The organism is Allobosea sp. GW823-FHT02B03, assembly GCF_058797755.1.
In genome coordinates this window covers 54,209-275,506 of record NZ_JBXAJY010000002.1, presented here as the reverse complement: position 1 = coordinate 275,506, position 221,298 = coordinate 54,209, and the positions used below count along the sequence as shown (strand labels likewise).

Below are 221,298 nucleotides of genomic sequence, written 5' to 3'. Positions count from 1 at the left end.
GTGTAGGCAGGCGCGGTCGCCGCTCCCGCTCCATAGGTGACGAAACACCAGGCGACGAAGCCGACCGTGACGACGGCGGCAACCGCCTGGGTCGCAGGGCGGGCGTCGGCGGCCAGGCGCGCCCAGTCGATGTTCTGCCGGGTGCTGGCCGGCACGGGGCGTGTTTGGTGGACCCTGATCGGTGAGAGACGTGGCGGCTGCAGCACGGGTTCGATCTCGATCGTGATCTTGACCTCGGTCGTGCAGAACGCGTCGTTTCCGATCTTGCCGCGCAATTCGGGATAGATGATCTCCGCCTTCAGGATGGGCACGGGCCTTGCCGAGCCAACCTCGACGGCGAAGGCTGTCTTCGGCGCGCCGATGCCCTTGGATTCGACGATCATCCGGTTGGAGAAGCTCACCTCTCCGCTCGGCTTATAGTTCACCGAGGACTCCGAGATCAGCTTCGCGTAGACGGCGTTCACCTCCTTCTGGGCGCTGGCTTCGATCGATTTGTCCGTCACATAGGTCAGCGGAACGGGGCGGCCGAGCGTGATGACGACCGACCGCTCAGCTTGATCGTGGCAATGAAGGTTATAAAGTTGAGGACGATAGGCGGTTGAAGATCCAGCTGATGCTGGACCGAAAACGGAACCTTGGTCGACTTGATTTCGGCCTTGAGTGACGGCGGTCGACTAGGTTCTTTCTTCGTCGGAATCTTCTTCTGACATTCGTTCAGGTTCGGTATCAAGATCGTGTCGCCGGCCTTGATCGTATCCGGGTTCGAAATGCGCTTGGCGCCTGCCTTCAGGGCCTCCCGTGAATTGTTGAAAGCGTAGATCCTGGGCCATTGCGTTCCCGAGCCGAGCTTCTCTTTGGCGATTTCCCAAAGCGTATCGCCGGATCTGATCTTGTAAGGTTCCCACAGTCGCGGCATTTGACGCTCCCGCATTGGAGCGTGATTTGTATTCTTGTGCCGGAGAAAGAGTCAATTTGACCGTTCGGGTCGAGGCGGCCGGCTGAAGGTCACTTGAACGGCCTCTGTGCCTGAGGTGGCAGCGTATTCCAATCAGCCCTCGTCCTGAGGACTGCTCGGCAGGGGCACGTCTCGAGGGAAGCTCCGGTTGCTTCCGGAGCTTCCTGAAGCGTCCTTCGAGGCGCCGCTGCGCGGCTCCTCAGGACCAGGACCGAAGAGACTCCGAAAACAGGTTCAGATGTTGTCCCCCCGCAGGGCCTCGCAGACGGCCTGTGTCACCTGCGCCGTCGTGGCGCTGCCGCCGAGATCGGGCGTGTGCAAGGCGGGATCGGCGGTGACGCGCTCGACGGCGCGCATCAGCCGGGCGGCGGCGGCCTTCTCGCCGAGATGTTCGAGCATCATCGCCCCTGTCCAGAAGGTCGCGACCGGGTTGGCGATGCCCTTGCCGGTAATGTCGAAGGCCGAGCCGTGGATCGGCTCGAACATGGAGGGCGTCTTGCGCTCGGGGTTCAGATTGGCCGTCGGCGCGATGCCGAGCGAGCCGGCCAGCGCCGCGGCGAGGTCCGACAGTATGTCGGCGTGGAGATTGGTTGCGACGATGGTGTCGAGCGTCTCCGGCTTCAGCGTCATCCGCATGGTCATGGCGTCGACCAGCATCTTGTCCCAGGTCACATCCGGGAAGCCTGCCGCGACCTCGGCGGCGATCTCGTCCCACATCACCATGCCGTGGCGCTGGGCGTTCGACTTGGTGACGACGGTCAGGAGCTTGCGCGGCCGCGACCGCGCGATCTCGAAGGCGTAGCGGATGATCCGGGTGACGCCGGCGCGGGTGAACATCGAGACATCGGTCGCGACCTCCTCGGGCAGGCCCTTGTGGACGCGGCCCCCGACGCCGGCATATTCGCCCTCGGAGTTCTCGCGCACGATCACCCAGTCGAGCTCCGGGCCTGAGACATGGCGCAGCGGGCTGACGATACCGGGCAGGATTCGCGTCGGGCGGACATTGGCGTACTGGTCGAGCGGCTGGCAGATGGCGAGGCGCAAGCCCCAGAGGGTCAGGTGGTCGGGAATGTCGGGGGCGCCGACCGCGCCGAAATAGATCGCATCGAAGGCGCGCAGCTGGTCGGCGCCGCCGGTCGGCATCATCACGCCGTGCTTGCGGTAGTAGTCCGAGCCCCAGTCGAAGGATTGGACATCGAGGCTGAAGCCGCCATCGCGCTCGGCGCAGACCTCGAGGGCCTGGAGTCCCGCGGCGATGACCTCGGGGCCGATGCCGTCCCCTCCGATGGCGGCGATCCTGTGCGTGCGCATGCTCTTCGTCCGATGCTGTCTGCTGCTGTGAGAATGCGGCGCCGGATGCTGGCGCCGCCCTGGTGATTACTGTGCGGTCACGCCGGCGTTGCGGATGACCGGCACCCATTTCTCGACTTCGCTGCGCACGAGCTCGCCAAGCGCGGCCGGCGTCTGGCCAGCCTCGTCCGGCAGTTCGGCGCCGAGATCGAGGAAGCGCTTGCGCGTGGTCGGGTCGTTGAGGGCGGCGCGAGCGGCGGCGTTGAGCCGGTCGACGATCTCCTTCGGCGTGCCCTTGGGCGCGAACATCGCATTCCAGCCGGTAGCCTGGAACTGCGGCAGGCCCTGTTCGGCAGCAGTCGGCACGTCGGGAATGACTGCGAGACGATCCTTGACGGCGACGACGAGGCCCTTGCCCTCCTTCGCCTGCACGGTGGGAACGATGGCGACCGTCTGGTCGCAGACATAGTCGACCTGGCCGCCGAGCAGCGCGTTCAACGCCGGGCCGGAGCCGCGGAAGGGGACATGCGAGGGCTTGGTGCCGAGCAGCGAGTCGAGGAAGAGGCAGGTCAGATGCGAGGTCGAGCCGACGCCACCCGAACCGTAGTTCATCTTCGCGGCGTTCTCCTTGAGATAGGCGACGAACTCGCGGAAATCCTTGACCGGCAGATCCTTCTTGGCGACCACCAGCATCGGCGTCGAGGCCGAGTTCATGATCGGCTCGAAATCGGTGCGCGGATCATAGGCGAGCTTGGGATAGAGCCCGACGCTGGCAGCCTGGGTACCGAGATTGCCCATCAGCAGCGTGTAGCCGTCGGGTGTTGCCTTGGCGACGCGCGTCGCGCCGGTGGTGCCGCCAGCGCCGGCGACATTCTCGACCACGATCGACTGGCCGAGCGTGCGGCTCATATGGTCCGCCATCATCCGGGCGACGATGTCGGTGGTGCCACCGGCCGCAAAGGGCACGACCATGGTGATCGAGCGGGTCGGATAGCCGGTCTGCGCCGTCGCCGACGTCGTCGCGGCCAGCCCGAGCGCCAGTGCTAACAGCATTCGCTTCATTGCGTCTCTCCCTGTACCGGCGCCGTCTTGCGGCGCCTCGACTGCTCTCCCATTTGTGTTCCATGGAAGTTTGCATGCTTGCAGCGTTTCCGCTTACGGCTGGGTTGTCAAGCTTCCATTCTTGCTTGCATGGAAGTAATCTCGCATGGTCAATCGGTGCTGGAGGTGGCGATGGCCGAGCTTGCGCGGGCGGAGATCTCAGGGGACGGGGCCAGGCGCGGTTCGCTGGTCGACGAGGCTTATGCCGCGCTGAAGCAGGCGATCCGCGATACCGTCTTCGCGCCGGGCTATCAGGGCTCGGAGCAGGAGATCGCGGTCCGTCTCGGCATGAGCCGGACCCCGGTGCACGAGGCGATCATCCGCCTGCAGGAAGACGGGCTGGTCAGGGTACTGCCGAAGCGCGGCGTGCTGATTTGCCCGCTGGCGCCGCAGGATATCCGCGAGATCTACGAAGTCGTCATCGCGGTCGAGTCGATGGCCGCGGAACTGCTGGCCGCGCTTCCGGACAGCGACCGGGCAGCCGTGGCAGACGAGCTCGAGGCCGCGACGGCGGCGATGGAGCAGGCGCTGGCGGCGGACGACCTTGCCGGCTGGGCCGAGGCCGACGAAGCGTTCCATCGCCTGCTGGTCGAGCGCTGCGGCAATGGCCGCCTGCGCCGCATTGCCCAGACCGTGACCGACCAGGCCCATCGCGCCCGCATGCTGACCCTGAAGCTGCGGGCGCGGCCGACGGGCTCGGCGCAGGCGCATCGCCTGATTGGGGAAGCGGTGAGGGCCGGCGACGCCGAGGCGGCGCATCGGCTCGCCCGCGCCCACCGCGTTGCGGCGCGCGACGAACTCGTTCCCCTGATCGAGCATATCGGCCTGCGCCAACTCTGAGCTGCGCTCAGGCCGGTGCGGCTGCGGGAGCTCGCGCCTGCGGGTTCTGCTTCAGCAGCTGCGGATCGAGAGGGAGAAGCTGGACGAGCGGGCAAGCCGGCCGAGCAGGGCCGCGCCGCTGGGCAACGCCTCCTCGGGCTTGAGGCACGAGGAGCCTTGTCGTCAGCGCAAGACGCTCGGGGGCAGCGGCGGCTCCGCGCCGAGCAGCGTGATCGTCACCCGTTGGTTCGGCGCGATGTAGGGATTGTCGGGGAAGACCGGCTCGGTGTCGGCGCGTCCCGCCACGGAGGTGAAGCGGTCGTTGGGGATCCCGGCGCCCGACAGGATCTTGCGCACGGCGAGCGCGCGCCCGGCGCTGAGGCTCCAGGAATCGACGCCCCGCACCGAGCCCGGGCGCGCGGCGGCCGTGTGACCCGTGACAGACAGTTGGTTGGGCAGCCGGCGCAGGGTGGGCGCGAGCCCTTCCAGCACGCGACGGGTGCGATCATAGGGGTCGACCGAGCCCTGAGGGAACATGGAGCGGCCTTCCTCGTCCACGAGGGAAACGTTCAAGCCCTCCTTGGTCGGCTCGATCACGATGTTGCGCGACAGCTCGGCCATTTCGGGCATGTTCTGGAACGCCTGCCGGAGGCTGGCCGCGGCGCTGTGCTGGGCCTGCGCGCCGGTGGCCGGGCGGCTGGCCTCGCGGTCGCTGGCGCGGCCCGAGCTGGCCCGGCGCGCTCCGTCCTCCTGCCCGGTGATGCCGCTCGCCGTCTCGCGGGGCGCCGACGATTTGTTGCCTGACGTGTCCAGGGCGGTGCCCATCAGGACGCCGCCAGCGCCGCTGGTGCTGGCGCTCACGGCCCCCGGCGCGAAGTATTCAGCCAGGCCGACCTTCTGCTCCTGCGTCGTCATGCTGATCAGCCACATCAGCAGAAAGAACGCCATCATGGCGGTCACGAAGTCCGCATAGGCGATCTTCCAGGCCCCGCCATGGTGCGCATGAGCGGCCTTCTTGACCTTCTTGATAATGATCGTTTGGGCGGGCTTGGCCATCGCGTCCCTGCTGGTGATTGGGTCAGATGTTGGCAGGCAGATCGGCGGTTGCCGCTTCCACTTCGCTGAAGGTCGGGCGGACGTCGCTCATCAGAGCCTTGCGGGCAAATTCTACCGCCATCACCGGCGGCTGGCCGCTGATATGGGCGAGGAGACCTGCCTTGAGCGAAAGGTAGTACTTGGATTCCGCCTCGAAGATGCTCTTGAGCGACTGCGCCATGGGCCCGAAGAAGCCGTAGGCGACGAAGACGCCGAAGAAGGTGCCCACGAGCGCGCCGCCGATCAGATGTCCCAGCACCTCCGGCGGTTCGGTGATCGACCCCATCGTCTTGATCACGCCGAGCACGGCGGCGACGATGCCGAGCGCTGGCGTTCCGTCGGCGATCGACTGCATGGCCGCAACAAGACGCTCCTGCTCCTGGTGGTGCGTCTCCAGTTCCTCATCCATGAGAGCGTCGATCTCGTGGACGTTGTCGGCACCCATCGTCAACATGCGCATGTAGTCGCAGACGAACTCGACCGCATGATGGTTCTCTGCAAAAGTCGGGAAGGCGTTGAACAGCGCCGACTCGCTCGGATCTTCGATATGCTGTTCGACCGCGAGCATGCCCTTCTGCTTCACAAGCCTGTACAGGGAATACTGCATCGCCAGCAGTTCGACATAGGCCTCCCGATTGTACTTGGGGCCCTTCACGAGCGTACCAAGCATGGTGGGGACGGACTTGAGCACCGGCCCGGTGTTGCCGATGATGAAGGCACCCATCGCTGCACCGAGGATGATAACGAACTCGAACGGCTGCCAAAGGACGAGGAGTTTGCCGCCCATCGCCGCATAGCCGCCGAAGACGCAAGCAAAGACGATGATTGTGCCGACGATCAGCCGCATGAATCTGCCACCCTGCGCCGCAGCAGGTGCAGCTCGCGCTAGTTCACTACTAGTCCAGCGAAATGAACGATCGAGGTTAAGGGCGAGTTTACAGCCATTGGTCCGCAGCTTTGTAAGCGTCATCCTTCGGCCACTGAGGCTTGGGGCTGCAAGGCAGGTCCAAGGGAGAAAGTCGGGGTGCAATGAGGCTGCGCCGAACCCGGTGATCGGCGCCGACGCTTTTAGGCTCGGTGATCTTGAGAGTGATCTCAAGATGCAATGACGGTGTCACTTAGGCGCGTTTAATTTCAATGAGTTACATGGGGCGATGCTTTTGATCGTGTCACTATGGCGCAATGAAAATGTCACTGGGCGAGCTCGCCGTAGCTGAGCTCCAGGCAAAGAAAAACCCGGCAGTTTGAGCTGCCGGGCCACAACGGTTGATTCGTTTTTGGAGCTATTGGAACTCGATCGCTGCGATTTCGGATCGTCGATAGAAATCCGCCTGAAACCTGTCCTTGGAGAATTCGGGCTTTACGCCGTTCCTGGCGAGCACGCTTTGAACGCGCGAATAAGCAACGGACCTGGATCGAGAAATCTCGGCGAGCGTGCAATAGGTCTTGTTGAAATCCTCAATCGCTACGAGCGGGACAACGCGAGCCGGACGTCGACTTTTAGGACTTCTCACGATCCTCGATGGCAATACACTTTCCGAGATCAAAGCAAGAACTACTTCGTTCCGTGTCCGTATTAGAGCACAGGCCTCGCGAGCTGTGACCTCACCATGGTACTCGTCGCGCACTTTGGGCCGAATTTCGTCGACATCGACGAGTAGCGACAAAAACCCAGCGGTATCAGGAGCGCGCTTCACTGTCGGAAGCTGCCGGTTCATTATCAGCTCTACGATTTCCATGGACGAGCAGATTGCGCGCTTGGCGGCGGCGGGCACCGAGACAAGCCTTTCGCCATCAGAGGCAGTAGCCGTCGAAGCGCCCTCCAATAGTTGAGACAGGAAGTCATCCAGCTCTTGCTTCGTAAATTGGTGCTCTTTGATCGAGTGCTCGGCGGACTTGCGTACAAAGGGCTGGATGAAGCCCCATTCGAAAAGCAACCGTCCATGTGCCGGCCCGGCGCCCAAATACTCGCTCGCCACCGATAAAGGCATGGAATGACGGATATCGTTCAGCAGGTCGGCATGCTGCTCGGCGTCGAATACCGTCCACGAATTCGGTCGGTTAGCGTGTTCTGGTCCCAAATGGCCAAGAGCCTGCAGGATCTTGCGCAGCTGCCTCGGAGGAATGCCAGTTTCGATGCTGGCCGTGCGAACGGAATGCAGCTTCTGATGTTCCATGACGACCTTGCCGAGCAGGGTTTCGCCAGGGCGAACTGGGACCGTAGCTATGATGTGTTCGCGCAGGATATCCCTGATGGGAGTGTGGGCATCGTCTTCCTGATAGTGCGAGATCCATTTGAAAAGGCGGCCATGCATGGCGCGGATCCCATCATTCCCGCTGCGTGAGTATGTACTTTTTCGTTGTATTTCGTGCAGGGCTGCCCGGATTCCATCCGGTCCTTCGTGTGCGTAAGCGAAACCTAGCTCGCCAATGGACAGCCAATCTCTATTTGACAGCGAGGTCAGCGGCTGGTTCTCGCCAATCTTCAACGTCGCACCCAACAACTCGCAAAATCGTGCAGCGACATGGAATTCCAGCTGGTCGAGAAACCCCAGGCTGGCCGTCTTGTCCAGGCGGTCGTGAAGATAGGTCTGGAAGCGGAACTCAGCCCGAGTGGCTCGTTTTCTCGGCAACGCCTCAAGGGCGCCAAGATGTGGCGCAATCTGGACCGAGAAGTCGTGGATCGCCTTGTGGTTGCTGGGCTGCAATTCAACGAGTTCCAGTTCATGCTCCGGGCAGCTCCGAACTGAATCTAGCAACCAGTGCCCGCGGCAGCAGGCTGACGCAGGCGGCGGTAGGGAGGAGGTTGCGATGTCTTCCGATACGCAAGCCGGGCAAATGAATATGCGCTTCCGCCTTACGGACGCTTGCAACAGCCGTTCACCGCGCAGGACAAATTTATCGCCGTTGCGGCGCATTGTTCCGCGGTCATACGCCGAGGGACAGACACCTATCATTTGAGCGAGCTGAGCAATCGCCGTGTCTTCGCCGTCCTGCAACCCTCTCAAGTCCAGGCCTAAGTCCGTGCAGAAGGCACGGACCCCATGCGTCTGATGGTTCAGGATCGCGTTGCGGCTCGCGTTTGAGATCGGCGTCTCATAGGGCAGGGGGGCGGCGCGCAGCCAAAGGAGCCGAGTCACTTGGTAGCTCCTTTCCGTGACTTCTTCGAATGGCCGGGTGATTTTGCCTCTTCGGACGTCGCAAGCACGCGAGCGGTATCAACCTCGCGCCAATGTTCGGAAATGTATGGATTCCACGGAGAGAGATTGCCTGTTCGTCTCGCGTAGGCCCGAGCAAAGTGCTCACTGCTAAGCTGCTTCGAATCCGACCGAAGCGCCTCGCGAATAGCAAACTGGATCTCCTCGGCAATCACACCGAGTTGACAGCAACCTGCGTGAATAACGCGTGGCACAATGCGCGTAATCTCGGAAGGCTCTACATGAAGTTCAGCCCGCTCGGCGAGCTGCTGGACGAAAGAGCCTACCATCTTGCCGTCCGACGCAGCGGAAAGTGATCGAAACTCGATCCAGAAACCGCGCCGGGATACTTGGCGATCCGGCTGCATGAGCTGGATAACCTCCGGCGTACCCGACACAATAAGCGCAATGGGGTGCGTCGGATCGACGAGCAAGGCTTTCAGATTATTCCTGACCTTCTGCAGCTCAGCTGCATTCACGGTCTGGACCACGTGCTGGAGTTCATCGAGGTGCAGCGCAAGGATGCCCAGGTGCTTGATGCGCTCACGCACCATGCGCCAAGCCTCCGGCGCATCAATCCGCGTCCGGGCCAAAGGATATCCAAGTGCGCTCAGTACCTCTCGGCCAAGTTCTGATGAGGTCGCGGGCGAGGGGGCCGAAACGGAGATCAGCTTGCTGCCCGGTGCGTTCAGCTTGCCGTCGGCTGTCAATGCATGACTGGTGAGCAACCGGCGGATCGACGTGCTCTTGCCCGCACCACTCGCGCCCACGACAACCACGACATTCCCTTCGCCTCGATTTTCTGCGCCGTGCGAGGCGTTTGGTTGACGACGTTCCGCCAGATCCTCCAGCACATCGCTGACAGCCTCAGCGAGCAGCCTTTCTCGTTGCATTACTGCGTGAACGCTCCGCACAGATTCCATGAGCCTGGACCTGTGGCGAGTTTTCTCGGTCTGAAGGTTGCGAATAGGTAGTGTCGGATCGGAATCACCGTCGATCACAATGTCTACAAGCTTGGGTTTCACGGAAATCATCCTTCGAAGCTGAAATCGTCAGAGCTGTCAGATTCCGGAACGTCATCGGACTCGTCTGTGTGTTCCTGCCGCGTTGGCGGCGACAGCAGGGCGGTGCCGGTCGCAAATCCGCCGTCCAGCAAGTCGCCGCTGCTGTCCGCTTCAGCGCTCGGGCTCTTGGGCATGGAGAAGCCGAGAAACACCCCGTCCTCCAGCCGCTGGATGTCGCTGGCGTTGTATTCCTTGGTCGCGATGTTCTCTCGAACGCGCGAAGCTTCCGCCGCTGCGCGGATAGTGCGCATTGCCCGGCGCACTATTGGAGCGGTGAGCTTGTTATCAGCCGCGAATGATCGCCTCAGGTCGTGAACTGTTTGGGACCACTCGGCCAACGAGGCGCCGTCGAAACCTGGTTCGGTGCAGCGAGCTTCCGGCCACTCATCTCCGACTCGAAATGCGATCGCGCCGATGTCGCTGGGGTCGAAGCGGATGTCGACTTCGACCTCTCGTCGATTCAGGAAGAGCCGCCCGAGCTTCTCCGACGAATAGTGAAGCCCGGCCACCTTCAGGCCTTCGCTCGAAAGTTCGCGTGTAAGCTTCAGCCCGAATATCGCTCGGATGGTGCGCCGATCAGGTACCGGTCGCATGCCAACGGTTTCGGTCAGTCGCTTCCAGGCATTAGCTGGCGTCTCTCCGCGCAAGCCGTCGGAAGGTGTGTTGTGATAGACATCTACGATCCAAAGGATGAGAAGCTCGGCTAACTCATCGGTCGTCAGATGGGCGAGCTTCTCAGATTTGTAGTTGAAGACCTTCACCGGGCTTCCGAACGTTCGGCCACTGAAGCCTGCGATCAATCTTGACTCAAGCGTCCCAAAAAAACGCTCTAAGGTTCCGCGTAGCCACGGAAGCCCACCAGGCGCGACTTCGTGGCACGCTTTGAGGTCATGGATCGCAAAGACGAAGTTCTGCTCATTACATGCAGCCCCGCCATCTGTCGCGACGGTGTCTGGCTTTGCACGCTGCCGCCAACCGGATTCAGCTCCCGCGTTTTCTGCAAGGTCTGACTTGTCCGAAACTGCCATTCGAAGAACACGAATGGTATCCGCTGACGATGGTGTTTCAGAAAGGCACGCCCCTAGGACGCAGTTGGTGGCGACATCCAGGGCCACGCAGAGTTGCATCCGCTGCACGCGGATTTGCTGCTCTGGATTCAGGTCGTCCCACAGCCCCTGACGCTTCAAGATGGTCATGAGATCTATCTCATGATGATCAATCTCAACACGTTGGCCAGGCCGTACAACGTCGGGACCCTGACCGGTCCAGATAAACCGCCTCCGAGCTTCTTCTTCGCCAAAGCGACCAACGCAGACGGCGAATTTGCTCAAGCCCGCCACGTACCGCTTTAAACTATCAATTGAGGGACAGCTGATCCTCTGTTCCGGCCCTACGGTCGCGTTGTATTCTTCGGCCTCGTCGTGCATTTCCTCATGAAGGTAAGCATATGTCGGTCGATCTTGGGTAGCGTATTTGGAACCATACTTGATTACCAACTCGCTTTGCTTGGCGCAGAGCCGCTGGCCGCCACCAGATTTTCGTGCGCTGTCGCGCAGGGCCCACGGCACATTTCCGCCATGCTTCAGTTTACGCTCCCAGCGAAGGTAGGTTCGAACCGAGGGAGGCTCGATGAGCTGAATATTGGCTCCGGCGCGCAGTTTCTTGGCCGTTCCATGACCGAGATTTCTTCCTGCGGCCTTCGTCTTTCGCCGCGCCGTGTTGCGCGCAAGGATTTGCTTCGTTCGGTCGCAACCGGACATCTCCTCCATGACTTGAAGCAGGATGGCTTCTATTTGATCTTCAGTACGAGGGGCTTTTTGCTCGACGATCTTTCGTTGGACGCGCGCGACGGTCTGCCATCGAAAATAAATCTTGGACGCCTCACATTCCGCCAGCTGATGCATGGCCTCCACTCCGGTCGCTTGCAGCGACCGGACGCTTCCTGGATCGAACTCGCCAGGTTTGTGCTCCCAATCGTGAGCTTTCGACGCGTGCCAAATTTCGGCGTGCGTGAATTTTTTCGCTGAATCCCTGCTGTCGACCCGACGGAGAATGTAACCGTCGTCGGTTTTCACAGCGCGGAAATACTTCACGCCGGCGATCGTGATTTCATCGTTCGGGGAGAGGAGTAGTTTAGGAAACAACAATTCGGAGCTCGGGCGGACCTCGTTCATGACCGCACCTCCCCAAAAGCTGGGAGGCAGATCTGCGATTGCGGTGTGATACGGGCTCGTCGATCGGGGAGGTGGATGTCGCCGGCCGCAATCAGGCGAACGACTGATCGAAAAGCAGAGCCTCCGATGCCGCATCGCCTGGTCAGGTCGGCGATTCTCAGGGAACCGTGAAGCTCGCCGAGGTGACTGCGCACAACGCCGTCGCTGTCAGGCTCCGGATCAAGCCGGACTGAGTGGATAAGCTCTGCATTGTACACAAGATCACGCGTGAAATTGCGTTCAGTGACCAGCACAACTCGATCGGCAAACGATCTGGGCGTCTGAGATGCGATCAGCTCGAGTAATGTGTGGAAATCGCTTTTTTTGGCGATATCGTAAGGCTTGATAGCAATCGCGATCGTTTCGCCGCTGGTTGTCTTTAGCAGAAGGTCGTACCAGTGCGGCGCTGGCCGTCCGTTAAAGTCGGTATAGTCGATCTTCTGCTGTTCCAAGACCTCCGCTGTTCCCGGTCGGGCGAATGCGCAGAGTTGGGCCTTCTTCTCGAGGCTGCTCTCAAAGAACATGACATGCGGCTCTCCAACGGAGCAGACGTGAGATCCTCTCGTCGACGTCTTAGGTACGCCGTTCCTGTTCGTAATCGAGATGGCTCGTTCAGAGAGTGAGCGTGCCGGGCTGGTATGCACCGGGCCATAGTTTTGAATTTCGCTGTAGTTCATTGGTCAAGAGCACCGATCTGGGCATGAGCCGGCGGCCTCGACCAAGCGACACCCTTGCGCGAATGTGGATGCGCGCGTACAAGAGTCGCGTAGTCGAGTTGCGGCTTTGGCCGTTACAAGGCACCGATCGAGTGTCCGTGGGTTCTCAGGCCTCTGGGGACACCGATCGAACAGATAGTTAAAAGGGCATCATGCTTGCAGGCGTGATGTCCTTCTTGCTTTTAATCATCTTCGTCTCGCGAGATGAGGACTAGTGGCACAATTGCGCAGGGGGGCCTGGCTGCGTTCGCTGCTTGCTGCTCGGCAAAATCGAGCACAAACCGGGCAACCGCGATCGAGGCCGCATGCGACGCTTGCTCGAAAGCAATGTCGCCGAACTCAACTTTGATCGTTGCCAATCTAAGAGCGATCCCTGCCAAGCTCGTCATGTTCCATCCCTCCGATTATTGCAAAGGCCATGGCGACGCGTTCGCGCGATCCAGCGCGAGGCGAAATTTCATCTACATGCTCGTTCCTCTTCCTCACGGTTCATTGGCTTTGAGAGCGGGATCGGTCTTCCGATCGCGGTCCTCACAGCTCTTCTATTCCGTTCTGGAATTGGCCGGTGATTAGCCCTCGGCGAACTGATTCGCTCGGCAAGTATGTTTCTGCAAGATGATTGGTTTCCTTTGCAAGCGGAATAAAATCGGCCTAAAATCCAAAAAATCGGCCCCAAAATAGCGATATATAAGGCGAATTATTTTTCGCATTGACGGGAATTTTTCACGTTGCTATCGGAGATCGATTCGAATACGCAAATTCGCTGCCGAGAGATATTTTTCGGGAGATAGGTGTCCTTTTGCGTTGAGGGTAACGCTCGTAGAATTGAATTGAAAATTCAATTAGCATTTTTGAAGCTGTAAGCCGTAATTTTAGTGCGTTGAAAAAGCTATTTTTGAATTTATTCTTGCAGCTAAAGTGCGACATTTGGCCACGATTTTCGACCGGAATTCGCGATATTCTGCATTATCGAGATCGACGGTCGAATTTCCCATTCCTCAGCCTGCTTAAATCGATCAAGTACAGACCGGCCACGGTTGGAAGACGAAAATTGCGCGAGGCGTTGCGCCGAGGTTTCGCGCCCTCGGTCCACGAGACTCTTCCCCTTGGAATGGCTGACTGGGGAAGAGCCCGCTCTTTACATGGTTCCGTGGCGCCAGCCGCCGCAGGAGCGCTCTGGCTGCTATGGCTGACTGAAAATTCGCAAGAGCACCGACACCTCGCAGCCGATTTCATCGAACTCCTCATCGAGGATCGATGCGTCGTCCATGGGGTGTCCACCCGGCCAGCGGCGGGCGGAATGTGGACGTTGCCAGTCTGAACTCGAGATGGGCGCGGAACGCATCGCAGCTCGTGCCTGCGTTGGAGTGGGGCGCACAACGTGGATCATTGAAGTCCTCATCATAGGGAGAAGTTCAGGTTAGCCAGTAGGCGCGGGCGGCTTTCTCCATGCGTCTGCGCTGCGGTAGCGTCCGCCGACGCTTGCAAGCGCGAGCAACGATACAATTATACATAATGTATAAAATTATGCACTGATGGTTTGGAAATATGGTTAACGGGCGGCCTGGCTCGCCGATTGAATGGCCGTCGTCTTGAGTTCCGGCTTGGTATAGACCACAACGCCTGTCATGGACTCGCCGCAGACAAAATTAGCTCCGGCGTCTTCCAGTGCCCGCCTAATTCGGTTGTTCAGCGCGATTTTCGGCTCGATGAAGCCTCTTTCGAAATCGTTGATCGTTTTCCGCGACACTGCGGATTTCTCCCAAAGCCAGGCTTGCGCCTTATCCAGCAGCAGTCGTGCGGCTTTGCAGACAAAGCCCGGAATTGGGGCCTCGGGGGGGAGGGGAAAAAGCGGCTGGCCGGTGAAAATTGCCGGTCCGGATTCATTTAGGTGGTACAATTTTATAGAACTTGTATAATAGCGTTCGTCGCTGAACGGCCTCTCAGGGTTCTGCGGCTCTTCCTTCGGCGATCGGGTTTTGGGCGGAGATGTCATCCGTGCTGCGGCGCTCTTCACTAAATTCCCCAACAACACTCTGACATCAGACCTGCCGGTCGCGGCGGGTCGCACAAAGCGAGCTTCGGACTGTCGGTCGACGTCGGATTCTGTCGTTTGCCAAACATGACAAATACCCCGCGGCCGGTCGAGAGCGCTCGCGGGTGATAATCTTGGCACGCGATGCGCCGCGGTCCTGACTGGTTGATTGCGACAACGGTCGGACAGCCGGGCGCGCCGAGCCTGCGTTGCCTGAAAGGCGAGCGGGCCTCACCCATAAGCGAGGATTGCAATGATCGAACGGAGCTTCGAGGAGCGCAAGCGTCTAAGCGCGCCCTGCATGCGGACATTCGCCAATATCGCGCGTCGTTGGCAACTGACCGAGAGCCAGCAAGCCCATTTGCTCGAGACCGATATCGCCACATTGCGGGGGTGGGCCGCGGCCGCAGCGGAGCAAAAGCACCTGGTCCTCGCGACGAGCACGCTCATGCGCTTATCGGCGGTGTTGGGCTTCTTCGCCGAACTCCGGCAATTCCTGGCGGCTGTATCAGGAGCCCTGGAAGAGCGAGCTTGGCTGACAGCTCCGCAACAATTCGGACCATTCAACGGCCGCACTCCGCTCGAGGTTCTGGGCGGCAGCTTTGAAGAGCAAATGGACGTCCGCCGGCACTTGGCAGCTATCGCCGCCAATGCCGATCCCTCTTCCGCTTCAAGGTTCGAGCATCTCCCGCATACAGACTACGACTACCTTGATGCGCGATTTGCTATGGTTCCCATCGAAGCCATCGCTTTCGACGCGTTTGGGACGCTGGTCGACATCATGGACAAGCGACGGCCGTTTCGGTCGCTGGTGGCAAGCGAGCCTTCGAACTCACTCCTCCAGCATGCGATGAAAAATCCCGTCGGCCTTCGGGAATTAGCGCAGCGATTGTCCGTGCCTATTTCCGAAGAACGTTTAACCGAGCTTGAGGGAGACCTGAGCGAGGAGTTGAAATCCGTGCGACTTCGCCCCGGCATTGATCGGGCGTGGCAGACTCTTCAGCGGGCGGGGCTCCGGATCGCAATCTGCTCCAACCTGGCTGAGCCATACCGGGAGCCCTTATTCGAGCAGCTGCCGGGAGAGCCGGATGTCTCAGTTCTTTCGTTCCAAACGCGGCTGATGAAGCCACAACCCGAAATCTACCATCTCGTCTGCAACCAGCTCGGCCTGGAACCCCGGCAGATCCTGTTTGTCGGTGACTCGATGCAGATGGATGTCGTCGGGCCAACGACGATCGGTTCGTTCTCAATGCCGATCGCCGAGTTTGAGCGGTCATTCGCGGGGGCCGCGTCGTTCTATGCCCCGCACCCGATAGTCGCACTGTTCGATCGGATTATCGCGGCCAAATCCGCCTGACTCCCTGCGTCCATCCGGTCCAACCTTCGATGAAAGTGGAGGCAAAATGCGCTTGCTCGTCATTTCTGATGTGCATTTGGAATTTGGCGCCTTTGAATTTCCCTCTGCGCTCCCAGACTTCGATGTGGCCGTTTTTGCTGGCGACATGGGGCAGCCAATTTCGTCTGCCGTCGCATGGATGGCCCAGCAGCGCTCGGGAGCGCTTCGTGGCGCCAGATCAATCTACGTTCCTGGAAATCATGAGTTCTATGGCTTCGAGCTAAAGCGGAGCCTCGCGGAGGGCAGGGTGGCTGCATCGGCCGCGGGCATTGATCTCCTGTCGCGTAACTCAGTTGTTGTCGAGGGCGTACGGTTCATCGGCTGTGTCCTCTGGACGGATTACCGACTTCATGGAACGCCGAAGCCATCAATGGTTTATGCCGGTGACACGCTCAACGATCATCGGTTGATCCAATATCAGGAGGAGAGTGGGCACTTCAGCAGATTCATGCCTTGGCATGCGGCCGCGGAGCATCGCCTGGACCTAGCGTTCATAAGGAAGGAGTTGGCGGAGCAATTCGACGGACCGACGGTAGTGGTTACGCATCACGCGCCGCATCGAAACTCGGTTCAACCGCGTCATGAAGGCAGCTCGCTAACTCCCGCATTTGTCTCATATTTGAGCCGCGTCATCGAAGAGTTCCAACCCGATCTCTGGATCCATGGCCACGATCACGGCTCCCACGATTACCGCGTCGGCAAAACCAGAATCTTTGCGAACCAGGCTGGCTATCCGAACGTGCACGGAGATCGCGAAAATCCATGGTTTGATCAGCGATGCGTCATTGAGATCTGACGCTCCACGGAATTTGCGCCCTATGAGATCATAGCTTGGGTAACGAGCGCTTCGCCGGACGCACTTTTCGTCCAGCTAGCCCCAGAAGCCTTCCTGGTACTCTCGCGGAGAAAGGGGCTCAGTTTCAGCTTCCGGAGCAGCTTGTGGGGGGGCGACAACTGATTTGCACGACGTCTCTATTCTCAAAAGCGCTCCGGAATCGCCGCGAAAGAGACCGATGTGATCTCCAGTTATTCACTGGTCGCCGAGCTTCTTGGTATTTCCGCAGTTTCGAATGACGTGTTCCATAGCGGTTTCAAGGGCTGAGAGCGCGATGCCGATCGCTCGGTCGTTTCTCGGCTGTCCAGCGGCATCATCCTTCGGGATTAGTGCGAATACCTCCCGTATCGACAGTCCGGATTTCGCCGCGCGCTGGCCCAGCCATTGCTCGGTCATGGCGAGCTGGATCTGCTCGGCGAGCAGTTCGGCGGCCTTGACCTTCTCCCGCAGCAGCTGCCGTTCCTCGGGAAAGCCATCCCTCGGTGGCTTGAGGACACGGCGGATCGCGCGCAGTGGCAGGACTGTGGCGGCCCGCCATTCGGCCGTCAGCCGGTCGAGCTCCGCGACACCCTCCGCAGAGAGCGGCCGCTGCAGGATCAGCTCCGCATAGGTCGCGGCCAGCAGCTGGATCACATCGAGACCGGCTTCGTCCTGGAGCGTCAGGCAGGCCTCGGCGACACCGGGCAGCGCGTAGAATTCCAGCGCGAAGCGCCAGAGCTGGCTGTCGAGGTCGAGCTTGCTCATGTCAGTCTCCATGCCGCGCAGCATTTCGCAGCGAGGCCCTTGCCAGTTCGCCAACGGTGACCGGCTTGATCGGGTCGCGGACGCGATAATAGCCTGTCTCGGCCTCGCTCCGGTCCGTCTCCCGCGCGATCAGGCCGGTCACGCTCGGCCCGCAGAGCCGTCCCTGGCACGGGCCCATGCCGATACGCAGGAAGGCTTTCGCCTGGCTGGGGCCGAGAACCCCGCGCTCCACCGCCTGCCGAAGCGAGCCGGCGCAAACCGCTTCGCAGCGGCAGATCGTGACCGGGTCCGGCGGTGCGACGAGGTCCGGGCTCGGCCGGTACAGGCGGTCGAGGAACGGCCGGGCCGTAAGATGGGCGTCGTGCGCTCTTCGGACGCTGTGCACGCGGGCGTCGCGTTCGGCTGGGGTGATCCGGCGGAGTTCCGACAGGATGGCGAGGGCGGCGGCATCACCTTCATGGCGACTGGCCTCTGCCCCGACGATGCCGCCGGCATCGCCTGCGATGAAGATGCCGGGCAGCGTGCTGGCGCCCCATGCATCGCGGCGCGGCTGGAAGCAGGACTGGGCATCGTTCCAATCGAAGCTGCAGCCGAGCGAGCGCGAAAGCTGCTGCTGCGGGATCACGCCCTCATGCAAGCCGATCAGATCGCAGGCGAGCCGGTGCGGCGTTCGCCTGATGCAGAAGCGGATAGCGGTGGCGCGCTCCTCGCCCTCGATCGCGATCTCGCTGACACCACGGAAGAGCTGTGCCCGCCCGATCGTCAGTGCCGCAAGCAGGCCGGCGCCTTTGGCGAGATAGCGCCAACCCTGGCCAGTTAAAGCGCGCGGCAGATGCGGCAGTGCGGCGGGGATGTTCCGGGATTGGGCAGTATCGAGCAAGGTCAAGTGCTCGACGCCAGCATCGAGGCATTGCCGCGCGAAGAGGTAGAAGAGCGGGCCGGTGCCGGCGAGGACGAGCTTCCCGTTCGGCACGAGACCGCCGGTCTTCAGCAGGATCTGGAGGGCGCCGACCGTCATCACGCCCGGCAAGGTCCAGCCCGCCAGTGGCACGGGACGCTCCATCGCGCCAGTCGCGATCACCAGCGCCTTCGTTCGGTCGAGCGCGACCGTATCGTTCGTGCGCGACCACACCGCAGCGCCCGGCTCGACTCGCCAGACCGTGCTGGAGAAGCGTAACTGGGCGCCAGAGGCGCGCAGGCGTTGAGCGAGCGCCGCGCCGCGCAAATAATCGGCTCCGAGGATCGTGGAGAGCCGAGCGTTCCTCCGGTTGCGCTCAATGGCACGGTAGATCTGGCCGCCGGGCTCGGCCTGCTCGTCGAGCAGCAGGGTGCGGGCGCCGCCTTCGGCCAGGGTCGCGGCTGCCGCCATGCCGGCAGGGCCCGCCCCGATCACGATCGCATCCCAGTCCGGCGTCATGGCAACTGCCTCGCGCCGATCTGGCGGCGCACCACCATGCCGTCCTCAGCCGGTGTCAGGCAGGCCTGCTGGTTCTGGCGGCCGTCGATCTCGACGAGGCATTCAAAGCAGATGCCCATCATGCAATAGGGCGCGCGCGGCGAGTAATCGACTGGGCTCTGTCGCAGCGCGACGATGCCGGCGGCGAGCAGCGCCGCGGCGAGGCTGTCACCGGGGTGAAAGGCGATTTCGCGGCCCTCGAAGCTCAGCGTCGGGCTGCCCTCGGGAGCGCCGGGCTCAATGCGCCTGAACATCGAACCGTCCGCTTCCGAAACTGGCGACCGCCGCGGGAAGGGCGCCGGCCGCAACCGCCGGGCCGATGTCGAAGGCATGCACGCTGGCGAGCGTCACCCCGCTATGGCAGGTCGCGGCGAAGGCGCCGGGATAGCGCCTGGATTCCTCATAGATTGGCAGGCCGTCCGGCGTCATGACCCGCAGCGAGCCCCAGAAGCGCACCACCCCGACCGCCTCCAGCCCAGGCAGGACGCGCAGCGCCGTGGCGCAGAGATCGGCGGCGGTCGTAACCTGCGTGCTGTCGTTGAAGCCGACCTTCTCATGGCTGCTGCCGAACAGGAAGGAGCCCTCGGCGGTCTGGCGCAGGCAGTTGGCGGCATAGGGGAAGCAGGGGCGCACGCGCTCCGTCACCGCGATCTGGCCGCGCTCGGGCTCGACCGGCATCGACAGCCCGAGCTGCGGCGCGAGCCGGGCGGAGCCGAGCCCGGCGGCGAGGACGATGCGGCGGCCATGGACCGACCCGGTCGGGGTCGCGACGGTAAAGCCGCCGGCCTCGGGACGGATCTCGTTGACGGCGATGCCGGGTCGGTAGCTGCCGCCGCCATCCTGCAGGGCCTGCTGCAAGGCGCGTAGCAGATAGAGCGGGCTGACATGGGAATCCTCCGGCGAGAAGGAGGCGCCCACGACCTCGGGACCGATGCCCGGCACGAGGTCGCGCAGCGCCGTGCGGTCAAGGAACTGCATGGTGATCTCGCCACCATCGGCCTGGCTGCGGGCGAGGACATCGCGGCGCTTGTCGAGCTCGGCTTCGGAAAAGCAGAAATGCAGGCCGCCGGTCTGGCGCCAGCCGGTATCGAGGCCGGTGGCGGCATGGAGTTCCTCGGCGAGGTCTTTCCATAGGCGGCCGGCCCGCAGCGACCAGTGCATATAGGCCGGCTTGCCGACGCCTTTGCCCTGCAGCCAGATCAGGCCGAAATTGCCGCGCGAGGCCCGGTAGGCGACGTCGCCCTCGTCTAGCAGCGCGACGCTCGCACCGGTCCGGCTCGCGCCCCAGGCGATCGCGGCGCCGATCAGCCCGCCGCCGACCACGACGAGGTCGTAGCTCATCTGCGCGGCCTCGGATCGCCGCCATAGGCCCGCGGCCGAATAGATGAATGCAGCCAGTCGACGAGGGTGACGATGTCGAAGACCGGCAAGCCGAAGGCGCGTTGGATCGCCGCCGAATGCGGCGGCAGGTTGGCGCATTCGCTGACGATGGCGCCGATCGCGGGAGTTTCGGCGAGCATGCGCTCGACGACCGCCAGCACCTCGCGCTCCTGGGCTTCGTGGTCGGCGAGCGGCCGGTTCTCGCGCATATGCGAGCGGATGACGCCGTCCACCGGCAATTCGCCGAGCGGCAGGCCGGTCGGGGCGCCGACATTGTAGAAATGCCGGTCCTGCAGCGCCTTGCGGTCCGAGACGATCACGCCGACCGTCCTGCCCTCGGGCAGCAGGCTCAAGGCGAGCGGGATCTGCATCAGGCTGGAGGTCGCGATCGGCACCGGAGAATGGCGGCGCAGTTCTGGATGGACTGCGGCAAGGAAGCCGCAACTCGTGGTGATGCCGGCGGCGCCGATCGCGACGAGATCGTCTATGGCGTCGAGGAACGGCCCGAGCGCCTGCTGCGGATCGCCCTCGATCACATCCTTCGGCGTGACGCCGCGCACGACGCGGAACTGCACCGGAAAGTGCCAGGTCGCGGTGTTGGCGACGTCGCCGGGCAGACGGTCGAAGCCGGTGTCGAGCACGATGACGCCAATCATCGCGCCATGCACCGGGCGACGTCTGGGGTGATGCGCGGATGGTGTCATGACCGGGGCTCGTGAGCTCAGGATTCGGAAGCGGCCTTGCGGGCGGCCGCCATGCCGGCCCAGCGGCGGACCGCGCCGCAATCGACGCCAAACAGGTCGAGCGCGCGGCCGACGCTGTGGTCGACCATGTCGGCGATCGTCTCCGGCAGGGCGTAGAAAGCAGGCACCGGAGGCATAATGATAGCGCCCATCTCGGCGAGGCTGGTCATAGTCCTGAGATGGCCGAGATGCAGTGGGGTCTCGCGGACCATCAGCACCAGCTTGCGGCGCTCCTTGAGCACGACATCGGCCGCCCGGCTGATCAGCGTCGAAGTCACGCCGGTCGCGATCTCCGACATGGTGCGGACGGAGCAGGGGGCGATCAGCATGCCGAGCGTGCGGAAGGAGCCGCTGGAGATCGTCGCGCCGATGTCCTGGATGTTGTGCACGACGCTCGCTTTCTCGGCGAGCGCCGCAGGGCTCATGCCGAGCTCCTGCAACAGCGTTAGATGGGCCGAGCGCGTGACGACGAGATGGGTCTCGACGCCCGCTGCCGCCAGAAATTCGAGCGCCCGCACGCCGTAGACGGCGCCGGAGGCGCCGCTGATGCCGACGATGATGCGCGCGGGCGTGTCGTGATCGCTCATGGGAAACCCGCTACCCTCAGGCGTTGTCGAACCAGTCGGAGAGATTGACCTGGTCGGCGAGGCGGATCTTCTTGCGCTCGAATTCCGGCTTGCGGTGGAACGGCTTCGTCGCATCGATCAGGAGGCGGCCCCAATGGTCCTTCTGTTCGTCGCGATAGAAGGACGGCGTCTCCGGGATGATCAGCATGTCCTTGTCGGGCCGGCAGCGCGTCAGCGTCGCCCACATCACGTCGTCCATGTCGTAGATGTTCACGTCGGGATCGACGACGGTGATGATCTTGGCCCAGATCGGTTCGGCGCCGATCGTCGCCAGCATGACCTGGCGGGCATGGCCTTCGAACTGCGTATCCATCTTGACGATGGCATGGTTGACGAAGGGTTGGCAGGTGACGTCGAGGATGCCCGGCAGCGCGGCGCTGAGGCGCTGGTAGATATTGGCCGAGACCGAGAGCTCTAGCGTCAGCACCTCTTCAGCCGAGCCGCACAGGATCGAGTGGAAGACGGCGTCCTTGCGGACGGTGACGCCGAGCACCTCGAAGACCGCGTTCGGACCTTCGGGGACATAGTAGCCCATGAACTCGCCGAACGGCCCCTCGGGCCGGCGCTCGTTCGGCAGGAAGCGGCCCTCGATAACGATCTCGGTATCCGCGGGCACTTCGAGGTCGATGTGCTTGCATTTGCGCATCGCGATCGGGCTGCCCTTCAGGCGCGCCGCGACCTCCAGCTCATCGACATCATAGGGCAGGGGCGCGGCGGCGGTCAGGAACGAGGTCGAGGGCGCGCCGATCAGCATAGCCGCCTCGAGCGGCTTGCCCATCTTCTCGGCCTTCTCGTGATAGATCGTCAGATGGTGGCGCGGCGCCAGCCGGCAGCGCAGCTCCTGGTCGCTGACGAACATCGAGCGGTGATAGGACAGGTTGCCGACGCCGGTCTCGGGATCCTTGGCGATGAACATCGCCGAGGTGAAGTAAGGGGCGGCGTCGCGGTCGGAATAGGTGATCAGCGGCAGCTCGGAGAGCTTGCACTCGATCAGCTCGTCATCCTGCGACTGCACGAAGGCGGGGCCGCCGGCACCGCTGCCGAGATTGGCGAGATTGCTCCACTGCCGGCAGAAATCGGCGGCGTCGATGCCAATGATCTCGGCCAGCCGCTCGCGCGAGCCGTAGACATTGGTGACGACCGGGAAGCGGGTGCCCTTGACCTTGTTAAACAGGATCGGCTTGCCCCAGCGCTTCTGCGCGGCATGGGTCACGGCGGCGAGCTCGTGGAAGGGGTCGACCTCCCTGTCGACGACCAGGAGATCGCCTCTCTCCTTCAGGCGGGCGATGTAGTTTCTCATCGGATTGTCCTTGCGGATGTGATGCCGGGGGCGGGCGCGTCAGCGCCGGCGTTGCGAGGGGCGCCAGGTCAGGGCCATGCGCTCGAACAGCGAGACCGCCCCGATGCCGAGCGTGGTGAAGACGGTGATCGAGACCAGCGCCGCGAAGACGAGCGGGGTGTCCATGTTGAACTGGCCGAACAGGATGAGATGGCCGATGCCGCTGTTGCCGCCGATGAACTCGCCGACGATCGAGCCGACCAGCGCTAGCGGGAAGGCGACCTTGAGCGCGTCGGTGATGTAGGGGACGGCGTTCATCAGGCGCACCTTGGTGAAGATGCGCCACCGCGTGCCGCCGGCCAGCGTCGAGAGGTCGATGACATCGGCCTCGATCTCGCCGAGCCCGGTCAGCGAGTTTACGAAGATCGGGAACAGGGCGAGCAGGAAGGCGAGAATGATCTTGGATTCGACGCCAAGGCCGAACCAGATCACGAACAGCGGCGCCACCGCGATCTTCGGGATCGAGTTGAAGGCGGCGAGCAGCGGCATCACGATCGAGCGCAGCACCGGGACATAGACCACGACCAGCGCGAGCAGCACGCCGAAGACCAGCGCCAGGACCAGGCCGACGAGCGTGGTCATCCCGGTCATGAACAGCCCGTGCATTTGGAGCGAGGCGGTCTCGGCGAAGCGGGCGGCGATCGCCGACGGCAGCGGCAGCACATAGCCGGGGATGCCCAGCAGCGGCGCGCCGATCTCCCAGGCCAGCAGCAGTAGGGCAAGAAAGAGGAGCGGGCGCAGGCGCGCGACGAGGGAGGTTTCGGCCATCGTCAATACTCCGTCTCGCCGGCTTCGATGCCCTCGCGCACTCGGGCGGCAAAGGCGACGAAGCGGGGATCGCGCAGGGTCGCGGTGGTGCGCGAGCGCGGCAGGTCGATCTCGACGATGTCGTGGATCCGGCCCGGCCGCGGCGACATCACCACGACGATGTCGGAGAGCAGCACGGCCTCGGTGATGCTGTGGGTGACGAAGAGCACGGTGTTGCGGCTCTCCTCCCACAATGTCTGAAGCGCGAAGCCCATGCGCTCGCGGGTGATGACGTCAAGGGCGCCGAAGGGCTCGTCCATCAGGATTAATGACGGCTTGAGCAGCATCGCTCGGCAGATTGCGGCGCGCTGCTGCATGCCGCCGGACAATTCGAACGGGCGGCTGTCCTCAAATCCGGAGAGGCCGGCAAGCGCCATCAGCTCGCGGGCGCGCCCCTCATAGTCTGCGGCGCGCAGCCCGCCCATCTCGGCGACGAAGAGGATGTTGCCGAGGGTGGTGCGCCAGGGCAGCAGCACCGGCGACTGGAAGACCATGCCGACGTCGCGGATCGGGCCGGTGACCTCCTGCCCACGCAGCTTGATGCGGCCGCTGCTGGCGCGCACCAGACCGGCGGCGATGCGCAGCAAGGTGGACTTGCCGCAGCCGCTCGGCCCGACGATCGAGACGAAGCTGTTCTCGGGCACCGAGAAGGACGCCTGGTCGATCGCCAAGGTCGAGCCGAAGGTCTTCGACAAGTTGTCGATGACGAGGGAGGTGGACATGGAGGCTTCCGGATTACTGTCGGCAGGCTGAGGAGTGCGGCCGGAGCGGCCTACTTCCCCTTGATGGCGAAGAGGTCGTCGGGCGTCAGCGTCGCGTCGAGCTTCAGCGCCTTCTTGACCAGGTCAATCGTGCGCTGGATGCGCTTGTCCTCGGCCGCGCCGTAGCCATGCTCGGCGGTGTAGGGCGTCTGGATCGACTTGATCGCGCCGATCCACTGTGTCAGCACGGTGTCGCGGTTCATCGCCGGATTGGCCTTGACCATGATATCGGCGGTCTCTTCCGGGTTCTTGATGGCGTATTCGACCGCCTTGCGCGTTGCGGCCGCAAAGCGCTTGGCCTCGTCGAGATTCTTCTCCAGGGTCGGCGTGGCCGCTACGAGGACGTAGCCGAAGACGTCGTAGCCCCAGTCGACGAAGCTGGAGAACTCGACGTCCTTGCCCTGTGCCACTGCGACCTTGGTCAGGGCCGGCATGTCGCCGTCGGAGCTGGCGGTGAACAGGTCGGTCCGGTTGCTGAGCAGCAGGGAGAAATAGACCCCCGGATCGGCCGCCTGCCAGTCCAGCTTGGAGGCGTCGAGCTTCTTTTCGTCGAAGATGATCGGCAGCACGACGCGGGCACTGTCGGTCTGCGAGGCGGCGATGCGCTTGCCGATGATCGACTCCGGCGTCTTGAACGGGGTCAGCGAGGCGAGGCCGCTGGTGGTGACGTCGGTGTAGACCATGAAGGCTTTGAGTTTGGCGCCCTTGGCGACCGCCTGCACGACGGGGCCAACCTCGGCCATGCCGTAATCGGCCTTGCCGCCATCGACGGCGGCGATGACGAAGCCGCTGCCGGTTGCCGGTGCAATATCGATGTCGAAGCCGGCTTCCTTGTAGAAGCCCTTGTCGCGGCCGACGAAGAACGGCGCGTGGCGGCCGTTGTAGACGTAGTTGGTGAGGAACGTGATCTTCTTCATCGCCGGTGCTTGGGCCCGCGCCTCGATGGTCACGCCACCGAAGCTGAGCATGGCAGCGAGAGACACTGTCAGAATTCCGAGCTTGTGCATCAAAACCTCCCCGTTTTTCCGAACGGCTTCCGGGTCGTACCCGTTCATCGCCCGGCGTCGCGTCTCCGCGATCCCCCTTGACCGGCGTGCCCACCAGCGCCCCCGAATTGCTCAGCCAGGTTCGAGCGAACAGGGCCGTTCTTCCTCGGGAAAATTATGTTGCGCAATGCACAACAGTGTTGCACAATAAGAGCTTGTCAGCCTTTACGGGTCTCGTCAAGCGAGATGCGGGAGCGTGTACTGATGGAAAATCCCGTTGCGTCACCAGGCGAGGCGCGAGGTGCCACGGTCGGCGCGGTCGAGCATGCGATCGCCATTCTGCGATGCCTGTCTGGATCGCTCGAGCCGCTCGGCATCAATGAGATCGCGCGGCGCATCGGGCTGCACAAAAGCTCGATCTCGCGGCTGGTCGCGACCCTGGTGGCGGCGCGGTTGGTCGAGCGCGATGCCGCCTCGGCCCGGATTAAGCTCGGGCCCGGCCTTGTCCTGCTCGCCGCGCCCGTGCTGGCCGAGCTTCACATCAAGGATCTGGTTCGGCCCGCCCTCGAGGAGTTGGCGGCGCGATCGGGCGAGACCGCCAGCTTCAACATGTGGGATGGCAGCTATGCCGTGACGATCGAGCAGGTTCCCGGCCCTGGTGCTGTCCGGATCTTCTCCGAGCAGGGCCGGCGCGACCCCGGCCACTGCACCGCCTGCGGCAAGATCCTGCTCGCCCATGAGCCGAGCGAGGTGATCGAGACCTATTGTGCTGGCCCGCTGGAGCGCTTCAACGAGCGGACGATCACCGAGCCCGCTGCGTTGAAGCAGGAGCTGACGACGGCCCGCCAGCGCGGCTATGCACTCAATTTTGGCGAGCTCGACGACGAGATCAGCGCGATCTCGGCCGTCACCCATGATGTGCGCGGCAAGGTCGTCGGCAGCATCACGGTGACCGTACCGAGCTACCGGTTCACCCAGGAGCGGCAGGAGGAACTGATTGCCATGGTCCTCGAGACCGCATGTCGCCTTTCGCGGAGCCAGGGTTAGGCCGCCGCGGTTCGGAGCGCGCTCGCGCTAGCGGATTCGCCTTGGGAACTGCCCGGTGCCGCCCGGCGCCGAAATGACCGGCTGGGCCGACGTTGCCTCATGGGCGCTGCGCAGGCGATAGCGGTCTCCCGGATAGAGGAAGCGGCTGCGCGTCACCGGCACGTCGCCGCGCCAGGTCCGGCGGTCGAGCAGCAGGCATGGCTGGTTGGTGTCGATCTGGAGGGCTTCTCGGCTTTCGTCATCGGGCCGGATGGCGCGGATCGTGTTGTCGACGAAGGTGACCTCGGTCATGCGCAGCAGATAGGCGTGCGGCGTGATCCGGGTGAAGTCCTGCTCGAGATAGGCGGGCGCCTCGGCGGCGTTGACGAAGCGGTCCTCGATCTGGACTGGCGTGCCGTCTTCCTTGTGCAGCAGGCGCGAGTGGAACACGGTGCTGCCCGCCGGAAGGGCCAGCAGGCCGATAAAGGGGCTGTCCGGCGCCAGCGCACAAAGCGACATCACTTCGCTGGTGTGGACGCCGCCGCTCGCCGAGATCTCCTCCGAGACGTCGGAGAGCTCGAAGATCGCGCATTGCATGCGTGGGCCGACGACGAAGGTGCCGCGGCCCTGGACGCGCACCAGCATACCTTCGGACTGCAATTCCCGGAGCGCGCGGCGCACCGTGAGGGCCGAGGCGCCGAACTCGGCTGCGAGATCCTCCTCGCGCGGGACCTGGAAGTCCGCGGGCCATTCCGCGGCACGGATCCGCTTTTCGATCGCGGTCTTGATCTGCCCGTAGAGCGGCTGGGTGACCTGGATCAGCTCGGTCATGCAAGGGTCCTCTGCTTGGGGAGCTTTGATATCACAACGCTTTTAAAACGGTATCGATCTCTGCTGCCTTTATGGGTGCGTTGCGCATTTTTTCAACAGGCAGGCGCTTGACACCTTAAGATTGATCGGATCAGTATCCATTATTGATATCATATCGAATTTGAAATGATATGATAAAAATCTAGCCAGGAAGCGCTTCGGTTTCGCTGCGCCCGGCTATGACGGGAGAGATTCTGATGACGTCGCATTCACCCGCGCTGCGCACGCTGGACATGTACATCGATGGCCAATGGGTGAAGCCGGCCTCCGGGCAGTATTTCGAGACGGTCGATCCCTTCACCGCGCAGCCCTGGGCGATGGTCGCGCGCGGAGGCGCCGAGGATGCTGACCGTGCCGTTCGCGCCGCCCACCGCGCCTTCAAGGAAGGGCCGTGGGGCAAGATGCACCCTTCGGAGCGCGGCAAGATCATCCATAGACTGGGCACGCTGATCGAGGAGCATGCCGACCTGCTCGCCGAGATCGAGGTGCGCGACAATGGCCGCCTGCTGGCCGAGATGCAGCATCAGATCCGCTACATCCCGAAATGGTATTATTACTATGCCGGCCTGGCCGATAAGATCGAAGGCGTCGTGCACCCTTGCGACAAGCCGGCTTTGAGCTATTCGCGGCCCGAGCCGCTTGGTGTCTGCGTCGCGATCGTGCCCTGGAACGCGCCGCTTCTCCTGCTTTCGCTGAAGGCCGCGCCGGCGCTCGCTGCCGGCAATACGCTGGTGTTGAAGCCGGCCGAGCACACCTCAGCCACCGCGCTGAAGCTGATGGAGCTGGTCGAGGCGGCCGGCTTCCCGCCCGGTGTCATCAATGTCGTCACCGGCTTTGGCAAGGAGGTCGGCGAGCCGCTGGTCACCCATCCGCTGACCCGCCATGTTGGCTTCACCGGCTCGACCGGCACCGGCGCGCATCTCTATTCGCTGGCGGCGAAGGACGTGAAGCGGGTCAGCCTCGAGCTCGGCGGCAAGTCGCCGAACATCGTCTTCGACGACGCCGATCTCGACAATGCCGTGCGCGGCGTGGTCGGCGGCATCTTCGGGGCGACCGGCCAGACCTGCATCGCCGGTTCGCGCCTGCTGGTCCAGCGCCGTGTCCATGATCAGTTCGTTGAGAAGCTCGCGGCCTTCACCAAGACGGCGCGCGTCGGCGATCCCCGCGATGTCCGCACCCAGGTCGGCCCGATCGCCAACAAGATGCAGTTCGAGAAGGTGCTGGGCTATGTCGATATCGCCCGCCAGGACGGCGCCGAGCTGCTGATCGGCGGCAAGCGTCCGGATGGCGAGGAGTGCGCGCGCGGCTTCTTCGTTGAGCCGACGATCTTCACCGGCGTCAACAACGAGATGCGGATCGCGCGCGAGGAGGTCTTCGGGCCGATCCTCTCGACCCTGGTCTTCGACGATGTCGACGAGGCGGTCGCGATCGCCAACGACAGCGAGTTTGGCCTCGCCGCCGGCGTCTGGACCCGCGACATGAAGCTCGCTTTGCGCATGTCGGATCGGCTGGAGGCGGGCAGCGTCTGGGTCAACACTTATCGCGACATCTCCTACACGACGCCGTTCGGCGGCTACAAGAAGAGCGGCATCGGCCGCGAGAATGGCGCCGAAGGCATCCGCGAATACCTGCAGACCAAGGCGGTCTGGCTCTCGACCGCGGACGAGATTGCTAACCCCTTCGTGATCGGCTGAGGGCGATGCGCAGCATGATCCTTCGACAATGTCTCAAGCGGAACTGACGTCATGGTGATGAGAAAAGGGAGCGAGATCCTCGCCGACGAGCTGAAGCTCAACGGCGCCGAGATCATCTACCACGTTCCCGGCGAGAGTTTCCTCTGCGCGCTCGATGCGCTCGGGGTCCGCTATCCCGAGATCCGCGCGATCAGCTGCCGCCATGAGAACGGCGCCGCCCAGATGGCCGAAGCCTATGGTAAGCTGACCGGCCGCCCCGGGATCGCTTTCGTCACCCGCAGCCCGGGCGCGACCAACGCAGTCAACGCCGTCCACACCGCCTATCAGGATTCATCGCCGATGATCCTGATCGTCGGGCAAGTGAAGCGCGCGCTAATGGAGCGCGAGGCTTTCATGGCCTACGACTTCCGCACCATGTTCGCGCCGATGACGAAATGGGTCGCCCAGATCGACGACCCCAGGCGCATCCCGGAATTCGTGCAGCGCGCCTACCAGACGGCGATGACCGGGCGGATGGGGCCGGTCGTGCTGGTGGTGCCGGAGGATGTGTTCGAGGAGGAGTGCGAGATCGCGCCGGGCAAGCCGAGCGTCCCGGCCTCTGCCGGCGAGCCTTCGGACGAGGTCGTCGCGCAGATATTCGCCATGCTCTCGGCAGCGCAGCAGCCGCTGCTGATCGTCGGCGGCTCCGGCTGGACGGAAGGGGCCCGAGACGACATCCAGGCCTTTGCGCTCGCTAACAACGTCCCAGTCGTCACCACCTTCCGGCGGCGCGACATCATCGACCACCGTCTGCCCTGCTATGTCGGCGAGATCGGCATCGGCTCGAACCCGGCGCTGCTGGCGCATGTCAAGGACGCCGACTTCGTCATCATGTGCAACGACGCCCTCAGCGACGTGAACACGATCGGCGCCGGCTACATGGAAGGGTTCACGCTCTTCGACATCCCGGTGCCCAGGCAGAAATTCGTCCACGTCACCCGCAGCTTCGACGAGCTCAACCGGGTGTTCCAGGTCGATCTCGCCTTGCTCGCCGACAATGACGCCTTCGCCCGCCGGCTCGCCGGGCATGCGCCGGTCGATCATGCCGCGCGCGGCGCGTGGACGGCGACCTTGCGCAAGACCTTCGAGATCGAGACGACGCCACGGCCCTGCCCGGGCGAGATCGACTTGCCGAAACTGATGAAGTGGCTGCGCCAGCGCCTACCCGAGGACGCCATCGTCACCAACGGCGTCGGCGCCTATGCGACCTGGAGCCAGCGCTATTTCGCCCATTACCGGCTGCACACGCAGCTCGGCCCGATCAGCGGCTCGATGGGTTACAGCTTGCCGGCAGCGATCTCGGCCAAGTTGCTGCATCCCGAACGGGTCGTCGTCGATTTCGTCGGCGATGGTTGCTACCAGATGAGCTCGGAGGAACTGGCGACGGCCGTGCAGTACGGAGCGGCGGTGATCGTCGTGCTGTTCAACAACAACATGTACGGCACGATCCGCATCCACGAGGAAAACCGCCTCGAGGGCCGCGTCAACGGCACCCAGCTGGTCAATCCCGACTTCCACGCGCTGGCGCTGGCCTATGGCGCCCATGCCGAGCGCGTCACCCGGACCGAGGAGTTCGCGCCGGCCTTCGAGCGCTGCCTGGTGTCCGGCAAGCCGGCCTTGATCGAGATGTGCGTTGACCAGGAAGCGATCCACTCGCGCTACTCGCTGACCGATCTCAGGAACCGCCGTAAGGCGAAGCACTGACTGCCCCTGCCGCCAAGGGCGGCAAGCTCTTCCGGCGCCGCCCAGACGGCGCCGGCCATTCGAGCCTTCCGACAGAAGAGGGCTGCTGCGGATCTGACTGCAACCAAGAATCGGGGACACCATGATGAACAGGACGATTTCGGCTTTGCTGCTCGCCGGGACGCTCGGCGCGTTGACCTCTCCTGTGATTGCTCAGGAATGCAAGCTCAGGGTCACCACCTGGGGCGGCAGCTATCAGAAGACCTATGAATCGGTCGCTGCCGGCTTCGAGAAGGCCCACAACTGCAAGATTGAGTGGGTCGTCGGCGCCAGCCCCGACCATCTGGTCAAGGCGCGGCTCGGTCAGGTCGACGTCGCCACCAACACGCTGCTGAACTCGATCGCAGGCGAGAAGGAAGGCCTATGGCTGGCCCTCGACAAGGCCAAGATCCCGAACATGGCGAACCTATATCCGAACGCTGTCCACTCGCCATATACGGTCTTCGTCAATGTCGGCGACTACGTGCTCGCCTACAACGCCGACAAGGTGAAGGCGGCGCCGACCAGCTGGGATGAGCTCTGGAAGCCGGACTACAAAAACCATGTCGTCATCTACGGCTTCGAGCACATCCCGACGCTCAGCCTGACCGTGCAGCAGGCCGAGCGAAACGGCGGCGGCATCGATAATATCCAGCCCGGCCTCGACAAGATGGCGGCGCTGATGAAGAGCGGCAACCTGATCGGCTCGCTCGACGTCGAAAGCCAGATGGTCTCGCTGTTCCAGACGCAGGACGCCTGGCTCGGCATGCTGGCGACGGGGCGCATGAAGGAGTTGCTGGAAAAGGGGGCCAAGAACGTCAAGTTCGCCCGCCCGGCCGAAGGCACTTTCCCATTGATCAGCACGATCAATATCACCAAGGCTGCCAAGGATCCGGCAAAGGCGCAGGCCTTCGTCGATTATGTCCTGAGCCCCGAGGTCCAGATCGCCTTCGCGACGCGCAATCTCTACGCCCCGACCGTGCAGAATGCGCCGATCCCCGCCGATTTCCAGTACCGCGACTTGCTGGTTCAGAACGAGCAGTTCAAGCGGCTGTTCCTGCCCGATCAGGAGAAGATCACGGCCAACAAGGCCAAGTGGCAGAACCAGCTCAACCAGATGACGAGCAAGTGAGCGCGCTCGCAAGCGCCGGCCGGGCGAGCTCGCCGGCGCCACACTCCTCGCAAGGCGTCGCCCGTTCGTCGGGCGCGCCGGTCCAGGCTTCTACGACGCCTTTATCCGGCAAAGCGGATGACATGAACGCATCACAGGACAAAGCCATCCAGGTCGCTTCCGTCTGCAGGCGCTATGGCGACGTCATGGCGGTCGACGACGTCTCCTTCGAGGTCGGGCATGGCGAGTTCGTCTCGCTGCTCGGCCCAAGTGGCTGCGGCAAGACTACGACACTACGGATGATCGCCGGCTTCATCATGGCGAGCGATGGCACCATCCGGGTCAATGGCCGGGACGTCACCCATTTGCCGCCTGAGAAGCGCGAGGTCGGCTTCGTCTTCCAGAACTATGCGCTGTGGCCGCATATGACGGTCGCGGAGAACGTCGCCTTCGGTCTCAAGCTGCGCAAGCGCGACCGGGCCTTCATCGCCCGCAGGATTGAGGAATCGCTCGGGGTCACCGGGCTATCCGGTTATGAGGACCGTCTGCCGCGCCAGCTCTCCGGCGGCCAGCAGCAGCGCGTCGCCCTGGCCCGCGCGCTGGCGCTGGAGCCGCAGCTCCTGCTGATGGACGAGCCGCTCAGCAACCTCGACCGCGCCTTGCGCGTCGCGATGCGGCGCGAGCTGAAGCAATTGCAGTCTCGTCTGAAGATGACGACGCTCTACGTCACGCATGATCAGGAAGAGGCGCTGTCGATGTCCGACAGGGTGGTGATCATGAATCGCGGCAAGATCGCCCGCATCGCCCGCCCGGCCGAGGTCTATGACGATCCGCAGTCGGAGTTCGTCGCCGATTTCGTCGGCACCACCAACTTCTTCGATGGGGCGGTCACCGCAGCGTCCGGCGGGGTCCTGACGGTGCGCACCCGCGGCAATCTCGATTTGCTCGTGGCGGCGCCGGGCTCGATCGCCGCCGGCGAGCAGGTGCGTGTGCTGCTGCGTCCCGAGCGTATCCTGATCTATCCGTCCGGGCAGGACGGGCCCAACGTCTTTCCCGGCCGGATCAACTTCGTCGAATATTACGGCCCGACGATCCGTTACACCGTCCAGCTCGATGGCGGCGAGAGCGTCTATGTCGAGACACATCAGGCCGGCGGCGTCGCCGCGATCGGCGATGGCGTCCGCATCGGCGCCGAGCCTGGCGATTTCAGGCTGATCCGCAGCGAGGGAGGCCGGCCGTGAGGAAGGGGATGGCGGCTTCGCTCCTGCTCGCTCCGGCGATGGTCGCGCTGCTGATCTTCGTGGTCATGCCGCTGCTCTGGGTGGCGCGGACCAGCTTCAACCAAGGCGTCGACGGCGCCTACATGGTCTCCGCCCTGACCATCGACAATTACGTCCGCTTCCTCGGCAGTCCCTGGTACCTGATCAACACGCTCTGGTTCTCGATCCGCATCGCCATCATTGCCACCGCGATCTCTGTGCTGCTCGGCTACCCCGTCGCGCTCTACATCGCCCAGACGCGCGGGCTGCAGAAGAGCATCCTCATGACGATGGTGCTGGCGCCGCTGCTGATCGGCCTCGTCACCCTGGTCTATGGCTGGATCGTCATCTTCCGCGGCGGTGGCCTCCTGAACTCGCTGATGATTGCGATCGGCGTCTATGACGAGCCGGTCCGCTATATGTGGGATCTCAAGGGCGTGATCATCCTGCTGGTCTATATCGGCATGCCCTATATCGTACTCTCGCTGCTGGACTCGATCGAGCGCATCAACCCCTCCTTCGTCGAGGCTGCGCGCAATGTCGGCGCCAATCGCTGGCGCGCCTTCTGGAGCATCAGCTTCCCGCTGACGCTGCCCGGCCTCTATGCCGGTCTGGTGATCGTCTTCACCCTGAATTTCTCGGCCTTCGCGGTGCCGCTGATGGTCGGCGCCAACGACACGCAGATGATCGGCCTCGTCATCTATCGCGAGGCGCTGCTCAACAACGACCTGCCTTTCGCGTCGAGCCTATCGGTGATCATGATTCTGGCCAATGCGACGATCTTGACCGGCATGTCCTTCCTGTTCGGCAAGTTGATCCTCAACCGGCTGGAGGCCAAGCGATGATGCGGCTCGATCTCGGCTCGTTGGTTCTGCGGCTCGTCACCTATCTGGCGATGGGCTTCCTGTTCTTCCCGATCCTGATCACCCTGATGGTCTCGGTGAACCCGCAGGAGTTCATCCTGCCGCCCTCCGGCTTTACGCTGGAATGGTTCCGCCAGGCCTGGACCTCCGACAATTTCGTGCGGGGGATGGGGGTCAGCCTCTGGCTCGGCGTCGCGGCGACGCTGATCGCCAACACGCTCGCCTTCATGGTGGTGCTGGCGATGGTCCGCTACGATTTTCGCGGCAAGGCGCTGATTAACCTGCTGATCATGTCGCCGCTCTTGATCCCGACGACGATCTTCAGTCTCGCGCTCTATGTCTTTTTCGCTCGGCTCGGCTTCGGCTCCGGCATTCCGGCGCTGGTCATCGGGCATTCGATCCATGTCCTGCCCTTCGCCGTCCGCATCCTGACGGCGAGCATGCAGAACTTTGACCTGTCGCTTGAGGAGGCTGCGCGCAATGTCGGGGCGGGGCCGGTCAGGACCATGGTCTCGATCACTCTGCCGGTGATCCGGACCGGGCTGGTCTCCAGCCTAGTGCTCTGCTTCGTCCTATCCTGGAACGACTTCCCGATCTCGGTCTTCCTGGCGCCCGCTGGCTGGACGCCTCTGCCGGTCGAGCTCTTCTCCTATATCAAGTTCCAGTACGACGCGGTCGGCGCTGCGCTCGCCAGCTCGCTGATCCTGATCTCCATCGTCGTGATGGTCGCGATCGACCGGCTCTCGGGCCTGCGCCGCGTGTTGCGCTGACCTTACTGGGATGATGATCCGCTATCTACTCGCAGTTCAGCGGTTGGCTGGTCAGTGCACGACTTTCTTATGCGTGGCGAAAACTCGCGCCGAAAGGGCGGACCATGGGATCGCGGCGTGGCACTCCGTTGGCTTAATTCCCCGGCGATTTCGGCAGCAACGGCAGACCGGATCCTTAGTGCGCGGGTAAGACGCGCCAAAAGTGTCAGTCGTTCGTCCGGGCGAAATGCGCCAATTGCTGACATTGGCGGTTTTCCAATAAGCCGACCTTCAGTGCGGAGAAGCCCGAGCGGAAGCGCCTAATTTTTCGTCGGCGCCTGGAGCCGATATTTTAGGTCGGCTCCAGGCTTGATCGGTTATCATAGGCGCGAAGTCGGCCACCGTCGCCGCACGAACCAACAGTGCTGCCGGCTCGACTCTCAGCGACCTTTCGACGTGGGAAGTAGCGTGCCGAGCAATGCACGGGCAGTGCTCTTCACAATGTTGCCGGCTTCAGGATCCCCGCTCGCGACTGCTCCTGCAAACCCGCGGGCTTGATCAAAGGTTATGTGAGGCGGGAGAGGTGGCACGTTCGGGTCGGTGACCATGTCCAGAACGTAGGGGCGATCGGCCGCAAGCGCTTCGTCCCAAGCGGCGCCCACTTCCTCCGGCTCGCTGACGCGTCGGCCGCCCAATCCCATCAGCTTCGCGATCTCGGCATAGGGCAAGTCAGGAAGATCCTGGCTGGCCGGCCATTTTGGGTCGCCTGCCTGGATGCGCTCTTCCCAGGTGACATAGGCGAGCTCCCGATTGTTCAGCACCATGACGATCAATCGCGGATCGGCCCAGCGCTTCCAGTATTTTGCGATCGTTACTAGCTCGGTGATGCCGTTCATCTGCATCGCGCCATCGCCGACCAAGGCAATCGCCGGGCGATCTGGATGCGCGAACTTTGCCGCGATCGCATAGGGAATGGCGCAACCCATCGTCGCAAGCGTGCCAGAGACGGAGCCCATCATTCCCCGGCGGAATCTTAGATGCCGCGCGTACCAGACTGTTGTGGTGCCGCTGTCCGCGGTGACGACGCAGTTTTCCGGTAGACGCTCAGACAGCTCGGAGGCAACACGCTGGGGGTTGATCGGAGATGCCTCGATAAGGGCGCTGTCGCGGGCTTCCTGCCAGCTCTCGCTCACGTTTGCCTCGATCGCTGTTCGCCACTCATCGGCAGACTTCGGCCCTAAGAGTGGCAGCAGAGCTTCAAGTGTCGCGGTAGCATCGCCAATGAGGTTTACGTCCATCGGATATCTAAGCCCGAGCATGCCGGGGTCGATATCGATCTGAACGCCGCGCGCTTGGCCGGGTTTCGGGAGGAATTCGGTATAGGGAAAGCCCGATCCGACCATGAGCAGTGTGTCGCAGTCCTGCATCAGGTCCCAACTTGCCTTCGTGCCCAGCAGGCCGATGGACCCAGTGCAGAAGGACACGTCGTCGGGCACCGCAGCCTTCCCGAGCAAGGCCTTGGCAATCCCGGCCTTCAGCTTGTCGGCGGTCGCCAACACTGCGTCAGTGGCACCAAGCGCGCCGGCGCCGACCAAAATGGCAACTTTCTCGCCGGCATTGAGCACGCCCGCAGCGCGGTGAAGGGCATCCAATGACGGCACGACCGGAGATAGTTCAATCCCCACCCCAGAATGCGTCATGCCATGCTCTCGGGATGGCTCGACCATCGGCTCGAGCTGCAGATCGTTGGGCAAGATTACGCAGGTGACGCGACGCTCCGCCTGCGCGATCCGAAAAGCACGATCAATCAGATGAGGGACCTGAGCTGGGACCGACGCGGTCTCGATATAGGCGCCAGCAACGTCCTTGAAGAGTGATTGGAGGTCCAGATCCTGCTGGTAGTGGGATCCAATCGCCGATCGCGCTTGCTGGCCGACTATGGCGACCACCGGGCGGTGATCGAGCCTTGCATCATAAAGCCCGTTGAGAAGATGCACGGCGCCCGGACCCGAGGTCGCGAGGCAGACGCCGACCTTGCCGGTAAAGCGAGACTCGCCGGAAGCCATCAGGCTCGCGGTTTCCTCATGACGAACCTGAATGAACTCGATGTCGTTCTCGCGGCGCTGCAAGGCAGCGATGAGGCCGCCAATTCCGTCTCCGGGGTAGCCGTAGACGCGCGTGACGCCCCATTCGAGAAGACGGGTCCAGATGAAATCCGAGACGGTTCGGGTCATTCTGTTCTCCGGGTCAATATCGGGGGGCAAGTGCTAGGCGCTTTCGTTGGACCAGCGTTCCATGGCTTCGGCTGCGGGGATGATCAGTGAGATCGTGTCGCCCTCGATGCCCACCACGAGCCCAATGTCGAGGTAGTGGTGCATCCCACCTGAGGCAGGATCGATCTTCTTCAGCTTCAGAAGCTGTCCAGAAAGGCTATCGACGGTCCCGACGTGCGCGCCGTCCGAACCCACGACTTTGAGTCCTTCCCGTATTTGATCCACGAACATCATGGCTGACTCTCCCGACAGTGATAGGCGCTCACTGAGGGGAACGGCCTATCGGCGCAGTATGTTCCGTGCGGACGGCAGCAAGTTCAGTGGCTCGCGCCCCAGGGGCTGGGGATTCCGCAGCTGATGAAGCAGACCGTGATGGCAACGAGCACCACAGTGAGCAACCAGAGCGCTGTTGAGGAGAACATCAGCAGCAGGCTTTATCAATTGACCACGCGAGCTAACCGCGTAGGCGGCTTTGGGTTCCACGCTCACGCAGTTTCTAGCAGGCGTCGGTCACGCAATCACACGGGGGCGTCCGATCTCGCGAGCTATGGCGACCTCTCAAAGAAAAGCGGCTCTGCGCGGCAGCTTTCCCCCTCCAGCTAGTCTCCAGTGTCTCGATGGGCGGCGCCCACCGGCTTGGATTCTGGCGAACGTCGATGCCGAAGAAATATCGAAAGCAAGACCAATACGGCGGTCGACAGGAACTCTGATTGCCAGTTCTGAAATGATTCAAACCAGAGTTGAGAATCGCCGAGATAGCTCAGAATGGATTGTGCCTCCCTTCCATGCAGAGAGGCTTCCTGGTTGGCGTTAATGAGGCTGAACCAGCAATGGAGGACAAAGGACGCAACAAACAGAAACGCAAGTGCAAGTCCGAGGGAGTGTTCATAGAGCCATCCTAGCGAGGGATAGTGCACCCGCCAAGCGACGGCGTCGTTCTCTCTCTCCGGAGCGTCAGGATCGCGAGATTCTGCCGAGCCTCGTTGGAACAGGATTGCGGTAAGCACGACGAAGACCGCCATCTGAAGAAATTCGCTCTCCCAGTTCTCAAAAAGCGCCGAAAGAAATGCGCCTCCAAGCAAATAGCTTCCGAGACTAACTGTACTTTGAGCATGCGCGGCCAGCTGCTGGTTGTGCGCTGCGTGTCCGGTCAGTGCCATGCCGCCGAGAGACGCTATGAACATTGCCAGGAGAGCCAGGCTAAGACCGTTGTCCCGGAAGACACGCTCCACCCCTCGAATTCCGGCTGTGGACAGGCCAGCATGGCCGGACGTCTGAGCTCGGCGCCGACCGCTATTTGCCATTGTGCGTAACCGCTTCGATCTTGTTGCCGTCGGGGTCGAGCACAAACGCGCCATAGTAGTTGGGATTGTAGGTCGGCCGGAGCCCAGGAGACCCTGCGTCGGTGCCCCCATGCTGCAAGGCGATCCTGTAGAACTCATCGACTACAGATCGGTCGCCCGCATCGAAGGCGATGTGTACGCCGTTTCCGGCCGAGGCAGGAGCGCCATTAACGGGCGTCTCCAAGCTAAATATTACTCCTGACACACCGTAGTCTGCCGACTCTTCGGAGGATCTGATGAGCCGCAGGCCGAGCACTCCGAGCACAGCATCATAAAAGGCACGGCTTTGACCAACATTGTTAGTGCCCAGAGAGACGTGGTGGATCATGACCGTTCTCCTGCGCTCTCCGGTTCGGGGTTTTATGCTCGCCAGAGAACTCGCGACCAGCCCCGGGATAGCATCCATGGCTGATCTCCCTGACCCAACCTAGAACGCTACTGGGCAGGATTGGTTCGCGGCTTTGGTGACGCCCCCGGCGAGCGTCGGAGCAGGCCGACCGTGTGCGGGCGCCAGTGTCATTGCCAGCGATCCAGAATTTCATCTGTTGTGGCCGCCGCGACCTGTTGGCTGAAGCGTTCCCGAAACAGCGCCAGCAGAGCATCATGGCCTGCATCGGAGTAACTGCAGACCGCGTCGGTCGCGATAACGACCTTGTATCCGTGATCGACGGCTCCCAATACCGAGGAGAGCACGCAAACGTCAGTCTCCGCGCCCGACAGAATAACGGTATCGATTGACCGTTGGCGGAGATGGGCGAGCAATCTGCGGCTTGCAAAGGCCGAATAGACTGGCTTGTCGAAAACCCGCGCCGGCGGCGTGAACCGAGCGAGTTCCGGGAGCAGATCGAGCAAGCTGGCATTGAGACGGTCGCGTGTCGTTTCCGGCCAGCGATGATAGAAGTCCTGCCAAGCTCCGAAGGTCTCCTCCGCCGACGCCGGAGTTATGAACCGTGTGAAAATGGTGGCTTGCGGGCGGCGCTCCGCCAAGGCGACACATTGTGGCAGAACGCGAGCCATCCATGGGGTGGACCAAGGACCTTCGGGCCCAAATAGCCGCTGCATATCGATACACAGATGAAGGGTGTTGGTTGTCAGATCAGGTAGTTGTTCGCCCACGAGGTCATTCCCCGACAATCGCTACCGGTCAAAAGGCGAGCTTTTCGGCCCAAGATGTTCAATCGATGTCGCCATCCTGCTTATCAACGATGGTTCGACGGCTATCCCTGACAAGGTAGATCACCAGTCCCGCGCACGCGGCCCCTGCGCCCGCCGACGCAATTGCTCCCAGGCGTCGGATCGAATAGGGCGCGGGATAGGGTGGGGTGCTGAAAGGAGAGGCCTTCTCGAGCTCGGAGGTCATCGGCCTTGGCTGGCGACGCAGATAGCCAGCGACCCCTACAAGCAGCCCCGCGGCAGCAAGCAACCCGGCAGCGATCGTAAGGCTCGCAAGCACCGGGCCGTAGCGAAAAGCCAGCGCTGCCCGTCCGGCATCCAGCGCGTAGCCGGCTGCGAACACAAGGATCAGACAGCCTGCAGCCAGCAAGCCGTAAACGGTGAAGGCGCGGGTGAGAGCGGCCTTGATGCGTGCCGAGGCCAGGACCGCCAAGCCCGCCATAACCTACCTCGACATCCAGATGCCAAGAATAAAGCCGGCAGTCGCGGCCCACCCTAACGCCCGCAACGGCCGATCTCGAATCTCTTCGACAATCAAACGTTGCAGTTCGGTGGCGCGATCTCTCGCGGCCTCGGGTAACTCGCCGTCATCGTCGAACTGCTTCAGCCTTGATGAAGCGGAGGCAGGGGTCTTGCCTGGAGCGTCAGCGTCCGCATGCTGGGACATGGTCTTGAAGCCGTTTTCGGTATCCATGATGGCATTCCTTTTGCGCTAGTAGCGAGGCGCTCCATCGTGCTGGCCTAACTATTACGGCCCCCCTCTGTTCCAAGGGGCGCCAGAAAGGACCGTCAGCTTCGGCCGTCGGGCTTTCCTTAGAATTACTCCGCGACCAGCGCCCCCTGGCGCGGCGCTGTCTTATGACTTTGCGGAGAAGGGGTTTGGCTGCGTAAGCTTGGTTATCGGCGGACCAGAGTGACATGGCAGAAGACACGAGCGAATCGGCAGAGTGCAGGCTGCGCGCGCGAGAAGCAGAATTCGCCCGTATTCAGCGGATAGGCCAGATCGGCGGCATGGAGGTCGATCTGCGGGGCAACAATTTCAAGAACGTGCGCTCACCAGAGTATCTGGTCGTGCATGGCCTGCCGCCCGACGCAACCCACGAGTCCCATGAGGCCTGGGTAGCCCGAATTCACCCGGAAGACCGTGACCGTGTGCTGAGCCACTTTCTTGCGACAGTAAACGGGCCGGAAACGGAGTATGAGGTCGAATATCGGATCATACGGCCCAGCGACGGACAGACACGCTGGATTCTCGCGAAAGCAGAAATAGTCCGGGACGATGCGGGAGCTCCCCTACGCCTGATCGGGGCTCACATCGACATTACCGCTCGCAGGCGGGCTGAAGAGCAGCGTGAGCTGGTCTCCCGCGAACTGTCGCACCGCATCGCCAACATCTTTACCGTCGTCAACAGCCTCGTTCGCATGGCAGCGAGGTTCGAGCCCACAAACAAGGAGTTCGCGGAGAAGCTCGAAAGTCGGCTGCAATCATTGCATCGCGCTCACGCTTTCGTCTCAAGAAAAGAGGTTGGAGATGGGGGGGTAAAGTCGCTCCTCGCGCGCCTTTTGGAGCCATACCAAGGCGCTTCGGGCCGACGGGTTTTGATCGAGGGGGACGATGCCATTGTGGGCCCGAACGCAGCGACGGCGTTGGCTCTGGTCTTTCATGAGCTTGCTACCAACGCCGTGAAGTATGGCGCCCTCTCCACAGGTGATGGATCTGTCTACGTCGCGGTGGATGCTGCGGCTGGGCAGCTGCGACTGCTATGGCGCGAAGAGGGAGGCCCTCAAATTGTCAACGCGCCCACCGGTCCAAACGGTTTCGGGAGTGTGTTAGTTGAGAGGGCTGCACGATCCCAGCTAGGTGCAACAATGACCTATGAATGGCGGCCTGCAGGCCTGTCGGTAACAGTCGAAGTGAGGCTGGCCGATTTGTCGCGCTGAGTGCCCCTTCCGATCTGCCGACAGGCCGCTTTGGCGCAATCTGGTGGCGAGGTTTCGACCGCCTTAGAACGACTGATACGATCGACTGAGTGGGGATTGCACCGGACAGTTCCGTATGACCATGGCTGCGATCAGTTTGGGTTTCGCAGCTGGGCCCCAAAATGCTCTGCCCCTTGAGCGGAAGGGGCACAAAGGTCGAGCCGCTGCTCACCAAATCGGGGCAGCGGCCCAGGGACGTAACTAGGCGGCCTTGCGATTGATGTTGCTCATGGCCAGCCGCGAGAGCTTCTCGTCGGTTGCGGCCTCCTCGTCGAGGTTCCGCTTCAGCAGAGCCGCGCAGTCACTGCGACCCAACTGATTGGCCCAAGCGACCAGCGTTCCGTAACGGGTGATCTCGTAGTGCTCGACAGCCTGAGCCGCCGCTATCAGCGCCGCATCAAGAACTTGCTTGTCGTCAACCTCGCCGGCGATCTCGTTTGCCTCCTCCAGAATGCCGTCGATCGCCGGGCAATTCACACCCTTCTCCTCGACGCCGTGCAGCCGGAAAACCTCCTGGAGCCGCACGATGTGCTGTTCCGTCTCTCGGAGATGTGTCTGGAACCCCTGTTTCAGATCCGCATTCGTCGCCTTGTCGACCATGTCAGGTAAGGCCCTGCGAATCTGATGCTCCGCATAATAGATGTCGCGCAGCGTATGGACGAAGAGATCGTCCATGTTGGCAATGTCCTTGGAAAACCAGCCCATGGCGGCGCTCCCTTGTTTGTGGGCTCCCCCCGCTGCCGGGCTGAACCGGTTGCGCGCCGCCTTGTTCCGGATCGGCCCTGGATATTGTGCCGGCGAGACTGAAACTTATGACGCGGCTCGACGCCCTCGCGCTCACGTCAGCGTGCTGCTCGCGTCCGGCGGCGGTCTCGCCGCGCGAAAGAACGGTCGCGCGGCGAGGCAGATGCGCGAGCAGATGGGCACGGCTGAGCGCGATCGGCGAGTACGAATAGGACGCAGGAGGGCATGAAAGCCGCAGATGTTCCAGAGCGGCAGGCCAGGGCGTCAAAGGCGCCGCGTGGCGCTGGTGGCTACGATCTCAAGTCGGCAACCGAAGTGTTCCGGAGTTCCGTCCTAGAGCCCCTAACTGGTTGTCGCGAGATTTGGGAAGGGCGCGAGACGACGACGTGCCGATTGCCGCTTTCGTGTTGGCAGGCCTCTCGATAGAACTCGAGGGGAATTAGACAGCGACGCTCGCGGGCTTGTCGCAATGTTCGGCTCGCTTGGGCTGGCCATGGCAACACTTCCTACGCAACTTCGGAGTGAACCGCTGAGAGCGCCGTCGTTCCCGCGCTCGCGAATGGTAGGCCGTCCGGGTACCGGATGAGCCCGCAAGAATGCATGGAAAATGCTCTCTGGCCTAAGGAACTCGCGCCGAGCGCCAGGGTTCAACTGGTAGTCAAGCTTCGTGCCGTGGAGACAGTCCTGATGGAAGCACCTGTCATCCGAGACGAGCCCAACCATACCCGGTTCGTCATGACGATTGCTGATGGCGAAGCTTTCGCCATCTATCGACGAATTGAGAAAGCGCTGGTTATTTCACACACCGAGGTGCCGCGCGCCGCGCGCGGCCGCGGAGTCGGCTCGCAGCTTGCTGGCGCGATATTCGATCATGCCCGCAAACACGGAGATCGGATCGTTCCCGCCTGCTCGTTCATCGCCGATTGGGCAAGGCGCCATCCTGAGTACAAGGACGTCCTGGTTCACCCTAACAAGGGTAATTGAGGTTCAGGCCGCTCCTAGCACCTCCAACGCACCCTCATATTTCGCCAACAGCTCTGACCTCTCGTCTGTCGGCATCATCGCTAGCCTAGCGTGACTTAGGTTGTCCTTGAGATCCGCGACCTTCACCGGCTTGGCGAGTTCGTTCGCAGCAGCACGGAGGATGAATTCGCGATAGGGTTCGCCTTCCGGCCGAGTCAGGGCTTCGACGGCCTCCACGATTGCCTCTGAGAAGCCTTCACCTCGGAGCTCTGTAGCTGTTATCGCGCTGTCCTCGATCACATCGTGCAGAACGGCGATGATCGCCCGTTCTTCGTCTCGGGCTCGAATAAAGCCGAGCGCGACCCGAAGAGGGTGTGAGATGTATGGTGCGCCGGCCTTGTCGGTTTGGCCCGCATGGGCGGCGGCGGCGATCTCGATGGCCCGCTCCAAGTTACCCATCAGCTTCCCCTCCAAGCTTAGTCCTTGCTGTCGCGGGACGTTTCCTCGTCATTCAAGGCGGATTTCATCGCCGAAGCGATCTGACCAGCGAGGTCTGGATACTCCTCCGCGATCTCTCCCTCGGGGATTCCGGCAGAGGCAGCGTCAAGGAGCAGTTGCTCTGCGAGATTGCTATTCCGCTCATCGGGGCTTTCTTCGTCGTGGTAGACACCTGGCTGGATCCGCTCCGCAAGCCATTCCTCGACGAAGCTCATCGCGCGTGCTGACATTGCCCTGCTCCGTTGGCTCACTTCTGGCTGATGAGCATCTTCGAATAACCACCTTGAATCGGTCGTCATTTCGAGGTCGATTTCATCCGAAAATTCAATAGCATAGAGCCGCCGATGGCTCTGATGTCCGGCAAATTTCCGGCGTGAGGACTGTGTGCCGTCGGCCGCCGCCGGTATCCAATCGGGCATAGATTCACAACGCAGAGCTTTAGCGGAGGTTGCAAGAGATCGCGGGCTGGCGCCGCTGAGCCGGTCAAAGCTGCGTCGTCAACCGATGCGTCGTCCCGGTTGAAGTCAGTGACGCGCTCGGGCGTGCGGCTTGGAAACCTCGGAGCCAAAGACAATAGACAGACTAGACCGCTCGCTTCAGCCTGACAGCCACCGGAGGTAATCCCCCTGATCTCGGCTTTCGGCCCCTCCCGAACGGAACGGACACACGGACAATGCGTTGAAGCGCCGCTGGGAGTGCTTCATGCTAATCAATATTGAGATCAGAACATCCGGCGAGTGGGATGCTGCAAGCCGCCTGATCGAGCGACTGCTAGGTGCGATCGAAGACAGTCCAGAAGAAAGAAAGCTGCGGATGTTGATCGCGGCGACAGAAGCTTGGGACGTAAAGTGCAAGCGGGCACTACTTGCAGAGGCGAATCCATTTTGTGCGCAGGACGAGGCCCAAGCGCAGCAGAACCGCTTACGCTGAATCACGCTCGCAATTGGCGAAAAGGGTGGGGCTGGGTCGACCGCTCAAGCCATCTCGTGGCCTAGGGCGGCCTTTAGCGGTCTAGGAGCGCCCAAGTAGGCGCATGATCGCTTGCGCCCTCTTGACCCCGTTCGCCCCGATCGACGCCAGCGTCTAGCAGTCTTCTCGCAAGGGTGGGACTGAGCAAAATGTGGTCGAGCCGCAACCCGGCATTTCGCTGCCAACGCTGCCGCTTGTAATCCCAGAAGGTGTAGATGCGCTCTGTTGGATGTACTGATCGAACTGCATCAGCCCATCCTTGCTTAAGGAGTCGGTGAAACGCTAACCGGCTTTCCGGCTGGATCAATGCATCATGGTCCCAGGACCTTGTCGGATAAATGTCGAGATCGGTCGGAGCGACATTGTAGTCGCCGGCCAGGATGACGGGGACGCCGGCGGAAATCAGGCGAGCTGCATGCGCATGAAGTCGCTCGAACCAGGCGAGCTTGTAGGCGAACTTCGGCCCTGGCTGCGGATTTCCATTCGGCAGATAGATGCAGCCGACAAGAATGCCCCGGACCGCAGCTTCAATGTAGCGGCTTTGGCGGTCGATTGCGTCGCCTGGTAGCTCGGTTTGCGTAAGTACGGGGTCTGTTCCGCGCGCGAGGATGGCAACGCCGTTCCAGGTCTTCTCGCTCCTCCAGACGACTCCATAGCCACTCGCGCGAATCTCGGCTTCGGGGAACTCACGATCCGCGCATTTGAGCTCCTGAAGGCAGACAATGTCAGGCTGGGCCCGCGCGAGCCAATCCAGCAGATTTGAAAGCCGCCTTCTGATGTTGTTGACGTTGAAGGTCGCGACCGCAAGGCGACTGGTTCGATCGAGTTCTAGCGTGCGAGCCATAAGCGCGAAACGGTGCAGGGCGCCGACGGTTCCAGCGGACCGCGGGGGGAAGTCGATCTCGAGACGCGCTATTTCCTCGGGGTGCGAAGCAAACCTTCTGCCGCGAAGACATCCCAACCCTCTAGCTTCGATCCGGAGGCGTCATCAGCGGATCCGGCGCGACCCGATCGGCTGATTGTCTGTAAGCCAGTAAGTCGACGTTTGGCGGCCGCGCGCTTGCGGTTCTCGGCGCTCATCGCGGCATCTTCTTGGCGCCAGATCGTTGGGAGATCGCGATCGAGAATGTCTTCAATGTGCTGGGTATCGAAAACGTGAAAGGTCACCGCCTTGGCCCGCCCCCGCATTTTCACTGTTCGCGTCCCGGCGCTTTTAAGCCGAGACTGCTTCATCCATTTGTGGCGCTCGCGAGAGGAGATTCCGAGAATGTCTTCCACTTCGCTAGGGAGCACGGGGTAAGCTGAGATCTCCTCAATAGCGGTCGCGATCTTGGCCGAGGCCGCGCTGAACGCCTCCTTTTCCTCGATTGGCAAGTGCAGAACCGCCTGGTTGCCGTCGACGCGAAGAAAATTACGCATCTTCCAGGGTAGGTGTCTCCGAAGCTCGCGCTGGATACCAATTGCCCTCACTGTCGAGCCGAGGCTCGCTAGTGGCGGCAATGGCCACTCCGCGACGAGTTCGGAGGGAGGCGGGGTCTTCATTTCAGGGAACGCTCCGGCACAGCATCTCTGCCGCGGCGGATATGCTGGTGGGCCAGTTCGGCTAGAGTCCGCAACGCCAGGCTACCCGCCGCGTCGTCATTCTCTAGATCTTGGCCGCCTACATCGACCCTGTCGGACTGGGCATTGAAGATATCGAAGTAGTGCGGCATTGTGGTAGACCTTGGAAACACACAGCTCTGGTCGGACAACCGATGAGCCGAACACTCCTACGAGCTTTCAAAGCTCCCAGTGCTTGGACGCGAACCACGACAAGGCTGCTACAGCGAGCATTCCAGCGGTGACGAAGAGCGCATCTTCCATGCCATCCTCCCGACATTGAGAGGAATGAAGCTGGAGATTAAAAGTTCCCGTGAAGAACGGGTTCGGGCGCGAGGCAATGAGCCTCAAGGCGCAGCGCTATGGTCGTTTGTCGATCCGGACGAAGGTCGGCCAAACGAATCCCAGGAGGATCGCCGCGAGCGGAACTGTGAACACGTACCCGAGCTGCGCGAAGCCGACGGCCCCGACAATACCTCCGGCGAAGAACATGCCGACGACGCGCAGCAGGATGGCGAGCTTGCGCCTGTCCGCGGCGACGGTGCGGGCGCCAGGCAGGCCATTGCGCCGGTTCCAGTAGAATAGCTTGCCCATCTCGATGCCGATGTCCGTGACCATCCCGGTCAGATGGGTGGTGCGCATCCGGGCACCAGAGATCTTTGTGATGGTGGCATTCTGCAGGCCCATGATGAAGCAGAGTAGTGGCGCGGCCAGCAGGAGAAGACCGGGAAAGCTGCTGCTGGCGCTGCCGAGCGCGCCGAACAGCAGAAGCAGGGCGGCTTCCAAGCCGAGCGGGTAGGCATATTGCCTCCCAGGAGCGTTGCGCCGCCCCCAATTGATCAGGACGGCCGAACAGGCAGACCCCGACACGAAGGTCAGGAGCGCGGTGACACCGACCAGCACGATCCCAAGCGAACCCAGGACGAGATTGTCCGCTATCGAAGAGACAAACCCCGTCACATGCGAGGTGTACTGACCGACGGCCAGAAAACCGCCGGCATTGATAGCACCTGCAATGAACGCCAGGGTGTTCCCCAGGAATTCATCGGTGGCGAGGGTGCGCTTGTGAGCGGCGACCCAGTGAAAGATGCGAAATCTCGGCAGGATGGCGGTCTTACTCGGTCTTGGCTCGAATGCTGAAGCGATCCATTGCTGGTGTGCAACGGATGCATCAAGCGTTTCGGCGCACTCCAGCTATGCAGGTTCAGAGGTAATCGGCTAGCCGGACTGGGCGTGCCCTGATCGATGCCGGGAACTGGCTCACAATCGCGCTCGCGCGACAGGCAGTGGCTGATCGTCCGTATCGCCTAGGAAAATATGTCATTTGACGGTGCGCGACCGGCTCAAGGGCGTAAGCTTTGGTGATGAGCGAGCTTCCCGTCAGTCTGGTTCCCGGACTTGTAGACCGGTTCGGTGCTCTCCGGGGTGCAGTCGAAACCGCCCTCGAGGCTTTGGGCGCGAATCCGGAGAGTGCGGTTGACATGGGGCGCTTCATTCGAGCGCAGAAGGATGCCGTCGAAATACTGCGGGAAGTTACGGCGATGCAGGATGGCACGGTTCTGGGTGGCCAGGCCGTAGCACCTCTGGAGCCATCGCCGACGTGATCGGGATTCGCTTCGCGCCCTAGCGGCGTGACGCTTGCCGCTGGTCATTCGAACCGCGGATGTACCGGTCGCTGGACCGAGCGGCAGGCTGATTACCGAGTTGCAGGTGCGTCATGGAGCATGGCCGCGTGGAGTACATCGCCCGAGCATTGGCGCGCTCGGCTGGCTTCGACCCTGACGAGCTGATCCTGCCCGATACGTTGGTGTCGCATGCCGTCTCAATGACGCCGGCAGCCGATCCCATGCCGGCATGGCGGAGATTTCTCCACGCCGCGCAGATGCACTGCGATGCGAGAACCGATCTCGGGGGCCCACTGACCAAGCTGAAGCGCCGGCCAGCGAGAAGCGCATCGATTTGATTTGTGAAACCACAAGGACCCGGCTCGATGACGAATACGCCCGGTGGACGTAGTCCTCACAATCCGTTCACCCGTGCCCTCGATCGCCTTGTTGAGGCAGATCGCGTTGAGGCTGAGAAGCGTGCGGAACGCGCCGCTCGACGAAATGCCGTCGATCCCAGCCAGCAACCCACGGCGGAGGGGATCGTCGAGTTTCCGCGCCGCAACCGCTGAGTGTTGCAGCGCGACTCGATCGCCAGTGGAGGAGCGGCTCCGGCATGCAGCCGGAGCCGAAGGAAATCAGGCTGCCTTGGCCAGGGCCTGCTTGTTGATCTTGCTCTCGCCGAGCTGGGACAGCGTCTGATCCGTCTTCATCTCCTCGGTGAGAGTCTGATCGAGAAGCTTCGCAGCATTGGCCATCCCGAGCTGCTGGGCCCAGGCCTTGAGCGTCCCGTAGCGAGAGATCTCGTAGTGCTCCACCGCCTGCGCCGCGGCCAGCAGTCCAGCGTCCAGAGCTGGGCTGCCTTCGAACTCTTCGATAATCGATTTTCCTTCATCGATGATGCCGAGGATGGCGTCGCAGGTCTTGCCGCGCGGCGCCTTGCCGATGATTTCGAACACATCCGCGAGACGCTCGACATGCATCTCGGTTTGGTCGCGATGCTTCTCGAAAGCCTGCTTCAGCTCAGGTGCCGTCGCCGCCTTCGCCATTTTCGGCAAGGCCTTCAGGATCTGTTTCTCCGCGTAATAGATGTCCTTGAGGGTATCGAGGAAGAGGTCGTTCAGGGTCTTGGGTTCGCTGGCCATCGTGGTTCCTCCTTGGCTGGAAACGCGCCGATGAAACGGGAGAGCGAGCTCCATGTTCCGGCCGGATTCGGGGTGCGGATAATGACCTTGCGGCAGGGTCCTGGCGCTCCGGCGAGGCGCTTCGACGCGGCGGATATGTCCCACTTCGTCGCTTGGGAACCTCGGTCAATCTCTCGTGTTCGGAGAGCATGTTTGGAGTTTCGGACATGCAGATCGAGAACAAGGACGAATACGAAGCAGTCGCTGCGCGCGCCAATGCGTTGAGCGACGCACCCGAGGGCTCCAAGGCGGCTGCCGAGCTGGCGGAGCTCGTCGCTGCACTTCGCCAGTGGGAAGCCCGCCGCGAGCCGCAAGGCCACAGGCCGGAGGATAATCCTGTTCCGGGCACCAATCAGAGCCCCGACGATCTGCCGTTTTCGGGGCTGCCTGGGAATCTGGGCAAGCTTCGAGAATGAGGCGCGAGCAAACCATCTGCGCGAACTCAGGGAGATCAGCCGTGAACAGCACAACGCCCGACAAAGACAAGACCGCCGGACAGCCTCGCCGTGGCGCCGACAGCCGGCCGCGGCCCGGGACGGGAGTTCCGGAGGCGGAAGGGGCGAAGACTGATCCAAACGCTAGCACGGGAGGGCCCGGGAAAGGGGCCCCGAAGCCGTCGGAGTCGTGGAGCCCAATCGATCCTGGACGCCCAACGAAGCGCGACTGAGCGCTGGAACCAGTGGCTTCCGACAACGGGCGATCTAAACGTCCAGGCGCTGAAGCGCGCATGTATGGCTTTGATCTTCGACTGGTCAAATCATGAGAAAAGCAGTGGCGATCTCGTAACCATGGTTGCGGTGTGAAGCGATGGCGCTGCCGTTGGCACTGCGTTTGTAAGCTTCCTGTAAGTCAGTCACCGTACACCCGCCTCACCGAAACGACGCGAGTGATGGAGCAGAGCGATGAACACCGAGCGCGACAACGTTGCTTTGAATGATGAGGCCCTGGACAACGTGAGCGGTGGTTTCAACCTTTACGATGCCATCTGCAACATCGGCGAGAAAACTGAGGAGGCCTTCATGAAGGGCGGCGAGATCGGAATTTACGCGGGACCGCCCGGGGTTCTCGCTGGTGCCTTCGGCGGCGCGTTCTATGGCGCGCTGGACGCGGTGAAGTCGGAAGCGGCGAGCGCCGCGGGGGAGGCGATCGACGCCCTTAGGAAGCGCTGAGTTCTCGTTCTAAATTGAGGCCCGGTTTCGCTAACGCGAACCGGGCCTTTTGATTGGACTGAGCCATTTGGAAGGCCTAAGGCCACGCCGACTGTCGAAGGATATCCACCAGACTGCTCACCTCGGCCTTCAGCCGTCTACCAAGCACCGGCCGCAAGGGGGCATCTGACAGGTCGCCGTGCCTCGCTTCTGTCGGCGTCAGGCCGAATTCTCTTTTGAAAGCACGGCTGAAACTGGATGCGTCCGTGAAACCAAACTCCTCTCCGATCGACAGGATCGACCGCTTACTGACGATGCTGTTGGTAATCTCCCCCAAACACCGCCTCAAACGCTCGCGCTGTATGTATGCCTTCACGCCTCCCTCGGTTTCGAACAGCCGGTAAAGCTGCGAGCGCGACATGGCGGCCTCGCGACAGAGGAATTCCGTGTTGAGGTCGCTGCGATGCAGGTTCTGATCCACGATGCGGCGGATAACTGCCTTTCTTGTCATGGCGACTGGTGCTGCGCCGATCATGTCGTTGTCGGGCGATGGCGCAATACAAGCCAGCAGCATTGCGTGAATAGCGCTCTGCAGGGCAGGAACATGAGATTGGGGGATGCCCGGAGCGGAGCGAGCCAGAAGGCCGAGAAATTCAGCCAGAAGCACCCCCATAGAGTTCGTCAGCGGCCGACCTTCGACGGCCTCGAATGCCGGGACCAAGTCAGGAAAGGCATCGCGCGGCACGTAAAGCTGCAGGCGCTCGTCCTGATCCCGAAAGCTCACGACGTCACGGCCCAACGATGCGGCAAACGGTACGCCGGCTGGCACGTCGATCGAACGATTTCCTCCCGCATCGGCAAGCGTTCGTTTCTGACCGATCGCAATGTTCCAGTGATCGATTGAATCGCGACGTAAGTGCTTAGCCGTTCGAGAGGCCAGCAATTTCGGAGCCTTCACCCGGCCCAAGCTGAATCTGCCGAAGTTCCAAGTCTCGCTCGTTGCCTCGAAGCCCTCACAAGAGGCATCGAACTGAACATCGAATAAATCAAACCAGCCGCGCCAAGCATCAAGCTGCTGGCGCGCGGGCAGGTTCAGTGTTGAAAATACTCTGGCGTCCATTGCGCTGGTATCCACGAAGTGGATACAGCCATCCTTGCGTCGGATCAACGGCTCGGCGGCAGATTGATAAAGCCGGGACGAGCTTTACCTGCTTTGACGCAGGGCTGCCCAGGCCGTTCACACAGGGGCGGACATTCTCTCGCTTCCTGCGCTCACGTAATGCGCAGCCTCCCGTTCCAACTCAGCCAGGATTGCGCGGTGCTCCTCCAAGCGATCCCCTTGCTCGGCGGCTGGCCATCTGGACCAATAGCTATGCGCGTTCCAGGCCAGTTCATAGGTCTCGCAGATGCCGAGGAAGCGGTCGCTCGAAGCAATCGTTGGTCCAGGTTGCAGACGTCGGGGAACCCGCGCCTGCGATCGGCATTTCTTCCGAATTGGGAGGTGCCCCATGCCGACGTACCGCTTCGCAGTGAGCGACGGCGAACGCCTTGATTTAACTGGCGGCATCGAATTGCTGGATGATGCGACAGCCGTGAAGGAAGCTCACCGCGCACTCGCCGAACTCGTGCGGGACTTGCCCAGGAGCGCAGCCGTCGATTTCCGGGTCGCGGTCGAAAACGAGGCCGGCACAGTGCTCTACCAAGCCTCCCTGACGTTTCGAGGCGAAACGGCTGCGGATATGACGAACAAGCGCGCGAACGGCGAGCCTAAGCCCTAGTTGCGGCGCGCAAAGGCCCCTCCCGCTCGATTTCGTGCGATGGCATCACCCGCCCAGTTATCCCGAGATACCGGTCGCTGTGGTGCATGACGGCTAGAAGGATGGTGGTGCCGTCCTCGCATTCCATTTTCAGTCGGTCGAAAAAGGCTGACGGGTCGACCCCGCTCGTATCGCAACGCAGAAAACCAACTCTGAGATCGTCGTAGACCGCTGCGAACTCATAGCCGAGCGCGATCCGGCGCCCGTCGCGCAGGGTATTCCCTTTCCGGCAATCATGGTGAGTCTCCGCCTGGCGGCTTCAATGCGAGCCGCGGCGGTCATTTCCACAAGTGGCATGGAGACAACTGCCCCAAGATAGAACGCCGATCGGAAGGCCATAGCGATGTCTTTTAATGCTTTTCTCTTCAGGGAACCCGATAGAGCTCGGCCCGTTCTCTGATTGCGTTCAATCCTTGAACGCTCGCCCCCGCCGATCGAGAGAGCCGCGGATGTACCGGTCACCCGTTTGCGCGGGAGGTGTTGGCCTAGCCTGCCACTTGGATGACGGCCATGGATGAAGCTCGTATCGCAGCTATCGCACGGGCTCTTTGCCGGTCCGCGCGCATTGACCCGGATTCGATTTTGCCGCCGGAAACCGAACCGGAGTATCCAGGATCGATGTCTCCGGCCGTGAAGCGGATGCCAGCCTGGGAACGCTTCCGTACAGCCGCTGAGAACTATTGTGTGGCGCAGTCACTCCTCATTGATGCCAAGCCGGTCGCTGCTCAGCCCGCCTCAAAGTGCACGATGGCTGGGTGATGTTCTTTCGCCCTCTTCGCTCCGGGCGGAACATTGGGAATGCTATCAGGTTTTCCGCACGATCGGCCTCTGGCGGGTGCCGATCACGTCGGTCGCCTTCTGCCCTGAAGATGAGCGACGCGAGGACAACTTGCTCGCTACCCCGCCGGGGGTAGCGAGCTTTTCGCTTGCCGGGCTTACTGCGCTTTAATCTGCCGGTACCGCGCGACCTCGGCCCGCAGCACGGCTACTGCGGCCTCGCCGCGAACGCCCTTGATCCCGCGCTCTTCGCGATCGGTCGAACCGGCGACGCCGTCGAGCATGACACTCAGCTTCGGGGGCGCAAGCCCGAGAGATAGGCAATCTCGCATTCGTGCTTCCACTCCTCCGACCAGGTCGAAACCTCTCGGCCGGCGAGATGGGAATAGGCGAGCGGGGGATTGGGAGGCGGATAGTTCAAGGCGATCTCCGAGTCGAAACGCCCCGCTTGTAACGCCGGCCGGCACGAAGGCATCGAAGAGAATCTGCGGAACAATTGCACCCGCCGCACGTTCTATAGGTGTCGCGGGTTGCTCTATTCGAGCCCCGGCGAGCGCTTCGGCGCTTCCTTGCCGACTACCCCCAAGTTGGGCGGTTAGCCTCAGTTTCCGCGCCGCGCGCGGACGATCGGCAGAAAAGTGAACCCTCAGAATGGTGCGTACACGGTCGCCATGCCGTGGTACGAGCGCGAGGATTTCGCCCGGCTTCTGGAGCTGGCGGAAGATCGCAAGAAGTTCCATCCCAGCTATGATGTATGGCACGCAAGTGCGATGCGGGTCGCTCAGGAGTACCTGGCGCGAGGTCAGGTACTCGAGCTGATCCTGATCCGCCCCGAGAGATTTCTCGAATGGCTCGCCGCCCGCGGCGAGCCACACCGCCGCTTCCCGTCTTCGCTATGTCGAGGCACTCGCGGTCCAGCAGATTTGCTGCCGAGAGACTGGGATATCCGAACCGGGTATTGGCGCCGATGGGGCCGAGATGGAGCCCAGTAAGTCGTCTCTGGAAAGGGCGTTCGATATTGCCCGTCAGGGAAAAGTTCGCCGGGTGCGAGATATTGCCCGGCAGCTCGACCGAGAGGGCTATGATCACCGTCAGCTGCAGGGACCGGCCCTCGCGGCCCAGCTCAGGGCCCTGCTTCGCGAGGCCCATGCGCGGGAGCAAATCAAAGACAGCGCGTGATAACGATGCCGCTCGGGATAATCTCAAACTGGCAATCGTCGACGAAGCGCACCGGGGTGCCATCTTCGAGCGCATAGCTCGTGGTGCTGAGATTTCGGAAGAGCGCCGACACGATGACGGTGTAGCGGTTGCCGTCTTCGTCCGGGCAGGCCTCGCGATAGAGCTCAAGCGGGATCGGAACGGGGACGCTGGCGATCCTGTCGCCCGCTTGGGCCTGTTTCGGTTGGGCACGCATCCGGAGCAACTCCTTAGCCCTTCAGCGAGTTGTCGGCTTGCAGGCTCTTTTTCAACGCGTCGAAGAGATTGACGACGTTGGCGGGCCGGTCTTTCTCGCCGGAGCCGGCGGATTTGCGCGAGCCTTTGCGCTTCTTCGACGCGATTAGCTTCAGCAGGTGCTCTTGAACCGGATCCTTGACCAAGTCCGGTGACCAGTCCTGCGTCTTGGTCGCGATAAATTTCTGCGCGAGCGACAACAGCTCCGGTGCCGGCTTCTCCTTGGCGATCCCGCTGAAGTAGTTCTTCTCGTCGCGGACCTCGTCGCCATATCGCAGCGTCCAGAGCACGATGCCGTGATCCCGGGGCTCCAGCATCACCGCCCGCTCGCGCCGGTAGAGCACGACCCGCGAGATTCCGACCATCTTCGTCGCTGCCATGGCGTCGCGGATGACGGAGAAGGCCTCTTCTCCCACCTCGTCATCGGGGACGAGGTAGTGCGGGCTGTCGAAATAGATCCAGGGAATGGAGTCGCGTGGGACGAAGGCGTCGATATCGATCGTGCGGACGGTATCGAGCCTGACCGCTTCGAGCTCCTCGTCCTCAATGATAACGAGCCGACCGGCCTCGGCCTCATAGCCCTTGGCCTGGTCATCGGGCTCGACCGGCTTGCCGCTGTCCGCATCGACATAGCGGCTGACCACGCGATTGCCGGTCTGGCGATTGAGCGTGTGAAAGCGGACTTTTTCACTTTCGGAGGTCGCCGGGCTCATGGCGACAGGGCAGGTCACGAGCGAGAGCTTGAGATAGCCCTTCCAATAGGTGCGGGCGGGCATAGCAACGCAACTCCGGACACGAAACTGCCGAGTCAATGCGGTTGGACCAATAGAGTTCCCGAGGTCGGGAACCATGCGAGCTGCTGCGGATTGAATCGCTTGGGTTGCGATGTGGAGTTGCGTGTCATGGTCGCGGCGCGAGCGAACTGGAAGGGCTATCTGAAGTTTGGGGAAATCAGTTGCCCAGTCGCGCTCTACACCGGTGCGAGCACCTCTGAACGCATCTCATTCCATACGGTTAATCGCGATACCGGCCACCGCGTTCGCCGAGAGTTCATCGATCCGGTCACCGAGAAGCCAGTCGAGCGCGAAGATCAGATCAAGGGATTCGAGATCGACACCGACCGCTATGTCGAGGTCGAGCCAGACGAGATCGCGAACGCGGTTCCCGATAGCAAGAAGCTCCTGGCTGTCGCCGCCTTCATCCCGTGCAGCGAGATCGACACAGTCTTCTTCGACAAGCCCTATTATCTCGCGCCTTCCGGCAAGATCGGAGAGGATGCGTTCGCGGTCATCCGCGAGGCGCTGCGGGTCAGTAAGGTCGGCGCGCTCGCGCATGCCGTTCTGTTCCGGCGCTATCGCGCTCTGATGATCCGGGCCCAGGGGCTTGGTCTCGTCGCCCACACCCTGAACTTCGACTACGAGGTTCGGTCCGCGGCCGAGGCCTTCGACGAAATTCCCAAGCTCAAGATTCAGAAGGAAATGCTCGAGCTCGCCAAGCACATCATCGAGACCAAGAAGGGCGAGTTCGATCCGTCGAAGTTCGATGATCGGTACGAAGCGGCGGTGGCGGAGATGGTGAAGGCGAAGCTCGCCGGTAAGCCTGTGAAGGTCCTGCAGAAGGCTAAGGCGCCTAAGGTGGTCGACCTTATGGACGCGCTGCGTGCGAGCGTCGGTGCTACCACCGAGGCGCCAAGGAGAAGCCGTCCTGTGAAGAGCGCAACCAGACTGAAGAAGGCGAGCTAGCGTCCTTGCATCGCGCTCCGATCACAGAGCGTGGCGACCGGCCAGTGGGGTGAGCGCAGCCAATCGAACAAGTCACCGAAACTGACGTTCAGGCTTCAGGGCGGGCTTCCCTAGCGTCCTCGAAGAGGTGTTCCCATGGTGCGGCAGTCTCTCTTGGCCGGCGTGGCCGTTGCGGCTCTGTTGTTCGCAGGTTGCGGCAATCGGGAGCTGCCTGAGGAGGCAGGATACGGGCCAAATCCCACGCTGCCGGAGCCTCAGTCTAGCTGGTTCCCGACGATCAAGATTGCCGAAGCGGTAGGCTGGAAGGAAGGCGAAAAGCCTCAAGCGACATATGGCGGTCAGGTAACGGCCTTCGCGACCGGGTTGCGGCATCCACGTTGGCTTTACGAGCTGCCGAACGGCGACATCCTCGTCGCCGAGAGTGATGCGCCGCCGAAGCCCGAGGACAAGCAGGGCGGCCTCCGAGCTTGGGTGCAGGGGCTGTTTATGAAGCGGGCGGGATCGAGGACGCCGAGCGCGAACCGGATCACCCTGCTTCGCGACCTGGACGGCGACGGCGTCGCGGAGATCAAGACCGCATTCCTCGAGAACCTGACCTCGCCTTTCGGAATGGCCCTGGTAGGCGATCAGCTCTACGTCGCCAATGCCGACGCCGTCGTCCGGGTTCCCTATGCCGAGGGAGAGACGAAAAGCCCAGCGACGCCCGTCAAGGTCGCTGATCTTCCTGCCGGCCGTAACCATCACTGGACCAAAAGCCTGATCGCAAGTCCGGATGGCACGAAGCTCTATGTCGGGGTCGGCTCGAATTCCAATGTCGGGGAGAACGGCATGGCGGAGGAGGAACGCAGGGCGGCCGTCTTGGAGATCGATACGACGACGGGCGCGACGCAAGTCTTCGCTAGCGGTTTACGTAACCCGGTCGGCATCGACTGGAACCCGGTCACCAAGGAGCTTTGGGTCGCGGTCAACGAGCGCGATGAGATCGGCGACGACCTCGTTCCCGACTACATGACGTCGGTCAAACCCGGCGGCTTCTATGGCTGGCCCTATAGCTATTTTGGCCAGATCGTCGATAAGCGCGTCGAGCCGCAAAAGCCGGATCTCGTCGCCAAGGCGATCAAGCCTGATTACGCCCTCGGGTCGCATACGGCATCGCTCGGAATGACATTCGTCAAGAGCGAGGGGCTCGGGCCGAGGTATCTGGGGGGTGCCTTTATTGGCCAGCACGGCTCCTGGAACCGCAAGAATCCAGTTGGCTATCGCGTGATCTTCGTCCCGTTCGCCAATGGCAAGCCTTCGGGCATGCCAGTCCCTGTCCTGACCGGCTTTCTGAACGACAAGGGGCAGGCTCGGGGGCGTCCCGTCGGCGTAATCGTGGATCGCCGCAACGGCCTGCTCGTCGCCGATGATGTGGGAAATGTCATTTGGCGTCTAACCATGCCTCCGACTTGACTATCACGCCGTCCGGCGAGACCTCGATCACTCCGAAGGCGGGCAAACACGACCTCGATGAAAGGGCCGCGCGATAAATCGCGAAACCCTGTCATTTGCTATTGCGCGTTTCTCAGGGCATCGCCATGCACCCTTGGCCGCTGGGTTTTGTCGATGCCTATCTCTCAATCGCAGTTTCTAAGATCCAACCTCATCCTGCTTGCAGGAGGGGCGCTGGTGCTGCTCGCGATTGTCGTCGCGTCCTTCTGGCTCACCCGGCTTTCGGAGCGCCAGTTCGATGAAGTGGTCGCGGCGCGCGAGACCCGAAGTGCAGCAGCCGACCTGCTTTCGCTTGCCCAGGATGCCGAGACCGGCCAGCGCGGCTATCTGCTTTCGCGCGACGTTGCCTATCTCGGTCCCTATACGAACGCAGTCTCCAGGTTCGACACGACCCTCCAGCGGTTGAAGGAAACGGTCGGTGCCAACGACGTAACCCGGGCAGAGTTCAACCGTCTCGAAGGGGCGTTGCGCAGCAAGCTGGCGGAACTTGCCCAAGTCGTCGCCCTGGCTGAACGCGGCGCTTGGGAGGAGGCAATCGCTGCGGTTCGGCAAGGACCTGGCCGCGATCTGATGGACGAGGCGCGCGCCGGACTCAGCGCAATTCTCTCCCAATCGGAGCAACGATTGCAGCATGCCATTGCCGGGCAGGAAGCGGCGTCAGCACGTTTACGCTGGACCATCGCAACTGGTGCGGTTGCCCTCATCTTCTTTGCTGCCGCGGCATTCTGGACGATCGCACGCTACACACGGGAGATCAGTGCCGCCCGAAACGAGGTCGCCGCCCTCAATGTCGGGCTCGAACAGCGCGTCCAGCAGCGGACCGAGGCTCTCACCAGGGCCAATGAAGAGATCCAGCGCTTCGCCTATATCGTGACCCACGACCTGCGAGCGCCACTCGTGAACATCATGGGCTTTACGAGCGAACTTGAAGCGACAGCAGCTCCGATCAAGGCGTATTTCGAGGCCGGTTCGTCGGCGGCCCCGGCGGCGCTGGAGGAGGCCAGCACTGCGGTCAACGTCGATCTTCCGGAAGCGATCAGCTTCATTCGCTCCTCGACGCGCAAGATGGATGGGCTGATCAACGCGATCCTGAAGATATCGAGGGAAGGCAAGCGCGTCCTGCGTGCCGAGGCGATCGATCTACCAGCGACGCTGGAGGCCGCAGCAGCTGCCGTACATCACCAGGCGACCGAGAGTTCCGAGAGCGGTGGTGGCGTAATTGTCGAGTGCCAGCCGCTCAAGATCCGCACCGATCGTCTTTCCATGGAGCAGGTGCTCGGAAACCTGCTCGACAATGCCATCAAGTATCGGTCATCGAGGCGACCGCTCAAGGTGGTCATGCGCGGCAAACGTGAGAAGTCGGGCTGGGTGGTTGTCGAGATCGAAGACAACGGCAGAGGCATTTCGCCTGCCGATCACGAACGGATTTTTGAGCTTTTTCGACGATCAGGGACACAGGATATGCCGGGCGAGGGCATCGGTCTCGCACATGTCCGGACGATCGTTCGCAACCTCGGTGGCGATATCACCGTCAGCTCCGAGCTGGACGTTGGCACCACCTTCACCATTCTATTGCCGCCCGACCTCGGCGCGGTTCAGCGGAGTTCCACGACGTGAGCAACGGGAAGCCGGTTTCGATCGTGATGATCGAGGATGACGAAGGTCATGCTCGTCTCATCGAGAAGAATATCCGCCGCGCGGGGGTCAACAACGATATCATCCCGTTCAGGAACGGCACTGACGCGCTGAGTTTCCTGCTCGGGGAGGACGGTACGGGCGAGGCCAGCTCGGGAAGGCAGTTGCTGATCCTGCTCGACCTCAACCTGCCGGACATGGCCGGCGTCGACATCTTGGAGAGGGTCAAGGCGAACCCGCATACCAAGCGCTCGCCGGTCATCGTCCTGACGACCACTGACGACAGCCGCGAGATCCAGCGCTGCTACGATCTTGGCGCCAATGTCTACATCACCAAGCCGGTCGACTATGACGGGTTCGCGAACGCCATCCGGCAGCTGGGACTGTTCTTCTCGGTGATGCAGGTCCCGGAAACCGAATGATGCAGTCGGCGAAGACGCGGTAATGCCCAACCGCATAATCCAAGCTGTCTATATCGACGACGATGCCGCACTCGGGCGGCTCGTCCAGCGCATCCTCGGCCGCCGCGGCTACGAGGTCGAGCACGTCACGACCGCAGAATCCGGGCTCGCCCGTATTGCTGATGGCGATGTCGATGTCGTGATCCTCGATCATGACCTCGGAACGAGTTCCGGTGTGGCCGTTCTCGAAGCGCTACGGGTAAGGGAGCAAAGCCCACCGGTCGTTTACGTCACTGCCTCGACCGAACTCTCCATCGCCGTCCAGGCTCTGAAAGCGGGGGCCGTCGACTATGTTGTGAAAACGGTCGGAGATGATTTCGAGGTTTTGCTCGTTGCCGCACTCGAACAGTCGGTCGAGCGCGCCCGGCTGCTGCGGGCAAAGGAAGAGGCAGAGCGCCAGGTCCGGCAGGCAAAAGATCGGGCAGAGATGCTTCTCGCGGAGGTCAATCATCGCGTGGCCAACAGTCTGGCGCTCGTTGGCTCGCTGGTTCGGATGCAAGCTTCGGCGGTGGTCGATCCCGGCGCCAAGGCCGCTCTGGCGGAAACGCAAGCTCGGATAACCGCGATCGCAAACCTCCATCGCAGCCTCTACACATCAACGGATGTCCAGCAGGTCGATCTCGCTGCCTATCTAGAAACGCTGGTCGGCGAATTGGGTAATTCCATCACGGCTTCAGGCCGGACGCCTACGATCAAGCTTCATGCCGAGCCGGTCTCGATCAAGACCGATCGCGCCGTATCCGTGGGCATGATCGCGACAGAGCTGGTCACAAACGCTCTGAAATATGCCTATCCGGTCGGGGAGGGCGAAGTTCGCGTCAGTCTTTCCCGCACCCCGTCCACGCAGGTTACCCTGAGCGTCGCTGACGATGGCATTGGCTGGACCGGTAACGGGACGGCGAAAGGGAGTGGTCTCGGCGGCAAGATCATCGCTGCAATGTCGAAGAGCCTGGGTGCGCAGCTCGAGTATCAGGATCGGCCGATCGGTACGCTGGCTTCGATCACGTTCGACGAGATGGCAAGCTAGTGACGGTGCCGACCTCCGCTAACGGAGCTCGCGTGCCCCATTCAGAGATTTATCGCCAGAGAGAGCGCGAGATTGAGCACCAGGGCAAGGAAGAGCCAGAATTCAACTGAAACGCCGTACCGCATCGAATAGTCCCTCGCTGGTCGCTTAGCAATTCGCAGTGAGGGCGATCGTTCCGATTTAGTTCAAATGCTGCCGACGATGGTTAACTGTCGGTTGCGCCCGGCCTCACTGCGCCTGCAACAATCGCTTGGAATCCGCGTCTGATAGGGCGTGCAGGAACGGGAACGTAGGCGTCCTGGCGGGCAAAGAGGAACGCGATGGTTTGGATCAGCGAGACCCAGAACCTCATTCCGAAGAGGGCCGATGGATAAAGAACAATATCTGCAAGGACTGGTTCGGAAGCTCGAGACCAGCTCCCCCCTTCCGTTCGAAGAGCGCGAACAGCTGCTTCGCCTGCCGTTGACCCTGAAGCGTTTCGAGGGCGGCCAGGACATCGTCAGCGAAGGTGAGCGCACCAAGCAGTGCTGCCTCGTCTCGGAAGGGCTGGTCTGCCGCTACAAGATTGTCGGCGACGGGCAGCGCCAGATCCTGTCTCTGCACCTTCCTGGCGACATTCCGGATATTCATTCTCTGCTCGTCGAGCAGATGGATCACAATCTGGGAACGCTGACTTCGGCGACCGTCGGCTTCATCCCGCATGAGGCGGTCAAGGCCTTGACGCGTTCCTATTATCGGATCGCCGAAGCATTCTGGCGCGAAACCCTTGTTGAGGCCTCCATCTATCGCGAGTGGATGGTCGGGATTGGCCGACGTTCCGCCCCGAGCCGTATCGCTCATCTATTTTGCGAATTCATCACCAAGATGACCGCGATCGGGCTGTCCGACGGCGTCACATGCGAGCTGCCTCTCACACAGTCAGAAATTGCCGACGCGCTCGGACTGTCAACCGTCCACATGAACAAGAAACTGCGCGAAATCCGGCAGGCTGGGCTGGTTCGGGTCCGTTCAAGCCGGCTGACCATTCTCGATTGGAATGGCCTGTGCGAGCTGGCTGAATTCGATCCCAACTATCTGCACCTGCGACGAAGCCCCAAAATTTGAGACTGCGTCGGAACACCGGGCTGTGAAACGCATTTCACAAACATGCCCAAGTACTTCTTCCACACCCGTGACGGCGGACATGTTGAGTTGGACGATGAGGGCACAGACCTGCCCGACGATCAGGCCGCGAAGAACGCCGCCAAGGAGCTCCTGTCGGGGTTGAACCGCGAAAAGCTCCCGAACGGTGATCATATGGAACTTGCGGTCACCGTGAAGAACTCAGCAGGCGCGGAAGTTTATTCGGTGACCCTGAACCTCGATGGGCATTAGGGGCGTCGACCACGCAACAACCTTGTCGCTCAGTCCTTTCGGTCTGCGGCATCGGCCCCACGCATGCCAATAGGCAGTGGCGGGCCCTTCGTCGTGTCTCGATCTGTTTGCCGCTCGGCCTCGGAGTTCAGTTCCGCTCCGATCAGCAGGATCGACGCGGAGAGCCAGATCCACGTCAGCAGGCCGATCACAGCGCCGATCGTGCCGTAAGTCTTATTATAGTCGGCGAAATTCGCGACGTACCAAGAAAAGGCGATCGAGCCCGCAATCCAGGAAATTGCGGCGAAGAGGGCGCCTGGGCTGATCCAGCGCCATTGGGCATCGTCACGGCTCGGGCCAAGCCGATAAAGAATGGCGAGCGCGGCCATAAGGACGATGAACAGCATGGGCCAGCGCCCGACCGAGATGAGCCATTCGCTGAAGGCGCCGAGATAGAGATAGTCGAGAGCCACGGGGAGCACCGCAATCGCTCCCAGGGCTGTCAGGAGAAACAGCAGGATCCCGACGGTGAAGGCCAGCGAGATTGCGTTGAGCATGAAGAAGCCCCGCTTCTCATCCTCGCCATAGGCGACGTTGAGTGCGTCGAACAAGGCCTTCACGCCGGCATTGGCGCTCCAGATCGCAACGGCGAGACTGATGAAGAATGCCAAACCAAGCGTTGCGCCGCCGCTGCTGCGGATTCGAGCAACCTCATCGCGGAGGAAGTCGAGAGCGCCCGCCGGCAGGAAACCATCCAACAGGGCGAAGTGACCGGCGATGGTTCCGGGATCGGCCGCGAGGCCATAGAGCGACACGAAAGCCGTCAGTGCCGGGAAAAGTGCCAAGAGGCCATAGAAGGTCACGCCAGCAGCGACAGCCAGGACGCGGTCGCGCCCGACTTCGAAGTAAGTGCGCCGAAAAATCTCCTTCCAGCCTGGGAAAGGTATTTCGGTGGGAGCGGAGGCTTGGTTTCCCTGGTCGCTTCGCGAGACGGCCTTACCGTCATAATGCCGATCGCGTGCGCTTCGGGCTCCAACACCCGTCGCCAGCAGAAATGCGAGCAGCAGGCCGAGCGAGCCAGCCAGGGCAGCCATCACGCTGGTTGAACCTCTATCGCGATCCCCCGGCACTGGATTGGTCGAGCGCTTCCGCCTGTTCGACGCAACGGAGCGGGCGTTACGCCGATGCCGCTTGAAAGCGCCGTGCCAGAGTGAGGTGAGATCAATCTGAGCGGCCATGCTTGCTCCTGCGCTGCTTCATTCCCAACAGCGGGAGAACAGATGGGTTCCCAAAGAGCAGATCGCGCGTGGCGACGATCGTTCCAACCGCCGGCAAAGGCGGCTGCGGTGTCTCACCCCGTTCACGACGTCATCGAGGACGCGGTCTGCCGGTGGTCGTCGCTGAGCGCCAACGTCACTGCCGCTTCCCTGCAATGGACCCCGCCGGATCGAAATGCCGGCGCCGGTGACTGTCGGCGCCGCTGCCGGCAGCTTGATAATCAACGCCATGGCTGGTGCAGGATTCAGCGATGACGAGGCCAACTTCCTGGCCGAAGCCGTCCGTCGGGGCGGCGCGATCGTTTCCGTCCGAGTAATCGACAGCCGTGGTCCTGCCGTCGAAAGATCATGGCCGGAGCGGGATCGATCCACGCGGACGCACGCCGCGACGAGTACAGGCGCGTCGGGTGAGACCCGTTCGAGAGCAAGGCAGTCCGTACGCGAAGCTGTTTGTGGTCGGAGTTTCCTGACGCTTTGCGGCTGATCTGGCTCAGACGAGTGGCAGAGCGATCAGGGTCCCCAAGCCCACCACGATAGCCGCCCTAATCCAGGCGCCACGAACGTCGGATGAAATAACGCGCCGCAACATGCCACATATCTCCGCCCTCCCTAGGCTGGGGAGGCCGAGGCATTGAGTCAAGTTGGATCAATCTTGTCGGCAACCGCGTCCTTTTTCTCCTGTGGTAGAAGCGTCATGGCCAGGATGAACAAGGCGAGCAGAAAGCAGACACTGTTTGTGAGGATCAGGGGCCACTCTCCGAGCCCAACTCCATACATGGTCCAGAGCAAGAAGCCTGAAACGGTGAAGCCGTACGTCGTTGGAGAAATCGAGCTGGTATCTCTGCTCCTGACGATGCGCCAGGCTTGTGGAACGAAACTGATCATTGAGCACAAGGCGGCTAGCGCGCCAGCGACAGTGATCCAGTTCACGGACAAGCTCCCCCAGTAAATCGGCGGCCGTGCTGGCCTCCCGCGGAGAACGACCGACCTAATCTACGGTTCCGTCGTTGGGTAGTTCATCGCACCAACGAGTTTCGTAAGGCATGAGGCGCTCATCATTGACGCCACATGCAGGACGAGTTCGTAGCGCGCAGCCGATCAATCCACGAACCGAACGAGCGTCCCGGGCTTGACCATCTGCGCCAATTCCTCGGCATCCCAATTCGTCAGCCGGATGCAGCCATGGGAAGATGCCTTGCTGATCCGCGACGGCTCGGGGGTGCCATGAATGCCGAAAGTGGGCTTCGAGAGTTCGATCCAGATCGTTCCAACGGGGTTGTTGGGTCCCTTTGGCAAAACCAGCCGGCGCTTGTTCTTCCCCTGCTGGAAATTTTTGGCCGGATCGTAATGGTATGTGGGGTTCTTCACCACGCGAACCACCTGATGTTCGCCTTCCGGCGATGGCGTATCTTCGCTGCCTATGGTCGCCGGGTAGCTAGCTATGACCTTTCCCGTAGCATCCAGAGCACTCAGCGTGCCGCGGGTCTTATCAGCCTGGATCAGCGTGACTTCATCGGTCGGTCGTGTGCGGTCGGACGCAACAACATAAAGGGTTTCGCCGCGGCGCCGAAGGCGTGCGTCCGGGTTAAGCGCGATAAATAGCTTCTCGCTCATGTGAAATCGTTCAGCGAACATTTCGACCGGCTTTTTGTAGGCAAGTCGCTTCATACGGGCCTGACGGGCGTAATCGTGCGGTATTCGTCTGACGTAGCTGTACCGTGCATCCTCCTTGGTGATGCTGTATTCGGTGATGATGTCGCTGCTGCTTGCTTCAAGCAGAGCCTGCCATGTTGCAGCGTCGATAACGTCGCCACTGCCGAGATTCGCACGGCTTCGGAAGTTCGCGACCGCTTTCCGATAATTCTCGCCATCGATGCCGTCGATCTCGCCAGGTGAGATGCCTTGGCGCGCCAACAGCACCTGCGCTTTCACAATCGATGATGTGGGTCGGGTCACCTTGCTCCGTCCTGGAACGGGAGGCCCGGCCTTGTTGATCTCATCCAAGGTGAGGGCTTCGGCACTTGCGATCGCAAGCGCCAGGCAGCACATCCAGGCCGCTTGGCGTTTTAGAGTATTGAGGATGCGCATAAGAAGGGACCGTTGCTGCGAAAATATCTGTCGCTAACGCTGCGCCGCAGCTGACAGTTCCCTCCTACTCATTGCTGGAGCTAGCGAGATTTCAGAATCCGGTCGGCAGCTGCTGCCGAGCCGAGCTCGCACATCCGGGGGAGAGGCAGGGGTAATGACCGCGATGGCGGTTCAAAGCGGTCATCCCCAGAAGTCGTCAGGCCGCCCGACGACGGTGCTTCCCTTCCTGAAGCTCCTCGATAATCTTGGCGATGAAGGCTGGCAGATCATCAGGCATGCGCGAGGTTATCACGCCGTTGTCGGTTACCACCGCGGCATCTTCCCATTGGGCGCCGGCGTTGATGAGATCCTGCTTGATCGTCTTATAGGACGTCACCTTTCGAGCCTTTGCGATTCCCGTATCGATCAATAGCCACGGCGCATGGCAAACGGCCGCAACGACCTTGCCCTGATCAAAAAAGGCCTTGATCAACGCGAGAGCGTTTTCGTTGCCGCGCAACGTGTCGGGATTCATCTGGCCCCCCGGAAGAACAAGAGCGTCGTAGGAGGCGACGTCGACCTCGTCCAGGGTCTTGTCGACATTCACGGCGCGGCCCCAGTTCTTGTTGTCCCAGCCCTTGATCTCTCCGGGCTCCAGCGAGGCGACGTGCACGTCCGCTCCCGCTTCCTTCAATCTCGTCTGCGGCAGCTCGAGCTCCGACTGCTCGAAGCCGTTCGTTGCGAGAATCAGAATGGCCTTGCCGTTCAGGGCGCTCATGGCGTGCTCCTCACTGATTGGGTTCGAAGACCAACCAAGGAAGCGATGAAGCGTTCCCACAAAGCTCGCCAATCAAAATCCGTCCCACAGCTGGAGCATCGGACCATCCCGCCCAAAGACCGGGTCCATCAAAGGTCTGGCGAGCTTGCTGATGGCGGCTCGGATTTCTGCAGTGGGCGCGTCGCGCAGAATGTCGCCGCTTTGGCCTGGCGGGTAGGCGCCGACAACCAGCAAGTCCGCGGTGGCCGTCAGCCGTCGGTGACCTGTCCCGGCGGGGAGCAGGATCACGTCACCGACCGACACTTGGAGTTCTCGTCCTCCTGCGCCGCCAATCATCAACTCGGCCGAGCCGTGCGCAATGCCGAGGACCTCGTGGCCTTCGGAGTGATAATGGTGGAAGTCGTAGATGCCGTTACGCCAAGCTGGCGGCCAGCCGTTATGATCGAAGCGCTCTTCCATCAAGCTCGCGAGATCAGAGATATGGCGCCCGAATGCCGCCCGATAGACGAGTGCTGGGAAGCGCTGGTTGTTGGGGATGTTGCCCCGCTCTTCGAAAGGCAGCGCCAGAATGGTTGGCGTCGACATCGCTTCGCCTTTCATTCGCGCCCTGCCAGGCTGGAGCCGGGCAGGGCTTTCAATCCATTATTGGCGGTCAGATGCCTAGCCTGACATAGGGCGTCGCGTTGGCATCGAACTGAGTCCAGCCTTCGCGCTCATAGTCGGCTCGGCGCACCGCCATGTCGATCGGTGTCGCGCGATCCATGATCGCCTCCGCTTCTGGCGCTCGCTCCTCAGCAGTGCGAAGCGAAACTACGGATCCGCCGCGCCGGACGCTCTCGGCGTAGACGTGCGCGTCCCGCTCGTCGACGCCGGCGCTTGTCATGGCACCGATGATGCCTCCTGCAGCCGCCCCGGCCGCCGCCCCGGCGGCTGTTGCCGCGAGCCATCCTGCCGCCACGACTGGTCCGATCCCGGGGATGGCAATCATGCCCAGGCCTGCGAGAAGCCCGGCCGCTCCGCCGACGCCTGCTCCGATGCCTGCACCTTCCCCGGCATTGCTGTCCTCGTGATCCTCGCGGTGCCCGATGACGCTAATGTCGCTGTCCGAGAAGCCAGCATTTCCCAGCTCCTCCACGACCGCGGCCGCAGTGGCGTAGTGCTCATACGATCGGGTAATTGTGAGGGGCATTTCAAATCTCCTTTCAGCGACCTTGGTCAGTGACGGGTAATGTTGCCGCGATAGTCCACGCTTACGGTGACCGGCTGACCGCCGTGCGTGGCCGTGCCCTTCCAGACGCCGTTGTCATCCTTCTTGAGCTCGCCGATGGCGGTATATCCGTTGGCCTCAAGGCGGCTCTTGGCCTGGCCTTCGGTGAAGCTGTTCGCTCCTGGAAGCGGAGCATTCGCATCCGCCGGGGCTGGCGCCGGAGCAGGTGACGTCGTCGACGTCTGTGCAAACGCTCCCAGCGACGTGAACGACGCGACTATCGCGGTGATGACGAGCTTTTTCATGTGTTCCTCCCGAGAACGCAGGCCTGAAGGCCGATGCCGCAGAGAACGGGGGCAGCCAAAATTAGTTCCAGTTCGGAGGTGGTTTGGACGCCGTCGGACGACGCGGAGGGGCGCTTCCCAGAGGCTTTGACGCGATCGCGTCTCAAGGGCCTTGCCAAATCCCGACGTCTGGAATGCCACGGAACAATTGCGGCTAGGCAGGATTGGATCACTGCCAGATCACGTTGGCCGCCCAGCGCTCCTGGGTGCAAATCGAACTCTCGAGGTTTCCCATGCGCATGACCGTTGCAACCCTTGGCCTGTCGCTGCTGACGAGCGCCGCTTTTGCGCAGTCGGCGCCGACATTGGCTCAGCCGCCCATGTTCACGGAGGTCAATCAGGCTTCAGCGCTTGGGAGCAGTCTCAAGGGCCTGAACGTGAAGAATGCAGGCGACGAAACCGTAGGCGAGATCGAGGATCTCGTTGTCGTCGGCAACACGCTCGCGTCGTACATTCTTTCCGTCGGCGGTTTCCTCGGAATGGGAACCCACTATGTCGCGGTCAGCCCGAACTCCATCGCCATTACGTGGAATGAAGCCGACAAAAAGTGGAATGCCCGGATCAACGCAACGAAGGATCAGCTGAAGGCTGCGCCCCAGTTCAAATACGAAGGCCGCTTCGCCAGATAGCGCTCCGCTAGTTGCTCGCAATGGCCCCGCTGACTCCGGTTGGCGGGGCTCTCTTTTGGGCCCGCCACGGGCCAAAGCCGCAGTCGATCGCGTCGGATTGATATCGGGAAGGTGTGCCACGCAGGTGGCCGTCACGGATCACATTCGACAGAAGCGAGCCCGTTCGGCAGCGATCGCCCGGAGGGCGTCGTGAGACCGTCGCAGCAAAAGCTCTAGGTCGGCGGTATTCCGGCCAAGGGACGGGCGTCGGGGAGGAACTGGCCTGTTTCACTGGGAGCGCTGAACGAAGGCGGGACGTCGATTAGGCGCCCCGGGAACGGCAGGCGTCGCGCAGCGTTGAATTGGCCAATGAGTGCGGTGCCGCTTCTGGCGCCGCCGAGCCGGGCAATTCAAGGAGATTGGCTGATGAAGGGGACCAAGCAATCCAAACCGGGAAATGCCGGTGAAACACATCAGACCGCAACGGGGCGTGAACAGCGGATCACGACGAACCATGGCGTACCGGTCAGCGACAACCAGAACTCGCTCCGGGCCGGCTCACGAGGTCCTAGCCTCCTTGAAGACTTTGTGCTGCGCGAAAAAATCCAGCACTTCGATCATGAGCGCATCCCCGAGAGGATCGTGCACGCACGGGGTTCGGCGGCCCATGGGTTTTTCGAGCTCACGGATTCGCTTGAGGAATTCACTCGCGCCAGGATCCTGACCGAAGTCGGAGCGAAGACCGAGGTTTTCACCCGCTTTTCGACCGTGGCGGGTGGCGCCGGATCGGTCGACACCCCACGAGACGTTCGGGGTTTCGCGGTCAAATTCTTTACCAAGGAAGGCAACTGGGACCTCGTTGGCAACAACATCCCGGTGTTCTTCATCCAGGACGCCATCAAATTCCCTGACCTGATTCACGCGGTCAAAATGGAAGCCGATCGGGGCTATCCGCAGGCCGCGAGCGCCCATGACACTTTCTGGGATTTCGTCAGCCTCATGCCTGAAGCAACGCACATGATCATGTGGGCGATGTCGGACCGCGCGATCCCCCGATCCTACCGCATGATGGAGGGCTTCGGGGTCAACACGTTCCGCCTGCTGAACGACCGTGACGAAGCTACGTTCGTCAAGTTCCATTGGCGTCCCAAGCTTGGGACGCAATCGACCTGCTGGGATGAGGCAGTCAAGATTGCAGGTGCCGACCCCGACTATCATCGTCGCGATCTATATGAAGCGATCGCTGCGGGCGACTTCCCTGAATGGGAATTCGGGGTCCAGCTCCTAAGTCAGAAGGATGCTGATGCATTGCCCTTCGACATCCTGGACGCAACCAAGCTGATTCCGGAAGAGCTCGTGCCAGTCCGGATGGTGGGCCGAATGGTCCTCAATCGGAACCCGGACAACTTCTTCGCCGAAACCGAGCAAGCCGCATTTCTTCCGACCAATATGCCGCCCGGCATCGACGTTTCCGAGGATCCCTTGCTGCAGGGGAGGTTGTTTTCCTATCAGGACACGCAGCTATCGCGTTTGGGTACGGTGAATTTCCACCAGATTCCGATCAATCGGGCGAAGGGGTGCCCTTTCCAGAACCTCCAGCGCGATGGCCAGATGCAGACGCAGGTCTTCGCCGGCCGCGCCAACTACGAGCCCAACAGCCTGAATGAAGCGGACGAGGAGAGCGGGCCTCGTGAAGACCCACGCGGTGGCTTTCGAACATTTGCCAAGGACCTCGATGGAGCGAAGGTTCGGCTCCGCGCCGAGAGCTTCGCCGACCACTATTCACATGCTCGGCTTTTTTTTCGCTCACAGACGGAGATTGAACAGGCCCACATCGCCAGCGCTCTGGCTTTCGAGTTGTCGAAGGTCGCTCTGGAGCACGTCCGAGTGCGCATGCTTTCCAATTTGCGGAATGTCGACGAAACCCTGGCCAAGCGGGCCGCTCATGCTCTCGGGATGCCGCTGCCGACGGCTTCTCAGCCCGCTCTCGCCCCACAGGACATGGAGGCGTCGCCGGCCCTTCGTATCATCGGAAAGTACCCGCAGACGCTGGAAGGCCGAACCATCGGCATCCTCGTTACCGACGGCGCCGATGGCGAGATGATAAATGCTCTCAAGACAGCAGTCGAAGCGGAGGGTGGCAAGATTAAGATCGTCGCGCCCAGGATAGGCGGCGTTTCGTTGAAGAAGGGCGGGAAGCTGAAGGCAGATGGTCAACTGGCCGGGAGCCCTTCGGTGATTTTCGACGCAGTTGCGCTCGTCCTGTCCGAAGAAGGCTGTAGTGACCTACTTGATGATGCCGCGGCGCTCGACTTCACCAAAGACGCCTTTGGCCATCTCAAAGCGATAGGCTTTAGCCCCCAAGCAAGGCCCCTGCTGGAAAAGGCCGGCGTCTTCGTCGATGCAGGTGTCGTTGCGTTGAGTGACGACCCAACCGCCATTATCGAAGCTTCTCGCACGCGGCAATGGGACCGAGAAGCCCGGATACGCTCACTGGCCTGAAGCAATGAGCCGGCGACTGGGATGAGCTTGCTCGCGGCCATCGCCTCTGGGCTTCCTCCTCGAGGCGCTTGGTTTTTGTCCCTGCTGCGCTGTGCCGTCGCAGCCGAACAGGAACCAGCGCTCTGGCAGCCGGTTATGTCGCCGTGAAGTCGGAGTATTGCACCATGACCAGAGATGCGGCTTTCGAAACGCTTCGACGGTTCGGCCAAGCGCCATCCACCGCACAGTTCTGGATGTCATCGACCCCGGCGAGAAATTTCAGCACCCTGAATGAATGTCTGCTGTTTCTCGCCGATGCGACTGAAGGCGAGCCCCTTCCGGATGTGCGCGTCCACGCTGAAACTGGCGACATCGCCTTAAACGGCCCAGAGCTGGAAAAGCTGATCTCAGCTGCCAGGCTGCTCCGCTCTCCCGCGTAGGATCTCTAATCGACAATTACCGGCTGGCCGTCGGGGAGTAGCTTTGGATGCGGTCTACAACTGGAAAGCCCATTATCGAGATCCCGGTCGTGAATGTCTCGGAGGTCGTCGTCAGTACGGATATGGGGGAGGGCGCGATGATCAAGCTAGAGACGGAAGCCGACGCAGATCTTTGGCTTGTCCTCACGCCGACGGTGCTTGTCCAACTGGAAGTCATGCTCGCGCGCGCAGCGCAGGAGCAGGCTAAAAAAGTGCCAAGGCAGTAGTCGAACCGTGCCGAGGTCGGCACTGGCCCGCTGCAAGCTCAGCCGCAAGCGGAGCACCACTGGCATCGCGCGCGCAGTGACCTGAAAGGAACCTGCTGTGGGTTGGGCGGTTGCTGCGTGGGGGGCGATGGAGGAACCCATGCGTGACGGTCACGGCAACAAGCTCTCCCCTGAAGAGCAAGAGCGGGCAAAGTCGATTCAGGGTGCCCCTGACAAGGACTCCTTGAACAAGGTTTCGATCGATCCGCACGCCGACAAGGATACTGGCGAAGCGGACAAGCCCGATGTGAAATCGGAAGATAAGCCAGCCGCCGGGCCAGGTGAATAAGGTGGGCCATCGATGCGGCATCAATTGCTTGCGGCGGTCAGGCCGGCTTTGAAGCATGGAACCGGATTGGCTGAGCGAGCAAGGCAGCCGAGAGCTTGCTATCTTCACCGCGATCGGCCGCCAGTTTCCCGAAGATCGATGAGCCGGCCAGGACCCTACGACCCGCTAGCTCCGAGTTCCCGCCTGTCCGGATTGTCGGAGACCACCGCAGAACTGTGTCTTCAGATTGCTTCAGCCAGGATGTCCTGGCGTATCAGTTGGCAGGGCTTGTCGGTCGTCAGGAATGCAAGGTCTGCGGCATCGCGCCCGTGCACGATACGGACCAGCCCCTCGATCGGAGCGAGCCTGGTCGGATCGACGAGCCACCATCGATTATCCAGAAAGACCTCCATGACCGCGTGAAAGTCAGGCGGCTGCAGGTCGACTGCGTAGGCACTGACCGCTCGTGATGGAATGGACAGCGCCCGGCAAAGCGTAATGCCTAGGTGGGTGAAATCTCTGCAAACGCCGGCGCGAACCGTGAATGTGTGCGCGGCGTCGGTCTCGGCGCTGCTGACGCCGGACACATAATCTACGTGTCGATTTATCCATTCCATGATCGACATGACCCGAGCGACCCCGTCCTCCGCCTGACCAAACTCGCGCAATGCGAAGCGCTGGAACTGGTCGCTGGGGCAAAAGCGGCTTGGAAGCAGATAGGGCAGAACGTCGGCTGGAAGTTCGCTCCAGAGGTGCTGCCGCGCGGCCGAGGGCAGGAGCGCGCGCGTGCCGTTGTCGACCACGGCGTCGTAGGAGATTGTCACTTCCCCGGACAGACAGGCCCGGAAGCTCCGCTCGCCGTCGGGACCGGTATCGCATGCCAGTTCTGTCGAGGGCATCGCCGAGAGTGCTTCGGACAGCACCGTTTGATCCGAGGACCGCGCTGCTTCGATCTTGCCAATCACCTGGGTTGGAAAGGCAAAGCCGTAGACCAGGGTCGTAGTCGTTCGGACTTGCATTCTGTCGCCTCGAATAGTGTCGCGCCATCAACCGTGACCGCCGACCAACGTTCAATCGGTAGTGGCTCGATGAGGAGCTTTGTCGCGAGCGCGGATTTCAGCGTCGTTGCAAATCACTGGCTCCGACCGCTGCCTCTCTCGAAAAGGATGTCGGTCCGGTCATGTAGAACGCTTCTTCCTACGGGCCTGCGATGAGGTTGGCTGGGCGGCCGACTTCGATCGCCGATTGGGCGTGACGTCCTTCGCTCGTCGGGCTCGGGCTTCGATATTCAAGCGATAGACCCCATAACCTATAGTACCGGCAACGAGAACGGGTGTCGGCAGACGAGATGCGAGCAACGTCAATGGCACTGCCATGTTCTCGGGGATCTCGCCGTGAGCAACATCGTGCGCTATCCACGCACCCGCTAGGCTAGAGAACGAAGCTTTGATCATTGCTTATCCTCTGCGCCGCCTGGTGTGACGGGAACCTGTTCAGCAACCGGGTCGCTCGCTGGAAAGGTGTCCTTCAAAGCCTTCTCCAGCTTCTGGTCGACCGTCATTTCGCGTTCTTCCTTGCGCTGAGCCTTCTGTTCCTGCTCGAGGCTTTTCACCGCGGGACTCTTCTTTTCGGTCACGTCGCCCTCCTGGGTACTCGATCTTAGAGGTGGCAACGCGAGGCGCGCGTCTGCGTTCCCGCGCCGGCCGATCCATCAACCTGCTCCAGGGCGGTAGCTAGCGACGTAGATTGGGTCCCCGCATTGCCGGAGCCACGAGCTTCTGGCGTCCCGAGGCGGCTGAACAAAACGACTCCTCACCCCGATATTGGTCGGTAGCTTACTCTTGAGGGTTGCGTAGCGGGCGAGCTACCTCGCTGAGATTACCGAGTATGCGCCCAGCGAGCAGGCGGTAATGTGCCATCTGGCCTGCCGCCCAAGACTCGAACTCCGATAGAAAGTCCGCCGAAACGACAACGCTCCGACCACCACGGTCGACGCTGAAGCAGCCGCGCCGTTCAGCGCTTGCGAGGATATTGCCGACGTGCTGGCGTGAGATTCTAAAACGCTCGGCCAATCCGCGATAGGAGAGAGGCGCCGGCGCCGCTTCGCCTGCAAGTGCCGCATAATGTGCCGCAAGAACAGCGGACAGAACTGGGTAGCCGCAATCCTGCCCGGTGATCTCGACGACATTGCAGAAGGGAGCGAAGTAGAGGTCCTCCTGCAGAAACATCTCGTAGGAGGCTCCGAGCCAATCCGCCAGTCCGGAAGCGTCAAACTGGAGCTTCGCAGCCATTGGCGACGCAGCCGGGTCCAAGCGTTCGGAGGCTTCGAGAAAAGCCAAGGGTGAGCGGCCGATTTCCTGAAGCAGCGTGATCGAAGGGCTCAACCGCAAAGCGCGTCGGTCTGCTGGGAGCCGGCTCGCAACGATGAAACTGCCCAACTTGAGCGTGCCGACCAGCTCCGCGATCTGCCGAGCGCTGGCTGGCGCGATACGCTGGAGCGCCGCGAGCGTCGGAGCCTCGCCGATATTCCGGCGCCAGCGCGCGTGGAGACCGATCAGAGAGAAAGCCACGAGATAGCGCAGCCTCTGCCCGAAGAATTTATCCGCTGGCCACGATGCTTCTGGCCGCTGGATCACCGCAGCGCAATACAAGCGCAAAGCGTTGCGAAAACCGCTGACACGAAGCAGGTTGGCAGCATAGGGCCAAGGAGCTCTGTCAACATGGCGGGCGATCGCACGGTGGAGGATATCGGCGCGGGTGACCGTTTCCGGCAGATCATGCATGACCGGATGCTTGCAAATTTTGGACTTTGCGAAGTGAGATCGGCATGGCCTTGATGCAGTCGCCCGACGACAGCTGGATTGAGCCACTAATAGCCGGCCATGCGAAGGACTGCTACTCGCTCAGAGGATCTCCGAGTCGTTCGGCCAAATGCCGGCAGAAGCCCTCATTTGATCGAAGCGAACCGTTCGAATTTCAATACAGCATTGCTTTTGGCGAGCCTGTTTATCGCGCTCAAGATTCTCGGATGCCAAGCTGCGCTTTCCCAGACGATTGGCAACATCGGCGGGCTCGCTCAAGTTTCGACTGATAATCCATTCCCTTACGATAGAGTGAGATTCATTGGAGCGGCAGGCCACATCCGTGCGCTCAACGATCTCAGCCTTGGCAGCAGTGTAATCACAGACACAGGGTCAATCGGCCGTATATCTGCTGCCGCCGGGCACTCCATGAATGCCTACTTTCACAGTTTTCTGACAGGGTCGACCATGTATTTCGGGTCGGCCTCGGATACCGGCAATATCAACTTTAATGGCTGGTACGGGACAGGTGGAATCAATCTCAATCTTGTCGTGGACGGAGGGACATTAACGGCTCTGACCGTTTCCCCCGGTGGTGTGGTCGTTCATTCGCTCAGTGCCGTGCTGAGCGTGGCTAAAGCCCTCACGATCAACAACGATGCAACGCTTTATCTATCGAGCGACGCGACCACCATCTCCCGTCTGGAGGGCAACGGTCAGATCGGCATTGCCGCTCCGCTTACGATCGGGGGAGGAACATTCTCTACCAGCATAACGGGGGCATCGCGCCTCATTTTCTCGGGGGACAGTACGTGGACCGGCGCCGGCGCCAGCATCGGTACGCTCGAAGTTCGTCCGGGCATGACGTTGACGACCAACAACTCGGCGGCAGTGGAGAGCTCAACCAATCTCCAGATTGATGGTACGCACCGGCTGAACTCTCCGTTGTCGGTGAACGAGCTCGGCGGCAGCGGACTGATTGCGCTCGGAGCCGGGACACATCTGACCGTAGGGTCACAGAATGCCGGCTCCGCCTTCAGCGGTTCGATCTCGGGCGACGGTGGATTCATCAAGCAGGGCATGGGCAGGCAAACGCTGACGGGCGCCAACACCTACACCGGCGGCACCACGATCAATGCCGGCACGCTCGCGCTGAGTGGCGCTGGCAGCCTTGCCGCGATCGGCAGTCTCAACCTCGCGACTGCAAGTGCCGAGTTTGACATCAGTGGGGCATCCGGCAACCGGACCGTCGGCGCCTTGTCGGGTGTGGCCAGTACCACCATTGCGCTCGGCGCCAACACGCTGATCTTCGGCAATGCGACGAACCAGGCCTTCGCCGGTTCGATCGGCGGCACCAGCGGTATCGTCAAGCAGGGCGCGGGCAGGCAGACGCTGACGGGCAGCAACACCTACACCGGCGGCGCCACGATCACGGCCGGCACGCTCGCGCTGAGCGGCACCGGCAGCCTCGCCACCAGCAGCAGCCTCAACCTCGCCGCCGCAGGCGCTGAATTCGACATCGATTGGGCATTGGGCAACCGGACCATCGGCGCCTTGTCGGGTGTGGCCGGCACCACCGTCACGCTTGGCGCCAATACGCTGACCTTCGGCAATGCGACGAATCAAGTCTTCGCCGGTACGATCGGCGGCACCAGCGGTATCATCAAGCAGGGTGCAGGCAGGCAGACGCTCAGCGGGACCAGCAGTTATGGCGGCACCACGACGGTCGCAGCCGGCGAGCTGCGCATCGATGGCGCGCTGACCGGCCTCGGTACGGTGACGGTCGCAGCCGGCGCGACCCTGTCCGGTACCGGCGCTATCGCCGGGGCTGTGACCGTGGACGGGACCTTGTCGGCGGGGCACAGCCCCGGCACGCTAACGGTCGGATCCCTCACGCTCAACAGCGGTTCGATCTCGATCTTCGAGCTGAACTCGCCGGGGGTGGTCGGCGGGAGCGATCCCGTCGCCGGGAACGACCTTGTCGAGGTCACCGGCAACCTCAGGCTCGGCGGTGCGCTCGACGCACGCGCTGCGGCCGCCGGCTATTATCGTCTTTTCGACTATGGCGGCACGCTCACCGGCAGCTTCGACAGCCAGAGCGTCACCTCGACCCGAGGCGGTTTCTCAATCGCCGATGCTCAGGTGGATACGGCCGTAACTGGACAGGTCAACCTCGTCGTGCTCGGCTCCGGCCAGACCATGCAGTTCTGGGACGGAACCAATACCTCCGACAACGGCATCGTCGACGGCGGAACCGGAACCTGGTCCGGCTTCGGCAGCAACTGGACCAACAGTACCGGCAACGCCAACGGCGGCTGGGGTGGCTCGGTCGGCGTGTTCGCCGGCACCGCGGGCGGTGCGGTGACTGTCGTCGGCGCAGTGAGCTTCGACACGCTGCAATTCTCGACCGAGGGTTATGCGCTGAGCGGCGGCACGCTATCGATCGCGCCCGCAAGCGGAACCGCCGGCACCTTCAACGTCGACAACGGCATCGTCGCCAGCATCGGCTCGACCATCGTCGATGGCAGCGGCACGGCCATCGAGAAGGTGGGAGGCGGCACGCTCATTCTTGCGGGCAACAACGGCTACAATGGTGGGACGACGATCGCTGGCGGCACGCTTCAGATTTCGGCCAATGCCAATCTCGGCGCGACCACAGGTGACCTGACCCTCGACGGTGGTACGTTGAGGACGACAGCGAGCTTCACCTCGGCCCGCAATGTCGTGATCAATGCGGCCGGTGGCATTTTCCAGACCGATGCTGACCTGTCCTGGTCGGGCGGCATCAGCGGCAGCGGCTCCCTGTCAAAAACCGGGATCGGCACGCTGGTGCTCACCGGAACGAACAGCCATGCCGGCGGGACCACGGTCAGTGATGGTGTCCTGCAGATCGGCGACGGCGGCACCTCGGGCTCGATCAAGGGAGCTATCGTCAACAACCGCACGCTCGCCTTCGACCACTCGGACGATATCGCCTTCGCCGGTGTGATCTCGGGCACGGGCGACATGCAGAAGCGCGGCGCCGGGTCGCTCACCCTGACCGGTGTCAACACCTATTCCGGCGGCACATTGATCGCGCGGGGCACGCTGATCGGCTCGGCTCGCAGCTTCGGCGTCAGCCAGATCATGAACAATGGCGCACTCGTCATCGACCAGGCGGTGGATGCAAGCTTCGCCAACACAATCAACGGCACCGGCTCCTTCACCAAGCACGGCGCCGGCAATCTTATCCTGAGCGGCAGGAGCGAGCTGTTCGGGGCGACTACGGTCGAAGCCGGCAAGCTCTCGGTCAATGGATCATTAGCCTCGTCGGCGATCACGGTGCTGGACGGCGGCACGCTCGGCGGCTCGGGCACGGTCGGCGGCATCGTCGCCAAGGCTGGCGCAACGGTGGCGCCAGGCAACTCGCTCGGGACGCTGACGGTCTCCGGCAATGTCGTCTTCGCCTCGGGCTCGATCTATCAGGTCGAGGTCACCGCGGCGGGCCAGAGCGACCGGGTCGTGGCCTCGGGCAGCGCCAGCATCACCGGGGGCACGGTGCAGGTGCTGGCCGAGAACGGCAACTACGCGGCGACGGCGAGCTACACCATTCTGACGGCCTCGGGTGGGGTGACCGGCCAGTTCTCGACGGTGAGCTCGAACCTGGCCTTCCTGACGCCATCGCTGAGCTATGGCAGCCAAAACGTTACCCTGACCATGACACGCAACGACACCTCGTTCGGACCGGACAACGGTGGCGGCGGAAGCTCCGGCGGTGACACCATCCCCAGCCCAGGCACGGGCGGCAGCTACATCGCCGCGAGCCGCAACCAGGGTTTGGTTGCGATCGCGGCCGAGCGGCTGGGCGTCGGCAACCCGGTCTATGACGCACTGATCTCGGCGACGGCGGCCGAAGCCCGCGCCGGCTTCGACCTACTCTCGGGGGAAGCGCATGCCCAGGCGGTCGGCGTTATGATCGACGAGAGCCGATTGGTGCGCGACACTATTCTGGGCCATCTGCGTGGCCCGTTGCTGACCGCGCCCTTTGGACAGGTCACGGCGAGCTTCGCCGCCGACCTACCAGCCCGCAAGTGGGCGGTCGTGATGCCTGCGCGAGTGCCACAGCCTCGCTATGCGCTCTGGGGCACGGCTTTCGGCAGCACAGGCGACATTGGTGGCGACGGCAACGCCGCCAAGCTCTCCCGCCGCAGCGGCGGCGCGCTGCTCGGGGCGGACCTGATGGTCCACGACGGGCCGGGCTCGTCGCTGAAGCTCGGCGTGGCCGGCGGCTATAGCCAGTCGCGTTTCGATCTCGATGCACGTCTCTCCTCGGGTAAGCTGAAAAGCGGCCACACCGCGCTCTATGCCGGGGCGCGCTTCGGCAATCTCAGGCTCGATGCCGGCGCAGCCCATAGCTGGTCGGAAAGCGACATCCGCCGCCAGGTGCAGATCCGTGGCTTCGGCGATCTCTTGCGGCTGCAGCGTCCCGGCTCGGTTACGCAAGGCTTCGCCGAGCTCGGCTATAGCTTCGCCTTCCACGACCTCGCGCTGGAGCCCTTCGCGCAGCTCGCCCTGATCCGGGTCTCGACCGACGCTGGCACCGAACTTGGCGGGGCTGCGGCGCTCAGAGTGCGCTCCTCCGACCAGGCGCTCGGTTTCGCCACGCTCGGTCTACGGGCCGAGGCGCGGCTGGGGGAGATGCCGCTCTTCGCCCGTGCCATGCTCGGCTGGCGCCACGGCTTTGGCGAGTTGGTCCCGCAGGCCCGCACCGCCTTCGTCGCCGGCACCGCGTTGGCGGCGGTCTTCGCCACTCCGATCGACCGCGAGGCGGTGGTAGCGGAAGCCGGTCTCGACTGGCGCATTTCGCAGGCAACCGCGCTCGGCCTCACCTACTCGGCAGCGATCGGTGAACGCTCCCGCGATCACGCCCTCAAGGGCAGGGTAGAAATGCGATTCTGAAGCTGGCGGCCAAAGCCAACATTCGCTCGCTGGCCTGTTCAGATGCAATGCGGACTTGGGTTCACTAGCGCCAATAGCTGTCATACGAGGTCTGCCCGAAAGCGGACATTTCTGATCGGGCCTGGATCACCTCGGTATCGAACGCCCCCGCTATTGCGTTCGGCACAGAGGCAGTCGGGTCTGCGCATCAGGGCTTCCCCGGAGCAAACGGATACTTGAGTGCGTTAAGAGCCCGCAACTTCGCCTCAATCTTCGCGTGAAATTGAAGCTCGGAGCTTCGGGCGTCGATCATTGTGTGGAACACCGAACGGCCTGTCTTTTGCTGTTCTATGAAATTCCAGAGATCCTGGTTTTCGACAGTTATTTCGACGTTCGCGAAACGAGCAGTGATACGGGCTAGGGCCTCTTCGTAAGCGGGCCGGATCACGTGCATTGCTTCGCTGAAGGTGCCCCAGAACAGCGGATAGGCGCTGTTCCAGACGCCCTGGCTGCGCATGTACCAGTCATCGATCGTCGGCAGGATGCCGTTCGCAAGGCCAACCTCTAGCCGCAAACGTAGAGCGTGGCCGTAGAACAGGCGGAATCTATCATCCTGCTCTTCACTCATCTCGGACCAGGCATCGTTATGGTCGATGTCCGTAGCCAACTCCTCGTAGATGCGGTGGAATGGCATGATCTCGCGCAGGATCGCGTCACTCGATCGAACGGCGAACCAAGAATCCAGGTAGCTGCGCAACGAGGCGATGCTGTCTTTAACGTCGCTTGTGTCCTCAAACCGGATCGATAAGGACTCCGCTTTCGCGCGAGGATGATGAGCTAGCGCGGGCGTCCAATAGATAGAGCGGCTTGTCGTATCCACGTGAAAAAGGATCGTGAGCAGCGGAGTAGCGCGCCAAAGATTATATGTTGCGACGCTGACCTGGACCGACTCCTCGCCATCCTCGAACTCGATCGTGCGGCTGGACTTAATCTGACACTTGATCAGCCGCCCAGTGACGAGATTGCGATCGACGATCTCGATCTCCCCGTCGATGCCGAAGTCTGAGTCGCCATCCTGACGACGAAAGATCCAGCCCTCCCGTTCGAGGCGCTCCTGAAGGACCGTTACCCCGAGACGCCCGGTCTGATTGGTGTCAGTGGCCTTGGGCAGCTTCGTCAACATCGAACTCCTTCGTAGGACTCAGGGGCTGCCGATGTGTTCGGCCCACATGCTGCAGTGCGCCGAGACAACCCTGAAGAACAGCATGGGTGCGACTTGCCAGAGAGAGCGGCATAAGCGGAATTTAGCCTAGTGTTCAAGAGCAGATTTAAAACGCCTGTCGCTTGAACACGTGAGTTGCTCGGCTATTGATGGCGGGATGAAACATTGAACTCGACCCAGTTCGTCCCTCCCGCAATGCTCAACGTCGCCCCGTCCGCGAGGAGCGGCGATGGGTCGAATTTTGCGCGAAGCCTTGAAGGTTTGATCGATGAACGGCCAATCCAAACTCAAAGCAGTAAAACCGTTGAAAGGGTTGTCAGTATCGTCGCGACCGATCGTGACGTGGTCCAGTCTCCGCGGTCAACGTAAGGCTTTGCGCGCGGAACGCCCCCATGACCAGTTCATGGCGTTAGTTCTGAAGGGCGCATTTAGAGTTGCGAGGGACAAAGAAAACCCAATTCGAGGTAACCTTTTCGCCGCTGCCTTGCGGGAATTGGTGACCCATGTCTTACACACACTCGCTCCTGACGACGAATTGAAGCGCTGCGGGTGGTATGCTCAGGAGAAAGGTACAACAGGACCAACACGAGCGCAGCGCGCCACCTACATCTCGCAAGGCGGTCTCCTGCCGAGATTTGTTGAGGAAGAACTCTCGCTTGATTTGAAAGCGACGATCAAGCCACTTACTGACGCTATGTCAAAGCTAAACGCTGTGACGCACGTTAAGTCAGATACCGTGCTCAATGATAGCCGCAAAGTCCGTAATTTAGGGGCCGACAGTCTCGAAGCTCTTCTGAATCTTTTCGAAGCTGCTCGTGAATGCCGAGCTGCCGTTGCGCGTAAACTCGCCGATCACGTTGATCAAGCTGTTCTGGACCGCTTGATCGGCGATGTCGTTCAGGAACTGGACGAGTTGTCGACTCACACCATCGTGGATGAACACCAATCCGAGCACCTTTCGGTGATTGAGATCGGAGCTCGTGAGGTGAAATTTGAGGTCCAAGGCACAGTATATGTGACCTTGCAGTACGGATCAGGTTCGGACCGGCGCAGGGGCGACGGTGCTGAAATCGACGACGCCTATCCCTATCGTGCGACGGTGACATCAAAAGCAATCACCCCAACGGTGTTCGCCACGGAAGCCGTTGATATCTGCGTCGACAATTCATCCTTCTACGCGTGAACTTCGGCGTGCCAAAGAACCAGAGCTTTGGCACTCGCGATCTTGAGAGAAGCTCGGCGAATGTCAGCTGCCTACCGATACCGTTGAAGAAGTCGCCGTTGCCGCGGCATGAAGTCCTGATTCAGTCTTCCTCGGATGGAGGACGGGCGCGACGATGGGCGAGTGGCAGGAGGCGCTGTTCTGCGAGATTAGCCTGGAGCGTCACGTCCCGGCCGACGCGCGGCGGCCGCTCGAATCCTACGGCGACCCCTTCCAAAAAGGTTCAGAAGGTCTCAACGCTGAGACGAGCGTTTGGACGGGCCAATTAGGATCGGCGCCACCACGCTTTCAGAGCGGAAAGCAGCAGGGACGCCTCTCTCTCTATTTTCTCGAACATCCTCCAGATCCAGCCCTGCGGCTTTGGCACATTTAGTTCCGCGTCGCGACGATCGCGCGCCTGAACTGCCTGAATGACCTCGGGGGCCATCGCTGTTGCCCATTGAACGCGGTTGGCGTTGATCCAGTAATGGGAGCGGCAGGGAAAGCTCCAGTTGCCGACCGACGGTGCCAGAGACACGGTGCCCGCACGTTCTGTAATCCGCCACTTTGCCGGGTTAAGAGGCGTCACGACTTCGCGCTCACACCCGCAGCAACACAGATGTGATGCGGTCGCGTATCGCCGCGAAATGTATAGGACGCCCGGTTCCAGCCGGTCCGGGATGAATTCGACGAATTCCGGCCTGAGGTGCGATGCGCCTGTCATTCGGCACCTTCGTGCACAATCTCCCCGGACCCGATCGAATAGCCGGTGTAAAAGTGACCGCGCGCCTCGCGATAGACCCCGAACAGCTGCTTCCACCGCATGACGGCAAGCGAAGCGTTGAACGAGTTCAACTCGGCGATCTGAATGTTCGTGGCGTACTCGTTGGCCCCGCCGTCATCATCGGCATAGGAGATGTGAGGCGCCGCTTCTTCGCGGGTTGCCGCCGTGCTGGTCGTCAGGCGCACGATGCCGCCGAGCTGCCCGTCATTGAGCAGTACGCCCATGCCGACGTCCACGAACGGGGTGCCGTTAGCCACCAGGCGATGAACGACGGCCCGCTTGACGGGGCCCCGATCGAGGCAGACGAACACAAAGTCCAGCCCGTCTAGCAGCGCGACATTCACCTCGTCCAGGAAAACATCGTGCGCGACGATACCCTTGTGCATGTTCGAGTACAGGGCCGCGAAATAGGAAACTTTCTGCGGCTTGTTCTCAAGGTCTCCGAGCGACGGTGCTCCCGGCGCGCGGAACGCGTTGTGTTGAGAGAAAACATCGCCGTCGATGATCCGGATTTCGGCCACGGCCGTCTTCGCGACAAGGTCCAGAATGTAAGCGCCCGTTCCGCCGAGTCCGGCGATGCCGATGCGCTGACCGGCGATCTTGCCGTTGACCGCCCCGATACCGGCGCGGCTCGTCGCCGTGTCGACATACCTGAAGACGCAAGTATCATCGTCCGCAGGAATGGCCGGATAGGTGCGCGCCCCCACGCTGTTGTCTAGCTTGTGGGCCTCGCCCGCAATGCGCGCGATGTAGCTCGTCATCTTGTGGTGGTAGTCGCGGTAATCCGCCTTCGCTGAAAACGTATGCTCGGCCCGGACGCCGTCGCCAAAATCCTGGGCGACGGAGCTGTTCTGGATGGCAGTGATCTTGCGGCCATCACTGTGACACGGGTGCGCGCCGGTCCAGTAGGCGACATGATCCGTCGGTTTGACGGTCTTGTCGCCGGACAGCTCCAGCCGCGAAATCAGAACACCCAGACGAATGGTTGCCGACGAGTCGACATACGGCACGTCCCTGACGAGCAGGTAGCCGCCCCGTATGTCGAGGTCGTAACCCTCGTTCTGAAGCCGGAGAAGGTCCGGACTAAGAGCGATTGGTCGACGTGACATCGAATTCCATCCCTTCCTTGATCTTGACGGATTGGCCTTCGACCAGCGTGCCCGCGGGCTTGTTGCCGTGGCCGCGCGTGTACTGGACCGTGTACTGGATGCCGTCGCCGGTCGGCGGGTTCTCGAAGGCCAGGGCGATGACCTCTTCAAAGGTCAGAACCTCCTTCTTCGGCAGCGTCTTCGGGCGGCCATTGACGATGATGGTGACGGTTTTCGGCCGTTCTTCGGGGCGCGGAGCATTCATGGGTTAGCCTTTCTGGCGGACAGCCGCCGGTGGGATGCTCGGTTGCAATTGCGATCTAGCAATCAATTTGATATTATGATCTTCAGAGCGAAATTGCAATATCGCAATCGGTTTAATTTTCGCAACGGAGAGAGCATGACCGACCGCTTTGACAGCGACGCCTTCTATGCGGCCCTCAACGCCGCGCGCCTGAGCCGTCAAAAAACCTGGAAGGACGTAGCCGAGGAGGCCGGGGTCAATGCATCCACCCTGTCCAGGATCGGTCAGGGCGCGAAGCCGGACGTCAACGGCCTCGCGGCGCTCCTGTCCTGGTCAAACCTCAAGGCAGAATTGTTCATCCGGGGCGGCGAGCAGCAGGAAGCCGAGCCGATCGCCAAGATTACAGCCCTGCTCCGCGCGGACCCGAAACTATCGTCGAACAATGCCAAATTGATCGAGGAGATCGTAATCAGCACCTACAATAACCTGCGGGATAAATGAGTTGAGCTGGCGACGCGGATTCAAAACGGAAGCTAATCGCATCGCTCTGCGGGTACGCGCGCAGATGGGCTTGCCGCCGGAAGCGCCCATCGATCCGGTGCTGGTCTACGAGCGCTATGAGATTCAGCTTATCAAGCTCAGTGAGCTCGACCGACAGTCGCCGTTCCTCAGAACCGACAGCTCATGTTTCTCCGCCGTGACGGTGCCTTGCGGCCTCAACACGGCGATAGTGCACAACGACTCGCATCATCCCTATCGCCAGCGCAGCAACATCTGCCATGAATTGGCGCACTGTTTTCTAGGCCACGAATGCACTCCGCCGCTGACCCCTGAAGGCGAACGCGCCCGTGACGGCAGCGTTGAAGCCGAAGCCAACTATCTCGCGGGCACGCTGCTGCTGACCAATGAGGGGGCATGGCACGTGATGTGCCGACAGCTTGTGGCCGAAGCGCAGCACCTCTATGGCATCAGCGGCGCGATGCTCAACTACCGTCTGCGCGTAAGCGGCGCGCAAACGCGGTACAGCCGTTCTGGTGCGTATCTGCTCGGCGCGCGCTAGGTTCTGACCGGAATTTCAATGACCGGCCGCAGCGGCTCCAACTGGGTCGCATATTTACGGACAACCTGGTCGTAAAAGTCGGCAATGCCCTTTGCCCGCACCGTAACCGCCAGCGCGTAGGGCAGCTTCTCTGCGGGCGTGAAGTTTCGGCCCTCCAGGCGGGCGTTATAATGAATGTCGAAACAGGGATTTTGCAGGCTCGACCCGCGAAACTTGCGGGTGGCGTGCAGACAGTTTTCCCACTTCCACGCGTCCCGCCGGAGCTCCTCCTCATCGCCGCCGGAACGGACACTTGAGAAAAAGCTCTTGGAATCGGCGTGCAGCTGCTCCTCGCTTTTATATTTCCCGTCATGAGGCCGGAACGTGACGTCCAGTCCGGCGCGAGTGTAGTTGCCCGGGTGGTGGGGATCGGTAAGGCACTTGTAGGACAGCGTAGCGGTGATTTCGGCGTTACCGGCAATCCCGCTCTCTGGCAGTGGGATCGGCGCCCGGATGTATTTCGTCGGCGAAATGTCGCCCTGGTAGATGACCCTGATCGTATCGTCATCGCAGACGACAATGTCTTCGAGCGTCTGCGCGACGCGGCCCCAACCTATCTCCCGGTGGGGATGGTCTGACGTTTCGGCCGAATGGATCAACAGCGTGCGCACGGCGAGCAGGCCGATGCCATTGCCAAAATGCGCTCTGATGCCAGCGCCCAAGCGCAATGTGCTGGGTGCTGCGAAGGATGTGCCGCCGGTGGCTTCAAGGGCAAGCTTGCTGCCGCCACCGACCACGAGGAACGGTCTTTGCAGCGATCCGCCGAACTGAACAAGGTCGGGTTTCATCAGGCCGGGGCTTCGTCCCGGTCCGACTGAACTGTAAGGCGCTCTGGCCCATCGCTCGCCCGGTGAATCGGCGGCACCCACAGCCAGCGCATTCACGCAATCAGACGGCACCTGCACGCGGTTCAGGCTCAGCTCTTCATCGCCTTCACCGTTGTTGCCGACCGCGACGGCGGCGAGCGTGTCCGCGCGCGCGAAGCGGTCATCAAGAACAGCGGTCCACGCGTGAACGTCATCGTCTTCGATGGTGAGAGACGGCCCGATGCTCAGATTAACGAAGTCATAGTGTTTTTGGTCCAGCGCGCTCGTTATGCGACCAAGCACTTCATACAGCTCGTGCAGGTTCTGGCTGGGGTCGCCGTCGAGGACCCGGTAGTGATCGACATTCGAATAGGGCTGCGGAAGCGGCTTCGACGGGTCGATCGAGCCGAACAAAAAGGCCGATGTCACCCCGGTTCCGTGATTGAGGAAATCGCCAACGGCAGGACCGGTCCCGATGATTTCGTAGGGGGATGCCCAGGCCGACAGCGGATGCGACGGCGGCAGGCCACCGTCGAAGATAGCGACGTTTATCGAGGGATCCATAGCGGCGACAGGCGGCAGCTCGACGGCGACGGAAGGAATGCCGGAGGTGCGGAATGCCGGTTGCAGGACACGCAGTTGCGGCATCTGCCGGACGGCGCGGACAATAGAGAACAGGGCAATCGATTCAGCGAGCGCGACCGGGGCCTCCAGTTCGATGAAGCACAGGCCGCCCGCATAGAAGCGGTGGTTCAGGCTGGCGTCGACGCCGAGGCCCTGCAGATAGTTGCTGAATTCCGGAAGCATGGCGCGCTCGCCGTCCATGCCCTCCGCATGAAGCACGACCTCGAAGACGGTATCGCCGCGCGCGGGGATGATCCCCTTGATTTTGTCTGCGACGCTCTGGGCCTCGATCGTCTCTAGCGTCATCAGATCCTTCGCGACCTGCGTTCCCTCCACCAGCCGCCCCATGGACGACTGCCAGTTCGCAAAGGCCTGCTTGGTCCCCATGACGAAGAGTTCGGTAGTTAGGGCTTCTTCCGGCGGTCGCCCTTTGGATCGCTGCGCGGGCGTGATGCGCCGTGGCTTGCTCCCGACAGGAGTTAGACCTGTCTGACGAAGCAGCTCCGACGGAAAATACGATTTAGCGATAAATTCGGGATTCAGCACAACAGCCGCGACGGCCTGACCTTGCGGGCAAGCCTCATCAGGCAGGCTTCTGATCTGCCGAACGGTGTTATCAAGCATGGGAGCCAGACGGCTGCGCGCCTGCTGGAACGTATAGGGCGTGACCTTCGGCCCTCCGCCCGAACGCACGACAACGTCCTGCGTGAGCCGCTCGCCCTTGCCGAGAAGAAAATTCTGTTTAGCCACGGCGCGCGACCCCGTTTATTTGGCTCGGAGGCTTCTTTGCAGTCCGGGCGCGAATGGTTTCCCGCGCCACGCCGGTGACTTCATGGGCCGCGCGCTGCGACAGAACCCCCGCGCTGACAAGCTCCGCCGCAAGCGCGATGCGATCGCTCTTGCTGCCCGACCTGCCGTCGACGAGCCCCACCAGATGATTGTCAAGTGGCTCACCCAATAGCGCAGCTTTGCGGCGCACTGACTTAAGCTCGCGGTCGATATCGCTGAATGATTGTCCTTCGAGCGCGATTGTAAGCACGCGCGCCCAGTTGTCTGCCTGCGCGCACAGTGGAGCGAGCGCGGACATCAGATAGGCACGGATTGCTTCGCGGTCCGGAAGCGGAAACTCCAGCGCGACGTCAAAGCGTCTCCATATCGCTGGGTCCAGCAGGTCCGGGTGATTGGTAGCCGAAACCAGCAGGCCCGACGACGGCCAGTCGTCGACTTCCTGGATAAGCACAGTAACGAGGCGCTTCAGTTCCCCGATTTCTCCGCGGTCGTCGCGACGCTTGGCGATGGCATCAAGCTCGTCCAACAGCAACACGCAGTCCAGCGTCTTCGCATAGTCGAGAACATGCCGCAGGTTGGTGCCCGTGCGGCCCAGAAAGCTGCTCATCACGGCAGCCAAGTCGAGAATTAGAAGAGGCCTGTTGAGTTCGCGCGCAAGCCAGCGCGCGGCAAGCGTCTTGCCCACTCCGGGAGCGCCTGTGAACAGAACAGTCCGGCTGGGTTCAAGGCCGGCCTTCTGAAGACTCTCTATACCTTTGCGTTCGGCCACGAGCGCATCAAGCGCTGCCTGCACAGTGCTGGAATATACCGGCTCGTGGTCCACGACCGGATGCTCTTCTATTCGCAACAGATGGAAGCGGGTATCAAGATCGACGGGAAGCACGGCCTCCGTCTGTCGACGTAATGGCGAGGCGCGCGTCGGCGATTCCCGCAACAGCGAGGCCAAAGCCGTAGCCATGGCAGGCGCGTTATCCCGATAGCCTTTGGCAAAGCGGTGGAGAAGCGTCATCACGTCCTGCGGCCGCCCTGACAGCGCCACTCGCGCCAGATGAACCATGTCTTTTTCGAGCTTGTTTTCTGCCGTTGCCACGCGCCGTCGCCTCCAAATGAGTGGCGTGCAACATACAGAGAAATGGAAGATTCTACAATATTTTCTTCCAGAAATCTTCCATACTTCCTACAAGTCATTGTATTTATTATATTTTTAATGGAAGATAATGAGTGTTGGGAATGGGTCAGTCTCGAGCTCGCTGCCCGGTGGCCAAGCCAAGCTGGACGAAACCGGCGTTGGCAGAGTCCGAAAGACCACCTTTCAGCAGCCAGACGGCTAGGCCATTGGACTGCCCGGAAGCAGACGTTCCAGACGTCGGCTAGGGGCCAGCTCCGGTCCCCTCGCAGTTCGTTATGCAGGCTAGCTACCAGCGCCCCGAGCCATACAAACATCGGGCGCGTAGATGGGGCATCTTGCTGATGTCAGGGTCTATGTGGCTCCCAGCTCGCTATCGCACTTGCGGTGTTGGCTGCCCGGACTGCAAGAAGCAGCCACGCTTACGCCTGGGCTCCAAATGAAGGTGCCCGGTAGGGAGCCGGGCACCTCATTCAATTGCGGAACTTTTTGTAAAATCGAGGAAACGTTGCCTTCGCGTTCACTAGCTCTAATCTGGCGCGACGTCTCCGGTCGTCCTCCTACACGTTTCGCATGTCGAGCAGGTACCGCTCCGCGCCAGTGACAATCTGGGCGCGCCGCGGTGACAGAATGCGCGTGTTGGTGACAAACTTTCTGCAGCTCGAGAAGTGAGCGCCGGGTGGTGCTCATCAGCACCTCATTTCAATCAATCGATTGATTGAAATGAGGTGTGGTGATATGCTCCCGCTATGGCACGCTCATCCATCATCAAGGATGCGGAGGGCACGCGGCTGGCGCTGATCCGGGCCGGGCTCGACCTGTTCGGGCGTAACGGCTTCGACGCGACCTCCACACGCGAGATCGCGCAGGCGGCCGGCGTCAACAGTGCCGGCATCGCCTATCATTTCGGCGGCAAGGACGGGCTCAGGAAGGCCTGCGCCGAGGCGATCATCGCCCGCATGCAGGGCGTGCTGGCAGGTGGCGCGCCGGCCGTCTCGATGGCGCTCGATGTCAGCGATCGCGACGCGGCGGCCGAGCAACTGCTCGCCCTGATCGACCGGGTCGTCGCCTTTCTGACAACGGTGCCGGAGAGCGAGGTCGTCGCCCGCTTCGTCGTGCGCGAGATGCTGACGCCGAGCCAGGCCTTCGAGGCGCTCTATGGCGGGCTGTTCGAGCCCGTGCACCGCCGGGCCTGCCAGGTCTGGGCGGCGGCGACCGGCATGGAGCCGGAGGCGCCGGAGACGAAGCTCGCGGTCTTCGCGGCGATCGGCCAGGTCTTCTATTTCCGCATCGCGCGGCCGGCGGTGACGCGGCGGCTCGACTGGGACGGAATCGGCCCCGACGAGGCGCGCCTGATCGGTGAGACGATCCGGCGTTCGGTTCGCGCCAGCATACTCGCCTGCAGGGGAGAAGCGTCATGATCCTCGGCTTCATCTGCTCCTTCGCCATTGCCGCCTCGCTCGGCATCTGCGCGCCGCCGACGACCCGGATCGTCGGGTATGTCGAGGGCGAGTATGTCCGGCTCGGGCCGATCGATACGGCCCGGATCGAGCGCGTCGCGGTCCGGCGCGGCGAGCGGGTGACGCCGGGCGCGATCGTCGCCGAACTGCAGGCCGACGATGCGCAGAACGCTGTCACCGAGAGCGAGGCACACCTTGTGCAGTTGCGCGCCCAGCTCGCCAACCTGCTCAGCGGCAAGCGCCCGGAGGAGATCGCGGTGATCGAGGCCAATGCGGCTTCGGCCCAGGCCCAGCATCGCGAGGCGGAGCGTGCGCTGGAGCGCCGGCAGGACCTGTTCCGCCGCGGGGTCTCGACCCAGGCCGATCTCGACCAGGCCCAGACGGCGCGCGACGTCGCCGCGGCCAGCGTCCGGCAGAGCGCGGCCAATCTCGCCGTGGCCCGGCTGGCGGCGCGCGACGAGGAGATCAAGGCGGCGCAGAACCAGGTGGCGCAGGCGCAGGCCGCGCTCGATCAGGCAAAATGGCGGCTCTCGCAACGGACATTGACGGCGCCGGCTGCCGGCATCGTCACCGATCTCGTGCGCCATCCCGGGGAGCTCGCCGGCCCGGCCGCGCCGGTGCTGACGATGCTGCCCGACGGGGCGGTCAAGCTGATGCTCTATGTGCCGGAGGCGCTGCTTTCGGGCACGATGGTCGGCAACCGGCTCGATGTGCGCTGCAATGGCTGCCCGCCCGGGCTTGCCGCTACGGTCTCCTATGTCTCGCAGGAGCCGGAGTTCACGCCGCCCGTGATCTACTCCGCCGATACCCGGCAGAAGCTGGTCTATCTCGTCGAGGCGCGGCCCGAGGCCGGCCCGGCCGCCCGGCTGCAGCCCGGCCAGATCGTCGACGTGGTGCTGCAGGGCCGGCGATGAGCGCCGAGGACGTCATCGCCGTGCGCGGCCTGACCAAACGCTTCGGCTCGCGCACCGTTGTCGACAATGTCGACCTGACCGTGCGCCGGGGCGAGATCGTCGGCTTCCTCGGTCCGAACGGCTCGGGCAAGACCACGACGATCCGGCTGATCTGCGGGCTGCTGACGCCTGATGTCGGCGAGGGCACGGTGCTCGGCTTCGACGTCCGCAGCCAGAGTGCGCAGATCAAGCTCCAGGTCGGCTACATGACGCAGAAGTTCTCGTTCTACGAGGACCTGACGATCGAGGAGAACCTGACCTTCGTCGCCCGGCTCTATGGGCTCAAACCCGTCGGCGAGGCCGTCGCCCGCACGCTCGACGGTCTCGGCCTGACCTCGCGCAAGGACCAGCTCGCCGGCACGCTCTCGGGCGGCTGGAAGCAGCGCCTCGCGCTCGCCGCCTGCATCATGCACGAGCCCAAACTGCTGCTGCTCGACGAGCCGACCGCCGGCGTCGATCCCAAGGCGCGGCGCGAGTTCTGGGACGAGATCCACCGCCTCGCCGGCGAGGGCCTGACCGTGCTGGTCTCGACCCACTATATGGACGAGGCCGAGCGCTGCCACCGCATCGGCTACATCGCCTATGGCCGCATGCTGGCGACCGGGACAGTCGAGGAGGTGGTGCGCGGCTCCGGCCTCTCGACCTATGTCGTCCACGGCGCGCTGAAGCCGGCCGAGATCGCGGCGCTCGCGCAGGCGGACGGCGTCGAGCAGGTCGCACCTTTCGGGGCGACCTTGCATGTCGTCGGTACCAACAGGGGCAAGCTGGAAGCGGCGCTGGCGCACCTGAAGGAGCGCCCCGGCCTCAGCATCGAGCCGGGTGCGACCAGCCTGGAGGATGTCTTCATCCAGTTCATGGCCCGGGCGCAGGCGGAGGGGAGGGCGGCATGAGCGCGCTCGCACGTTCCGGCGGGCGGCTCGGCGCCATGCTCGCCAAGGAATTCGTGCAGATGCGGCGCGACCGCATCACCTTTGCGATGATGCTGGTGGTGCCGATCATCCAGCTCCTGCTCTTCGGCTATGCGATCAACAACGATCCCAAAGGGCTGCCGGCCGCCGTGCTGGCGCTGGGGCAGGATCGCTACACCCGCTCGGTCGTCGCGGCGCTGGAGGTCTCCGGCTATTACCGCTTCGTCAGGCGCCCCGAGAGCGCCGCCGAGGCCGAGAGCCTGATGGCGCGCGGGGCGATCTCCTTCCTCGTCACCATTCCCAGCGATTTCGGCATGCGGGTCGAGCGTGGCGACGAGCCGCGCATCCTGGTCGAGGCCGATGCGACCGATCCTTCCGCCTCGAGCAATGCTGTCGGCGCCCTGCAGACCATCGCCGCCCGGGCGCTGACCCGGGCGCTCGGCACCGAGGAGATCGCCCTGCAGCAGAGCGAGAGCGCGCTCTCCTTCGTCGTGCACCGGCGCTACAATCCGGAGGGGATCACCCAGTACAACATCGTGCCCGGCCTGCTCGGGGTCATCCTGCAGATGACCATGGTGATGATGACGGCGATGGCGCTGACCCGCGAGATCGAGCGCGGCACCATGGAGAACCTGCTCGCCATGCCGGCGACGCCTGGCGAGATCATGCTCGGCAAGGTGCTGCCCTATCTCGCCGTCGGCAGCGTCCAGGTCGCGGTCGTGCTGTCGGCGGCGAAGCTGCTCTTCGGCGTGCCCTTCCTCGGCAGCCTCGCCTTGCTGCTCGCCTGCGTGCTGATCTTCGTGCTGGCGCTGGTGCTGCTCGGCTACACGATCTCGACCATGGCGCGCACGCAGCTCCAGGCGATGCAGCTGACCTTCTTCTTCTTCCTGCCGTCGCTGCTCCTGTCCGGCTTCATGTTTCCCTTCGCCGGCATGCCGCTCTGGGCGCAATGGCTCGGCGAGATCTTCCCGCTGACCCATTTCCTGCGCGTCATCAGGGCGATCATGCTGAAGGGAGCCGATCTTGGCGACATCGGCGCGGAGGTCTTCTACCTCTCGGTCTTCGTGCCGCTCTATGCCGGGATCGCGCTGCTGCGCTTCAGGAGCACGCTGGACTGACGAGGGAGCAAGCCTCCGTGTGAAATAGTGGCTTGCAAAAAGATAGTCACTGCGTTAGCGAGCCCGGGCCATGCAGCTCAAGCTCGCTCCGCTCGCCGAATGCCCCTGCGCCCGCGCGGTCGAGACCGTCGGCGAATGGTGGAGCATCCTGATCCTGCGCGATGCCCTGCAGGGGGTGACCCGCTTCGACGAATTCGAGCGCAGCCTCGGCATCGCGCCGAACATGCTGACGCGCCGGCTGAAGCATCTCACCGAGAGCGGGCTGTTCGAGCGGCGGCTTTATAGCGAGCGGCCGAAACGCTACGAATACGTCCTGACCGAGAAGGGGCGGGACTTCTTCCCCGTCGTCGCCGCGCTGATCGGCTACGCCAACCGGCATCTTGCGCCCGAGGGCGCCTCGCTGCTGCTGGCCGAGCGCGGGACCGGGCGCCCGATCACGCCGATCGTCGTCGATGCCACGACCCTGCAACCGGTCACTGCGGAAAGCGCCACCGTCATCGCCGGGCCGCGCGCCAGTAGCGACCTGCGCGAGCGCCTCGCAGCACGCCAGGCCGCCACCCAAGACAGATCGAACTAGGAGCCTGCCATGCGCCGTATCGTCGTCACTGGACTGGGCGTCGTCTCGCCCCTGGGCTGCGGCACCGAGCTCGCCTGGCAGCGCCTGCTCGCCGGCCGCTCGGGCCTGCGCCGCCTGCCCGACGCGGTTGCCGAGACCTTGCCGGCCAAGATCGCCGGCATCGTGCCCGGCAAGGCAGAGGACAATGAGGGCGGCTTCGATCCCGATGTGGCGATCGCGCCGAAGGACCAGCGCAAGATGGACCGGTTCATCCAGTTCGCGCTGGTCGCCGCCAAGGAGGCGCTGGCCCAGGCCGGCTGGCAGCCGCAGGACGAGAGCGCGAGCGCACCGCGACCGTGATCGCCTCGGGCATCGGCGGCTTCCCGGCGATCGCCGAGGCGGTGCGGACCACCGACCAGCGCGGCGTGCGCCGGCTTTCGCCGTTTACGATACCTTCCTTCCTGGTCAATCTCGCCGCCGGCCATGTCTCGATCGACCATGGCTTCAAGGGGCCGATCGGCGCGCCGGTCACGGCCTGCGCCGCCGGTGTGCAGGCGATCGGCGATGCCGCCAGGATGATCCGGGCCGGCGAGGCCGATATCGCGCTCTGCGGCGGCAGCGAGGCCTGCGTCGATCTCGTCGCGCTCGGCGGCTTTGCCGCGGCGCGCGCGCTTTCGACCGGCTTCACCGATGAGCCGGAAAAGGCGTCACGCCCGTTCGACCGCGACCGCGACGGCTTCGTCATGGGCGAGGGGGCCGGGATCCTGGTGATCGAGGCGTTGGAGCATGCGCAAGCGCGCGGCGCGACGATCCTCGCCGAGCTGACCGGCTACGGCACCAGCGCCGATGCCTATCACATCACCTCCGGACCCGAGGATGGTTCGGGCGCACGCCGGGCGATGGAGACGGCGCTGAAGCAGGCGGGGCTGAAGCCCGGCGATGTCGGCCACCTCAACGCGCATTCGACCTCGACGCCGGTCGGCGATCGCGGCGAACTCGCAGCGGTGAAGGCCGTGTTCGGCGAAGAGGGCGGTATCGCGATCAGCGCGACGAAGTCTGCGACTGGTCATCTGCTCGGCGCGGCCGGTGGGCTGGAAGCGGTCTTCACCATTCTTGCTCTGCGCGACCAGATCGCGCCGCCGACGCTCAATCTCGAGAACCCAGACGAGGAAGCGGCCGGGCTCGACCTCGTTGCGAAGGTGGCCCGGCCACTGCCGATGGATCACGCCATCTCGAACGGTTTTGGCTTCGGCGGCGTCAACGCCAGCGTGGTGTTCAGGCGCTGGCGCTGAAGACTTCTCGGGCGCTCAACTCAACGCGCGCAGCAGCAGCTCGTAGTTCCGCAGCCTGAGCGCGGGATCGTCGAGGAAGTCCTGGATCATGAACTCGTTGGCGCCGGTGAGTGCCGCCATGCGACGCAGCCTGCGGGCAACGCGCTCCGGCGTGCCGACGATGAAGGTCGGCCAGTCGGCATCATCGGCCGGCACCATGCCGTCCATGATCGCGACAGCGTCGTCTAGCTCCGGCAGGCGCTCGAGCATGATCCGCTCGGGCTTGCGGCGCTGGCGGAAGACGGCGCGGACCGGCATGGCGAGGCGCTCGGCCTCCTCCTGCGTTTCCCCAATGATGGCGCGCACCGCGATGAAGGCCTGCGGCGCGGCGATGCCGGCGGCATGGCGCGAAGGCCGGAAGGCCGACTGATAGGCGGCATAGGAGTGCGGCGCCTGCTCGGGCTGGTGGAAGGCGCTGCAGGCGAGGCCAAGGCCGAGTTCGGCGGCGCGGCGCGCACTGCCTTCGCTGACCGCGAGGATCCAGGGCAGGGGGCCGGCAGGCTCGTCGCGCATGATGCCGATCGCATGGAAGGGCGAGGTTTCCGGCAGGTCGTTGCCGAGCCAGCCGATCAGCTCCTCGACATTCGCCGCATGGTCGTCGGGGATCTCGGCGTCGCGCAGCCGCTTCAGCGCCCGGTCGGCGAGGGGGCCGGCGGTGGCGCGGCCGATGCCGACATCGATGCGCCCGGGGAAGAGCGCGCCGAGCGTCCGCAGCGCCTCGGCGACCTTGTAGGGGCTGTAATGGTTGAGCAGCACGCCGCCGACACCGATGCGGATCGTCGAGGTCGCGCCGGCGAGCGCGGCGGCGAAGACTTCGGGGGCCGGGTTGGCCTCGAAGGCGACGTCGTGATGCTCGACGATCCAGTAGCGGGCGAAGCCGAGGCGCTCGACCTCCTTCGCCATGGCGATTGCGGTGCGCAGGGCGCCGCCGGAGGTCTGGCCCTTGGGCACGACGAGAGGATCGAGGAGCGAGAGCTTCATGGTTTCGGCCGCCGGCGGGAGGGGTGGGCGTCCGCCGGGTGGCGAACGCCCCGATGGGATCAACGCAGGGTGAAGGCGGAGGGGGCGATCAGCGTCGCCTTGAGGTCGATCGCCTTGGCCTTCGGCAGCATGCCGGCCTCGATCATGAAGGCCTGGTCCTCGGTGAGGTTGGCGACGTCGGCATCGGTCATCGCCGGGGTGAAGTCGTAGAGCGGCAGCTGGGCGCGGGCGTCCTCGATCGAGATCTTCTGCTCCTTGGCGGCGATCGCCAGCGCCTCCTCCGGGTTCTTCGCCATGAAGTCGAGCGCCTTGTGATGGGCGGCGAAATAGGCGGCGACGAGGTCCGGGTGCTTCTCGAGGAAGGCGGCGTTGGCGCCGATCACCGTGGTCGGCTTGATCAGGCCCTCGCCGCTGGTCAAAGCGCGGCCGCCGGCCTTCTCGACCTGGGTGACATTGGCGCCCGCGAGCGTCGCGACGTCGACCTGGCCGGCGAGCAGCGCGGCGCGGGCAGCCGGCAGGTCCATGTTGATGTACTCGACATCGCTGAGCTTCAGGTTCTGCGAGGCGAGGGCGGCGACGAGGAGCTGGTTCAGCACTGTGCCCTTCGGGCCGGCGATCTTCTTGCCCTTGAGGTCGGCGAGCTTGGCCGGGCCGTCGGCGCGGGTCATCAGGAAATAGGCTTTCGGCGAGCGGGCATAGGCGGCAACGACCTTGAGCGGCACGCCGTTCGCGGCAGCGAGGATGGCAGAGGTGCCGCCGAGCACGCTGGCGATGTCGATCTCGCCGGCGGCGATCGCCTGCGTCTGCTGGGCGCCGGAAGTAATCACCGGGTTCTCGACCTTGATGCCCTTCGCCGCGAAGGCCTCGTCGAGGAAGCCTTTCTCGCGCATCACGATCGAGGGCACGTTGAAGGGCGCGGTCACATAGGTGATGCGGACCGTCTTCGGCTGGTCGGCCTTGGGCTTGTCGGTGGTCTGCGCCTGGAGGTGAGCGGCGGGCAGCAGCAGCGCGAGCGCGAGGCCAAGATAGGCGAGGGGCTTCTTCATGGTGGTCTCCTTGGAAAGCGAGTTCAGGCCGCGGCAGGCGTGGGCGTCGTCATCAGCCGAGCGAGGATCGCCCGGCGATGGAGGTTGACGTCGGGGTCGGTCGGATCGCGCGGATAGGGCAGGGCGATCTCCTCGCGGCCGACGATGCGGCCGCCCTGCATCTCCAGCGCCCGCTCGCCGAGCAGCACCGCCTCCTCGACGTCATGGGTGACGAAGACGATGGTCGGGCGCCGCCGCTGCCAGATCGCGACGAGCTCGTTCTGCATGGTCCGGCGGGTGAAGGCGTCGAGCGCGGCGAAGGGCTCGTCGAGCAGGAGCAGGTCGGGCTCCTGCACGAGGGCGCGGGCGATCGCGACACGCTGCGCCATTCCGCCGGAAAGCTGCGCCGGCATCGCGCCGGCGAAGGCCGAGAGGCCGACGAGTTCGATCGCGGCGGCGCAGCGCTCGGCGGCGACGGTGCGCGGGACCCGGCCCCGCAGCCCGAAGCCGACATTGGCGGCAACGTCGAGCCAGGGCATCAGCCTGGCTTCCTGGAAGACGACCGCGATGCGCAGCCTGCCGCCGTCGTTACGGCGGATCTCGCCCTCGCTCGGCCGTTCGAGGCCGGCGAGGATGCGCAGCAGCGTGGTCTTGCCGCAGCCGCTGCGGCCGACCAGCGTCGTGAACGAGCCGGCGGGAAAGGAAAGGTCGATATCGGCGAGGGCCGTGACCTCGCCTGAGCCGACGCGGTAGCGCCGGCCGATGCCGGAAAGCTCAAGCACGGGCCATCTCCAGATCGCCGGAGAGCCAGGGCGCGCTGCGGCGGATGGCGAAGCGCAGCAAATGGTCGGCGAGGAGGCCGAGCACGCCGATGACCAGGATGCCGGCGAGCACGATGTCGGTGCGGGCGAGGTTCTCGGCGTCGACGATCATGTAGCCGAGCCCGGCCGAGGAGGCGATCAGCTCGGCGCCGACGAGCGCGCGCCAGCTATAGCCGAGGCCGATCCGGAGGCCGACGACGATCGCCGGCAGGGCCGAGGGCAGGACGATGCGCAGCATGATCTCCGGCCGCGAGAAGCCGCAGACCGTGCCGACATCGATCAGCTTGCGGTCGACCGAGTCGAAGCCGCCGCGCACGCCGAGGAAGATCGGGAAGAAGCAGGAGAGGATGATGATCCCGACCTTCTGCGTCTCGCCGATGCCGAGCCAGAGCATCAGCAGCGGCATCAGCGCCAGCGGCGGGACCTGGCGCAGGAATTCGAGCAGCGGTTCGAAGAGCGCGCGCAGCCGGCGGCTCAGTACGAAGAGCAAGGCGAGCGGCACGGCGAAGGCGATGGCGAGGAGATAGCCGAGCGCGACGCGCCTCAGGCTGACGAGCGTGTGACGCAGGAGCTCGCCCGAGGCGATCAGCTCGCCCAGCGTTTCCGCGACCGTGCCGGGCCCGGGCAGCAGGAAGGCGCTGACCCAGCCGAGACGGCTGGCCAGCCACCACAAAGCAAGCGTGGCGGCAAAGACGGCGATGGTCGTGAAACGGGGCAATGCTTGCTGGCGCCAAACATGGAGGTGCCTCGCTCAATAAGCCGATGACCGAAATGCGCAAGCGTGCTGCAATGCCGCAGCAATGGTGCGGAATCACTTCAGAATTGTTCTAATTAAATACTTGGCTGAGGCGTTTGGCGCCGTGCGCGCCGCGCCGCACAGTTTACCCCGCTCACAGTGGGATATTGTCGTGTTTGCGCCAGGGTCGCTCGAGGCTCTTGGTGCGGAGCATGGCCAGCGCCCGGGCGATGCGGCGGCGGGTCGAGTGCGGCATGATCACCTCGTCGACATAGCCGCGCTCGGCCGCGACGAACGGGCTCATGAAACGGTCCTCGTATTCCTTTGTCTGGCGCGCGATCGTCTCGGCGTCGCCACCCCGGAAGATGATCTCGACCGCGCCCTTGGCGCCCATCACCGCGATCTGGGCCGAGGGCCAGGCATAGTTGACGTCGGCGCCGATATGCTTCGACGCCATCACGTCATAGGCGCCGCCAAAGGCCTTTCGCGTGATCACCGTGACCAGCGGCACGGTGCATTCCGAATAGGCGAATAGCAGCTTGGCGCCATGCTTGATCAGCCCGCCATATTCCTGCGCCGTGCCCGGCAGGAAGCCCGGCACGTCGACGAAGGTCACGATCGGGACCTCGAAGGCGTCGCAATAGCGCACGAAGCGCGCCGCCTTGCGCGAGGCGTCGGCATCGAGCACCCCGGCGAGCACCATCGGCTGGTTGGCGACGACCCCGACCGTGCGGCCCTCGATCCGCCCGAAGCCGGTGACGATGTTCTTCGCGTAGGCTTCCTGGATCTCGAAGAAATCGCCCTCGTCGAGCGTCTTCAGGATCAGCTCCTTGATGTCGTAGGGCTTGTTCGGATTGTCCGGCACCAGCGTGTCGAGGCTGGTGTCGACCCGGTCCGGCACGTCGAAGGACGGCCATTCCGGCACGCCCGCCGTGTTGTTGGCCGGCAGGAAGTCGATCAGCCGGCGCACCTGCAGCAGCGCCTCGACATCGTTCTCGAAGGAGCCGTCGGCCACCGAGGATTTCGAGGTGTGGACCCGTGCGCCGCCGAGCTCCTCGGCGGTCACGGTCTCGTTGGTGACGGTCTTCACCACCTCCGGGCCGGTGACGAACATGTAGGAGGTGTCGCGGACCATGAAGATGAAGTCGGTCATCGCCGGCGAATAGACGTCGCCGCCGGCGCAGGGGCCCATGATCACCGAGATCTGCGGGATGACGCCCGAAGCCTGGACATTCCGCTTGAAGACCTCGCCATAGCCGCCGAGCGCCGCGACGCCCTCCTGGATGCGGGCGCCGCCGGCATCGAACAGGCCGACGATCGGCGCGCGCATCTTCAGCGCCATGTCCTGGATCTTGACGATCTTCTGGGCATGGGTCTCGGAGAGCGAGCCGCCGAAGACGGTAAAGTCCTTGGAGAAGACGAAGACGGTGCGGCCATTGACCGTGCCCCAGCCGGTGACGACGCCGTCGCCGGGGATCTTCTCGGCCTTGTCCATGCCGAAATCGACGCAGCGATGCTGCACGAACATGTCGAACTCCTCGAAGGAGTCCTTGTCGAGCAGAAGCTCGATCCGCTCGCGCGCCGTCAGCTTGCCGCGCTTGTGCTGCGCCGAAATCCGCCGCTCGCCGCCACCGAGACGGGCGCCCGCGCGGCGCGTTTCGAGCTGTTCGAGCACATCCTTCATGGAGAAACCTCCCGGCGCGATCTCTAAGGGTCTTTCTTCCGGCTTAAGCGGCGATGCAGGCGAAGTCCATCGCGGCGCAAACGGCTTGCGCGCGGCGCCCTCTGCGCCGCCCCGCCGATCACGGGGTGACGCGGGTCGCAGCACCGCCGCCGTCGAGGAGCAAGGCGCGCAGGCTGGCGAGCGCGTCGGCGAGCGCGTCGATCCCGGGGCCGCCGAGGCTGAGCCTGACGCCGCTGGCCGGTGCCTGCGCATCGGCCAGGAAGGCCTCCGGGGCGGGCAGGAGAATGCCCGAGGCGGCGGCGCGTGCCGGCAGCGCCCGGGCGCGGTCCGGCGCCATCGGTAGCCAGAGATGGAAGCCGTTGCCCGATCTGATGGCGATCTCCGGCGGCAGGGTCGCGCGCGCCAGGGCGACGCGGCGGCTGGCCTCGTCGCGGATCGAGCGCGAGACCGAGGCGGCAGTGCCGTCGGCCAGCCAGCGTTCCATGATCAGGCAGGAGAGCAGGGGCGCGGTGGTGCAGGTCGCCGCGAGTTCGGCGAGGGCCGGTTCGAGCCATGCCTCGGGGACGAGCAGGGAGCCGATGCGCAGTCCCGGGCTCAGGACCTTCGACAGGCCGGAGACATGCAGGGTCCGCTCTGGCGCGAGGCTGGCGATCGGGATCGTGCCGGGCTCGGCCAGGGCGGCATGGATGTCGTCCTCGACGATCACCGCGTCATGGGCGCGGCAGAGACGCGCGATCTCGCGGCGCCGGACTTCGCCCATCGTCGCCGTGGTCGGGTTGTGCAGGGTCGGGGTGACATAGAGCACGGCGTGCCGGCCCGCCGCGGCCGCCCGATGCAGGGCCTGTTCGAGCGCCTGCGGCACGAGGCCTTGCTCGTCGATGGCGAGCCCGGCCAGCCGCAAGCCGCGCCGGCGGGCGAGGGCGATGGCGCCGGGATAGCTCAGCGCCTCGGTCAACAATTCGATGTCCGGCCCGCAGGTGATCGCCAGCGCGATGGCGAGCGCATGCTGGGCGCCATTGCAGATCAGCAGGCGCTCCGGCGCGGCAGGCACGCCAGTCTGCGCCAGCCAGCGGGCGAGCAGGGCGCGGTGCTCGAGACGGCCGGCGGGCGCGGCATAGGCGCCAAAACTGTCGGCATCGAGTCGCATCGCGAGATCGCCGAGGCAGGCGGCGAGCAGCCGGTCGCTGAGCGCTTGCGGCGGTACGTTGATGCTGAGGTCGACCATGCGGCTCGCTGCGTGCGTGATGCCGGCGACGAACATGCCGCGGCCGCGGACGCTGCGGACGAGGCCGCGGCGTTCGAGCTGGGCATAGGCCTTGGTCACCGTGCCGAGGCCGATGCGGAGCTGCCAGGCGAGGGGGCGGTGGGCAGGCAGGCGGGAGCCCGGCGGCAGCGAGCCGTCGGCGATGTCACGGGCGAGGGCCTCGACCAGCCGCTCGCCGGGAGAGCCAGCGCCATCGGTCAGCCGGGGCGTCCAGGGTGATGCCAGCAGCATGGCGCCTCGCAATTGTGTCACGATACACTTTTTAGTCTATGCAAAAAGTGTCACCTGAGCAATCTCCGGCTCCGATGTTGCCAAGCACCGGACCGGACATGACTCTGCAACTCCTGCTCGCCTTCATCGGCTATGCGTTCGTGACCTCGATTACGCCCGGGCCGAACAACACGCTGCTGCTGGCCTCCGGCGCCAATCACGGCTTTCGCGCCAGCCTGCCGCTGCTGTTCGGGATCAATCTCGGCTTCTGCGGGCTCGTCCTGGCGGTCGGGCTCGGCCTGGGCGGCCTCTTCACCGCCATGCCGGCCCTGCACGATGTCCTGCGCTATGGCGGGAGTGCCTATCTGCTCTATCTCGCCTGGAAGATCGCGCGCTCGGCGCCGCTGGAGCCGGGGGCCGAGGCGGCGCCACCGCTGAGCTTTCCGGCCGCTGCGGCCTTCCAATGGGTCAACCCGAAGGCCTGGATCATGGCGGTCGGGGCGGTTGCGGCCTACACGCCGACCGAGGGCTATTTCCTCAACCTCACGCTCGTCGTGATCGTCTACGCCCTGGTCAACGGACCCTGCATCGCCGTCTGGGCGATCGGCGGCACGTTGCTGCGCGGCCTTCTCGCCGATCCGACCCGCCAACGCGTCTTCAACATCGTGATGGCGCTCCTCCTCGTCGTCTCGCTCTATCCGATCCTGGTGAGCTGACGGGGGCGGACAAGCCGGCGGGTTGGTGGCCGCTTGCGAATCAAATAAGCGCATGCTTATGTTTCATTCATGGGTGAGCAGGACATCTTCAAGGCGTTGGCCGATCCGACCCGCCGGGCGATCTTCGAGAAGCTCGCTTCCGGCTGCATGAACGCCAGTGTCTTGCGCGAGGGCATGGCGATCAGCCAGCCGGCGATGTCGCAGCACCTTGCCGTGCTGCGCACCGCCGGGCTTGTGCGGGAGGAGCGGCAGGGGCGCTTCGTCAATTACGAGGTCGATCCGGGCGGACTGGCCTTAATCGCGCAATGGCTGGCGAAATACCGCGCCTACTGGCCGGCGCGCATCGATGCCCTCAAGAACCTGCTGCGGGACATGGACCAATGAGCGAAAGCGACACGCAGGATCGCACCAAGCAGCTGGTGTTCGAATACCAGCTCGATGCGCCGCCCGAGAAGGTCTGGCGGGCGCTCAGCATTCCCGCCTTCCGCGAGCGCTGGCTGCCGGCGCAGGTCGAGGCACTTTCCAGCGTGCCGGGCGAGGAAATGCGCTACCGGCTGAGGGAAGAGGAGCCGCCCTTCCTCGAAAGCGTGGTGACCTTCCAGCTCGCGCCGAGCGAGGGCGGCACCGAACTGCGGATCATCCATAGCCTGACCGATGCGAGGTTGATCGAGACGCCGGCGCCTGCCAACAGCAACCAGCCGCTGATGCTGCGCGCCGCCTGACGGCGCGGGCTAAGCCCGCAAACCAAACCAACAACATCCTGGAACTGAGGAGGTCGTCGATGCACGGCACGATGCAGCTCGTCCCCATGGTCGTCGAACAGTCGACCCGCGGGGAACGCTCCTTCGACATCTATTCGCGCCTGCTGCGCGAGCGGATCATCTTCCTGAACGGCGAGGTCAACGACGCCAGTGCCGCGCTGGTCTGCGCGCAGTTGCTGTTCCTGGAGGCCGAGAATCCGCAGCGGCCGGTTCATTTCTACATCAACTCGCCGGGCGGCGTGGTGACCAGCGGCCTCGCGATCTACGACACCATGCAATACATCCGCTCGCCCGTGCACACGCTCTGCATGGGCACGGCCCGCTCGATGGGCTCCTTCCTCTTGATGGCGGGCGAACCGGGCGAACGCGCGGCGCTGCCCAATGCCAGCCTGCATGTCCACCAGCCGCTCGGCGGCGCGCAGGGACAGGCCTCGGACATCCTGATCCATGCCGAGGAAATCCAGAAGACCAAGCGCCGGATGATCCGGCTCTATGCCGAGCATTGCGGGCGTTCGGAGGAGGAGGTCGAGCGCACGCTGGACCGGGACCGCTTCATGACCGCCGAAGAGGGCCGGGAGTGGGGGCTGGTCGACCGCGTGCTGAGCGAGGCGCCGGCGGCAGGGGCATGAAGTATTGGCGGGGATGTTGTTTCAGGACCTCCTTCCACGTGCTGGTCGTCCCGGGCGACCGCAGGGAGACCCGGGATCCATTCCGGAGCCTCGATCGAAAAGGCTCAGGAATGGATCCCGGATCGGCGCCGCTGCGCGGCTTGTCCGGGATGACAAGGAAAAGACAGAGGAGTTTAGCCGCGGAGGCCGTCACACAGAGGGCCTGCTGGGATCGCCGAGCTCGCGATTGAGCGCGACCGCGGCCTGGACGAGCCTCGTTGCGATCGCGGGATCGACCGCATCGCCCTCGCGCAGGACCATGGTGGCGAGTTCGAACTTGCCGCCGGGTTTCAGGCGCGGCTCGATTTCCCGCAACCGCTTGCCGCGCCAGAAGCCGAAGAGCACGCGCGCGGCTTCGGCGCGGATCAGAAGCACGGGGCCGTTCGCGAAATAGACTAGATGCGTCCACTTGATCCGCTCATCGAGCGGGGCGGCGGTCGTCACCGCCTTGCGCAGGGCCTCGACCGTCGCGAGGCGCCAGCCATCGAGCTGGGCGAGGTACTCGGCCGGGTTGTCGGCTTTTGGCGCGCCCGGTTGCATCGGCTCTAGCCCTGCATCAGCAGCAGCACGGCTGCGTCGTATTCCTGGCGCCTGAGCACCCGGCGTTCGGCCGCTTCCTCGTCCTGGCCCCAGATCCCGATCTGGTAGTCTTCGTCGAGATGGGCGGCTGCCCAGGCGGCTTCGGCGTCGATCAGTCCTTCGGCAAGGGCGAGCGTCAGGATGGTCGAGCCGGTCAGGGTCATAACGTTGTGGGCGCCGGCGAGGGCGACGGGGGCGGGGATCGCCGCGACGCGTTTTCCCACCGCGTCGAGCACGGCCTGCGGCTGCTCGGCGAAGACCACGCCCTGGGCCATGACGAAGCGGCCGCCGATGCGGGTTTCCAGCGCGGCGATCAGCGGGTTCCAGATCTGGTCCTGGCGCTCGACCAGCTCGCGCGGCTCGCCGGCGCGGTAGCAGAGCGCATCGCTGCCGGCATAGCGGACGATCTCGGCGCGAACTGCCTCGTGCTGGTCGGCGACGCCGTCGAGCGCCGAGTTGACCAGCCGGGTCATCGGCATGCGGGCCGGGTCGATCTCGCCCTCCTGCGCCTGCCATTCGGCGGCGAGCGCCTGCGCGACCGCGCGCGAGGCGACCGCCAGCGGCTTGCGGGCCGGCGTGCGGGCGGTGCGGCCGTCCAGCGCGACATGGAAGAGGCCGTCGCGCTCCAGCGACTCGGCCTTCTCGTAGAAGCGCTTCGGCAAGGGGTTGCGCATCGCCTGCTGCGCGGCGGCGACGGGGTCGGGCTGGCGCTGGCCGGGGGAGCCGAAGCGCGCGAGGAAATCATCGGTCGACATGGCAGCTCCATAGCGCATCCGCGCCCCCGCGCGAAACGGCTTCGTGCCCGTGCGCGCGCACTGCCGGCGTTGACCCTTGTGGAGCAGGGGGCTAAACGCCTTCTCCCCGGGCGCGATCTGCGTCCGCGAAACATGCGAGAGGGCATCGTGTTGGAGAGTGCGGGAACCCGGTGAGGTTTCGCTGAGGCGAAACCTGATCCAGCGCCGGGTGAAAGATCCAGACCACAGGGTCGGCTTTCGCCGAGGCGCTTGTCATGGTTCCATGCACAGGCTCTATCATCATGAACGTTTCGCGGGGCGAGCAGCGCGTGCTGCACGTGCTGGCCCGTGGCGGACAGATCCGCCATCTTCGCGGCGACAATGGCCGTATCCACCACATCGACTGCTTCACCCATGAGGGCTACGTCCTGAGCGATTGTACGCTCGCCGTCTTCGCTGCGCTCAAGCGAAAGCGGCTGATCGAATCGCGCGAGGGCGGTCCCTACCGGATCTCGCGGCAAGGACGGCTTGCCGTCCGCGCGCAGACCGACAACCGCTGAAGGCGGCGGGAGGGCGCGAGCCCTCCCGCCGTTCTGCCCTTGCCCCGGCTGACGTTGACGGCGGTTCAGGCCGCCTGGCGGATCCGTTGCAGGAAGGTGCGGACCTGGCTGTCGAGCTGCGCCGCCTGCGCAGCGAGCTTCTCCGCAGCCTCGGAAACGCTGCCGGCGGCGGAGCCCGTCTCGTTGGCGATGCCCATGACGCGGCGGATCGTGTCCGAGGCGATCTCGGCATCCCGGGCCGTGCTGCCGATGTTCTCGGCGATGCCGGCCGTGGCCTGGTCCTGCTGGACGATAGCGGCGGCGACCGAAGCCGAGACGTTGTTCAGCGAATTGATCGAGCCGCCCATCACCTCGATCGCGCGCACGGCCTCGGAGCCGGATGCGTGAATGGCGGCGATCCTTTTCTGGATGTCGGCCGTGGCCTGCGAGGTCTGGCTGGCGAGCGCCTTGACCTCCTGCGCCACCACCGCGAAGCCCTGGCCCTGCACGCCGAAGCGCGCCGCCTCGATCGAGGCGTTGAGGGCCAGAAGATTGGTGCGCTCGGCAATGGTCGAGATCAGCTGGACGATCTGCCCGATATCCTCCGCCTTGAGCGAGAGATGGTGGACGGTGCTCAGCACATTGTGGGCGCTGCTGGTGGTGAACTCGACGACTCGGCTGGTTGCTCCGACCTGCTCGCGGATCTCGCCGATCGCGCTGGCGAGCCCGCTGGTGGCGATGGTCGCCGCGGCGACGGCCGAGGAGGCATGGTCGGAGGAGGCGGCCGCGGCATGCGCGCCTTCCTGGACCCGGCGCGCGCCTTCGGACATCTGGGAGGCGGCCATCCGCAACGGCTCGACCGAGGCGAAGACCTCGCCTGCTATGCCGGCAACCTCCACTTCGAGATCGTCGGCGATTGCCAGCACCAGCGCCTGCCGTTCGAGCGCCGACTGCAGCGTCGTCCGGGCAAGATCGCGTTCGGCCTGCTCGGCGACGCGGCGCGCCGCATTCGCACGCTCGCTTTCCGCTTCCGCGTTGATGAAGGCGGCCCGCAGCGTGATCACGATCCAGATCAGGGCGCCGTTCTGCGCGACCACGATCACGGCATGGAGCATGACACGGCGGCCGTCGCTGCCGCCGGGAAAGACGCCTTCGGGATAGATCAGGTTCAGGCCGGCGTGATGCACCGCGATCGCGACCGCGGTGGTGATGAAGATGCGCCAGTCGAGCCAGCCGGCGGCGATCGCGAGCGCGGCGAAGAACGCCATATGGATGTCGGGCTGATAGGGATGGCCCGCGGTGACGTAGACCAGCAGCATGACCTGGCCGACGAGCGCGAGCGAGCTGACCTGGCGCGTCAGCCAGTCCGGTCCGCGCAGCCGCCAGAGAATGGTCGGGATAGCAGCGAGAACGAGCGAGCCGAGCGCAAGATTCGAGCCCGGCAGGCCGAAAGCCTGGACGCAGGCCGCGATCAGCAAGAATTGGAGCCAGAGGAGGGTGGTGAGCAGATAGCCGAAGCGCCGGCGGAACTGTTCGACCAGATTCATCGGCTGCTCCCTGAAACCGTGCGGACATCAACGCAGAGCTTGGCCAGGCTGGCGTCGAGCACGAGCCAGGCGCCGGCGGCGTAGAGCCTGCCGGCATAGTCCGTCGTCTCGGCCGTGCTGACCGAGACAGGACGGCTGGAACTCAGTGCCAGGACGGCGCCGCCCGCAGCGGCGATGGCGGCGATCATTTGGGCTTCGCCGGAGCCGGGCGGGAACAGGGCGACCACCGGCCGGCCTTCGACCGGCTGGCCGGCCAGGAGCAGGAGCGCCAGCGCCATCAGCGGACCGACGATGAGACCGAAGAGCAGTTCGCGCATCGTGCCTCCAAGCCGGAGAGCCGGCGCCGGCAGACGCCGCGGGCCGGGGGCGCGTTCGTCGCCTCAGGCCATGGCAAACCCTAGGTCCGAATCGTTGCGCAATCCTTGAGGTGGCGGGGCTGCGCGGCCTGTCCGGGCCGCGACGGCGCCATTGACACGAGGATGTGACCGGCGGCGGGCTTTCTCGCTCTTCGGCCGAGGGCGTTGGAACTTCGCGCTCGCCGCAGCGTCCTTTGGACATTACGATCTTGTCATCATCGCGCCATCGCGCCGTGAGGAGGTCTCGCTCAGGCTCCGCTCATCGTCTGCCGGCTTCGAGACCCGAGACAGCGAACCGTATGTGAATGAACACGGAGAGCTTTTCATGAAACGCATCGCCCTTATCGCTGCTTCAGGTGCTGCCGCCCTGGCTGCCACGCTGGCGGTGGCGCAGCCGCAGCCGATCCCGCCTGCGCCGGGCAGCCAGCAGTCGCAGCAGCGCGTCGGCGCCGAAGGCGAGCGTGCCGAACGTGGCGAGCGCGGCGACCGGCGCGAGGAATGGCGTCAGCGCCAGGCCGAGCGCGCCGCGGCGCGGCTCAATGAGCGCCTCGCCAAGCTGCGCACCGATCTGAAGCTGAAGCCCGAGCAGGTTGCGGCCTTCGAGAAGGTCGAGGCGCTGCTCAAGCGCAATGCCGAGCAGCGCCGCGAGCGCATGGGGCAGATGCGCGAGCAGCGCGAGCTCTATCGCGACGCCGACATCATGGAGCGGCTCGACATGATGGCGACCCGCCAGGGCGAGCGTGCCGCGCGCTCCAAGGAAATGGCCGACGCGGTCCGCCCGCTCTGGACGACGCTCACCGACGAGCAGAAGACCGTGGCGCGGCGAGCCGTGCGCGAGGTGATGGCCGATACCCGCGGCCGGATGATGGAGATGCACCGGCGCATGCGTGACCGTGACGACGACCGGCGCGATGACGATCGCGGCTCGCGCCGTTGGCGCGATCGCGACCATGATCATGATCGGGACCGCGGCTACGACAGCGACCGCTTCTGAGGTCAGTACGCGGCATAGCCGACTGCATTGAGAGTTCGACGGCCGGGCGCGAGCCCGGCCGTTTTCATTGTTCCGTCATCCTGCGCCAGCTATAGCCGGCGCTCTTGGCGGGAGCAGACGGTTGCGCTTCGTTCAGACCTTCGAACTCTACCCCTTCCTCGATTCCGTGGTCAGCCTCGCGGCGGCTTTCATCCTCGGCTCGCTGATCGGGGCCGAGCGCCAGTACCGGCAGCGTACCGCCGGGCTGCGTACGACCGTGCTGGTCGCGGTCGGTGCCGCCGCCTTCGTCGACCTCGCCATGCGGATGTCGGGCGCGCACGAGGCGGTGCGCGTCGTCTCCTATGTGGTCTCGGGCATCGGCTTCCTCGGCGCCGGCGTGATCATGAAGGAGGGCATGAATGTCCGCGGCCTCAACACTGCGGCGACGTTGTGGTGCGCTGCGGCGGTGGGAGCCTGCACCGGGGCCGACATGCTGGCAGAAGGCGTGCTCGTCACCTTCTTCGTCCTCGCCGGCAACACCCTGCTGCGGCCGCTGGTCAACGCGATCAATCGCATCCCGATCAACGAGCGGGCGTCGGAAGCGACCTATGAGGTCGTGCTGACGACCAACGAGGCCTCGCTGCCGGCGGTGCGCGAGGCGCTGGTCGAGCATCTCGAGGCGGCGAAGTATCCGACCCGCGACGTCAGGACGGTGGAACGCGGCGAGGACGCCGTCGAGGTCGTCGCGGTCCTGATCAGCACGGCGGTCGAGCGCAAGGAGCTCGACCAGGTCGTCGAGCGGCTGGAGCGGGTGCCCGGCGTCAAGCACGCCACCTGGGAAAGCAGCACGGCGGACTGAGCGACGGCCCCGCGGCCTGACCTGACGTCGTCGACCGGGCGGTGATGGGTGGCGCGGCGGCCGAGATCGGCTAGACATTGGGGTGCTGCCGGTTCCGCTGCGGAACCGGCCTTCGTTTCGCCGGGCCTGCGCGGTTGGTCCAAGGAGGAGGAGACGGCCTTGTATCGTTATCTCAAGCTCAAATCCCTGGTGCTGCTGGCGGCCCTGTTCGGTGGCTTCGTCGGGCCGATGGCGCCCGTCATGATCACGCCGGCCGAGGCGCAGTCCCGGGGCGGCCAGAACGTCAATCGCGGGCAGGTGAATCGTGCGCATAACCGGCCCCATGCGCGCCCGCATCATCGCCCGAACACCCGCCCGCAACACCGGCACGTGACGCGCCCGCCGCATCACCGGCCGCGCCAGAACGTCCGTCATCATTCGCGCAACAACATCGTCGTGGTGCATCCGCGCCGGCACTGGAACCGTGGCGGCGCGGTCGCGGCCGGCGCGGCGATCGGCTTCATCGCCGGAGCGGCTGCCGCCTCCTGGGCCGGGCCGCCGCCGCGTTCGGGCTATTGCTGGTACTATACCAACCGGGCCCGCACCCATGGCTTCTGGGACTGGTGCCCCCGCTGAGCGAAGGCTCTATCCGACTTGCCGAATCGATCGACGCCCGGCCGAGAGGCCGGGCGTCTTGCTTGGGCGGGCTGCGGCCTTGCGCCGCCGGTGATTGACTTGCCCCGGGCCGCCCCTACCGTGATTTTTAGAGGTTGCGTCGGGGGAATGATGCGTTTGCGTGCGGTTGCGTTGGTGCTCGTCGGGGCGCTTTCTCCCGGCTTGGCCCAGGCGCAGCAGGATCCGTATTTCCGCGCCGCGCAGGAAGCCTTTCTTGGCCTGAAGCCGGATACCCGCCTGTGGTTCCAGCTGGTGCTGACCAGCGCCGGGCATTGGCCGGCCGTGCCCAATATCGGTTATTCGCGCCGGCTCTTCGAGGCGACCAGGCAGTTCCAGCGCTCGCGCGGCGAAGCGCCGACCGGAATCCTGACGAAGCCCCAGGTCGAGCGCATCCTGGCGGCCGGCACCGAGGTCATGAATGGCTGGCGGCTGCGCTGGGTGCCGCATCCGACGCGCGGCCGGCAGCTCTGGGTGCCGATGGGGCTCAATCTGGAGGCGAAGAAGACCGATGCCGGCGTCGAGATGCGCGAGCCCGGCAACCGCTTCCGCCTGAAGTTCAACTACTACGCCGCGATCGATGTCGGCAGCGCCTATGCGGTGACGCTGCAGGAAATGGCGGGCAGCGGCGACAGGATCAACTTCAAGACCCTGAAGCCCGATTTCTTCGTCATCACCGGCAATCAGGGCCGCTACAGCCGCTATGTCCGCTACCACGCCGATGGCAGCGGCATCCTCGGCTTCGACATGTCGTGGTCGGATGACGACGCGCCGGTCTATGGCAACCGGCTGGTGACGGTGATCTCCGGCTCGCTCTGGGCGACGATGACGGGCGCGCCGTTCCCGGAGGCCAAGCGCGTGCGTTTCCCCTGGGAGGGCGGCGATGCCGAGGTCGCGAACGCGCCGCGAACGCCGCCGCCGGCTCCCCCGACGACGACGCCGGCCGCTGCGTCGAAAGAGCCGCCGAAGCCGAAATCATCGTCTGGTTCCGGTTTCTTCGTCTCGAAGGCGGGCCATCTCCTGACCAACGCCCATGTCGTCCAGGATTGCGCGACAATCACGGTTCGGCCGGACGGGGCGGTCGGCGTGCCGGCGCAGGTGCTGGCCCGGGACGCGATCAACGATCTCGCTGTGCTGAAGGTCGCCGGCCCGGCGGAGCGCACGCTGCCGATCCGCCCGAGCGTGCGGCTGGGCGAGGGCATCGCGGCCTTCGGTTTCCCGCACAGCGATCTCCTGGCGACGGCTGGTAATTTCACCCTCGGCAACGTCACCGCTCTGGCCGGGCTGAAGGACGACAGCCGTTACCTGCAGGTTTCGGCCCCGGTGCAGCCCGGCAATTCCGGCGGGCCGCTGCTCGACGGCGCCGGCAATGTCGTCGGTGTGGTCTCGGCCAAGCTCGACGCGATCAAGATGGCCTCCGAGCGCGGGGACCTGCCGCAGAACATCAACTTCGCGGTCAAGGCCTCGCTCGCCGGCAGCTTCCTCGACGCCAACCAGATCGCCTACGAGACCGGCGCGCCCGGCGAAAAGCTCGACCCGGCCGACCTCGCCGAGCGCGCCAAGAAGGCGAGCGCATTCATCACCTGCCGGTGAGAGAGGCCCTATCGGATCGATGGAGGCCGAGGAGGGCGCCTTACACCTTTGGCTAGAGGACACCCTAGGGGCCCATGGCAACCGAAAAGATGTGCAGCGAACTCAGCGCTACATTTGACCAGTCGCTACTGCGCGTTGAAGCGCTCAACGGTGCTCGGCTCTCGCGTCTGAGCGTCGAAATAGAATTTCGTATCGCCGAGCTTGAACCAGCACGTCTTCTTGTCCTTCGGATTGCAATCGCAATTTGGATTCGAGGGCACACACGCTTTGATGTCGATCGCCTTCGCCTGCTCTCGTCTCTCCAAGGTCCACGTTTGAGCGAACGCGGAACCAGCGTATAGGGCGGCGGTTACGACAACGAGAAATTTCATCGAGCCTAATCCTCATTCTGCGGATGATACGCTTGCAGGCTTTCGCGTTACCGCCGTAAATTTTATCGTTTGCACATCCTCGCGCGAAGTTTCTCCACTCAGATTGACGGTCACGGGAACCGCAGTAAATCCGATTGATCCGTCTCCATTTATCTTCTTTAGAATGCCGAACGATCGTGTGTAAGAGATTTTATCGTAAATCATCATTGGGTGACCGGCGGTTGTTACTTCAAGCTGGTCGCCAAATTCTTTAAGGTATGCCCTGATTCCTAGGCCCGGCGCCATGATGCCTGCTCCTGTCGAGGCGGTCGCTGCGTCGCAAACCGATAGGTCCGTGGCATACGGATTGATCAATATGGTATTCGTCGTATCGCTAGTCTCTGTCGTGGTTTGCGAAAATCCGATGCCAGCTGAAGCACTTCCAAATGGCAAGACGGTCGGCCCAATTTTAGTATTTACGCCGAATTGGTCAGAATTCACTGTCTTAAGTTGGAGAGTGACAACAAACGGCTTCTGAGCTTCCAGGAAACGGATTCGCGGCGAATCCCGGGCCTTTTCATCTTGAAAGTATCCGGCGATCTCGCACTTCACAGTGTTCAAGATCACCGCGACTGGAATCGGTCGACGATCCGAATTTTGTAAACCGGCGCACCCACCGACCACCAGGGCCGGCGCAGCAGCGCCTACAAGCAGACTGGCAACATTGCGGAGCTTCAATTTGCACCTCCCAGCCGTACGGTCGAGCTAAGCATAACCGAAGGTGCTGCGCTTCAACTTTTTGTTGAGTCGCGCTCGAGGTCTGCCGCTCCATGATCCCGCGCGGCCGTTCAGGTTTGCCGCTGAGCTTACCAATTAGGTGCTCACGTCCCCGGTAGACCCCGTGATGGCGACCTACAGGAAGCGCGAGGGTCACGGGAGGAAACTGCGAAAAGGCCCGGGAAGGGATGGCTGGGAGATTTTTGCGCGTGGATATTCCGCGCTTCAGCCTTGTGCAGCGGTACGGGCGGGGCGCTTAGCTTGTCGGTGTCGTGCGGCTATCTGATGCCGCGATTGGAGGTGATGAAAATGGACGCCGCATCGCTCGCTACGTCTCCTGTTGTTCCCGCCTTGGTCGGCCTCAGTGGGACCTTGGCGGCGCTCATCGTTCGTGATGTTTGGATAACGCCCTATTTGGCACGCAAAAAGCGATCTGAGGAGGTCTTTGATAGGAAGGAGGCAGAGGCGCGAAAGCATCATGATTTCGTGCGAACGTATGCTGACCCTCTCACTGATGCTACGGCAAGTCTGAGAGTTCGCCTTCATGAGATAATCGAAAAGAGGGACGCTCGATACCTTATCGCTAGTGCTCCAAAGACTATATTTCTAGAATATAAGAAGATCAGCACTATATATCGTATAGCTGCGTTGCTTTCTTGGATTAGGGCAGTTCGACGGGAGCGGAGTTATCTGGACCCGCACGAGGCTTCGCAGTCGGGCGAGATGTTAGCAATCGGCGAGCTTGAGAAAGCGTTGGCTGATGGGGGGCACGTCGAACATCAAAGGCTCGATGAGCTGTTGCTTCTTTGGCGGGTGCGGCCGGGGGACCAAGTCGCGATGGTACAGACTGCAAGGCTGATCGACGGTGAGCGGGCCGAGTATTTGTCGAGGAAGGGGGCGCTTACCGCTCGCGACCTTTTAGTTGCCGATCAAGCTGAGCTTGCAGAGAGATGCGCCGAGATTGTTCGAAAGACCCTCAGTGTAGATGTTCCCCGTGACTTGGTGTATGCATCTGTAGGTCAGGCAGCAGTCATATTCGGAATAAAAGAAGCGTACATTTATCGTGACTGGCAGACAGCTATCGGCGATTTGCTGCTGCAAGAGGACAAGGGCGGGGATCGGCGTTTCTCAGTTATGGGTTTTGGATCGTTCGAAGACATGTTCCTTCGGGCTCATTCAGAAGAAGCGCCTTCCAGTGAGAGGCGCTGGTTTGACCGCCTTCAGGCTCTTATCTACGATCTTGACGTAACTCGCGAGGGGATGTTTGACGCGCGACGCGAACAACTCCGCAAGCTCTACATATGCTGCATAGAACTTGAGAATGCACTGAGGGCTCGGAGTCGAAGCATTAAGAACTAGAATGGGCGTGGGCGTATGGGTTTAATGCCGCGCTGCTTCCGCCCCCTGCATCTCCACCTCGAACGCCACCAGCTGCCGGAACAGCGGCATCGTCCTGAAGTCCTCGTCGAAGCCCCGGCCGGCCTGCGCCTCCCGCTTCCGGCTTTCCAAGAGCCCCAGCCATGTCAGGGGGCGCAGGACCCGCGACACCATGGCGAACTCCGGCAGGTCATCGGCGGGAACCTCGAGCAAGGTCTCCATGACCGTGCAGGCTTCCATCAACGTCCCGGCGCTCGACCAGTCATGCGCGGTCACCGAGAGGCTCCAGAGGATCACGCCCATATGGTGCTGCGGCCAGAACTCGATCGGGTTCCGGTCGAAGTCCTGAAGATTCATCTTCCAGAACACCGCCTCGAACAGCGCAGCCAACAGGGCAGGGGCCGCTTCAGGAGCAAGCATGGCCTTGGCCGCCTTGCTCGCCTTCAGTATGCCTGAGCGCTTCCGCAGCAGCCCCGCGGCCTGCAAGGCGATCCTCGTGAAGAGAACACCATAGGCATCGTGCTCGTTGATGACCTTGTTCATCGCGAGGATGTCGGCCTTGTCGTATCCCGGCCATTCCGTCTGGTCTAAGACGTGCCTGACATCGACGCGCTTCAGGGCTCCGGCAGGCGTCAGGACGAGCCCGCCCTTCTCCGCGGCAAGTGCCAGCAGGAGGCGGGCGGCCCGGACCATGGGGGCCTGAAGGGCAGCCTCTGCAGGGACGTCGCAGGGCGTGAGGCGAAGCGCCTGCGGGACCTTGCCGGGCGGCTCCAGGAGCGCCTTGAGGGAGGCTGGCTCAAGATGAGCCCAGGCGGGAGGAATAGCGGTCACGCCGGAAGCCTAGGCGGGCGAGAGCAAAGGCTCAACAGCCGGGCCGCGGAAGTTTGAAAAAGCATGTGCGAGAGAAACGCAAGGCGACCGCGCCCGGACAGGCCGGCTACAGCATGCCCGCAAACGAAAAGGGCGGCTCCGAAGAGCCGCCCTTTCCCGATTTTGGGTTTTTCGATTCCTGCCAGAGGCTTGCGGCTCCCGGCTGAGAAATCGGATCAGCGCGAGTAGAACTCGATGACCAGGTTCGGTTCCATCTGCACCGCATAGGGCACGTCCGACAGGGTCGGGGTGCGGGTGAAGGTGGCGGTCGACTTGTTGTGGTCGGCGTCGATGTAGTCAGGCACGTCGCGCTCGGCGAGGGCGGCCGACTCGATGACGATGGCGAGCTGGCGCGAGCTCTCCTTGATCGCGATCACGTCGCCCGGCTTGACCTGGTAGGACGCGATGTTGACGCGCTTGCCGTTCACGGTGATGTGGCCGTGGTTGACGAACTGGCGGGCGGCGAAGACGGTCGGCACGAACTTGGCGCGGTAGATCACCGCGTCGAGACGGCGCTCGAGCAGGCCGACCAGGTTCTCGCCCGAATCGCCCTTCAGGCGGATCGCCTCGGCGTAGTAGCGGCGGAACTGCTTCTCGGAGATCGAGCCGTAATAGCCCTTGAGCTTCTGCTTGGCGCGCAGCTGCGTGCCGAAGTCGGAAGGCTTGCCCTTGCGGCGCTGGCCGTGCTGGCCGGGGCCGTACTCACGGCGGTTGACCGGGGACTTCGGGCGGCCCCAGATGTTCTGACCGAGGCGGCGGTCAATCTTGTACTTCGCCTCATGGCGCTTCGACATATCGCGTGTCCTCTTGGTTCGCGAGTTGAGGACCGCGCCCTCCTTCTCCCCGTTGCCGGGGCGACAGATCCGGCTCGAGAAGACGAGCGGATCACGGGTGCGGAAAAAGCCACGCGGCCCCGTGAGGAGCCGCGCGACGCCGGTGCCTATGCGGGAATTGGCGCGAGGAGTCAATGCGCCGGCGCGATATCGGGCGTGGCAGCAGCCAGCGGTGCGCCTCTTGCCGCCCGTCTCAGGCGGGCATCGCCTCAATTTCGACCTGGGCGAGACCGAAGCCGGCGAGCGCGATCCTGGCCGGGCCGCTCAGCCGAGTGCCTGCGGTGAAGACGGCGCGCGCCTCGCCGGCATCGGGCCGCTCGCGGGCCGGGCCGAGCAGCGCCGCGACGCGCCGCGCGATCGCCGGGGCGGGGTCGATCCAGTCGACCGACCAGGGCGCGAGCCGCCGCAGCCGCGCCAGCAGCAGGGGATAATGGGTGCAGGCGAGCGTCACCACATCGGTGCGCCGTCCTTCGCGCTCGACGAAACAGGGCGCGATCTCGGCAAGGACCGCGCCATCGTCGATCGCCTCGCCCTTCAGCGCCGCCTCGGCGAGCCCGGCGAGCCCGGTCGCGCCGACCAGCGTCACCTCGCAGCCGCCGGCATAGCTCTCGATCAGGCCGCGGGTGTAGTCGCGCGCCACGGTGCCCGGCGTCGCCAGCACCGAGACGAGGCCGCTCCTGGTGCGCTCGGCCGCAGGCTTCACCGCCGGGACCGTGCCGACGAAGGGAATCGGGAAGCGGGCCCGCAGCGCCGGCAGCACCAGCGTCGAGGCGGTGTTGCAGGCGATGACCACGAGATCGGGATGGAAGCGCGCGACCAGCCGCTCCATCACCGCGAGCACGCGCTCGACCAGCGCGGCCTCGCTCAGCCGGCCATAGGGAAAGGCGGCGTCGTCGGCGACGTAGACGATGTCGGCATCGGGCCGGGAGCGGACGACTTCGCTCAGCACGGTGAGGCCGCCGAGGCCGGAATCGAAGAGAAGCAGGGTCGGCCGGCGCTCCGGCATCATCGGGGGGCGATGGCTGGTTCCGGCGAGAAGATCGACTTGCATGGGAGTGTACCAGGAGGGGCCGGCAAACCTCGATTGGGCGCCGGCGCTGTTAAGAGAGGGTGAACGAGGCACGAGGAGGGCGGGGATAATTTAGTTGACTCTGTCCATTAATTGGCTTTTCTCCCAACAGGGAGAAGCGCCATGCCAGCCATCGATCCTCCGGCCGTCGCCGCCATTCGCCGTTTCAACCGCTTCCACACCCGCTGGGTCGGGGCGCTGGGCGGGGATCTGCACGGTTCAGGCTTTGGCCTGACCGAGGCGCGGGTGCTTTATGAACTGGCGCAGCGCGACGGCTGGCGCGCCGGCGAGCTGGCGCGCGAGCTCGGTCTCGACCCGGCCTATCTCTCGCGGCTGCTCAAGCGCTTCGCCGGATTCGGCTGGCTGGAGCGGGGCAGGGCGCAGGGCGACGGCCGCGCCTTCGAGCTGAAGCTGACCGCGGCCGGCCATGCCGCCTTCGCGCCGCTGAACGAGGCCTCGCGCAAGCAGGCAGCCGCGATCCTGACCCGGCTCGGCGAGAGCGAACGCTCCGCGCTGGTCACGGCGCTCGACCGGGCGCAAACGCTGCTGTCCGGCGGGCCGACGGTGCGGCCGGTGCCGCTGATACGCGAGCATCGGCCGGGCGATATCGGCTGGGTGATCTCCGCCCATGGCAGGCTCTATGCGGAGGAGTACGGCTGGGACATCAGCTTCGAGGCGCTGGTCGCCGAGATCGCCGCGAAATTCCTGCGCGAGTTCAAGCCGGGCAAGGAACACTGCTTCATCGCGGAGCTGGAGGCGGAGCCGGCCGGCTCGGCCTTCGTCGTGCAGGAGAGCGAGGAGGTCGCCAAGCTCAGGCTGGTGCTGGTCGAGAAGCGGGCCCAGGGTTTTGGCCTCGGCAAGACGCTGGTGCGGGAGGCGGTCGGCTTCGCCCGCGCTGCCGGTTACCGCCGGATGGTGCTCTGGACCAACGACATCCTGCATGCGGCGCGGGCGATCTATGTGGCCGAGGGTTTTCGGCTGGTGGCCGAGGAGAGGCACCGCTCCTTCGGCCAGGATCTGGTCGGGCAGAACTGGGAGCTCGATCTCTAGCTCTTTGTTTTATCGCATTTTCTTGACGCGAACCGGTACCCACTTCGCTTGAAGATGCTCAAGCTGCCGCCGGCCGCGCTCAGGCCTTGAGGCGCGCGACGGCCGCCGCCGCCATGCGGCCGGCCAGGGTCGCGCCGCCGGCGGTCATCGCGCCGCCTCCCGCGGTCGCTTCGCCGGCGAGCCAGAGGCGTCCGCCGATCGGCTCGGCCAGCACGTCGCGGGCGCCGGCATGGCCGGGTAGGCAGACCGAATAGGAGCCGCGCGCGAACGGGTCGGTCCACCAGGCCGGGAAGGAGACCGGGCCGGCGGCCTTGCGGAACTCGGGGCCGATCATGCTCACGAGCAGGTCGACGATATGGGCGCGGGCCGCCTCGGGGCCGGATTGCGAAAGCTCGCGGGCATAGTCGCCGCCGCAGAAGCCGACGACGAGGTCCTGATCGCCGGGGAAGAGGTCGAAATTCATCAGCCGGCCATTGGCGCCGGCCTCGAAATAGCTGGTGCCGGGCGCGATGCCGAAGCGGTTGCCTTCGACCTTGAGCGCGATCTTGGTCAGCGCGCCCATGCCGATGCCGGCGAGCGCGCCCTGCGTGCGGGCCGGCAGCGCCGGGGTGAAGCGGATCGCGCCGGCCTTGAGCACGCCGACCGGCACGGTGACGATGCAGGCGCGGGCGTTGAGCGTGCCGGACGCCGTGGTGATCGCGATGCCGGGGCCGTCCCAGCGGATCGCGGTGACCGTCTGGTTCAGCCGGATGTCGAGCCCGGCGCCGTAGCGCGCGACCAGATTGCCGTAGCCGCTGGGCACGACATAGTCCTCGCCGGCCCAGAGCCGCTGATAGTCGCGCGCCGAGATCCGGGCCGCCTCCTCGCCGATCGAGAGCAGCAGGCCGGAGGAGGCGATCGGAGCAAGGTCGGGCCCGAGATCGCCGAGCAGCTCGGCGATCGACATGTCGCGGGCCTTGAGGTCGGCGGTTTCGAGCCGCCGGTCGATCTGGCCGAAGGCGCCGCGCCGGCGCTGGCGGTCGCCTTGCGACATCGGCTGGCCGTTCTGGAAGAGCTGGAAGCCGCCGCCCCAGCTTTCGTTCGGCGTGGGAATGCCGAGTTCCTGGGCGATGGTGGTCCAGGGGTTGCGTTCGGCCCAATGGATGAACATTGCGCCGGCATCGTAGGACGGCCCGAGCGAGGAATCGGTGAAGGTGCGCCCGCCGAGGCGGTCCCGCCCCTCAAGCACGATCACCGCGCGGCCCGCCGCCTGCAACTGCCGCGCAGCGGCGATGCCGGCAGCGCCGGCGCCGATCACCACGACGTCGTGGTCGCTGGCCTGCGCCCGGCCGGAACTCGCTGAAGCCGCGGCCAGGGCCGCCGAACCCATCAGCAATTTCCGGCGGTCGATCATGGCCTGAGCGTCCCTCCGCATCTCGCACCGCATCATGCCAGCCGGCTTTCCCACCACAAAGCCATAAACCGGCGCGCGGCGCGGCGAGGCGATCACGAGATGGGGAGGCAGGAGAGGCTGGTCAATCGGGCCTCGGAAGGCCGGGAGCTTTGGTGAGGGACCCAGGCGCCCCGCGAGCGCCTGGGCACGTGGCCGCAGCGTGCGGGCGCATGAAGCAGATTGGCTAGATTAGAATTAGAGTAAATATCTAAGTCGTTTCAGTATTGGGAATCGTTTGACAGTCAAATATCATTTTAATAATCGCTGATGCCGAAATTAAGGCGATGTCCTTAGTTTAAAACGATTACAAAATGCCGAATGACTTCGTTGTGAAGCTTGCCGGCAAGTACGGGATCAGGGCGATGGGCGATTATTCCGGCAGGCTGCGATATGGCGTTGCGCTTGGGACTTTGATGCTGGCGATGGCGGCTCCGGCCGTTGCGCAACAGCGGTCGGCGCAAACCACGAGCGGCGATCAGCCGGTGACGCTCGATGCGATCGTCGTGCAGGGCGACGCCGCGGTCGCCGCGCCGCTGCTCCAGGGGCCGACGACGACCACGACCACCCGCGCCGAGCTCGACCGGCAGCAGATCCAGAGCATCACCGATCTGTCGAACCGGGTCGAAGCCGGCATCAGCTTCAACCGGGCCAATGGCAGCGTGAACATTCGCGGCCTCGACGGCGCGCGCGTGCTGACGACGGTGGACGGCATCCGCCAGACCTTCGTGACCGACAATCGCCTGAGTCAGGGCACGACCACGGCCTTCGACTTCGAGGCGCTTTCGACGCTCGACCTGCTGCGCGGCAATAGCGGCGGCGCGACGCTCGGTGGCGGCGTGCTGGGCGGCGCGCTCGCGGTGCGCACGCTCGATCCGAAGGACCTGATCAAGCCTGGCCAGAATTTCGGCGTCCTCGCCAAGACCGGCTATGACAGCACGGACCGGGCCTGGTTCGGCAGCAGCGCGGTCGCCGGCCGCTACCAGAACACCTATGTCCTGTTGCAGGGCAGCTTCCGCGACGGCCACGAGACCAACAACAACGGTGACATCAAGACGATCGGCGTGACGCGGACCGCGCCGAATCCGACCGATTTCACGCAGGTCGGCTTCCTCGGCAAGATCCACCACTATGTCGACGACGTGCACCGCTTCGGCATCACGGGCGAGTACTTCCGCCGCGAGGACCGGGTCAACCAGCTGACCGGCACCGGCGTTTCGCTGACCGGCAACATCCGCCCCTGGAACAACACGACGGGCGACGACGTCGAGCGCAAGCGCGTCTCGCTGACCTATGACTACAAGCAGCCCGGCGGCTTCTTCGACGAGGCCTCGGCGAATCTCTACTGGCAGAACACGACGCGCAACGGCCTGACGCGGACCTATCGCTACACCAGCGTCGTCGGTCCCTTCGCCCGCGACAACGAGATCGACGAGGAGGCGTTCGGCTTCAACGGCTACGTCATAAAGCGCTTCCAGACCGGCGCGCTGACCCATGGGGTCACGCTCGGAACCGAGCTGCGCATGACGACCATGGACCAGTACTCGAAGGGTCTGGACAGTTGCCGGCTGCCCTATACCGGGCTCTACGCCGCCTGCGGAAACCTGCACAGCAACCAGGCCGACACGCCCAAGGTCGACGGGCGCATGGCCGGCTTCTACCTGCATGACGAGATCGGCATGCTCGACAACCGCCTGCGGGTGACGCCGGGCGTGCGCTTCGACTGGTATGAGGAGAAGCCGCAGTACACCGCCTCGTACTTCAGCGGCGGTTCGCGGCCGACGACACTGCCGAACGACTCGACCGATTCCGCCTGGTCGCCCCGGGTTCGGGTCGAGTACGACATCCTGAAGAATACGCCCTGGTTCAAGGACGTGACCGTCTTCGCGCAGTGGTCGAAGGGCTTCCGCGCCCCGACCGTCGGCGAGCTCTATGCCCGCTTCGGTGCGGTCGGAACCTATCTGCGGACCGGCAACCCGGATCTGCGGCCCGAGACCAGCAACGGCATCGATGTCGGCCTCAAGTTCGGCGACAAGGCCTTCGGTGGCTCGCTGACCTATTTCCACACCAACTATCGCAACTTCATCGACGTCGTGCAGACCGTTCCGGCCGGTGCCAGCGCGCTCTATCCGTTCGGCGTCACCTCCTACCGGAACATCGCCCGTGCCGAGATCCAGGGCTTCGAGGCGAACGGGCAGTACGCCTTCGCGCCGAACTGGCTGGTGCGCGGCTCGTTCTCCTATATCCGCGGGGTCAACAAGGACGCGGACACCTTCCTGAATTCGACCCCGCCGGTGCAGGGCATCGTCGCCGTCGCCTACGGCACCGACGTCTGGGGTGCCGAGGTCTCGACCAAGCTCGCCGGCCCGCGCGACGACGTCGAGCGCGGCGCCAATGCCGGCTTCAAGGCCCCGGGCTATGCGGTGTTCAACGCCAGCGCCTGGTGGCGCCCGACCACGCTCTACGACATCGAGCTGCAGGTCGGTGTCTACAACATCTTCGACCGCCGGTATTTCGACGCGGTTTCGATCCCGACGGGTGCGCTGGTGCAGGCGCGCGACTACTACGCCGAGCCGGGCCGCACCGTGAAGGCGACGCTGAAGTACCAGTTCTGAGCGAAGGCGCTCCTTGAACAGAAGGGGCCGGCGTCCTGGACGCCGGCCCCTTTGCGTTTGCGGACGTGTCCTAGCCGCGCAGCGGCTTCAGCGCTCCGGCCCATTTCGCGAGCTCGCCGAGCAGGGCGGCGGCGCTCTGGCGATGCAGGTCGTTGGCGGCGAAGACCCCGTCCTTGATCGACTGGCCGACCATCGGGATCGTGACGGCCTCGACGATCGGCATCATCTTCAGCGCGGTGACGGTCTGCTTGGTCAGTTGCACGGCGCGCAGCCCGCCCGAGACGCCGCCATAGCTGACGAAGGCGCAGGGCTTGTAGGTCCATTCGGTGTAGACGTAGTTCAGCGCGTTCAAGAGCGCAGGCGTCGGCCCGAAATTGTATTCCGGCGTGACGAAGACATAGGCATCCGCCGCTTCGACGCTGGCGCTCCAGCGTCTGGTGTGCTCGTGGACGTAATCGCGCATGCGCGGATGCTTCGGCTCGTCATAGACCGGCAGCGCGAAGTCGGCGAGGTCGACGAGATGGGCGTCGAAGCCGGGATCGGCCTGCGCGACCCCGTGAAACCAGTTCGCGACCGCCGGGCCGACGCGGCCGGGGCGGGTGCTGGCGATGATGGTGTGAAGCTGAAGCGTCATGCATTTCTCCTGGGCAACGGCTTGCGCGAGAGGGCGGAGCCGGCAACCTGTCGCAGCGGACGGTGGCTGGCCGCCGGCGGCAGGAACCTTGCGGGCGCGCACCGGGAAGCGATTTTGATTGCGCTTTCTTGGATCGCGCAAGCCCGGCGGCCAGCCTCCCGAAATGCGGCGGCTAGCGGGCCAGCGAGCTGTCCCAGACGTGAAGCAGGAGGGTCTTGAGCTGTCCGAAACGATCGGGACCGAGCTCGGCGCTCCATTCGCGCTCGATGTCGCGTAGGACTTCGATCATTTTCGAGAACGCGGCGTGTCCGCGTTCGGTCAAGCGGATCACGCGAGCACCGCTCTCGCCCGGCATATCGGACCGGGCGATGTAGCCGAAGGCCTCAAGGCTCCGGAGCAACTGGTTCATCGCCTGCTTGCTCATGCCTGCGCGCTCGGCGAGCGTGCCTGGGCGAACTCCGTCGGGGCCGGGAAACTGCAGCACTGCCATATGCGGAAGTCGCAGTTCATCAAAGCCGCTGGCATTGAGTTCCTTGATCAGCCGGCGCTGGATCGCCTGGGCCGGAACGCGCAGCAGGGCGCCGATCAACATGTCCTCGGTCTTCATCGGCAGGCCTTCGGCGACAGGATGTTGACTTTCAGTAAATGAAGTTTACCAATCAAAGGGTAAATCTAGTTTACGGATGGAGCTTGCACAATGCCACAGCGTGCCATCGACACTCGCGTCAATCCTTCCGACGAAATCATCGCCACCAAGGGGCTCACGGTTCGCTTCCTGCTAACCGGGGACGACTCGAAAGGCAGCATCGCGGCCTTCGAGCTCATGGTCCCGGCTGCGCAGCGACTGCCAGCGCCGGCGCACAGCCACGACCATTATGAGGAGACCATCTACGGCATCGACGGGGTGTTGACCTGGACCGTCGACGGAAAGCAGATCGATGTCGGGCCGGGGCAGGCGCTGTGCATTCCGCGAGGCGCTGTTCATCGCTTCGACAACAATGGTGGCGAGGACGCGAAAATGCTCTGCGTCATCACGCCGGCTGCCATAGGCCCTGCGTATTTCCGCGAAGTTTTCGGGGTGGTCGACGCCGCGGCCGGTGGCCCACCGGACCGAGCCAGGCTGGCGGAGATCATGCGCCGCCATGGTCTGACGCCGGCAGTACCTCCGACATAGTCTGCCGCACTGGCGAGAAGGGCTCGGCTTCAGGTCTCCAGTGCCCGGCTGGGCCTCCATGGCAATGGCAAGCCGCAGCCTTATGCCTTGTCCGGGCGAGCCGCCATTGCCCGGGGCCTTTACGCCGCCGGCTCTTCCGGCCGCCGGCGGCGCGGGCCCTCGGTAAGAGACTTGAAGACGCCGCGCAGCGTGCGGGCCTCCTGCTCGGTCATTGCCAGACGGTGCAGGATGTCGCGCAGATTGGCGCTCATGATCGCCTTCTTGCCGGGCGGGAAGAAGCCGCATTGCTCAAGCTCGGCTTCGACATAGTCGAACATCGAGAGCACGGTCGCGCGCGTCGCCGGCGGGGAGGGGTTGTTCTCGCGGAAGACCGGCTCGCCGCCTGATGTCTTGAGCCACTCATAGCCGCAGAGCAGCACCGCCTGGGCAAGGTTGAGCGAGGCGAAGGCCGGGTTGACCGGGAAGGTCAGGATCGCGTCGGCGAAGCTGATCTCCTCATTGGTCAGGCCGATGCGCTCGCGCCCGAACAGGATGCCGACGCGCTCGCCGCCGCCGATCCGCTCGCCAAGGCCGGGCATCGCCTCGGCCGGGGTGTAGACCCGCTTCATCTGGCCGCGCTCGCGCGCAGTCGTCGCCAGCACATGGTTGAGATCGGCGATGGCCGAGGCGGTGTCCGGATAGAGCCTGGCATTGTCGAGGATATGGGTCGCGCCCGAGGCGGCCGAGGTCGCGCCCTTCTTGAGCCCGCCGCCGGTCGGCCAGCCGTCGCGCGGCGCGACGAGGCGCATCTCCGAGAGGCCGAAATTCGCCATGGCGCGGGCGCACATGCCGATATTCTCGGCGAGCTGCGGCTCGACCAGGATGACGATGGGAGCCTGCCCCGTGACGGGAGGGCGGGTGCGGTCGGTACCGGAGCCGGTCATGCGCGGAGTTTCCTGAAGCGGGCGCAGCTTTGCGCCTGCCGCCCGCGCGCCGTCAACCGGTCAGGGGGCATCGGGGCGCCGGAAAATACCGGCGTTTCCCCTGTTTTCTGCGCGCCCGCCGGTGTCGGGCGACTCAGCCGGCGGCCTGCTCCACCGCCCGCATCACCCGAAGCATGTTGCCGGAGGCAAGCTTGGCAAGGTTCGCTTCCGACCAGCCGCGGCGCAGCAGTTCGGCGATCACGTTCGGGAAGGTCGAGACATCCTCGAGCCCTTCGGGCACGGCGCCGCCGAAGAAGTCCGAGCCGATGCCGACATGGTCATGGCCGATGCGCTGCGCGAGATAGTCGAGATGGTCGCAATACTCGGCGAGCGTCGCCTTGGGCCGCGGACCGGACTTCCTGACGATCTCGGCCTCGGCCGCCTTGTAGTCGAGCCCGTCCGGCGTCTTGCCGTACTGGTCCTTGGCCGGCCGGTGCCAGTCGCGCGAGGCCTGGCTGATGAAGTCCGGCACGAAGGTCGCCATGACGACGCCGCCATTGCCGGCGACGCGGTCGAGCACGTCGTCGGGCACGTTGCGCGGGTGGTCGCAGAGCGAGAAGGCGTTGGAGTGCGACCAGACCACCGGCGCGCTGGTGACGTCGAGCACGTCATGCATCGCCTTCGGCGCGACATGGGCGAGGTCGACGACCATGCCGAGCCGGTTCATCCGGCCGATCACCGCCTTGCCGAAGGCCGAAAGCCCGTTGTGGCGCGGCGCGTCGGTCGCCGAATCGCACCAGTCATGGGTGCCGTTGTGGCAGAGCGTCATCAGGCGCACGCCGAGCCCGTAATAGGCGTCGAGCGCGTCGAGCTCGCCGTCGACGGCCGAGCCGTTCTCGATCGTCATGAACAGGGCGATCTTGCCCTCGGCCTTCGCGGCGGCGACGTCGTCGGCTGCGAGGCCCGGACGGAAGACGTCGGCATGGCGGGCGGTGACCTCGCGCATCAGCGCGATCTGCGCCAGGGCGAAGCCGGCCGGGTTCTTCTGGTTCGGCGGGACATAGGCCGCGAAGAACTGGCCGGCGAGTCGGCCGGCGCGCATCCGGGGAATGTCGGTATCGGTTTCGGCATGGACCCGCCCGAGATCGTAGGCGGCGACGTCGCCCTTGGCCGCGGCGTCAAGCCGCAGGACGTAGGGCATGTCGTTATGCCCGTCGATCAGAGCCACATGCTCCAGGAGCGTGAGCGCCTGCGCCTGCGCGGCGTCGGCGATGGGGGGCGAGGCGAGGGCCATGGCTTACCTTCGAAGGCAGGAATCGCGATGGCCGATGGTGGCAGGAGCGGACCTGGGGCGCGAGTGCGAAAACCTTCTGGCAGCCATCGATTTCGGGGGCTTTTCGCGCGCTATGCGTTTCCCTGCGTTTCGTATGCCCCAACCATGGTCGTATTTTGCCTCTCACGGCGCGCAATTATCTTGCGAGAGAGGCTGGAGGGGCCGCAAATTCGTCCGGTAATTGCATATGCAAAGGGGCGCAGATTGCTTTTGACAGAAATGTGGCCCGGGTGGATTGTCGGCAGCGCAGACGGTTGGTAGCTCTGCGTCGTGATCGTATCCCGCATGCGTCGACGTCATGTCGACTCCTAAGAACGGGCTGATTCGAGGGGACAGGCGTCGTCAATGGAAGTCTTCGTCCAGCAGCTCATCAATGGGCTGACCCTGGGGTCGATCTACGGCCTCATCGCCATCGGCTACACGATGGTCTTCGGCATCATCGGCATGGTGAACTTCGCCCATGGCGACGTCTTCATGCTCTCGGCCTTCATCGCGCTGATTTTCTTCATGCTGATCTCGGCCTGGCTCGGGGCCGGCCTGATCATCCTGTCGCTGTTCTTCGTGCTGATCCTCGCGATGTTCTTCACCTCGCTGTGGAACTGGACGATCGAGCGGGTGGCCTACCGGCCTCTGCGCGGCTCCTTCCGCCTCGCGCCGCTGATCTCGGCGATCGGCATGTCGATCTTCCTGATGAACTTCGTTCAGGTCGTGCAGGGTCCGCGCAACAAGCCGACGCCGCCGATGCTGAACAAGTCGATCCTGCTGATCGACAGCGCGACCTATCCGGTCTCGATCTCCTACAAGCAGATCATCATCATCGTCTCGACGATCGTGCTGCTCGCCGCCTTCTGGTTCATCGTGCAGAAGACCTCGCTCGGCCGGGCCCAGCGGGCCTGCGAGCAGGACCGCAAGATGGCGTCCTTGCTCGGCATCGACGTCGACCGCACGATCTCGATCACCTTCGTGATGGGCGCCGCGCTCGCCGCCGTCGCCGGCGTGATGTACCTCGTGCTCTACGGCGTGGTCTCCTTCCATGACGGCTTCGTGCCGGGCGTGAAGGCCTTCACCGCGGCGGTGCTCGGCGGCATCGGCTCGCTGCCCGGGGCGGTGCTCGGCGGGCTGTTGATCGGCCTGATCGAAGTGATGTGGTCGGCCTATTTCACCATCGACTACAAGGACGTCGCGGCCTTCTGCATCCTGGCGGTCGTCCTGGTGTTCATGCCTTCCGGCATCCTCGGCCGGCCCGAAGTCGAGAAGGTCTGACGCCATGGCCATGGACGCAACGACGCCGGCCAAGCGCCAGGCCGACATGATGGCGGCCCTGAAGGAGGCAGCCTTCGCCGGCTTGATCACGCTGGGCCTCTGCATCCCGATCATCTCCTGGGGCACCCGCCAGAACATCGAGAACCAGCTCGTCCTCGATCCGCGCTGGGACACGGTCGCCTGGGCCGTCGCGATCGTCTTCGTCGGGCGCTTCCTGATGGCGCTGCGCCAGCAGACGCGCGATCCGAACAAGCCGGCGGTCCGCCTCCTGCCGCATGGCACGATCGGCTTCTTCCAGCGTCATTCCGGGCTCTTCTCGCTGTTCGGTCTCGGCTTCCTGCTGGTCTTCCCGATCATCGCGATCACGCTCGCCGGCTGGGGCGGGGCGCTGAAATGGATCGACAATTTCGGCGTCCAGATCCTGATCTACGTGATGCTCGGCTGGGGGCTGAACATCGTCGTCGGCCTCGCCGGCCTGCTCGATCTCGGCTATGTCGCCTTCTACGCGGTCGGTGCTTATTCCTACGCGCTGCTGGCCAAGAATTTCGGCCTGTCCTTCTGGATCCTGCTGCCGCTCTCGGGGATCCTCGCCGCCTTCTGGGGGATGCTGCTCGGCTTCCCCGTCCTGCGGCTGCGCGGCGACTACCTCGCCATCGTGACGCTCGCCTTCGGCGAGATCATCCGCCTCGTCCTGGTCAACTGGACGGATTTCTCGAACGGCTATGCCGGCATCTCCGGCATTCCACGGCCGACCTTCTTCGGCATCCCGTTCACCGCTGCCGATAACGGCTTTGCCGCGGTATTCGGGCTGGAATTCACGCCGCTCTACCGGACGATCTTCCTCTATTACGTCATCCTCTGTCTGGCACTGCTTACCGCCTTCGTCAGCCTGAGGCTCCGGCGCCTGCCGGTCGGGCGGGCCTGGGAGGCGCTGCGCGAGGACGAGATCGCCTGCCGCTCGCTCGGCATCAACACCACCAACACCAAGCTGACGGCGTTCTCGCTCGGCGCGATGTTCGGCGGCTTCGCCGGCTCCTTCTTCGCGGCGCGGCAGGGCTTCATCAGCCCCGAATCCTTCGTGTTCATGGAATCGGCGATCATCCTCGCCATCGTCGTGCTCGGCGGCATGGGCTCGCTCTGGGGCTGCGCCATTGCGGCGACCGCGATGATCGGCGGCACCGAGCTTCTGCGCGAGCTCGACTTCCTGAAGCAGATCTTCGGCAATGATTTCGACCCGACCAAATACCGCATGCTGATCTTCGGTCTCGCCATGGTGGTGATCATGATCTGGAAGCCGCGCGGGCTGATCTCGACGCGCGAACCGACGGCCTTCCTCAAGGAGAAGAAGGCGATCTCGGCCGATATGGTCCAGGAAGGGCACGGCTGATGAGCGAGGCGATCACCCTGCTCAAGGTCGAGCACCTGACGATGCGCTTCGGCGGCCTGACCGCCGTCAACGACCTCTCCTTCGAGGCGCGCACCGGCGAGATCACCGCGCTGATCGGCCCCAACGGGGCCGGCAAGACCACGGTGTTCAACTGCATCACCGGCTTCTACAAGCCGACCGAGGGGCGGATGGCGCTGATCCATCCGCTGCCCGACACCGACCAGCTGATCGCCGACACGACCCAGCGCGGCGTCTCCTCGATCAACCGGGCCTCCGTCCACCTGCTCGAGCGGATGCCGGATTTCCGCATCGCCTGGGAAGCGAAGATCGCCCGCACCTTCCAGAACATCCGCCTGTTCAGCGGCATGACGGTGCTGGAGAACCTTCTGGTCGCGCAGCACAACCCGCTGATGATCGCCTCGGGCTTCACCTTCCTCGGGGTGCTCGGCATCGGCGGCTACAAGGCGCGCGAGAAGCAGGCGGTCGAGAAGGCCAAGTTCTGGCTCGAGAAGATCAACCTGATCCACCGCGCCGACGATCCCGCCGGCGATCTGCCCTATGGCGACCAGCGCCGGCTCGAGATCGCCCGCGCCATGTGCACCGACCCGGTGCTGCTCTGCCTCGACGAGCCCGCCGCCGGCCTCAACCCGCGGGAAAGCCTCGAACTCAACAACCTCCTGCTGTCGATCCGCGGCGATCTCGGCACGGCGCTGCTCCTGATCGAACACGACATGTCGGTGGTGATGGAAATCTCGGACCATGTCGTGGTGCTCGACTACGGCACCAAGATCGCCGACGGCACGCCGCAGGAAATCCAGGCGGACCCGAAGGTCATCGCCGCCTATCTCGGGGTCGACGACGAAGAGGTCGCGGCCGTGGAAGCGGAGGTCGGCCTATGAGCGAGGCACAGCCGTTGCTGCGCGTTCGCGGCGTCAAGACCTTCTACGGCAAGATCATCGCGCTGAAGGGCGTCGACATCGACGTCAACCAGGGCGAGATCGTCACGATGATCGGCGCCAACGGCGCCGGCAAGTCGACGCTGATGATGACGATCTTTGGCAATCCGCAGGCCCGAGAGGGCACCGTGACCTATGACGGGCGCGACATCACCAGGATGCCGAGCCACGAGATCGCCCGCCTCGGCATCGCCCAGTCGCCGGAAGGGCGACGGATCTTCCCGCGCATGACCGTGCTGGAGAATCTGCAGATGGGCGCCTCCGTCGCGGGGCTCCAGCATTTCGACGAAGACCTCGAGAAGATGTGCACGCTCTTCCCGCGGGTGAAGGAGCGCCTGCAGCAGCGCGGCGGCACGCTTTCGGGCGGCGAGCAGCAGATGGTGGCGATCGCGCGCGCGCTGATGGCGCGGCCGAAGCTGCTGCTGCTCGACGAGCCCTCGCTCGGCCTCGCGCCGCTGATCGTCAAGCAGATCTTCGAGGCGATCGCCGAGCTCAACCGCAGCCAGGGGCTCACCGTCTTCCTGGTCGAGCAGAACGCCTTCCATGCGCTGAAGCTCGCCCATCGCGGCTATGTCATGGTCAACGGCGTCATCACCATGAGCGGTTCCGGCAAGGAGCTTCTGGCCAATCCGCAGGTGCGCGCGGCCTATCTCGAAGGCGGGCGGCATTGAAGGCGCCGGTTTGGAGCGGCGCAGTCTGGAACGGAGTGCGATGATGCAGGGCATCCTCTACGAAGAGCCGACGATCTGGCTGTTCCTCCTCGTCACGGTAGTGATGGGGGGCTGGGCCGCTTGGATGACGGGGCGGGCGGTGGCGATCACCTGGCGGCCGTTCCTGCAACTGGTGCTCTACACGCTGGTTCTCGGCCTGGTGATCCGCTTCATCCATTTCGCCCTGTTCGAGGCGACCTTGCTGACGGTCCACTACTATCTGGTCGATACGCTGGTGCTGTTCGCATTCGGCCTCGCGGGCTGGCGCTACAACCGCACGCGGCAGATGACGACGCAGTATCGCTGGCTCTACGAGCGCACCGGCCCCTTCACCTGGAAGGCCCGGGAAAGCGCCTGAAAGGGGCAAAAACCACCACGAAAGTTCACGTCCTTGCCGCGTGACAGCATCCTGAAAAAGCGCAAGACTGCGCTTCACGGTGGCACCACGCGCCGAGACGGGCCGGCCCCTGGCCGACCCGTTCAATAGAAAGACAGGGGAGTCACGAGACATGAAGAAACTGCTCTTGGGCGGAATCGCCCTTGGCGCGGTCCTCGCCTTTTCCGGCGTTGCGAATGCGCAGATCAAGCTCGGCGTCGGCGGCCCGCTGACCGGCCCGAACGCGGCCTTCGGGGCGCAGCTGAAGAACGGCGCCGAGCAGGCGGTGGAGGACATCAACGCGGCCGGCGGCGTGCTCGGCCAGAAGATCACGATCTCGCTCGGCGACGACGTTTCCGATCCGAAACAGGGCGTCTCGGTCGCCAACAAGTTCGTCGGCGACGGCGTGAAATGGGTGCTCGGCCACTTCAACTCCGGCGTCACCATGCCGGCGTCCGAGGTCTATGCCGAGAACGGCATCCTGATGATCAGCCCTTCGGCGACCAACCCGAAGATCACCGAGCGCGGCCTCTGGAACGTCTTCCGGACCTGCGGTCGTGACGACCAGCAGGGCGGCGTCGCGGCCGAGTACATCGCCAAGACGCTGAAGGACAAGAAGATCGCGATCGTCCACGACAAGACCACCTATGGCCAGGGCCTCGCCGACGAGACCCGCAAGGGCCTGACCAAGGCCGGCGTCAAGGACGTGCTCTATGAAGGCGTCAACGCCGGCGAGAAGGACTTCTCGGCGCTGATCTCGAAGCTGAAGTCGGTCGGTGCGGACTATCTCTACTGGGGCGGCCTGCACACCGAAGGCGGCCTGATCGTCCGCCAGATGCGCGACCAGGGCCTGAAGACCGTGCTGATCTCGGGCGACGGCATCACCACCGACGAGTTCGCCACGATCGGCGGCCCCGGTGTCGAGGGCACGCTGATGACCTTCCCGCCGGACCCGCAGAAGCGTCCGGAGGCGGCTGCCGTCCTCAAGAAGTTCGAGGCCCGCAAGTTCAAGCCGGAAGCCTACACCCTGTACAGCTACGCCGCCGTGCAGATCATGGCCGAAGGTGCCAAGCGCGCGAACTCGACCGATCCCAAGAAGATCGCCGCGGCCCTGCAGGGTGGCGCGCCGGTCGACACGGTGATCGGCAAGCTCGGCTTCGACAAGAAGGGCGACATCACCCGCCCGGACTACACGATCTACACCTGGAAGAAGGGCGCCGACGGCAAGATCACCTATGTCGAGAACTGATCTCGACGGCTGATCGCCTCACGGCGTGAAGACGAGCCCGCTCCGGAGCGATCCGGGGCGGGCTTTTCTTTGCCGGGTATCGGTCGCATCTCCGTATCGTCAGCTCCGAGCTCGGTGGGAGGCTCCCCGGCATCGATTCCATGGTGAGGCCGAGGCCATGCTAGACTGGGCGAGGGCCGGTCGCTGGGTCTGTCACTGAGCATGGGCGGGCTGCCTGGTGCGACGCGTCCCGGAACGCGGAACAGGACAGGAGAGCCGAACGATGCGTGTCAGATGTATCGAACTCGTCGCTGCCGCTGGCCTGCTGGCGCTGACGGCGAATGCCGGCCGGGCCCAGACAGCCGAGATGACCTTCTTCGTGACGAGCGCCGGCTCCGGCAAGGGAGCCGATCTGGGCGGGCTCGCAGGCGCCGATGCGATCTGCCAGCGTCTCGCCCAGGCGGCGGGGGCTGGCGCCCGGACCTGGCGGGCCTATCTGTCGACGCAGGCGGCGGACGGAGCAGCGGCGGTCAATGCGCGCGACCGGATCGGCGCCGGGCCATGGCGCAACGCCAAGGGCACGGTAATCGCGAGCAGCGTCGCAGAACTGCATGGCGCCGCGGCAAGCCTAACCAAGCAGACCGCCCTCACCGAGAAAGGCGAGGTCGTCAATGGCCGTGGCGATACGCCGAACCAGCACGATATCCTGACCGGCTCGCAAGCCGACGGCACGGCCTTCGGCCCGGGCGAGGATCGGACCTGTGGCAACTACACCAGGAGCGGGAGCGAGGGGGCTGTGATGCTCGGTCACCATGACCGCTCGGGGCTCGACGACACGCCACCCTCGAAATCCTGGAACATGTCGCATCTGTCGCGAGGCGGCTGCAGCCAGGACGCGCTCAGGAGCACCGGCGGGGCCGGTCTGCTCTACTGCTTCGCCGCCAATTGAGGCGCTCCGTGGCAGGCGGCTGAGAGCGGGATGCGAGCCACCTCTCGGTGGATAGAGCCCGCGCCGGAGCGATCCGGGGCGGGTTTTTTGTGCGTCGCTGCCGCGCGGCTTGATATTTACCGGTTGCATTCCTTGCTGATTGCATCACGGTAGTTGTATTGGCCAGCTAACGAGCCGGTGCGCGCGATGACGGGCAAGAAGATCATCCTGTTCTCGGATGGCACTGGCAACAGCGCTGCGGCCTTGTTCAAGACCAACGTCTTCCGGCTCTACCAGGCGGTGGATCTGGCAAAGCCCGACCAGATCGCCTTCTACGATGACGGGGTCGGGACCTCGACCTTTCGGCCGCTGGCGATGCTGGGCGGCGCCTTCGGCCTCGGCCTGAAGCGAAATGTCATCGACCTCTACCTCCAGCTTAGCCGGACCTATGACGAGGGCGACCAGATCTATCTGTTCGGCTTCAGTCGCGGTGCCTTCACCGTGCGCATCCTGGCCGGGCTCATCCTCCGGCAGGGGCTGGTGCGGAAGAACTCCGATGCGCAGATGGAGTTCGACGCCTACGAAGCCTTTCGCGACTACCGGAAACGGTTCAAGCCACGGAGCGCGTTTTTCGGCGGCATCCTGAGCATGGCGCGCGCAGGCCGTGATCTGGCGTTGAGGGGGCTCGACAAGCTCCGAGGGGTGGAGCGCTTGCCCAGGCTCCCGCCCGCTCATCTCAGGATCGCCTTCATGGGCGTCTGGGACACGGTCTCGGCCTATGGCTTGCCGATCGATGAACTGACGCGCGCCTGGGATGTCTTCTTCCCGCTGTCGGTTCCCGATCGCGACCTGCACGAGCATGTCGAGCGGGCCTGTCACGCGCTGGCCCTCGACGATGAGCGCAACACCTTCCATCCCGTGTTGTGGAACGAGGAAAGGGGGCAGCACCAGCGCGACCCGCAGGCGCCGTCGTCCGCCCATATCGACGAGGAGCGGATCAGCCAGGTCTGGTTCACCGGCATGCACTCCAATGTCGGCGGCGGCTACCCGCTGGACGGCCTCGCCTATATCTCGCTCGAGTGGATGATGGATCAGGTCCGCCTGAACGGACCTCTCGGTTCCGGCGGCCTGCGTTTCAAGAGAGGCGAGCTGGACAAGATCAGGCGGCTCGCCGACCCCGATGCGCCGATCGCCGATTCCCGGCGAGGGCTCGGCGGCTCCTATCGGTACCAGCCGCGCAAGCTCGCCCTGCTCGCGGACGACAATTTCGGTGCGCTGGGTGCCAAGAGTATCGGCCGGAACTTCGTCAAGATCGACCGGATCAAGATCCATGAGAGCGTGCTCCGGCGGATAGGCAGCTGTGCGACCGGCTATGCGCCGATCGTGCTGCCGGGGCGCTACGCCGTGGTCGACCGCAAGGGGGCGATCAACGATCTGCCCGCCCCGGGGCACAAGCCGATCCCGATGCCCTATCCCATGGAGGACAGCGCGCAGGCGCAATGGCGCGCCCATGACCAGGAATGGGTCTGGAACCATGTCTGGCGGCGCCGGGTCTTCTACTTCTCCAGCATCATCCTGCTGCTCGCCACCGCCGCGATGCCGGTGCTGATGCCGGCGGCGGAAACCTGCATCGGGCCGGCCTGCTTCCTGCAGCCGGCGATCGACGGGGTCGGCTCGTTCCTCCCCGGTTTCCTGCAATTCTGGCTGGCGAGCTGGCGGACGCATCCGGCGAGCTTTGCCGTGCTGCTGCTGCTCTTCGGCGCCCTGCTTCTCGTCGGCGGCGTGCTTCAGACCCGGATCGGCGATGCGATGCGACCACGCTGGCGCGATCTGACCAAAGCGACGTTGAGGCCGCTTCTCGGCGGCGAAGGCGACGTCAAGGAAAGCCCGCTCTACCGGCTGCGGATGGCGAAGCCCTATCAGGCTGCTGTCAGCGTCCTGAAACGGAACATCACCCCGACACTGGCCGGATTCGCGGCGCTGTTCCTGATCGTGGCGATGCTCAGCCGGGTCGGTGTCACGATGACCTCGGCGCTGGGGGGCTATTGCGAGCCGACCAGGCCCAAGCCGGCCATCATCGAAGCGGCAGTGGCGCGCACGGATTTCCGGTCGGACTCGGTTTGCTGGGCGAGCGGGATCACGCTGGAAAAGGGGCGTCGTTACGCGATCGCCCTCCAGATCGATCATGATTGGCGCGACGGGCCGCCGCCGCAGATCGATCCGAAGGCTGCCGCAACCGATGCGGGCGCAGCAGCGAAGGACCCGTTCAAGGCCGATCTGCTCGGCTTCGAGGCCGGGCGCTTCCCCTGGTATCTGCGGCCCTTCGTCCTGTTCCGGAGGAAGCTCGACCAGTTCTGGTTCATGCCTATCGCCCGGATCGGCGCATTCGGCTGGGACGAGTATCCGCTCTATCCGAACGACTGGAGTCGACCCGGCAGGTGGCGTGACAACATGACGGCGGAGATCACCGCCAAGCGGACCGGCGAGCTCTTTCTCTTCGTCAATGACGCGATCCTGCCGCTGGGCCTCTACCAGCCCTTCTACGCCAACAACCGCGGCACGGCGAAGGTCACTGTGACGCCGTTGAAATGACGCTCAGGCTGCGCATGAAGCCGGCGAAGCGCAGCAGGCCGTCCGGCCAGGGGCCGTGGCCGGATTCGGTGTTGAGATGGCCGCTCTCGCCGGCATCGACGAATTCGGAGCCCCAGGCTTCCGCCAGCGCCTTGGCCTCCTCGGGGGTGCAGTAGCTGTCGTTGGTGCTGGCGATCAGCACCGAGCGGAAGGGCAGGGGCTTGTGCGGCAGCGGAATGAAGTCGGCCGCCATGCCGGGGATGGCGCGCTTAGCCCGCTCGGAGGCCGGGGCGACCAGGAAGGCGCCCATGACCTCATGCGGCTTCAGATGCTCGGCCGCATGTGCGACCGCGCTGACGCCGGCTGAATGAGCGACGAGGACGACCGGCTTGGTCGCGGCACGCACCGCCGCGACGATGCGGTTCGCCCAGGCGTCGCGGGCCGGCTTGTACCAGTCCTCCTGCTCGACGAGGCGGGCGCTGGAGAGCTTGGCAACCCAGCGGCTCTGCCAGTGGTCGGGCCCGGAGCCCGACCAGCCGGGGATGATGAGGATGTCGGCGTCGGAGGTTTTCATAATGGTCCCAGAATCGTGACGCCTTCTTGTCGTGCGGCCCTAACGAGAGCCTTGTCGACGGTGGCCAGCGGAAGCGTCAGGCGCAGAGCTAGTTCGAGATAGGCCGCATCATAGATGGTCAGACCGTGCTTCCATGACAACGGCACAGTTTGAGCGGCGACCTCTTGTGCGGAGGAGGCGTGAAGCGCGACCGGTACAAGAAGGATCCCGTTGAGCACCTCGTCTGCGCTCATGCGAGATAGTCCGCCGCGTCGGACTTTCCAGTGCAGGGCATTGGCGATCTCGTAGGGCAGGAGCGCCGGGGCGTTGCCGCCACCCAGCAGGTAGGGCTTGATGGCGTCGACCGCACCGGCAAGCGCTTCGTCGGGCGAGAACGAAGCGATCAAGATCGACGCATCGATGACGGCCATCAGCGGCGGCCCATGTCCCGCATCGCGATGATCTCATCGGCGGAAAAGCTCACGCCTTGCTCGCGCAGCTTCTCGCGGATGCGCGTGATCTCGGCGAGAATTTCGGCTGCCTTGGCCTCGCGCGCCTTGCGCTCGGCCGCCGTGTCGCGCTGGCCCTCAGGCACCATGCGAGCCACCATTTTGCCATGGCGGGTGATCACGACCTCCTCGCCGCGCTCGACTCGGTCGAGGAGTTCGGAGAGCTTGGTCTTGGCCTCGAAGGCGCCGACGGTGATCATGACCGCAATTTAAACTGGTCAACCAGTCGGTTCAAGCGTGGCCGGAAGCGAGGGGCGCCGACGAGGCGCCCCTGCGGGCTCAGGCCTCGCCGAACACCCGGCGGAAGATCGTGTCGACGTGCTTGAAGTGGTAGCCCTCGTCGAACATCGCCTTGAGTTCCGCCACCGACAGCTTCGCGGTGACGTCCTTGTCGGCCTTGAGGTTCGTCAGGAAGTCCTCGCCATGCTCCCAGGTGCGCATCGCATTGCGCTGGACCAGGCTGTAGCTTTCCTCGCGGCTGGCGCCGGCCTGGGTCAGCGCGAGCAGGACACGCTGCGAGTTGTGCAGGCCGCCGAGCCGGTCGAGGTTCTTCCTCATGTTCTGCGGGTAGATCAGCAGCTTGTCGACGACGCCGGTCAGGCGGGCGAGTGCGAAGTCGAGCGTCACCGTGGCGTCGGGGCCGATCATGCGCTCGACCGAGGAGTGCGAGATGTCGCGCTCGTGCCAGAGGGCGACGTTTTCCAGCGCAGGCGTCACCATGCCGCGCACCAGCCGGGCGAGGCCGGTCAGGTTCTCGGTCAGGACGGGGTTGCGCTTGTGCGGCATCGCCGAGGAGCCCTTCTGGCCCGGCGAGAAGTATTCCTCCGCCTCGTAGACCTCGGTGCGCTGGAGATGGCGGATCTCGGTCGCCAGGCGCTCGACGCAGGAAGCGACGACGCCGAGCGTGGCGAAGAACATGGCGTGGCGGTCGCGCGGGATCACCTGGGTCGAGACCGGCTCGACGGTCAGCCCCATCTTGGCCGCGACATGCTCCTCCACCTGCGGGTCGATGTTGGCGAAGGTGCCGACGGCACCGGAGATGGCGCAGGTCGCGATCTCGGCCTTCGCGGCGACGAGGCGGGCGCGGCAGCGGTCGAACTCGGCATAGGCCTGGGCGAGCTTCAGCCCGAAGGTGACCGGCTCGGCGTGGATGCCGTGCGAGCGGCCGATGGTCGGGGTCAGCTTGTGCTCGAAGGCGCGGCGCTTGATGGCGGCGAGCAGCGCGTCGACGTCGGCGATCAGGATGTCGGCGGCGCGGGCGAGCTGCACGGCAAGGGTGGTGTCGAGCACGTCCGAAGAGGTCATGCCCTGGTGGACGAAGCGGGCTTCGGGGCCGACGATCTCGGCGAGATGGGTCAGGAAGGCGATGACGTCGTGCTTGGTGACGCGCTCGATCTCGTCGATGCGGGCGACGTCGAAGACCGCGTCCCTGGCCTTGGCCCAGATCGTCGCCGCGGCTTCCTTGGGAACGACGCCGAGCTCAGCGAGTTTATCGGTGGCGTGGGCCTCGATCTCGAACCAGATGCGGAAGCGCGCCTGCGGCTCCCAGATCGCGACCATTTCGGGGCGGGAATAGCGGGGGATCATCGGCGGGCTCGCAACTCAAGAGGATTTCCTTTCGCGCTCGCTAGCACGTGCGGGCCGCAGACGGAAATGCCGACGGCCGCTGCTGACAGCTTCGGACCTTCGCCTTGCCTAGCGTCCGCGCCGGCTGGGCGGGGCGCTCTTCCCCCGAGAGCGCCGACAGACCCAAAGGAGGAAAACGCGATGTCCTATGTCGATGGTTTCGTTGCGGCCGTGCCGGCCGCCAATCGCGACGCCTATGCCGAGCATGCCCGAAAGGCCGCGCCGCTGTTCAAGGAATATGGCGCGACGAAGGTCGCCGAATACTGGGGCGACGATGTCCCGCGCGGCAAGCAGACCGACTTCTTCCGCGCCGTCGAGGCGAAGGAGGACGAGGTCGTCGTCTTCTCCTGGGTGGAATGGCCGAGCAAGGCGGCGCGCGATGCGGGCTGGGAAAAGATCATGGCCGATCCGCGCATGCAGCCCGGCGCGAACCCGATGCCCTTCGACGGCAAGCGCCTGATCTATGGCGGTTTCGCGCAGATCGAGCTTTGAACGTTCGACGCTTGGTAGGCTGACCGGAGCACAACGGCCTCATCCTGAGGAGGCCGCATCAGCGGCCGTCTCGATGGATGGTCGAGTTGGTTCTGGAGCCTCCTGAAGCATCCTTCGAGACGCCGTTCCCCCTTGGGAATGGCTCCTCAAGGTGAGGGTGCCGAAGAAATCTAGACCCAGTCGCCGCGCGCGGCTTCAGCCGCCTTGCGGATCGCCGCGATGTTGCCAGCGTAGGCCGAGGGGCCGCCCTTGAACACGGCCGAGCCGGCGACCAGCACATTGGCGCCGGCCTTCGCCGCGAGTGGCGCGGTTTCGGGCGTCGCACCGCCGTCGATCTCGAGCGCGATCGGCCGCTCGCCGATCAGGGCGCGCACGCGGGCGATCTTGTCGACCACCGAATGGATGAAGCTCTGGCCGCCGAAGCCGGGATTCACTGTCATCAAGAGGATGAGGTCGAGGTCGTCGAGCAGCGGCTCGATGGCGCTCGCCGGCGTGCCGGGATTGAGCACGATGCCGGCCTGCTTGCCCTGCGCCTTGATCGCCTGGATCGTGCGGTGCGGGTGCGGGCCGGCCTCGACATGGAAGGAGATCAGATCGGCGCCGGCCTTGGCGAAGGCCTCGACGTAAGGGTCGACCGGGGCGATCATCAGGTGGACGTCGAAGAATTTCTTGGTGTGCGGGCGGATCGCCTTCAGCACGTCGGGGCCGAAGGTGATGTTGGGCACGAAATGCCCGTCCATCACGTCGCAATGGATCCAGTCCGCGCCGGCTTCGTCGATGGCGCGGACTTCCTCGCCGAGCTTGGAGAAGTCGGCAGAGAGGATGGATGGGGCGATGCGGATCGTGCTCATGCGGCGGCGTTTAGCCTGTTTCCGAGGATCGCGAAACCACGTCGATGTCATCCCGGACAAGCCGCGTCAGCGGCGCCGATCCGGGATTCCTTCCGGAGCCTGTCCGAATGAGGTTCCGGAATGGGTCCCGGCTCGGCGCTTCGGTCCGCGGGACGACAGCGCCTTTGCTGTGAGGCGTAGACGCCGGTGGCTTCCGGCCCTACGCCCGCTTCAGCGGGAACGACAGGCGCCGGTCGGCTTCGGCGATCTCGACTGCGGCCTGGGCGAAGGCAGGCCGCAGCTTCAGCCGCTCGAACCAGCGCGACAAGCCATCGAATGGCGCGAGCGAAGGGCCGCCGAGGCGAAGCGAGAACAGCACGCTCATGAACAGGGCGATGTCGGCGACGGAGACGGCGTCGCCGAAGAATTCGCGGCCGGCGAGCCGGTCCTCGAGCACGGCATAGTGCTTCTCCAGCGCCTGCTCGGCGATCAGCGCGTCAGCCTCCTGCGCAAGGCGCTTGATCTGGTCGGTGTTCGGCGGGCTGGTGCGGTGCATCAGCGGCTTCAACGCCTGCAGCATGATCTCGTCGGCATAGAGCTCGTCGAGCCGGCAGCGGGCGCGGGCTCCGGGGCAGAGTGGAAAGAGCGGCGGCTCAGGGTAGGCGTCTTCGAGATATTCGAGGATGATGGTGGAATCGTAGAGCACGATGCCGTCATCGTTCAGGACCGGGACCTGCTGCTTCGGGTTGATGGCGACGACTTCGGGATGCTTGGGGTCGTAGCCCGTCGTCTGGTTGAACGGCACCATGATCCGCTCGAAGGGCAGCGCCTTCTCGCGCAATGCGATTTCGATCTTGCGCGAAAACAGGCTCAGCGGCCCCGAATAGAGGGTGATCATGGTCGTCGCTCCAATCTTTCTTGGAGCGACTTTCTCATTACTTCCGGTCAGGCGGAGTCAGCAGGGGTCTCGCGCCGCCTGATCCGCGCTGCGATGCCGCGCAGCAGCCAGGGCAGCAGATAGATCGGGAACTGGGCAAGGGCGAAGAAGAGATAGGTCGTCGGCGGCACGCCGGCGCCGAGCGCGGCGACGAGCAGGCCCATGTTCCGCTGCCCGGTGCCGTAGCCGATCATGAAGCGTTCCGAGCGCGGGAAGCGGCGCAGGGCGAGCCAGGCGCTGGCGAGCCCGATCGCCGAGATCAGGAAGGCGACGCCGAGGAAGAGCGCGACCTGGCCCGGCCGCTCGATCGCCGCCCTGGTCACGCCGTCCATCGCGGCGATGGCGAAGATGAAATACATCAGCACGCCGAAGCCATCGAGATTGGGCTTGAGCTCGCGGATGCGCGCGGCCCCGAGCCAGCGCCTGATGGCGGCGGCGACCACGATACCGCCGCCGATGAACAGGACGAGCCGCAAGGTCAGTGCCAGCCGGTCGAGCGGGACGGCGGCGCCGGCCAGAAAATCGACCAGGAGCGGCGCGATCAGCGGGCTGACGATGGTCGTAAGGATGACGCCGGCGATGATCAGCGACGGCTCGAAGCCGTAGAGAATCGCGACGGCCGGGGAAGACATGATCGGCGGAGCCGCCCCCATGATCGCGATGCCGAGCAGGAGACCGGGATCGAGCGCCTCGCGGCCGAGCAGGGCGAGGGCGCCGGCGATCAGCAAGGCAGGGACGAAGAGCAGCCAGAGGCAGGTTGCGACGAGCTTCGCCGGCCGCCGCACCAGCCCGGCGATCACCCCGAAATCCGCCCGCATGAAGACGACGGTGGTGAAGCAGAAGATCGTGACCGGCAGGAGCGGCCGGGCGGCCGCGGAGAACTGCGGCAGGGCCAGGCCGAGGAAGATCGACAATGCGAAGCCTTGCGTGCCGTAGCGGCCGAGCAGGGCGAGGGCGGAGGCGAGATAAGCGAGCATTGACGGCCGGAGCAGCAGGGCGGGGCGCCACACTGGCCGATCCCCGTGCCGGCGTCATCTCGCGGCGGCGCATCGCCGCGATGCGTCTGGCAGGAAATTGCGGGATATTTGGTTCTTTCTTCGCAAGGATGAATCAGAATCGAGAATTGGCGCAAAAATTACGAAACTTAGGCTGCATCTGCGCAAAATTACGCATCCGTGCTGACAGCGCCGAAGCGGGCGCTATTGTTGGCGGCTGGGAAGGGCTGGCGGAGTTGGCGCGATGCGCACGGATACTATCGTTCTCGGGGCGGGAATCGTCGGGATTGCGGTCGCGCTGCATCTGCAAAAGGCGGGCCGTTCGGTGCTGCTGGTCGATCGCGGCCAGCCTGGCGGCGAGACCAGCTATGGCAATGCCGGCCTGATCCAGCGCGAGGGGGTCTACCCCTATGGCTTCCCGCATGATTTCGGGGCGCTGATCCGCTATGCGATGAACAACACCATCGACGCGCACTACCACTGGAACGCGATCCCCAAGCTCGCGCCCTTCCTGTGGTCGTACTGGATGCATTCGCGGGCTTCGCAGCACGAGGCGATCGCGCATAAGTATGCGACGCTGATCGAGCATTGCGTCAGCGAGCACGATGCGCTGGCGCAGGAAGCCGGCGCGACCGAGCTCCTGCGGCGCAAGGGCTGGATGAAGGTCTTCCGCACTGTGCGCGAGCAGGAGGCCCGGCTGGCGGAGGCGGCGCGCTGGAAGCGCGATTACGGCCTGAACCACCGTGCCCTCGATGCCGCCGCGCTGCGTGCCGAGGAGCCGCATCTCGACCAGAGCCTGATCGGCGGCCTGCAATGGACCGACCCGGTGACGGTGATCGACCCGCTCGGCCTCTCCAAGGCCTATGTCGCGCTGTTCGAGAAGCTCGGCGGCCAGTTCGCGCAGGGCGATGCCGGCACGCTCAGCCAGAATGGCGAGCTCTGGAGCGTCGCGCTGGCCGATGGCGGCAAGGCCGAAGCGCGAGACGCGGTGGTGGCGCTCGGCCCCTGGGCCGACGTGCTGACCAACAGGCTCGGCTATCGTCTGCCGCTGGCGGTGAAGCGCGGCTACCACATGCACTACAAGCCGCTCGGCAACGCCGTGCTCAACCATCCCGTGCTCGATACCGAGCGCGGCTATTTCCTGGCGCCGATGCGCCAGGGGGTCAGACTGACCACCGGCGCCGAATTCGCCAATCGCGATGCGCCGAAGACGCCGGTGCAGCTCGCCCGGGCCGAGCCGATCGCCAAGACGCTGTTCCCGCTCGGCGAACGGCTCGATGCCGAGCCCTGGATGGGCTGCCGGCCCTGTACGCCGGATATGATGCCGATCATCGGACCGGCGCCGAAGCACCGGAACCTCTGGTTCTCCTTCGGCCACGCTCATCACGGCCTGACGCTCGCCGCCGTCACCGGCCGTATGATCGCCGAGATGGTGACCGGCCAGAAGGTCTTCGTCGACCCGACGCCCTTCGCGGCGGCGCGGTTCGGGTAGTTCTCCCGGATGCTCCGGCGACCTCATCCTGAGGAGCGGGCCGCAGGTCCGCGTCTCGCAGGATGAGGGCTTCGCGTTCGCCGTTCAGCCTCGCGCGATTTCCGTGGCGCGCCGCCTGCGCAGCAGGAGCAGCACGAAGAGCGTCGCGGTGACATACATGACCAGGCTGTAGATGCCCGGCACGACCGCGACGGTCGGGTTCTTCAGCACGTTGAGCGCGATGTAGATCGCCAGGGCGGCGTTGTGGATGCCGATCTCCATCGAGATCGCCACGGCCTGGCTGCGCGGCAGGCGCAGGGCGAGCGGCGCCAGATAGCCCGAGAACATGCTGAGCAGGTTGAAGGCGAGGCAGGCGCCACCGACGGCGACGATGCTCGGCAGCAGTGCCTTGCGCTCCATGTAGATCGCGATCGCGATCAGGCCGGCGAGGACCAGCACCGAGAACAGCTTGATCGGCTTTTCAGCGCGCAGGGCGAAGCTCTCCGCCCGGGCGCGGACCAGCATACCGAGCGCCACCGGGATCAGGATGATGGCGCCGACCTCGATGACCTTGCGATGCGGCGGCGGCACGTATTGTCCCGAGCCGAGGAAGAAATCGAGCGAAAGGTCGAGGACGATCGGCAACGTCACCAGGCAGAGCAGGCTGTTGACGGCGGTCAGGGTGATGTTGAGGGCGACGTCGCCGCGGGCGAGGTGGCTGTAGATGTTGGCGGTCGCCCCGCCCGGCGCGGCGGCGAGCAGCATCAGCCCGACCGCGTGGTCGGGCGAGAGGTTGAGCGCGATCGCGATCACGAGCGCGCCGAGCGGCAGGATGAGGACCTGCAGCGCGAGGCCGGAGCCGACTGCTAGGGGATAGCGCGCGACCCGGCGGAAGTCGTCGAGGGTCAGGCTTAATCCAAGGCCGAACATGATGATGCCGATGGCGAGCGGCAAAAGCAGATCGGTCAGGATCGATGCCTGCATAATACGTTCCCCCCTGTCGGCGTTACCGCCTTGAGGTCAGACTACTATGCAATATCGACGGCACGCTACTGATCAATTGTTCCGTTCGGGTCAAATTACACGGAAAAGTGGCGCGCGATGCAGGCCGGGGTTCTTACGAAATCCTTAATTCTTGTCCGCGAGCTGGAAACCATGGGCGAGCGGGTCGCGATCATCGATGAAGATGGTGTTGTAGCCGGTCATCCTCGCCCAGCCCTCGATCGAGGGAATGATCGCATCGTGCGGGCCGACCTTGGCCGCCGCCTCGACCCGGCCGCGGAACAGCGTGCCGATGATGCTCTCATGAACGAAGTCGTCGCCGACCTTGAGCTTGCCCTGTGCGGCCCATTGCGCCATGCGCGACGAGGTTCCGGTGCCGCAGGGCGAGCGGTCGAGTGCCTTGTCGCCATAGAAGACGGCGTTGCGGGCATGGGCGTCCGGCTTGGTCGGCGCGCCCGTCCAGAGGATGTGGCTGAGGCCGTTGATCGCCGGGTTCTCGGGATGGACGAACTGGTATTTGGCGTTGAGGGCGGCGCGCAGCTTCGGGCTCCAGCGCAACAGGTCGGACGGGTTGACCTCGGCGATGTCGCGGATCGCCTCCTGCGGGTCGACGATCGCATAGAAATTGCCGCCATAAGCGACGTCGACCATGACCTCGCCGAGTCCCTCGATCTCCGCGCTCAGCCCGGTCGCGTGCAGATAGGAGGCGATGTTGGTGATGCGGACGCTGTCGACATACGGGCCGTTCTGGACATAGGTCGCGGTGACGAGCCCGGCAGGCGTATCGATCTTCAGCACGCCCGGCGTCTTCGGCGTCACCAGCCCGCGTTCCAGCGCCATGGTGACGGTGCCGATCGTGCCATGGCCGCACATCGGCAGGCAGCCCGAGGTCTCGATGAACAGGAAGGCGATGTCGGCGTCGGGGCGCGTCGGCGGATAGAGGATCGCGCCGGACATCATGTCGTGGCCGCGCGGCTCGAACATCAGGCCGGTGCGGATCCAGTCGAACTCGGCGAGGAAATGGGCGCGCTTCTCGACCATGTTGGCGCCTTCCAGCCGCGGGCCGCCGCCGGCGACGAGCCGCACCGGATTGCCGCAGGTATGGCCGTCGACGCAGAAGAAGGTGTGGGTCGCCATGGCTGATCCTCAGAACGAAACACAGGCCGGCCGCAGGATGGTGCCGACCGATTGCTGGTGGAAGCGGGATTTGTAGGCTTCGGCGATGGCGGCTAGTCGGGTCCGGCCTTCCGGTTCGTCCTTCAGCACGATGAGCAGGAGCTTGCTCGGCTCGCGGATCAGCCTGCCGCTGGAGTCGCGATACTGGCCGCTCGCGTCGAGGACGGTCAGCCCGTCCGGAAAACGCGGCGTCACCTCCTCGCCGATAAAGCGGCGGAAGGCGGCTTCGCTGACGCCGAGACGCTCGCCGATCTTGCGGCCGAACAGCAATTCGGCGGTGAGCATCGCCTCCTGACCGGGGCCGCAGGCGAGAGGCGGCAGGGTGGTGCAGCTCGCCAGAAGGCCTGCAAGGGCGCCGAGAAAGCCGAGTCGGATCATGGCTTTGCATCGTCCGGCTGAGGATGTGATTCAGTCGGCTCAGAATCCGATTCAACCAGCGCCTGACAACGTTCGGCCAGGATCGCGGCCGCCTCGCCCGGCGAGAGAGTGCCGACATCGAGCTCGATCAGCGGCACGCCTTGCGCTCGCAGCAGACGGTGATCGGCGCGTAGCGAAGCCAGGATCGCAGGATCGGTCAGCTTGCGCTTTTCCGCTCGCCCGGCGGCGACGAGGCGCTGCGCATTGATCTGCGGCGCACAGTCGAGCACGACCGCGACGAGACGGGCGCCGCGTCTTTGCGCCAGTTCGCGGTACTCGTCGAAGAGCGCGCTGTCGAAGGCGTCGTCGGAGATCGCGTCGGTCAGGATCAGCACGCCCGGCTGCATCCGCGCGACATGGTCGAAGATCGCGGCGCGCAGGGCCTTGCGGAGCGAGCGGTTGAGCGGGTCTCGGCGCTCGAACAGCGCCTCGGCCGGGTTGATGATGGTGTGGTTGTCGAGCAGGCGGGCTTGCATCAGCCCGGCGAGCTCGCGCGCGATGGTGAGCTTGCCGACGCCCGGCCAGCCATTGATGTGGATGATCAGGCCGCCGTCCGCCATCGTCGTTCAGAAACGCTGTGGGCTGAAATGGCCGAGATCGATCGCCGGCTCCCGGTCGGCTACCAGATCGGCGATCAGGCCTGCCGTCGCGGTCGACTGTGTCATGCCGTAATGGCCGTGGCCGAAGGCGTAGAGCACGTTGCGGTTCCGGCTCGCCCGGCCGATGACCGGCAGCGAATCCGGTAAAGACGGGCGGAAGCCCATCCAGAGCCGGCCGCTGTCGAAGGCGGGCAGGCCGTCGACCAGCGTCGTAGCCTTGTCGTAGAGCGCTCTGGTGCGGGCATGGTTGGGCGGCGCCTGAAGGCCGCCGAGCTCGACCGCGCCGCCGATGCGCAGGCCGCTTTCGAGCGGCGTCATGACGAAGCCGTCATCCTTGAAGCCGATCGGCCGGCTGGTCAGCCCGGTGACGCCGGGAAAGCTGACATTGTAGCCGCGCTCGGTCTCGAGCGGGACGTTGTCGCCCATCGCCGCGGCCAGCGGCTTCGACCAGGCGCCGGCGGCGATGACGACGCGGTCGACGACGCGCTGCCAGCCTTCGGGGCCGACCAAAGCAGGGCGCTCGCCCAGCGAGATGTTGCTGACCTCGGCCTTCTCGAAGGTCGCGCCGCGGGCCAGGGCCGTGTCGAAGAGCGCCATGGTGAGGGCGAGCGGGTCGCTGATATGGGCGGCGTCGGGATGGAAGGCGGCGCCGGCGAAGCGATCCTTCAGGGCCGGCTCCATCTGGCGCAGCTCCTGGGGCGGCAGCATGTCGACGGCGATGCCGGCGGCGCGCTGGCGCCGGGCGAGGGCTTCCATATCGGCCGTGTCACGCGCGTTGCGATAGGCGTAGAGCGCGCCGCGGCGGTGGATGAACCCGGCGATCCCGGCCTTATCGGCGCGCGTCAGCCAGGCCGGCAGCGCGAGCTGCTGCAGGGCGACGAGCCCGGTGATCGAGCGCTCATAGGCGGCCGGGCGCGCCGCCAGGAGGAAGCGCGCCAGCCAGGGCAGCATTTGCGGGAGATAGCCGAGGCGGATCGCCAGCGGCCCGAGCGGATCGAGCAGGAAGCCCGGCACCTTGCGCAGCATGCCGGGACTGGCGATCGGCAGGATGTCGGTATGGGCGATGATGCCGGCATTGCCGCGCGAGGGGCCGAACGCCGGCCCCTCCCTGTCGAGAATCAGGACCTCATGGCCCTCGTCCAGCAGGGCATGGGCGGTGGCGACGCCGACGATGCCGGCTCCGACGATCCCGACCTTCATGCGGCGAGCTGCTTGAGAGCGGCAGGCTGCTTGACCTCGATCTCGATGAAGGCGATCGGGTGGGGCGAGCCGTTCATGACGTCGTGCTGGATGCCGGCTTGGCGCATATAGGCCTGGCCCTGGACCAGAGGCACGTCGGTCGCCTTCTCGCCGTCATGGATACGCAACGTGCCGTCGACGAGCATGACGACGAAATAGGGCCAGCCATGGCTGTGCCAGCCGGTGACGGCGCCGGGTTCGAAATCCCAGCGCGTGATCCGGATCGCTTCGTCATCCTGCTGCAGCGTGGCGACGGCGGGGATGGTGCAGGTGAAAGCCATGTCTTCTCCAGTTCGACAACCGGGCCGTGTCGCCCTCGCATGCGTGCCGGCCGGCTGCGCTCGCGGTTCGACCGCCAGAAGTTGGCCCAGCGGCAAGGAGGCGTCGAGATCGCGAGGCGGGAGCCGGCAATGCGCCGGGCGCCGTCGATCTTGCTCGCGACCTGCCTTGCGCGCGGGCGGCTTTCGGCAGCAGACAGCGGCCGGCTGCCCTTTTCGACAGGATTTCGAGGATTTGATATATCAATGAGGCGAGCAGCGTCAAACCTTGGTTTCCCGCGAGCAGGAGCGTCGATGTGAACCGGTCCGGTGTTGTCGAGATGGATGGCGGGGAGGCGGCGGAGCGCTCGGCTCCGGCGAGCCTTGCCGATCTCGCCTATCGCCGGCTGGAGGAGGCGATCGTGACGCTGTCGCTGCGCCCCGGCGCGATCCTGAACGAGGCGCAGATGACCGGGCTCGTCGCTCTCGGGCGTACGCCGGTTCGGGAGGCGTTGATCAGGCTGGCGCAGCAGGGGCTGGTCGAGATCCTGCCGCGCAAGGGCATCGCGATCACCGACATCAACGCCATCGATGTGATGGCGGCGCTCGATGCACGCGAGGTCTTGGAGCGCCTGCTCGCTTCCGAAGCGGCGCGCCGGGCCGGGCCCGGCGAGCGTATTGCGATCCTCGGCAAGGCACGGGCGATGCGCCAGGCGGCCGGGGATGGCGACGTCGACGCCTATATGCGGCTCGACAAGGAATTCGATGCGCTGATCGCCGCGGCGGCGCGCAGCCCCTATGCGGTGCGGGCGGCCGAGCCGCTGCAGGCATTGATCCGTCGCGCCTGGTACTTCTTCGAGCGGCAGGACGATCTCGTGCCGGCCGCCGGCTACCATGTCGCCTTGGCGCAGGCGCTGGCCTCCGGCCAGTCGGAGGCGGCGCTCGAGGCCTGCGACGCGCTGATGCGCCATCTGCGCGCCCGGCTGCTCGCGACGCTTGGGCGGGAGTAAGCCGGCGTCGCGCAAGAGCGCGGCGAAGACGTGATATATCTATCCTTGCTTCCGCTGCCTCGCACTTTGCCGGGAGCGATCTGGCCATGGCGCGGCAAAGTCCGTAAATGAGCGGCATGAACGCTTCTTCGCCAGATACGGGCCGATGACCAAAACCCTTGAGGCGGCGATGTCCGCCGCCGTGCCCGAGGCGGCCGCCTTTCGCGATGCGATGGCCGAGGTCGCGAGCGCTGCCCATCTCGTCACCACCAGTGGTCCCTCCGGGCGGGCCGGGATGACGGCGACCGCGATTGCCTCGGTGTCCGACGCGCCACCGACCCTGCTCGCCTGCATCGAGGCCGGCAGCCGCACGCTCGCCGCGATCGAGGCGAGCGGCTTCTTCTGCGTCAACACGCTGTCGGCGCTGGATTACGAGCTGGCCGGGGTGTTCTCCGGCCGCGCCGGCATCTCCGGCGAGGCACGCTTCGCCAGGGGCGAATGGATCACGCTGGCGACGGGCGCTCCGGTGCTGAAGAGCGCGCTCGTCTCCTTCGATTGCCGGCTGGTCGCGGCCCATCCGGTCGCGACCCACAAGGTCCTGATCGGCGAGGTCGTGGCGCTCGGCGGCGGCGGTGCCGGCGAGGGGCTGGTCTACCGCAAGCGCCGCTTCGGCGGCTTCTGAAGGTCTGGTCGCCAATTCCCTGAGCCCTCATCCTGAGGAGCCATTCCGAAGGGAATGGCGTCTCGAAGGATGCTCCAGGAGGCTCGGGAACCAACTGGAGCATCCTTCGAGACGCTGCTGCGCAGCTCCTCAGGATGAGGCACGATTTTCGTGTCAGATGTCCTTGGCCTCAGCCCTTCGCCTTAGCCCTTCGCCTTCTCGGCCTCGATTTCGGCGATGACGCTCGCGGCCTCCTTGAAGGCGTGGTTGGCAGCGGGCACGCCGGCATAGACGGCCGCCTGGATCAGCAGCTCCTTGATGTCCTCCTGCGTCAGCCCGTTGTTGAAGGCGGCGCGGACATGCAGGCGGAACTCGCCCCAGGCGCCGAGCGCGACAGTGATCGAGAGCACGATCAGCGAACGCTCGCGGCGGGTGAGGCCGGGGCGGTTCCAAATGTCGTTCCAGGCGGTGCGGGTGATGAACTCCTGGAAATCCCGGGTAAAATCGGTGATCCCGGCCGTGGCGCGGTCGACATGGGCGTCGCCGAGCACGGCGCGGCGGGTCTTCAGGCCGTTCTCGTAGCGGGTCTTCTCGTCCATGGTTCAGCCTTTCAGGAAGTCGGTGACGGCCCGGCCGAAGGCTTCGGGCTGTTCGAGATTGGAGAGATGGGCGGCGGCGAACTCGATGCGCTGCGCGCCGGGGATGGCGTCGGCGATTTCGTAACCGGTCGCCGGGGGAGTCGCCGGATCGCGCGCGCCGATGACGACCAGAACGGGATTGCGCACAGCGCGGATCGTCTCGCGCTGATCCATGTCGCGGATCGCGCCGCAGCAATTGGCGTAGCCGAGCGGCGGCGTGGTCGCGAGCATTTCGCTGACCTTGGCGACGGTCTCCTTGGCGCTGTCGCGGAACTCAGGCGTGAACCAGCGTTCGAGCGTCGGCTGCACCAGCACGCTCATGCCGTGCTTGCGGACGGTGTCGATGCGGCCGTCCCAGAGTTCGGGCGGGCCCATCCGGGCGGCGGTGTTGGCGAGCACGACGCGCCCGAGCCGTTCGCCATGATGCGTCGCCAGCCACTGGCCGACCATGCCGCCCTTGGAGAGGCCGCACCAATGCGCCTTGTCGATGCCGAGCGTATCGAGAATGGCGAGCGCGTCATCGGCGAGCATGGCGATGGAATAGGGCTTGTCCGGCGCCGGCGAGAGGCCGTGGCCGCGGCTGTCATAGCGAACGATGCGGAATTGCTTCGACCATTCCGGGATCTGCGGGTCCCACATCGAAAGATTGGTGCCGAGCGAATTGGAGAGCAGCAGCACGGGCGCGCCCTCGTCGCCATCGATCCGGATATGGAAGTCCTCGCCCCTGACCTTCAGCATCGGCATCGGCGTCGCTCTCCTAGGCTGTTGCAGTGCTGATCGCACCATCCGTGGCAATCGAAAGCCGCTTTCCGGCGAGGCCGGCCTGGAGTGCGGCGGGAAGCTTCAGGGCAGGGGGCGTCGCCCAGCCCATCTCGCGGGCGACGACGAGGCCGAGCAGCAGGATCGCGTCCGGCTCGGCGATCAGGATCGCGGCGGGCGCCTTGCCGGCATGGACGAGTTCGAGCAGCACCGCCGAGGCTGAGGAGGAGCCGATCGTGCCGGGCAACGCCAGCACCATGCCGGCGACACTCCGGCCGCGCTGCGGATGGCGGGCGTCGATGATCTCGCCGCTGCGCGGGTCGACGCCGCCCCAGAAGCTTATCGGGGCGGTCAGGGCAAGGCAGGGTGCGGTGACCGTTTCGCCCGGCAGCAGGATCTCTGCCCTCACGTCCATGCCCGTCACGCCCATGTTCTGGGCTCCCTGACCAGCCTGCCGGCGACCGCGCTCTCGACGCATTCCGCGAGCGAGCCATAGGTCACGGCATAGCCGGTATTGCCCGGCGCATAATGGGCGAACTTGCCGGAATTGGTCATCAGCACCCCGCCTTTCAGCTCCGGCAGGATCGGCGTCACCACCACGCAGGTGTCGACGACGAAGACGACCCCTGCCTGTTCGAGGGCACGGCGCCGGCCCTGCTGCTCCAGCGGCTTCAGGACATGGCGGCCGGTATTGGCATAGAGCGGTCGTGCGAGCTTCCGCCCGGCAAGGCGCCGTTCGAGCGCGTCGATCTCGGCGAGCGAAAGATGCGGCGAGCCGATCGCGACCGCGTCGACCTGGTCCGTGGTGCCGGAGGTGGAAAGCCGCGCCAACTCGGCGGCGACGCGCTCCGGCGTGACGGGCAGTGAGCGTTGCGGGGCAAGCCCGCCGAGCGCGGTCGCAAGGTCCGGCGCTTCCGGCGTCACCCCGGCGACATGGAAGAGGCCGACGCCGCCGGCCGAGGCCGCCGCGGCGCCGAGCGCCTTGAGCTTGTCCTCGTCGGCGAGGCCCTGCAGCCCGTCGACCACCACGATCGCGCTGCCGGCCTCGCGGCCGAGCAGGGCGCCGAGCACGGGATAGAACACCTCCGCGCCGCGCAGCGCCTGCGACAGGCCGGAGACATCGATGACCAGCGTCGCGCGCCGGTTCTCCTCTCGGTGCAGGCCGTAATCGGGCGCGCGTCCGGCAATGGCGCAGGCGATGTCGAGGAAGTCGCCATAGCGGTTGGTGCGGGCACCGAGCACCGAGTTGCAGAAGACGACGGCATTGGATTCGCCCCAGGCGACATCCGTGCCCAGTCTCGGCCGGTGACCGGCCTGATAGGGCGCGCAGGTCCAGCTCGGCTCGCAGCCCATCGCCTCATAGGCGCGCATCATCCGCGCCGCCATGGCGTGCTGGTCCGGCGGCAGGCGGGTCGCGATGCAGCCATGCGGGGTCAGCGCGCCGACATTGAGGGTCGCGCGCACCGCGACGCGGGCGCCGCCCGCGACCAGCTTTTCGGCGAAGAGCGTGCCGGAATCGCCATGGTAGAGCGCGCCATCGATATGGGCCGAGGCGACCGGGATCAGCCCGGGCGCGCCCATCAGGCGTGCGGCTTCCGCGACGATGCGCATCGCCATGCCAGCGCCGTCGCCCTGCGCGCCGCCTGCGATCGCCCGTTCCTCGGCGGAGAGCTCAGGCATTGCCGCTCATGTACTCGCGCTCCTCCTCATAGAGCACGAGGATGCGGTCGATGATGGCGTCGGTGGCGCCGCGATAGGTCGTGGGATCGAACAGGTCATCCAGCTCTTCAGGCGAAAGCTTGCCGGCGAGTGCCGGGTGATCGGCGAGGACGTCCCTGAGATGGCGTCCGCTGGCGATGCAGTCGCGGCTTGCCTCCTCGAGCAGATGATGGGCTTCGCCACGGCCGATGGTCTGCGCGAGCGCGAGCGAGACGCGTTCGGCCATGACGAGCCCGTTGGTGAGATCGAGATTGTACTGCATCTGCTCCGGAAAGACCTGGAGCCCCTCGATCAGCGTCACGGCCTGGTTCAGGGCAGCGCCGGCGATCAGGAAGAGCTCGCGCAATGTCAGCCATTCCGCGTGCCAGCCGCCCATGGCCCGCTCATGCTCCTGCGGCATCGCGACGAGCATGGTCGAGACCAGGCCGGGCGCGCGCTTCGCGGCGGCGAGGATCAGCGTGCACAGCACCGGGTTGCGCTTGTGCGGCATCGCCGAGGAGCCGCCCTTGCCGGGCGCTTCGGGCTCGGCGAGCTCGCCGATCTCGGTCTGTGCCATCAGCGCGATATCCCCGGCCATCTTGCCGAGATGGCCGAGCAGCAGGCCGAGTTCGGTCGCGATCCGGGCGGGACGCCGGCGCTCGCTGTGCCAGGGCACGCGGACGGCGCCGATCGAGGGCATGATGCGGGCAAAAGCTTCCGACACCGCATCGGCCTTGTCGCCGAGCGAGGCGAGGCTGCCGGCGGCGCCGCCGAGCTGATGCGCGGACTGTCCCCAGATCATGAAGTCGTCGTGGAAGGAGACGATGGGCCCGAGCCAGTTGGCGGCCTTGAGCCCGAAGGCGATCGGCACCGCATGCTGCAGGAAGGTGCGGCCGATCATCGGTGTGCGGCGGTGCTCGCGGACCAGGCCGGCCAGCGCGTGGGCGAGACGGGCCGAGCGGGCGAGGATCAGCTCCTGCGCCGAGAGATATTGCTGGGCATGACCGGAATCGATCACGTCCTGGCTGGTGGCGCCGTAATGCACCCATTTCGCCGCGTCCGGATCGGCCGCGGCGACGCGGGCGGTCAGCGCCTTGACCAGCGGGATCGCCGGATTGCCGGCGAGCGTCGCGGCCTTCCCGATGGCGGCGATATCGTAGAGCCCGGCCTCGCAGGCGTTCGCGATGGCGTCGGCGGCCGTGGCGGGGATGACGCCGACCTGCGCCTGCGCCCTGGCGAGCGCCGCCTCGAAATCGAGCATGCCCTGCAGACTAGCCCGGTCGTCGAAGAGGGCAGCGAATTCCTGGTCGGCGAAGAGCTCGCCGTAAAGGCCGGCGGGGTCAGCCATGCCGGCCCGCGAGGGTTGGCAGCCTGTGGTTCGGGGCGTGCTCGACGGCGTGCAACCTGGCCTCCCTCTGTCGCCTCCGGCCTTGGCGAATGCCGGCGTTCCGTTCAAGGATGAGGCGTTGGTTTCTGGATAGACCCGAGGCGAGGGCGGCCGCAACCTGCTGCGGCGTCGGACGGGCCATGAGGATGGGAGTGACGCCATGGCGATGACCATGAACGGAGAGGCGCTGCTGCCGGCCGCCAAGGCGGTCGTCTGGGCCAAGCTGAACGATCCCGAGGTGCTGAAGGCTGCCATTCCCGGCTGCGAGCAGCTCACCAAGGACGACACGCATTTCTCCGCGGTGGTCAAGGTCAAGCTCGGCCCCGTGAAAGCGACCTTCAAGGGCAAGGTCGAGTTGCAGGATCTCGACCCGCCGAACGGCTATCGCATCGTCGGCGAAGGCGAGGGCGGCATCGCCGGCTTCGCCAAGGGCGGCGCCAGGGTCATGCTCGAAGATGCCGAGGGCGGCCAGACGCTGCTGCGCTACGAGGTCGAGGCGCAGGTCGGCGGCAAGCTGATGCAGCTCGGCTCGCGCCTGATCGACTCGGTCTCGAAGAAGCTGGCCGACGAGTTCTTCGCCAATTTCGCCAAGGCGGTCAGCGAAGGCTGACCCCTTCGTCATTGCGAGGAGGCTTCAGCCGACGAAGCAATCCAGTTGCGGCAGAGGCCTGCGAGCCTGGATTGCTTCGCTGCGCTCGCAATGACGGGCGGAGTCACGAAGCCTTGCGCAGGGCGGCGAGCGCCTCGCTGACCGTCGCCTCGGCGGCGCCGACCTGCTGGGCGATGTCGGCGGCGGCCGCATTGGCGCGGCCGAGCGCCTTCTCGGTGGTCTCCAGGCTGTCATTGACGCGGTTGGCGCTGCCGATCGCCTCGTCGGAGCTGCTGGCGACATCGGCGGCATCGCGCGAAATGCCGGTGGTGACGTAGCTCTGCTGGGCGACGGCTTCCGAGATCGCCTCGGAATCGGCCTTGATCTCGCCGATCGTCATGCCGATCGAGGCGGCTCGCTCGCTGCAGGCCGCGGCACTGGCGGTGAGCTCTGCGATCTGGCTGGAGATGTCCTGCGTCGCGTTCGCGGTCTGGGTCGCCAGCGTCTTCACCTCGGCGGCGACGACGGCGAAGCCGCGGCCCGACTCGCCGGCGCGGGCGGCCTCGATCGTGGCGTTGAGCGCCAGGAGATTGGTCTGCGCGGCGATGTCGGCGATCATGCCGACGACGGTGCCGATATTGCCGGTGACCTCGCGCAGCTTGGCGATCGCCTCGTTCATCGCGCTGGCATCCGCCACGGCGCGGTTGGCGATCTCGAGGCTCTGGCGCGCCCGCTGGCCGATCTCGGCGATGTTGACCGCCATCTCCTCGGAGGCTGCTGCGGTCTGCATCGCCTTTTCGCGGACCAGCATCGAGGTCCGGGCGACCGAGCCGACCTGGCTCTTGATGAAGCTGCTGGCCTCGGCGGTCTCGCTGGCGGTCGCCATGAACTGTTCGACGGCGCCGCTGATCCTGGTGTCGAGCTTGCCGATCCGCGAGGTCAGCGTGGCCGCGACCTCGTCGAGCGTCACGCCGCGGCGCTGCGCCTCGGCCGCCTCGAATTCGCGGTCGAGCGACATGGCGGTGTTGACGTCGTAGGTCAGCACTCGCTCGATGATGAAGAGGTCGCGCGGGATGTCGCGCCGCGAGAAGACGAGCCGCGTCCGGCTCTCCTCCAGGAAGATCCGGAACAGGGTGAAGGCGATCGAGGCGCGGGCACGGGCGCCGACGCCGGCACGGCGCTCCAGCACGGTCAGCCGCTCGAGCGAGTCGCAATAGCGCTGGTCGAAATCGCCGTCGAAGGTCAGGCGGAAATGATCGGCCTCGGCGAGGTAGAGTTCCGCAGAGAGCGGCTCCACGCCTTCGCGCAGGCGCGGATGGATCGAGAAGGCGCGGTCGAAATCCTCCTCGACGACCTTGCCGATGACGCGCTCGACGATATCGCGATAGCGGCGCAGGCGCTTTCTCTGCGCCTCATCGTAGCCGATCGCGCCGAGCCGGCGCTGGACGTGATCGAGAAGCGTAGCCAATGGCACGATCCGTGATGGCGACGATCTCAGGTCGTCGTTCGACAGCCGATCCTGCGCAGGCGAGGTTAAGAAACTCCAAAAACAGCCGCTCTAACCGAGTTTGCGAGAGGATTTCCGCGGCAAGCCGCAAACAGCGTGAAAACGTCGCAAAAACGGGGCTCCCGGCGGCCCGTCTCCCGCTTGACCGCGGAAAATCCCGGGTCCACATTCAATTTGAAGTTGTTCCAAGGAAAAATCGTCTTCGGCGCAGGCGCGCCGGAAACGCGAATGGGCCGGCGGTCGAGTTGTCTTCCGCCAGGCTGCGAAAACAGGCTTCTGGAGGGAGTGCCCCATGGCCAACGTGACCATGACGGTGAACGGCAAGGCCGTCACCGCGAATGTCGACCCGCGCACCCTCCTGGTGCAGTTCCTGCGAGAACATCTTCGGCTGACCGGCACGCATGTCGGCTGCGACACCAGCCAGTGCGGCGCCTGCGTCGTGCATCTCGACGGCAAGGCGGTGAAATCCTGCACCACGCTCGCGCTCGCCTGCGAAGGCGCGTCGGTCACCACCATCGAAGGGCTCGCCAGCGGCGGCGCGCTGCACCCGATGCAGGAGGCATTCCGCGAGCATCACGGCCTCCAGTGCGGCTTCTGCACGCCGGGCATGATCATGTCGGCGGTCGACATGGTGAACCGCCGCGGCCACGCGCTCGACGAGAAGACGATCCGCGAGGATCTCGACGGCAATATCTGCCGCTGCACGGGCTATCACAATATCGTCAAGGCGGTCGCTGCCGGCGCCGAGGCGATGGGCAAGGGCACCGCGCCGGTTCGCCAGGCTGCCGAGTAACGGTTTCCGGAAGGCCGGGACCGGCAGGACCGGCGCGGCCTTCTTCCGATGCGATCCCCGAAACATGCTTGGAGCGCCCGCCAAGAGGCGCCACGCCAGGAGGAATCCATGTCCGCCACCGGAATCGGCGCTCCCGTCCGCCGCAAGGAAGACCACCGCTTCATCACCGGCCAGGGCCGCTATACCGACGACATCAACCGGCCGGGCCAGGCCCATGCCTATTTCCTGCGCTCGCCGCACGCGCATGCGACGCTGAAGAAGATCGACACGAAAGCCGCCGCGGCGATGCCCGGCGTGCTCGGCATCTTCACCGGCGACGACCTCGCCGCCGACAAGATCGGCGGCCTGATCTGCGGCTGGATGATCCACAACAAGGACGGCTCGCCGATGAAGGCCGGCCCGCATCCGGCATTGGCGCAGGGCAAGGTCCGCTATGTCGGCGACCATGTCGCTGTCGTCGTCGCCGAGACGCTGGCGCAGGCGCGCGACGCGGCCGAGGCGATCGCGGTCGACTATGGCGTGCTGCCGGCGGTGGTCGAGACCGCGACGGCGGCGCAGGCGAAGACGCAAGTTCATGCCGAGGCGCCGGGCAATACGGTGTTCAACTGGCATCTCGGCGACAAGGACGCGACCGAGAAGGCCTTCAAGGCTGCCAAGCATGTGACGAAGCTCGATCTCGTCAACAACCGGCTGGTCCCGAACGCGATGGAGCCGCGCGCGGCTGTCGGCGATTACGACCAGGGCGAGGGCGCTTTCACCCTCTACACCACCAGCCAGAACCCGCATGTCGCGCGGCTCGTGCTCTCGGCTTTCATCGGCATCGCGCCGGAGAACAAGCTCAGGGTGATCGCACCCGATGTCGGCGGCGGCTTCGGTTCGAAGATCTTCATCTATGCCGAGGAGACGGTCTGCGTCTGGGCGGCGAAGAAGGTCGGCCGTCCGGTGAAATGGACCTCGGACCGCACCGAGGCCTTCCTCTCCGACGCGCATGGCCGCGACCATGTCACCCATGCCGAGCTCGCGACCGACGCCGAGGGCAAGATCCTCGGCATGCGGGTCAAGACGACCGCCAATCTCGGCGCCTATCTCTCGACCTTCTCCTCTTCGGTGCCGACCTATCTCTACGCGCCGCTGCTGTCGGGCCAGTACGACATCCCGGCGATCTATTGCGAGGTCGACGCGGTCTACACCAACACCGCCCCGGTCGACGCCTATCGCGGCGCCGGGCGGCCGGAGGCTACCTTCGTGGTCGAGCGCCTGATCGAGGTCACGGCGCGCCAGCTCGACAAGGACCCGGCCAAGTTCCGGATGCAGAACTACATCAAGAAGTTCCCGCATCAGACGCCGGTGATCATGATGTACGACACCGGCAATTACGGCGCCTCGATGAAAAAGGCGCTGGAGATCATCGACTACAAGGGCTTCGCCAAGCGCAAGCGCGATTCCGGCCGCAACGGCAAGCTGCGCGGCATCGGCTTCTCCTCCTATATCGAGGCCTGCGGCATCGCGCCTTCGGCGGCGGTCGGCTCGCTCGGCGCCGGCGTCGGCTTGTGGGAATCGGCGGAGGTCAGGGTCAATCCGATCGGCACGATCGAGGTGCTGACCGGCTCGCACAGCCATGGCCAGGGCCATGAGACGACCTTCGCCCAGCTCGTCTCGGACCGGCTCGGCGTGCCGCTGGAGAACGTCTCCATCGTCCACGGCGACACCGACAAGGTGCAGATGGGGATGGGCACCTATGGCTCGCGCTCCGGCGCGGTCGGCATGTCGGCGATCGCCAAGGCGCTCGACAAGGTGATCGCCAAGGGCAAGAAGGTCGCCGCCTATGTGCTGGAGGCCGACGAGGCCGATATCGACTTCAAGGACGGCAATTTCCTGGTCAAGGGCACCGACCGGAAGCTCGATTTCGGTTCTTGTGCGCTGCAGGCCTATGTCGCGCACAAGTTCAATGGCCAGGATCTCGAACCGGGGCTGAAGGAAGGGGCGTTCTACGACCCGACCAATTTCACCTTCCCGGCCGGCGTCCACATCTGCGAGCTCGAGATCGATCCCGACACCGGGGTGACCCGGATCGAGCGCTGGGCCGCGGTCGACGATTTCGGCAACGTCATCAACCCGATGATCGTCGAGGGCCAGGTCCATGGCGGCATCGCCCAGGGCGTCGGCCAGGCGCTGCTCGAAGGCGCCCGCTACAATGCCGACGGCCAGCTCGTGACTGCGAGCTTCATGGATTACTGCATGCCGCGGGCGGACGATTTGCCGTCCTTCCAGGTCGGCATGACGGTGACGCCATGCCCGTCCAACCCGCTGGGGATCAAGGGCTGCGGCGAGGCGGGCGCGATCGCATCGCCCCCCGCCGTGATCAACGCCATCACCGACGCGCTCGGCCATGAGGAGATCGCCATGCCGGCGACGCCGCAGGCGGTCTGGCGCGCGGCGCAGAAGACGCTTTCCAGGATGGCTGCTGAATAATCTCGCGGTCATCCCGGACAAGCCGCGAAACGGCGCCGATCCGGGATCCATTCCTGAACAGTTCAGGCATGGACCCCGGCTCTCCGCTTCGCTCCGGCCGGGATGACCATCGTGGATGTGATGAAGGGATCAGGTCCGATGTACGCTTTCACCTATCACCGCCCGACCAGCGCCCGGCAGGCCGCCGGCCTGCTCGCCAAGAAGGAAGACGCCAAGCTGCTCGCCGGCGGGCACACCCTGCTGCCGACGATGAAGCAGCGCCTGGCCTCGCCGGCCGCGCTGGTCGATCTTTCTTCCTGCGCCGATCTCAAGGGCATCGCCCGCAAGGGGCGCAACATCGTCATCGGCGCGATGACGACGCATGCCGAGGTCGCTGCCTCGCCGGATGTCCAGGAGGCGATCCCGGCGCTGGCCTATCTCGCAAGCCATATCGGCGATCCGCATGTGCGCCATCGCGGCACGATCGGCGGCTCGGTCGCCAACAACGATCCAGCGGCCGATTATCCGGCGGCGCTGCTGGCGCTCGGCGCAACGATCGTCACCAACCAGCGCAAGCTGACGGCCGCCGAGTTCTTCACCGGCCTCTACGAGACGGCGCTGGAGGAGGGCGAGATCATCACCAAGGTCTCGTTCCCGCTGGCGTCGAAGGCGGGCTACGCCAAGTTCCGCAACCCGGCCTCGCGCTATGCACTGGTCGGCGTCTTCGTCGCCAAGCGCGGCAGCGAGATCGCGGTCGCGGTCACCGGGGCGGGCGAGGGCGGCGTCTTCCGCTGGCCGGAGGCGGAGGCGGCGCTGAAGGCGCGCTTCACCGCGAAATCGCTCGACGGGCTGAAGCATCCCGCCAAGGGCATCAATGCCGACATGCATGCCGACGCCGAATACCGCGCCCATCTGATCGGCGTGATGGCGAAGCAGGCGGTGGCGCAGGCGACCGGGAAGGCGTGAGCGGGCCAACCACTCCCTTCCGCTCCCTTCTCCCCTTGCGGGAGAAGGTGGCCCGAAGGGCCGGATGAGGGGTCGCTCAGGTCTTGAGGGCTCTGAGGAATGCTGCGCGGCACCTGTGGCCAGCGTTGCGCGACCCCTCACCCCAACCCTCTCCCGCAGGGGGAGAGGGGGCAGGTCGCGGATCGTCTTTCGGGCAGCTTCCTTTCAATAAAAGAACCGCTCCTCGGCGATCTTGCCGTTCTTCACCGTGTAAAGTCCGACCTCGTGCATCTTGCGGCGCTCGCCGCTCTCCTTGACGGTGACGTCGAAATAGAAGGTCACGGCGAACTGCTCGCCGTTGAGATAGGGGCCTTCGGTGGTGAACTCGTGCAGTTCATGGCTGGCGATCCACCACTCGCCCTTCTGCCGGACCGCGTCCTTGCCGCGGCAGACTTCCATCGGGCCCGGCATGTTCTCGTAGCTGACGATGTCGTCGGCGTTGTAGGCGCTCGCGGCCTGCTCGTGCCGGCCATCCTTGAGCAGGGCGACGAAGTCGGTGGCGAGTTCGGCTGTGCTGGTCATGGTCCTGTCCTCCGCCCGCGATCCTGCAGAGCTTCGGGCCAGAAGCTGTCAGCAGAGTGACGTCGACCGAGGCGACAAGAGTCCGCTTCGAAACACCCTGACGCCTCATCCTGAGGAGCAGCCGTTGGGCTGCGTCTCGAAGGATGTTCCAGTTGTCTCCGGAGCCTCCTGGAGCATCCTTCGAGACGGCCGCTACGCGGCCTCCTCGGGATGAGGGCTGAGTTTCCAAACAGGTGCTCAATGCAGGTCGCGCGTGTAGACGAATTTCGGCATGCTCCAGTTGAAGCGCAGCGCCATGATCCGCAGCACCAGCCCGACGGCCATTGCGAGGATGGTGACGAGGTCGTGCGGCAGCTCGACCCTGAGGCCGCCGACATAGATCAGCCCGGTGATGACCGAGACCGTCGCATAGAGCTCGCTGCGGAAGAGCAGGGGAATGTCGGCGCAGAGCATGTCGCGCAGCACGCCGCCGACGCAGCCGGTGATCAGCCCGGCGGTGATTACGATGATGAAGGGCTGCTGCATCTCCAGCGCGACATTGCAGCCGATCACGGTGAAGAGCACGAGGCCGACAGCGTCGAGCAGCAGGAAGATCTTGCGCAGCCGGTACATGAAGCGGGCGATGAAGATGGTGAAGAGGGCCGCGGCCACCGTGATTAGCAGGTAGTGCGGATTCTTGACCCAGCTCAGCGGGTAGTGGCCGAGCAGCATGTCGCGCACCGAGCCGCCACCGAGGGCGGTTATGCTGCCGAGCATGCAGACACCGACCCAGTCCATGCTGCGGCGGCCGGCCGCCAATGCAGCCGACATGGCTTCGACGATGATCGCGACGATGTACATTGCGCCGAGCACGCCGGAATCTCCGCTCGCTATCCTTGAAGTCCCTTAGGGACTAAGGATCGTGACAGGTCAAACCGGCCTTGCGAGACTGGTGCCGCTTCGACATCTGCCAAGACCGGGACCTCATGAAGCCTTCGCTGCCGACTTCCATCGACGAAACCCTGACTTTGCTGCAGGCGCAGGGCTATGTCGCCGACCGGGCCCTGGCGACGGTGCTGTTCCTGGCGCTCAGGATGAAGCGGCCGCTGCTGCTGGAAGGCGAGGCCGGCACCGGCAAGACCGAGATCGCCAAGGTGCTGGCTGCCGGGCTCGGGCGCCGGCTGATCCGCCTGCAATGCTATGAGGGGCTCGATCTCGCCTCCGCCGTCTACGAGTGGAACTATGCCGGCCAGATGATGGCGATCCGCCTCGCCGAGGCTGGCGGCATCGCGGGCGATCGCGAGCGGCTGGAGAGCGACCTGTTCTCCGAGCGTTATCTCGTCAAGCGTCCGCTATTGCAGGCGCTGGAACCGCAGGAAGGCGGGGCGCCGATCCTCCTGATCGACGAGCTCGACCGCACCGACGAGGCCTTCGAGGCCTTCCTTCTGGAAGTGCTGGCCGATGCGCAGGTGACGATCCCCGAGCTCGGAACGGTCAAGGCAGCCGAGCCGCCGATCGTGGTCCTGACCTCGAACCGGACCCGCGAGATCCATGATGCGCTGAAGCGGCGCTGCCTCTATCACTGGGTCGGCTATCCAGACGCAGCCCGAGAGCTTGCCATCCTGAAGGCGAAGGCGCCTGCCGCGCCGGCCAAGCTGGCGAAGCAGGTCGTCTCCTTCGTGCAGGCGATCCGCAAGGAGGAGTTGTTCAAGGCGCCGGGCGTCGCCGAGACGCTGGACTGGGCGAGCGCGCTCGTCGAGCTCGACGCCGTGGCGCTCGACCCCGCGATCGTCTCCGATACGCTGGGCGCGCTCTTGAAGTACCAGGACGACATCCAGGCGATGCAGGGCTCGAAGGTCGGCGAACTGCTCGACCAGGCCAAGCAGGCGGCGCGGGGGTAGCGCATCGTCATGGTCGGCCTCGTGCCGGCCATCCACGTCTTTCCCTTCATTCACGACGCAAGGCGTGGATGCTCGGGACAAGCCCGAGCATGACGGAGTGAGCGATGAACGACGACATCAAGGCGATCGAGGCGGCGACGCAGGTCTATCTCGACGGGCTCTATGAGGGCGATGTCGAAAAGCTCGCCTCGGTCTTCCATCCGACCAGCGCGCTGACGCAGTCGCTCGACGGCGAATTGAAGGTCGTGCCGCGCGAAAACTGGTTCGAGGCGGTGCGGGGCCGCAAATCGCCGAAGGAGGCCGGGCTCGAGCGCGGCGACCATGTGCTGGCGATCGACCTCGTCGGGCCGTCCATGGCGCTGGTCAAGGTCAAGTGCCAGATGCCGCCGCGCTATTTCACCGATCTGCTCTCCTTCCTCAAGGTCGACGGCAAATGGGTCGTGGCGCAGAAGGTGTTCATGACCGAGACGGGGGCGTGAAGGTCACCGCCGGAATGAGAGGCGCGGGGAACCCCTCTCCCGGGTGGGAGAGGGGCAGGGGTGAGGGACCGCGGGTGCTCGTCGGGGCGAGGCGGGTGCCGCTACGCCTTCTGCGGCAACGGCAGTCCCTCATCCGGCGCTCCGCGCCACCTTCTCCCATCCGGGAGAAGGAAAGCCGCGCGCCCTTCAGGGGACGCTGAACAGTGACCGGCAAGCTGCCCGAGAACATCGCCTATTTCGCCCGCGCCCTGCGGATCGCCGGCCTGCGCGTCGGGCCGGGCGCCGTGGTCGAGGCGGTGGAGGCGCTGGCGGACGGCGCGCTCGGCGGGCGCGAGGATGTCTACTGGGCGCTGCATGCGATCTTCGTGAAGAAGCACGAGGATAGCGCGGTCTATGACCAGGCCTTCAGGCTGTTCTGGCGCCGGCGCGGGCTGATCGAGAAACTGATGGCGCAGATGTCGCCGGTGACGCCGCGGGTCGATGCGCCGCCGGAGAAGCCCGAGGCGGGAGCCTTGCGCGTCGCCGAGGCCTTCGCGCCGCCGCCGGCGGAGGAGGAGCCGCCGCCGGTCGAGCTGACGGAATTGTCGGCGCGCCTGACCGTCTCCGAGCGCGAGACGCTGAAATCGCGCGACTTCGCCCAGATGAGCGCCGCCGAGATCGCGAGGGCGCGCCAGCTCATCGCGGAACTGCGCCTGCCCGACGATGCCGTGCCGACGCGGCGCTTCCAGGCAGCGCATGCCGGCGCGCGGATCGATCCGCGCCGCACCTTCCGTCGCTCGCTGCGCGGGGGCGGCGCCTCGATCGACCTTGCCTTCCGCGAGCGGGCTGAGGTGCATTCGCCGCTGGTGGCGCTGGTCGACATCTCCGGCTCGATGGCCGAATACTCGCGGATCTTCCTGCATTTCCTGCACGCCATCACCGAGCAGCGCCGGCGCGTGCATTCCTTCGTCTTCGGTACGCGCCTGACCAATGTCACCCGCAGCCTGCGCGCCCGTGATCCGGACGAGGCGCTGGCGCTGGCGGGCAAAGCGGCGCCGGACTGGGAAGGCGGCACGCGCATCGCCTCGGCCCTGCACGCCTTCAACCGCACTTGGTCGCGCCGCGTGCTTTCAGGCGGCGCGGTCGTCCTGCTCTTCACCGACGGGCTGGAGCGCCATCTCGATGACGAGCTCGGCTTCGAGATGGACCGCCTGCAGCGCTCCTGCCGCCAGCTGGTGTGGCTCAACCCGCTCCTGCGCTATGACGCCTTCGAGGCCCGGGCGAGCGGCATCAGGGCGATGCTGCCCCATGTCGACTCCTTCCGGCCGATCCACAATCTCGCGGCGATGGCCGATCTCTGCGCTGCGCTTTCGCCCGATGCGCGGCAGGCCGGCGATCCGCGCCAATGGCTGAAGAAGGCGGGTTAGAGAGCAGTCGCTTCGGTTGCCTCGGTGGCGGCGTTCGCTCTTTCGAACCGTCCATGCGCCAGGAAATGCAGGACCTGCCTGATGGCTTCGCGGTTGCGCATGATCAGCGGATGAGTGGCGTGCACGGTGATGTGATCGCTCATGCCAGCGACCTGCGTGCGCTCCACCGAGACCCGGCCGTCATTCGGACCCGGCAGGAGCAGCGAGGACAATGGATAGAGCGAGCGGTCGCCGGCGATCACACCGAGCGGATAGTCGATTGCGCCCAGCAAGCCTTGCAGTTCGTCCGGCCGCGCCGTGACCAGCTCGGCGCCGGCCGGGCCGAAGAAGGCGCGGTAGAGCGGGTTGCCACGCAGCAGGTCGGCGATCTCGCTGCCTTCATTCGGGGGCGCCAGCATCACGACACGGCCGAGACGTCCCGGGCGGCGCTGCGCGATAAGGGCGCGTGCAACCAGCCCGCCCATGGAATGCGTGACGAAATGCAGCCGGCCATCCATTCCGTCCGCGAACGCTGCGATCGGCTGCTGCAATTCTTCCGCGATCTGCCGCAGGCCGGTCTGGCGGGCCGGGTAGTCGAGATTGAGGGTCGCATAGCCCGCCGACTGGAGATGGCGTTCGAGGCTGGCGAGCGAGCCCGAGCGTCGTGCAATGCCGTGCAGAAGAACGATACCGTCCATGGAATGTGCCATCTTCGGTGCAGGGAAGGCCAGGTGCGAGCCGGGGCCCGGGATACGAAGGTGATTTCGCCCATCGCATGCTCGAAAGCCGCGGCGGGTATGCTTAAGTAGCTGAGTCTCGTTGCGCGCCGGCGCGTATGATACGGGCAATGTTTCAAGCTGCGTATAAGGGCGCCGGGGAGGGGTCGACAGCATGATCAGCACCGACACGGACATCCTCGCCACCGCCGAGGCTTGGGCCAAGGCCGGGCGCGGCGTCGCGCTCGCCACCGTGATCGAAACCTGGGGCTCGGCCCCGCGTCCGGTCGGCTCGCATCTCGTCATCGACGAAGAAGGCAATTTCCTCGGCTCGGTCTCGGGCGGCTGCGTCGAAGGCGCAGTCGTCGAGGAAGCCGGCGAGGTGATCGCACAGGGCACACCGCGCACGCTCGAATTCGGTGTCGCCGACGAGGCCGCCTGGAAGGTCGGCCTCTCCTGCGGCGGGCGCATCAAGGTCTTCGTCGAGCCGGTCCGCGCCAAGGAAACGAACTGATGGCCTCCTGGGAAACCCTCGCCGCCTTCGCGACGCTGACCTTGCTGGTCGCCTACTTCCCCGGCCCGGCGCTGCTCTACACGGCTGCGCAGACCATCGCCCATGGCCGCAAGGCCGGGCTGATGGCGATGCTCGGCATCCATCTCGGCTGCTATGTCCACGTCTTCGCCGCGGCCTTCGGCCTGTCGGCGGTGTTCAAGCATGTGCCCGAGCTCTACCTTGCGGTGAAGATCGCCGGCGCGCTCTATCTGGTCTGGCTCGGCATCGGCATGATCCGTTCCAGGCTCGGCTCGGCCGCGGACCAGCCGGTGGCGCCGCCGAAGACGGTGAAGCGGGCGCTGGTCGATTCCTTCATCGTCGAGATCCTGAACCCCAAGGTCGCGCTGTTCTTCATCGCGCTGCTGCCGCAGTTCGTCGATCCCACGGCTTCGCTGCCGGTCTGGGCGCAGTTCCTGATCCTCGGCACGATCGTCAATTTCGCCTTCTCCTCGGCCGATCTCGTCACCGTGTTCGGCGCCTCACTGGTGATGAAGACGATGAAGGCGAGCCGCGCCGGCTTCGGCATCGGGCGCTGGCTCGGCGGCGGCATGATGATCGGGCTCGGGGTCAAGCTCGCCGTGGACAAGGGCTGAGCCATGGAGCTGTCGCTGCTTTCGGCGCTCAACGCGGAGCGCGCGGCGCGGCGCGCCGCGGTGCTGGTCACCGAGACCGGCTCGGGCGCGCAAAGACTGGTCAAGGCTGCCGAGCTGCAGCAGGACCCGCTGGCCGAGCTGATCGACAGGCAGTTGCGCACCGGCAAGAGCGGCTCGGTCGAGGTCGACGGCGCCGCCTATTTCCTGACCGTGCAGGCGCCGCCGCCGCGCCTGATCGTTACCGGCGCGGTGCATATCTCGCAGGCGATGGCGCCGATGGCGAAGCTGCTCGATCTCGACGTCACCGTCATCGACCCGCGCACGGCCTTCGCGACGCAGGAGCGCTTTCCCGAGGTGACGCTGCTGGCGGAATGGCCGGACGAGGTGCTGAAGCGCCAGCCGCTCGACGCCTACACGGCGTTCGTCGCGCTGACGCATGATCCTAAGATCGACGATCCCGGGCTCGTCGCGGCGCTGAAGTCCGACTGCTTCTACATCGGCGCGCTCGGCAGCCGGAAGACGCATGGCCGGCGCCTGGAGCGTCTGGCGGCGGCTGGCTTCGGCGAGGCGCAGACCGCGCGCATCCACGCCCCGATCGGGCTCGACATCGGCGCCGTCTCGCCCGCGGAGATCGCGCTCGCGATCCTCGGCGAGATCGTCGCTACCCTGCGCGGCCCGCGCCGCAAGCCTGCATGATTGCCCCTATGAGTGCCTGCCCATGAAGTTCGGTTCCATCCCGATCGCCGAAGCGGCGGGCAGCGTCGCGGCCCATACGGTGCGCGCCGGCGACGCCATCGTCCGCAAGGGCGCGACGATCAGCGTGCAGGACGCGGAAAAGCTGGCGGCGGGCGGGCTGACCGAGATCGTCGCCGTCCAGCTCGAGCCCGGCGATATCGACGAGAACACCGCCGCCGAGCAATTGGCGCGGGCGATCGCCGGACGGGCGGTGGTGACCGAGGCGCCGTTCACCGGGCGCGTCAACCTGTTCGCGGCCGCCGCCGGCGTGCTGACGATCGACACCGCGCTGATCGACATGCTGAACGGCATCGACGAGGCGATCACGGTGGCGACGCTGCCGGCGCTGAAGGCGGTCGTCGCCGGCGAGATGGTCGGCACGGTGAAGATCATTCCCTATGCCGTGCAGGAACGGCAGATCGTCGAGGCCCTGGAGCGGCTCGGCACCGGCAAGCCGATCGCGGTCACCGAGTACAAGCTGAAGTCCGTCGCCGTCGTCTCGACCCTGCTGCCCGGCCTCAAGCCCTCGGTGGTCGACAAGACCTTGCGGGTGATGGCCGAGCGGCTCGAGCCGGCCGGCGGCGAGATCGTGCTGGAGCAGCGCGTGCCGCATGAGAGCCCGCCGCTCGCCAGGGCCATCCGCGAGGCCGCTGCCGGGCCGGCCGATCTCGTCGTGGTCTTCGGGGCGTCGGCGATCACCGACCGGCGCGATGTGGTGCCGCAGGCGCTGGTCGAGGCCGGCGGGCGCATCGAGCATCTCGGCATGCCGGTCGATCCCGGCAACCTGATGCTGATCGGCGAACTCGACGGCAAGCCGGTGATCGGGGCGCCCGGCTGCGCCCGCTCGCCCAAGGAGAACGGCTTCGACTGGGTGCTGCAGCGCTGCCTCGCCGGCATGCCGGTAAGGCGCGCCGATATCCAGGGCATGGGGGTCGGCGGACTCCTGATGGAGATCATCTCGCGGCCGCAGCCGCGCGCACCCGGTCATGCCGCGGTCGCGCCGGTCGCCGGGCTGGTGCTCGCCGCCGGCCGCTCGACCCGCATGGGCGCCGACAACAAGCTGCTCCAGCCTGTCCGCGGCGAGCCACTGGTGCGCCACGCCGTCAAGGCACAGATCGCCTCGCGGGCCATGCCGGTCCTCGTCGTGGTCGGCCACCAGGAAGCCGAGATCCGGGCGGCGCTGGAGGGACTCGACGTCCGTTTCGTCCGCAATCCCGATTTCGCCGACGGTCTCGCGAGCTCGCTGAAGGCCGGCATTGCGGCCCTGCCGGCGGAGGTAGAAGGCGTCGTCGTCTCGCTCGGCGACATGCCGAACGTCACGCCCGGCGTGATCGACCGGCTGGCCCAGGCCTTCGCCGACCGGCCGGACGCGGTCGCGGTGGTGCCGACGCTGCTCGGGCATCGCGGCAATCCGGTGCTGCTGTCGCGGGCGCTCTTTTCCAGGGTGGCCGGGCTCTGGGGTGACGAGGGCGCGCGGCGCCTGCTGGAGGCGGCGGGCGATGCCGTCGAGGAAGTCCCGCTCGATGATCCCGCGATCGCGATCGATGTCGACACGCCCGAGGCGCTGAAGGCTCTGACCTCGTCGCGCGCTTGAATTGGACTATTTGTTGGACTAGATTTCAAGCGATATTGAGAGGGCGCGATGACCATCTCGGTAAGCGAAGCCAAGGCCCAACTGACCGAACTCGTACGGCGTGCCGAGGCGGGCGAGGACATCGTGCTGACCCGGCATGGACAGGCGGTAGCTCGGCTGGTGCCGGTGAAACCGGCTTTCGACCGGGCTGCCCGCCGCGCCGGCATCGCGGCAGCACAGGCCGTGGCACGCGGCAAGGCCTTGCCCGGCCCGGGCGCCGCCCGTAGCCAGGATTTCCTCTACGGCGAAGACGGCTTGCCGGAGTGATCGCGCTCGATACCTCCGCGCTGATGGCGATCCTGCTGGACGAGGCCACGGCCGAACCGTGCAAGGCCGTCTTGGAAGAAGAAGCCGATGTGGTGATCTCTGCGGGCACGCTGGCGGAGGCCTTGATCGTTGCGCGCAGCCGCGGTCTGGAAGAGGCGATGAAACTGCTACTCGACGGGATCGACCCGACGGTGATCCCGGTCACGGCAGCCGAAGCCGGCCGCGTCTCCGAAGCCCATGCCCGCTGGGGCAGGGGCTCGCATCCTGCCAAGCTGAATTTCGGCGATTGCTTCGCCTATGCGGTCGCCATGCAGCACGGCTGTCCCCTGCTGTTCGTCGGCGATGATTTCGCGCGCACGGATGTTGTCGCGGCGCTGCCCGGCTGAGCCTGGCGCGACAGTGCGGAAGCTCTCTGTTCGAGCAGGAAGACGGGCGCTTCAGCGCTTCCAGTGGACGCCGAGCGTAGCGTAGGCCGCATTCGGCTGGTCGCTGGTCTGCTGCGCCCCCGCGGCGATGCGCCAGCTCAGGCCGAACAGCCTGAATCCGGTCAGGTGCAGGCCAAATCGCAGCTTGTGATAGTCCTGCTGGCGGTAGAGTTCGATCTCGGGGCCGAGATAGAGGTCCGGTTCGAGCTTCCAGCCCGGCGAGAGCCTGAGCCAGAAGCGCTGATCCAGCGTCGCGGCATAGGCATTGGCCTGGAGCAGCAGGTTCTCCAGCGGTGTCGCCCAGAGATCGAATTGCAGCCGGCCGCCGATCCGCTCGCTGAAGCTCGTGCGGTTCCGCGTCTCGCTGAAGACCGCCTCCAGCTCCGGCCCGGCCGACAGGGCGACGAAGAGGTCGCCGATGCGCCATTCATAGCCGAGCATGGCGTGGGCCTCGGTCTTGACCATGCGCCCGCGGGCCGGGCTGTGCTCGGCCGGCTCGATGCTCTCGCCCCATTTCAGGCCGAGCCGGAAACCGCTGGCGTCGAGCCCGCCCTGTCCGAAGGCGCGCTTGAAGCCAACGGCGCCGTGGCTCTTGCTGCGGTCGGTCTCCAGCGAGGCGAAGATCACCATGGAGAGCGGGCTGCGCTCATGCAGGGCGCTGTCGGCTGCAGCCGGTGCGGAGCCGAGGGCTGCCGTCACGGCCATGACGGACCCTGCAAGCCTCCTCGCCCCCTCGGCGACGCCCCACGCCACGCCTACGCCCCCTCGGCTCTTGAAAACGGCCGATCACGCTACGGAGAGGAAGTCTGGCAGCAGATGAAATTCTTGCAAGTTTTTGTTAACTATGGCGGCGCAGCCTGATGACATCGGCCAGCCTTCTTTTCGCAGAGGAGTGCATCGTGTCATGGCATCCAAAGATTTCATCCGCCAGCTCGCCGGCTACGGCCTGACCACCGCGAACATCCTCTACCGCCTGCCGGACCATCCGGCTTTCCTGCAAAGTTACATCTGGCAGGAATACGATCTGGCGCCGCGCTTTCCCGAGCTGCGGGCCTTCCTGGATTTCTGGCGGCGGGAGCTGGAGGGGCCGCTGCATTCGGTGACCGTGGCGCATTCGCGCCTGATCCGGCCGGCCGAGATCGTCAGCGTCAACGGCGTGCTGACCCTGCATTGAAGCCGTGCGCCGCCGCGGGGTTGTTGGGCCGGCGCCCGCCATGCTAGGCCGCAGGACCAGCCCTTCGCCCGGCGACAAAGCTTGTCCTCTCCACTGCGCACTTCCGGCCTGCTGCACGCGCTCGCCAGCCTTCCCGGCCCGCGCATCGCTGTCGGCGACATCGTCGCGGCACTGCGGGACCGGGCTTATGCACTGCTCGTCGTCCTGCTCGGCCTGCCGAACTGCCTGCCGATGCCGCCGCCGATCCCGCTCGTCTGCGGCCTGGTCCTGGCCTTCATCGCGATGCAGATGCTGATGGGCCGCACCACGCCATGGCTGCCGCAGCGCCTGCTCCGGCGCAGCATCGCCCAGGCCGATCTTGCGCGGGCGGTCGGGCGCGCCCTGCCGCCGCTGATCCGGCTCGAGCGCTTCTCGCGGCCGCGCCTGATGATGCTGGGAGGGCCGGTGGCGCTGGCGTTGCTCGGCGTACTGCTGCTGATCCTGGCGCTCGGGCTCGTGGTCGCGGCGCCCTTCATCGGCCAGATTCCGCTCGGCCTCGCGGTCTGCCTGGTCGGACTCGGACTGGTCGAGCGCGACGGGGTGCTGATCGTCGGCGGGGCGGTGGTCGGGGCGATCGGCCTCGCGCTCTCGGCCGGCTTCGCCTATGCGCTGGTGGCTTCGATCGCCAGCCTGTTCTGAAAGCGCTTCGGCTCCCGCTCAGGCGGCGAGCTGCTTCTCGAAGGGCAAATCCAGCGCCAGCAGCCTGTCGATCTCGCGGGGCGGGACGCCCTTGGAGAACAGGAAGCCCTGCAGTTCGTGGCAGCCGACGGCCTGCAGGAAGCGGTGCTGCTCGGTGGTCTCGACCCCCTCGGCGCAGACGCGCAGGCCCAGCGCACGGCCGAGATGCACGACCGAATGCACGAGGATCGCGGATTCGCCGGTCGTCTCCATGTATTCGAGGAAGGAGCGGTCGATCTTGATCTTGTCGAAGGCGAAGCGCCGCAGATAGATCAGGCTCGAATAGCCGGTGCCGAAATCGTCGAGCGCCAGGCCGATGCCATGGGCGCGCAGGTCCATCATCGCGTTCTCGGCAGCGTCTGCGTCCTCGACCACGACGCCCTCGGTCAGTTCCAGCTCGAGCCGGGCAGGGTCGAAGCCGGTCTCGTCGAGGATGCGGATCACGCTTGCCACGAAGTCCTTGTGGCGGAACTGGATCGGCGAGACGTTCACGGCGAGCTTGATGCCCGGCCATTTCAGCGCCTGCTCGCAGGCGCGGCGCAGCACCCATTCGCTCAGCGGCATGATCAGTCCGCGTTCCTCGGCGATGCCGATGAACTCCGAGGGCGGGATCATGCCGTGCTCGGGGTGGGGCCAGCGCACCAGCGCCTCGACGCCGACGATGGTGGCGCCGTCGATCGAGACCTGCGGCTGGTAGTGCAGCAGCAGTTCGTCGCGGTTGATCGCGTTGCGCAGGTCATCCTCGACCATGCGCTTGACCTGGAGCGCCCGGTTCATCTGCGGCTCGAAGAAGGAGTAGCGGTTCCGCCCTTCGTTCTTGGCCTGATACAGGGCGGTGTCGGCGAGGCGCATCAGCGTGCCGCGATCGGCGCCGTCCTGGGGCGCATGGGCGATGCCGATCGAGCAGCCGATGGTGACGGCGACGCCGGCGATCTCGAAGGGGGCGGTCAGGGCGTCGAGGATGCGCTGGCCGAGCACGGCGCTGGCCCCGGGCTCGTTCATATGGGTCTGGATGATGCCGAATTCGTCGCCGCCGAGGCGGGCGACGGTGTCGCCGAGGCGCAGGATCGTGGTCAGCCGCTTTGCCACCTGCCGGATCAGCTCGTCGCCGGCATTGTGGCCATAGGTGTCGTTGACGGCCTTGAAGCGGTCGAGGTCGAGCATCAGGACGGCGAGCGCGCTCTTGGTGCGGCCAAGCTGGGCGAGTTCCTGGTCGAGCCGGAGGTCGAAGGTGCGGCGGTTGGGCAGGTTCGAGAGCTCGTCCTGCCCGGCCAGGCGCTGGATCTGCTGCTCGCGAAGGGTGATCTGGGTTCCCGCGTGGCGCAGACGGAAGAAGACGTAGGCGAAGATTCCGATGAAGAGCAGTCCGACTCCGGCCAGGGCCCAGAAGAACTGCCGCATCATCGTGTCCCCAGGCCGGTCCGGGGTCCAGGTCAGCCAGGCCCTGACGGCACCGTCGGGCGAGGCGATGTCGCGGCGCAGCAGCGCATCGGGTGGCTGCTGGGTGACCACCCGGACACCCGCGATCCGGTACTGGCGGGCCAGCTCGTCCATCAGCGGCTGGGTGGTGCGGCGATAGCCGACAATGTAGGCCGCGCCGTCAGGGGCGAATGCCTTCTCGCCCGGGACGCTGCCGGCCCTGATGTCGGCGACGATCAGTCCGAGCGTTTCGTGGCCGTCATGACTGAGAAAGGCCCGCAGCGGCCCGTTGGTCGCGGCCGGCTCGTGTGGCTTGGTGACGGCCGCCGCTCCAGGCAGTTCGCGGGAGAAATGACGCAAGCCTTCATAACCGGCCTGACCCGCCGAAACGCCGCCTTCGACGCCTGCCAGCACCTCGCCGGACGCGCTGACGAGATAGACGCCGTCGAGATCGAGGAAACGGTTGGCGAGCCGGGTGAAGGCCCATTGTAGCGCCGGGCGTGGCAGGCTTGCGTTGAAGATCGGCTGGAGCAGCCCGGCATCACGCAGATTGTCGAGGCGCTGCCGGCGCAGGCGAACCTGGTTCTCGATCGCGGCCTCGATACGGTCACGCTGCCTTTCGGCCTCGAGGTGGTTGGCGTCGAGCGTGATGGCGAGGATGACGCTGATCGCGGCCGCAGCGGCAAGCGCGAAGGCGCAGGCCAGGGTCGCCACCGTGCCCGTCAGCATGCGTGCAGACGATTCCGAATTCGGCAATCGAGCAAAAAGCGGCAAAATGCTCCACCTGTCCGGGCGCACGCAGATGGTCCACTTTGTCAGGCGAATCTTGCCATCCGGTTTCCATTGGCGGCACGAATTCACAAGATTCCGTGCCGACGGCAGCTAAAACACGCTGCGGCGGCCTGAGCAGTGCAGGCCGCAGCGGGGATGGATCCTGGCTCCGCCACCTACAGGAAAGCCAGATATGTATCTGGTTTTGTGAATATTTTTGCCAGGCGGGCCAGCCGCCGCCTGCCAGCGTCGGACGCGTTCAGGTATCCGAAGGTTCGTAAGGCGGGCGCGGGATCGCCATATGCGCTGCGCGCAAGGCCGCCGACCAGCGTTCGCGCAGGTCGTGGAAATAGGGCTCGCCGGCCTCGATCCGGCGGTTTAGCTCCGGCCCCTGCGCGTCCCGGCGCAGCACGATCATGTCGATCGGCAGGCCGACGCCGAGATTGGAGCGCATGGTCGAGTCCATCGAGATCAGCCCGACTTTCAGCGCATCGTAGAGATGGGTCTTGAAGGTCACGGCGCGGTCGAGGATCGGCTTGCCGTATTTGTGCTCGCCGATCTGCAGGAAGGGCGCATCCATCCCGCATTCGATGAAGTTGCCGGCCGAGTAGATCATGAAGAGCCGCATCGGCTGGCCGACGATCTGGCCGCCGAACAGCAGCGACATGTCGTATTTGACGCCGGCCTCGCGCAGCGCTTCGCCATCGGTCTCGCGCACGATGCGCACCGCGCGGCCGACGAGCTGGGCGGCGCGGAACATCGAGGGCGCATTCTGCAAGGTCTCGGGCTCGCCGGTTTCCGGATTGGGCACGCCCTCGTGCAGCAGGCTGACCACCGACTGGGTGAGGGAGAGATTGCCGGCGGTGGCGAGCGCCACGGTGCGTTCGCCCGGCCAGGAGAAGATGTGCAGCTTGCGGAAGGTCGAGATGTCGTCGAGCCCGGCATTGGTGCGCGTGTCGGCGATCATCACGAGACCGTCCTGGACGAGTATGCCGGCGCAATAGGTCACGACTGAACTCCGCAGCACGCCGACGCGGCGTGCGAGGCTGGTATCAGGCCGTCATGACAGCGACAATGCGATGCTGCGACTATGATGGGCCATATCGCTCACAGCCGCCGCATTATTCCGGCACGCGCTCCATGGCAGAATCGCTCCGGATACGAATCACATAGATTGGACCCATCTCGGGTGGGCGGAGCGGACATTGCTGCTGGAGAAGTGGTATGGCGACTGGATAGGCCCGGAGGGCCCCCACGTCTTGTACAGTGCATCGCTCGCTCTCGGTCCCTTTGCCGTGTCGTTTGATGGAGGGTATGCGCCTGATCGACCAGCGCGCGGACGTTTTCGCTCCGGGAGAGAGCCTCTTCCGATGTTGGTCGACGGCACATTGAGGTGGCCGGTGGACGATGGGGTGGTCGTCTGGGAGGCCGCAGCGTCTCGTGCCATGACTCTGGGCGCGATCGGTCGTGGTGCTGTGACCTGGGATGTCGTCGTCCCCGCGGGCAGGGTGACCGGGGCCGGAATCCCTCCTGGACAGATCGGGTATGCCGAGCGGCTCGTTCTGCGGGTTGCCCCGTGGCGCCTGGGGATCGAAACCCTGCGATGGGGCCGCTTCTGTGGCTACTCGTCGTCGTTGGCCTGGGTCAAGTGGGTGGGTACGGACCCCGTGTCGGCCTCGCTGCTGGACGGCCGTCCAGCTCGTCTTTTTGAAGCCTCGTTCGAGCGCGTCGTTGCCGATGACGTGGAATTGGTGATGGAGATTGCCCGGCCTTTCGTCGAATGCGCGCTCGGCGATGGCTTGCTCCGCAATATGCCATGGCCCAGTCGCATCATGCCGCATGCCTTCCTGTCCGGTCATGAACGGAAATATGCGGGACGGGGCCTGCTATGCCGGAAAGGCCGTGTTCCGGAGGAAGGGCAGGTGCTGTTCGAGGAGGTCTGCTGGTCGCGATGAACCCAGTCCTCGGCAAGATCCTTTATGGGGCGTTGTTTACAATTGCGTGGCCCGCCGCCCTGGCGCTCTTTGCTGCCAGGCTCGACGCGTTGGGCTTCGTAACGTGGCCTATCCCGTTTCCGCGTTGGGTTTGGATTTGCCTGTGCCTCCCTGGGGCCGCCCTCATGGTCTCGGCAATGATCATGCTCGTGCGGCATGGCGAAGGTCTCCCCATGAACGCCTATCCGACGAAGAGACTCGTGACAGGTGCGGTCTATCGCTGGATGACACACCCGATCTATGTGGGGTTCGTTCTGTGTGTGCTCGGCGTGGCTGTCCTTGCGGAATCGCGCGCGGGCTTCTGGTTCGCTGCACCGCTCGCCGGCCTGGCCGCGGCCGCGCTCGTCGCCGGATGGGAGGGGCCGGCGCTTCGAGCGCGATTTGGTGAGCGTCCCCGCCCGGCGGTGCTCGGTTTGCCGGCTGAGGGGGACGAGCGGGTCACCCTGGCCAAACGCTTATGGATATGCGTTACAACACTGGGCGCGTGGTCCTTCACCTATACGCTCTTTGCAACGATGCCGGCACCATCCGGGGCAGCCTCGCTGGACACGCTCATCGATGGCCATCTGCCTCGACCCGCCGTGGCCGTGTGGGTCTATTCGTTCGCCTATCTCTACGCTTTGGCTGGCCCCCTGGTTCTTGCAACCGGTGCCGAGCTGAGGCGTTTCTTCGCGTCGGCCTGGATAATCAATGTTGCTGGCTTCGCCATAATGCTCCTGTTGCCGGGCTTGCATGCGTTCCCGGCGAATTCGTATGAGGGCGTTACCGGCTGGTTGATGGACCTGAACCAGACCATCGATGCGCCATGGCTCGCCTTCCCGTCGTTCCATGTCGCATGGACTGCTCTTTCCACCGCCTGTCTGGCGCATCGCTGGCCGAAATGGCGGCCCATTTGGGCTGTGGTTACGCTCGCGGTGGCCATCTCGTGCCTTGCTACCGGGGCACATGCCCTGGTGGATGTCGTCGGCGGATACGTTCTGGCAGCGGCCGCCTGGAGACATGCTGAGATCTGGGCAGGTTTGGTGCGCACGAGCGAGCACCTGTCGAACTCGCTGACAGCTGTCGAGATCGGTCCGGTACGTGTCTTGAGCCACGCCGTCTGGAGCTGGCTTGCGGCGTTCGCAGCTGTCCTCACGGTCGTTCTTCTCGCCGGGCCGGGCGAAGCACTGCGTGCTTTGGCGGTCTTCCTCGTCGGCCTCCTCGCTGCCGGCGCTTGGGGATACTGGCTGGAGGGTGGGACGAGGCTATCGCGTCCGTTCGGCTATTTCGGTTTCCTGTTGGGGGCTGGTGGATGCCTTTGCGTGCTCTGGCTAATCGACCCGGCAAGGGGCGGGACCCTTGCCGCGGCGTTCGCCGTCGGAGCGCCGCTCGCGCAAGGCATCGGCCGGGCAAGGTGCCTCGTCCAGGGCTGCTGCCACGGCCGGCCGGTGAATGGAGGTGCGGGCATCCGCGTCGTCAACCCGCAATCCCGCGCAACCCGGCTCGCCAGGCTGGCTTGCGTCGCCATCCACCCGACACCCCTCTATTCGGCGCTCGCAAACGCAATCATCTTCGCAATCCTGCTTCGTCTCTGGTCCGTCCAGGCTCCGGCAGCGCTTATCGTCAGCGTCTATCTGACGCTCAGCTCGCTCGCACGCTTTGTGGAAGAAGAGTTCCGGGGCGAGCCCCAAACACCGAGCTTGGGGAGCCTCAACGTCTACCAATGGATGGCGGTCAGCGGCCTGCCGCTAGGGATGGTCGTCATCGCGCTGCCGAGCGTCCCGCTTCCGGCACCGGCCGGTGTCTCGCTCGCTGCCCTAGGGGTAGCCGCTGTCGCCGGAACGGTGGCAGCCATTGCCATGAGTGTCGACTTGCCGAGATCGGCTCTGCCATTCTCGAAGCTTACGGTTTGCGAGAGGCTGGTCGATTAGTCGGACAGGCAGGAGCCGGACGTCGAGCAGCCTCGAGTTTCGGCTCCCTAAGTTTATGCTGGAGCCATTCGGCATAAACGGCTGGGGTAGGTATTGAACCCGCAATAAATCTACCTCGTGGCATCTTGCGATCGCCGCGAGTTACTGCCCCTGCAGGCGCGGTTTCGCCGCCTGGGCGCGGACCTCGACCAGCAGGCTCTCGCCATTGCCGCCGGTGCGGGCGCCGCGCACGGGCGCTGCATCGGCATAGTCGAGCCCGGCAGCGACGCGGATATGGGTGTCGATCGGGCAGAGCCCGTTGGCACAGTCGAAGCCGATCCAGCCATAATCGGGCAGATAGGCCTCGGCCCAGGCATGGGCTCCGCCGGCATGGGGCAGCGTTTCCGATTCCGCGACATAGCCGGAGACATAGCGGGCGGGCGCGCCGAGCGAGCGGGCGCAGGTCATGAAGACGTGCGCGACGTCCTGCGGGATGCCTTCGCCCGCTTCGAGGCAGGCGCTGGCGCCGATGCCGACGCGCTCGCCGGTCGGCACGCAGGCGATCGTCTCGTGCACCGTCTCCAACAGTGCGTGCAGGCGCGAGAGGTCGCTGCCGCCCCTGGCCCTGACCTCGGCTTCGGCAGCTAGATTGCGCAGCGCGGCGCTCGGTTCGGTCAGCCTGGTGTCGCGCATGAACACCGCCGGCGGCACCTTCTCGGTGACGCCGCGGATCACGCCCGCGAGATCAACGGTTTCGACCATGCCTTTGATTTCGATCGCATAATTCTCGATCGGCCCGTCGGCCGAGAAGTCGTGGACGAGATTGCCGAACGGATCCTGGCTGGAGCGCAGCCGGCCGTCGATGTTCGGCTCGATCCGCCAGGACATGACATGCTGGCCGTCATGGTCGCGGGGCGTCAGCCGCAGCACCTGCCGGAGCTGGCGCACCGGCTCGGCATAGGCATAGGCGATGCTGTGCGAGATCCGGATACGCATGGCGGCTGCTGGAGGTCCTCGGTTCCGTCGGTGGCGGAAAGCCTATTGCAGATACTGGTCGACGATGATCGCACCAAGGCGGTTGTTCTCGGTGATGAAGTCCTCGATGAATTCGTGCAGCCCGCGCTGGATCACCGCGTCTATCCGCATGTTCGACAGGCTGGCCAGGGTCTTGCGGGCCTGGCGCTGGGCCGGACCATGCCGGTCATAGGCATCGCCGAGCGAGTCGAGGAAGCGCGAGATGCTCTCGTAGCAGCTCGCCAGCGAGCGCGGCATGCGCTTGTTGAGGATCAGCAGGTCGGCGATCAGCACCGGCTTCACCGCCTCGCGGTAGACCCAGTGATAAGCGGTCAGCGCCGAGACCTCGCGCAGCATCGTCGTCCACTGGAAGTAGTCGAGCGAGCCGCCGACCTGCTCGGTCTCGGGCAGCAGCAGATGATACTTCACGTCGAGGATACGGGCGGTGTTGTCGGCCCGCTCGACATGCACGCCGAGCCGCGAGAACCAGTAGCCGTCGTCGCGCAGCATCGTCCGGTAGGCCGAGCCGTCGAAGACGAGCGAGACGTTCTTCACCCAGTCGAGGAAGCGGGCGAACTCCTCCCGGTCCATGCGCTTGCGCTCGAAGCGCTGCAGTTCCAGCCAGGCGCTGTTGAGCGCGTCCCACATCTCCGACGTCAGGGCGGTGCGGACCGCCCGGGCGTTCGAACGGGCGAGCGCGAAGCAGTTGCGGATCGAGGACGGATTGTCCGGGTTGAAGGTGAGGAACTCGCAGACATTGCGCTCGTTCGCCTCGTCATAGGCGAGGGCGAAAGCATCCTCGCAGCCGGCGGTCGCGACCGCGCTCTGCCATTCGGTGCCGGCGCCGCCATAGGCGGAAGGCAGGTTGGTCAGCCGGGTCGTGGCGTCGAGGATACGGGCGAGGTACTCGGCCCGTTCGACATAGCGCGAGACCCAGTAGAGGCTGTCGGCGGTGCGCGAAAGCATGGTCAGGTCCGGGATTCCGGGGAGAGGCGGGGACAGGTGAAAGCAGGCTGCCTCATGCGTCGAGCACCCAGGTGTCCTTGGTGCCGCCGCCCTGGCTCGAATTGACCACCAGCGAGCCCTCCTGCAGCGCGACGCGGGTGAGCCCGCCGGGGACGCACGAGATGCCGTTGGCGCCCGAGAGCACGTAGGGCCTGAGGTCGACATGGCGGGGCGCGACGCCCGACGCGACGAAGGTCGGGCAGGTCGAGAGCGCCAGCGTCGGCTGGGCGATGAAGCCCTCGGGCTGGAGCTTGAGCTTCTGCCGGAAGGTCTCGATCTGGGCCTTGCTGGCATGGGGGCCGACCAGCATGCCATAGCCGCCCGAGCCGTTGACCTCCTTGACCACCAGCTTTTCGAGATTGTCGAGCACATAGGCGTTGGCCTCGGGCTCGCGGCAGCGATGGGTCGGGACGTTCTTCAGGATCGGCTCCTCGCCGGTGAAGAACTTCACGATCTCCGGCATGTAGCTGTAGACCGCCTTGTCGTCGGCGACGCCGGTGCCGACCGCATTGGCCAGCGTGACATTGCCGGCCTTGTAGGCGCCGATGATGCCGGGCACGCCGAGCACGGAATCGCCGCGGAAGACCAGGGGGTCGATGAAATCATCGTCGATGCGCCGGTAGATCACGTCGACGCGCTTCGGTCCTTGCGTCGTGCGCATGTAGACGACGTCGTCCTTGACCAAGAGGTCCGAGCCCTCGACCAGCTCGACGCCGAGCTTGTCGGCCAAAAACGAGTGCTCGTAGAAGGCCGAATTGTACTGGCCCGGCGTTAGCAGGCAGATCGTCGGGTCGGAGGAGGCGGTGCGCGGCGCGACGGAGCGCAGCGTCGCCAGCAGCTGGTCCGGATAGTTGTCGACCGGCGCGACGCGGTGGGTCGCGAACAGCTCCGGGAAGAGCCGCAGCATCACCTCGCGGTTCTCCATCATGTAGGAGACGCCGGACGGGGTGCGGGCATTGTCCTCCAGCACGTAGAAGGTGTCGGCGTCGACGCGGACGATGTCGATGCCGGCGATATGGCAGTAGATGCCGTGCGGCACCTGGAAATCGACCATCTGCAGCTGATAGCAGGCATTGCGATAGACGAGGTCGGCCGGGATGATGCCGGCCTTCAGACATTCCTTCGGGCCATAGACATCGGCGAGGAACATGTTGAGCGCGGTGACGCGCTGGCGCAGCCCCTTTTCCAGCTTGGTCCATTCCGGCTTGGTCAGAACGCGCGGGATGATGTCGAAGGGGATCAGCCGCTCGGTCGATTCGTCGTCGCCGTAGACGGCAAAGGTGATGCCGATGCGCCGGAAGAACAGCTCGGCCTGCGAGCGGCGCAGGGCCAGCACTTCCGGCGGCGCTTCCTTCAACCAGCGGTCGAGCTCGACATAGGCCGAACGCAATCCGCCATCACCCCCCGTCATCTCATCGAACGCCGGCATGCAGGCTTCTTCCCCTGTTTCAGGTAGCCTATGCGCATTCGAAGCCGTTCGGAAAGGGGCCTGTTGCCAAGCACTTTGGCGAGGCTTGCCTGTTTCTTGGGCAGGGTCCGGGAGGCGGACCCTCGATGGCCCGGCCGCATCCTCGATGCGGCCGGGCCATTTCAGTGGCTAGTCAGAGTTCGCGCAGCGCGCGTTGGCGCGAAAGCAGGGCTTGGAACGCCGGATCGCCGCTGAGCGTCCGAAGCGCCCAGAACTCCTCCAGCCATTCGGCCTCGCCTTCCCAGCCGCTCTCGATCAGAAGGCGTGCGCTCTCGAGCGCCTGTTCGTCCTCGCCGGCGAGCGCCCAGGCTCCCGCGGCATGGAAGCGGCACCAGTTGATGGCCTCGCCCGCCTTCTCGAAATGGCGTGCCAGCTCCAGGCAGTACCCTGTGTCGAGATCGCCCGGGTTTTCCGCAGGCAGGCTGCAGCTGTGAGCGACATGACGGTCCAGCTCGACCAGGCCGACCGCGGCAGCGACCGCCAGGGACCCCCGGTTCGAGGTGTGGCTGTGCCATTCGACGGCATGCAGGCCGCGTCTGACGCATTCTGCGAGCGTTGCCGAGGTCACCACGCGTCCGAGGCCCAGCCTGCGGAATTCCGGCAGGGTGCCGACCCCGACCTCGCAGCGTGTGCCGCTGACGCTGTCCGTCAGGCCGTGGCTGACGATGCGTCCATCGTGGAGCGCGCAATAGCCGACCGCGGCCTCGAAGAAGGCGTCGGGAGATCGCCAGCCTTCGACCTCGTCTTCCAGCCCTTCCAGATTGCCGGGTCTTCGGTCGAACAAGGTGCGATCGATCGGCACGAGCTCGAATCCCGCGGGCGGCAGGAACGGCTTCACCGGTGCATTCAGGGCAAGCCCCATGCGGACACGCGGGTGCCGGATCGCGAACGCGCTGCTCCACACCCGGCCGAGATGCGGAAGCCAGGGCGCCTCGACGAAGAGATAAGCCCAGTCAGGGATGATCTGCCGAAGGCCCGCCAGGGTTTGCGCGGAGCAGTCCGCATCGCCCGCCAGGAAATATGTGTCGCCATTGGCGACGAGCGCGACTTCGGGCTGCGTCTGTCGATCCAGCCACACCTTCCCGTCGATCGTTCCGTCCAGCACGGACGCGATGGCGACGTGGGTGGTGGCCAGTTCACCTAGAATAGTTTGAGCGACCGAATAGGTCTCTTGCTCGATCTCGAACATGAATATGCGATCCTTTGGCCGCAGCGCCTCGCGCCTGCGCCATTGGTGAAGACATCGAACGCGGATTGCGTTCCGTAGAAGTCCGGCTTCTGCCCGCCGGTGCACGGCACGGTGTCTTTCGCCATCTTGGTACCTCGCGTTCTGGTTCGTTTCGCCGCGGCAGATCGCCTGCGGATCGGTAGTTCATGCTGCGGGATTGCAGGTGGATTGCGCCGAGGGGCTTGTCAGGGGGAATGCCGCTTCTGGTCGCCGCTGGCCGTGCTCAGATCAGCCCGAGCCCCTTGAAGCTGGCATGGCCGTCGCGGCCGACGATGATGTGATCGTGGATGGCGATGCCGAGCGGCTTGGCGATGTCGACCAGCTCCCGGGTCATGCGCATGTCGGCGCCGGACGGTGTCGGGTCGCCGGATGGATGATTATGGACTAAAATCAAGGCCGTAGCCGAGAGTTCCAACGCCCGGCGCATCACCTCTCGCGGGTAGACCGGGGTATGGTCGACGGTGCCGGTCTGCTGCACCTCGTCGGCGATCAGAGCGTTCTTCTTGTCGAGGAAGAGGATGCGGAACTGCTCGCGCTCGGCGAAGGCCATGGCGAGCCGGCAATAGTCGATCACCGCAGACCAGGAGGACAGCACCGGCTTCTTCGCGACCTGTCCCTTCATCGCCCGCTTCAGCGCGGCCTCGACGATCTTGAGATCGAGCGCGACGCTCTCGCCGATGCCCTTGACCTCGGTCAGCCGCGAGACCGGCGCGCCGATCACCTCGGCGAAGGAGCCGAAATGCTGGATCAGTTGCTTGGCCAGAGGTTTGACGTCGCGCTGCGGGATCGAGCGGAAGAGCAGCAATTCGAGCAACTCGTAGTCGGGCAGGGCGCTGTCGCCGCCTTCGAGGAAGCGCTGGCGCAGCCGCTCACGATGGCCGAGATGGTGCGGCTCCTGATTGTCGATTTTATTGTCTTGCAGTTTTTTTGACACGTGACGCAACGTCTGGTTGGCTTTTGCCAAAGCAATACCAGAGGGCGGGCAATGGCAAGGAAGCTTCTGCTGTCGCGTCTCGTTGCGCAGGTCCAGAATGGCGAGCTCTCTCGCGAGGAGGCCAAGCGCTATTTCGTCATCGACCCTGCGGCGGGCTCGCCTTTCCTGCCGGGGCTCAAGCTGAACAGCCGGACCGTCGACACCGTCGGCCTCGCGCAATCCGCCAATGCCATAGCGACCGCGCTGGCGCGCGATATCGACATTCTCGACCCCTTGCGGGCCGCGGCCGCCGGCGCCTTCGCGCACAAGGCGACCACGCCGAAGGGCGCGGTGGCAGCCGCCGCGGCCGGCGCGACCATCCTGGCCGAGGGCGATTCATGGTTCGACCTGCCGCTGGTCTATCCACGCACCCTGGTCGACTTCCTCGGCGAAAGGCACAAGATCGTCACGCTCGCACAATGGGGCGACACGCTCGAGGACATGGTCGCGTCAGCCCAGTTCGTCGAGCCGCTGAAGACGAAGGCCTTCAAGCATTTCCTGTTCTCGGGCGGCGGCAACGACATCGTCGGCGGCGGCCGCATCCAGGACTTCGTCCGGCAATACGATGTCGGCCATCCCGCGCCGGGCGATGCGGCCTGGTACGTCAAGGACGCCTTCGTCGACGCGCTCGACCGCGTCATGGCGCTCTACCGCAAGATCGCCACGATCGTGAAACGGACCTCGCCCGCGACCAAGCTTGTGGTCCATGGCTATGCCTGCGTTCTGCCGCAGCCCAACGGCACCTGGCTCGGCAAGACCATGGGCGAGTTTCTGGGACTCGATCCCGTCCACAAGGCCGATCTCTGCCGGGCGATCGTCAAGGTCATGCTCGACGCATTCAACGTCCGGCTGAAGCAGTTCGCCAACAGCTCGAACGGCGCCATCGTCTATGTCGACCTGCGCAAGGCGGTGAAACCCGACGAATGGTATGACGAGCTGCATGCGCGCGAGGTCGCGACGAAACGGTTCGCGCGCACCTTCGAGACGACGCTGGGGCTGTAGCCGAGCGTCCGGCTAATGCGCCCGGACCGCGCTATCGCGGCGCGAGCGGGTTGTCCCGGCCGGCCGGCGAGAGCGTGAAGATCTCGCAGCCATCGTCGGTGACGCCGACCGTGTGCTCGAACTGGGCCGAGAGCGAGCGGTCGCGCGTCACGGCGGTCCAGCCATCGGAGAGCACCTTCACGCTCGCCTTGCCGAGATTGATCATCGGCTCGATGGTGAAGAGCATGCCCGGCTTGAGCTCGGCGCCTTCGCCGGGGCTGCCGTAGTGCAGGATGTTCGGCGCGTCGTGGAAAACCTCGCCGAGGCCGTGGCCGCAGAAATCGCGGACCACCGAGCAGCGCTCGCCCTCGGCATAGCGCTGGATGGCGAAGCCGATGTCGCCGGTGGTCGCGCCCGGGCGCACGGCGGCGATGCCGCGCAGCAGGCTCTCATAGGTGATCTCGATCAGCCTCTCGGCCTTGCGCGGGATGTCGCCGACGCCGAACATCCGGCTGGAATCGCCGTGCCAGCCATCGAGGATCAGCGTGTAGTCGATGTTGACGATGTCGCCTTCGCGCAAGGGCTTGTCGTCGGGAATGCCGTGGCAGACGACGTGGTTGATCGAGGTGCAGATCGACTTGGTGTAGCCGCGATAGAACAAGGTCGCCGGATAGGCGCCGTTGTCCATGGCGAACTGGAAGGCGAGGTCGTCGAGGCGCTGCGTCGTCACGCCGGGCCGGACCTCGTCGGCGAGCATGTCGAGGCCCTGCGCGACCAGGCGCCCGGCCTTGCGCATGCCGTGAAAGGCCTCGGCGCCGTGCAGCTTGATGGCGGCTTCGCGTCTCACGCGCGCGATCGATTCATCGAGGGTCATGTCGAAAGGGGCTCCTTGACACCCTTATCTATTGGGTTTGGCCGAGGGTGCAAGCTGGCGGGTCGCCGCGGTAATGCTGGCGCCGGACGGGTTTGCCGTGTACAGCGCGCCAATGGCACTCAATGACATTCAGTCGGGCGAGGAACAGCCCTACGGAACCTTTGCGCCGCAGGGGCTGGTTGCGCGGATCATCGCGCGCACCCGCCGCGCCTCCGGCTCCTTTCTCGGGCGCAAGTTCGCCTTCGCGCTGCGCCGGCTCGGCCTCCGGACCCTGAAGGGGCGGCCGGTCGACATCGAGGCGCTGGGCGCCCAGATGCGCCTCTATCCGGACGGCAATGTCTGCGAGAAGCGCGTGCTGTTCACGCCGCAATATTTCGATGCGCAGGAGCGCGAGCTGCTCGCGGCGCGGATCGGCGAGGGCTTCTGCTTCATCGATATCGGCGCCAATATCGGGGCCTATTCGCTGTTCGTCGCCGCCAGGGCAGGGCGCCGCGCCCGCATCCTCGCGGTCGAGCCGCAGCCAGAGATCTTCGCACGGCTGACCTACAACATCGCCCGCAATCCGTTCGGCACGGTCAAGGCGGTGGCCTGCGCGCTTGCCGACAAGCCGGGCGAGCTGACGCTCTTCCTCGATCCCGCCAACAAGGGGGAATCGAGCGTTCGTCTCCTGCGCTCCAGCACCTCGACCTCGGTGCGTGTGCCGGCGACGACCCTGCTCGCACTGATGCAGAGCGAAGGCTATGAGAAGCTCGATGCGATCAAGCTCGATGTCGAGGGAGCCGAGGACCTGATCCTCGAGCCGTTCCTGCGGGATGCGCCCGAGGCGCTTTGGCCCGGCTTCATCATCATCGAGGATTCGCGCGCCCGCTGGCAGGTCGATCTTCCCGCCCTGCTGGAAGCCAAGGGGTACCGCCTGCTGGCCCAGACCCGGCTCAACCTCGTCTACGAGCGCAAGGCGTCCTGATCCACCTTTCGGCGCATGGCGGTTCCGTCCCGAACGGCGCTTGAGTGGCCGGGCGCAAGGCGCTTAGCTCATGGCCGCGCAGGCGGCGCCATTCTCCGCTTCGATACTGAAGGAGTCTGCCATGAGCGCGCCATCGAACAAGGCTTTCGAGCCGCCGGTCACCGCCGCGATCCTGGTCATCGGCGACGAGATCCTGTCGGGGCGCACCAAGGACAAGAACATCGGCTACATCGCCGAGTTCCTGACCAATATCGGCATCGAGCTGCGCGAGGTTCGGGTCGTGCCGGACCTGATGGACGAAATCGTCTCGGCGCTGAACGCGATCCGCTCGCGCTACACCTATGTCTTCACCACCGGCGGAATCGGCCCGACGCATGACGACATCACGGCCGATGCCGTCGCCTGCGCCTTCGGGGTTTCGATCGACTACGATCCGCGCGCCGTCGCCATGCTGTCCGAACGGTTCCCGCCCGACCAGCTCAACGAGGCCCGGATGCGGATGACGCGCATCCCCGCCGGGGCCGACCTGATCGCCAATTCGGTGTCGAAGGCGCCGGGCTTCCGCATCGGCAATGTCCACGTCATGGCCGGGGTGCCGGCGATCATGCAGGCCATGCTCGACGTCGTCGCGCCGACCCTGAAGACCGGCGTCAAGATCCTCTCCGAGACGGTGCGCGCCGGGCTGCGCGAGGGAGATATCGGAACGCCGCTCGCGGCGATCGCCGCCGCCCATCCCGATACCACGATCGGCTCCTATCCGTTCTGGTCGGAGACCGGGCCGGACACCAATCTCGTCGTGCGCTCGCGCGATCCGGAAAAGCTGATGCAGGCTGTCGCGGCGGTACAGGCGATGGTCGAGACGGAGCGCGCCCGGCTGAAGGGCTGAACTCCCGCGAACGACGCAGGCCGGAACAGTTGCCGGTTGCGCAGGGGAATGGTCTCCCCCGTTAACGTATAAGGCGATCTTGTGTCGGCTGGCGCGCATGTTTGCGTGTTGTTTAAAGTCTTTAAAATCTGCAATTCTCTCGCTTGGTGCGCGATTGTCTTTATAGCGACCATGGCAGCGGTGCGGTGAAGTCTCGTTGTATTTTATAGTTGGTTTCGTCTCGGTTTGCGTTTGGTGTTATATTTACTTTGCATTCTGAAGTATTTGTTCGATCACGATTTGGTTATTGCGTTGATTTCCGAGTCCCTTAGCTGCCCGTAAACCGTCGTCGTCTATCCTCTATTTTCGCGGATCGGGGTCCGCGGTGCTGAATGCAAGGGGACGGGCATGCGGCTAAATCCATTCACGGGCGGCGCTTCGCGCCGCGAGCTCGAAGGTGAGATGGCGGCGCTTAGCCGCTCGATGGCGGTGATTTCATTCAAGCTGGACGGAACCATTCTCGACGCCAACGAGAACTTCCTTGCGGCGGTGGGATACACGCTGGAGCAGGTGCGCGGGCGGCACCACAGTATGTTCGTGACGAAGGAGGAGGCGGCCAGCGCCGACTACAGGGAGTTCTGGGCGAAGCTGGCGCGCGGCGAATACCAGGCCAGCCAGTTCCTGCGGGTGGCGGCCGATGGCGGCGAACTCTGGATCGAGGCAAGCTACAACCCGGTCCTCGATACCGGCGGTAGGCCGGTGAAGGTGATCAAGTTCGCGACTGTGATCACCGCGCAGAAGAACCGCGAGGCCGACATGGCCGGGCAGCTCGGGGCGATCCGCAAGGCGATGGCGGTGATCGAGTTCTCGCTCGACGGCACGATCCTCGATGCCAACGAGAATTTCCTCGCCGTCACCGGCTATTCGCTCGCCGAGATCAAGGGGCAGCATCACGGCATGTTCTGCGAGCCGGCCTATCGCAATTCGCCGGAGTATCGCGCCTTCTGGCAGAAGCTCGGCCGCGGCGAATACGATGCCGGCCAGTATCTGCGCCTTGGCAAGGGCGGCAGGGAGGTCTGGATCCAGGCGAGCTACAATCCGATCTTCGACGCCAAGGGGCAGCCGACCAAGGTGGTGAAATACGCCACCGACATCAGCGAGCAGAAGGCGGCGCGTCAGCTCGCCCAGGCGGTGGCAGAGGCACAGGCCGTGATCGGCCGGGCGAAGGACCGCGACCTGACCCAGCGCATCCCGATGGCGGGCAAGGAGGGCGAGGTCGCCGATCTCTGCAACGGCATCAACGAGCTCCTCGACAACATGGCGCAGGTGATCGGCGCCGTCGGCGGGATTTCCGGAAAGGTCGCGGCCGCCGCCGACCGGATCGCCTCTGAAAGCGTCAACCTCGCCGAGCGGACCGAGGCGCAGGCGTCGAGCCTGCAGCAGACCGCGGCGACCACCGAGGAGCTCGCGGCCTCGATCAAGACCAGCGCCGGCAATTCGCGGCAGGCGGCGGCGCTGGGCGACGAGGCCAAGACCGTGGCCTCGCGCGGCGGCGCCATCGTCGCCGATGCGGTCACGGCGATGGGCCGGATCGAGCAGGCCTCGACCGCGATCGCCGACATCATCTCGATGATCGACGAGATCTCGTTCCAGACCAATCTGCTGGCGCTCAATGCCGCCGTCGAGGCGGCCCGCGCCGGCGATGCCGGCCGGGGCTTTGCCGTGGTCGCGTCCGAAGTCCGGGCGCTGGCCAAGCGTTCGAGCGAATCCGCCAACGGGATCAAGGAGCTGATCGGCAATTCGAGCGAGCAGGTCCGCTCCGGCGTGAAGCTGGTCCAGCAGGCCGGCAAGACGCTGGAGGAGATCGTCAGCGCCGCGACCCGGGTCGCCGGTACGATCGCCGACATCTCCAGCGCCGCGGTCGAGCAGGCGAATGGCGTCGACGAGATGGCGCGGACCGTCGCCCATATGGACGAGATGACCCAGCAGAACTCGATGATGGCCGATGCGAGCTCCCGGCTCTCGCGCGAATTGCAGGGCGAGACGCAGGCGCTGGCGGCGCTGGTCGGGGCGTTCCGGCTCGGCGCGCGCAGCCCGGCCGACGAGATGGCGGCGAATCTGCGCGCCATGCTGCCGGCCGCGAAGCCCGCGGCGGCCCCGACGGCGAGGCCGCTCGCCCGCACCGCGGTGCGGGTCGGTGGCGGCGGCGCCGACGGCTGGGCGGAGTTCTAAAGGCCCGGAGCGGCCGGGTCAGCAATCCCGGCCGGCAAGGATCGCACCCCGCTGCGGCCATCGCAGCGGGGACAAGCGACCGGTTTGCTCTTGCGCGCGCCGGCCGGATGCGCTTTGCGGAAAAACCAGCCACGTTTTCCGCAGGACCGCCCCGCCATGGCCGAACCGACCAACAAGGCTTTCCCCGTTTCCTGGGACCAGTTCCATCGCGACGCCCGCGCGCTCGCCTGGCGCCTGGCCGATGCCGGCCCGTTCGAGGCGATGGTCTGCATCACCCGCGGCGGGCTCGTGCCGGCGGCGATCATCTGCCGGGAGCTTGGCCTGCGGATGATCGAGACGGTCTGCGTCGCGAGCTATCACGACTACAAGAACCAGACCGAGCTCAAGGTGATGAAGGAGATCGCGCCCTCGATCCGCGCCATCGGCGACGGCAAGGGCAAGGGCGTCCTCGTCGTCGACGACCTCACCGACACCGGCAAGACCGCCCGCGTCGTGCGCGAGATGCTGCCGAACGCGCATTTCGCCACGGTCTACGCCAAGCCGGCGGGCGTGCCGGTGGTCGACACCTTCGTCACCGAGGTCAGCCAGGACACCTGGATCTATTTCCCCTGGGATATGGCCCTGTCCTATGTCGAGCCGATCGCCAAGGGCCATAAGGGCTGAGCATTTTCAGCCCTCATCCTGAGGAGCCGCGAAGCGGCGTCTCGAAGGATGTTCCAGATGCCTGCGGAGCCTCCTTAAGCATCCTTCGAGACGCGCTCGATGAGCGCTCCTCAGGATGAGGGGGAACTGCCTCAGCCCGCGCTCGGAGCCCTGAGCGCCACGACCATGCCGGTGATGGCGATGGCCATGCCGGCGATCTCCTGCGCCGAGGCCTTCTCGCCGAGCAGGACGAAGCTGGCGATCGCGGTGACCGCCGGGACCAGCGGCAGGAACAGCGCCGCGCCGCCGGCACCGAGCGTCGCGACCGACTGGGTGTAGAGGAACAGCGCCAGCGCGCCGACCAGCACGCCCTGGTAGAAGGCCTGCAGAGCGACGGCCGAGAGCGGCACCTGCATCAGGTTGACGGGCTGCACGAGCGCGAGCAGCGGCAGCAGCAGGAGCGACAAGAGGCAGGTCGCCATGGTGACCTCGACCGCATCCGCCCCCCAGCGCCGGCAGAGCACGCCGAACACCGACCAGAGCAGCGCGATCAGCACGAAGAGCAGGTCGCCGATCCAGGCGCCCGCGCGCGTCGGCGTGTTGGACAGGGCCTCGAAGGCGAAGACCGCGATGCCGAGGACGAGCAGGCCGAGGCCGATGAGCCGGGCCTTGCCGGCGCGCTCGCCGAGCACGAACCAGGCGAGCACTGCGGTGCAGACCGGGATCAGCCCCGGCGAGATCACCGAGGAATGCAGCGCCGGCGCGAAATGGGCGCCGCCGACCAGAATCAGGCTGTAGGCCGGGCCGACCAGGCCGGTCAGCACCAGCGCCCGCTTCCAGCCGAGCCTGCCGACCGGGAAGGGCTTCAGCCGCTTCAGCGCGAAGGGCAGCATCACCAGCGAGGCCGCGAGGAAGCGCAGGATGGTGACGTCCCCGGCCGAGAGCCCGTCGGCGACCGATTGGCGCGAAACCACCGATTGCACGCCCCAGATCACGGCGCAGAGCAGGCCGCAGGCGAGGCCGAAGGCGGGCCGCGAGGTGAGGGGGATGGTCTTGGTCACGCGGCGGCTTTCGGGCGAAGAATGCCGGCTCTATGCGCGGGGGCGAGGCGGGCGGCAAGGGCGGGCAGGCGAGGGCGCTGCTCGCTGAGTGCATGGACGCAACGTCATGCGCCGCCGGCGGATGACGGGCGCGGGGAACCCTCTCCTGCAAGGAGAGGGCAGGGTGAGATGTAGGCCATTTGACCAGTGGCGCGAGCGCCGCCAGCGCGGCCGGGTTCAGGCCAATAATTCAGCTTTCGAACACCTCACCCCTGCCCCTCTCCTTCCAGGAGAGGGGGTCTGCGTCGAGGTTCCGCCGCCGTCTCACTCCACCGCCGCGACGAGCCGCTCCAGGAAACCGTCGATCGCGGCCTTGTCGATCCAGCGCAGCACGGCAACGAGGTCGTGCTGCGGGTCGATCCAGATCAGGTTGTTGCCGGCGCCCTGGGCGCTGAAGCTGCTCGCCGGCAGCTTCGGATTGGCGTTGAGCCACCAGAGGAAGCCGTAATTCGCCAGGGTCGGCGAGGGCACGAGCGACTGTTCCAGCCAGGCGGAGGGGATCAGCTCGCGCCCGTCCCAGACGCCCTTCTGCGCGACGAGCTGGCCGAAGCGGGCATGGTCGCGGGCGCTGATGAACAGACCGCCGCCCCAATGGCCGCCGCCGGGGACCGACTGCATGCGCTCACCGTCGATCTCGAGCCATGAGGTCTCGTAGCCCTCCCAGCGCCAGCCCTGCGAGGCGCCGATCGGGTCCATGATGCGCTCGCGCAGGACCTGCGGAAGCGGCCGGCCGAAGCGGCGCAGCAGCGCATAGCCGAGCGCGTTCACCCGGACGTCGTTGTACTCGTAGAGGCTGCCGGGCTCGCCGAGCTCGCGGCGCTGGCCCTTGCGGCTGTTGTCGGCGCCGACGCCGATCTGGCGGAAATGGTCGACCTGGTCGGACTTGCCGAAGATTTCGCCCTGCCATTCGCTGTTCATGTTGAGCAGATGGCGCCAGGTGATCTTCGCATTATGCGGGCTGGAGAAATGCGGCCCGTCGACGCTCTTGCCGACCGGCTCGTCGATATCCGCGATCAGCCCGTCGGCGACGGCGAGGCCGGCGAGCACCGAAAGATAGCTCTTGGCGATCGAGAAGGTCATGTCGGCGCGCTCGACATCGCCCCATTCGGCAGCGACCCTGCCGCCCTTCAGCACGATGCCGGCCGGCCCGCCGCGCGGCTCGACCGGGCCGACGATCTCGGTCCACGGCCCCTTCTCGTCCCATTCGCGATTCCCGACATAGGCGCCGTCCGGATAGAACATGCTGCGCGGCCAAGGCGATTCATGCGCCTGCGCAAAGGCGACGGCGTCCTGGAGGCGGGCGGAGGAGAGGGAGCTGGGCAAGGCGGGGACTCGGGCGAGTGGAGGGCTGGTCGGGCGGGTTTAGCATTGCTGGTGGGGGGCGTCTTCGACACTTGACCTATGCCGCATGACTGTTTCTTTACACTTGGATAAATATTTTCTCTATTTTATCAAGTATTAATAAGTGGTCTTGGGTTCGGAGTGGCGCTGACGAGAAGTATAAATTTGATGAAAATGGATGATTTGCTCGCCTTTCAAACCTAAAAGGATTTGGGCCGCCGGCTGTTGGGTCGACTCTGAAATCAAATCCGCCGAATCGAAAGTTGCGATCATTGTCTCTATATGATTTCATCATACTGGAGAGCGTGTTTGTAATTTCGTTGAATCCGCTCAGGCGAGATTGAAGGTCAACGTTGCTCTCCAGTTCAAGATGGCTGTTAAACATGCGTGGGTAAGATAGGCTTTCGTGAAATGAAAGGCCTAGTGCCGATGGTGTCCATGAGATTAAATCATCTATAAAATCTTCGCAGTCTTTAGTTGTGCTTGCGGATTCTACCGTAATTCCGTTATTGTATATCTTTAGTTGATCTATTACTATTCTATTATCAAAATATCCATGTAGAAAAGATATTCCTTTCTCAAGTATAAATTCTTCTGCCTTGGCTGGTACTTCTATGAATCCGTATCTTCCTTCAAGAGCTCTCACTAGGTGCTTGCCATAAACGGCGAGCTGACTGGCTGTTCTGATTTCACCAAAGCGGATCGTCTGAGCCCATAGAGTTTTAGAAATTTTCATTGGCCTAGCGCTCCCAGCCTGGGTCTGCGTTCGGTGATGGATTGCGGTGCAAGCTCAGAAATGCCGGCGAGGTGCGAATGAGGCTCGCCTTGGTGCGTTGCCCACCGAGGGAGCGTGTCATTTCGCCTATTTCGGTCAAGAACTGGCAGGGCTGCCATTTCGAGTTCCTCGCCAGCGATCCCAAGTAGTAAATCACTTGCGGTGGCAAGTCTCCAATTCCCTGGCGATGAGAAAAGTCTTGTAACGATCTCAGGCTTTCGTCCGATCCGTCGAGCCAACTCAGCTCTCGTCAAGCCCTCTTCTTTTGCTTTGGTTTCGAAGCGCGACATGACAAAATCATAAAGGCGCGCCTGGAGCCGTGACTGAAAATAGGCAAGCTTTTCTGGTGGGATCGGCTTGCCGTCGCGAATCTCAGATAGGAATGAAGTTGTCCGAGACGTAGTCATGATGGTCAACTCCGTGGTGTGGCGGATAGGTATGAAACAGCGCTCGCCAGCGGGCTTTGCAGTCAGCGATTGCATCGCGAAAAGCTTTAGAGGATCGGTCTGCTAAAGGCGGTCGATCGAGCCATGGGATGGCTCTCGACCGAGGCCAGCACGTTAACGCGATAAACACATCTTGCTCGGCAAACCGGCCAAATATGCGTAGCGCGGGCGAGCGGACAGCCCGGAAGTCCCACACCTCGTCACTTGGTCTGTCCAGTCTGCCGAACTCCGCGTCAGCTGCTTTGAATGGTGTCAAGCAGATCGCTATTCGATCCCCCCTGACAAAACGCTCCAGTTCCGCCTGCAGAACGAGCGCTCGCGCGCGGCATGCAGGGCTATCGTCGAGGCCGTTCAAGATAGCCCGAACTTCCTCCGATACATACATGTGTCGCCTGACAGGGTCGCTATCGAGCATGGGGTGCAAGAGCGAAAGCCTGCCCTCGCTGACGCGGTGATTGATTTCATCGCGTATTGACATATAAGTCAAACATGGTCGGTTGGCCAGACTTGCGACAAGATGTCCAGTCTATGTGCGGTCTGGAAATGCGCAACCGCTGGTTGTCCGAATCGGAAGTTGGCCGATGGTAGCCGGCATGGATGCGCTAACTCGCGAGCCAACATCGGTCTATCGACCGGCGACCGTACCGCCTGATGGGCATCGCTTTGGCGCTCGTGAAGCATAATCAGACGTGCGGTGTATCTCGGCCTCTCACTCCTCCATCATCGTCTCGACGAACGTCGCAGGGTCCGCGCAGAACTCGCGCATGATCCGGAAATGCTGGGTCTGTTCGATCGTCACGGGATCGAGCCCGTATTTGGTCAGGCCGAGCAGGCGGGCGCCGGGATAGGCCATCAGGATCGGGGCGTGGGTCGCCATGATCACCTGGCACTGGCCGAGCCGGTCCATGCGGCGCAGCAGTTTCAGGAACTCGATCTGGCGGGCCGGGGAGAGGGCCGATTCCGGCTCGTCGAAGATGAAAATGCCGCGGCGCTGGCAGCGCTCCTCGAAGAAGCGCAAAAAACCCTCGCCATGCGAATGGGAGAGGAAATCGGGCGGTGCATGGCCGGAGGTGCGGGCCGCATGGTCGAGATAGCGCGCCACCGAGAAGAAGCTCTCGGCCCGGAAGAACCAGCCATCGGTGACCTTGGGCAGCCAACTCGCCTTCAGTGCGCCCGCGAGCCGGCCGCCCATCGCCTCGACGGCTTCGGTATGGTCGACCGGGCGATAGCCCTTGCCGCCGCCGGCCTCGTCATAGCCGGCAAGCGCCGCGATGCCTTCGAGCAGCGTCGATTTCCCCGTGCCGTTCTCGCCGACGATGATGGTGATCGCCCGGTCGAAGGACAGCGCGAAGTCCTCGCGCAGGAAGGGCAGGCACCAGGGATAGGCCTCCGGCTCCGGCACCGCGGCGCGGTCGAGCCAGATGCGCCGGAGATAGGGCGCGGGCAGGCGGGGCGGGCTGCTTCGTTTCATGGGGGCTCGGGCGTGGGCAGTCGGTGGGTTGTCCTTCGTGATGCAACCCGGGTCATCCCGGACAAGCCGCGAAGCGGCGCCGATCCGGGATCCATGCCTGGGCCTTTCCGCAGGAGGTTCGGGCATGGGTCCCGGGTCTCCCTGCGGTCGCCCGGGACGAGCGGCGGTCCTTGCTCAATCATGCCTTGCGCAAGCGTGAGCCTTGTCGGTACGCGATGCGCCCGGCCGGCTCCCGCTCGTCGCAGCCGTCAGGAACAGGCTCCGGCCGCGACCACCTTCGGCAGCAGGAAGCTGGCGAAGGTGGTGTGGCCCTCGGCGCTGAAATGCAGGCCGTCCGGCAACTGATCGGCGCGGGCGAGCTGGCCGGGGCGATCGAGCATCACCAGGGCGATCTTGCGGTCGGACAGAGTGCGCTCGATCTGCGCGATCGCATTGGCCCGGTCCGGGCCGCTGTCGTTGCCGCCGGGCTGCAGGATCACGACCCTGGTCTGCTTGGTCAGCAGCTTCGGCAGGCGAGCCGCCATGCCGGCGGGCGTGTCGCCGGCGACACCGGCATTGACGACGCGGACCTTGCAGCCCTGCTGGCTCAGCATCGACTGGAGCTGCGCCGGATAGGCCTGGGAGCGTTCGACGCCGCCATGGCCCGCTCCCTTGCCGCGCCCCAGCGTATTGCTGGCGCCGAGCGCGACGATGTCGGAAGCGAGCGTCGATGTGGGGAGGAGAGCCAAGAACAGGCAGAGGGCATAGGCGCGCAAGTTGCGGTCCTTTACTGTAATTGCCACGATGTTCGCACCAAATTCCGGGGGCTGCAATAGGCAGTCACAAGCATTCGCCTGTCGTCGTGCCGCGTTCTGCATGGTGCCGTGCCGCATGGTGGCTGGGAAGCGAGATCTCCTTCGCATCCGGGCGAGCTCGCTTTCCGACGGTTTTCGTCCGGAGGGAAGAAGCCGGCGAAGCTGCGCCTGCCTCGCCGGCTTTCGCCGCGAGGGTCTGATGGGAAAGCCATCCGAGGGAGGGCGCGGGCCGGGCGGCGTCGCAGTCGACGGCTGCGTGCCGAATGTCGATGTCTTCTGTCGAAGCAGCGCCATTGGCCGCCTCCCGGTCCCGCGCCGCGGCTCTCTATGGTGTCTTCGTCGTCTGGTTACGTCCGGCAGGACTGGGAGGGCCTCTCCCATCGACGAAAACCCCTCCGCGGTGGAACAGGCAGGCCGGCCGCAAAGGTGGATCGCACCTTTTCGGAGCGCGCTCGCTCGGGCTCGCAAGGCCCTTTCGCCACGAAGACCGCTCTCCCGCCCGGCCTCATGATGCCTCGCGAAGCCCCCTCGGTTCGGGCGGGACGGGGAGAAGCATAAGCGAGGTTTTCGGGGCGGGGATTGTTTCGCGGGTTGTCCCCGGTGGCCACCGCTGCGCGCGAGGGAGAGGCGCGGGGAACCCTCTCCTGGAAGGAGAGGGTTCTGCGTCGAGGTTCCTGCGCCTCGCGGCAGCCGCTGCTGCAGTGCCGCAACGCTTTTCGCGGTTGCGGTAGAATTGGAATCCTGCTCACCTGCGAGCCGCCTCATCAAACGATTTAAAAAGACGGAGAGCGGCGTGGCCGGTGCGGAGGAATTGTCGCCAACGGCGCTGGCGAGCGAATTGTCGGCGGCGATCGTGCAGGCGCGCTCGGATGCGCGCGAGGATCCGTTCGGCAATCCGGTGCTGCGCGTCACGCTCTGGCTGACCCGCAAGATGGATCGCGGCGAGGTGACGCTCGCCGACACCGCGGCGCTGATCCGCCAGCTCGGCCGCGCCGCGCTCGCCGACCGGGCGGCGCGCGTCGCCTCCTATGTCGGGCTGGAGCGTGAAGAGGCGGAAGCCTATGCGGCGCTGGCGCGGCGCGTCGGCGAGGAGGCGAGCGCTTCGGCCCAGCCCTTCGAGGCCTATGGCGTGGCGCTGGCCCGTGTGCGCTTCGCGGCCGTGTTCACCGCGCATCCGACTTTCGGGATGAGCCGGGCGGTGGCGCATGCGTTGGCCGAACTCGCCTCGAACGAGGGGGAGGCGGCGGTGCTGAGGTCGGCCGATCTCTCCTTCCGGCCGGATGCGGCGATCACCCTGCAGGACGAGTTCGAGCAGGCGCGCTTTGCGGTGCGCAACGCCCGCGACGCGATCGACCGGCTGAACGCCGCCTTTCTCGCCGAGGCCCGGGCGCGCTGGCCGCAGCGCTGGCGCGAGCTCAGGCCGCGCGCCCTGCAGCTCGCCTCCTGGGTCGGCTCAGACACGGACGGGCGCACCGATATCGGCTGGTGGGACACGCTGCGCTACCGCCTGGAATCGAAGCGCGGCCAGTTCTTCCGCCTGCTGGAGAAGCTGCCGGAAGCGCCGGCGGCCGCCGAGGTGAGGGCGCTGGTCGAGGCTGCGCTCGCCGCTGTCGAGCGGCAGCTTGCGCTCTGCCCGCCCCTGAACAGCAAGCCCGAGATCGCGGCCTTGCAGGCCTTCTCGCTGTCGCTGGTCGGCGAGCGCGAGGCGGCTCTGCCGGAATCATCGAAGCTGCTGGCGGCGCTCGACAAGGCGATCGTGCTGGCCGAGGACGAGCCGACGGCGGAGGCACTCGTGCTGGCGCGGGCCGGGGTGATCGCGCATGGCGTCTCGATCGCCCTGCCGCATTTCCGGCTCAACGCCTCGCAGCTTCACAATGCGATGCGCGGCGTGATCCCGCTCGACGAGGACCCGGCCCAGCCGGCGCAAAGGCGCGCCTTCCTCGCCGCCGCGAACCAGGCGCTCGCCAGGGCGACGCCGACGCCGGTCGATTTCGGCGCGCTCGCGGTCGAGCGCGCCTCGGCGGCGCGGATGATGATGATGGTCGCGCAGATCGTGAAGCATGTCGACGGCTCGCGGCCGGTGCGCTTCCTGATCGCCGAGACCGAAACCGGCTATACGCTGCTCTCGGCGCTTTACCTGGCGAAGCGCTTCGGCATCGCCGACCTCGTCGAGATCTCGCCGCTCTTCGAGACCTCCGACGCCCTCGAACAAGGGCCGCGCATCATCGACGAGGCGCTGCGCAGCCCGCATTGGCGCGATTATCTCAAGCGCCATGGCAGGCTCTGCGTCCAGTTCGGCTATTCCGATTCCGGCCGCTATATCGGCCAGGTCGCGGCGACCTTCTGGGTCGAGCGGCTGCGCAGCCGCATCCTCGAACTGCTGCAGCGCTATGGGCTCACCGAGATCGAGCTCGTGATCTTCGACACCCATGGCGAGTCGGCGGGGCGTGGCGCCCATCCCGACAGCCTCAAAGACCGGCTCGCCTATCTCGATCCGGAATGGCCGCGGCGGGCTTTTGCGAAAGCCGGCGTCAAGGTCACCCGCGAGACCAGCTTCCAGGGCAGCGACGGCTATCTGCTGTTCGGCACGGGCACGCTCGCCGGGGCGACGGTGGCACGCATCGCCGAGGCCGTGTTCGCCGATCCGGCGGCGGGCGATGACGATCCGATCTATGCCGAGCCGGATTTCGCCACCGAGTTCTTCCAGACCGTGCGCGAGGAGATGACCCATCTCGTCGAAGATCCCGGCTATGCGGCGCTGATCGGCACCTTCGGCCCGTCTTTGCTCGACAAGACCGGCTCGCGCCCGGCGGCGCGGCAGAGCGATGCCGGCGGGCCGGCGGTGATCCGCCATCCGCGCGAGCTGAGGGCCATCCCGAACAACGCCATCCTGCAGCAGCTCGGCTGGCTGGCGAACAGCGTGCACGGCATCGGCCAGGCGGCGGGGCGGGCGCCGGAGCTGTTCGCGAGCATGCGCGAGAGTTCCGAGCGCTTCGGCCGGGCCTATCGCCTCGCGGCCCATGCCATGGCGAACAGCGATCTCGACGTGCTGCGCGCCTATCTCGACACGCTCGATGCCGGCTCCTGGTTCGACCGGGCAAGGCGCACGGAGAGGGAGGGGCGGCGCGACGAGTTGCTCGCCGTCGCCGAGGCGCTGGCGCGGCTCGACCTCGCGCCGGCGTTGCGGCGGCTGTTCTGGCGCTTCGCCTCCGACCGGCTGAAGCTGAAGGAGGCGGCGGGCGAGCCGCCGGCGATGCCGGTGCGGCTGGTCGCGCTGCATACGCTGCGGCTCGCGCTATTGCACCGGATCTGGCTCTCGGCGACGCATATTCCGGATTTCCGGCCGCATGCCGGCGTGACGCGCGAATTGCTGCTCGAACGCATCCTGCGGCTCGACATGAACGGTGCACTCGTCCTGCTCGGCGAGATCTTCCCGCTCAACCCCGATCCGGCGCTCGGCCTCGATTTCGGCGAGCCGCCGGGGCCACGCGAGGGCGGCGCCTATGCGGCGCTGCATCGCGACGTGATCGAACCGATGCGGCAGTGCTTTGCGCTGCTGCGCGAGATCTCGGGCGCAATCCAGCACGAGATCGGAGCGTTCGGCTGAGATCGCCTGCCCGTCAGCTCGCCCTCGTGGCGGGCATCCACGGCTTGAAAGCCGCCTGCGACAGACCGGGCAAGGACGTGGATGGTCGGGGCGAGCCCGACCATGACGAAGCGGGGTAGCGCTTGCTGTCTTGAGGCCGTCAGTCCTGCGCGAGGGTGCCGCGCAGCGGGCGGGAGGGCGGCATCAGCGCCGCGATGCGGGCGTCGCCCTTCGGCGGGGTGAGGAAGGCTTGCGCGGGCTTGCGGGACATGCCGAGATCGTAGGGACGGCTCGGCGGCAGCGTCGCATTGGCGACGACATAGGAGGCCGAACTCGTGGCCAGGGCGATCGCGGGCGCCGGCGCGGCCGGGGCGAAGGCGAGCGGCGCGCTGGCGAAGGAGGTCGAGGCCGAGGAGGCGCTGGTCGCGAGCGGCGCGGGCTCGGAGAGCGCGGCGACCTGCGAGCTCGGCTCCTCGATACGGCGGCGCTCCGGACGTTCGCCCTTGACGTAGAAGGCGTTGCCGCCGGCCACCGTCACATAGTGCATGTTGGGGTAGGAGAAGCGCATACCCGCCATGTGGAAATGCTTGGCGTTGCCGACGGCCTCGTTGCGCTTGCCGGCGAGGATGGCTTCGGCGGCGGCCTCGGCCTTGGGCAGGTCGCGCGCCATCATCGGGCGGGTCAGCACGCCGGAAGCGAACTGCTTGGGGGCGCCGACGACGCCGCAGATCGTGTCGTGATAGCGCGGCGCGCCGACGCGGTTCATCACCACCGTGCCGACGCCGAGCAGGCCGGATTCGCTGGAGCGGTTCGATTCGAAATACATCGCGCGGACGAGGCATTCCTTCTCGCGCGGATCGGCCTTGGCCAGCGCGATGGCGCGCTTGCGGATCTCGTGGCTCTGCTTCGGCCCGGTGCTCGGAGCCGCGGTCGACGCGGTTTCGACCGGCGTCATGCTGCAGGCGCCGAGGACCGGAGCTGCCAATGAAACCAGGAGCGGGATCGCCTTGCGACCGTGGCGGCTTTTGCCGGAGAGACGGGTAGCGTTTGCAGCGATCTCGGTCCGCTTCATGCGGCAACCTCCTGATTACGGGATCGGGGCTGCCTCAAGCGGCGGTCCGTCATCTCCGGCAAGGAATCCCCATCCTCTTACCAGAAGGTTAATTTCGGAAGGAAGAGGCAAAGTTGTGCGGCGCGAGATGACGGTGGCTCACGCTCGAAAAGCTGTGGCGGGTTGTCGGAAGCTGCCCTGGCCGTTCGTCCTGCGGCTGCGGGCGCCTCACATGAACGCATGAGGCAAATAGTCGGGAGCCAGAGGATGACCGCGACCATCACCGCCTTCGAACGCTCGCCCGACCGGGGCCGGGGGCTCGCCCGCGACATGCGCGTGCGCTGGGCTCTGGAAGAGGTCGGCCAGCCCTATGAGGTCCGACTCCTGTCGTTCAGGGCGATGCGCGAGCCGGCGCATCTGTCGCTCCAGCCCTTCGGGCAGATCCCGAGCTTCGAGGAGGGCGACCTCGCCCTGTTCGAGTCGGGGGCGATCGTGCTGCACATCGCCGAGCGCCATGGCGGGCTTCTGCCGGGCGATCCGAATGCCCGCTCGCGCGCGATCGCCTGGATGTTCGCGGCGCTCAACACGATGGAGCCGCAGATCTTCGACCGCTCTCTCGCGACGATCCTCGAGCGTGATCAGCCCTGGTACGAGCAGCGGCTGCAGGCCCTGGAGAGCATCATCCGCAAGCGCCTCGGCGACCTCTCGCGGCGGCTCGGCGAGGCGGACTGGCTCGACGGCGCCTTCAGCGCCGGCGACCTGCTGATGGTGACGGTGCTGCGCCGGCTGCACGGCTCGGGCCTGCTGGAGGAGCATCCGAACCTTGCCGCCTATGTCGCCCGCGGCGAGGCAAGGCCCGCATATCGGCGCGCCTTCGCGGCGCAGCTCGCAGTCTTCGCCGCCGCTTCGGCGGGCTGACGACGGCCCGCCACTGGGTAGGGGCGGGCGGCCGCCCGTCATGCCATCCGCATCTTGGCTTCGCGGCTTGTCGGCACGCCATCGTCGATGAGGTCGCGAAGCAGCTCCGGCATGCCTCTCGTCGGCTTCAGCGGCGGATCGTCGGCACGCAGGTCGAGATAGAGTTCAATGGCCGCCTCGATGGCATTCCTGACCGAAGAGGCCTCGTGACGCGCGACGGTGGCCGCCAGCCTGCCATGCCCGTCGAGGCCGAAGGCTTCCAGGCGCCTGACGCCCCGCTGGTTCCTGCCGGCGCGGCGGCAGAGCAGCGGACCGAGGATCTGCTCCCGGAAAAAGCCGAGCATGCCGATGGCTTCGTAGAGCTCGCCGCGGGCAAGCTTGGTCGCCGCATAGTGCAGCCAGATCCAGGCGCGGGCCTCGAACCATTCGGAGGTCAGGTTCGGCCATTCGACGCTGCCGTCCCGGACTCTTCTTTCGATCGCGGCGGGGGCCCGCGCGAACAGAACCGCCCGCCGTTCGATCTGCCGGTCGAGGTCGGCAGCGAGGACGAATTTCAGGTCGACATGCAAGAGCGGTGGGCCGTAGAGGCAGATCAGCAAGCGCGGCTCGCCGACATGCTCGCCGGTGAAGGCACTGACGAGTTCGCCCAGCGTATCGGCAAAGGCGAAGCGCGATGCCATGACCTCCGCATAGCTGTCGTCCTCGACGACGATGACGAAGTCGAGATCCGAATGCTCGTCGAGCCCGCCATGGATGTATGAGCCGCCAATCAGAAGGGCGCCGAACCTCTGGTCGCCGGCAACCGCATTGCGGGCGCGCTCCAGAAACTCCGCGTGAGGGCGGGGAAGTGTGCTGGGCATATCGTTCTCCTGGCCAGCACTTCAGAATGCAGCAAGCGGAGGCGTCCGCGCAACTCGCGCCGCGTGACGCCGGCCTTCCCGGTCGTCAGCGATGCGGCCGGTGCCGGTGCGCAGGCTTCCGGAACCTGCACGGGGGCGCAGATGTTGCTTTGCCGGCCCTGGCGGTCAAATCCGAATGCGAGGTCACGATGAAACTTTCCGGTGGCTGCAATTGCGGGCAGGTCCGCTACGAACTCGACGGCGCCCCCGTCCGTGTCGGCATCTGCCATTGCGAGACCTGCCGGAAGAGCTCCGGCTCGGCCTTCTCCTTCTTCGGGATCTGGCTGCGGGCCAGCGCAACGCTGTCGGGCGATCTCGGTTGCTGGCAAAGCCGCGCCGGCGGCGAGCGCTTCTGCCCGCGTTGCGGCTCGCCGCTGTTCTGCTGGGAGGAGGGCTCGGACCAGATCGAGATCAAACTCGGCACCCTCGACAGCCCGCCCAGCGCGCTGGTGCCTGCCTACGAACTGTGGACCGTTCGCCGGGAGACGTGGCTGGCGCATCAGAAGGGCGCAGAGCAGCATATGCGCGATCGCGAGGGGATGGGCCCCTAGCGCTTGGCGAGCGTCCGCGGAGCTGGCGCCGCCTCACGCGGGAGGAACGGCCCGCTCCAGGAACCCCATGACCCGCGCCGTCTGGTCGGGAAGGAAGTGATAGCCGTCCTCGATGAAGCAAATCTCGGCCTGCGGGGCGTTGCGCCGCAGCCGCTCCCGCGTATCGCGGGAATCGAGCAGGGTGTCCCGGCCGCCGATGATCGCCAGAACCGGCACGCCGAGCCCGGCAAGCTGGGCGTCGCTCAGGCGGGGGATGGCGACGATGCGCGGCCGGACGACCCTGCCGATATGCTCCATGAACTTCGCGAGCGGCCGCACCGCTTCCGGCAGGACCTTCGGAAAAGGGCCCAGCACCAGCTCGCGCGCCTTGCGCTTGCCCCATCGGCCCAGCAGCAGGAGCGGCAGTGCCTTCAGGAGGAAGTTCTTCTGGCGGCCGATGCCGGCGGGGCAGATCAGTGCCAGCGCCTGCGCAAATTCCGGTCTCCGGCTGGCGTAGTCGAGCGCCAGCCAGCCGCCCAGCGACATGCCGACGAGCGCCGCCCGCGACAATCCCAGCGTCTTGAAGACATCGTCGAGCCAGAGAGCATGGGCTTCCCCGATCAACGCCGGTCTGACCGGCGCGCTGAGGCCGGGCTCGCCGATCATGTCCACCGCGAAGAGCCGGAACTTCGTCGACCAGAGCGGGACGTCGAGCATCCAGGCCGCCGAATTGGCCTGGGAACCATGGAGCAGCACGACCGGAGGCGCATCCTCCGGCCCGCAGGCGAGGACGAAGGTCGATCCCTCGCGCGTCGCGACGTGCAGCTCGGTGACCGGCACGGGCCATTGGTCGAGAATCTGCCGGTAATGCGCCTGCACGGCCGCGGCGGTGTCGGCGTTGCGATAGACGCCGCTCACGGCCGTTTCCCCATCTGCAGCTGCAGCATCTCCAGAATCCGGCCGACATCCGACGGATTACCGATCAGCACCACCTTCAGCTTCGCGGTCTGCGGGTCGAACACGGTTTCGAGATGCAGGGGCGGCGTCTCGGCGTCTCCGGTCAGCGCCACGGCCTGCAGGAAGGTGGCGATTCGCTCAGCCCGCTCGAGGGCGATGTCGGGGATATCGACGATGCAGGTCGCCCGCGCTTCGGCCGCGGCGCCCGGCCGCCCGTCGGCGATGCCGGCGAAGGCATCGAGCCTCGAACGCGCGATTCGATAGGACTTGCCGACCCGGGTCGCGGGCAGGCGGCCTTCGCGGATGTAGCGGAGCACGGTCTTGGGATGGAGGTTCAGCTCCACTGCCGCCTGCTCAACGGTCACGAGACTTTCGGACATTGAATGTTCCTAATCGATCCGAATTTAGTATGCGGTAGGGAATTATTGAGAGCAATAGGGAGTTTTCTATCGAGTGGGCAGGAACTGCAGGAGGGCGATGACGGCCGTGCGATTGGGTGGTGCCGATTGGCTCGATGGCGACTTCCGTCGACCCGGCGAGCGCTTCTGAAGACACGCTCGGCAGTCGGCTTCGGGGCCAGAGGCGAGGCCCCGGCCGCCCGGTCGAAACGAGGGGCCGCTGCCGGCGGGGAGCCGGCAGCGGAGCAACCAGGCACGCAGCGCTTCGATATGCCGAGCTCAGCTTCCGCGTGCCCCTGGCTCAGACTAGTCTGAACACCCTCGCAGGGAGGCCAGCAGCGTGGCGAAGATCGTTTTCGGCATGAACCAGTCCCTGGACGGCTATGTCGATCTCCACCCGGAGATGCAGGTGGGTCCGGTGCTGTTTCGTCACTGGACCGAGCATGTGCGCGGCCTGGCCGCCAGTATCTACGGCCGCCGCATGTACGAGACGATGCGGTATTGGGACGAGGACGATCCTGCCTGGAATGCGGAGCGGCGCGACTTCGCGACGGCGTGGCGGACGCAGCCGAAATGGGTGGTCTCGCGCTCGCTGAAATCCGTGGGCCCGAATGCGACGCTCGTCGAGGGAGGCCTTGCGGCGGTGGTCCGTGGCCTGAAGGCGCGGCTTGCCGGGGAAATCGCCGTCTCCGGGCCGGAACTGGCGCAAGGCCTGACCGAGCTCGGCCTGATCGACGAGTACCGGCTCTATCTCCACCCGGTCGTGCTCGGGCACGGCATGCCGTTCTTCGCCGGCCCGCGGCTACCGCTCCGCCTCGTGGCAAGCCAGCCCGTTGGCGAAGATGTGATCAGGCTGAGCTACGTTCCGGCCTGAGTGAGGTCTGCGCGGTTCAGCGCGCGCTTTCGGAGACCTCGACCGTCGTCATCGCGCCGTTGCTCTTCATGATCTCGGCCGGCTCCCAGATCGTGTGGGTGTCCAGCGGCGTCGAGACCATGTGCTTGAGCTGCTTCTTGGACCGTTCGGAGAGCAGCCGGCTGTCCTTGATCGAGAGGAAGCTGCTGTAGCTGCGCTCGCCGCCGTTGAAGACGACGACGCGGCCGTCGAGCACGATGATGTCGCCCTTCTTCAGCGTCGGGTCCTTGAGATACCAGAACGGGTCGCTGGCATATTCCATCGGCGCGACGCGCGGTGTCGGCGGCGTATCTTTGGCCGCGACGCCGGGCTTGCCGTCCCTCTGAGCCCGCGGGCGCACGGTCATGTGCAGCGGCTCGCGTTCGGGCACCGGCGCCACGACCTGCCGCGGCGCGATGCCGAACAGGGTTTCGAGAAAGTTCGCCTGCGCCGGAGCGGCACTGGTCAGGGAGGCCGCGGCGAGGGCGATGAGGGCGGTGAGGCGGTTGCGATCGGCGGACAAGGCGGCGTTTCCCAGCTCTGAGCATCAGGAGATAGCGAGCGGGCAGGGCGATCTCAACGTGCAAATCGGCAAGTGCTGAATCGCTTGTTGGCAATCTTCGCGGGGGTGTGCGTTTTGTTTCTCGAAGAGATTGGTTTTATTCGGGTTTTTGACAGTTTCTCGGTTAATTTCCGGGGCGCGGCGGACGATGCATCGCCGCCATGCGCCGTTCGCCAGGACGGAGCCGAAGAACGGACCAAGCGGCGGCAGCGTGGAGGCGCTCATTCGGCCCGGCGAAAGCTTCGGGGCCGAACCGACCGTTGACCGCGGCGGAAAGCCGAGACCATGATAGGGCGGAGCGGGGGGATCAAGCATGCGCAGAGCGTCGTCATACCCAGTGGCGGAGGCGGGCCTGTCGGAAGACGGGGATTGCGCTGCAACTCATGTGAGGGCGCTCAGACGCAGGGCAGCGACGGGCGCCTGCCTGTTCGGGGCTGCGCTGCTGCTCGCGGGCTGCGGCTCGACGAGCGAAGGGCCGGGCACCGGCATTGCCGCTGCGGGCGCCGCGGGACCTGCCACCATTCCGCGCGAGCGGCTGATCGGCCGCTGGGGCATCGCCTCCTTCCATACCGAGAAGGACCGCAAGCGCACCGAGGCGCAGGCCAAGGCCGGCTGCTCCCAGCCCTACACCATCTCAAAGGGGCCGACCGACGGCGTGATGATGCATGTCGCCGACGACCCCAAGCCCTATGAACTGCGGCTGAAGGGCGGGCCGGGCGGCCGGAACTTCCTCGGCTTCGAGGCGCCGGCCGGCGACCCGCAGGACCGCGAGATCCTGTCGGCGACCGATACGATGCTGACGATGCGCTTCGTCGATCCCGATGCGAACCGCCGCTACGGCACCTTCATCTACGTCCGCTGCGGCGCCTGAAACCAGCGAGGCTAGGCCCTGTATGAAAAAGCCCGGTACGACACGGATTCTCGGCGGCCTCAGCGCCGCGGCACTGCTGCTGGCGCTGGCCTTTCCGGCTGCCGTCCAGGCGCAGGGCAAGGGCATGACGCCCCCGGCCGAGACGATGGACATCGGCGACGAGCCGGGCCGGGTCTCGACCGAGGAGGTCACCATCACCGAAGGGCCCTATGCCCGGCAGATGGTGTTCTTCCGCTCGAACGAGGCGCCGGGCACGGTGGTGATCCACAGCGCCGAGCGCTTCCTCTATGTCGTGCAGCCCAACAACCGGGCGCTGCGCTACGGCATCGGTGTCGGCCGCGAGGGCTTCCAGTGGTCGGGCCTCGTCCAGGTCAGCCGCAAGGCGGAGTGGCCGGACTGGCGCCCGCCGCCGGAGATGCTGCAGCGCCAGCCCTATCTGCCGCGCTTCATGGCCGGCGGTCCGGGTAATCCGATGGGGGCGCGCGCGCTCTATCTCGGCTCGACGGTGTTCCGCGTCCACGGCACCAACCAGCCGGAGACCATCGGCCAGTCGATCTCGTCGGGCTGCTTCCGGCTCGCCAATGGCGACATCATCGACCTTTATTCGCGCGTTCCGCTCGGGACCAAGGTCGTGGTCCGCCACAAGGCGACGATCTGACCAGCCCATAGGGCCGGACGCCATTCATCAATCAGGAGAGCGGTTCCCATGCCAGGCGCGTTCCGAATTCGTCTCCAGCCAGCGGCGCTCGCCGTGCTCGCAGCGAGCCTCGTCACGCTGCCGGCCGCTGCCGGCACGCTCGACAAGGTCAAGCAGCGCGGCACGCTGGAATGCGGCGTCAGCGAGGGGCTGCGCGGCTTCTCCGAGAAGGATGCGCAGGGCCGCTGGGCCGGGTTCGACGTCGATTTCTGCCGGGCGGTCGCCGCGGCCGTGCTCGGCGATGCCGGCAAGGTCAACTTCACGCCGCTCTCGGCCGGCGAGCGCTTCGAGGCGCTGAAAGCCGGCAAGGTCGACCTGCTCTCGCGCAATTCGACCTGGACGCTCGGCCGCGAGGCCGAGCTCGGCCTCGCCTTCGCCGGCGTGACCTATCATGACGGGCAGGGCTTCCTGGTGGCACGCTCGCTCGGCGTCGACGGCGCGCTTTCGCTCGACAAGGCCAAGGTCTGCGTCGAGGCCGGGACGACGACGCAGCTCAATCTCGGCGACTTCTTCCGCGCCAACTCGATGGATATCGAGGAGAAGGCCTTCCCGAGCGCCGCCGAGGCGCTCGCCGCCTTCCAGTCCGGCCAGTGCAATGTGCTGACCCGCGACCAGTCGGCGCTCTATGCCGAACGGCTCAAGCTGTCGAAGCCGGGCGATGCGGTGATCCTGCCCGACGTGATCTCGAAGGAGCCGCTCGGCCCGGTGACCCGCTCCGACGATTTCCCGTGGTTCACCATCGTCAAATGGGTGAACTTCGCGCTGGTCAATGCCGAGGAGCTCGGCGTCTCCTCGGCCAATGCCGACCAGGCGACCGCCTCGACCAAGCCCGATGTGCGCCGCCTCACCGGGGCGGAGGGCGGCTTCGGCAAGTCGCTCGGCCTCGATGACGCCTGGGCGATCCGGGCGGTGAAGGCGACCGGCAACTATTCCGAGATCTACGAGCGCAATCTCGGGGTCAACTCGCCGCTCGGCATTCCGCGCGGGCTGAACCAGCTCTGGAACATGGGCGGCGTGCTCTACGCCCCGCCGATGCGCTGACAGAGCTCAGTCGTCATTGCGAGGAGCGCAGCGACGAAGCAATCCAGAATCGTAGAGCCTTACCCCCTGGATTGCTTCGCTTTGCTCGCAATGACGGTTCGACCAGGACGGAAATCGCTCCCGCCAGACCGGCTGTTTCCCTCTCAAGCCATCCCGCCCTAGGGTGGCGGCCACGGGAAACGGAGCCTGGAGCAGGACGAGGCATGGCGGCTACGGAATTCGGGGCGCAGCCCTTCGACGTTGAAGGGGCGCGGACCACGCTGTTCTCGGCCCTGCTCGCCGCCGTCGCACGCCATGGCAGGGCAAAGATCGCGCTCGAAGATCCCGAGCGCCAGCCGATCAGCTTTGGCCGCCTGGTGCTCGGCGCTTTCGTGCTCGGCCGCAAGCTCGCGGCGCAGACGCAAGCCGGCGAGAAGGTCGGGCTCCTCCTGCCGAACATGCAGGGCATGGCCGTCACCCTGTTCGGCCTGTCGGCCTATGGCCGGGTGCCGGCGCTGCTGAACTTCACCGCCGGGACGAAGAACCTCAGGGCGGCCTGCGAGGTCGCGCCGCTCTCGACCATCGTCACCTCGCGGCGCTTCATCGACCAGGCCAAGCTCGACGAGGCGATCGAGGCGATCGGCCAGGGCCGGCGGGTGATCTATCTCGAGGATGTCCGCAAGGAGCTGACCAGCCTCGACAAGGCGCTCGGCGCGCTTGCCTCGCTGGTGCCCGGCCTGATCCACCGGCGCTACGCCGCCGCCCCGGACGATCCGGCGGTCGTGCTGTTCACCTCCGGCACCGAGGGCAAGCCCAAGGGCGTGGTGCTGAGCCATGCCAATCTGGTCTCCAATGCGCGGCAGGTCTTCCAGCACGCGCAGGGCGCCATCTCCGAGCGCGACATCTTCATGAATCCGCTGCCGGCCTTCCACTCCTTCGGGCTGACCGCCGGGATGCTGGTGCCGCTGCTGCACGGAATGAAGGTCGTGCTCTATCCGAGCCCGCTGCACTACAAGCAGGTGCCGCGGCTGATCGCCGAGACCGGCGCGACCTTCCTGCTCGCGACCGACACTTTCCTGCAAGGCTATGCCCGTGCCGCGGGCGAGGGCGACCTCAAGAGCGTGCGCTATGTCGTCGCCGGCGCGGAGCGCGTGAAGCCGGAGACGCGGGCGCTGTGGCAGCCCTATGGCACCACCATCCTCGAAGGCTATGGCTGCACCGAATGCGCGCCGGTGCTGGCGGTCAACACGCCGAGCGCGATGCGCGAAGGCACGGTCGGGCGGCTCCTGCCCGGCATCACCGCGAAGCTGGAGCCGGTCGAGGGCATCCAGGAGGGCGGGCGATTGATGGTGAAGGGGCCCAATGTCATGCTGGGCTATCTCAACGCCGACAGCCCCGGCACGCTCGCCCCGCCCGAGGGCGGCTGGCACGATACCGGCGACATCGTCGCGATCGAGGACGGCTTCGTCAGCATCCGGGGCAGGGCGCGCCGCTTCGCCAAGCTCGGCGGCGAGATGGTCTCGCTGGCGGCGGTCGAATCGATGATTTCGGGCCTGTGGCCGGGCTTCAACCACGTCGTCGTCGCCTTGCCGGATCTGCGCAAGGGCGAGCAGCTCGTGCTCGTCACCGAAAAGCCGGACGGCGACAAGAAGGCGCTGCAGGACGAGGCGAAGCTCCAGGGCTTCCCGGAATTGTGGATGCCGAAGGCGCTGCTCGTCACCCGCGCCATCCCGGTGCTCGGCAACGGCAAGATCGATTATGGCGCGACGCGCGAGCTCGCGATCACGATGCGGCCGCTGCTGTAACGCCACAATCGCATGATCTCAGAGGGGCCATGCTGCTGTTCCTTCCCGCCGCCATGATCAGGATGGCCTCGCTGTTCGCGTTCGGGCTGGCGCTTTCGCCGGCCGATCTCGCGGCGCAGGCTGTCGGACAGACCTATGTGCGCCGCGACGAGTGCATCGAGGCGGGCAAGCTCTCGGCCGAGCAATGCGAGTTCGCCTATCGCAATGCCCGCGCCGAATTCGAGCAGAAGGCGCCGCGCTATGCCTCGCGGGCGCTGTGCGAGCGCGCGCACAAGCGCTGCGGCGCCCAGGTCTCGACCACCGGCGGCTGGGATGCGCTGGCGCGTGGCGGCGGCGGGGCGACCTATGTGCCGCGCTTCGTCGGCATCCGCGTCAGCGGCGAGGGGGCTGCCAGCAAGGCGCTGCCGATCGTCGAGGGCTCGGCGAAGATCGCCTTCTCGGCCCGGCAGGTCGCGGCGCTCGACGACAAGGTCGCCGGGCGGCGCAGTGTCATCGGCGGCGGCGATGGCTCGCGCGGCCACGCGCAGGCGAGCGGCCCCTATATCCGCCGCGGCGACCGCGACGACACGGTGCGCGTGCCGATGGAGGAGAAGAAGATCGGCTCCGATGTCGCGCCCGGGCTCTATGTCGATCCAGACGGCGTCGAATGGTACAAGCCGAGCCGCCGCCGCTGACGCCGCCCTTGTGGCCGCGCGCGCGGAAGGCTAACCGTGTCCCGGCGCGGACGTGGCGAAACTGGTAGACGCAAGGCACTTAAAATGCCTCGCCAGAGATGGTGTGCGGGTTCGACCCCCGCCGTCCGCACCAGCCTGATCGTGATTCCCCATTCCTACAGCTGAACTGGCCAGGCGCCGTCGCAGTGCCGGCGCTGTCGTCGCTGCCTTGCGTTCGCGGCGGGAGCCCCTTGCCGAGTTCGCATTGCGAAGCCGGGCGCCGGATGCGCACAGATGGGCGCGTTGCATTGCAAGGGGAGGAATCGGATGAGCGGAGCAAGCGGGCTGAAGGCGCGGATCCAGTCGGGCGACCTGGTGGCGGGGACGATGGCCCTCGAATTCTTCGTGCCGGGTCTGCCGGCGATCGCGGCGGCGGCCGGGGCGGAGTTCATCCTGCTCGATATGGAGCACGCCGCCACCAGCTTCGAGACGATGCGCATGCTCTGCGCCGCCTGCCGGGGACTCGCGATCGCGCCGATCATCCGGGTGCCGACCACCGAATACAGCCTGATCGCCCGGGCGCTCGATGTCGGCGCACATGGCATCATGGTGCCGATGGTGAACACCGAGGAGCAGGCGCGGTTGATCGCCTCCTGCGCGCATTACCCGCCGAACGGGCATCGCGGCGCCGCTTTCGGGGTGGCGCATGACGACTATCTGCCGGGCTCACCGATCGACAAGATCGCGAGGGCTGCTGCCCGCACGGTGATCATCGCGCAGATCGAAAGCCCGCAGGGTGTCGAGAATGCCGAGGCGATCGCGGCGGTGCCGGGAATCGACGTGCTCTGGGTCGGCCATTTCGACCTTTCGAACTTCATGGGCATTCCCGGCCAGTTCGACCATCCCGATTTCGAGGCGGCGCTCCGCCATGTCGGGCGCAGCGCCCGGGCCCATGGCAAGGCGGCCGGGCTGATGGCCGGCGATCTCGGCTGGTCGAAAAGGGTGCGCGAGCTCGGCTATTCGGTGATCGCGCAGGGCGTCGACGTCGCGCATTACCAGAACAGCGTCGCGGCCTCCCTGAAGACGCTGCGCACGCTCTAGCGTTGGTTGGATTCGCGCGGAATCACCGCGTCATCCCGGACAAGCCGTGAAGCTCTGGGATTCATCGAAGGGCATCAGCGCTCGACGATGGATCCCGGCGCTCCGCTTCGCTGCGGCCGGGATGACGATGGACTTCTTGACCTGAAACAGCCCGGCTCCGGCTGAGCGCCTTCGCCATCGCCGCGCGCGGCGTCAGGACAGCCGGCGATCGCGGATGTCGAGGATTCGCTCGAAGATCGCCTGGTGGTCGGCGAGCAGCGCCTGGAGCGGACCGATCGGCCGGAAGGCGCGCATGTCCTGCTCGTCCTCGCCCGCTTCGACCCAGGCGGCGATGGCCTCGTCCGCGGCGGCGAGCTCGTCCTCGGTGGGCGAGGGGCGTGCCGGCGCGCCGTTCTCCGCCGCGATCTGCAGGGCGATTCTCCGTCGCAGATCCTGCTCGAGCGCGATCAGCGGCTCGAGTTCATCGGTATAGGCCATGAGCAGGCCCTCCCATTCTTTCCCGGCTCAGCCTCTGTCGGCGAGCGCTGGGCGGTGATTCCTTCGTCGCCGAGCAGCGGACTGCTGCACCGGGCGCCGATCGCGTCCCTTGGCGATGCTTTCCGGGCTGATAGCGCATGGTCCCGCACAGCCCAAGCCGCAGGGCGCGATTCCCGTTCGCCGGAGCCTTCAGGCATTCGGATTCGCACCGCGGGTTCCGGCCCGGATCGGGGAAACGAGATTCGGCTGGCATGCGCCTGCGGCGGCTTGTCACGCCGGCTCCCGACGCACGCTGCCGAAGCGTCCGCGAGGTGGCGCCGAACGGACCGGGCGTAGCCAAAATGCGGGGTTTGGAGCGCCGAAAGGCGCTCCTGCGCCAAACAGAAAGGGCTTAGCCGATCTCTCAGCTAAGCCCTTGAAACTGCTGGCTCCCGGAGCAGGATTCGAACCTGCGACCAATCGATTAACAGTCGATTGCTCTACCGCTGAGCTATCCGGGACCGATGGGGGGCGTATAGCGACGACGCTCGCCGGGTGCAAGCCCTTTGCGACGCAACATGCCGGCAAATCGTCATCATCGCCTCGCGCCGCATTTTCGCTGTGGTTGCCGTGTCGGTTTCGGTTGCGGAGGCGCGCGCCATGTGGTTATAGGCGGCGTCATGGAGATCACGCGAGCGTGATCTCCCGGAAGGCCTCGTGGCGGAGTGGTTACGCAGAGGACTGCAAATCCTTGCACCCCGGTTCGATTCCGGGCGAGGCCTCCAACAATTTTCTTCAAGCACTGATCAACCTGCGGTTCCGGGACAGATTGTCCCGGCCGGCCTCGTGCTGCTCCGCTGGCGCGGGCTCGCCGTGGTGACCTCCTTGTTCGCGGTCGCCACCGCCCGGCTTCAGGATGACTGCGTCGCGCGGCGTCTGAAATCAAAGTGCGAGGGCGGGGCTCAAGGGGAACTCTTCTCCGACGTCATCGAGATGCCGCGTCTGCGACCTCCCAAATGGGGGCTGAAATCGCCTCTCATCTCCGCAAGTCTCGGGCAGGGGAGAGCTGGGTATGGCAATCGCAGTGTTCAGCGTCGCTGTGGCGGCGTTCAGTGGTTTTGCGTTGGCGGCGCCGGAGGCGGGGGTAGCCCTCGGACTCTTTTCGTTTCTCGGTCTGTGGTTCGGCAAGCGCGCGTTTTCGGGCGCCTGATCGGCCGCCGGCCTTGACCGGTGGTCTTGAGCGTTGCGCCAACTGCGGGCGAGCCCTGACAGGGGAGCGTAGCGCTGCCCGGCGCGCCCTTGCCGGCAGCGTACCCACAATGCGCCTGCCCGGACGGCCTTGCCTTTTGCGGCGGCCTCGCCCAAAACCCGGCTGCCGGCTGCGTGCCGTCATTCGGAGATTTTGAGCATGTCGAGCTTCGCGGATCTGCGTCGCATGATGGTGGACTGCCAGCTGCGCACCTATGACGTGACCGACCGTGCCGTGCTCGCCGCAGCCGACAGCGTGCCGCGCGAGGTGTTCTTTCCGGGCGATCTCGCCCATCTCGCCTATCTCGATCAGGCCGTCGCCCTGCCGGGCACGACGCGTGCGCTGCCGGCGCCGATGGTCGTCGCCCGCATGATCCAGGCGCTCGAGCTGAAGGCCGGCGAGCGCGCGCTCGAATATGCCGGCGGCTCGGGCTATGGCGCGGCGCTGATGGCGGCGATGGGCGCGCAGGCGAGCCTTTGCGAGCCCGACGCGGCTGCGCTGGCTCTGGCACGCGTCGCCTTCGGCCAGGCCGGCGTGCCCGCGGTCACCGTGATGGCCGAGCTTCCGGCCAAGGCGCAGTTCGACGTCGTTCTCGTCGGCGGTGCCTGCGAGATGCAGCCGAGCAGCCTGTTCGGCCATGTCGCCCCCGGCGGGCGGCTGATCGCGATCGAGGGCCTTGGCCGCGCGGCGCGCGTCGTCCTGTACCGCCATGCCGGCGATACGCTCACCGGCCGTCCGGTGTTCGACGCGGCGGCGCCGGCCCTGCGCGAGTTCCGCAAGGCCGAAGAATTCGTGTTCTGAGCCGAGCATGCACTTCGAAGCCGCCGGCTCCGGAACGCATGAAGCGAATTTTGTGCCGCCCTCCCGGCGCCACATCCAGGAACGTAAGGGGTGTCTCATTTTTACGGCACTCGGGAACTGAAAGGCGTCGAACTCCCCCATGGCGTTGGCGATATCGCTCGGCGCGCATATAAATTTGAAACGAGTGCCGAGGCTGGGGCGATGCCTGGGCGTGACAAGAGTCCGCTACAAGAGGCGTCCGGTGACTGAAACGATAGTACTCCTGAAAAAGTCCGCGAGCCGTCTGGCGCTGGTCTGCGTCCTCGGTACGGGCTTGGCAGCACCGGCTGTCGCACAGACCATGGAATCGGCGCTGTCCCGCGCCTACTCGGGCAACCCGACCCTGAACTCCCAGCGCGCCGCCGTCCGCGCCACCAACGAGAACGTTCCGCAGGCGCTCTCGGGCTATCGCCCGCGAATCAACGCATCCGCCGATATCGGCGCCAGCATCACCGAGAGCAGCATTCCGTCCGTCCCGCGGAACGGAACCTTTCACAACAACAATACCGCGCGGCTCAATCCGCGCGGCGTCGGGCTCCAGATCGACCAGAACATCTTCGACGGCGGCAAGACCCGCAGCTCGGTGAGCCAGGCCGAATCGCAGGTGCTCGGTGCCCGCGCGACCCTGCTCAACACCGAGCAGAACGTGCTGCTCGACGCTGCGACGTCCTATATGAACGTGCTGCGCGATACCGCGATCCTCAACCTCAACCGAAACAACGTCGAGGTTCTGGAAGAGCAGCTGCGCCAGACGCGCGATCGCTTCCAGGTCGGCGAGGTGACGCGAACCGACGTCGCCCAGGCCGAGGCGCGCCTCTCACAGGCGCAGTCGCAGGCGATCCTGGCCGAATCGAACCTCAAGACCTCGATCGCTCGCTTCCGCCAGAACATCGGCGTCGAGCCGAAGCAGCTTTCGCCCGGTCGCCCGGTCGAGAACCTCTTGCCGAAATCGCTGCCGGCGGCGCTCAACACGGCGCTGACGGGGCATCCGGCGATCATCGCCGCGCTGCACGGCGTCGACGCCGCCGAGCTGCAGGTGAAGGTCACCGAGGCCGATCTCTATCCGGTGCTCGGCGTGCGCGGCATCGTGCAGCAGCGCTACGACAACACGCTGTTCGGCGACAACCGCTCTTCGGCCACCGCCGTCGCGACGCTGACGATCCCGATCTACGAGGGCGGGCAGGTCTATTCGCGTACCCGTCAGGCCAAGGAAACGGCCGGGCAGCGGCGCATCGACGTCGACACCTCGCGCGATACGGTCCGCGCGGCGGTCGTCTCGGCCTGGGGCGCGCTCGATGCGGCCAAGGCGCAGATCACCGCGGCGCAGGCCCAGGTGCAGGCAGCCGAGACCGCGCTCGCCGGCGTGCGCGAAGAGGCCAAGGTCGGCCAGCGCACCACGCTCGACGTGCTGAACGCGCAGCAGGAACTGGTCATCGCCCGCTCGACGCTGGTGACGGCGCAGCGCGACCGTGTCGTCGCGTCCTATGCGGTGCTTTCTGCCACCGGCAAGCTCTCGGCCGACACGCTGAGGCTGAAGGCCGAGCGCTATGACGCCCGCAAGCACTACGACCAGGTCAAGGGCCTGCTCTGGGGCACGCAGGTGCCGGACGGCCGCTGAGCAGAGTATTCCCGGCGCCTGGTGCGCCGGGGCTGCCTCCGGGCAAATCTCCAAACCGGGCTCGTAGGTTGCGGCGCTCGCTCATGCGCCGCGGCAACACTTCCGATTTCTCCTGTGGGCCGGCGTGCCGGCGCCTTGCCTGCCGGTTCGGCGGTGAAATACTCATGAAGCGGGGCCGCACTGATTCCTTGGGCGTCCCCGGTCGAGCGGTCCGGATCCAGCATGAGCGCGCAGCCCAAGCAAAATGAACCTTCGATGGAGGAGATTCTCGCCTCCATCCGGCGGATCATCGCGGATGACGACAAGCCGGCTGCGCCTGCCGAGGCTGATGCTGAGGTCGCGGCCGAGCCTGTGGCGCTTGCCCCTGTTCCCGAGCCGGAGCCCGAGCCCGTCGCAGAGCCCGAGGACGACGTTCTCGATCTCGGCACCGAGGCGAGCCGCGTCGAAGACCCTGCGCCCGTGGCCGCCAGCGACGATGTCGATTTCGCCGAGCCGGTTGTCGCCCAGCCGGTGCCAGCGCCCGAGCCGGAGCCCGTGCAGCCCGCCCCGCAGCCGATCTCCTTCGTGCCGCCGCCGCTGCAGCCGGCGCCGCAGCTCGACATGGCGTCACTGATTTCGGATCAGGCCGGCGCTGCCGTGCACAACGCCTTCGGCGCTCTCGCCAATACCGTGCTGAGCAACAATGCCCGGACCCTCGAGGACCTGGTCAAGGATATGCTCAAGCCGATGCTGAAGACCTGGCTCGACGACAATCTGCCGGGCATGGTCGAGCGGCTGGTGCGCGCCGAGATCGAGCGCGTCGCCCGCGGCGGGCGCCACTGAGGCAGCCTGCCGGACGGGCTTGGCGAGGCTAGCGTCGCCTTGGCGCTCGTGCCCTGGCGCGCGGCGCGGGGCGAGGACGATAGGCGTCGAAGACGCCGCCTTCATAGAGTCTCTGGATCGTGTAGCCGGCGAGGGCCATCAGCGCCGTCGGCGGGCCGAGTCGCGAAACCAGCGCCCCGAGTGCCAGCGAGAGCGGGCGGGGATAGCGGCCGGAGGCCGCTTCGGCAGCGACCCAGGCCCCGACGAGATGTACGAATAGTCGCATCAGCTTCCTCCCCCTTTCTCAGAGAACGACCTTGCGGTTCGTGCCGAGATCCGGCCGCGAGCCGGTGACCGCAGCGGCCACCATCTTGACGCTGGTGACGATCTTGCCCGGGCTGTCCCAGAATTCGGCAGTAGCCGGGCGCACCCGCAGAATCCGGATGTTTGGATCGTCCTTGCTTTCCCAGAAGGCGCGGGCGGCGGTCGACCAGAGCTCCTCGACGCGCGGCCGGTCGTCGAGCACGTTCGCGGTGCCGCTGACCGAGACGTATTTGTAGGCGGCGTTGTCGGCGAAGGTCAGGCAGACGTTCTCGTTGATCTCGACCTCGTCGTCCTTGTGGGAGCGCTTGTCGGTGAGGAAGTAGATCGCGTCCTCGTCGCGCCTGGCATGAGCGCTCATCGGGCGGGCGTGGAAACGGTCGCCGGTGCCGTCATGGCTGACGAGCATGCACAGGCCGATCTCCTCGATCAGCTCCCAGACATGATCCTGGTCGGTGTGGCGGGGCATTTTCGGGTCCTCCTTGATCTGCCTTTCCCAACGGGCGGAGGGCGCGCGAGTTCCTTTCGCCATGTCGATCGCCGCTGCCAATGTCTGTCGCTTGCCGCGGTCACGGAACGGGCCCGGCGCTCATGCGTTTGGAGAGCGTTGTCGCTCTCCCCTCCGAGGAACCCGCCATGAAGAAGCCCGCTTCGCGCATCGACCTGCCTTCCAACGCCAAGAACGAGGTGATGGGCCTCCTGAACGAGCGATTGCAGGATGGTATCGATCTCGCCCTCGCGACGAAGCAGGCCCACTGGAATCTCAAAGGGCCTGGCTTCATCGGCGTGCATCTGATGCTCGACGGCTTCCGCAAGGAGCTCGACGGCCATGTCGACACGGTGGCCGAGCGGGTCGCCCAGCTCGGCGGCATCGCGCTCGGAACGACGCAGGCGGTCGCCGCGGGCAGCGATCTCAAACCCTACCCGACGGAGATCGTCGCGGTCGCCGATCATCTCGCCGCGCTGATCGAACGCTATGCGGCAACGGCCAACAGCGTCCGGGAGGCGATCGACAAGAGCGACGAGGCCGGCGACACCGGCACCGCCGACCTCCTGACCGCCTATTCGCGGATGCTCGACAAGGCGCTCTGGTTCCTGCAATCGCAGGCCGCCTGAGGCTCACCGGAGCCCGATGCAGGGCTGCGTCGCGTCGAAAACGTTGACGCGCCGCCCCTGCATGCGCTCTTAAGGCGGCAGACCTTTTGGCTTTCGTTATTCAACGGCCGGGGCAGGTTCCCCGGCCTTTCGGCGTTCGAGCAAAGCGATGATGGACAAGACATTCGAGCCGGCCAGCGTCGAGGCGCGCATCAGCGAAGCCTGGGAGAAGGCCGACGCCTTCAGGGCAGGGCGGGGCGCTGCGCCCGGCGCCGAGCCCTATTGCATCGTGATCCCGCCGCCGAACGTCACCGGCTCGCTGCATATGGGCCACGCGCTCAACAACACGCTGCAGGACGTGCTCTGTCGTTTTGAGCGCCTGCGCGGCAAGGACGTGCTCTGGCAGCCGGGGACCGACCATGCCGGCATCGCGACGCAGATGGTGGTCGAGCGCAAGCTCGCGGCCGAGAACAAGACCGATCGCCGAACCATGGGCCGCGAGGCCTTCGTCGCCGAGGTCTGGAAGTGGAAGGAAGAATCGGGCGGCACGATCGTCAACCAGCTGAAGCGCCTCGGCGCCTCCTGTGACTGGTCGCGCGAGCGCTTCACCATGGACGAGGGCCTGTCGGCCGCCGTCCTCAAGGTCTTCGTCGCCCTGCACAAGCAGGGGCTGATCTACCGCGCCAAGCGCCTGGTGAACTGGGATCCGAAATTCCAGACCGCGATCTCCGATCTCGAGGTGCTGCAGGTCGAGAAGACCGGCTCGTTCAAATGGCAGCGCGGCGGCGAGGAGGCGTTCGACGCCGCCAAGCTCGACAAGGCGCTGGCCAAGGACCCGAACGGCCATCTCTACTATTTCGACTACCCGATCGAGGGCGCGGTCTACGATCCGGAAGACGCTTCGACCTACATCACCGTCGCGACGACCCGGCCGGAGACGATGCTGGGCGATACCGGCGTCGCCGTGCATCCCGAGAACGAGAAGCTCAAGGGGCTGATCGGCAAGAATGCCGTGCTGCCGCTGGTCGGCCGCGTCATCCCGGTCTTCGGCGACGACTATGCCGATCCCGAGAAGGGCACCGGCGCGGTCAAGATCACCCCGGCGCACGACTTCAACGACTTCGATGTCGGCAAGCGCAATTCGCTGAGGATCGTCAACATCCTGGACGGCGAGGCTCGCATCCTGATTCAGGAGAATGCCGACTTCCTGGAGGGTGCTGCGCCCGAGAGCGAGACGCTGGCGCTGCACGGATTCGATCGGTTTGCGGCCCGCAAGGCGGTGGTCGGCCTGATGGCGGCGCGCGGCCTGCTGCGCAAGGTCGAGCCCAACACGCACACCGTGCCGCATGGCGACCGCTCCGACGTGGTGATCGAGCCCTGGCTGACCGACCAGTGGTATGTCGACGTCAAGCCGCTGGCCAATCGCGCGCTCAAGGCGGTCAAGGACGGGCGGACCAAGATCACGCCGGAGAGCTGGACCAAGACCTACAACGACTGGCTCGAGAACATCGAGCCCTGGTGCGTCTCGCGCCAGCTCTGGTGGGGCCACCAGATCCCGGCCTGGTACGGGCCGGATGGCGAGTGCTTCGTCGCGGAGTCGGAAGCCGCCGCGCAGGCGCAGGCGCTCGGCCATTATGGCGGCCCGGTCGCGCTGACGCGCGATGCGGACGTGCTCGACACCTGGTTCTCCTCGGCGCTCTGGCCGTTCTCGACGCTGGGCTGGCCGGAGGAGACGGCCGAGCTCAAGCGCTACTACCCGACGGCGACGCTGGTCACCGCCTTCGACATCATCTTCTTCTGGGTCGCCCGGATGATGATGATGGGCCTCAACTTCATGGACGAGGTGCCGTTCAAGGACGTCTACATCCACGCCATCGTTCGCGACGAGAAGGGCGCGAAGATGTCGAAGTCCAAGGGCAACGTCATCGATCCGCTGGTCCTCGTCGACAAATACGGCGCGGATGCGCTGCGCTTCACGCTCTCGGCGATGGCGGCGCAGGGGCGCGACATCAAGCTCTCGACCGCGCGCGTCGAAGGCTACCGCAACTTCGCGACCAAGATCTGGAACGCCGCCCGCTTCGCCGAGCTGAACGGCTGCGTGCGGGCCGAGGGCTTCGACCCCGCCAAGGTCGCGCTGCCGCTCAACCGCTGGATCCTCTCCGAGGCGGCACGCACCGCGGACGCGATCGCCGCCGGCATCGAGAGCTTCAAGTTCAACGAGGCGGCCGACGCGGCGTATCGCTTCGTCTGGGGCCAGTTCTGCGACTGGTATCTCGAACTGTCGAAGCCGGTGCTGCAGGGCGAGGGCACGGACGCTGCCTCGCTTGCCGCCAAGGCCGAGACGCAGGCGACGGTGGCGCATGTCATCGACCTGATCTGCCAGCTGCTGCATCCGTTCATGCCGTTCCTGACCGAGGAGCTCTGGGCGCAGAAGGCGGGTGACGGCGCGCCGCGGCCGGTTCCGGCCGGGGAAGATGCGCTGGTCTGCCTGACGCGCTGGCCGCAGCTCGGCGCGCTGGTCAACGAAGCGGCCGAGGCCGAGATCGGCTTCGTCGTCGATCTGATCTCCGATATCCGCTCGGTCCGTTCGGAGACCAATGTTCCCGGGGGGGCGCAGGTGCCGCTGGTGCTGGTCAAGCCGAGCGCCGCGACACGCGCCGCCGTCGAGGCCTGGGCGCCGATGATCGAGCGTCTGGCGCGGCTCTCGGTGATCCAGTTCGCCGATGCGGCGCCCGGCCAGTCGGCCCAGATCATCGTGCGCGGCGAGATCGCGGCCCTGCCGCTCGCCGGGATCATCGATCTCGGCGCCGAGCGGACGCGGCTGGAGAAGGAGCTCGCCAAGCTCGACCAGGACATCGCCACGGTCGAGCGCAAGCTCGGCAATGCCGACTTCATGGCGCGCGCGCCCGAGGAGATCGTCGAGGAGAACCGCGAGCGCAAGGCAGCCGCCGAAGCCCGCAAGCTCAAGATCGGCGAGGCGCTCGAGCGCCTGTCCTGAGACGAATGTCGGGGTGGTTCTTTCAGGGCCGCCCCGACCATTTGTCGTCACGAAACGGTCGCGCTGCTGACATTCGCCTAAGAGAATTCTGGCGTCCGGCCGCAGGATCGCGTAGATGCATGCGGCGCACAGCATCCATGCGCCAGGGGCGAGTCCGGGAGCGGTCGAACACTACATGCTGAAGCGTGCTTACGACTGGTGCGTCTCCTATGCGTCGCACCCCGCAGCGCCCTGGCTGCTCTTCGCCATCACCTTCGTCGAAAGTTCGGTCAGCCCGCTGCCGCCGATCCCGCTCCTGATCCCGATGTGCATCGCCCGTCCGGACCGCGCCTGGTTCTATGCCGGCGTCTGCTCGCTCGGCGCCGTCACCGGCGGCTATCTCGGCTATGCGATCGGCGCGCTGCTCTATGAATCGGTCGGCGCCTGGCTGATCGGCATTTACGGCCTGCAGGAAAAGGCCGCGCATCTGATCCACACCTCGCAGGACTACTGGTTCTGGGTGCTGCTGACCAAGGGCCTGACGCCGATCCCGTTCAAGATCGTCACGATCATGTCCGGCTTCCTGCATTTCGATCTCTGGAAGTTCACCGTCGGCATGGTGATCTCGCGCGTCACCTTCT

Annotated in this window: 225 protein-coding genes, 3 tRNA genes and 1 pseudogene (2 of these 229 only partly in view); 105 read left to right on the top strand and 124 right to left on the bottom strand. The window is 64.9% G+C overall.

Features of this window, described 5'->3' with window-relative positions; genetic code table 11:
* The 4 genes from AC1REK_RS06175 to AC1REK_RS06160 form a co-directional block, all read right to left on the bottom strand.
* Positions 1-503 carry the 5' portion of a hypothetical protein gene (locus AC1REK_RS06175; RefSeq protein ID WP_492270295.1) on the bottom strand. The gene continues 40 nt to the left of window position 1, outside the view, so only the first 503 of its 543 coding nucleotides appear in the window; it begins with the start codon at positions 501-503; its stop codon lies beyond the left edge, outside the window.
* A gap of 5 nt (positions 504-508) precedes the next feature.
* Positions 509-916 carry a LysM peptidoglycan-binding domain-containing protein gene (locus AC1REK_RS06170; RefSeq protein WP_492270296.1) on the bottom strand — a complete coding sequence of 136 codons (408 nt, stop codon included), beginning with the start codon at positions 914-916 and terminating at the stop codon, positions 509-511.
* Between the two features lie 273 nt (positions 917-1,189).
* Positions 1,190-2,266, bottom strand: coding sequence for a tartrate dehydrogenase (locus tag AC1REK_RS06165; RefSeq protein ID WP_492270297.1), 1,077 nt, complete (start codon positions 2,264-2,266; stop codon positions 1,190-1,192).
* Between the two features lie 66 nt (positions 2,267-2,332).
* Positions 2,333-3,307 (bottom strand): tripartite tricarboxylate transporter substrate-binding protein, encoded by a 975-nt coding sequence (locus AC1REK_RS06160; RefSeq protein WP_492270298.1) that lies wholly within the window; start codon positions 3,305-3,307, stop codon positions 2,333-2,335.
* 171 nt (positions 3,308-3,478) lie between these two features.
* On the opposite strand from AC1REK_RS06160, the gene AC1REK_RS06155 reads away from it, so the two are divergent.
* On the top strand, positions 3,479-4,186 hold the full coding sequence (locus AC1REK_RS06155) for a GntR family transcriptional regulator (protein ID WP_492270299.1): 708 nt from the start codon (positions 3,479-3,481) through the stop codon (positions 4,184-4,186).
* A 162-nt stretch (positions 4,187-4,348) separates the two neighbouring features.
* Here the strand turns inward: AC1REK_RS06155 and AC1REK_RS06150 are convergent, their stop codons facing one another.
* The 7 genes from AC1REK_RS06150 to AC1REK_RS06120 all read right to left on the bottom strand — a co-directional run bounded on the left by AC1REK_RS06150 (position 4,349) and on the right by AC1REK_RS06120 (position 14,467).
* Positions 4,349-5,221: a flagellar motor protein MotB gene (locus AC1REK_RS06150; protein WP_492270300.1), complete on the bottom strand. Its 873-nt coding sequence runs from the start codon at positions 5,219-5,221 to the stop codon at positions 4,349-4,351.
* 22 nt (positions 5,222-5,243) lie between these two features.
* The gene (gene motA, locus AC1REK_RS06145; RefSeq protein ID WP_066479978.1) at positions 5,244-6,107 is read right to left on the bottom strand and encodes a flagellar motor stator protein MotA; all 864 of its coding nucleotides are present in this window, start codon (positions 6,105-6,107) and stop codon (positions 5,244-5,246) included.
* Positions 6,108-6,543: 436 nt separating this feature from the next.
* Positions 6,544-8,400, bottom strand: a complete 1,857-nt coding sequence (locus AC1REK_RS06140; protein WP_492270301.1) for a TniQ family protein — start codon at positions 8,398-8,400, stop codon at positions 6,544-6,546.
* Positions 8,397-9,482 carry an ATP-binding protein gene (locus AC1REK_RS06135; RefSeq protein WP_492270302.1) on the bottom strand — a complete coding sequence of 362 codons (1,086 nt, stop codon included), beginning with the start codon at positions 9,480-9,482 and terminating at the stop codon, positions 8,397-8,399. Before AC1REK_RS06135 ends, AC1REK_RS06140 begins: the two co-directional genes overlap by 4 nt.
* 5 nt (positions 9,483-9,487) lie before the next feature.
* A complete protein-coding gene (locus AC1REK_RS06130; protein ID WP_492270303.1) occupies positions 9,488-11,695 on the bottom strand; it encodes a TnsB C-terminal domain-containing protein in 2,208 nt (735 codons plus the stop codon).
* Positions 11,692-12,258 carry a PDDEXK family nuclease gene (locus tag AC1REK_RS06125; protein ID WP_492270304.1) on the bottom strand — a complete coding sequence of 189 codons (567 nt, stop codon included), beginning with the start codon at positions 12,256-12,258 and terminating at the stop codon, positions 11,692-11,694. The genes AC1REK_RS06130 and AC1REK_RS06125 overlap by 4 nt, the downstream gene beginning before the upstream one ends.
* Before the next feature lie 1,744 nt (positions 12,259-14,002).
* Entirely contained in the window at positions 14,003-14,467 is a 465-nt protein-coding gene (locus AC1REK_RS06120) for a hypothetical protein (RefSeq protein WP_492270305.1), read from the bottom strand.
* A gap of 271 nt (positions 14,468-14,738) precedes the next feature.
* Between AC1REK_RS06120 and AC1REK_RS06115 the strand changes: the two genes are divergently transcribed.
* Complete coding sequence (locus AC1REK_RS06115; RefSeq protein WP_492270306.1) at positions 14,739-15,842, top strand: HAD family hydrolase; 1,104 nt, start codon at positions 14,739-14,741, stop codon at positions 15,840-15,842.
* 46 nt (positions 15,843-15,888) lie between these two features.
* Positions 15,889-16,677 (top strand): metallophosphoesterase, encoded by a 789-nt coding sequence (locus AC1REK_RS06110; RefSeq protein ID WP_492270307.1) that lies wholly within the window; start codon positions 15,889-15,891, stop codon positions 16,675-16,677.
* A gap of 234 nt (positions 16,678-16,911) precedes the next feature.
* Here AC1REK_RS06110 and AC1REK_RS06105 read toward each other — a convergent pair whose 3' ends face one another.
* Genes AC1REK_RS06105 through AC1REK_RS06060 form a run of 10 tightly spaced genes read right to left on the bottom strand, consistent with a single transcriptional unit; the run spans position 16,912 to position 25,579 of the window.
* Positions 16,912-17,484 (bottom strand): TIGR02444 family protein, encoded by a 573-nt coding sequence (locus AC1REK_RS06105; protein WP_492270308.1) that lies wholly within the window; start codon positions 17,482-17,484, stop codon positions 16,912-16,914.
* Positions 17,462-18,877, bottom strand: a complete 1,416-nt coding sequence (locus AC1REK_RS06100) for an FAD/NAD(P)-dependent oxidoreductase (RefSeq protein ID WP_492270309.1) — start codon at positions 18,875-18,877, stop codon at positions 17,462-17,464. The genes AC1REK_RS06105 and AC1REK_RS06100 overlap by 23 nt, the downstream gene beginning before the upstream one ends.
* Entirely contained in the window at positions 18,874-19,170 is a 297-nt protein-coding gene (locus tag AC1REK_RS06095; protein ID WP_492270310.1) for a (2Fe-2S)-binding protein, read from the bottom strand. The genes AC1REK_RS06100 and AC1REK_RS06095 overlap by 4 nt, the downstream gene beginning before the upstream one ends.
* Positions 19,154-20,257 (bottom strand): NAD(P)/FAD-dependent oxidoreductase, encoded by a 1,104-nt coding sequence (locus AC1REK_RS06090; protein ID WP_492270311.1) that lies wholly within the window; start codon positions 20,255-20,257, stop codon positions 19,154-19,156. Before AC1REK_RS06090 ends, AC1REK_RS06095 begins: the two co-directional genes overlap by 17 nt.
* On the bottom strand, positions 20,254-21,000 hold the full coding sequence (locus AC1REK_RS06085; RefSeq protein ID WP_492270312.1) for an aspartate/glutamate racemase family protein: 747 nt from the start codon (positions 20,998-21,000) through the stop codon (positions 20,254-20,256). Before AC1REK_RS06085 ends, AC1REK_RS06090 begins: the two co-directional genes overlap by 4 nt.
* A 17-nt stretch (positions 21,001-21,017) precedes the next feature.
* Positions 21,018-21,626, bottom strand: a complete 609-nt coding sequence (locus tag AC1REK_RS06080) for a UbiX family flavin prenyltransferase (protein WP_492270313.1) — start codon at positions 21,624-21,626, stop codon at positions 21,018-21,020.
* Between the two features lie 16 nt (positions 21,627-21,642).
* Positions 21,643-22,965 (bottom strand): UbiD family decarboxylase, encoded by a 1,323-nt coding sequence (locus AC1REK_RS06075; protein WP_492270314.1) that lies wholly within the window; start codon positions 22,963-22,965, stop codon positions 21,643-21,645.
* A 39-nt stretch (positions 22,966-23,004) separates the two neighbouring features.
* Positions 23,005-23,772: an ABC transporter permease gene (locus AC1REK_RS06070; RefSeq protein WP_492270315.1), complete on the bottom strand. Its 768-nt coding sequence runs from the start codon at positions 23,770-23,772 to the stop codon at positions 23,005-23,007.
* Between the two features lie 2 nt (positions 23,773-23,774).
* The gene (locus AC1REK_RS06065) at positions 23,775-24,533 is read right to left on the bottom strand and encodes an ABC transporter ATP-binding protein (protein WP_291636996.1); all 759 of its coding nucleotides are present in this window, start codon (positions 24,531-24,533) and stop codon (positions 23,775-23,777) included.
* Positions 24,534-24,583: 50 nt separating this feature from the next.
* Positions 24,584-25,579 carry an ABC transporter substrate-binding protein gene (locus AC1REK_RS06060; RefSeq protein WP_492270316.1) on the bottom strand — a complete coding sequence of 332 codons (996 nt, stop codon included), beginning with the start codon at positions 25,577-25,579 and terminating at the stop codon, positions 24,584-24,586.
* A gap of 243 nt (positions 25,580-25,822) precedes the next feature.
* Here AC1REK_RS06060 and AC1REK_RS06055 point away from each other — a divergent pair, with 243 nt between their 5' ends.
* The gene (locus AC1REK_RS06055) at positions 25,823-26,605 is read left to right on the top strand and encodes an IclR family transcriptional regulator (protein WP_492270317.1); all 783 of its coding nucleotides are present in this window, start codon (positions 25,823-25,825) and stop codon (positions 26,603-26,605) included.
* A gap of 27 nt (positions 26,606-26,632) precedes the next feature.
* Here AC1REK_RS06055 and hutC read toward each other — a convergent pair whose 3' ends face one another.
* Positions 26,633-27,415, bottom strand: coding sequence for a histidine utilization transcriptional repressor HutC (gene hutC, locus AC1REK_RS06050; RefSeq protein WP_492270318.1), 783 nt, complete (start codon positions 27,413-27,415; stop codon positions 26,633-26,635).
* A 236-nt stretch (positions 27,416-27,651) separates the two neighbouring features.
* Here hutC and AC1REK_RS06045 point away from each other — a divergent pair, with 236 nt between their 5' ends.
* The 6 genes from AC1REK_RS06045 (at position 27,652) to AC1REK_RS06020 (ending at position 34,912) form a co-directional block, all read left to right on the top strand.
* Positions 27,652-29,148 carry an aldehyde dehydrogenase gene (locus AC1REK_RS06045; protein WP_492270319.1) on the top strand — a complete coding sequence of 499 codons (1,497 nt, stop codon included), beginning with the start codon at positions 27,652-27,654 and terminating at the stop codon, positions 29,146-29,148.
* Positions 29,149-29,199: 51 nt separating this feature from the next.
* Positions 29,200-30,891, top strand: coding sequence for a thiamine pyrophosphate-binding protein (locus AC1REK_RS06040; RefSeq protein ID WP_492270320.1), 1,692 nt, complete (start codon positions 29,200-29,202; stop codon positions 30,889-30,891).
* Positions 30,892-31,015: 124 nt separating this feature from the next.
* Positions 31,016-32,041, top strand: a complete 1,026-nt coding sequence (locus tag AC1REK_RS06035; RefSeq protein WP_492270321.1) for an extracellular solute-binding protein — start codon at positions 31,016-31,018, stop codon at positions 32,039-32,041.
* A 122-nt stretch (positions 32,042-32,163) separates the two neighbouring features.
* Positions 32,164-33,261, top strand: a complete 1,098-nt coding sequence (locus AC1REK_RS06030) for an ABC transporter ATP-binding protein (protein WP_492270322.1) — start codon at positions 32,164-32,166, stop codon at positions 33,259-33,261.
* A gap of 8 nt (positions 33,262-33,269) precedes the next feature.
* The gene (locus AC1REK_RS06025; RefSeq protein WP_492270323.1) at positions 33,270-34,124 is read left to right on the top strand and encodes an ABC transporter permease; all 855 of its coding nucleotides are present in this window, start codon (positions 33,270-33,272) and stop codon (positions 34,122-34,124) included.
* Positions 34,121-34,912, top strand: coding sequence for an ABC transporter permease (locus tag AC1REK_RS06020; RefSeq protein ID WP_492256101.1), 792 nt, complete (start codon positions 34,121-34,123; stop codon positions 34,910-34,912). The genes AC1REK_RS06025 and AC1REK_RS06020 overlap by 4 nt, the downstream gene beginning before the upstream one ends.
* 419 nt (positions 34,913-35,331) lie before the next feature.
* On the opposite strand, the gene AC1REK_RS06015 is transcribed toward AC1REK_RS06020, so the two are convergent.
* The 7 genes from AC1REK_RS06015 to AC1REK_RS05985 form a co-directional block, all read right to left on the bottom strand.
* The gene (locus tag AC1REK_RS06015; protein WP_492270324.1) at positions 35,332-37,125 is read right to left on the bottom strand and encodes a thiamine pyrophosphate-requiring protein; all 1,794 of its coding nucleotides are present in this window, start codon (positions 37,123-37,125) and stop codon (positions 35,332-35,334) included.
* A 33-nt stretch (positions 37,126-37,158) separates the two neighbouring features.
* On the bottom strand, positions 37,159-37,398 hold the full coding sequence (locus AC1REK_RS06010; RefSeq protein ID WP_066467555.1) for a DUF2171 domain-containing protein: 240 nt from the start codon (positions 37,396-37,398) through the stop codon (positions 37,159-37,161).
* A gap of 365 nt (positions 37,399-37,763) precedes the next feature.
* Positions 37,764-38,396, bottom strand: coding sequence for a DUF6766 family protein (locus tag AC1REK_RS06005; RefSeq protein ID WP_492270325.1), 633 nt, complete (start codon positions 38,394-38,396; stop codon positions 37,764-37,766).
* A gap of 61 nt (positions 38,397-38,457) precedes the next feature.
* Positions 38,458-38,835, bottom strand: a complete 378-nt coding sequence (locus AC1REK_RS06000) for a VOC family protein (RefSeq protein WP_492270326.1) — start codon at positions 38,833-38,835, stop codon at positions 38,458-38,460.
* Positions 38,836-39,023: 188 nt separating this feature from the next.
* Positions 39,024-39,623 (bottom strand): cysteine hydrolase family protein, encoded by a 600-nt coding sequence (locus tag AC1REK_RS05995; protein WP_492270327.1) that lies wholly within the window; start codon positions 39,621-39,623, stop codon positions 39,024-39,026.
* 58 nt (positions 39,624-39,681) lie between these two features.
* Positions 39,682-40,122 (bottom strand): hypothetical protein, encoded by a 441-nt coding sequence (locus tag AC1REK_RS05990; RefSeq protein WP_492270328.1) that lies wholly within the window; start codon positions 40,120-40,122, stop codon positions 39,682-39,684.
* 3 nt (positions 40,123-40,125) lie between these two features.
* Complete coding sequence (locus AC1REK_RS05985; protein ID WP_492270329.1) at positions 40,126-40,374, bottom strand: hypothetical protein; 249 nt, start codon at positions 40,372-40,374, stop codon at positions 40,126-40,128.
* Positions 40,375-40,598: 224 nt separating this feature from the next.
* On the opposite strand from AC1REK_RS05985, the gene AC1REK_RS05980 reads away from it, so the two are divergent.
* Positions 40,599-41,621, top strand: coding sequence for a sensor histidine kinase (locus AC1REK_RS05980; RefSeq protein ID WP_492270330.1), 1,023 nt, complete (start codon positions 40,599-40,601; stop codon positions 41,619-41,621).
* Between the two features lie 240 nt (positions 41,622-41,861).
* On the opposite strand, the gene AC1REK_RS05975 is transcribed toward AC1REK_RS05980, so the two are convergent.
* Positions 41,862-42,365 (bottom strand): YciE/YciF ferroxidase family protein, encoded by a 504-nt coding sequence (locus AC1REK_RS05975; RefSeq protein ID WP_492270331.1) that lies wholly within the window; start codon positions 42,363-42,365, stop codon positions 41,862-41,864.
* A 726-nt stretch (positions 42,366-43,091) separates the two neighbouring features.
* On the opposite strand from AC1REK_RS05975, the gene AC1REK_RS05970 reads away from it, so the two are divergent.
* Complete coding sequence (locus AC1REK_RS05970) at positions 43,092-43,388, top strand: GNAT family N-acetyltransferase (protein WP_492270332.1); 297 nt, start codon at positions 43,092-43,094, stop codon at positions 43,386-43,388.
* Between the two features lie 3 nt (positions 43,389-43,391).
* Here the strand turns inward: AC1REK_RS05970 and AC1REK_RS05965 are convergent, their stop codons facing one another.
* Positions 43,392-43,841, bottom strand: a complete 450-nt coding sequence (locus tag AC1REK_RS05965; protein WP_492270333.1) for an HD domain-containing protein — start codon at positions 43,839-43,841, stop codon at positions 43,392-43,394.
* A 2-nt stretch (positions 43,842-43,843) separates the two neighbouring features.
* Positions 43,844-44,095: a DUF768 domain-containing protein gene (locus AC1REK_RS05960; protein ID WP_492270334.1), complete on the bottom strand. Its 252-nt coding sequence runs from the start codon at positions 44,093-44,095 to the stop codon at positions 43,844-43,846.
* Between the two features lie 472 nt (positions 44,096-44,567).
* On the opposite strand from AC1REK_RS05960, the gene AC1REK_RS05955 reads away from it, so the two are divergent.
* The gene (locus tag AC1REK_RS05955) at positions 44,568-44,795 is read left to right on the top strand and encodes a hypothetical protein (protein WP_492270335.1); all 228 of its coding nucleotides are present in this window, start codon (positions 44,568-44,570) and stop codon (positions 44,793-44,795) included.
* Between the two features lie 73 nt (positions 44,796-44,868).
* Here the strand turns inward: AC1REK_RS05955 and AC1REK_RS05950 are convergent, their stop codons facing one another.
* The 4 genes from AC1REK_RS05950 to AC1REK_RS05935 all read right to left on the bottom strand — a co-directional run bounded on the left by AC1REK_RS05950 (position 44,869) and on the right by AC1REK_RS05935 (position 47,450).
* Positions 44,869-45,678 (bottom strand): exodeoxyribonuclease III, encoded by an 810-nt coding sequence (locus tag AC1REK_RS05950; protein ID WP_492270336.1) that lies wholly within the window; start codon positions 45,676-45,678, stop codon positions 44,869-44,871.
* Positions 45,679-45,746: 68 nt separating this feature from the next.
* Complete coding sequence (locus AC1REK_RS05945) at positions 45,747-46,376, bottom strand: hypothetical protein (RefSeq protein WP_492270337.1); 630 nt, start codon at positions 46,374-46,376, stop codon at positions 45,747-45,749.
* Positions 46,373-46,546 carry a DUF6894 family protein gene (locus AC1REK_RS05940; RefSeq protein ID WP_492270338.1) on the bottom strand — a complete coding sequence of 58 codons (174 nt, stop codon included), beginning with the start codon at positions 46,544-46,546 and terminating at the stop codon, positions 46,373-46,375. Before AC1REK_RS05940 ends, AC1REK_RS05945 begins: the two co-directional genes overlap by 4 nt.
* Positions 46,547-46,793: 247 nt before the next feature.
* The gene (locus AC1REK_RS05935; protein ID WP_492273790.1) at positions 46,794-47,450 is read right to left on the bottom strand and encodes a YoaK family protein; all 657 of its coding nucleotides are present in this window, start codon (positions 47,448-47,450) and stop codon (positions 46,794-46,796) included.
* 973 nt (positions 47,451-48,423) lie between these two features.
* Between AC1REK_RS05935 and AC1REK_RS05930 the strand changes: the two genes are divergently transcribed.
* Complete coding sequence (locus AC1REK_RS05930) at positions 48,424-48,609, top strand: hypothetical protein (RefSeq protein WP_492270339.1); 186 nt, start codon at positions 48,424-48,426, stop codon at positions 48,607-48,609.
* Positions 48,610-48,675: 66 nt separating this feature from the next.
* Here the strand turns inward: AC1REK_RS05930 and AC1REK_RS05925 are convergent, their stop codons facing one another.
* Positions 48,676-49,182, bottom strand: a complete 507-nt coding sequence (locus AC1REK_RS05925) for a YciE/YciF ferroxidase family protein (protein WP_492270340.1) — start codon at positions 49,180-49,182, stop codon at positions 48,676-48,678.
* Positions 49,183-49,388: 206 nt separating this feature from the next.
* On the opposite strand from AC1REK_RS05925, the gene AC1REK_RS05920 reads away from it, so the two are divergent.
* Entirely contained in the window at positions 49,389-49,637 is a 249-nt protein-coding gene (locus AC1REK_RS05920; protein ID WP_492270341.1) for a hypothetical protein, read from the top strand.
* Between the two features lie 486 nt (positions 49,638-50,123).
* Positions 50,124-50,390, top strand: coding sequence for a hypothetical protein (locus AC1REK_RS05915; protein WP_316019785.1), 267 nt, complete (start codon positions 50,124-50,126; stop codon positions 50,388-50,390).
* Positions 50,391-50,466: 76 nt separating this feature from the next.
* Here AC1REK_RS05915 and AC1REK_RS05910 read toward each other — a convergent pair whose 3' ends face one another.
* Positions 50,467-51,489 (bottom strand): helix-turn-helix domain-containing protein, encoded by a 1,023-nt coding sequence (locus AC1REK_RS05910; protein WP_316019786.1) that lies wholly within the window; start codon positions 51,487-51,489, stop codon positions 50,467-50,469.
* 388 nt (positions 51,490-51,877) lie between these two features.
* On the opposite strand from AC1REK_RS05910, the gene AC1REK_RS05905 reads away from it, so the two are divergent.
* Entirely contained in the window at positions 51,878-52,147 is a 270-nt protein-coding gene (locus AC1REK_RS05905; RefSeq protein WP_492270342.1) for a DUF6894 family protein, read from the top strand.
* Between the two features lie 974 nt (positions 52,148-53,121).
* Here AC1REK_RS05905 and AC1REK_RS05900 read toward each other — a convergent pair.
* The 4 genes from AC1REK_RS05900 to ku (AC1REK_RS05885) all read right to left on the bottom strand — a co-directional run bounded on the left by AC1REK_RS05900 (position 53,122) and on the right by ku (AC1REK_RS05885) (position 55,191).
* Complete coding sequence (locus AC1REK_RS05900) at positions 53,122-53,247, bottom strand: hypothetical protein (RefSeq protein ID WP_492270343.1); 126 nt, start codon at positions 53,245-53,247, stop codon at positions 53,122-53,124.
* Between the two features lie 5 nt (positions 53,248-53,252).
* Positions 53,253-53,384 carry a DUF7696 family protein gene (locus tag AC1REK_RS05895; RefSeq protein WP_492270344.1) on the bottom strand — a complete coding sequence of 44 codons (132 nt, stop codon included), beginning with the start codon at positions 53,382-53,384 and terminating at the stop codon, positions 53,253-53,255.
* Between the two features lie 741 nt (positions 53,385-54,125).
* Positions 54,126-54,377: a hypothetical protein gene (locus AC1REK_RS05890; protein ID WP_492270345.1), complete on the bottom strand. Its 252-nt coding sequence runs from the start codon at positions 54,375-54,377 to the stop codon at positions 54,126-54,128.
* Between the two features lie 13 nt (positions 54,378-54,390).
* A complete protein-coding gene (gene ku, locus AC1REK_RS05885) occupies positions 54,391-55,191 on the bottom strand; it encodes a non-homologous end joining protein Ku (RefSeq protein WP_492270498.1) in 801 nt (266 codons plus the stop codon).
* A gap of 126 nt (positions 55,192-55,317) precedes the next feature.
* Here ku (AC1REK_RS05885) and ku (AC1REK_RS05880) point away from each other — a divergent pair, with 126 nt between their 5' ends.
* The 7 genes from ku (AC1REK_RS05880) to AC1REK_RS05850 all read left to right on the top strand — a co-directional run bounded on the left by ku (AC1REK_RS05880) (position 55,318) and on the right by AC1REK_RS05850 (position 62,145).
* Positions 55,318-56,157 carry a non-homologous end joining protein Ku gene (gene ku / locus AC1REK_RS05880; RefSeq protein WP_492270346.1) on the top strand — a complete coding sequence of 280 codons (840 nt, stop codon included), beginning with the start codon at positions 55,318-55,320 and terminating at the stop codon, positions 56,155-56,157.
* Between the two features lie 135 nt (positions 56,158-56,292).
* Entirely contained in the window at positions 56,293-57,609 is a 1,317-nt protein-coding gene (locus AC1REK_RS05875; protein ID WP_492270347.1) for a PQQ-dependent sugar dehydrogenase, read from the top strand.
* 216 nt (positions 57,610-57,825) lie between these two features.
* The gene (locus AC1REK_RS05870) at positions 57,826-59,265 is read left to right on the top strand and encodes a sensor histidine kinase (protein WP_492270348.1); all 1,440 of its coding nucleotides are present in this window, start codon (positions 57,826-57,828) and stop codon (positions 59,263-59,265) included.
* A 26-nt stretch (positions 59,266-59,291) separates the two neighbouring features.
* Positions 59,292-59,705, top strand: coding sequence for a response regulator (locus AC1REK_RS05865; RefSeq protein ID WP_291649246.1), 414 nt, complete (start codon positions 59,292-59,294; stop codon positions 59,703-59,705).
* 22 nt (positions 59,706-59,727) lie between these two features.
* Positions 59,728-60,771: a sensor histidine kinase gene (locus AC1REK_RS05860; protein WP_492270349.1), complete on the top strand. Its 1,044-nt coding sequence runs from the start codon at positions 59,728-59,730 to the stop codon at positions 60,769-60,771.
* A gap of 366 nt (positions 60,772-61,137) precedes the next feature.
* The gene (locus AC1REK_RS05855) at positions 61,138-61,875 is read left to right on the top strand and encodes a Crp/Fnr family transcriptional regulator (protein WP_492270350.1); all 738 of its coding nucleotides are present in this window, start codon (positions 61,138-61,140) and stop codon (positions 61,873-61,875) included.
* 42 nt (positions 61,876-61,917) lie between these two features.
* Entirely contained in the window at positions 61,918-62,145 is a 228-nt protein-coding gene (locus AC1REK_RS05850; RefSeq protein ID WP_316021702.1) for a DUF6894 family protein, read from the top strand.
* A 29-nt stretch (positions 62,146-62,174) separates the two neighbouring features.
* Here the strand turns inward: AC1REK_RS05850 and AC1REK_RS05845 are convergent, their stop codons facing one another.
* The 7 genes from AC1REK_RS05845 to AC1REK_RS05815 all read right to left on the bottom strand — a co-directional run bounded on the left by AC1REK_RS05845 (position 62,175) and on the right by AC1REK_RS05815 (position 67,758).
* Positions 62,175-63,362 carry a YihY/virulence factor BrkB family protein gene (locus tag AC1REK_RS05845; protein WP_492270351.1) on the bottom strand — a complete coding sequence of 396 codons (1,188 nt, stop codon included), beginning with the start codon at positions 63,360-63,362 and terminating at the stop codon, positions 62,175-62,177.
* Positions 63,363-64,037: 675 nt separating this feature from the next.
* Positions 64,038-64,331: a SemiSWEET family sugar transporter gene (locus AC1REK_RS05840; RefSeq protein ID WP_291639934.1), complete on the bottom strand. Its 294-nt coding sequence runs from the start codon at positions 64,329-64,331 to the stop codon at positions 64,038-64,040.
* A gap of 168 nt (positions 64,332-64,499) precedes the next feature.
* The gene (locus AC1REK_RS05835; RefSeq protein ID WP_492270352.1) at positions 64,500-65,489 is read right to left on the bottom strand and encodes a L,D-transpeptidase family protein; all 990 of its coding nucleotides are present in this window, start codon (positions 65,487-65,489) and stop codon (positions 64,500-64,502) included.
* 196 nt (positions 65,490-65,685) lie between these two features.
* Positions 65,686-66,246 (bottom strand): type 1 glutamine amidotransferase domain-containing protein, encoded by a 561-nt coding sequence (locus tag AC1REK_RS05830; RefSeq protein ID WP_492270353.1) that lies wholly within the window; start codon positions 66,244-66,246, stop codon positions 65,686-65,688.
* Between the two features lie 72 nt (positions 66,247-66,318).
* Positions 66,319-66,846, bottom strand: a complete 528-nt coding sequence (locus AC1REK_RS05825) for a cupin (protein WP_492270354.1) — start codon at positions 66,844-66,846, stop codon at positions 66,319-66,321.
* A 52-nt stretch (positions 66,847-66,898) separates the two neighbouring features.
* Positions 66,899-67,435, bottom strand: a complete 537-nt coding sequence (locus AC1REK_RS05820) for a general stress protein (protein ID WP_492270355.1) — start codon at positions 67,433-67,435, stop codon at positions 66,899-66,901.
* A 26-nt stretch (positions 67,436-67,461) separates the two neighbouring features.
* A complete protein-coding gene (locus AC1REK_RS05815; RefSeq protein ID WP_316021607.1) occupies positions 67,462-67,758 on the bottom strand; it encodes a PepSY domain-containing protein in 297 nt (98 codons plus the stop codon).
* 272 nt (positions 67,759-68,030) lie between these two features.
* Between AC1REK_RS05815 and AC1REK_RS05810 the strand changes: the two genes are divergently transcribed.
* The 5 genes from AC1REK_RS05810 to AC1REK_RS05790 all read left to right on the top strand — a co-directional run bounded on the left by AC1REK_RS05810 (position 68,031) and on the right by AC1REK_RS05790 (position 71,920).
* Positions 68,031-68,426: a PRC-barrel domain-containing protein gene (locus tag AC1REK_RS05810; protein WP_291649135.1), complete on the top strand. Its 396-nt coding sequence runs from the start codon at positions 68,031-68,033 to the stop codon at positions 68,424-68,426.
* Positions 68,427-68,831: 405 nt separating this feature from the next.
* Positions 68,832-70,907 (top strand): catalase, encoded by a 2,076-nt coding sequence (locus tag AC1REK_RS05805; RefSeq protein WP_492270356.1) that lies wholly within the window; start codon positions 68,832-68,834, stop codon positions 70,905-70,907.
* Positions 70,908-71,071: 164 nt separating this feature from the next.
* Positions 71,072-71,326 (top strand): hypothetical protein, encoded by a 255-nt coding sequence (locus AC1REK_RS05800; protein ID WP_492270357.1) that lies wholly within the window; start codon positions 71,072-71,074, stop codon positions 71,324-71,326.
* Positions 71,327-71,373: 47 nt separating this feature from the next.
* A complete protein-coding gene (locus AC1REK_RS05795) occupies positions 71,374-71,592 on the top strand; it encodes a hypothetical protein (protein ID WP_492270358.1) in 219 nt (72 codons plus the stop codon).
* Positions 71,593-71,731: 139 nt separating this feature from the next.
* Complete coding sequence (locus tag AC1REK_RS05790) at positions 71,732-71,920, top strand: hypothetical protein (protein WP_291649140.1); 189 nt, start codon at positions 71,732-71,734, stop codon at positions 71,918-71,920.
* A 221-nt stretch (positions 71,921-72,141) separates the two neighbouring features.
* On the opposite strand, the gene AC1REK_RS05785 is transcribed toward AC1REK_RS05790, so the two are convergent.
* The 3 genes from AC1REK_RS05785 to AC1REK_RS05775 form a co-directional block, all read right to left on the bottom strand.
* Positions 72,142-72,918 carry a transglutaminase-like domain-containing protein gene (locus AC1REK_RS05785; protein ID WP_492270359.1) on the bottom strand — a complete coding sequence of 259 codons (777 nt, stop codon included), beginning with the start codon at positions 72,916-72,918 and terminating at the stop codon, positions 72,142-72,144.
* A gap of 431 nt (positions 72,919-73,349) precedes the next feature.
* Complete coding sequence (locus tag AC1REK_RS05780) at positions 73,350-73,535, bottom strand: hypothetical protein (protein ID WP_327523768.1); 186 nt, start codon at positions 73,533-73,535, stop codon at positions 73,350-73,352.
* Positions 73,536-73,734: 199 nt separating this feature from the next.
* The gene (locus AC1REK_RS05775; RefSeq protein WP_492270360.1) at positions 73,735-74,682 is read right to left on the bottom strand and encodes a MarR family transcriptional regulator; all 948 of its coding nucleotides are present in this window, start codon (positions 74,680-74,682) and stop codon (positions 73,735-73,737) included.
* 168 nt (positions 74,683-74,850) lie between these two features.
* Here AC1REK_RS05775 and AC1REK_RS05770 point away from each other — a divergent pair, with 168 nt between their 5' ends.
* Complete coding sequence (locus AC1REK_RS05770; protein ID WP_492270361.1) at positions 74,851-79,638, top strand: autotransporter domain-containing protein; 4,788 nt, start codon at positions 74,851-74,853, stop codon at positions 79,636-79,638.
* Between the two features lie 187 nt (positions 79,639-79,825).
* On the opposite strand, the gene AC1REK_RS05765 is transcribed toward AC1REK_RS05770, so the two are convergent.
* Positions 79,826-80,800, bottom strand: a complete 975-nt coding sequence (locus AC1REK_RS05765) for a DUF4365 domain-containing protein (RefSeq protein WP_492270362.1) — start codon at positions 80,798-80,800, stop codon at positions 79,826-79,828.
* A gap of 307 nt (positions 80,801-81,107) precedes the next feature.
* Between AC1REK_RS05765 and AC1REK_RS05760 the strand changes: the two genes are divergently transcribed.
* Positions 81,108-82,022, top strand: a complete 915-nt coding sequence (locus tag AC1REK_RS05760) for a pPIWI-associating nuclease domain-containing protein (RefSeq protein WP_492270363.1) — start codon at positions 81,108-81,110, stop codon at positions 82,020-82,022.
* Between the two features lie 304 nt (positions 82,023-82,326).
* Here AC1REK_RS05760 and AC1REK_RS05755 read toward each other — a convergent pair whose 3' ends face one another.
* Genes AC1REK_RS05755 through AC1REK_RS05745 form a run of 3 tightly spaced genes read right to left on the bottom strand, consistent with a single transcriptional unit; the run spans position 82,327 to position 84,177 of the window.
* Complete coding sequence (locus AC1REK_RS05755) at positions 82,327-82,764, bottom strand: ubiquitination-like system serine protease family protein (protein ID WP_492270364.1); 438 nt, start codon at positions 82,762-82,764, stop codon at positions 82,327-82,329.
* Positions 82,761-83,933 carry a ThiF family adenylyltransferase gene (locus AC1REK_RS05750; protein ID WP_492270365.1) on the bottom strand — a complete coding sequence of 391 codons (1,173 nt, stop codon included), beginning with the start codon at positions 83,931-83,933 and terminating at the stop codon, positions 82,761-82,763. The genes AC1REK_RS05755 and AC1REK_RS05750 overlap by 4 nt, the downstream gene beginning before the upstream one ends.
* The gene (locus tag AC1REK_RS05745; protein ID WP_183191937.1) at positions 83,908-84,177 is read right to left on the bottom strand and encodes a multiubiquitin domain-containing protein; all 270 of its coding nucleotides are present in this window, start codon (positions 84,175-84,177) and stop codon (positions 83,908-83,910) included. Before AC1REK_RS05745 ends, AC1REK_RS05750 begins: the two co-directional genes overlap by 26 nt.
* Before the next feature lie 135 nt (positions 84,178-84,312).
* Between AC1REK_RS05745 and AC1REK_RS05740 the strand changes: the two genes are divergently transcribed.
* The gene (locus AC1REK_RS05740) at positions 84,313-84,657 is read left to right on the top strand and encodes a hypothetical protein (RefSeq protein ID WP_298670820.1); all 345 of its coding nucleotides are present in this window, start codon (positions 84,313-84,315) and stop codon (positions 84,655-84,657) included.
* A gap of 1 nt (position 84,658) precedes the next feature.
* Entirely contained in the window at positions 84,659-85,216 is a 558-nt protein-coding gene (locus AC1REK_RS05735) for an ImmA/IrrE family metallo-endopeptidase (protein WP_492270366.1), read from the top strand.
* Here the strand turns inward: AC1REK_RS05735 and AC1REK_RS05730 are convergent.
* Together AC1REK_RS05730 and AC1REK_RS05725 are read right to left on the bottom strand one after the other, a co-directional pair.
* Positions 85,213-87,435 (bottom strand): S8 family peptidase, encoded by a 2,223-nt coding sequence (locus tag AC1REK_RS05730; RefSeq protein ID WP_492270367.1) that lies wholly within the window; start codon positions 87,433-87,435, stop codon positions 85,213-85,215. The genes AC1REK_RS05735 and AC1REK_RS05730 overlap by 4 nt on opposite strands.
* Positions 87,428-88,564 carry an AAA family ATPase gene (locus AC1REK_RS05725; protein WP_492270368.1) on the bottom strand — a complete coding sequence of 379 codons (1,137 nt, stop codon included), beginning with the start codon at positions 88,562-88,564 and terminating at the stop codon, positions 87,428-87,430. Before AC1REK_RS05725 ends, AC1REK_RS05730 begins: the two co-directional genes overlap by 8 nt.
* A 785-nt stretch (positions 88,565-89,349) precedes the next feature.
* Here AC1REK_RS05725 and AC1REK_RS05720 point away from each other — a divergent pair.
* From AC1REK_RS05720 to fabF, 6 genes and pseudogenes are all read left to right on the top strand, one after another.
* Positions 89,350-90,021, top strand: coding sequence for a CerR family C-terminal domain-containing protein (locus AC1REK_RS05720; protein WP_492270369.1), 672 nt, complete (start codon positions 89,350-89,352; stop codon positions 90,019-90,021).
* Positions 90,018-90,974, top strand: coding sequence for an HlyD family secretion protein (locus AC1REK_RS05715; protein WP_492270370.1), 957 nt, complete (start codon positions 90,018-90,020; stop codon positions 90,972-90,974). Before AC1REK_RS05720 ends, AC1REK_RS05715 begins: the two co-directional genes overlap by 4 nt.
* The gene (locus AC1REK_RS05710; protein ID WP_492270371.1) at positions 90,971-91,903 is read left to right on the top strand and encodes an ABC transporter ATP-binding protein; all 933 of its coding nucleotides are present in this window, start codon (positions 90,971-90,973) and stop codon (positions 91,901-91,903) included. Before AC1REK_RS05715 ends, AC1REK_RS05710 begins: the two co-directional genes overlap by 4 nt.
* Positions 91,900-93,039, top strand: coding sequence for an ABC transporter permease (locus AC1REK_RS05705; protein ID WP_327521650.1), 1,140 nt, complete (start codon positions 91,900-91,902; stop codon positions 93,037-93,039). The genes AC1REK_RS05710 and AC1REK_RS05705 overlap by 4 nt, the downstream gene beginning before the upstream one ends.
* A 70-nt stretch (positions 93,040-93,109) precedes the next feature.
* Entirely contained in the window at positions 93,110-93,616 is a 507-nt protein-coding gene (locus AC1REK_RS05700; RefSeq protein ID WP_327521651.1) for a winged helix-turn-helix transcriptional regulator, read from the top strand.
* Positions 93,617-93,625: 9 nt separating this feature from the next.
* Positions 93,626-94,887, top strand: a pseudogene (gene fabF / locus AC1REK_RS05695) (beta-ketoacyl-ACP synthase II).
* A gap of 15 nt (positions 94,888-94,902) precedes the next feature.
* Here the strand turns inward: fabF and AC1REK_RS05690 are convergent.
* The 6 genes from AC1REK_RS05690 to AC1REK_RS05665 all read right to left on the bottom strand — a co-directional run bounded on the left by AC1REK_RS05690 (position 94,903) and on the right by AC1REK_RS05665 (position 101,668).
* Complete coding sequence (locus tag AC1REK_RS05690) at positions 94,903-95,907, bottom strand: MsnO8 family LLM class oxidoreductase (protein WP_327521653.1); 1,005 nt, start codon at positions 95,905-95,907, stop codon at positions 94,903-94,905.
* Positions 95,908-95,966: 59 nt separating this feature from the next.
* Complete coding sequence (locus AC1REK_RS05685; protein ID WP_492270372.1) at positions 95,967-96,953, bottom strand: ABC transporter substrate-binding protein; 987 nt, start codon at positions 96,951-96,953, stop codon at positions 95,967-95,969.
* A gap of 23 nt (positions 96,954-96,976) precedes the next feature.
* On the bottom strand, positions 96,977-97,714 hold the full coding sequence (locus AC1REK_RS05680) for an ABC transporter ATP-binding protein (protein WP_327521655.1): 738 nt from the start codon (positions 97,712-97,714) through the stop codon (positions 96,977-96,979).
* Positions 97,707-98,471: an ABC transporter permease gene (locus AC1REK_RS05675; protein ID WP_492270373.1), complete on the bottom strand. Its 765-nt coding sequence runs from the start codon at positions 98,469-98,471 to the stop codon at positions 97,707-97,709. The genes AC1REK_RS05680 and AC1REK_RS05675 overlap by 8 nt, the downstream gene beginning before the upstream one ends.
* A gap of 172 nt (positions 98,472-98,643) precedes the next feature.
* Positions 98,644-100,173: an acyl-CoA carboxylase subunit beta gene (locus tag AC1REK_RS05670; RefSeq protein WP_492273784.1), complete on the bottom strand. Its 1,530-nt coding sequence runs from the start codon at positions 100,171-100,173 to the stop codon at positions 98,644-98,646.
* 118 nt (positions 100,174-100,291) lie between these two features.
* Positions 100,292-101,668 (bottom strand): aminotransferase-like domain-containing protein, encoded by a 1,377-nt coding sequence (locus tag AC1REK_RS05665; protein WP_492270375.1) that lies wholly within the window; start codon positions 101,666-101,668, stop codon positions 100,292-100,294.
* Between the two features lie 98 nt (positions 101,669-101,766).
* Between AC1REK_RS05665 and AC1REK_RS05660 the strand changes: the two genes are divergently transcribed.
* The 4 genes from AC1REK_RS05660 (at position 101,767) to AC1REK_RS05645 (ending at position 103,753) form a co-directional block, all read left to right on the top strand.
* Positions 101,767-102,363 carry a LysE family translocator gene (locus AC1REK_RS05660; protein ID WP_492270376.1) on the top strand — a complete coding sequence of 199 codons (597 nt, stop codon included), beginning with the start codon at positions 101,767-101,769 and terminating at the stop codon, positions 102,361-102,363.
* Between the two features lie 69 nt (positions 102,364-102,432).
* Entirely contained in the window at positions 102,433-102,747 is a 315-nt protein-coding gene (locus AC1REK_RS05655; RefSeq protein WP_492270377.1) for an ArsR/SmtB family transcription factor, read from the top strand.
* A complete protein-coding gene (locus AC1REK_RS05650) occupies positions 102,744-103,085 on the top strand; it encodes an SRPBCC family protein (RefSeq protein WP_492270378.1) in 342 nt (113 codons plus the stop codon). The genes AC1REK_RS05655 and AC1REK_RS05650 overlap by 4 nt, the downstream gene beginning before the upstream one ends.
* A 59-nt stretch (positions 103,086-103,144) precedes the next feature.
* Positions 103,145-103,753: an ATP-dependent Clp protease proteolytic subunit gene (locus tag AC1REK_RS05645; RefSeq protein WP_492270379.1), complete on the top strand. Its 609-nt coding sequence runs from the start codon at positions 103,145-103,147 to the stop codon at positions 103,751-103,753.
* Between the two features lie 189 nt (positions 103,754-103,942).
* Here the strand turns inward: AC1REK_RS05645 and AC1REK_RS05640 are convergent, their stop codons facing one another.
* On the bottom strand, positions 103,943-104,332 hold the full coding sequence (locus tag AC1REK_RS05640) for a DUF1801 domain-containing protein (protein ID WP_492270380.1): 390 nt from the start codon (positions 104,330-104,332) through the stop codon (positions 103,943-103,945).
* A 5-nt stretch (positions 104,333-104,337) separates the two neighbouring features.
* Positions 104,338-105,126, bottom strand: a complete 789-nt coding sequence (locus tag AC1REK_RS05635; protein WP_492270381.1) for an ATP12 family chaperone protein — start codon at positions 105,124-105,126, stop codon at positions 104,338-104,340.
* A gap of 281 nt (positions 105,127-105,407) precedes the next feature.
* Between AC1REK_RS05635 and AC1REK_RS05630 the strand changes: the two genes are divergently transcribed.
* Positions 105,408-105,665 (top strand): YjhX family toxin, encoded by a 258-nt coding sequence (locus tag AC1REK_RS05630; RefSeq protein WP_316017077.1) that lies wholly within the window; start codon positions 105,408-105,410, stop codon positions 105,663-105,665.
* 65 nt (positions 105,666-105,730) lie between these two features.
* Here the strand turns inward: AC1REK_RS05630 and AC1REK_RS05625 are convergent, their stop codons facing one another.
* Both AC1REK_RS05625 and AC1REK_RS05620 read right to left on the bottom strand, forming a co-directional pair.
* Positions 105,731-107,191, bottom strand: coding sequence for a methyl-accepting chemotaxis protein (locus tag AC1REK_RS05625; RefSeq protein WP_492270382.1), 1,461 nt, complete (start codon positions 107,189-107,191; stop codon positions 105,731-105,733).
* Complete coding sequence (locus AC1REK_RS05620) at positions 107,188-107,508, bottom strand: hypothetical protein (RefSeq protein ID WP_492270383.1); 321 nt, start codon at positions 107,506-107,508, stop codon at positions 107,188-107,190. The genes AC1REK_RS05625 and AC1REK_RS05620 overlap by 4 nt, the downstream gene beginning before the upstream one ends.
* Positions 107,509-107,872: 364 nt before the next feature.
* Between AC1REK_RS05620 and AC1REK_RS05615 the strand changes: the two genes are divergently transcribed.
* The 4 genes from AC1REK_RS05615 to AC1REK_RS05600 all read left to right on the top strand — a co-directional run bounded on the left by AC1REK_RS05615 (position 107,873) and on the right by AC1REK_RS05600 (position 111,623).
* Positions 107,873-108,541, top strand: coding sequence for a Spy/CpxP family protein refolding chaperone (locus tag AC1REK_RS05615; RefSeq protein ID WP_316017074.1), 669 nt, complete (start codon positions 107,873-107,875; stop codon positions 108,539-108,541).
* 121 nt (positions 108,542-108,662) lie between these two features.
* On the top strand, positions 108,663-109,379 hold the full coding sequence (locus AC1REK_RS05610) for an MgtC/SapB family protein (protein ID WP_316017073.1): 717 nt from the start codon (positions 108,663-108,665) through the stop codon (positions 109,377-109,379).
* A gap of 159 nt (positions 109,380-109,538) precedes the next feature.
* Positions 109,539-109,994, top strand: a complete 456-nt coding sequence (locus AC1REK_RS05605; protein WP_492270384.1) for a hypothetical protein — start codon at positions 109,539-109,541, stop codon at positions 109,992-109,994.
* 147 nt (positions 109,995-110,141) lie between these two features.
* A complete protein-coding gene (locus AC1REK_RS05600; protein WP_492270385.1) occupies positions 110,142-111,623 on the top strand; it encodes a S1C family serine protease in 1,482 nt (493 codons plus the stop codon).
* A gap of 125 nt (positions 111,624-111,748) precedes the next feature.
* On the opposite strand, the gene AC1REK_RS05595 is transcribed toward AC1REK_RS05600, so the two are convergent.
* Together AC1REK_RS05595 and AC1REK_RS05590 are read right to left on the bottom strand one after the other, a co-directional pair.
* Entirely contained in the window at positions 111,749-111,994 is a 246-nt protein-coding gene (locus AC1REK_RS05595; protein ID WP_327522940.1) for a hypothetical protein, read from the bottom strand.
* 12 nt (positions 111,995-112,006) lie between these two features.
* Positions 112,007-112,711, bottom strand: a complete 705-nt coding sequence (locus AC1REK_RS05590) for a hypothetical protein (protein WP_327522939.1) — start codon at positions 112,709-112,711, stop codon at positions 112,007-112,009.
* 348 nt (positions 112,712-113,059) lie between these two features.
* On the opposite strand from AC1REK_RS05590, the gene AC1REK_RS05585 reads away from it, so the two are divergent.
* Positions 113,060-114,109, top strand: coding sequence for a hypothetical protein (locus tag AC1REK_RS05585; protein WP_492270386.1), 1,050 nt, complete (start codon positions 113,060-113,062; stop codon positions 114,107-114,109).
* Positions 114,110-114,130: 21 nt separating this feature from the next.
* On the opposite strand, the gene AC1REK_RS05580 is transcribed toward AC1REK_RS05585, so the two are convergent.
* The 3 genes from AC1REK_RS05580 to murI all read right to left on the bottom strand — a co-directional run bounded on the left by AC1REK_RS05580 (position 114,131) and on the right by murI (position 116,881).
* Positions 114,131-114,820, bottom strand: coding sequence for a hypothetical protein (locus tag AC1REK_RS05580; protein ID WP_492270499.1), 690 nt, complete (start codon positions 114,818-114,820; stop codon positions 114,131-114,133).
* A 353-nt stretch (positions 114,821-115,173) separates the two neighbouring features.
* On the bottom strand, positions 115,174-115,791 hold the full coding sequence (rpsD, locus tag AC1REK_RS05575; protein ID WP_066467114.1) for a 30S ribosomal protein S4: 618 nt from the start codon (positions 115,789-115,791) through the stop codon (positions 115,174-115,176).
* 232 nt (positions 115,792-116,023) lie between these two features.
* Entirely contained in the window at positions 116,024-116,881 is an 858-nt protein-coding gene (gene murI / locus AC1REK_RS05570) for a glutamate racemase (protein ID WP_492270387.1), read from the bottom strand.
* Positions 116,882-117,022: 141 nt separating this feature from the next.
* On the opposite strand from murI, the gene AC1REK_RS05565 reads away from it, so the two are divergent.
* Complete coding sequence (locus AC1REK_RS05565) at positions 117,023-117,949, top strand: bifunctional helix-turn-helix transcriptional regulator/GNAT family N-acetyltransferase (protein WP_492270388.1); 927 nt, start codon at positions 117,023-117,025, stop codon at positions 117,947-117,949.
* A 79-nt stretch (positions 117,950-118,028) separates the two neighbouring features.
* On the opposite strand, the gene AC1REK_RS05560 is transcribed toward AC1REK_RS05565, so the two are convergent.
* Positions 118,029-119,342: a flavin monoamine oxidase family protein gene (locus AC1REK_RS05560; protein ID WP_492270389.1), complete on the bottom strand. Its 1,314-nt coding sequence runs from the start codon at positions 119,340-119,342 to the stop codon at positions 118,029-118,031.
* Positions 119,343-119,692: 350 nt separating this feature from the next.
* Between AC1REK_RS05560 and AC1REK_RS05555 the strand changes: the two genes are divergently transcribed.
* On the top strand, positions 119,693-121,993 hold the full coding sequence (locus AC1REK_RS05555; protein WP_492270390.1) for a TonB-dependent hemoglobin/transferrin/lactoferrin family receptor: 2,301 nt from the start codon (positions 119,693-119,695) through the stop codon (positions 121,991-121,993).
* Positions 121,994-122,063: 70 nt separating this feature from the next.
* Here the strand turns inward: AC1REK_RS05555 and AC1REK_RS05550 are convergent, their stop codons facing one another.
* Complete coding sequence (locus tag AC1REK_RS05550) at positions 122,064-122,627, bottom strand: NADPH-dependent FMN reductase (protein ID WP_327522932.1); 564 nt, start codon at positions 122,625-122,627, stop codon at positions 122,064-122,066.
* Positions 122,628-122,799: 172 nt separating this feature from the next.
* Positions 122,800-123,234 (bottom strand): MarR family winged helix-turn-helix transcriptional regulator, encoded by a 435-nt coding sequence (locus AC1REK_RS05545; protein WP_492270391.1) that lies wholly within the window; start codon positions 123,232-123,234, stop codon positions 122,800-122,802.
* Between the two features lie 90 nt (positions 123,235-123,324).
* Here AC1REK_RS05545 and AC1REK_RS05540 point away from each other — a divergent pair, with 90 nt between their 5' ends.
* Positions 123,325-123,801 carry a cupin domain-containing protein gene (locus tag AC1REK_RS05540; protein WP_492270392.1) on the top strand — a complete coding sequence of 159 codons (477 nt, stop codon included), beginning with the start codon at positions 123,325-123,327 and terminating at the stop codon, positions 123,799-123,801.
* Positions 123,802-123,920: 119 nt separating this feature from the next.
* On the opposite strand, the gene AC1REK_RS05535 is transcribed toward AC1REK_RS05540, so the two are convergent.
* Together AC1REK_RS05535 and AC1REK_RS05530 are read right to left on the bottom strand one after the other, a co-directional pair.
* A complete protein-coding gene (locus AC1REK_RS05535) occupies positions 123,921-124,724 on the bottom strand; it encodes an RNA methyltransferase (protein ID WP_492270393.1) in 804 nt (267 codons plus the stop codon).
* 133 nt (positions 124,725-124,857) lie between these two features.
* Positions 124,858-125,997 carry a dipeptidase gene (locus AC1REK_RS05530; protein WP_492270394.1) on the bottom strand — a complete coding sequence of 380 codons (1,140 nt, stop codon included), beginning with the start codon at positions 125,995-125,997 and terminating at the stop codon, positions 124,858-124,860.
* Positions 125,998-126,381: 384 nt separating this feature from the next.
* Between AC1REK_RS05530 and AC1REK_RS05525 the strand changes: the two genes are divergently transcribed.
* The 8 genes from AC1REK_RS05525 (at position 126,382) to AC1REK_RS05490 (ending at position 135,476) form a co-directional block, all read left to right on the top strand.
* On the top strand, positions 126,382-127,299 hold the full coding sequence (locus tag AC1REK_RS05525) for a branched-chain amino acid ABC transporter permease (protein WP_316017059.1): 918 nt from the start codon (positions 126,382-126,384) through the stop codon (positions 127,297-127,299).
* Between the two features lie 4 nt (positions 127,300-127,303).
* Positions 127,304-128,686 (top strand): high-affinity branched-chain amino acid ABC transporter permease LivM, encoded by a 1,383-nt coding sequence (gene livM, locus AC1REK_RS05520; RefSeq protein ID WP_316017058.1) that lies wholly within the window; start codon positions 127,304-127,306, stop codon positions 128,684-128,686.
* Positions 128,686-129,585 carry an ABC transporter ATP-binding protein gene (locus tag AC1REK_RS05515; RefSeq protein WP_327522926.1) on the top strand — a complete coding sequence of 300 codons (900 nt, stop codon included), beginning with the start codon at positions 128,686-128,688 and terminating at the stop codon, positions 129,583-129,585. The genes livM and AC1REK_RS05515 overlap by 1 nt, the downstream gene beginning before the upstream one ends.
* Complete coding sequence (locus AC1REK_RS05510) at positions 129,582-130,313, top strand: ABC transporter ATP-binding protein (RefSeq protein ID WP_492270395.1); 732 nt, start codon at positions 129,582-129,584, stop codon at positions 130,311-130,313. The genes AC1REK_RS05515 and AC1REK_RS05510 overlap by 4 nt, the downstream gene beginning before the upstream one ends.
* Before the next feature lie 43 nt (positions 130,314-130,356).
* Positions 130,357-130,710, top strand: coding sequence for a DUF6867 family protein (locus tag AC1REK_RS05505; RefSeq protein WP_492270500.1), 354 nt, complete (start codon positions 130,357-130,359; stop codon positions 130,708-130,710).
* A 151-nt stretch (positions 130,711-130,861) separates the two neighbouring features.
* Entirely contained in the window at positions 130,862-131,977 is a 1,116-nt protein-coding gene (locus tag AC1REK_RS05500) for a branched-chain amino acid ABC transporter substrate-binding protein (RefSeq protein WP_316017056.1), read from the top strand.
* 262 nt (positions 131,978-132,239) lie between these two features.
* On the top strand, positions 132,240-132,905 hold the full coding sequence (locus tag AC1REK_RS05495; RefSeq protein ID WP_316017055.1) for a hypothetical protein: 666 nt from the start codon (positions 132,240-132,242) through the stop codon (positions 132,903-132,905).
* Positions 132,906-133,091: 186 nt separating this feature from the next.
* Positions 133,092-135,476: a T6SS phospholipase effector Tle1-like catalytic domain-containing protein gene (locus AC1REK_RS05490; protein WP_492270396.1), complete on the top strand. Its 2,385-nt coding sequence runs from the start codon at positions 133,092-133,094 to the stop codon at positions 135,474-135,476.
* Here AC1REK_RS05490 and AC1REK_RS05485 read toward each other — a convergent pair.
* The 4 genes from AC1REK_RS05485 to purB all read right to left on the bottom strand — a co-directional run bounded on the left by AC1REK_RS05485 (position 135,454) and on the right by purB (position 138,104).
* Positions 135,454-136,029 (bottom strand): RBBP9/YdeN family alpha/beta hydrolase, encoded by a 576-nt coding sequence (locus AC1REK_RS05485; protein ID WP_066467138.1) that lies wholly within the window; start codon positions 136,027-136,029, stop codon positions 135,454-135,456. The two genes, AC1REK_RS05490 and AC1REK_RS05485, sit on opposite strands and share 23 nt — an antisense overlap.
* Complete coding sequence (locus AC1REK_RS05480; protein ID WP_492270397.1) at positions 136,026-136,439, bottom strand: type II toxin-antitoxin system VapC family toxin; 414 nt, start codon at positions 136,437-136,439, stop codon at positions 136,026-136,028. Before AC1REK_RS05480 ends, AC1REK_RS05485 begins: the two co-directional genes overlap by 4 nt.
* On the bottom strand, positions 136,439-136,717 hold the full coding sequence (locus tag AC1REK_RS05475) for a type II toxin-antitoxin system Phd/YefM family antitoxin (protein ID WP_492270398.1): 279 nt from the start codon (positions 136,715-136,717) through the stop codon (positions 136,439-136,441). Before AC1REK_RS05475 ends, AC1REK_RS05480 begins: the two co-directional genes overlap by 1 nt.
* Positions 136,718-136,796: 79 nt before the next feature.
* Positions 136,797-138,104 (bottom strand): adenylosuccinate lyase, encoded by a 1,308-nt coding sequence (purB, locus tag AC1REK_RS05470; protein ID WP_492270399.1) that lies wholly within the window; start codon positions 138,102-138,104, stop codon positions 136,797-136,799.
* Positions 138,105-138,284: 180 nt separating this feature from the next.
* Between purB and AC1REK_RS05465 the strand changes: the two genes are divergently transcribed.
* A complete protein-coding gene (locus AC1REK_RS05465; protein WP_316017051.1) occupies positions 138,285-138,635 on the top strand; it encodes a DUF1428 domain-containing protein in 351 nt (116 codons plus the stop codon).
* 170 nt (positions 138,636-138,805) lie between these two features.
* Here AC1REK_RS05465 and rpe read toward each other — a convergent pair whose 3' ends face one another.
* The 3 genes from rpe to AC1REK_RS05450 all read right to left on the bottom strand — a co-directional run bounded on the left by rpe (position 138,806) and on the right by AC1REK_RS05450 (position 141,412).
* Positions 138,806-139,486 carry a ribulose-phosphate 3-epimerase gene (rpe, locus tag AC1REK_RS05460; protein WP_492270400.1) on the bottom strand — a complete coding sequence of 227 codons (681 nt, stop codon included), beginning with the start codon at positions 139,484-139,486 and terminating at the stop codon, positions 138,806-138,808.
* 199 nt (positions 139,487-139,685) lie between these two features.
* On the bottom strand, positions 139,686-140,363 hold the full coding sequence (locus tag AC1REK_RS05455) for a glutathione S-transferase family protein (RefSeq protein WP_492270401.1): 678 nt from the start codon (positions 140,361-140,363) through the stop codon (positions 139,686-139,688).
* A gap of 47 nt (positions 140,364-140,410) precedes the next feature.
* Entirely contained in the window at positions 140,411-141,412 is a 1,002-nt protein-coding gene (locus tag AC1REK_RS05450) for a hypothetical protein (RefSeq protein WP_316017048.1), read from the bottom strand.
* A 229-nt stretch (positions 141,413-141,641) separates the two neighbouring features.
* On the opposite strand from AC1REK_RS05450, the gene AC1REK_RS05445 reads away from it, so the two are divergent.
* A complete protein-coding gene (locus tag AC1REK_RS05445) occupies positions 141,642-142,889 on the top strand; it encodes an NAD(P)/FAD-dependent oxidoreductase (RefSeq protein WP_492270402.1) in 1,248 nt (415 codons plus the stop codon).
* Between the two features lie 84 nt (positions 142,890-142,973).
* Here the strand turns inward: AC1REK_RS05445 and AC1REK_RS05440 are convergent, their stop codons facing one another.
* From AC1REK_RS05440 to AC1REK_RS05415, 6 genes are all read right to left on the bottom strand, one after another.
* The gene (locus AC1REK_RS05440) at positions 142,974-143,852 is read right to left on the bottom strand and encodes a bile acid:sodium symporter family protein (RefSeq protein ID WP_492270403.1); all 879 of its coding nucleotides are present in this window, start codon (positions 143,850-143,852) and stop codon (positions 142,974-142,976) included.
* Between the two features lie 144 nt (positions 143,853-143,996).
* Complete coding sequence (locus tag AC1REK_RS05435; protein ID WP_492270404.1) at positions 143,997-145,007, bottom strand: 4-hydroxyproline epimerase; 1,011 nt, start codon at positions 145,005-145,007, stop codon at positions 143,997-143,999.
* 9 nt (positions 145,008-145,016) lie between these two features.
* The gene (locus AC1REK_RS05430; protein WP_492270405.1) at positions 145,017-145,424 is read right to left on the bottom strand and encodes a DUF3574 domain-containing protein; all 408 of its coding nucleotides are present in this window, start codon (positions 145,422-145,424) and stop codon (positions 145,017-145,019) included.
* Positions 145,421-146,023, bottom strand: a complete 603-nt coding sequence (locus AC1REK_RS05425; protein WP_492270406.1) for an AAA family ATPase — start codon at positions 146,021-146,023, stop codon at positions 145,421-145,423. The genes AC1REK_RS05430 and AC1REK_RS05425 overlap by 4 nt, the downstream gene beginning before the upstream one ends.
* 6 nt (positions 146,024-146,029) lie before the next feature.
* Entirely contained in the window at positions 146,030-147,262 is a 1,233-nt protein-coding gene (locus AC1REK_RS05420; protein ID WP_492270407.1) for an NAD(P)/FAD-dependent oxidoreductase, read from the bottom strand.
* Entirely contained in the window at positions 147,259-147,582 is a 324-nt protein-coding gene (locus AC1REK_RS05415; RefSeq protein ID WP_316017041.1) for a cupin domain-containing protein, read from the bottom strand. Before AC1REK_RS05415 ends, AC1REK_RS05420 begins: the two co-directional genes overlap by 4 nt.
* A 293-nt stretch (positions 147,583-147,875) precedes the next feature.
* On the opposite strand from AC1REK_RS05415, the gene AC1REK_RS05410 reads away from it, so the two are divergent.
* Both AC1REK_RS05410 and AC1REK_RS05405 read left to right on the top strand, forming a co-directional pair.
* Entirely contained in the window at positions 147,876-148,568 is a 693-nt protein-coding gene (locus tag AC1REK_RS05410) for a GntR family transcriptional regulator (protein WP_492270408.1), read from the top strand.
* 145 nt (positions 148,569-148,713) lie between these two features.
* Positions 148,714-149,229: a flavin reductase gene (locus AC1REK_RS05405; protein WP_316017039.1), complete on the top strand. Its 516-nt coding sequence runs from the start codon at positions 148,714-148,716 to the stop codon at positions 149,227-149,229.
* Between the two features lie 182 nt (positions 149,230-149,411).
* Here the strand turns inward: AC1REK_RS05405 and pcaC are convergent, their stop codons facing one another.
* The 5 genes from pcaC to pcaB are packed head-to-tail and all read right to left on the bottom strand — an operon-like array spanning position 149,412 to position 153,651.
* Positions 149,412-149,807: a 4-carboxymuconolactone decarboxylase gene (gene pcaC, locus AC1REK_RS05400; RefSeq protein ID WP_492270409.1), complete on the bottom strand. Its 396-nt coding sequence runs from the start codon at positions 149,805-149,807 to the stop codon at positions 149,412-149,414.
* Positions 149,808-149,810: 3 nt separating this feature from the next.
* Positions 149,811-150,590, bottom strand: coding sequence for a 3-oxoadipate enol-lactonase (gene pcaD, locus AC1REK_RS05395; RefSeq protein ID WP_492270410.1), 780 nt, complete (start codon positions 150,588-150,590; stop codon positions 149,811-149,813).
* Positions 150,591-150,603: 13 nt separating this feature from the next.
* Entirely contained in the window at positions 150,604-151,035 is a 432-nt protein-coding gene (locus AC1REK_RS05390) for an aconitase X swivel domain-containing protein (protein ID WP_492270411.1), read from the bottom strand.
* A complete protein-coding gene (locus AC1REK_RS05385; RefSeq protein WP_492270412.1) occupies positions 151,026-152,285 on the bottom strand; it encodes an aconitase X in 1,260 nt (419 codons plus the stop codon). Before AC1REK_RS05385 ends, AC1REK_RS05390 begins: the two co-directional genes overlap by 10 nt.
* On the bottom strand, positions 152,278-153,651 hold the full coding sequence (gene pcaB, locus AC1REK_RS05380) for a 3-carboxy-cis,cis-muconate cycloisomerase (protein ID WP_492270413.1): 1,374 nt from the start codon (positions 153,649-153,651) through the stop codon (positions 152,278-152,280). Before pcaB ends, AC1REK_RS05385 begins: the two co-directional genes overlap by 8 nt.
* A gap of 199 nt (positions 153,652-153,850) precedes the next feature.
* On the opposite strand from pcaB, the gene AC1REK_RS05375 reads away from it, so the two are divergent.
* On the top strand, positions 153,851-154,300 hold the full coding sequence (locus AC1REK_RS05375; RefSeq protein WP_492270414.1) for an SRPBCC family protein: 450 nt from the start codon (positions 153,851-153,853) through the stop codon (positions 154,298-154,300).
* Positions 154,301-154,403: 103 nt separating this feature from the next.
* Here the strand turns inward: AC1REK_RS05375 and AC1REK_RS05370 are convergent, their stop codons facing one another.
* A complete protein-coding gene (locus AC1REK_RS05370) occupies positions 154,404-155,747 on the bottom strand; it encodes a methyl-accepting chemotaxis protein (RefSeq protein ID WP_316017033.1) in 1,344 nt (447 codons plus the stop codon).
* 331 nt (positions 155,748-156,078) lie between these two features.
* Here AC1REK_RS05370 and AC1REK_RS05365 point away from each other — a divergent pair, with 331 nt between their 5' ends.
* The 3 genes from AC1REK_RS05365 to AC1REK_RS05355 all read left to right on the top strand — a co-directional run bounded on the left by AC1REK_RS05365 (position 156,079) and on the right by AC1REK_RS05355 (position 159,996).
* Complete coding sequence (locus tag AC1REK_RS05365; RefSeq protein ID WP_316017032.1) at positions 156,079-156,579, top strand: (2Fe-2S)-binding protein; 501 nt, start codon at positions 156,079-156,081, stop codon at positions 156,577-156,579.
* A 108-nt stretch (positions 156,580-156,687) separates the two neighbouring features.
* Positions 156,688-159,051, top strand: a complete 2,364-nt coding sequence (locus AC1REK_RS05360; RefSeq protein ID WP_492270415.1) for a xanthine dehydrogenase family protein molybdopterin-binding subunit — start codon at positions 156,688-156,690, stop codon at positions 159,049-159,051.
* A gap of 138 nt (positions 159,052-159,189) precedes the next feature.
* The gene (locus AC1REK_RS05355; RefSeq protein WP_492270416.1) at positions 159,190-159,996 is read left to right on the top strand and encodes an FAD binding domain-containing protein; all 807 of its coding nucleotides are present in this window, start codon (positions 159,190-159,192) and stop codon (positions 159,994-159,996) included.
* A gap of 204 nt (positions 159,997-160,200) precedes the next feature.
* Here AC1REK_RS05355 and AC1REK_RS05350 read toward each other — a convergent pair whose 3' ends face one another.
* A complete protein-coding gene (locus AC1REK_RS05350) occupies positions 160,201-160,557 on the bottom strand; it encodes a SnoaL-like domain-containing protein (protein WP_316017029.1) in 357 nt (118 codons plus the stop codon).
* A gap of 237 nt (positions 160,558-160,794) precedes the next feature.
* Positions 160,795-161,397, bottom strand: coding sequence for a trimeric intracellular cation channel family protein (locus AC1REK_RS05345; RefSeq protein ID WP_492270501.1), 603 nt, complete (start codon positions 161,395-161,397; stop codon positions 160,795-160,797).
* 125 nt (positions 161,398-161,522) lie between these two features.
* On the opposite strand from AC1REK_RS05345, the gene AC1REK_RS05340 reads away from it, so the two are divergent.
* The 3 genes from AC1REK_RS05340 (at position 161,523) to AC1REK_RS05330 (ending at position 164,322) form a co-directional block, all read left to right on the top strand.
* Complete coding sequence (locus tag AC1REK_RS05340; protein ID WP_492270417.1) at positions 161,523-162,437, top strand: AAA family ATPase; 915 nt, start codon at positions 161,523-161,525, stop codon at positions 162,435-162,437.
* A 104-nt stretch (positions 162,438-162,541) separates the two neighbouring features.
* Positions 162,542-162,916, top strand: coding sequence for a nuclear transport factor 2 family protein (locus AC1REK_RS05335; protein WP_492270418.1), 375 nt, complete (start codon positions 162,542-162,544; stop codon positions 162,914-162,916).
* A 203-nt stretch (positions 162,917-163,119) separates the two neighbouring features.
* Positions 163,120-164,322, top strand: a complete 1,203-nt coding sequence (locus AC1REK_RS05330) for a vWA domain-containing protein (RefSeq protein WP_492270419.1) — start codon at positions 163,120-163,122, stop codon at positions 164,320-164,322.
* Here AC1REK_RS05330 and AC1REK_RS05325 read toward each other — a convergent pair.
* Positions 164,319-165,209 (bottom strand): esterase/lipase family protein, encoded by an 891-nt coding sequence (locus AC1REK_RS05325; protein WP_492270420.1) that lies wholly within the window; start codon positions 165,207-165,209, stop codon positions 164,319-164,321. The genes AC1REK_RS05330 and AC1REK_RS05325 overlap by 4 nt on opposite strands.
* On the opposite strand from AC1REK_RS05325, the gene AC1REK_RS05320 reads away from it, so the two are divergent.
* Genes AC1REK_RS05320 through AC1REK_RS05295 form a run of 6 tightly spaced genes read left to right on the top strand, consistent with a single transcriptional unit; the run spans position 165,193 to position 169,184 of the window.
* Positions 165,193-165,531, top strand: coding sequence for an XdhC family protein (locus AC1REK_RS05320; RefSeq protein WP_492270421.1), 339 nt, complete (start codon positions 165,193-165,195; stop codon positions 165,529-165,531). The two genes, AC1REK_RS05325 and AC1REK_RS05320, sit on opposite strands and share 17 nt — an antisense overlap.
* Positions 165,531-166,163, top strand: a complete 633-nt coding sequence (locus AC1REK_RS05315; RefSeq protein ID WP_316017024.1) for a LysE family translocator — start codon at positions 165,531-165,533, stop codon at positions 166,161-166,163. Before AC1REK_RS05320 ends, AC1REK_RS05315 begins: the two co-directional genes overlap by 1 nt.
* A 3-nt stretch (positions 166,164-166,166) precedes the next feature.
* Complete coding sequence (locus AC1REK_RS05310; RefSeq protein ID WP_327524751.1) at positions 166,167-166,859, top strand: XdhC family protein; 693 nt, start codon at positions 166,167-166,169, stop codon at positions 166,857-166,859.
* A gap of 22 nt (positions 166,860-166,881) precedes the next feature.
* Positions 166,882-168,492 (top strand): NTP transferase domain-containing protein, encoded by a 1,611-nt coding sequence (locus tag AC1REK_RS05305; RefSeq protein WP_492270422.1) that lies wholly within the window; start codon positions 166,882-166,884, stop codon positions 168,490-168,492.
* 48 nt (positions 168,493-168,540) lie between these two features.
* Positions 168,541-168,798, top strand: a complete 258-nt coding sequence (locus AC1REK_RS05300; protein WP_327524753.1) for a type II toxin-antitoxin system Phd/YefM family antitoxin — start codon at positions 168,541-168,543, stop codon at positions 168,796-168,798.
* Positions 168,795-169,184, top strand: coding sequence for a type II toxin-antitoxin system VapC family toxin (locus AC1REK_RS05295; protein ID WP_492270423.1), 390 nt, complete (start codon positions 168,795-168,797; stop codon positions 169,182-169,184). Before AC1REK_RS05300 ends, AC1REK_RS05295 begins: the two co-directional genes overlap by 4 nt.
* A 51-nt stretch (positions 169,185-169,235) precedes the next feature.
* Here the strand turns inward: AC1REK_RS05295 and bcsS are convergent, their stop codons facing one another.
* Complete coding sequence (gene bcsS / locus AC1REK_RS05290) at positions 169,236-169,928, bottom strand: cellulose biosynthesis protein BcsS (protein ID WP_492270424.1); 693 nt, start codon at positions 169,926-169,928, stop codon at positions 169,236-169,238.
* 199 nt (positions 169,929-170,127) lie between these two features.
* Between bcsS and AC1REK_RS05285 the strand changes: the two genes are divergently transcribed.
* Both AC1REK_RS05285 and AC1REK_RS05280 read left to right on the top strand, forming a co-directional pair.
* Positions 170,128-170,397: an usg protein gene (locus tag AC1REK_RS05285; RefSeq protein ID WP_492270425.1), complete on the top strand. Its 270-nt coding sequence runs from the start codon at positions 170,128-170,130 to the stop codon at positions 170,395-170,397.
* 81 nt (positions 170,398-170,478) lie between these two features.
* Positions 170,479-171,075, top strand: a complete 597-nt coding sequence (locus AC1REK_RS05280) for an exopolysaccharide biosynthesis protein (RefSeq protein WP_316017019.1) — start codon at positions 170,479-170,481, stop codon at positions 171,073-171,075.
* An 18-nt stretch (positions 171,076-171,093) separates the two neighbouring features.
* On the opposite strand, the gene AC1REK_RS05275 is transcribed toward AC1REK_RS05280, so the two are convergent.
* Both AC1REK_RS05275 and AC1REK_RS05270 read right to left on the bottom strand, forming a co-directional pair.
* Positions 171,094-173,262 (bottom strand): putative bifunctional diguanylate cyclase/phosphodiesterase, encoded by a 2,169-nt coding sequence (locus AC1REK_RS05275; RefSeq protein WP_327524757.1) that lies wholly within the window; start codon positions 173,260-173,262, stop codon positions 171,094-171,096.
* Between the two features lie 301 nt (positions 173,263-173,563).
* A complete protein-coding gene (locus AC1REK_RS05270) occupies positions 173,564-174,313 on the bottom strand; it encodes a proteasome-type protease (RefSeq protein ID WP_492270426.1) in 750 nt (249 codons plus the stop codon).
* A 361-nt stretch (positions 174,314-174,674) separates the two neighbouring features.
* Between AC1REK_RS05270 and AC1REK_RS05265 the strand changes: the two genes are divergently transcribed.
* Complete coding sequence (locus AC1REK_RS05265) at positions 174,675-175,259, top strand: hypothetical protein (protein WP_492270427.1); 585 nt, start codon at positions 174,675-174,677, stop codon at positions 175,257-175,259.
* Positions 175,256-177,208 carry a prolipoprotein diacylglyceryl transferase family protein gene (locus tag AC1REK_RS05260; RefSeq protein WP_492270428.1) on the top strand — a complete coding sequence of 651 codons (1,953 nt, stop codon included), beginning with the start codon at positions 175,256-175,258 and terminating at the stop codon, positions 177,206-177,208. The genes AC1REK_RS05265 and AC1REK_RS05260 overlap by 4 nt, the downstream gene beginning before the upstream one ends.
* 141 nt (positions 177,209-177,349) lie before the next feature.
* On the opposite strand, the gene AC1REK_RS05255 is transcribed toward AC1REK_RS05260, so the two are convergent.
* From AC1REK_RS05255 to radC, 5 genes are all read right to left on the bottom strand, one after another.
* The gene (locus tag AC1REK_RS05255; protein WP_492270429.1) at positions 177,350-178,183 is read right to left on the bottom strand and encodes a transglutaminase family protein; all 834 of its coding nucleotides are present in this window, start codon (positions 178,181-178,183) and stop codon (positions 177,350-177,352) included.
* A 42-nt stretch (positions 178,184-178,225) separates the two neighbouring features.
* Entirely contained in the window at positions 178,226-179,167 is a 942-nt protein-coding gene (locus tag AC1REK_RS05250) for an alpha-E domain-containing protein (protein ID WP_316017015.1), read from the bottom strand.
* Positions 179,168-179,219: 52 nt separating this feature from the next.
* Complete coding sequence (locus AC1REK_RS05245; protein WP_492270430.1) at positions 179,220-180,635, bottom strand: circularly permuted type 2 ATP-grasp protein; 1,416 nt, start codon at positions 180,633-180,635, stop codon at positions 179,220-179,222.
* A 172-nt stretch (positions 180,636-180,807) separates the two neighbouring features.
* A complete protein-coding gene (locus AC1REK_RS05240) occupies positions 180,808-181,863 on the bottom strand; it encodes a GNAT family N-acetyltransferase (RefSeq protein WP_492270431.1) in 1,056 nt (351 codons plus the stop codon).
* 262 nt (positions 181,864-182,125) lie between these two features.
* Positions 182,126-182,836, bottom strand: coding sequence for a RadC family protein (gene radC, locus AC1REK_RS05235; protein ID WP_492270432.1), 711 nt, complete (start codon positions 182,834-182,836; stop codon positions 182,126-182,128).
* A gap of 51 nt (positions 182,837-182,887) precedes the next feature.
* Here radC and AC1REK_RS05230 point away from each other — a divergent pair, with 51 nt between their 5' ends.
* A complete protein-coding gene (locus tag AC1REK_RS05230; RefSeq protein ID WP_492270433.1) occupies positions 182,888-183,877 on the top strand; it encodes a hypothetical protein in 990 nt (329 codons plus the stop codon).
* Positions 183,878-183,908: 31 nt separating this feature from the next.
* Here AC1REK_RS05230 and map read toward each other — a convergent pair whose 3' ends face one another.
* Positions 183,909-184,730: a type I methionyl aminopeptidase gene (gene map, locus AC1REK_RS05225; RefSeq protein ID WP_316017011.1), complete on the bottom strand. Its 822-nt coding sequence runs from the start codon at positions 184,728-184,730 to the stop codon at positions 183,909-183,911.
* A 112-nt stretch (positions 184,731-184,842) separates the two neighbouring features.
* Here map and AC1REK_RS05220 point away from each other — a divergent pair, with 112 nt between their 5' ends.
* From AC1REK_RS05220 to gpt, 4 genes are all read left to right on the top strand, one after another.
* Positions 184,843-185,694 (top strand): FkbM family methyltransferase, encoded by an 852-nt coding sequence (locus AC1REK_RS05220; RefSeq protein ID WP_492270434.1) that lies wholly within the window; start codon positions 184,843-184,845, stop codon positions 185,692-185,694.
* A 121-nt stretch (positions 185,695-185,815) separates the two neighbouring features.
* Positions 185,816-186,580 (top strand): competence/damage-inducible protein A, encoded by a 765-nt coding sequence (locus tag AC1REK_RS05215; RefSeq protein ID WP_327524764.1) that lies wholly within the window; start codon positions 185,816-185,818, stop codon positions 186,578-186,580.
* A gap of 387 nt (positions 186,581-186,967) precedes the next feature.
* A complete protein-coding gene (locus tag AC1REK_RS05210) occupies positions 186,968-188,791 on the top strand; it encodes a methyl-accepting chemotaxis protein (RefSeq protein WP_492273783.1) in 1,824 nt (607 codons plus the stop codon).
* A gap of 156 nt (positions 188,792-188,947) precedes the next feature.
* Positions 188,948-189,454 (top strand): xanthine phosphoribosyltransferase, encoded by a 507-nt coding sequence (gene gpt, locus AC1REK_RS05205; RefSeq protein ID WP_316017007.1) that lies wholly within the window; start codon positions 188,948-188,950, stop codon positions 189,452-189,454.
* 131 nt (positions 189,455-189,585) lie between these two features.
* Here gpt and AC1REK_RS05200 read toward each other — a convergent pair whose 3' ends face one another.
* From AC1REK_RS05200 to AC1REK_RS05180, 5 genes are all read right to left on the bottom strand, one after another.
* Positions 189,586-190,494 (bottom strand): DMT family transporter, encoded by a 909-nt coding sequence (locus tag AC1REK_RS05200; RefSeq protein WP_492270435.1) that lies wholly within the window; start codon positions 190,492-190,494, stop codon positions 189,586-189,588.
* Between the two features lie 303 nt (positions 190,495-190,797).
* Positions 190,798-191,856 (bottom strand): serine hydrolase domain-containing protein, encoded by a 1,059-nt coding sequence (locus AC1REK_RS05195; protein WP_492270436.1) that lies wholly within the window; start codon positions 191,854-191,856, stop codon positions 190,798-190,800.
* A 97-nt stretch (positions 191,857-191,953) separates the two neighbouring features.
* The gene (locus tag AC1REK_RS05190; RefSeq protein WP_492270437.1) at positions 191,954-192,610 is read right to left on the bottom strand and encodes a hypothetical protein; all 657 of its coding nucleotides are present in this window, start codon (positions 192,608-192,610) and stop codon (positions 191,954-191,956) included.
* 1,194 nt (positions 192,611-193,804) lie between these two features.
* Positions 193,805-194,566, bottom strand: coding sequence for an AAA family ATPase (locus AC1REK_RS05185; RefSeq protein WP_492270438.1), 762 nt, complete (start codon positions 194,564-194,566; stop codon positions 193,805-193,807).
* 248 nt (positions 194,567-194,814) lie between these two features.
* Positions 194,815-195,321, bottom strand: coding sequence for a GDSL-type esterase/lipase family protein (locus AC1REK_RS05180; RefSeq protein WP_492270439.1), 507 nt, complete (start codon positions 195,319-195,321; stop codon positions 194,815-194,817).
* A 970-nt stretch (positions 195,322-196,291) separates the two neighbouring features.
* On the opposite strand from AC1REK_RS05180, the gene AC1REK_RS05175 reads away from it, so the two are divergent.
* A complete protein-coding gene (locus tag AC1REK_RS05175) occupies positions 196,292-198,967 on the top strand; it encodes a phosphoenolpyruvate carboxylase (protein WP_492270503.1) in 2,676 nt (891 codons plus the stop codon).
* 139 nt (positions 198,968-199,106) lie between these two features.
* On the opposite strand, the gene AC1REK_RS05170 is transcribed toward AC1REK_RS05175, so the two are convergent.
* On the bottom strand, positions 199,107-200,018 hold the full coding sequence (locus tag AC1REK_RS05170; protein WP_492270440.1) for a cell wall hydrolase: 912 nt from the start codon (positions 200,016-200,018) through the stop codon (positions 199,107-199,109).
* 246 nt (positions 200,019-200,264) lie between these two features.
* On the opposite strand from AC1REK_RS05170, the gene AC1REK_RS05165 reads away from it, so the two are divergent.
* The gene (locus tag AC1REK_RS05165; RefSeq protein WP_492270441.1) at positions 200,265-200,915 is read left to right on the top strand and encodes a glutathione S-transferase family protein; all 651 of its coding nucleotides are present in this window, start codon (positions 200,265-200,267) and stop codon (positions 200,913-200,915) included.
* A 38-nt stretch (positions 200,916-200,953) separates the two neighbouring features.
* On the opposite strand, the gene AC1REK_RS05160 is transcribed toward AC1REK_RS05165, so the two are convergent.
* A complete protein-coding gene (locus AC1REK_RS05160) occupies positions 200,954-201,775 on the bottom strand; it encodes a hypothetical protein (RefSeq protein ID WP_492270442.1) in 822 nt (273 codons plus the stop codon).
* 188 nt (positions 201,776-201,963) lie between these two features.
* Here AC1REK_RS05160 and AC1REK_RS05155 point away from each other — a divergent pair, with 188 nt between their 5' ends.
* Positions 201,964-202,365, top strand: a complete 402-nt coding sequence (locus AC1REK_RS05155; RefSeq protein WP_492270504.1) for a GFA family protein — start codon at positions 201,964-201,966, stop codon at positions 202,363-202,365.
* A 33-nt stretch (positions 202,366-202,398) separates the two neighbouring features.
* Here AC1REK_RS05155 and AC1REK_RS05150 read toward each other — a convergent pair whose 3' ends face one another.
* On the bottom strand, positions 202,399-203,262 hold the full coding sequence (locus tag AC1REK_RS05150; RefSeq protein ID WP_492270443.1) for an alpha/beta fold hydrolase: 864 nt from the start codon (positions 203,260-203,262) through the stop codon (positions 202,399-202,401).
* Entirely contained in the window at positions 203,259-203,681 is a 423-nt protein-coding gene (locus tag AC1REK_RS05145; RefSeq protein WP_492270444.1) for a helix-turn-helix domain-containing protein, read from the bottom strand. The genes AC1REK_RS05150 and AC1REK_RS05145 overlap by 4 nt, the downstream gene beginning before the upstream one ends.
* Before the next feature lie 358 nt (positions 203,682-204,039).
* On the opposite strand from AC1REK_RS05145, the gene AC1REK_RS05140 reads away from it, so the two are divergent.
* A complete protein-coding gene (locus tag AC1REK_RS05140) occupies positions 204,040-204,573 on the top strand; it encodes a dihydrofolate reductase family protein (RefSeq protein ID WP_492270445.1) in 534 nt (177 codons plus the stop codon).
* 16 nt (positions 204,574-204,589) lie between these two features.
* Here the strand turns inward: AC1REK_RS05140 and AC1REK_RS05135 are convergent, their stop codons facing one another.
* Positions 204,590-205,114, bottom strand: coding sequence for a hypothetical protein (locus tag AC1REK_RS05135; protein ID WP_492270446.1), 525 nt, complete (start codon positions 205,112-205,114; stop codon positions 204,590-204,592).
* A gap of 24 nt (positions 205,115-205,138) precedes the next feature.
* Positions 205,139-205,378 carry a hypothetical protein gene (locus AC1REK_RS05130; protein WP_492270447.1) on the bottom strand — a complete coding sequence of 80 codons (240 nt, stop codon included), beginning with the start codon at positions 205,376-205,378 and terminating at the stop codon, positions 205,139-205,141.
* 160 nt (positions 205,379-205,538) lie between these two features.
* Between AC1REK_RS05130 and AC1REK_RS05125 the strand changes: the two genes are divergently transcribed.
* From AC1REK_RS05125 to AC1REK_RS05095, 7 genes are all read left to right on the top strand, one after another.
* Positions 205,539-206,024 (top strand): hypothetical protein, encoded by a 486-nt coding sequence (locus AC1REK_RS05125; RefSeq protein ID WP_327524052.1) that lies wholly within the window; start codon positions 205,539-205,541, stop codon positions 206,022-206,024.
* Positions 206,025-206,046: 22 nt separating this feature from the next.
* Positions 206,047-206,682 carry a L,D-transpeptidase gene (locus AC1REK_RS05120; RefSeq protein ID WP_316016993.1) on the top strand — a complete coding sequence of 212 codons (636 nt, stop codon included), beginning with the start codon at positions 206,047-206,049 and terminating at the stop codon, positions 206,680-206,682.
* Positions 206,683-206,730: 48 nt separating this feature from the next.
* Positions 206,731-207,762 carry an amino acid ABC transporter substrate-binding protein gene (locus AC1REK_RS05115; RefSeq protein WP_492270448.1) on the top strand — a complete coding sequence of 344 codons (1,032 nt, stop codon included), beginning with the start codon at positions 206,731-206,733 and terminating at the stop codon, positions 207,760-207,762.
* Between the two features lie 203 nt (positions 207,763-207,965).
* Complete coding sequence (locus AC1REK_RS05110; protein WP_492270449.1) at positions 207,966-209,546, top strand: AMP-binding protein; 1,581 nt, start codon at positions 207,966-207,968, stop codon at positions 209,544-209,546.
* A 29-nt stretch (positions 209,547-209,575) separates the two neighbouring features.
* Positions 209,576-210,220, top strand: a complete 645-nt coding sequence (locus AC1REK_RS05105) for a DUF1190 domain-containing protein (protein WP_492270450.1) — start codon at positions 209,576-209,578, stop codon at positions 210,218-210,220.
* Between the two features lie 46 nt (positions 210,221-210,266).
* Positions 210,267-210,353, top strand: a tRNA-Leu gene (locus AC1REK_RS05100).
* Positions 210,354-210,526: 173 nt separating this feature from the next.
* Entirely contained in the window at positions 210,527-211,300 is a 774-nt protein-coding gene (locus tag AC1REK_RS05095) for an HpcH/HpaI aldolase family protein (RefSeq protein ID WP_492270451.1), read from the top strand.
* A gap of 192 nt (positions 211,301-211,492) precedes the next feature.
* On the opposite strand, the gene AC1REK_RS05090 is transcribed toward AC1REK_RS05095, so the two are convergent.
* Together AC1REK_RS05090 and AC1REK_RS05085 are read right to left on the bottom strand one after the other, a co-directional pair.
* Positions 211,493-211,777, bottom strand: a complete 285-nt coding sequence (locus AC1REK_RS05090; protein ID WP_316016987.1) for a hypothetical protein — start codon at positions 211,775-211,777, stop codon at positions 211,493-211,495.
* A 425-nt stretch (positions 211,778-212,202) separates the two neighbouring features.
* Positions 212,203-212,277 (bottom strand) — tRNA-Asn (locus AC1REK_RS05085).
* A gap of 190 nt (positions 212,278-212,467) precedes the next feature.
* Here AC1REK_RS05085 and AC1REK_RS05080 point away from each other — a divergent pair.
* The 5 genes from AC1REK_RS05080 (at position 212,468) to AC1REK_RS05060 (ending at position 216,285) form a co-directional block, all read left to right on the top strand.
* Positions 212,468-212,541: transfer RNA gene (locus tag AC1REK_RS05080), tRNA-Cys, on the top strand.
* A gap of 287 nt (positions 212,542-212,828) precedes the next feature.
* On the top strand, positions 212,829-212,966 hold the full coding sequence (locus tag AC1REK_RS05075; protein ID WP_316016986.1) for a hypothetical protein: 138 nt from the start codon (positions 212,829-212,831) through the stop codon (positions 212,964-212,966).
* 198 nt (positions 212,967-213,164) lie between these two features.
* Positions 213,165-213,806 (top strand): protein-L-isoaspartate O-methyltransferase family protein, encoded by a 642-nt coding sequence (locus AC1REK_RS05070; protein ID WP_492270452.1) that lies wholly within the window; start codon positions 213,165-213,167, stop codon positions 213,804-213,806.
* Positions 213,807-214,047: 241 nt separating this feature from the next.
* Positions 214,048-215,463 (top strand): TolC family outer membrane protein, encoded by a 1,416-nt coding sequence (locus tag AC1REK_RS05065; RefSeq protein WP_316016984.1) that lies wholly within the window; start codon positions 214,048-214,050, stop codon positions 215,461-215,463.
* Between the two features lie 255 nt (positions 215,464-215,718).
* Positions 215,719-216,285, top strand: coding sequence for a PopZ family protein (locus AC1REK_RS05060; RefSeq protein WP_492270453.1), 567 nt, complete (start codon positions 215,719-215,721; stop codon positions 216,283-216,285).
* 28 nt (positions 216,286-216,313) lie between these two features.
* Here the strand turns inward: AC1REK_RS05060 and AC1REK_RS05055 are convergent, their stop codons facing one another.
* Together AC1REK_RS05055 and AC1REK_RS05050 are read right to left on the bottom strand one after the other, a co-directional pair.
* Positions 216,314-216,550 carry a hypothetical protein gene (locus tag AC1REK_RS05055; protein ID WP_492270454.1) on the bottom strand — a complete coding sequence of 79 codons (237 nt, stop codon included), beginning with the start codon at positions 216,548-216,550 and terminating at the stop codon, positions 216,314-216,316.
* 18 nt (positions 216,551-216,568) lie between these two features.
* Positions 216,569-217,054 carry a pyridoxamine 5'-phosphate oxidase family protein gene (locus tag AC1REK_RS05050; RefSeq protein WP_316016981.1) on the bottom strand — a complete coding sequence of 162 codons (486 nt, stop codon included), beginning with the start codon at positions 217,052-217,054 and terminating at the stop codon, positions 216,569-216,571.
* Between the two features lie 167 nt (positions 217,055-217,221).
* On the opposite strand from AC1REK_RS05050, the gene dps reads away from it, so the two are divergent.
* The 3 genes from dps to AC1REK_RS05035 all read left to right on the top strand — a co-directional run.
* The gene (gene dps / locus AC1REK_RS05045) at positions 217,222-217,701 is read left to right on the top strand and encodes a DNA starvation/stationary phase protection protein Dps (RefSeq protein WP_066467273.1); all 480 of its coding nucleotides are present in this window, start codon (positions 217,222-217,224) and stop codon (positions 217,699-217,701) included.
* 148 nt (positions 217,702-217,849) lie between these two features.
* Positions 217,850-220,678, top strand: a complete 2,829-nt coding sequence (locus AC1REK_RS05040; RefSeq protein WP_492270455.1) for a valine--tRNA ligase — start codon at positions 217,850-217,852, stop codon at positions 220,676-220,678.
* 175 nt (positions 220,679-220,853) lie between these two features.
* Positions 220,854-221,298: the 5' portion of a YqaA family protein gene (locus AC1REK_RS05035; protein ID WP_066467276.1), read on the top strand. 137 nt of this gene lie beyond the right edge of the window; 445 of the gene's 582 nt are visible here — the first part of the coding sequence; it begins with the start codon at positions 220,854-220,856; its stop codon lies beyond the right edge, outside the window.

Excerpts from the sequence above, each read along its gene's own strand:
- AC1REK_RS06095 (WP_492270310.1), bottom strand. The coding sequence starts at position 19,170 with ATGTTCAGGCGCATTGAGCCCGGCGCTCCCGAGGGCAGCCCGACGCTG.
- AC1REK_RS05790 (WP_291649140.1), top strand. The coding sequence starts at position 71,732 with ATGCGTGACGGTCACGGCAACAAGCTCTCCCCTGAAGAGCAAGAGCGG.
- AC1REK_RS06075 (WP_492270314.1), bottom strand. The coding sequence starts at position 22,965 with ATGAGAAACTACATCGCCCGCCTGAAGGAGAGAGGCGATCTCCTGGTC.
- AC1REK_RS05705 (WP_327521650.1), top strand. The coding sequence starts at position 91,900 with ATGAGCGCGCTCGCACGTTCCGGCGGGCGGCTCGGCGCCATGCTCGCC.
- AC1REK_RS05835 (WP_492270352.1), bottom strand. The coding sequence starts at position 65,489 with ATGCGCATCCTCAATACTCTAAAACGCCAAGCGGCCTGGATGTGCTGC.
- AC1REK_RS05385 (WP_492270412.1), bottom strand. The coding sequence starts at position 152,285 with ATGCCTGAGCTCTCCGCCGAGGAACGGGCGATCGCAGGCGGCGCGCAG.
- AC1REK_RS06055 (WP_492270317.1), top strand. The coding sequence starts at position 25,823 with ATGGAAAATCCCGTTGCGTCACCAGGCGAGGCGCGAGGTGCCACGGTC.
- AC1REK_RS05245 (WP_492270430.1), bottom strand. The coding sequence starts at position 180,635 with ATGCCGGCGTTCGATGAGATGACGGGGGGTGATGGCGGATTGCGTTCG.
- AC1REK_RS05075 (WP_316016986.1), top strand. The coding sequence starts at position 212,829 with ATGGCAATCGCAGTGTTCAGCGTCGCTGTGGCGGCGTTCAGTGGTTTT.
- AC1REK_RS05975 (WP_492270331.1), bottom strand. The coding sequence starts at position 42,365 with ATGGGCTGGTTTTCCAAGGACATTGCCAACATGGACGATCTCTTCGTC.
- AC1REK_RS05925 (WP_492270340.1), bottom strand. The coding sequence starts at position 49,182 with ATGGCCAGCGAACCCAAGACCCTGAACGACCTCTTCCTCGATACCCTC.
- AC1REK_RS05930 (WP_492270339.1), top strand. The coding sequence starts at position 48,424 with ATGACGAATACGCCCGGTGGACGTAGTCCTCACAATCCGTTCACCCGT.
- AC1REK_RS05585 (WP_492270386.1), top strand. The coding sequence starts at position 113,060 with ATGGACGCCGCATCGCTCGCTACGTCTCCTGTTGTTCCCGCCTTGGTC.
- AC1REK_RS05825 (WP_492270354.1), bottom strand. The coding sequence starts at position 66,846 with ATGAAAGGCGAAGCGATGTCGACGCCAACCATTCTGGCGCTGCCTTTC.
- AC1REK_RS05190 (WP_492270437.1), bottom strand. The coding sequence starts at position 192,610 with ATGAAAATTTCTAAAACTCTATGGGCTCAGACGATCCGCTTTGGTGAA.
- AC1REK_RS05375 (WP_492270414.1), top strand. The coding sequence starts at position 153,851 with ATGGCGATGACCATGAACGGAGAGGCGCTGCTGCCGGCCGCCAAGGCG.
- AC1REK_RS05240 (WP_492270431.1), bottom strand. The coding sequence starts at position 181,863 with ATGTTCGAGATCGAGCAAGAGACCTATTCGGTCGCTCAAACTATTCTA.
- AC1REK_RS05580 (WP_492270499.1), bottom strand. The coding sequence starts at position 114,820 with ATGGTCCGGGCCGCCCGCCTCCTGCTGGCACTTGCCGCGGAGAAGGGC.
- AC1REK_RS05465 (WP_316017051.1), top strand. The coding sequence starts at position 138,285 with ATGTCCTATGTCGATGGTTTCGTTGCGGCCGTGCCGGCCGCCAATCGC.
- AC1REK_RS05860 (WP_492270349.1), top strand. The coding sequence starts at position 59,728 with ATGCCCAACCGCATAATCCAAGCTGTCTATATCGACGACGATGCCGCA.
- murI (WP_492270387.1), bottom strand. The coding sequence starts at position 116,881 with ATGCAAGTCGATCTTCTCGCCGGAACCAGCCATCGCCCCCCGATGATG.
- AC1REK_RS05650 (WP_492270378.1), top strand. The coding sequence starts at position 102,744 with ATGAGCGAAAGCGACACGCAGGATCGCACCAAGCAGCTGGTGTTCGAA.
- AC1REK_RS06025 (WP_492270323.1), top strand. The coding sequence starts at position 33,270 with ATGGCGGCTTCGCTCCTGCTCGCTCCGGCGATGGTCGCGCTGCTGATC.
- AC1REK_RS05645 (WP_492270379.1), top strand. The coding sequence starts at position 103,145 with ATGCACGGCACGATGCAGCTCGTCCCCATGGTCGTCGAACAGTCGACC.
- AC1REK_RS05445 (WP_492270402.1), top strand. The coding sequence starts at position 141,642 with ATGCGCACGGATACTATCGTTCTCGGGGCGGGAATCGTCGGGATTGCG.
- AC1REK_RS05775 (WP_492270360.1), bottom strand. The coding sequence starts at position 74,682 with ATGCATGATCTGCCGGAAACGGTCACCCGCGCCGATATCCTCCACCGT.
- pcaB (WP_492270413.1), bottom strand. The coding sequence starts at position 153,651 with ATGGCTGACCCCGCCGGCCTTTACGGCGAGCTCTTCGCCGACCAGGAA.
- AC1REK_RS05865 (WP_291649246.1), top strand. The coding sequence starts at position 59,292 with ATGATCGAGGATGACGAAGGTCATGCTCGTCTCATCGAGAAGAATATC.
- AC1REK_RS05115 (WP_492270448.1), top strand. The coding sequence starts at position 206,731 with ATGCCAGGCGCGTTCCGAATTCGTCTCCAGCCAGCGGCGCTCGCCGTG.
- AC1REK_RS05155 (WP_492270504.1), top strand. The coding sequence starts at position 201,964 with ATGAAACTTTCCGGTGGCTGCAATTGCGGGCAGGTCCGCTACGAACTC.
- AC1REK_RS05495 (WP_316017055.1), top strand. The coding sequence starts at position 132,240 with ATGCGTGTCAGATGTATCGAACTCGTCGCTGCCGCTGGCCTGCTGGCG.
- AC1REK_RS06125 (WP_492270304.1), bottom strand. The coding sequence starts at position 12,258 with ATGTTCTTTGAGAGCAGCCTCGAGAAGAAGGCCCAACTCTGCGCATTC.
- AC1REK_RS05510 (WP_492270395.1), top strand. The coding sequence starts at position 129,582 with ATGAGCGAGGCACAGCCGTTGCTGCGCGTTCGCGGCGTCAAGACCTTC.
- AC1REK_RS06105 (WP_492270308.1), bottom strand. The coding sequence starts at position 17,484 with ATGCTGCGCGGCATGGAGACTGACATGAGCAAGCTCGACCTCGACAGC.
- AC1REK_RS06130 (WP_492270303.1), bottom strand. The coding sequence starts at position 11,695 with ATGAACGAGGTCCGCCCGAGCTCCGAATTGTTGTTTCCTAAACTACTC.
- AC1REK_RS06160 (WP_492270298.1), bottom strand. The coding sequence starts at position 3,307 with ATGAAGCGAATGCTGTTAGCACTGGCGCTCGGGCTGGCCGCGACGACG.
- AC1REK_RS05050 (WP_316016981.1), bottom strand. The coding sequence starts at position 217,054 with ATGCCCCGCCACACCGACCAGGATCATGTCTGGGAGCTGATCGAGGAG.
- AC1REK_RS05600 (WP_492270385.1), top strand. The coding sequence starts at position 110,142 with ATGATGCGTTTGCGTGCGGTTGCGTTGGTGCTCGTCGGGGCGCTTTCT.
- bcsS (WP_492270424.1), bottom strand. The coding sequence starts at position 169,928 with ATGGCCGTGACGGCAGCCCTCGGCTCCGCACCGGCTGCAGCCGACAGC.
- pcaD (WP_492270410.1), bottom strand. The coding sequence starts at position 150,590 with ATGCCGATGCTGAAGGTCAGGGGCGAGGACTTCCATATCCGGATCGAT.
- AC1REK_RS05220 (WP_492270434.1), top strand. The coding sequence starts at position 184,843 with ATGGCACTCAATGACATTCAGTCGGGCGAGGAACAGCCCTACGGAACC.
- AC1REK_RS05980 (WP_492270330.1), top strand. The coding sequence starts at position 40,599 with ATGGCAGAAGACACGAGCGAATCGGCAGAGTGCAGGCTGCGCGCGCGA.
- AC1REK_RS05550 (WP_327522932.1), bottom strand. The coding sequence starts at position 122,627 with ATGACGCTTCAGCTTCACACCATCATCGCCAGCACCCGCCCCGGCCGC.
- AC1REK_RS05260 (WP_492270428.1), top strand. The coding sequence starts at position 175,256 with ATGAACCCAGTCCTCGGCAAGATCCTTTATGGGGCGTTGTTTACAATT.
- AC1REK_RS05340 (WP_492270417.1), top strand. The coding sequence starts at position 161,523 with ATGAAGCCTTCGCTGCCGACTTCCATCGACGAAACCCTGACTTTGCTG.
- AC1REK_RS06000 (WP_492270326.1), bottom strand. The coding sequence starts at position 38,835 with ATGATCCACCACGTCTCTCTGGGCACTAACAATGTTGGTCAAAGCCGT.
- AC1REK_RS05985 (WP_492270329.1), bottom strand. The coding sequence starts at position 40,374 with ATGGATACCGAAAACGGCTTCAAGACCATGTCCCAGCATGCGGACGCT.
- AC1REK_RS05540 (WP_492270392.1), top strand. The coding sequence starts at position 123,325 with ATGCCACAGCGTGCCATCGACACTCGCGTCAATCCTTCCGACGAAATC.
- rpe (WP_492270400.1), bottom strand. The coding sequence starts at position 139,486 with ATGAGCACGATCCGCATCGCCCCATCCATCCTCTCTGCCGACTTCTCC.
- AC1REK_RS05795 (WP_492270358.1), top strand. The coding sequence starts at position 71,374 with ATGCGGTCTACAACTGGAAAGCCCATTATCGAGATCCCGGTCGTGAAT.
- AC1REK_RS05910 (WP_316019786.1), bottom strand. The coding sequence starts at position 51,489 with ATGGACGCCAGAGTATTTTCAACACTGAACCTGCCCGCGCGCCAGCAG.
- AC1REK_RS05850 (WP_316021702.1), top strand. The coding sequence starts at position 61,918 with ATGCCCAAGTACTTCTTCCACACCCGTGACGGCGGACATGTTGAGTTG.
- AC1REK_RS06170 (WP_492270296.1), bottom strand. The coding sequence starts at position 916 with ATGCCGCGACTGTGGGAACCTTACAAGATCAGATCCGGCGATACGCTT.
- AC1REK_RS05940 (WP_492270338.1), bottom strand. The coding sequence starts at position 46,546 with ATGCCGCACTACTTCGATATCTTCAATGCCCAGTCCGACAGGGTCGAT.
- rpsD (WP_066467114.1), bottom strand. The coding sequence starts at position 115,791 with ATGTCGAAGCGCCATGAGGCGAAGTACAAGATTGACCGCCGCCTCGGT.
- ku (WP_492270346.1), top strand. The coding sequence starts at position 55,318 with ATGGTCGCGGCGCGAGCGAACTGGAAGGGCTATCTGAAGTTTGGGGAA.
- AC1REK_RS05405 (WP_316017039.1), top strand. The coding sequence starts at position 148,714 with ATGACCAAAACCCTTGAGGCGGCGATGTCCGCCGCCGTGCCCGAGGCG.
- AC1REK_RS05535 (WP_492270393.1), bottom strand. The coding sequence starts at position 124,724 with ATGACCGGCTCCGGTACCGACCGCACCCGCCCTCCCGTCACGGGGCAG.
- AC1REK_RS05300 (WP_327524753.1), top strand. The coding sequence starts at position 168,541 with ATGACCATCTCGGTAAGCGAAGCCAAGGCCCAACTGACCGAACTCGTA.
- AC1REK_RS05890 (WP_492270345.1), bottom strand. The coding sequence starts at position 54,377 with ATGCGTGCCCAACCGAAACAGGCCCAAGCGGGCGACAGGATCGCCAGC.
- AC1REK_RS06060 (WP_492270316.1), bottom strand. The coding sequence starts at position 25,579 with ATGCACAAGCTCGGAATTCTGACAGTGTCTCTCGCTGCCATGCTCAGC.
- AC1REK_RS05275 (WP_327524757.1), bottom strand. The coding sequence starts at position 173,262 with ATGCTGACGGGCACGGTGGCGACCCTGGCCTGCGCCTTCGCGCTTGCC.
- motA (WP_066479978.1), bottom strand. The coding sequence starts at position 6,107 with ATGCGGCTGATCGTCGGCACAATCATCGTCTTTGCTTGCGTCTTCGGC.
- AC1REK_RS05595 (WP_327522940.1), bottom strand. The coding sequence starts at position 111,994 with ATGAAATTTCTCGTTGTCGTAACCGCCGCCCTATACGCTGGTTCCGCG.
- AC1REK_RS05785 (WP_492270359.1), bottom strand. The coding sequence starts at position 72,918 with ATGCAAGTCCGAACGACTACGACCCTGGTCTACGGCTTTGCCTTTCCA.
- AC1REK_RS05350 (WP_316017029.1), bottom strand. The coding sequence starts at position 160,557 with ATGACCAGCACAGCCGAACTCGCCACCGACTTCGTCGCCCTGCTCAAG.
- AC1REK_RS05745 (WP_183191937.1), bottom strand. The coding sequence starts at position 84,177 with ATGAATGCTCCGCGCCCCGAAGAACGGCCGAAAACCGTCACCATCATC.
- AC1REK_RS05960 (WP_492270334.1), bottom strand. The coding sequence starts at position 44,095 with ATGTCAGCACGCGCGATGAGCTTCGTCGAGGAATGGCTTGCGGAGCGG.
- AC1REK_RS05655 (WP_492270377.1), top strand. The coding sequence starts at position 102,433 with ATGGGTGAGCAGGACATCTTCAAGGCGTTGGCCGATCCGACCCGCCGG.
- AC1REK_RS05165 (WP_492270441.1), top strand. The coding sequence starts at position 200,265 with ATGACCGCGACCATCACCGCCTTCGAACGCTCGCCCGACCGGGGCCGG.
- AC1REK_RS05555 (WP_492270390.1), top strand. The coding sequence starts at position 119,693 with ATGCCGAATGACTTCGTTGTGAAGCTTGCCGGCAAGTACGGGATCAGG.
- AC1REK_RS05185 (WP_492270438.1), bottom strand. The coding sequence starts at position 194,566 with ATGAAACGAAGCAGCCCGCCCCGCCTGCCCGCGCCCTATCTCCGGCGC.
- AC1REK_RS06035 (WP_492270321.1), top strand. The coding sequence starts at position 31,016 with ATGAACAGGACGATTTCGGCTTTGCTGCTCGCCGGGACGCTCGGCGCG.
- AC1REK_RS05040 (WP_492270455.1), top strand. The coding sequence starts at position 217,850 with ATGATGGACAAGACATTCGAGCCGGCCAGCGTCGAGGCGCGCATCAGC.
- AC1REK_RS05625 (WP_492270382.1), bottom strand. The coding sequence starts at position 107,191 with ATGAATCTGGTCGAACAGTTCCGCCGGCGCTTCGGCTATCTGCTCACC.
- AC1REK_RS05690 (WP_327521653.1), bottom strand. The coding sequence starts at position 95,907 with ATGAAGCTCTCGCTCCTCGATCCTCTCGTCGTGCCCAAGGGCCAGACC.
- AC1REK_RS05480 (WP_492270397.1), bottom strand. The coding sequence starts at position 136,439 with ATGGCCGTCATCGATGCGTCGATCTTGATCGCTTCGTTCTCGCCCGAC.
- AC1REK_RS06085 (WP_492270312.1), bottom strand. The coding sequence starts at position 21,000 with ATGACACCATCCGCGCATCACCCCAGACGTCGCCCGGTGCATGGCGCG.
- AC1REK_RS05515 (WP_327522926.1), top strand. The coding sequence starts at position 128,686 with ATGAGCGAGGCGATCACCCTGCTCAAGGTCGAGCACCTGACGATGCGC.
- AC1REK_RS05210 (WP_492273783.1), top strand. The coding sequence starts at position 186,968 with ATGCGGCTAAATCCATTCACGGGCGGCGCTTCGCGCCGCGAGCTCGAA.
- AC1REK_RS05305 (WP_492270422.1), top strand. The coding sequence starts at position 166,882 with ATGAAGTTCGGTTCCATCCCGATCGCCGAAGCGGCGGGCAGCGTCGCG.
- AC1REK_RS05700 (WP_327521651.1), top strand. The coding sequence starts at position 93,110 with ATGCAGCTCAAGCTCGCTCCGCTCGCCGAATGCCCCTGCGCCCGCGCG.
- AC1REK_RS06100 (WP_492270309.1), bottom strand. The coding sequence starts at position 18,877 with ATGACGCCGGACTGGGATGCGATCGTGATCGGGGCGGGCCCTGCCGGC.
- AC1REK_RS05420 (WP_492270407.1), bottom strand. The coding sequence starts at position 147,262 with ATGAAGGTCGGGATCGTCGGAGCCGGCATCGTCGGCGTCGCCACCGCC.
- AC1REK_RS05415 (WP_316017041.1), bottom strand. The coding sequence starts at position 147,582 with ATGGCTTTCACCTGCACCATCCCCGCCGTCGCCACGCTGCAGCAGGAT.
- AC1REK_RS05545 (WP_492270391.1), bottom strand. The coding sequence starts at position 123,234 with ATGAAGACCGAGGACATGTTGATCGGCGCCCTGCTGCGCGTTCCGGCC.
- AC1REK_RS06165 (WP_492270297.1), bottom strand. The coding sequence starts at position 2,266 with ATGCGCACGCACAGGATCGCCGCCATCGGAGGGGACGGCATCGGCCCC.
- AC1REK_RS05950 (WP_492270336.1), bottom strand. The coding sequence starts at position 45,678 with ATGGCTCGCACGCTAGAACTCGATCGAACCAGTCGCCTTGCGGTCGCG.
- ku (WP_492270498.1), bottom strand. The coding sequence starts at position 55,191 with ATGCCCGCCCGCACCTATTGGAAGGGCTATCTCAAGCTCTCGCTCGTG.
- AC1REK_RS05090 (WP_316016987.1), bottom strand. The coding sequence starts at position 211,777 with ATGGCCTATACCGATGAACTCGAGCCGCTGATCGCGCTCGAGCAGGAT.
- AC1REK_RS05530 (WP_492270394.1), bottom strand. The coding sequence starts at position 125,997 with ATGGCCCTCGCCTCGCCCCCCATCGCCGACGCCGCGCAGGCGCAGGCG.
- AC1REK_RS05760 (WP_492270363.1), top strand. The coding sequence starts at position 81,108 with ATGAACGGCCAATCCAAACTCAAAGCAGTAAAACCGTTGAAAGGGTTG.
- AC1REK_RS05335 (WP_492270418.1), top strand. The coding sequence starts at position 162,542 with ATGAACGACGACATCAAGGCGATCGAGGCGGCGACGCAGGTCTATCTC.
- AC1REK_RS05915 (WP_316019785.1), top strand. The coding sequence starts at position 50,124 with ATGAACACCGAGCGCGACAACGTTGCTTTGAATGATGAGGCCCTGGAC.
- AC1REK_RS05805 (WP_492270356.1), top strand. The coding sequence starts at position 68,832 with ATGAAGGGGACCAAGCAATCCAAACCGGGAAATGCCGGTGAAACACAT.
- AC1REK_RS05170 (WP_492270440.1), bottom strand. The coding sequence starts at position 200,018 with ATGAAGCGGACCGAGATCGCTGCAAACGCTACCCGTCTCTCCGGCAAA.
- AC1REK_RS06070 (WP_492270315.1), bottom strand. The coding sequence starts at position 23,772 with ATGGCCGAAACCTCCCTCGTCGCGCGCCTGCGCCCGCTCCTCTTTCTT.
- AC1REK_RS05390 (WP_492270411.1), bottom strand. The coding sequence starts at position 151,035 with ATGGGCGTGACGGGCATGGACGTGAGGGCAGAGATCCTGCTGCCGGGC.
- AC1REK_RS06115 (WP_492270306.1), top strand. The coding sequence starts at position 14,739 with ATGATCGAACGGAGCTTCGAGGAGCGCAAGCGTCTAAGCGCGCCCTGC.
- AC1REK_RS06150 (WP_492270300.1), bottom strand. The coding sequence starts at position 5,221 with ATGGCCAAGCCCGCCCAAACGATCATTATCAAGAAGGTCAAGAAGGCC.
- AC1REK_RS05365 (WP_316017032.1), top strand. The coding sequence starts at position 156,079 with ATGGCCAACGTGACCATGACGGTGAACGGCAAGGCCGTCACCGCGAAT.
- AC1REK_RS05800 (WP_492270357.1), top strand. The coding sequence starts at position 71,072 with ATGACCAGAGATGCGGCTTTCGAAACGCTTCGACGGTTCGGCCAAGCG.
- AC1REK_RS05615 (WP_316017074.1), top strand. The coding sequence starts at position 107,873 with ATGAAACGCATCGCCCTTATCGCTGCTTCAGGTGCTGCCGCCCTGGCT.
- AC1REK_RS06110 (WP_492270307.1), top strand. The coding sequence starts at position 15,889 with ATGCGCTTGCTCGTCATTTCTGATGTGCATTTGGAATTTGGCGCCTTT.
- AC1REK_RS05845 (WP_492270351.1), bottom strand. The coding sequence starts at position 63,362 with ATGGCCGCTCAGATTGATCTCACCTCACTCTGGCACGGCGCTTTCAAG.
- AC1REK_RS05060 (WP_492270453.1), top strand. The coding sequence starts at position 215,719 with ATGGAGGAGATTCTCGCCTCCATCCGGCGGATCATCGCGGATGACGAC.
- AC1REK_RS05320 (WP_492270421.1), top strand. The coding sequence starts at position 165,193 with ATGATCAGCACCGACACGGACATCCTCGCCACCGCCGAGGCTTGGGCC.
- AC1REK_RS05905 (WP_492270342.1), top strand. The coding sequence starts at position 51,878 with ATGCCGACGTACCGCTTCGCAGTGAGCGACGGCGAACGCCTTGATTTA.
- AC1REK_RS05640 (WP_492270380.1), bottom strand. The coding sequence starts at position 104,332 with ATGCAACCGGGCGCGCCAAAAGCCGACAACCCGGCCGAGTACCTCGCC.
- AC1REK_RS05250 (WP_316017015.1), bottom strand. The coding sequence starts at position 179,167 with ATGCTTTCGCGCACCGCCGACAGCCTCTACTGGGTCTCGCGCTATGTC.
- AC1REK_RS05110 (WP_492270449.1), top strand. The coding sequence starts at position 207,966 with ATGGCGGCTACGGAATTCGGGGCGCAGCCCTTCGACGTTGAAGGGGCG.
- AC1REK_RS05485 (WP_066467138.1), bottom strand. The coding sequence starts at position 136,029 with ATGAAAACCTCCGACGCCGACATCCTCATCATCCCCGGCTGGTCGGGC.
- AC1REK_RS05685 (WP_492270372.1), bottom strand. The coding sequence starts at position 96,953 with ATGAAGAAGCCCCTCGCCTATCTTGGCCTCGCGCTCGCGCTGCTGCTG.
- pcaC (WP_492270409.1), bottom strand. The coding sequence starts at position 149,807 with ATGGACGAGAAGACCCGCTACGAGAACGGCCTGAAGACCCGCCGCGCC.
- AC1REK_RS05310 (WP_327524751.1), top strand. The coding sequence starts at position 166,167 with ATGGAGCTGTCGCTGCTTTCGGCGCTCAACGCGGAGCGCGCGGCGCGG.
- AC1REK_RS05490 (WP_492270396.1), top strand. The coding sequence starts at position 133,092 with ATGACGGGCAAGAAGATCATCCTGTTCTCGGATGGCACTGGCAACAGC.
- AC1REK_RS05820 (WP_492270355.1), bottom strand. The coding sequence starts at position 67,435 with ATGCCCCTCACAATTACCCGATCGTATGAGCACTACGCCACTGCGGCC.
- AC1REK_RS05740 (WP_298670820.1), top strand. The coding sequence starts at position 84,313 with ATGACCGACCGCTTTGACAGCGACGCCTTCTATGCGGCCCTCAACGCC.
- AC1REK_RS05255 (WP_492270429.1), bottom strand. The coding sequence starts at position 178,183 with ATGCGTATCCGGATCTCGCACAGCATCGCCTATGCCTATGCCGAGCCG.
- AC1REK_RS05475 (WP_492270398.1), bottom strand. The coding sequence starts at position 136,717 with ATGATCACCGTCGGCGCCTTCGAGGCCAAGACCAAGCTCTCCGAACTC.
- AC1REK_RS06040 (WP_492270320.1), top strand. The coding sequence starts at position 29,200 with ATGGTGATGAGAAAAGGGAGCGAGATCCTCGCCGACGAGCTGAAGCTC.
- AC1REK_RS06090 (WP_492270311.1), bottom strand. The coding sequence starts at position 20,257 with ATGAGCTACGACCTCGTCGTGGTCGGCGGCGGGCTGATCGGCGCCGCG.
- AC1REK_RS05630 (WP_316017077.1), top strand. The coding sequence starts at position 105,408 with ATGAACGTTTCGCGGGGCGAGCAGCGCGTGCTGCACGTGCTGGCCCGT.
- AC1REK_RS05105 (WP_492270450.1), top strand. The coding sequence starts at position 209,576 with ATGCTGCTGTTCCTTCCCGCCGCCATGATCAGGATGGCCTCGCTGTTC.
- AC1REK_RS05345 (WP_492270501.1), bottom strand. The coding sequence starts at position 161,397 with ATGTACATCGTCGCGATCATCGTCGAAGCCATGTCGGCTGCATTGGCG.
- AC1REK_RS05920 (WP_492270341.1), top strand. The coding sequence starts at position 49,389 with ATGCAGATCGAGAACAAGGACGAATACGAAGCAGTCGCTGCGCGCGCC.
- AC1REK_RS05720 (WP_492270369.1), top strand. The coding sequence starts at position 89,350 with ATGGCACGCTCATCCATCATCAAGGATGCGGAGGGCACGCGGCTGGCG.
- AC1REK_RS05810 (WP_291649135.1), top strand. The coding sequence starts at position 68,031 with ATGCGCATGACCGTTGCAACCCTTGGCCTGTCGCTGCTGACGAGCGCC.
- hutC (WP_492270318.1), bottom strand. The coding sequence starts at position 27,415 with ATGACCGAGCTGATCCAGGTCACCCAGCCGCTCTACGGGCAGATCAAG.
- AC1REK_RS05145 (WP_492270444.1), bottom strand. The coding sequence starts at position 203,681 with ATGTCCGAAAGTCTCGTGACCGTTGAGCAGGCGGCAGTGGAGCTGAAC.
- AC1REK_RS06015 (WP_492270324.1), bottom strand. The coding sequence starts at position 37,125 with ATGACCCGAACCGTCTCGGATTTCATCTGGACCCGTCTTCTCGAATGG.
- AC1REK_RS06030 (WP_492270322.1), top strand. The coding sequence starts at position 32,164 with ATGAACGCATCACAGGACAAAGCCATCCAGGTCGCTTCCGTCTGCAGG.
- AC1REK_RS05955 (WP_492270335.1), top strand. The coding sequence starts at position 44,568 with ATGCTAATCAATATTGAGATCAGAACATCCGGCGAGTGGGATGCTGCA.
- AC1REK_RS05425 (WP_492270406.1), bottom strand. The coding sequence starts at position 146,023 with ATGGCGGACGGCGGCCTGATCATCCACATCAATGGCTGGCCGGGCGTC.
- AC1REK_RS05670 (WP_492273784.1), bottom strand. The coding sequence starts at position 100,173 with ATGAAGGATGTGCTCGAACAGCTCGAAACGCGCCGCGCGGGCGCCCGT.
- map (WP_316017011.1), bottom strand. The coding sequence starts at position 184,730 with ATGACCCTCGATGAATCGATCGCGCGCGTGAGACGCGAAGCCGCCATC.
- gpt (WP_316017007.1), top strand. The coding sequence starts at position 188,948 with ATGGCCGAACCGACCAACAAGGCTTTCCCCGTTTCCTGGGACCAGTTC.
- AC1REK_RS05660 (WP_492270376.1), top strand. The coding sequence starts at position 101,767 with ATGACTCTGCAACTCCTGCTCGCCTTCATCGGCTATGCGTTCGTGACC.
- AC1REK_RS05710 (WP_492270371.1), top strand. The coding sequence starts at position 90,971 with ATGAGCGCCGAGGACGTCATCGCCGTGCGCGGCCTGACCAAACGCTTC.
- AC1REK_RS05160 (WP_492270442.1), bottom strand. The coding sequence starts at position 201,775 with ATGCCCAGCACACTTCCCCGCCCTCACGCGGAGTTTCTGGAGCGCGCC.
- purB (WP_492270399.1), bottom strand. The coding sequence starts at position 138,104 with ATGATCCCCCGCTATTCCCGCCCCGAAATGGTCGCGATCTGGGAGCCG.
- AC1REK_RS05755 (WP_492270364.1), bottom strand. The coding sequence starts at position 82,764 with ATGACAGGCGCATCGCACCTCAGGCCGGAATTCGTCGAATTCATCCCG.
- AC1REK_RS05815 (WP_316021607.1), bottom strand. The coding sequence starts at position 67,758 with ATGAAAAAGCTCGTCATCACCGCGATAGTCGCGTCGTTCACGTCGCTG.
- AC1REK_RS05430 (WP_492270405.1), bottom strand. The coding sequence starts at position 145,424 with ATGATCCGACTCGGCTTTCTCGGCGCCCTTGCAGGCCTTCTGGCGAGC.
- AC1REK_RS05055 (WP_492270454.1), bottom strand. The coding sequence starts at position 216,550 with ATGCGACTATTCGTACATCTCGTCGGGGCCTGGGTCGCTGCCGAAGCG.
- AC1REK_RS06155 (WP_492270299.1), top strand. The coding sequence starts at position 3,479 with ATGGCCGAGCTTGCGCGGGCGGAGATCTCAGGGGACGGGGCCAGGCGC.
- AC1REK_RS05665 (WP_492270375.1), bottom strand. The coding sequence starts at position 101,668 with ATGCTGCTGGCATCACCCTGGACGCCCCGGCTGACCGATGGCGCTGGC.
- AC1REK_RS05505 (WP_492270500.1), top strand. The coding sequence starts at position 130,357 with ATGCAGGGCATCCTCTACGAAGAGCCGACGATCTGGCTGTTCCTCCTC.
- AC1REK_RS05765 (WP_492270362.1), bottom strand. The coding sequence starts at position 80,800 with ATGTTGACGAAGCTGCCCAAGGCCACTGACACCAATCAGACCGGGCGT.
- AC1REK_RS05070 (WP_492270452.1), top strand. The coding sequence starts at position 213,165 with ATGTCGAGCTTCGCGGATCTGCGTCGCATGATGGTGGACTGCCAGCTG.
- AC1REK_RS05315 (WP_316017024.1), top strand. The coding sequence starts at position 165,531 with ATGGCCTCCTGGGAAACCCTCGCCGCCTTCGCGACGCTGACCTTGCTG.
- AC1REK_RS05620 (WP_492270383.1), bottom strand. The coding sequence starts at position 107,508 with ATGCGCGAACTGCTCTTCGGTCTCATCGTCGGTCCGCTGATGGCGCTG.
- AC1REK_RS05355 (WP_492270416.1), top strand. The coding sequence starts at position 159,190 with ATGTACGCTTTCACCTATCACCGCCCGACCAGCGCCCGGCAGGCCGCC.
- AC1REK_RS05455 (WP_492270401.1), bottom strand. The coding sequence starts at position 140,363 with ATGATCACCCTCTATTCGGGGCCGCTGAGCCTGTTTTCGCGCAAGATC.
- AC1REK_RS05435 (WP_492270404.1), bottom strand. The coding sequence starts at position 145,007 with ATGGCGACCCACACCTTCTTCTGCGTCGACGGCCATACCTGCGGCAAT.
- AC1REK_RS05500 (WP_316017056.1), top strand. The coding sequence starts at position 130,862 with ATGAAGAAACTGCTCTTGGGCGGAATCGCCCTTGGCGCGGTCCTCGCC.
- AC1REK_RS06065 (WP_291636996.1), bottom strand. The coding sequence starts at position 24,533 with ATGTCCACCTCCCTCGTCATCGACAACTTGTCGAAGACCTTCGGCTCG.
- AC1REK_RS05130 (WP_492270447.1), bottom strand. The coding sequence starts at position 205,378 with ATGAGCGCCTCCACGCTGCCGCCGCTTGGTCCGTTCTTCGGCTCCGTC.
- AC1REK_RS05875 (WP_492270347.1), top strand. The coding sequence starts at position 56,293 with ATGGTGCGGCAGTCTCTCTTGGCCGGCGTGGCCGTTGCGGCTCTGTTG.
- AC1REK_RS05635 (WP_492270381.1), bottom strand. The coding sequence starts at position 105,126 with ATGTCGACCGATGATTTCCTCGCGCGCTTCGGCTCCCCCGGCCAGCGC.
- AC1REK_RS05855 (WP_492270350.1), top strand. The coding sequence starts at position 61,138 with ATGGATAAAGAACAATATCTGCAAGGACTGGTTCGGAAGCTCGAGACC.
- dps (WP_066467273.1), top strand. The coding sequence starts at position 217,222 with ATGAAGAAGCCCGCTTCGCGCATCGACCTGCCTTCCAACGCCAAGAAC.
- AC1REK_RS05945 (WP_492270337.1), bottom strand. The coding sequence starts at position 46,376 with ATGAAGACCCCGCCTCCCTCCGAACTCGTCGCGGAGTGGCCATTGCCG.
- AC1REK_RS06010 (WP_066467555.1), bottom strand. The coding sequence starts at position 37,398 with ATGATGTTCGTGGATCAAATACGGGAAGGACTCAAAGTCGTGGGTTCG.
- AC1REK_RS05440 (WP_492270403.1), bottom strand. The coding sequence starts at position 143,852 with ATGCAGGCATCGATCCTGACCGATCTGCTTTTGCCGCTCGCCATCGGC.
- AC1REK_RS05360 (WP_492270415.1), top strand. The coding sequence starts at position 156,688 with ATGTCCGCCACCGGAATCGGCGCTCCCGTCCGCCGCAAGGAAGACCAC.
- AC1REK_RS06080 (WP_492270313.1), bottom strand. The coding sequence starts at position 21,626 with ATGAGCGATCACGACACGCCCGCGCGCATCATCGTCGGCATCAGCGGC.
- AC1REK_RS05175 (WP_492270503.1), top strand. The coding sequence starts at position 196,292 with ATGGATCGCGGCGAGGTGACGCTCGCCGACACCGCGGCGCTGATCCGC.
- AC1REK_RS05230 (WP_492270433.1), top strand. The coding sequence starts at position 182,888 with ATGGCAAGGAAGCTTCTGCTGTCGCGTCTCGTTGCGCAGGTCCAGAAT.
- AC1REK_RS05120 (WP_316016993.1), top strand. The coding sequence starts at position 206,047 with ATGAAAAAGCCCGGTACGACACGGATTCTCGGCGGCCTCAGCGCCGCG.
- AC1REK_RS05970 (WP_492270332.1), top strand. The coding sequence starts at position 43,092 with ATGGAAGCACCTGTCATCCGAGACGAGCCCAACCATACCCGGTTCGTC.
- AC1REK_RS05990 (WP_492270328.1), bottom strand. The coding sequence starts at position 40,122 with ATGGCGGGCTTGGCGGTCCTGGCCTCGGCACGCATCAAGGCCGCTCTC.
- AC1REK_RS05265 (WP_492270427.1), top strand. The coding sequence starts at position 174,675 with ATGTTGGTCGACGGCACATTGAGGTGGCCGGTGGACGATGGGGTGGTC.
- AC1REK_RS06045 (WP_492270319.1), top strand. The coding sequence starts at position 27,652 with ATGACGTCGCATTCACCCGCGCTGCGCACGCTGGACATGTACATCGAT.
- AC1REK_RS05525 (WP_316017059.1), top strand. The coding sequence starts at position 126,382 with ATGGAAGTCTTCGTCCAGCAGCTCATCAATGGGCTGACCCTGGGGTCG.
- AC1REK_RS05715 (WP_492270370.1), top strand. The coding sequence starts at position 90,018 with ATGATCCTCGGCTTCATCTGCTCCTTCGCCATTGCCGCCTCGCTCGGC.
- AC1REK_RS05095 (WP_492270451.1), top strand. The coding sequence starts at position 210,527 with ATGAGCGGAGCAAGCGGGCTGAAGGCGCGGATCCAGTCGGGCGACCTG.
- AC1REK_RS05750 (WP_492270365.1), bottom strand. The coding sequence starts at position 83,933 with ATGTCACGTCGACCAATCGCTCTTAGTCCGGACCTTCTCCGGCTTCAG.
- AC1REK_RS05900 (WP_492270343.1), bottom strand. The coding sequence starts at position 53,247 with ATGCTCGACGGCGTCGCCGGTTCGACCGATCGCGAAGAGCGCGGGATC.
- AC1REK_RS05830 (WP_492270353.1), bottom strand. The coding sequence starts at position 66,246 with ATGAGCGCCCTGAACGGCAAGGCCATTCTGATTCTCGCAACGAACGGC.
- AC1REK_RS06020 (WP_492256101.1), top strand. The coding sequence starts at position 34,121 with ATGATGCGGCTCGATCTCGGCTCGTTGGTTCTGCGGCTCGTCACCTAT.
- AC1REK_RS05215 (WP_327524764.1), top strand. The coding sequence starts at position 185,816 with ATGAGCGCGCCATCGAACAAGGCTTTCGAGCCGCCGGTCACCGCCGCG.
- livM (WP_316017058.1), top strand. The coding sequence starts at position 127,304 with ATGGCCATGGACGCAACGACGCCGGCCAAGCGCCAGGCCGACATGATG.
- AC1REK_RS05565 (WP_492270388.1), top strand. The coding sequence starts at position 117,023 with ATGCCAGCCATCGATCCTCCGGCCGTCGCCGCCATTCGCCGTTTCAAC.
- AC1REK_RS05560 (WP_492270389.1), bottom strand. The coding sequence starts at position 119,342 with ATGATCGACCGCCGGAAATTGCTGATGGGTTCGGCGGCCCTGGCCGCG.
- AC1REK_RS05285 (WP_492270425.1), top strand. The coding sequence starts at position 170,128 with ATGGCATCCAAAGATTTCATCCGCCAGCTCGCCGGCTACGGCCTGACC.